This is a genomic window from Streptomyces sp. NPDC034099 (assembly GCF_055575415.1).
Window position 1 is genome coordinate 453109 of sequence record NZ_JBVISR010000001.1, and the last position, 227906, is coordinate 681014.

A 227906-nucleotide genomic window follows, 5' to 3' on the forward strand; every position below is an offset into this window, starting at 1 on the left:
GGCGGCCATCAGGTGGCCGTGGCGCAGGCGCTCGCGCACGGGCAGTCCGCGCAGGGTGGCGGAGAGGAACCCGGCGGCGAAGGCGTCGCCCGCGCCGACGGCGGCGACGACGTCGACGTGCAGGGCGGGCACGGAGGTGACGTCGGTGCCGTGGAAGGCGGTGGCGCCGCTCGCGCCCTGCTTGACGACGAGCAGCTCCGGTTCGGGCAGCGCGGCGCGTACGGCCTCGGGGCCGCCGAGTCCCCAGGCCTCGTCCTCGCCGACGAAGACCAGGTCGGCGCCGCGGGCGAGTTCGAGGAGCACCTCGGGACCGTGTCCGTGACCGGCGTCGCGCCACAGGCCGGGGCGGTGGTTGACGTCGAAGGAGACGAGGGGCCGGCCGGGGCGGCGGGCGGTCAGCTCGCGCATCAGGCCGAGGCAGTCGGCGGAGAGCGCGGGCGTGATGCCGGACAGGTGCAGGACGCGGCCGGAGCGGATCGCGTCGAGGTCCATGGTGTCCACGGACATCGCGGAGGCGGCCGAGCCCGCCCGGTAGTACGCCACCTCGTGGGCGTCGGTGGCGCGGTCCCCGGCGGTGCGGAAGTAGATGCCGGTGGGGCGGGCGGGGTCGCGGCGCACGGCGGAGACGTCGACGCCGTAGGCGCCGATCGCCTCGACGAGGTGGTCGCCGAAGCCGTCGGCGCCGACCCGGCCGACCCAGCGGGCGGAGTGTCCGACGGCGGCGAGTACGCAGACCAGGTTGGACTCGGCGCCGCCGATGGCCCGGTCGAAGGAGGGGACGTCGGCGAGGCGCCCGGGGCAGGAGGGCAGGAAGGTGACCATGGACTCGCCGAGCGCGACGACGTCCACGACGTCGGGGGCGGTGCTGGTTCGTCCGGTGGCGGTCACGATGGTGGGGGCTCCTCGTCCGTGGCGGCTGCGGCGTCCGCGCCGTCTGTGCTGTCTGTACTGTCTGCGGCTCGTTCTTCGCGTCTCGCGGGCGGCTGCTCCGTTGACCCCGCGTTCGCCGAGATGTTAGACAGCAGTAAGCGATATACGCAATGGTCGTTGCAGACATTGCAACGCAACAGATCAGGGAGGCTCCATGGCCCTCGACTCCGGCTCCACCGACGGCCGCGACGCGCTCGCCAAGCTGGCCGAGGAGCACGTCGACCACCGCTTCAAGGGCCTCCCGCCGGACGCGTACGGCCTGACCGTCGCCGAGCTGGCCGGACAGCGCCGCAACCTCTTCACCGGCGGTTTCACCACCCCCGTGCTCGCCCTGTCCGCCGAGCGCCTGGAGCACAACCTGAAGCTGATGGAGACGTACTCCGCCCGGCACGGCCTCGCCTTCGCGCCGCACGGCAAGACCTCCATGGCCCCGCAGCTCTTCCACCGCCAGATCGAGCACGGCGCCTGGGGCATCACCCTCGCCGTGCCGCACCAGGTACGGGTGGCGCGGGCCTTCGGCATCGGGCGGGTCTTCCTGGCCAACGAACTGGTCGACGCCGCCGCCCTGCGCTGGATCTCCACCGAGCTGGACGCCGACCCGGACTTCCGCTTCGTCTGCTACGTCGACTCCGTGCGCGGCATCGAGCTGATGGACGCGGCCCTCACGGACGCGGGCGCCGGCCGCCCGCTGGACGTCGTGGTCGAGCTGGGCGCCGGTGCGGGTGCCCGGACCGGTGTGCGCACCGAGGCCGAGTGCGCGGCGGTCGCCGACGCGGTGGCCGGGACGCGGACGCTGCGGCTGGCCGGAGTCGCCGGGTACGAGGGCGAGGTGCCGGACGCCGATCCGGAGCGTGTGCACGCGTGGTTGCGGCGGCTGGTCGCGCTCGCCGTCGACTTCGACAAGGCGGGGCGGTTCGAGGGTCTGGAGGAGATCGTGCTGAGCGCGGGCGGCAGCGCCTGGTTCGACGCGGTGGCCGACGTGTTCGCCGAGGTCCCCGGCCTCTCCCGGCCCGTCCTGAAGCTGCTGCGCTCGGGCGCGTACGTCTCCCACGACGACGGCCACTACCGCGAGCTGACCCCCTTCAACCGGGTCCCCCAGGAGGGCGCCCTGGAGCCCGCCTTCCGGCTGTGGAGCCAGGTCGTCTCCCGCCCCTCCTCCGAGCAGGCGTTCACCAACGCGGGCAAGCGGGACGCGGCGTACGACCTCCACCTGCCCTTCGCCCAGGTGGTGCGCCGCGACGGCGCGGAGCGCCCCGCCACCGGCATCGAGGTGACCGGCCTGTCCGACCAGCACGCCTGGGTGCGCACGACCGGGGAGGCGGACCTGGAGGTCGGCGACTGGCTCGGGACGGGCCTGTCCCACCCGTGCACCTCCTTCGACAAGTGGCAGCTCATCCCGGTCGCCGAGGCGGACGGGACGGTCGTCGACTACATCCGCACCTTCTTCTAGAGGCCGGAGCCTTTAGAGAAGCCCGACAAGCCAGAGAAGCCAGGAGGAGCCAGGCATGGAAGAGCTGGTCATCAGGGACGCCGACGTCGTGGACGGCTCCGGCGCCGACTCCTACCGCGCCGACGTCGTGGTCGAGGGCGGCCGGATCGTCTCGATCGTCAAGGAGGCGGCGGCCGCCGGCTGCCAGCGCCCCGAGGCACGCCGCGAGCTGGACGCCGAGGGCCTGGTCCTCTCCCCCGGCTTCATCGACATGCACGCCCACAGCGACCTGACGCTGCTGCGGGACCCCGACCACAGCGCGAAGGCCGCGCAGGGCGTCACCCTGGAGGTCATCGGCCAGGACGGGCTGTCGTACGCGCCGGTCGACGACCGCACGCTCGGCGAGGTGCGCCGCGCGATCGCCGGGTGGAACGGCGCGGGCGACGACATCGACTTCGACTGGCGGTCGGTCGGCGAGTACCTGGACCGGCTGGACCGGGGCATCGCGGTCAACGCCGCCTATCTGGTCCCGCAGGGCACCGTGCGCGCCCTCGCCGTCGGCTGGGACGACCGGGAGGCGACCGAGGCGGAGCTGGAGCACATGCGGCGCCTGGTCGCCGAGGGCCTGGAGCAGGGCGCGGTCGGCATGTCGTCCGGGCTGACGTACACGCCGGGCATGTACGCGAAGGACGCCGAGCTGACCGAGCTGTGCCGGGTGGTGGCGTCGTACGGCGGCTACTACTGCCCGCACCACCGCTCGTACGGGGCGGGGGCGCTCCAGGCGTACGAGGAGATGGTGGAGCTGACCCGGGAGGCCGGCTGCCCGCTGCACCTGGCGCACGCCACCATGAACTTCGGCGTGAACAAGGGCAAGGCGCCCGAGCTGCTGACCCTGCTCGACGAGGCGCTGGCTGGCGGGGCCGACATCACGCTCGACACCTACCCGTACACCCCCGGCTGCACCACCCTCGTGGCGCTGCTGCCGAGCTGGGCGAGCGAGGGCGGCCCGGAGCAGATCATGAAGCGTCTGGCGGACGACGACACCGCCGAGCGGATCCGGCACCACATGGAGGAGATCGGCTCCGACGGCTCGCACGGCGTGCCCATGGAGTGGGAGACGATCGAGATCTCCGGCACGGGCGACCCGGCCCTCGGGGAGTACGTCGGCCGTACGGTCCTTGAGTCGGCGCGGCTGCGCGGCGAGAGTCCGTGGCAGGTCGCCCGGCAGCTGCTGCTGGCCGACCGGCTGGCGCCGACCGTCCTCCAGCACGTCGGCCACGAGGAGAACGTCCGCGCGATCATGCGGCACCGCGTCCACACCGGCGGCTCGGACGGCATCCTCCAGGGCGCCAAGCCGCATCCGCGCGCCTACGGCACCTTCCCGCACTACCTGGGCCACTACGTGCGCGAGCTGGGCGTGCTCCCGCTGGAGGAGTGCGTCGCCCACCTCACCTCGCGCCCGGCGGCCCGGCTGCGGCTGCCGGACCGGGGTCTGGTGCGCGAGGGGTACCGGGCCGACCTGGTGCTCTTCGACCCGGCGACGGTCGCGGCGGGCAGCACCTACGAGGACCCGCGGGTGCTGCCGACGGGCATCCCGTACGTGCTGGTCGACGGCCGGTTCGTGATGGACGACGGGCGGCGCACGGACGTGCTGGCGGGGCGGTCGGTGCGGCGCACTCCGCGGTGATCCGGCCGGGAGTGGGCAACCGGTGCGTGACGAAACCCACCCAAACCGCGCGTCTCAAGTGGCGGATAACACGACCCGGGAAACGTAACCGGGTCGTAAGCTCACGGACATGCAGGTGATCCAGTCGACCAAGCTCGCCAACGTCTGTTACGAGATCCGGGGCCCGGTGCTCGAGGAGGCCATGCGGCTGGAGGCGGCCGGGCACCGCATCCTGAAGCTGAACACCGGCAACCCGGCCGCCTTCGGCTTCGAGTGCCCACCGGAGATCCTGGAGGACATCCTCCGCAACGTCTCCACGGCGCACGGCTACGGCGACGCGAAGGGCCTGCTGGCGGCGCGCCGGGCGGTCGTCATGCACAACCAGACCCTCGGCATCGAGACGGACGTCGAGCACGTCTTCATCGGCAACGGCGTATCCGAGCTGATCGTGATGGCGATGCAGGGCCTGCTGGACGACGGCGACGAGGTGCTCGTCCCGGCGCCCGACTATCCGCTGTGGACGGCCGCCGTCTCGCTGTCCGGCGGCACGGCGGTGCACTACCGCTGCGACGAGCAGTCCGACTGGATGCCCGACCTCGCCGACGTCGAGCGGAAGATCACCGACCGCACCAAGGCGCTCGTCATCATCAACCCGAACAACCCGACGGGCGCGGTCTACGACGACGCGATGCTGCGCGGGCTGACGGACATCGCGCGCCGGCACAACCTGCTGGTCTGCTCCGACGAGATCTACGACAAGATCCTGTACGACGACGCCACGCACACCCCGACCGCCGCGATCGCCCCCGACCTGCTCACCCTCACCTTCAACGGCATGTCGAAGGCGTACCGGGTGGCCGGCTACCGGGTCGGCTGGATGTCCATCTCCGGGCCGCGCGCGCACGCCGAGTCCTACATCGAGGGCCTGACGATCCTGGCGAACATGCGGCTGTGCGCCAACATGCCGGGCCAGCACGGCGTGGTCGCGGCGCTCAGCGGGCGGCAGACCATCAACGAGCTGGTGCTGCCGGGCGGCCGGCTGCGCGAGCAGCGGGACGCCGCCCACGAGGCGCTCACCAGCATTCCCGGCGTGACCTGCGTGAAGCCGAAGGGCGCGCTGTACCTCTTCCCGCGGCTCGACCCCAAGGTCTTCAAGATCAAGGACGACCGGCGGATGGTCCTGGACCTGCTGCGCCAGGAGAAGATCATGGTCGTCCAGGGCACCGGATTCAACTGGCCCGACCCCGATCACTTCCGGGTGGTGACCCTGCCGACCGCCGTCGACCTGCGCGAGGCCGTGGGCCGGATCGGGAACTTCCTGGACGGCTACGGCCAGCCCTGAGTCGCGGCCGTTGCCGGGCCGTGTCCCGAATCCCGTCAACTTTAGATTGAATCCAATGTAGGATGGTTTCCTGAACCACTCAGGAGGCCATCCCATGTACGAGCCGATCCGCAGCAAGTCGGTCCACAGCACGATGGCCGACAACCCCACGGACTTCCCCCACCGGTCCCGGGACGAGGAGCTGGACATCCAGCTCGCGGGCCATCTCGCGGCCCTGCTCGCCGTCACGGACGAGCTGCGCGCGCTGGCACCCGACGCGGACCTGGACGCCGCGGCCGACCGGCTCACCGAGCAGGTGACCCGGCTGCGGGGAGGTCAGGCGCCGGTCCGTCTGCAGGTGGCCGCCGCCCAGCCGGAGCCGCGTCCGGCGGCCCTGCACCGGCGGGCGCACACGCTGGCGGCCCGTGCCCTGGTGGTCGCGGCCTCCCGCGCCGACACGGCGGTCGCGATCCTGACCGCCGAGCGCATGGACGCGCACTCCGCGGCCCTGGAGCCGCGCGAACTCGCGGCCCGCTGAGCCCTCCCGGGCCCCCCCGTACGGCCCCGGTCCGCGTGCACCCGCAGCGACGCGCGGACCGGGCGCCACACACCCCACCGCCCGGCGGGTCAGCCGAAGATCACCGTCAGGACGACGAAGACCAGGATGACCGCGAGGACGATCGCCCACACGGGCCAGTTGCCGCGCCGGTGCGGGTCCTCCGGGCCGCCACCGCGGGGGCGGTCCTCCGCCAGCTGCGGGTCGGGATCCCGGGGCCGGTCGCGCGTGTAGAAATCACCGTCGTCTGCCATGGCGGGTCCCTCCTTCCTCGTCCTGTTCTCCGCGTCTCCGCGGTTCCGGCCTTCCGGGTACCGCGCGCGGAGCGGCGCATGCCACCGTCCGCCGGGGCGTCGCCGGTGGACCGGCCTCGGCGCCGGGCCCGGACACGCCGAAGGGCCGGGTCCGTCGCACGCCGTTGTGCGGGGACCCGGCCCGAGCGGGGCTTCTCCGCGCTCCGGGGTGGCGATGAGCTACTGGAGTGCGGGGAGACCCCCTCGTGACCGGCCTTCGTGACGACTTCGCGGGTCAGGGCTAGTCGGACCGGCCACGGAGCTTGGCGGTGTCGGTACTGCTCAGCCCAGGCGCTCCACCAGCGCCCGGTACTGGTCCCACAGCTCGGCGGGCGTGTGGTCGCCGAAGGTGTTCAGGTGCTCGGGGACGAGCGCCGCCTCCTCGCGCCACACCTCCTTGTCGACGCTGAGCAGGAACTCCAGGTCGGCGTCGGCGAGGTCCAGGCCGTCGGTGTCCAGGGACTCCTTGGTCGGCAGCACGCCGATCGGGGTCTCGACGCCGTCCGCCTTGCCCTCCAGGCGCTCCACGATCCACTTCAGGACACGGCCGTTCTCACCGAAGCCGGGCCAGACGAACCTGCCCTCGTCGTCCTTGCGGAACCAGTTGACGTAGTAGATCTTCGGCAGCTTGGACTGGTCCTTGCCCTTGGCCACGTCGACCCAGTGCCCCATGTAGTCGCCCATGTTGTAGCCGCAGAACGGCAGCATGGCGAAGGGGTCGCGGCGCAGCTCGCCGACCTTGCCCTCGGCGGCGGCGGTCTTCTCGGAGGCCACGTTGGCGCCGAGGAAGACGCCGTGGTTCCAGTCGAAGGACTCGGTGACCAGCGGTACGGCGGTGGCGCGGCGCCCGCCGAAGAGGATCGCCGAGATCGGCACGCCCTTGGGGTCCTCCCACTCCGGCGCGATGATCGGGCACTGCGCGGCGGGCGTGGTGAAGCGGGCGTTGGGGTGGGCGGCGGGGGTGCCCGACTCGGGCGTCCAGTCGTTGCCCTTCCAGTCGGTGAGGTGGGCCGGGGTCTCCTCGGTCATGCCCTCCCACCACACGTCGCCGTCGTCGGTGAGGGCGACGTTGGTGAAGACGGAGTTGCCCCACAGGGTCTTCATCGCGTTGGCGTTGGTGTGCTCACCGGTGCCGGGCGCGACGCCGAAGAAGCCGGCCTCGGGGTTGATGGCGTACAGGCGGCCGTCCTCGCCGAAGCGCATCCAGGCGATGTCGTCGCCGATGGTCTCCACGGTCCAGCCGGAGATCGTGGGCTCCAGCATGGCGAGGTTGGTCTTGCCGCAGGCCGACGGGAAGGCGGCGGCGACGTACTTGGGCTCCCCGGTGGGCGGGGTCAGCTTCAGCACCAGCATGTGCTCGGCGAGCCAGCCCTCGTCGCGGGCCATGACGGAGGCGATGCGCAGGGCGTAGCACTTCTTGCCGAGCAGGGCGTTGCCGCCGTAGCCGGAGCCGTAGGACCAGATCTCGCGGTCCTCGGGGAAGTGCGAGATGTACTTGGTGCTGTTGCAGGGCCACGGGACGTCCGCCTCCCCCTGGGCGAGGGGGGCGCCGAGGGTGTGCACGGCCTTCACGAAGAAGCCGTCGTCGCCCAGCTCGTCCAGGACCGGCTGTCCCATGCGGGTCATGGTGCGCATGGAGACGGCCACGTACGCGGAGTCGGTGATCTCGACGCCCAGCGCGGAGAGCGGAGAGCCGAGGGGGCCCATGCAGAAGGGCACGACGTACATGGTCCGGCCGCGCATGGAGCCGCGGAACAGACCGCCCTCCCCCTTGTCACCGGTGAAGATGGCCCGCATCTCGGCGGGGTCCTTCCAGTGGTTGGTCGGGCCGGCGTCCTCCTCCTTGGCGGAGCAGATGAAGGTCCGGTCCTCGACGCGGGCGACGTCGGAGGGGTCGGAGGCCGCGTAGTAGGAGTTGGGGCGCTTGATCGGGTCCAGTTTGCGGAAGGTGCCCTTCTCGACGAGCTCCCCGCACAGTCGCTCGTACTCGGCCTCGGATCCGTCGCACCAGACCACTGCGTCCGGCTGGGTCAGTTCGGCGATCTCGTTCACCCACGAGATCAGTTCCTGGTGGTTGGTGGGGACGGAGGGAGCCGCGATGTCGCGCGCCACGATTGCTCCTAAATGAGGGGTTTTTTGTTGGAGGCCCCGTGGGGGCTGCGACCCGGACGCGTGACGTTGACCTCGTGGGCGCTCATCCGGTGTCGACCGCACTCATTTGATCATCCGACGCGAGCGCCCATCTGTCCAGAGGGCGTCACACTTGAGCGGCGTGAGGATCGCCACGTGCCCCAACCGGGAATGCGCCGCCGAATCCTCCGTGAGACGATGACCACTCGCCAGGCGACGCCCGTCCGTACTGATGCGTAACTTACGGAACCGTAGGTACGATGCGCCCATGACTGCGTCCGTCCCCGACGCGCCCAGGGACCTGCCGGCCGACGGCCGCGGGCCCGTAGCGCTCTCCCTCCCGCATCCGGTCAAGCCGAAGCTGCGCGGGTGGCTGCACCTCGGCATGTTCCCCGCCGTCCTGGTCGCCGGTCTGGTGCTCACCGCCCTCGCCGATTCGCACGAGGGCCGCATAGCCTGCGGTGTCTACGTCCTCACGGCCTGCCTGCTGTTCGGCGTCAGCGCGCTCTACCACCGGGGCAACTGGAGCCCCCGCATGGACGGGGTCCTGCGCCGCCTCGACCACGCCAACATCTTCCTGATCATCGCGGGCACCTACACCCCGCTCACGATGCTGCTGCTGCCCGGCGCCCAGGGGCGGTGGCTGCTGTGGGGCATCTGGGCGGCCGCCGCGGCCGGGATCGTCTTCCGCGTCTTCTGGGTCGGCGCCCCGCGCTGGCTCTACACCCCCTGCTACCTCGCCATGGGCTGGGCGGCCGTCTTCTACCTCCCCGAGTTCATGCGGGCCGGCGGCGTCGCCGTCCTCGTGCTGGTGATCGTCGGCGGCCTGCTCTACAGCGCGGGCGGCGTGATCTACGGCCTCAAGCGCCCCAACCCCTCACCCCGCTGGTTCGGCTTCCACGAGGTCTTCCACTCCTTCACGCTGGCCGCCTTCATCGCGCACTACGTGGGGATCTCGCTGGTCGCGTACTAGCCGCCCCGCGGGGAAAGCCCTCGGGAAGGCCGCCGAAAAGGCTGGGGCCCGGTCCCGGTCTCCGTGGCATTCTGACCGGGTGAACGGTCCCGAGATCCACGTCGAGTTCGCCCCCGAACTGCACCTGTTCGTCCCGCGCGCCCGCCCCACCGGCGCCGCCCGCGCGGCCACCGACGGCGTCTCCACCCTCGGCCACCTCGTCGAGTCCCTCGGCGTGCCGCTGACCGAGGTCGGCAGCCTGCTCGTCGACGGCCGCGAGGTGCCGCCCGGACACATCCCGGCGGGCGGCGAGTCGGTGCGCGTGCGGCCCGTCCAGCACCCCCAGCGGGTCCCCGGCGCTCCCCTGCGGTTCCTGCTCGACGTGCACCTCGGCACCCTCGCCCGCCGGCTGCGGCTGCTCGGCGTGGACACGGCGTACGAGTCGACCGACCTCGGCGACCCGGCGCTCGCCGCGCTGTCCGCGGCCGAGAAGCGGGTCCTGCTCAGCCGCGACCGCGGACTGCTGCGCCGCCGCGAGCTGTGGGCCGGCGCCTACGTCTACAGCACCCGCCCCGACGAGCAGCTCCAGGAGGTCCTGGACCGGTTCCGGCCCGCGCTGCGCCCCTGGACGCGCTGCACCGCCTGCAACGGGCTGCTCCGGACGGCCACCAAGGAAGAGGTGGCGGAGCAGCTCAAGGGCGGCACCCAGCGGTCGTACGACGTCTTCGCCCAGTGCACCGACTGCGGCCGCGCCTACTGGCGGGGCGCGCACCACGAGCAGCTGGAGGCGATCGTGGAGCGCGCCGTGGGCCGGAGCGGCCGGGACGGCTGAGGGGTCAGCTGCTCGGGACGGCGTCCAGCGCGGCGCGCAGCCGGTCCGGGTCGGTGGTCGGCGCGTCGCAGGTGAAGTTCCGGCAGACGTACGCGGCCGGGGCCCCGCCCACCAGCGGCCGGTCGGCGAGCAGCGGGAACTCGTCGCTCCCCTCGGTGCCGAAGGCGACGACCGCCCCGGGCGCCGTACCGAGCAGCGCCGTACGGTGCAGCCCGCGCGCCGCGGGATCGGCCGGGCCCGGAGCGACGACGGCGACCTCGCGCGGGCCGTCCAGCAGCGCCTCGGCGGCCGCCAGCCCCCAGCCGATGAAGCGCGGGACGCGCGGGCCGAGCGCCTTCACCACGCCGAGGGCGCGCTCGGCGGCGGTGCGGTGGGGTGCGGAGCCGGTGTGGGCGGCGTACGACAGCAGGGCGCCCGCGGCGGCGCTCCAGCCGGACGGGGTGGCGTTGTCGGTGGGGTCCTGCGGGCGGCGGATCAGCCGCTCGGCGTCGGCCGCGGTGTCGTACAGCGAGCCGGACCCGTCCGTGAAGCGGGTGAGGACGTGGTCGAGCAGGAAACCGGCGAAGTCCAGCCACACGCCTTCCCCGGTGACCGACGCCAGCGCGAGGAAGCCCTCGGCCACGTCGGCGTAGTCCTCCAGCACCCCGGCGTTGGCACCGGCCCTGCCGTCCTTGCTGGTGCGGGTGAGGCGGACCTGCTCGTCCAGGTGCAGGCGCACCAGCAGGTCGGCGGCGGCGACGGCGGCCTCGACCAGGTCGGGGCGCTCGAAGTAGGCGCCGGTCTCGGCGAGCGCGGCGATCGCCAGCCCGTTCCAGGCGGCGACCACCTTGTCGTCCCGGCCCGGGGCGGGACGCCCGGCCCGGGCGGCGAGCAGCCGCTCCCGGACCGACGCGATCCGCGCGGCGTCGAAGACGCCCTCCTGCTGCGGCAGTTGGAGCACGGAGGCGCCGTGCTCGAAGGTGCCCTCCTGGGTCACGCCGAAGTACTGCGCGGCCAGTTCCGCGTCCTCGGCGCCGAGCACCTCGGTGAGCTGGGCGGGCGTCCACGCGTAGTAGGCGCCCTCGACGTGCTTCCCGGTGCCGTCGTCGCTGTCGGCGTCCAGCGCGGAGGCGAACCCGCCCTCGGCGGTGCGCAGTTCACGCACCATGAAGTCGGCGGTCTCCAGGGCGACCCGGCGGGCCCGGTCCGAGCCGGTGGCCCGCCACAGGTGGGCGTACACGCGGCACAGCAGGGCGTTGTCGTACAGCATCTTCTCGAAGTGCGGCACGACCCACTCGCGGTCCACGGAGTAACGGGCGAAGCCGCCGCCCAGCTGGTCGTAGATGCCGCCGCGGGCCATCCGCTCGCAGGTGTCCCGCGCCATCTGGAGCGCGCCCTCGGCGCCGGTGCGGGCGTGGTGGCGCAGCAGGAACTCGATCACCATGGACGGCGGGAACTTGGGCGCCCCGCCGAACCCGCCGCGCTGCGCGTCGTACTCCCGGGTGAGTCCGAGCAGCGCCTGCCCGAGCTGCTCCTCGCCGGGTGCCTGCGCGTCGCCGTAGGAGATCTCCCGCCCGGCGAGGTCCCGGACGATCTTCCCGGCGACCTCGTCGACCTCGTCGCGCCGCTCGGCCCACGCCTGCTGGACGCCCTGGAGCACCTGGCGGAAGGAGGGCATGCCGTGCCGGGGCTCGGGCGGGAAGTAGGTGCCGAAGTAGAAGGGCTCCGCGTCCGGCGTGAGGAACACGGTCATGGGCCAGCCGCCCTGCCCGGTCGCCGCCTGCACGGCCTCCATGTAGACGGCGTCGATGTCGGGGCGCTCCTCGCGGTCGACCTTGACGCTCACGAAGTGCGAGTTGAGGTACTCGGCGGTGGCCCCGTCCTCGAACGACTCGTGCGCCATGACGTGGCACCAGTGGCACGCGCTGTAGCCGACGCTCAACAGGACGGGGACGCCGCGCCGTCGGGCTTCTTCGAACGCCTCGGCCTCCCACGGCCACCAGTCGACCGGGTTCTCCGCGTGCTGGAGGAGGTAGGGGGACGTCGCCTGCGCAAGTCGGTTGGGCATGCCCCCATCCTGGCGCACGCGCCGCCGCCCCGCCCGAACGCCACGGTGGAAGGGGCGCACGGACGGGGCGGCGGGGCGCCGGGGAGGCTGCCGCTCCGCGGCCGGCTCAGTAGTCGACGCGGTCGGACTTGGCGATCCAGGCGTCGAACGGCTGGGTGCGGTGGGGCAGGTCGAGGTGCTCCACGGTCATGGGCCAGTTCGCCTGGGGCCGCTTCTCGAACAGGTCGTAGAACTTGCGGTCGTCGAAGCCGGCCACGGCGGCGTCGTGGCGGTCGGCGGAGTAGACGAGGCGGTCGACGCGGGCCCACAGGGCCGAGGAGAGGCACATCGGGCAGGGCTCGCAGGACGTGACGAGGGTGCAGCCCTCCAGGCTGAACGTATCGAGCGTCTTGCAGGCCGCGCGGATGGCGCTGACCTCGGCGTGCGCGGTGGGGTCGAGGCCGGCGGTGACCTGGTTGTTGCCGAGGGCGACGATCTCACCGCCCTTGGCGATCAGGGCACCGAAGGGGCCGCCGCCGTCGCGGACGCTGGTGGTGGCCAGCTCGATGGCCTGGTCCATCCAGGCACGCTCCAGCTCGCGGAGGCCGGTCTCGAGGGTGTCGGTGGTCGTCATGCGTGCTCCTTCTTGGGCGGGCGGCGTGCGGGAGTACGGCGTGCGGGCCGGTGCGCTTCACGGGGAGGATGCGTAGGAGCAGTACACAGCTCGCCGACGAGACCCGGCCAGGGGCCGAAAACATGAACTACGGACCGGCCGCGACCGCCGCTTCATAGCTTCCTACAAGGGCGGACAGGAGGGCGGACGACCGCCCCGGAGGGGTCAGTCGCCCTCGGCCTCGAAGGCGCGCAGCAGATCGGCCGCGACGCTCACGGCGATGGTCGCGGGTTCCTTGCCGGTGATGTCGGCCAGCCCGATCGGGGTCTTGATCCGGTCGATGGCGGCGTCGTCGTGGCCGCCCTCGGTGGCGAGGCGCTTTCGGAACCGCGCCCACTTGGCCGCCGATCCGATCAGGCCGATGGAACCGAGGTGGCCGGTGCGCAGGGCGGCGTCGCACAGGGCGGCGTCCTCGGCGTGGTCATGGGTCATGATCAGGACGTGGGTGCCGGGCGGCAGCTCGGCCAGCACCTCCTCCGGCAGCAGCGGCGTGTGGTGCGTGTGCACCTGCGCCACCGCGTCCGCCAGCACACCGAGGCGCTCCTCGGTCAGCAGGTCGGCGCGGCTGTCGATCAGGTGGAGGTCGAGGTCCTGACGGGCCAGGATGCGCGCCAGCTCCAGACCGACGTGCCCGACGCCGAAGACCGCCACCGCCCGGACCACCGGCAGCGGTTCCAGCAGCACCGCGACGGTGCCGCCGCAGCACTGCACGCCGTGCCGGTTGGTCACCTTGTCGTTCAGGGCGAAGTCGAGCATCTCCGGTGCCGGCTCGGCCGCGGCGATCATCTCCCGGGCCCGGTCGACGGCGACGGCCTCGACGTTGCCGCCGCCGATCGAGCCCCAGGTCCCGGTCCGCCCCACGACGAGCTTCGCACCGGCGTCCCGCGGGGCGTGACCGCGCACGGTCGCGACGGTCACCAGCACGCCGGGTTCCCGGCGTGCCCGCAACCGCGCGACCGCGGCGACCCAGGTCATGTCAGGCACCGCTCAGCGCTTCCACGCCGGTGCGGACCGCGCCGCCGTCGGCGGCGGACGCCGCCACGTCGGGGGTGCGGCCGTTCCCGGCGGTGCCACCCCGCCGGGCCGACTCGACCGCCCAGTACACCGCCTCCGGCGTGGCGGGCGAGGCCAGCTCGACGGCGGTCCCCCTCGGCCCGAACGCGGCGGCCGCCTGCCGCAGCGCCTCGCGCACCGAGAACGCCAGCATCAGCGGGGGCTCGCCGACCGCCTTGGACCCGAAGACCGCGCCCTCCTCGGTGGCGTTCTCCAACAGGGTGACGTTGAACTCCTCGGGCATCTCCGAGAAGCTCGGCAGCTTGTACGTGCTCGCCGCCTGGGTCAGCAGGCGCCCGCGGTTCGGTCCGTCACCGGTGTCCCAGCGCAGGTCCTCCAGCGTCAGCCAGCCCGCGCCCTGCACGAACCCGCCCTCGACCTGGCCGATGTCGATCAGCGGGGACAGGCTGTCGCCGACGTCGTGCACGATGTCCACCCGCCGGATGCGGTAGGCGCCGGTGAAGCCGTCCACCTCCACCTCGGTCGCGGCGGCGCCGATGGCGAAGTACTTGAACGGCGACCCCTGGAACTTCGTGGCGTCCCAGTGCAGCCCCTCGGTCCGGTAGTAGCCGGCCGCGGAGAGCTGGACCCGCTGGAAGTACGCGGTGCGTACCAGGTCGTCCCAGGCCAGCTCCTGGTCGCTGCCCAGGGTGCGCGCGACGCCCTCGACGATGCGCACGTCCGAGGCGTTGGAGCCCAACTGGCTCGCGGCCACCCGCAGCAGCCGCTCGCGCAGCTGCTCGCAGGCGTTCTTGACCGCCCCGCCGTTGAGGTCGGCGCCGGAGCTGGCCGCGGTGGCGGAGGTGTTGGGCACCTTGTCGGTCCGGGTCGGGGCGAGGCGCACCTTGTGCAGCGGGATGCCCAGCGTGGTCGCGGCCACCTGAAGCATCTTGGTGTGCAGGCCCTGGCCCATCTCGGTGCCGCCGTGGTTGATCAGGACGGAGCCGTCCTTGTAGATCAGCACCAGCGCGCCGCCCTGGTTGAAGGCGGTGAGGTTGAACGAGATGCCGAACTTCACTCCGGTGACCGCGAGGGCCCGCTTGGTGTGCGGGTGCGCGGCGTTGAAGGCGGCGATCTCGCGCTCGCGGTCGGCGATGCGGCCGTTGTCCTGGACCTGTTGCCAGACGGCGGCGATCCGCTCGGGCTGGGTGACCGGCTGCCCGTAGGGGGTCGTCTGACCCTGGCCCGGCCGGTAGAAGTTGCGTTCCCGCAGCTCCTTGGCGTCCAGGCCGAGCCGCGGCGCGCAGCGGCCCAGGATGTCCTCGATCACCAGCATGCCCTGCGGTCCGCCGAAGCCGCGGAAGGCGGTGTTGGAGACCGTGTTGGTCTTGGCGATGCGGCCGGCGACGCGTGCGTTGGGGATCCAGTACGTGTTGTCGATGTGGCACAGCGCCCGGGCCAAGACCGGCTCGGACAGGTCCAGGCTCCAGCCGCCGTCCGCGGTCAGCGTGGCGTCGAGGGCCTGGATACGTCCCTCGGCGTCGAAGCCGATCTTCCAGGTGGCGTGGAACCCGTGCCGCTTGCCGGACATGGTGAGGTCCTGGGTCCGGTTGAGCCGGAACCGCACCGGCCGGCCTGTCAGCTTGGCGCCGAGCGCGGCGACGGCCGCGAACCCGTGCGGCTGCATCTCCTTGCCGCCGAAGCCGCCGCCCATCCGCAGGCACTGCACGGTCACCTCGTGGGAGGGCACCCCGAGCACGTGCGAGACGATCTCCTGGGTCTCGGAGGGGTGCTGGGTGCTGCTCTGGATGAACACCTGCCCGTTCTCGTCGATCTGGGCCAGCGCCGCGTGCGTCTCCAGGTAGAAGTGCTCCTGGCCGGAGAACTGGAACTCGCCGGTGAACACGTGCGCCGAGTCGGCGAAGCCCGCGTCGACGTCGCCGTGCGTCATGACGGGCCGGGCCCCGTGGTAGCTGCCGGCCGCGATGGCCTCCGGCAGTGTGATCAGGGAGGGCAGCTCCTCCAGGTCCACCTCCACGGCGGCCGCGCCGAGCCGGGCGGCTTCCAGGGTCTCGCCGAGCACCCAGGCGACCGCGTGGCCGTGGAACATGACCTCGTCGGGGAAGAGCGGTTCGTCGTGCTTCATGCCGGCGTCGTTGACGCCGGGCACGTCGGCGCCGGTCAGCACCCGCACCACGCCGGGCACCGCGAGGGCGGGTCCGGTGCGCAGTGCGGTGACCTTCCCGCGGGCCTTCATGACCTGGACCGGGTAGGCGTGCAGCACGTCCTTGGTGCGCTGGACCAGGTCGTCGGTGTACAGCGCGGCGCCGGTGACGTGCTGGACGGCGCTCTCGTGCGGCATCGAGACGCCGACGGCGGGCTTCTCGGGACGCTCGGACAGGTGGCTCATGACGGCACCGCCTCGGTGGTCTGTGCGTGCAGCTTCAGCAGGCTCTGGCCGAGCATCGCGGAACGGTAGCCGGCGCTGGCGCGGTGGTCGCTCATCGGCGTGCCCTCGCCCCGCAGCACCTCGGCCGCGGCCTCGGCGGTCCCGGTGGTCCACGGCCTGCCCTCCAGGGCGGCCTCGGTGGCGAGCGCGCGGACCGGGGTGGCGGCCACGCCGCCCAGACCGATGCGGGCCTTGCGGACGGTCCCGCCCTCGATGTCGAGCGCGAAGGCGACCGCCACGCTGGAGATGTCGTCGAAACGCCGCTTGGCGATCTTGTGGAAGGCCGTGACCGGAGACAGCGGCAGCGGCAGGCGCACCGCGCGGATCAGCTCGCCGGGACGGCGCACGCTCTGCCGGTAGCCGGTGAAGTACTCGGCCAGCGGAACCTCGCGTTCTCCGTCGGCGTCGGCGAGCACCAGCGACGCCTCGAGCGCGAGCAGCACCGGCGGACTGTCGCCGATGGGCGAGCCGGTACCCAGGTTGCCGCCGAGGGTGGCGCCGTTGCGGATGAGCCGGGACGCGAACTGCGGGAACAGCTGCGCCAGCAGCGGAACGGTGCCGTCCAGGCGGCGTTCGATCTCGGTGAGCGTCAGCGCGGCCCCGATCTCGACGTGGTCGGACTCGACCCGCAGTTCCCGCAGTTCGGGCAGCCGGTCGACGGCGACCACGCAATCGGCCCGGCGGGAGCGGATGTTGACCTCGACGCCCCAGTCGGTGCTGCCGGCGACCACCACCGCGTCGGGCCGCTCGCGCAGCAGCCGCAGGGTCTCGGCCAGGGTGCTCCTGCGCAGGAAGGCGCTGTCGTCCTGGCGGTACTCGGTGGCGACGGGCGCGGGCGGGTCCTGCTCGCGGCGCCGGGCCAGCGGGTCCTCGTCGGTGGGCACGCCGACGGCGAACGCGGCGTCGCGGATGGGCCGGTAGCCGGTGCAGCGGCACAGGTTGCCGCTGAGCGCGTGCAGGTCGAAGCCGTTCGGACCGTGCTCGGGGTCGCTACCGGCGACGCCGTCGGCGCCCTCGGCCGGATCCGAGCCCTGGCCGGCGTGCGCGCAGCGGTCGGGCCGGTAGTACTCGGCCGCCATGCTGCAGACGAATCCCGGCGTGCAGTAACCGCACTGGGAGCCGCCGCGGACCGCCATCTCCTCCTGCACCGGGTGCAGTACGGGCGGCGTGCCGGGCGCCTCGACGGTGGCGAGGCCCTCGGAGGTGACGACCTCCTGGCCGTCGAGCGCCGCGACCGGGACGAGACAGGCGTTGACCGGCACCCAGTCGGTGGGCTTGTTCACGCCGGGGCGGGCCACCAGGACCGAGCAGGCGCCGCACTCACCCTCCGCGCAGCCCTCCTTGGTGCCGGTGAGGCCGCGCTCGCGCAGGAAGTCCAGCACCGTGGTGTGCGGCGCGGCCGGCGCGATCGGTGCTTCTTTTCCGTTGACCGTGATCCGTGCCGTCACCATGACAGACCTTCATTTCGACTCGGGGCAGGTCGATTCTGGACAGGTCGATTCATCATGTTCGCCAATTTCAGGCAGCTTTCTGAGTCCGGACGCGCCGCAGAAGACGAGCAGGCGCACATCGGCACGCGACAACGGCATGCCGTGAAGGGGGAAGTGAGGGAGAAGAAAGAGGAGAAACCCGGAATGTGCCCCGCTGGGGCACAGCGGAACGGCGTGTCAGCAGCCGTGCGCGACCCGACCCGAAACCCACACCGTGCGGCGGGCGAGGCGGCTCAGGTCAGAGTTGGTGTTCATCTGCCGGTCGCCTCCTGTCGGTAGTCATGGGCCTGCCTCCGTCGCAAATTAGTGGCTGCGGTCACCCGGGTCAAGAGGGGAATTCGTCGACTTTCCCGGCCGGTGCGAACCATCCCTCCCCAGGGTCTCCTCGCGGCAGGACACTTGACTCACGCATAACCGGGGAAGGACCCGGGGATGGGCGGGGAGGGCTCTGGGACTCCTGGGGCCACCGGGGCGCCTGGGGCGACCCGGTAGGACACCGATGCCGCCGGAGGGGGCGCGACATGCGGGACAGTCATCGGGCGGAGGCCGAAGGGCTGCTCAGGCGGGCCGTGGAGGAGGAGGTACGGCGCTCGGGCGGACGCACGGACGGAAACGTACTGCTCTCCCGGGCCCGCGCGGCACTGGACGCGATGGCGGGGACGGCCGGCGAGGAGTACGAGACCTACACCCGCGCCCTCGACGAGGCCGCGGCCGGGCACCTCACCTTCCGCCAGCGCTACGCCCGTGAGGGCGCCGGCACTCCCCTGCTGGTGGCCGCCGTGGCGGCGGTCGCCGCGGTGGTGGCCGACGTGGCGCTGGGCACCGGCACCGGCACCGCGGTGGGCGCGGGCGTGACGGTCGGCGTCGTCGGCGCGGCGGCGACCGTGGTCAAGGTGGTCGGGGCGCATGTGCCGGCCGCCCACCACCGCGCCGGGGCGGTCAGCCAGCCCGGCGGGCCCGAGCAGCTGCGGCTGCAGTGGCTCACCGCGCTGGAGGTGCGCGGCATCCGGCCCTTCCTCGACCAGCAGCGGATGCTCGCCGCGTCCACCGGACCGGCCAAGACCGGGCCGAAGCTGCGGGGCGCCGACAAGAGCGCGGCCGCCCGGGGCCGCAACGCCCTGGAGCAGTCGTTCGGGCAACTGCCCGAGCCGGAGGGCGTGTTCGCGGGCCGGCGCCAGGAGATGGCGCGGCTGCGGCAGTGGGTGCAGGCGGCCCGCGCGAGCACGGAGACCAAGCCGACGGTGGTGGTGCTGCACGGGGCCCCCGGCAGCGGCCGTACGACGCTGGCGGTCCGGGCCGTCCACGAGCTGCGGGACTACTTCCGCGGGGCCTGCCTGGTCGACCTGCGCGGGGCCGGGTCCGCAGCGGGCGGCTCCGGTCCGAGCGCCTCGGTCGAGGGCGGCGAGTCGCCGCTGAGCACCCGGGAAGCCCTGCTGCATCTGCTGAACCGGCTCGGGGCGCCGCGCGAGCAGCTGCTGTTCCGGGAGCGCTCCTCCGCCGACCAGCAGGTCAAGCGGCTCAGCGAGCTGTACCACCAGCATCTGACGGGCGTCCCGGTCACCGTCGTCCTCGACGACGCCTCGGACCCCGAGCAGGTGCGCGCGCTGGTGCCGGAACGCTCGGACAGCCTGGTGCTGGTCACCGCGCGCCGGCCGCTGCGGCTCCCGCCCGACCTGCCCGCGCGGGTGTACGACCTGCCCGTCGAGGAGCTGGACGCCGCGGGCGCGGAGGAGTTGCTGGGCGCCGCGGCCGAGGACGCCTCGGGGCCCTACGACGCCGAGTCGAGCGAGCTGATCCGGCAGCTGTGCGGCGGGCTGCCGCTGGCGCTGCGGGTCGCCGGGTCGTCGCTGGGTCCGCGCTCGCCGCGCGCGCTGGCGACCGACCTGGGCGCCTACGGGCCGGTGGAGCCGGTCGAGCGGGTGCTGTGGCTGCGCTACACCGACCAGCCGGAGCCCGCCCGGCGGCTGCTGCGCCGGCTGGCGCTCGCGGGGCGCACCTCGCTGGGTGCCGCTGCCGCCGCCGCGCTGCTGGCCACGGACGAGGCGGAGGCGACCCGGCAGCTGGCGGCGCTGTCGCGGGCGGGCCTGATCGACCACGTCCGGGGCAGCCGCTACCGCCTGCACGACGTGGTGCGCGCCTTCGCCCGCGCCCGGCTCGCCGACGAGGAGGAGCCCGGCGAGCGGACGGCCGCGCAGGAACGGCTCATCGCGAACTACGCCGAGCTGGCCGACTCCGTGCTGCGCCTGGTCGACGGCAACATGTCGACCCGCTCCAACCAGTTCGGGCAGTACGGCTTCACGTCCCTGGACGAGGCGCTGCGCTGGCTGGACGACGAGTCGAGCTTCATCACGGCGACGCTCCGGCACGCGGAGGGCGTCGACCAGGGCGCGGTGCTGAATCTGCTGGGCGCGCTGTGCGACTACTGCCTGCTGCGGGGCGACCTGTACCGGCTGGGTGAGATCAGCGAGCTGGCGCAGTCCGTGGACCAGGGGCTGCTGGTGCGCTCGGTGCAGTGGCGCACCGGTATCGCGGCCCGGCAGCTGGGCGAGCTGGACAAGGCGCGTACGACGCTGGCCTCCGTCGTCGACCTGTACCGGGACGCCCACCACGACGCCGGTGCGGCGCGGGCCCTGTGCTCGCTGGGAATCACGCTGCACCACCAGGGCAACCTGACCGACGCGGCGGCCAAGCTCCAGGAGGCGCTGGACCTCCAGGCCGCGCCGGAGCTGGCCACTGACCGGGCGTGGACGTTGCACGCGCTGGCGGCGGTGCAGCGCGACCGGGCCCGGCTGGCCGAGGCTCTGGAGCTGCTCACCGAGTCGCTGGTGCTGCACCGCGCGGGCGAGTCGGTGCACGGCCAGGCGTGGGCCCACTTCCAGCTCGGCCAGCTGCACCTGCGCAGGGGCGACGTGCCGGGGGCGGAGTCGGACCTGCGGGCGGCCCTCGACCTGTACGGCCGCACCCAGGACGCCCGCGGCGAGGCCTGGGCGCTGACCCAGCTGGCGCGGGCCCGCCTGGTGGGCGGCGACGCCTCCGAGGCGGTGGAGGAACTGCGGCGGGCGGCGGTCCGGCACCGCGAGAACGAGGACGCCCGGGGCGAGGCCTGGACGGTCTACTACCTGGGCCAGGCGCTGGAGGAGACCGGCGACCTGGACCAGTCCGTGCGCGAGCTGGAACGCTCCCGCACGATGTTCTCCCGGATGCGGGACGTGTACGGCCTGGCCTGCGCCCGGCACCACTCGGCACGGGTCACCCGGGACCAGCGGGCCGCCCAGACCGGTTCCCTGCGCAACTCGGGCTTCGCCCGGCAGCTCCTGGTCGACGCGCGCGCCGACTTCCAGCGCATCGGCGTCGGGCACGGGGAGGCGTGGACGTGCCTGGAGCTGGCGGTCGTGGACGCGGGCAACGCGCGCACGCCGCAGGCCCTGGCCCTGTGCGACGAGGCGGCCGCCCTCTTCGCCGGGTACGGCGACCGGCGGGGCGAGGACTGGGCCCGCTTCCTGCGCTGCACGCTGCTGCCGTACGCCGCCCCCGGCGGTGTGGAGGTCGGCGCGGCGGTGGCGCAGGAGGAGCTGGCGCAGCTGTCCCGCGCCCGCCATCCCGCCCGCGACACCAAACTGGACGACTACGTGGACGCCTACCAGCTCCTCCTGGAGCGCGGTGTCCAGCTGGAGGCGGGCTGGCAGGCCTGGCGCCTGGGCATGGTCCCGGGCCGCCAGGCGAGAGAGGTGATGGGCGTGGCGGTGCCGGCGTAGCACCCGCCGGGCCGCACCACCGCTGAGGGAACCGCCCCCGGCGGGGTCTAACCCCGCTGGGGCTTCGCCTCACCGCCGCCGGGGGCGTCCTGCTCGGCCGCCTCCTTGAAGTCCACCTTGCCCATGTGCCGGTTCATGGACTTCATCAGTCCCCACACCGCCAGGGCCATCACCGCGAACACGATGAACCCGAGGACACCAGGGGTGACCTTGTCCTCGTCCAGCTCGGCGAGAGTGACGAGGTGCGTCATTGCCAGGCTTGCGCTTGCACTCATGTCAGGCATTGTCGCGGATGCCCGCGAAGAGGTCGTCCTCGGGGAGGGAGGTTTCCACGAGGGACTTCGCCAGCTCGTACTCCTCGGTGGGCCAGACCTCCTTCTGGATCTCCATCGGCACCCGGAACCAGCCCCCGTCGGGGTCGATCTGCGTGGCGTGCGCGATCAGCGCCTTGTCGCGGATCTCGAAGAAGTCCGCACAGGGCACGTGGGTGGTGAGGGTGCGCTCCTTGCGCTCGAACTCCGACCAGCGCTTGAGCCAGTCCTCGTAGGGCGACTCCAGGCCGCGCTCCAGCAGCGCGTTGTGCAGCGCCTCGGTGCGGGGCCGGTTGAAGCCCTGGTTGTAGTAGACCTTCAGGGGCTGGTACGCCGGTCCGTACTCGCCCTCCGGGTACTTCTCGGTGTCGGCCGCACCCTCGAAGGCCACCATCGTGATCTTGTGGGTCATGATGTGGTCGGGGTGCGGGTAGCCGCCGTTCTCGTCGTAGGTGGTGATCACCTGGGGCCGGAAGGAGCGGATCTTCCGCACCAGCTCACCGGCCGCCTTGTCGACGTCCTCCAGGGCGAAGCAGCCCTCCGGCAGCGGCGGCAGCGGGTCGCCCTCGGGCAGGCCGGAGTCGACGAAGCCGAGCCACTCCTGTCCGACGCCCAGGATCTCCCGGGCCTCGTCCATCTCCTTCTTGCGCACCTCGTGGATGTTCTCCTCGATGTACGCGTCCCCCTGGAGCTTCGGGTTGAGGATGGAGCCGCGTTCCCCGCCCGTGCAGGTCACCACCAGCACGTCCACCCCCTCGGACACGTACTTCGCCATGGTGGCCGCGCCCTTGCTCGACTCGTCGTCGGGGTGGGCGTGAACGGCCATCAGTCGCAGCTGGTCAGTCAAGACTCAATCCTCGGTCAGTCGGCGCCCCGGCGTGCAGCGGCGCAATTGTGATGGTGCCGCCCCGTAGGGGCGTCGTCGAGGGGCGGCGGTCGGGTGGCGGGCGGCAGGCTTCTATAGTGACCGAATCGGGGGCGGAATAATTCCGGGGCCCGGAAGCCGGACCCGCTCCCGCGGAGAGGACGATCATGAGTACGGCGAGCACACGGACGCCCCAGGGTCGGTACGGCCGCTCCTCGGACGAACGGGCCGACCGCACCCTCAAGGTCGTCGGCGCCGTCCTCGGTGCCCTCCTGCTCGCCCTGATCGGCTGGTTCGGCTACCACTACGTCGGCCAGAACAAGATCAGCGGGGAGCTGATCGGCTTCGAGCTGGCCGAGAACTCGGTGCAGGTGCACCTGGAGGTCCGCAAGGACGCCGGCGTCACCGGGTACTGCACCGTGCGCTCCCAGGCCGAGGACGGCGACGAGGTGGGCCGGGCCGACTTCCGCTTCGACGGGGACGACACCCGCATCGACAAGGTCGTCACCCTGCGCACCAAGGCCGCGGGGACGTCGGCGGAGCTGCTCGGCTGCCACCCGGAGTGATCCGGCGGGGCCCGATGCCGCCGATACCTGCCGCCTGACCTGCGGAGACAGGAATCTGGCGGCTTATGTCCTCCCCCTTTGGCCACTGAATTGTTAGGCTCGTGGTTTCGCCCTTCCGTGAAGGAACATCCTTCTGGGTAGGGCGTTGATTTGTATTCCCAGTACCAACGAGGAGCACCCGTGACCCAGACCAGCGAGAACGTCACCTGGCTGACCCAGGAGGCGTACAACAAGCTCAAGGAGGAGCTTGAATACCTTACTGGTCCTGCGCGCACCGAGATCTCTGCCAAGATCGCCGCGGCTCGCGAGGAGGGGGACCTGCGTGAGAACGGCGGGTACCACGCGGCGAAGGAGGAGCAGGGCAAGCAGGAGCTCCGCGTGCGCCAGCTGACCCAGCTGCTCGAGAGCGCCAAGGTGGGTGAGGCCCCGGCCGCCGACGGCGTGGTGGCGCCCGGCATGGTCGTCACGATCGCCTTCGACGGTGACGAGGACGACACGCTGACCTTCCTGCTCGCCTCGCGCGAGTACGCGAGCTCGGACATCGAGACGTACTCCCCGCAGTCCCCGCTGGGCTCGGGCGTCATCGGCCACAAGGTCGGCGACGACGCGCAGTACGAGCTGCCCAACGGCAAGCCCGCCTCGGTGAAGATCCTCAAGGCCGAGCCGTACAACGGCTGACGCGCCGCTCACCCGTCGACGAGCCCCCGGTGTCCCCGTGACGCCGGGGGCTCGTCGCGTCGCCTCCCGGTCAGATGGCCGCCGAGCGGTACTTGCGCACCGCCAGCGTCCGGAAGACCGCGATGATCAGCACGGACCAGATCACCGAGGCCCAGACGGGATGCTGCATGGGCCAGGCGTCGGACTGCACGACGCCGGGGTTGCCGAACAGCTCGCGGCAGGCCTGCACCGTGGCGCTGAACGGGTTCCACTCGGCGATGTGCCGGAGCCAGGGCGTCATCTGGCTGGAGTCCACGAAGGCGTTCGAGACGAAGGTCACCGGGAACAGCCAGATGATCCCTCCCGAGGTCGCCGCCTCCGGGGTGCGCACGGACAGACCGATCAGCGCCCCGATCCAGGTGAAGGCGTATCCCAGGAGCAGCAGCAGCGCGAATCCGGCCAGGATCTCGCCGGCGCTGGTCGGGTCGGCGGAGCCGGTGCGCCAGCCCACGATCAGCGCGACGATCGCGAGGACGAGCAGGGTGATGGCCGTCTGCACGAGGTCGGCGACGGTGCGGCCGGTGAGGACCGCGCCCCGGGCCATCGGCAGGGAGCGGAACCGGTCGACGAGCCCCTTCTGCATGTCGTCGGCGATCCCGGCCGCCGATCCCGCGGTGGCGAAGGTGACGGTCTGGGCGAAGATGCCCGCCATCAGGAAGTCCTTGTAGACACCCGCGTCGGTGGTGTTGCCGATCTTCATCGAGCCGCCGAAGACGTACGTGAAGAGGACCACGAACATCACCGGCTGGATGACACCGAACAGCACCATCTCCGGGATCCGGGTCATCCGGATGAGGTTTCTGCGGGCGATGACCAGCGAGTCGCGGATGGACTGGCCGATGGGGTGGGCGGGCGCCGTGACCGGCGCGGCATCGGTGGCGGCGCTCACTTGGCGACCTCCTTCTCCTGCTCGTGGTCGGCGTCGTCCGCCGATCCGTTCGCCTCGTCCTTCGCCTCGGCCACGTGGCCGGTGAGGGAGAGGAAGACGTCGTCGAGGGTCGGGCGGCGCAGGCCGATGTCGTCGATCTCGATGCCGCGGACGTCGAGCTCGCGGATGACCTCGGCGAGCAGCTTCGCGCCGCCGGTGACGGGGACGGTCAGCTTGCGGGTGTGCTCCTCGACGGTGGTCGAGCCCTTGCCGAACCCGGCGAGCACCTCGGAGGCCGTCCCTATGTGGTCGCGCTCGTGGACGACGACCTCGACGCGCTCTCCCCCGGTGCGGGCCTTGAGCTGGTCGGAGGTGCCGCGGGCGATGACGCGGCCGTGGTCGACGACCGCGATGTCGTGCGCGAGGTGGTCGGCCTCCTCCAGGTACTGCGTGGTCAGCAGCAGGGTCGTACCGCCGGCGACCAGCTGTTTGATGACCTCCCACAGCTCCTGGCGGTTGCGGGGGTCGAGGCCGGTCGTGGGTTCGTCCATGAACATGACGGGCGGGGAGACCACCAGGGCCGCCGCCAGGTCGAGCCGGCGGCGCATGCCTCCGGAGTAGGTCTTGGTGGGACGGTCTGCGGCGTCCGAGAGGTGGAACTGCTCGAGCAGCTCGATGGCGCGGGCCTTCGCGGCCTTGCCCTTCATCTGATAGAGCTGCCCGACCATCTGCAGGTTCTCCCGGCCGGTCAGGTATTCGTCGACCGCGGCGAACTGGCCGGAGAGGCCGATGGAACGGCGTACCTCGTTGGGCTGCCTGAGGACGTCGATGCCCGCGACGACCGCCTTTCCGCTGTCGGGGCGGAGCAGGGTCGTGAGGCAGCGGACGGCGGTGGTCTTGCCCGCGCCGTTCGGCCCGAGCAGGCCCAGGACCGTGCCCTCGGGAACGTCGAGGTCGACGCCGTCCAGAGCCCGTACGTCACCGAAGGTCTTCACCAGGCCTTCGGCATAGATGGCGCCTGGCATATGAGTCTCCACGTCGTCGGGGATTCTTCGGAAAGCCTAGGTTTGTACGTTTCGCCGCGCTCAGCGAGCGATTTACGACACACCATAACGCGATGTATCGCGTCTCACAATGCAGTTGCTCGAACGAGTGACGAAGTGGCCGCCGTCTCCTGCACGGGAGCCCCAGGGGGCTCAGGCGATGACGGTGTATCCCGCTTCCCGCAGCGCGCGGCCGACCTCGGTGCAGTGCTCCGGGCCCTTCGTCTCCAGGTGCAGTTCGACCTCCGCCTCCGTGAGCCCGAGCCGCGGATGGGTTCGGACGTGGCTCACGTCGAGGACGTTGGCGTCGACCACTGACAACACCCCGAGAAGCGTGGCCAGGGCCCCGGGCCGGTCCGTCAGCCGCAGCCGGACCGCCAGGTAGCGGCCCTGCGCGGCCATGCCGTGCCGCAGCACGCCCTGCATCAGCACCGGGTCCACGTTGCCGCCGGACAGGACCGCCACGACCGGCCCCTCGAAGGCGTCCGGCGCGCTCAGCAGCGCCGCCACCGGGCTCGCCCCGGCCGGTTCCACGACCAGCTTGGCCCGCTCCAGACACAGCAGCAGCGCGGTCGACAACTCGTCCTCGGAGACCGTGCGGACCTCGTCCACCAGCTCGCCGACGATCCCGAACGGCACGTCGCCGGGCCGTCCCACCTTGATCCCGTCGGCCATCGTCGCCGGGTTCTCGACGGCGACCGGGCGCCCCGCGGCCAGCGAGGGCGGGTAGGCGGCCGCACCCTGAGCCTGCACGCCGACGATCCGCACGTCCGGCCGCAGCGCCTTCACCGCGACCGCGATCCCGGCCGCCAGCCCGCCCCCGCCGATGCCGACCACGACGGTCCGCACCTCGGGGCACTGCTCCAGGATCTCCAGCCCGACCGTGCCCTGGCCCGCGATGACGTCGGGATGGTCGAAGGGGTGGATGAAGACCGCACCGGTCCGCTCCGCGTACTCCTGCGCGGCGGCCAGCGTCTCGTCCACCACCTGGCCGTGCAGCCGCACCTCGGCGCCGTAGTCCCGGGTCGCACTGATCTTCGGCAGCGGCGCCCCCTGCGGCATGAACACCGTCGAGCGCACACCGAGCAGCGACGACGCCAGCGCGACGCCCTGCGCGTGGTTGCCCGCACTCGCCGCGACCACACCCGCGGCCCGCTGCTCGGGCAGCAGCCCGGCGATCCGCACATAGGCGCCGCGCAGCTTGAACGAGCCCGTCCGCTGGAGGTTCTCGCACTTGAAGTGCACCGGCGAGCCGACCAGCTGGGACAGGTGCCTGCTGCCCTCCATCGCCGTCACCCGCGCCACGCCCGAGAGCATCTTCTGCGCTCCGCGCACGTCGTCGAGGGTGACGGGAGCGACCAGGCGCGTCGTGCTGTAGCTCATACCCCCCAGCATCGCAGTTCCCGGACGCCCCGCGACGTTGTGACCAACCTCCGAGACCCGCTTTGCCCAGCGCCGGTACGCCTTGCCGCCCGGCCGCGTACCCTGTCCCCCAATTAGCAGCCCTCCACGAAGTGAGCCCCCGGCCATGCCCACAACGCCTGAAATGTCGATGGACATGACGACCGCCGGTGACACCGGTCTTCTCGAGACGCTCCAGCACGAGGTCGCGCTCTTCGCCCGACGCGCCGAACAGACCCGGCTCGGCGGGGTCGGCCAGGTGCGCAACTCCATGGACCGCGCCGCCTACCTGCTGCTCAACCGCCTCGACAAAGAGGGCCCGATGGGCGTGAAGGCGCTCGCCGCGAGCATGGGGATCGACTCCTCGACGGTCACCCGGCAGGTGGCCCCGCTCGTCGACACCGGACTCGTCAAGCGGACCTCCCACCCCGAGGACGGCCGCGCGGTGGTCCTGCAGCTGTCGCCGCGCGGCGTGGCGCGGCTGGAGGAGGTCCGCTCCTCCCGGCGTCAGCTCATGGCCGAACTGACCCACGACTGGGCGCCGCAGGAGCGTGAGACATTCTGCGCGCTCCTCGCGCGCTTCAACGGCGCCCTGTCCGCCCGGATGGCCCCCTCCGGCGTGGCGTCCACCGACACGCAGGCGGGCTCCTGAACGACGCCCCGCACGCCGTTCCGCGGCTTTCCGAAGCTTTCCGGAGCTTTCCGGGGCTTTCCGGAGCGGGGTTCGCACCGAACCCTTGACCGACGGGCCGCCCCTGGCCTGATATGAGACCTCAGGGGTCGTCGCCGTCTGGGCGGGAGGCGCGGTGCGAGAACGGCATGCGTCCCGGAACGCCCGCCGGGCCCGCGAGTTCGAGGCGTTCGTCGCGGGCGCGGCAGGGCGGCTCCTGCACGCCGCGACCCTGCTCACCGCCGAGGCCCCGGACGCCAACCCGCGCGCGCGGCGCCTGCTTGCCCTGAGTCTGGCCCACACGTACGCGTACTGGGACCGGCTGCACGGGGAGGACCCGTACGACCGCGCCCGCCAGTACCTGGCCACGCGTTTCGCCCGTGAGGCGTGGCACCGGTACGGCGTTCTCGGCCGGGCCCGCCGGCGGCCCGTGGGCCCCCTGGGCCCGCTCGCGCCGCAGGAACGCCTGGTCCTGGTGCTCAGGCTGTACGAAGGCGTCGCCGAGGAGCAGACGGCGGCGCTGCTGGGCCTGCCCGTGGAACGGGTACGGACGCTCTGCGACCGCGCGACGGCCGCCCTGCTGCACCCGCCGCCCGCCCCGGTCCGGCCGGTGACGTCGGAAGCGAAGGCGGCGACGCCGTGACCGGCCCGGCGAGCGCCCGGAGCAGCCGTACGGCGACGTGCGCGACGACCCGCGCGACGGCCGGCACGCGCGCGCGGCGGACCGGGAGGTGCCGGTGAACCGTCCCCGGCGCGAGGCCGCCGCGCGGCAGATCATGGAGCAGTCGCCGCCGCGGGTGCCGCCCGACCTCTGTGCGGAGGCCGTCCGCCGCGGCGGACGCATGCTGCGCCGCAGGACCGCCGCCCGCCGCCTGATGTGGCTGCTGCTGGGCGCAGCGGCCGTGGCGTTCACGGTGTGGGCGCTGACCGTCCAGCCGTGGGTGGAGCCGCCCTCGGAGACGACCCCACCCGTGACCGGCTGGGAGGGCTGGTGAGCCCTCGCCGCCGGCCGCCGCTAGCCCAGCGCCTGCTGGAGATCCGCCAGCAGGTCGTCGGCGTTCTCGATGCCGACCGACAGCCGCACCAGGTCGGCGGGCACTTCCAGGGCGGAACCCGCCGCGGAGGCGTGGGTCATCCGGCCCGGGTGCTCGATCAGCGACTCGACGCCGCCCAGGGACTCGCCGAGCGTGAAGACCTTCGCGCGGTTGCACACCTCGACCGCGGCCTGCTCGCCGCCCTCGACGCGGAAGGACACCATGCCGCCGAACGCCTTCATCTGCTTGGCGGCGACCTCGTGCCCCGGGTGCTCGGGCAGCCCCGGGTACAGCACGCTCGTCACGCGCGGGTGCCGGGACAGCATCTCGGCGACCTTGGTCGCGTTCTCGCTGTGCCGGTCCATGCGCACCGCGAGGGTCTTGGTGCCGCGCAGCACCAGCCAGGAGTCGAAGGGCCCGGCGACCGCGCCCATCGCGTTCTGGTGGAAGGCCAGCTCCTCGCCCAGCTCCTGGTCGCCCACGATCAGCGCGCCGCCGACCACGTCCGAGTGGCCGCCCATGTACTTGGTCAGCGAGTGCACGACGACGTCCGCGCCGAGCGCCAGCGGCTGCTGGAGGTACGGGGTGGCGAAGGTATTGTCGACCACGAGCCGGGCGCCGGCGTCCCGGGCGACCTGCGCGACCTGCGCGATGTCGGTGATGCCGAGCAGCGGGTTGGAGGGGGTCTCCACCCACACCGCCTTGGTCTTCGGGGTGAGTGCGGCCCGCACGGCCGCGGCGTCGCCGGTGTCGGCCACGGACCACTCGACGCCCCACCGGGTGGCGACCTTGGCGAAGAGGCGGAAGGTGCCGCCGTACGCGTCGTTCGGGATCACCACGTGGTCGCCGGGACTCAGCAGCGTACGCAACAGGCAGTCCTCGGCCGCCAGTCCGGACGCGAAGGCGAGACCTCGCCTGCCGCCCTCCAGGGCGGCGAGGTTCTCCTCCAGGGCCGTGCGGGTGGGGTTGGCGCTGCGGCTGTACTCGTAGCCGCCGCGCAACCCGCCGACGCCGTCCTGCTTGTAGGTCGACACCTGATAGATCGGCGGGACCACCGCGCCCGTCAGGGGATCGGCGGTGTTGCCCGCGTGGATCGCGAGCGTCTCGAAGTGCTGACTGATGTGCCTGTCGCTCATGGGCACCGAGGGTAGCCGTGCGGAACGCTTCGCGCGTTTTCCACAGCGCGGGGGACGGGTTGGCCAATTGTCGGCGGCGTCTGGTTCGCTTGAGACATGGAGATTCTCTGGGTCCTGATGGCACTGGTCATGCTCGGCTTCGTGCTGCTCCAACTCTCGCGGCGCCGGCGCGGCGCGGTCGGCCTGGTCGAGCCCGGCCACCCGGACGCCGCCGACCCCGCGAACTACGGTTTCGCCCGCGAGGAGGAGCTGGACGTCCGCATGCCGGGTCCGGACGAGGACCTGCTGGACGTCCTGGACCTGGTGCAGCGCACCCAGGACTACCGGGGGGCGCAGCAGCTCCTCGCCGGCACGGAGGCGAAGGGCGAGCGGCGCTGGCAGCGCGTGCAGGCCTTCGCGGGCGCCGCGTCGCTGGAGCTGCGGCAGCGGCCCGGCGGTGTCGGGGAGACACCGGGCGGGCAGTGGCTGCGGGTGTGGCGGGCGGAGATGCCCAAGGACGCGGGGGGCGCGGCGGTGCACGCCGAGTTCCTGGTGCAGCAGGCGTGGCGCACGGCGACTCCGGGCTCGGACGACTTCCGGATCATCATGGAGGAGGCGAAGGCGGCCTGCGGCGAGGCGGCCCTCCTCGCGCCCGGGGACCCGGTCCCGTACATCATCGAGCTGTCGGTGGCCCGCGGCCTCGGTTACCCGCGCGAGGAGTTCGAGCAGCTCTGGCTGAAGATCCTGGACCGCGCTCCGAACCACATGGGCGCTCACCTGGCCGCCCTGCAGTACTGGTGCGAGAAGTGGCACGGCTCGCGCGAGCTGGCGTACTCCTTCGCGGAGGCGGCGGCCGCGCGCGCCCCGCGGGGTTCCCTGCTGGCGGCGATGCCGCTCTTCGCGGTCTTCGAGCACCTGCCCGAGGTCAACCTGGTCAGCGGCTTCTACCAGAGCGAGGTCGTCACCAAGGCCGTCCACGGCGCGCTGCACGCGGTCCACTCCGCCCACCCGGACGACCCGATGCAGGCGCACGTCCGCCACCTGCTGGTCTTCTTCCTGGTCCGCGGCGAGCGCTGGGCCGAGGCGATGAACCAGCTGATGGTCATAGACGGCCACGTCGGCGCCCTGCCGTGGACCCTGTCGGCCGACCCGGCGGCGGAGTTCGCGGTCTACCGCGCGCTGGCGGTGGCGGGGTACGAGGCGAACGGGGGCAGCCCGGCGACGCTGCCGCACTGAGCGCCGGGCGCGCTCATGCGGACGGTCCGGCCGGTCGTCCGGCCGGACCGCGTCCCGCTTCCCCTGCCGCTCAGCCCTCGGTACGGGCGGGCAGCCGCCATCCCGGGCGCGGGAAGTGGCAGGTGTACCCGTCCGGGTAACGCTGCAGGTAGTCCTGGTGCTCGGGCTCGGCCTCCCAGAACGGGCCGACCGGCTCCACCTCGGTGACGACCTTGCCGGGCCACAGTCCGGAGGCGTCCACGTCCGCGATGGTGTCCTCGGCGATCCGCTTCTGCTCGTCGTCCACGTAGTAGATCGCCGAGCGGTAGCTGAGGCCGATGTCGTTGCCCTGGCGGTTCTTGGTGCTCGGGTCGTGGATCTGGAAGAAGAACTCCAGGATCGCGCGGTAGTCGGTCACCTCGGGATCGAAGAGGATCTCGATGGCCTCCGCGTGCGTGCCGTGGTTGCGGTACGTCGCGTTCGGCACGTCACCCCCGGTGTACCCGACCCGGGTCGCGGTCACGCCCGGGAGCCGACGGATCAGCTCCTCCATCCCCCAGAAGCATCCGCCCGCCAGCACGGCCCTCTGTGTCTGCGCAGCCATCGCGGCCCTCCAAAAATCTCTCGGCTCGGTCACTCGGGCACGCGGCCCATACCCGACCGGCCTCCCATACCCACCCTCCTGCAACGCACGGGGCCCCCTCAACCATTCCACGGCCAGTCACCGCGCCGGCAGGTGCATCCGGCGTTCCCGGCGAAAAGCAGTGGCCGGGGCGAGGTGCCCGGTCCCACGCTGTACACCATGCAACAGCCCCAGCACGAGGTCCGGGCGGTCCACACGGCGTCCACCGTCACCGTCTACCAGGCCTACGCCCCGGAGATCGGCCTCCCCGCCGCCCGCGAGGGACGCTTTCCCGCTGTCTGGAAGCGGGACAGGATGACGTGGATCAAGCCGTCGTTCCTGTGGATGATGTACCGCTGCGGATGGGCCGCCAAGGAGGGCCAGGAGACCGTCCTGGCGGTCGAGATCACTCGCGAGGGCTTCGAGTGGGCCCTGCGCAACGCGTGCCTGTCGAGCTACCGGCCCGGCGTGCACCCCGACCGGGCCGCCTGGCAGCGCGAGTTGAAGCGCTCACCCGCCCGCGTGCAGTGGGACCCCGAACGCGACCTGTGTCTGCGGCCCCTGCCGTACCGCTCCCTCCAACTCGGCCTCTCCGGCGAGGCCGCACGCCGGTACGCCGACGAGTGGACGGTCGGGATCCGTGACGTCACCCCTCTCGCCCACGAGATCCACGGCTTCGTACGCGAAGGCGACCTCGACTCGGCACGGGGCCTGCTGCCCCGGGAGCTGCCGTACCGGGCCGCGGAAGAACTGCTGAGTGGCCTACGACCGTGACGGACCACTCCCCCGACGCACTCGCCGCCCTGTGGCGGGCCCGGCGCCCCTCGGGGCCGCCCGTCGCGCACACGTTCCGCAGCACGTACGCCGACCGTTGGGTCCGTTTCCACAGCCTCCCGGGCTCGAAGCGGTATCCGGAGTCCGAGGACGAGTACGCGGTCGCGCTGCACCGGTACAACACGGTGCTCGACGAGTTGTTCGCGCACCGCGACGTGTACGTGGTGACCTCGGACTGGTCCTGGGCCCCCGACGGACCCGCCGTTTTCCCGACGCGACAGCGGGAGTCACACCCCGACGGCGCCCACTGGTGGACCGAGTCGGACGAAGAGGACCCCGACCCCGTACTTCACACCTACACCCGCTTCTACGCGTACCGACGGCCCTGGCGGAGCGGCTGCGTCGACGCCCTGCTCCGCGCGGTGGCCGACGAGGCGCTCGTCGAGGTGTTCGTCACGGACACGGAGCTCCGCCGTATCCACCACCCGTACGACGGTGGTGCGGACGTCGTTCTCGCCACGCCCGGCGAGCGCGACCGGCTTCGCGGCCGTCACGTGGACTGGCTGTCGCCCCATCCGTCCGGACTGTGAGGGAGACCGGCTGCTCGCGGCGCCCGTGGCAACCGCCTCCGAGCCCCGGCGGTCCGTCGTCCGGGTCCATTCGGCGGACTGCTCGGCATCCGAGCCGGGTCAGCCCGCGGTGCGCAACCCCGCGACCAGCACCCCCGCCAATTGGCGGGCGTCGTAGCGCGGGTCGGGGGTCTCGGCGCCGATGCAGAGGTTGCCGACGCCGCGCATGAGGGCGATGGCCGGTACGGCGGTGTGGATCTCGCCGGAGGCGGTCGCGGCGGCGAGGAGGTCGGTGCACACGGGGACGAGGCGGTCGAGGAAGTACGCGTGGAGGGCCTCGAAGCCCGCGTTGTCGGACTGGAGCACCCCGGCGAGGCCGTGCTTGGTGACCAGGAAGTCGACGAACCGGTCGATCCAGGTCGCGAGGGCGGCGTACGGGGTGGGGCTGCTGGCCAGCAGAGCGGGGCCGGCCTCGGCGCACGCCTCCACCTGGTGCCGGTAGACGCCGATGATGAGGTCCGCCCGGGTCGGGAAGTGGCGGTAGATCGTGGCCGTCCCGACGCCGGCCTCGGCCGCGATGTCGCGCACGGGAGCTTCCACGCCCGACCTGACGAACACCGCGGCCGCGGCGTCGAGCAGGGACTTCTCGTTGCGCCGGGCGTCCGCGCGCTTGGGCCGGGAGGCTGCCTGCCCCGTCACCGCTTCGCCGTCCTTCACCGTGCCGTTCCCTTCACCGGTTGCTAAACGGGACAGCGTTCCGTATCGTTGGGCGAGTAAACGGGACGGTGTTCCGCTTGGTCTCTCCATGATGCCAGAGCGTCGAGCCCGCCACCAAGTCATGCCTCGCCCCCTACCCAGGCCACCCCCAGTGGAGGAACCGTCATGCAGTACCGCACCTTGGGCCGCACCGGTGTGCAGGTCAGCTCGCTCGCGCTCGGCGCCATGAACTTCGGCAGCATCGGGCGCACCACCCAGGACGAGGCCACCGCCCTCGTCGACGCCGCCCTGGAGGGAGGGATCAACCTCATCGACACCGCCGACTGGTACAGCGGCGGCGAGTCGGAGGAGATGGTCGGCAAGGCGATCGCCGGGCGCCGGGACGACATCGTGCTGGCCACGAAGGCGTACATGCCGATGAGCGACGAGCCCAACCACCGGGGCGCCTCCCGTCGCTGGCTGGTCACCGAGCTGGACAACAGCCTGCGCCGGCTCGGTGTCGACCACGTCGACCTCTACCAGATCCACCGGTGGGACCCGGACACGAGTGACGAGGAGACCCTGTCCGCGCTCACCGATCTGCAGCGGGCCGGGAAGATCCGGTACTTCGGCTCCTCGACCTACCCCGCCTACCGCGTCGTCGAGGCCCAGTGGGCCGCCCGCGAGCACCGGCTGAGCCGGTACGTCACCGAGCAGCCCAGCTACTCCGTCCTCCAGCGCGGGATCGAGAGCGACGTCCTGCCCGTGACCGAGCGGTACGGGCTCGGCGTGCTGGTGTGGAGCCCGCTGGCCTCGGGATGGCTGTCGGGCGCGGTGCGCGCCGGGCGGGAGGTCGCCACGCACCGGTCGGCGATGCTGCCGGAGCGTTTCGACACCGCGCTGCCCGCCAACCGGGCCAGGCTGGACGCCGTCGAGAAGCTGGCCGCGGTCGCGGACGAGGCCGGGCTCACCCTGATCCAGCTGGCGCTCGGCTTCGTCACCGCGCACCCGGCCGTCACCGCCGCGCTCGTCGGGCCCCGCACCCTGGACCACCTGCGCTCCCAGCTCGCCGCCGCCGACACCGTGCTCTCCGACGACGTCCTCGACGCGATCGACGCCATCGTCCCGCCGGGCACGGATCTGGCCGCGCACGAGAAGTTCGACGCCACACCCGCGCTGCTCGACCCGGCCCTGCGCCGTCGGCGCCGCCCGGCAGCCCGCTGAGCGTCAGCGCACCGGCCGCCCCGCCCGCACCTCGCCGCGGCCCCGGGAGCGGTACACGACGTACGGCCGCACCAGGTAGCCCAGCGGCGCCGTGAAGGCGTGGACCAGGCGGGTGAACGGCCACAGGGCGAAGAGGGCCATGGCGAGGAGCGCGTGCAGCCGGTACACCAGCGGCGCCTCGGCCATGGCGGTCACGTCCGGGTCCAGGGCGAACAGGCTGCGGAACCAGACGGAGACGCCGAGCCGGTAGTCGTACGTGGACTCGGCCGTCGCGCCGGACGCGGTGGCCGTCAGTCCGGCGAGGACGACCGTGACCAGCACCGGGTAGACGACCCGGTCGCTGCGGCTGGTCGCGGCCCTGATCGCGGGGGTGCGCAGGCGGCGGTACAGCAGGAGGGCGAGGCCCGCGAGCGTGGCCAGGCCCGCCGTGCCGCCCGCGATCAGGGCGTTGGCGTGGTAGAGGTGCTCGCTGACGTGGAGGCGGTCGGTCAGCGACTCGGGGACCAGGAGGCCCGCGACGTGGCCGGCGATCACGAACAGCAGGCCGTAGTGGAAGAGCGGGCCCGCCACCCGCAGCAGCCGGCTCTCGTGCAGCTGGCTGGAGCGGGTGGTGAAGCCGAAGCGGTCGTAGTGGTAGCGCCAGGCCGTGCCCGCCACCAGCACCACCAGTGTCAGGTACGGCAGGACGCCCCACAGGGCGATGTGCAGGTGCCTCATCGGCGGGCTCCTTCGTCGTTCGGCCGGGGCTGGGCGGGGAAGGGCCCCAGGACGTCCAGGCCCACCGCCTCGGCCGGCGGGCCGGTACGGGTCAGGCGCAGGGCCTCCTCGCGGCTGGCCGGTGCCTGGCCCGGCAGGCACCGGCAGACGGCCTGGAGGAGGGCGGCGTAGGGACTGCGGTGGGCTTCGAGGGCGTAGCGCAGGACCTCGATCGCGGCGCGGTGGTCCGTCAGCAGGGCGGTGCCCGCCTCGGTGGTGCGGGCGGCGAACTCCAGCATCAGCGGCAGGAAGTCGGGCAGCTCGTCGTCCGGGGGCAGCCAGCCGTGGGTGCGGTACACGGACTTGATGCGGGCCAGTGCGGCGCCCCGGCGGCGGGTGTCGCCGTCGGTGTAGTAGGTGAGGTAGAGGCAGCGGCGGCGGCTGCGGTCGAAGGTGGCGACGTAGCGGGCGGCGACGGCAAGGGGGTCCTCCCGCTCCGCCCGGTCGCAGAACGAGAGCAGGAGCTGGATCTCGGGGCCGGGGAGTGCCCCGACCGTCTCGCGGACGGTGCGCGGGCGGCGGGGCCAGTCCCGGTCCGGGTAGCCGAGGAGGAGGGCGGCGGCCTGGAAGACGACCGGGGCGTTGGCGGTGTTTCCGGTACGGCTGCGGCTCACAGCTCGGGCTCCGTCCGCACGGTGCCGCGGGCGCGCGGGAAGAGGCCGTCCGGGCGTCCCCTCCCGTTCCAGTTCAGGAGGTTGACGCGGCCGCGCAGGGACGTGGAGGTGCCGGAGGTGTCCGCGGTGGGCGGCGCGTGGAAGGAGTCCGGGTCGAAGTCCGCGCTCTCGGGCATCATCCCGGGCCCGCCCACGCCGTCCAGGCTGCAGCCCGCTCCGGTGCCCCCGGGGTCGGGGACGGAGCCGGTGTAGGCGGTCGGGATGACGTACCGCTCGTCGTACTTGGCGAGGGCGAGCAGCCGGTACAGCTCCAGGATGCCCCGCTCGTCGAGACCGACCGCCTCGGCGATCCGCGGGTCCTGTTCCTCGCCGAGGTTGACGCGCCGCATGTGGGAGCGCATCGCGGCCAGCCGGCACAGGGCGGCCTCGACGGGGCCGGGGTCGCCCGCGGTGAAGAGTTCGGCGAGGTAGCCGAGGGGGATGCGCAGCGTGTCGATCGCGCCGAACAGCGCGGCCGGGTCCTCCCCGTCGTGGCCGCTGCCGGTGAGGGCGTCGACGACCGGGGAGAGCGGCGGGACGTACCAGACCATCGGCATGGTGCGGTACTCCGGGTGCAGCGGGAGCGCGACGCGGTAGCGGGTGATGAGGGCGCCCACCGGGGAGCGGCGCGCGGCCTCGACCCAGTCGTGCGGGATGCCGGACGCCTGGGCCGCGCGGGCCACCTCGGGGTCGTCGGGGTCGAGGAAGCAGCCGAGCTGGGCCTCGTACAGGTCCTTCTCGTCGGTGACGGAGGCGGCGGCGCCGACCTTGTCGGGGTCGTAGAGCATGACGCCGAGGTAGCGGAGGCGGCCGACGCAGGTCTCGGAGCAGACCGTCGGGTCGCCGGCCTCGATGCGCGGGTAGCAGAAGGTGCACTTCTCGGCCTTGCCAGTGGCGTGGTTGAAGTAGACCTTCTTGTACGGGCAGCCGCTGACGCACATCCGCCAGCCCCGGCAGCGGTCCTGGTCGACCAGGACGATGCCGTCCTCGACGCGCTTGTACAGGGCGCCGGAGGGGCAGACGGCGACGCAGGACGGGTTGAGGCAGTGCTCGCAGATGCGGGGCAGGTAGAACATGAACGCCCGCTCGTAGTCGAGGCGGACCTGCTCGCTCATCCGGGCGAGGAGGGGGTCGGCGGCGAGCTGGCCGGGGCCGCCGCCGAGGTCGTCGTCCCAGTTGGGGCCCCAGGTGATCTCGGTGGGGCGGCCGTCGATCTGGGAGCGGGGCGGCGCGGTGGGGATGTCGTCGCCGAGGGGGGCGGTGGTGAGGTTCTCGTAGTCGTAGGTCCAGGGCTGGTAGTAGTCGTCGAGGGTGGGCAGGTCGGGGTTGGCGAAGAGGCGGGCGAGACGGCGGGCCCGGCCGCCGCTGCGCGGGACGAGGCGTCCGCCCTTGAGGCGCCAGCCGCCCTTCCACTTCTCCTGGTCCTCGTGGCCGCGGGGGTAGCCCTGGCCGGGGCGGGTCTCGACGTTGTTGAACCAGGCGTACTCGGTGCCGGTGCGGTTGGTCCAGGTCTGTTTGCAGGTGACCGAGCAGGTGTGGCAGCCGATGCACTTGTCGAGGTTCATGACCATCGCCACCTGTGCCATGACGCGCATCAGTAGGTGACCTCCTGGGAGCGGCGCCTGATCGTGGTGACGGCGTCGCGCTGGTTGCCGGTGGGGCCGTAGTAGTTGGGGGCGAAGGAGAGCTGGCCGTAGCCGCCGATGAGGTGGGTGGGCTTGACGAGCAGCTTGGTGAGGGAGTTGTGGACGCCGCCCCGGCGGCCGTTCGCCTCCGACTTGGGCACGTTCACCAGGCGTTCCTGGACGTGGTACATCAGCACCGTGCCGTCCGGGACGCGGTGCGAGACGATCGCGCGGGCGACGACGACGCCGTGCGCGTTGACGGCCTCGACCCAGTCGTTGTCGGCGGCGCCGATCGCGTCGGCGTCGGCGGGGCTCATCCAGATGACGGGGCCGCCGCGGGCCAGGGTCTGCATCAGCAGGTTCTCCTGGTACTCGGAGTGGATGGACCACTTGGCGTGCGGGGTGAGGTAGCGGACGGTCACCGCGCGGCCGTCGCCGGCCGAGGTCGGGGCGTCGCCCAGCTCGGCCAGGTTCAGCGGGGGCCGGTAGACCGGGAGTTGCTCGCCCAGCTCGGCCATCCAGTCGTGGTCGACGTAGAAGTGCTGGCGGCCGGTGAGGGTGTGCCAGGGCTTCTTGTGCTCGGTGTTGACCGTGAAGGGCGAGTAGCGCCGGTCGGGCGCCTCCTTGCCGGACCACTCGAAGCTCGCGCCGACCTGCACGGGCCGTTCCTGGGTGTCGGAGAAGACCACCCGCCGCTCCCCCACCGACGCGGCCAGTTCCGCGAGTCCGGCGCCGGGGCCGACGCGGTCGGCGAGCCGGTCGAAGCCCTCGGCGGCGAGGCGGCCGTTGGTGGTGCCGGACAGGGCGAGGATCGCCTCGCAGAACTTGACGTCGGTGTCGAGCAGGGGGCGGCCGTGGGCCGGTCCGGCGGGGGCCGTGCCGCAGCGGGCGGCGAGCCAGCGGGCCTCCTCGTGCGGGTTGACGGTGACGCCCTTGACGGTCATGCCGTGCTCCTCGGCCAGCGGCCCGAAGGCGGCGAGCCGGTCGGCGAGGGCCGTGTAGTCCCGTTCGACGAGGGTCACGTCCGGGGCGTTGCGGCCCGGCTCGACGGGGGTGCGGCCGTCGCGCCAGTCGGTGACCCGGCCGCCGGGCTGAGCGGTCTCGCCGGGGGTGTCGTGCTGGAGGGCGGTGGCGACCAGGTCGTGGGCCGTGTCGAGGCGGCCGGCGGCGAGTTCGCCGAAGCGGCGGGCGAGGGAGTGGAAGATCTCGAAGTCGGTGCGGGCCTGCCACGGCGGGGTGATCGCGGGGCTGAAGGCGTGCACGAAGGGGTGCATGTCCGTGGAGGACAGGTCGTGCTTCTCGTACCAGGTGGCGGCGGGCAGCACGAGGTCGGAGAAGAGCGTGGTGGAGGTCATCCGGAAGTCCAGGCTCAGCAGCAGGTCGAGCTTGCCCTCGGGGGCGTCGTCCCGCCAGGCCACGGAGCGCGGCCGGTGCCCGGGCGGCGCCTCCTCGGCGGTGGCGCCGTCACGGGCGCCGAGCAGGTGGCGCAGGAAGTACTCGTTGCCCTTGGCGGAGGAGCCGATCAGGTTGGCCCGCCACACGGTCAGCACACGCGGCCAGTTGCGGGGCGCGTCCGGGTCCTCGCACGCGAAGTCGACGGCGCCCGAGCCGAGTTGCTCCGCGATCCAGTCGCCGGGTTCCTGGCCGCTCTCGCGGGCGCGGCGGCCGAGGTCGAGCGGGTTGGCGTCGAAGGTGGGGTACGACGGCATCCAGCCGAGGCGGGCCGACTGGGCCACCAGGTCGGCGGTGTGGAGCCCGGCGAGGGTACCGGGCGCGGTGGGTGCGGCGAGGGCGTCGGCGGCGTGGGACTCGTACCGCCACTGGCCGGTGTGCAGGTACCAGTACGGGGTGCCCGCCATCTGCCGCGAGGGCCGTACCCAGTCGGCGGCCGTGGACAGCTGCTGCCAGCCGGTGTACGGGCGGACCTTCTCCTGGCCGACGTAGTGCGCCCAGCCGCCGCCGTTGACGCCCTGGCAGCCGGTGAGGATGAGCAGGGAGAGGAAGGAGCGGTAGATGGTGTCGGAGTGGAACCAGTGGTTGGTGCCCGCCCCCATCACGATCATGCAGCGGCCCCGGGTCTGCTCGGCGGTGCGCGCGAACTCCCGGGCCGCGCGGACCGCCGCGTCGGCCGGAACGGAGGTGATGCGCTCCTGCCAGGCGGGGGTGCAGGGTTCGTCGGCGTCGCCGTAGCCGCCGGGCCAGCGACCGGCGAGTTTGGGGCGGGCCACGGCGTACTGGGCGAGCAGCAGGTCGTAGACGGTGGTCACGAGCCGGCCGCCGACCTCCCGGGCGGGTACGCCGCGCACCACGGTGGCGCCCGGCTCGTCGAAGCGGGGCAGCACCACCTCGACACCGTTGTCACAACGGCCGTCGGTGCGCCCGTGCAGGGTGAGCAGCGGGTCGACCCCGCCCAGGTCGAGGTTCCAGCGCCCCTGGCCGTCCTTGCCCCACCGGTCGCCGAGGGTGCCGTTGGGCACGACCACGTCGTCGGTGTCGGCGTCGATCAGCACCGGCATCCAGGCCCGCGCCCCGGCGTCGGCGTGCCGGCCGAGCCCGAGGTCGGCGGCGGTGACGAACTTGCCGGGCGTGTAGCGGCCCGCCGTAGGTCCGTCGGCGTGCCCCTGGGTGTGCTCGTCGAGGGCGACCAGGAAGGGCAGGTCGGTGAAGCGCTTCACGTAGTCGGTGAAGTACGGCACCTGGCGGCGCACGAAGAACTCGGTGAGGAGCACGTGCCCCATCGCCATGGCGAGCGCCCCGTCGGTGCCGGGGTGCGGGTGCAGCCACTCGTCGGCGAACTTGGTGGCGTCCGCGTAGTCCGGCGAGACGACGACGACCTTCTGGCCCCGGTAGCGGGCCTCCGCCATCCAGTGGGCGTCCGGGGTGCGGGTGACGGGGACGTTGGAGCCCCACAGCATCAGGTAGGCCGCGTCCCACCAGTCCCCCGACTCCGGTACGTCGGTCTGGTCGCCGAAGACCTGCGGGGAGGCGATCGGCAGGTCGGCGTACCAGTCGTAGAAGGAGATCATCGGGGCGCCGATGAGGGAGTGGTAGCGGGCGCCGACCGCGTGCGAGGCCATCGACATGGCGGGGATCGGGGAGAAACCGGCGACGCGGTCGGGGCCGTACTCGGCGATGGTGTGCACCTGGGCGGCGGCGGCGATCTCCAGCGCCTCGTCCCAGTCGACGCGGACGAAGCCGCCGTGGCCGCGGGCGCGCTGATAGCGGCGCCGCTTGTCGGGGTCACCGGTCAGCTCGGCCCAGGCGGCCACGGGGTCGCCGCCGTGCCGGCGTTTGGCGTCCCGGTACATTTCCACCAGGACACCGCGGGCCAACGGATGGCGAACGCGCGTGGGCGAATAGGTGTACCAGGAAAAGGAAGCGCCGCGCGGGCAGCCGCGGGGCTCGTACTCGGGCCGGTCGGGGCCAACGCTCGGATAATCCGTCTGCTGGGTCTCCCAGGTGATCAGACCGTCCTTGACATACACCTTCCACGAGCAGGAACCCGTGCAGTTGACGCCGTGCGTGGAGCGCACGACTTTGTCATGCGCCCACCGCTCCCGATAAGGACTGTCATTGACTTTCTGGTCCGTGCGGTACACGGCCCTCAGATCGAGGGTGGTCGGGGACTTCCGTAGCAGCTGACCGGCCTTCAGCAGCCGGTCCGCGGCGTCGGCCGCGGCCTTCGCCCTGCTTCGCACCACGTTGCCATCTCCTTGCGAACGCGACGGAGCGATGCCCGCCGGGTATCGGCGGGCATGCTGTGTGCCGCTTTCAGCATCGCGCCGGAATTCGCAGCAGAAACGATATTCCAGCACCCTTTGCGGAGGTGGGGGCGAAGGTTTTGATCCGCTTTGCAATAGTTGTCATGCGCATATTCTTCGGCGCCGCCGACTTTCGGCCACAAAGGCCCGGAGAACCTATGAGGCCAACCGTTCCGCCAGGAATTCCGCCCATGTCAGCTTGCCGACCAGCGCGCCTTCCAGCGTGAGGTTCTCGCCAGAACGGTACGCGCGACCTGCTTTTCCGGGAATGCGCACCGGCAGCTTCGGGCGCCGGCGTCCGCCGCGCAGGTCGAGATAGGAACGGGTCAGCGTGGCCAGATCCTGGACCTCGGGGCCGGTCATGTCGGGGACCCGGCCGGACGGCCCGGCCAGGGTCAGCTCGGCCAGGCGCGCGGCGACCTCGCGGGCGGCGACCGGTTGCAGGCGCAGCCCGCCCGGGGCCGGGAGGACCGGCAGCCGGGCCATCTTCTCGATCATGGTGAGGGTCAGCTCGTGGAACTGGGCCGCCCGCAGCACCGTCCAGCCGATGCCCGAGCCGGTGATCGCCCGCTCCGACTCCAGCTTGGTGCGCAGCCAGGCCAGCGGGACCCGGTCGGCGCCCACGACCGAGATGTACACGAGGTGCCGTACGTCCGCACGCACGGCGGCGTCCACCAGGGTGCGGGTCGCCTCGTCGTCGCCCTTGGGCCCGCCGGCCAGGTGCAGCACGGTGTGCACGCCGTCGACGGCGGCCTCGACGCCCGCGCCGGTGCGCAGGTCGCCGGTGACGTACGTGACGCCGTCCGCGGCGGGGCGGGGGCGCCGGGTGAGGACGCGCACCTCCTGTCCGGCCGCCCGCAGCAGCGGGACGACGTGGCCGCCGAGGGTGCCGGTGCCGCCGGTGACGAGGAGGGGCGTCGTGGAGGTCGAGGGGTGGGTCATGGCTACTGCTCCCGGTGTCCGTGGCGTCCGGGAGGCGGGGTGGAACCGATGTGGGACCGCCCCGCCCGGGCGCCCGCCGTATGTGGTGGCGGTATGACCCGGGGCGGGGCGGCGGTGTGACAGGACGGAGGGAAGAATCCGAAAAAATCTTCCCCGGGGATCAGATCGTCGCGGTGTCGATCACGAAGCGGTAGCGCACGTCGCTGGCCAGGACCCGCTCGTAGGCCGTGTTGACCTCGGAGGCGGCGATCAGCTCGATCTCGGCGCCGATGCCGTGCTCCGCGCAGAAGTCCAGCATCTCCTGGGTCTCGGCGATGCCGCCGATCATGGAACCGGCGAGGGACTTGCCGCCGCCGAGCAGCGCGAACAGGTTCAGGGAGACCGGCTCCTCGGGGGCGCCGACGTTGGCCAGCGTGCCCTCCGTCTTCAGCAGCCCCAGGTAGGCGCCGAGGTCGAGGGGGGCCGAGACCGTGGAGACGATCAAGTCGAAGGTGCCGGCCAGCTCCTCGAAGGTGGCCGGGTCGCTGGTGGCGTAGTAGTGGTCGGCGCCCAGCTTCAGGCCGTCGTCCTTCTTGCGCAGGGACTGCGACAGCACGGTCACCTCGGCGCCCAGGGCGTGCGCGAGCTTGACGGCCATGTGGCCGAGGCCGCCCAGGCCGACGACGGCGACCTTCTTGCCGGGACCCGCGTTCCAGCGCTTGAGCGGGGAGTACGTGGTGACACCGGCGCACAGCAGGGGCGCGGCCTCGTCCAGGGAGATGCCCTCGGGGATGCCGAGGACGAAGTTCTCGTCGACGACGACCTTCTCGGAGTAGCCGCCGTAGGTGGGCTCGCCGTCCTTGCCGATGCCGTTGTAGGTCATCACCTTGCCGCCCGTGCAGTACTGCTCACGGCCGGCCTTGCAGTTCTCGCACTCGCGGCAGGAGTCGACCATGCAGCCGACGCCCACCCGGTCGCCGACGGCGAACTTGGTGACGCCGGGGCCGACCTCGGAGACGATGCCCGCGATCTCGTGGCCGGGGACCATCGGGAAGATGGCGTCGCCCCAGCCCTCGCGGACCTGGTGGATGTCGGAGTGGCAGATGCCGGCGAACTTGATGTCGATGAGGACGTCATGCTCACGCACCTCGCGCCGCTCGATGGTGGTGCGCTCCAGCGGCGCCTTGGCGGCGGGTGCTGCGTACGCGGCGACAGTGGTCATGCCGGTGTTCTCCGGGATTCTCTCGACGTGACTGGGTGATGCTTCCACCCTGCCTGCGCCCGGCTGATCCACCCAGACCACGGCTTTGCGTACGACCGGCGTGCGTACCACCGACGGGGTCAGGCTCGTGTGCGTACGACCGGGAATACGTCCGGCGATACTGGAGGCATGGATGGACAGCTTGACCGGCGGGCCGAACTGAGCGAGTTCCTGCGCACCCGGCGGGCGCGGCTGAAGCCGGAGGACGTGGGTCTCGAGTCGTTCGGGCGGCAGCGCAGGGTGCCGGGGCTGCGGCGCGAGGAGCTGGCGCAGCTGGCCGGGGTGTCGGTGGCGTACTACACCCGTCTCGAGCAGGGCAACGGGCAGAACGTGTCGGCGGAGGTCCTGGACGCCATCGCCCGCGCGCTGCGGCTCACCGACGCGGAGCAGGCCCACCTGACGCACCTGGCGAGGCCGAAGCAGCAGCGCGGGCGGAGCGGGGCCCCGCGGGGCAAGCAGCCGGTGCGGGTGGCGCTGCTCCAGCTCCTGGAGTCGATCGACACGGTGCCGGCGTACGTGACGGGCCGCCGCTCGGAGATCCTCGCCTGGAACCGGATGGCCGCCGCCCTCTTCGGCGACTGGGGCAAGCTGCCGCCCGCCGAGCGGAACTGGGCGCGGCTGGTCTTCCTGAACCCGGACTACCGCGAGCTGTTCATCGACTGGGACCAGAAGGCGTACGACATGGTCAGCTTCCTGCGCATGGACGCGGGCCGGCACCCGGACGACCCGCGGCTGTCCGCGCTGGTGGGCGAGCTGTCGGTGAAGAGCGAGGAGTTCCGGCGGCTGTGGGCCACGCACGACGTCAAGGAGAAGAGCTACGGCGTCAAGCGGATGCGGCACCCGCTGGTCGGTGACCTGACCCTGTCCTTCGAGACGTTCCGCCTGGTCGACGACGACGAGCAGGCCTTCGTCACGTACCACGCGGAGCCCGGCTCCCCGTCGGCGGACGCGCTGCGGATGCTGGCGAGCTGGGGCACGGACGCGGCGGCTTCGCTGCCGACGTGACGACAGGCACGGGCGCCCGCCGCTCCCGTGCGGGGAGTGGCGGGCGCCCGTGCGAAGTGCTGTCGGCCCTCGGGGAGTCCGGCGTCAGACCGCCGAACCCGCCTTCCACTGGGCCCAGTCCATGTTCCAGCCGTTGAGGCCGTTGTCCGGGGCGATGGTCTTGTCGCCGGTGTTCTGGACGACGACCACGTCACCGATGATGGAGTTGTTGTAGAACCAGGCGCCCGGCGTGTTCGGGTCGTTGGCCCCCTTGGCGTCCTGCAGGCCGACGCAGCCGTGGCTGGTGTTGACGCTGCCGAAGATGCCCTTGCCCCAGTAGTTGCCGTGGATGAAGGTGCCGGAGGTGCTCAGGCGCATGGCGTGCGGCACGTCCTTGATGTCGTACTCGCCCTTGCCGTCGTCGTCGGTGAAGCCGACGGTCGAGCCGTCCATCCGGGTCTCCTTGAACTTCTCGGAGATCACCATCTGGCCTTCGTAGGTCTTGTTGTCCGGGGAGCCGGCGGAGATCGGGATGGTCTTGACGGTCTTGCCGTCCTGCGTGACCTTCATCTGCTTGGTCTTCGCGTCGACGTAGGAGACCTGGTTGCGGCCGATCTTGAAGGTGACCGACTTCTGCTGGACGCCGTAGACGCCGTCGGCACCCTCGACCCCGTCGAGCGCCAGCTTGAGGGTGACGGTCGAACCCTCCTGCCAGTACTTCTCGGGGCGGCAGTCCATGCGCTGGGTGGAGAACCAGTGGCAGGCGACCTCCTGGCCGCTGCTGCTGTTGACCGTGATGCCCTTCTGGACGGCGGCCTTGTCGGTGATCTGCTTGTCGAAGCTGATCGACACGGGCATTCCGACGCCGACGGTCTTGCCGTCGTCCGGGGTGAAGGTCCCGATGAAGCTGTTCTGGGGGGAGACCGTGGTGAACGACGCGTTCTCGTGGGCGGCGCGGCCCTCGGAGTCCTGCGCGGTCGCCGTGATCTGGTACTTGGTGGCGCGCTCCAGCTGACCGCTGGGCTTCCAGCTGGTCTTGTCGGCGGATATCTCGCCCTTGACCTCGGTGCCGTCCGAGGCGGTCATCTTCACCTCGGTGAGCGTTCCCTTGCTCACGGTGACACCGGCGGCGTTGTTGATGGAGGCGTTGTCCGAGCCGCCCTTGGGCGTGATCTTGATCTGGGCCTCGGACGTCTTCTTGGCCGCCGCTTCGTCGACCTCGGCCTGCGAGGTCTTGTCCCCACCCCCGGAGGTGCCGGCGTCGCTACTGGAACATGCCGAGAGCACCAGCACACCGCCGAGCAGTGCGGACGCGGCCATCAGACCCTTGCGCCGCTTACCGTCCGTCATCACACGCTTCTCCATCGTTGCCGATTCCCGAAACCCCGAGATACCCCGTCAGAACTTTCAACGCTACGACCGGTTCGTCCCGTTCCACCTCGCTCACGGGTGTGGGGCATGCCACGTTTGCCACCGGAGTCCGGGGCGGTGCGGGCAGGTGTCGGTCAGTGCGCACCGTGAGACGACGAAACCCCGGGCGGCGGTTGCCGCCCGGGGTCAGGAATTTCCCCACAGTGCGTCAGCCGACCGTCATTTCTTCGTCTTCCGGGTCGTTCTCGCCGCCATCATCCTCGTCGAGGTCCCACTCGGGCGAGTCGGGGTCGTAGTCGATCTGCTCACTGCTCCAGGACGCCTGCCGGAGCTCGACCCCGGGCACCATGCTGACCAGGTCGAACGGGTCCACCAGATGCGCCAGGGCCTCGGCGGTGTCCTCCGTCACAGCGCGCTCGGAGTCGGCCCGTTCCGCGTCCGACAGCTCGGTGTCGTCGGCGAGGGCCTGCAGCGCGGCCCCGGTGACGGCCTCCTCGTCGTCGACCTCGAGAACCAGCTCGACGCGAATCCGTACAAACCGTGATGTCTCAGGAGTGCTCATGCCCGGAGCGTAAGGCCGACCGCTCCCGTGACTTTCCTGTGACCCGCGCCTTTCACTAACATCTGCCCACACGGCCAATTCGCCAGCGCCACAAGGGGATCGATATTCCGTGTCATCCGCTCGCCGTTCCTTGCTGACCGCCGCCTCCGCGGGCGGTCTGCTGTGTGCCCTCTGGTTCGTCCCGTCGGCGAACGCGACACCCGAGACACCGGTGCTCGAGTCCGCTGCCTCGACCCCGTCCCCGCAGGTCACGGCCCAGGCGAGAGCCGCCTCCGCGGACACGTCCACGGAGGCGGCGGCGACCGGCGAGGGCACGACCCGGCTGGCCGACACCGGCAGCTTCGACAGCACGCCGTACGTCGTCGGCGGCGCCCTCTGCCTCGGCCTCGGCGCCGGCTTCGTGGGCTACTCGGTGCGCCGGGAACGCCTCGGCTTTTGAGAGAACTTGACGTTCTTTTGGCGCTCTTGACCGTCTGGGTCCATCCCTGACCGTCCGGAGCGCCGGGAACTCCTGCGGGCAGCACGAGGGGCCCCGGCGTAGCCCCGCCAGGGCCCCCCGGAGACGTCACGATCCGCCGGCCCACATCCTGCTAGCGCAGCGGCCCCGTGACCGTCTCCGCCGCCGCGACCAGGTGCCCGGCGCGCACGAACGCGTCCGCCGCGGCGAGGTCGGGCGCCAGGTAGCGGTCCGGTCCCGGACCCTCCACCCCGGCCGCCCGTACGGCGTCGATGACGGCCTGCGACGCGGGTGCCGGGGTCAGTCCCTCGCGGAGCTGGATCGCGCGCGTGGCGGCGTACAGCTCGACGGCGATCACGCGCGCCAGGTTGTCGACGGCCGTGCGCAGCTTGCGCGCCGCCGACCAGCCCATCGACACGTGGTCCTCCTGCATGGCGGAGGACGGGATGGAGTCCGCCGAGGCCGGTACGGCGAGCCGCTTCAACTCGCTGACCAGGGCGGCCTGCGTGTACTGGGCGATCATCAGACCGGAGTCGACGCCCGCGTCGTCGGCGAGGAACGGCGGCAGGCCGTGGCTGCGGTTCTTGTCCAGGAGCCGGTCGGTGCGCCGTTCGGTGATGGAGCCGAGGTCGGCGGCGGCGACGGCGAGGAAGTCCAGCACGTAGGCGACCGGAGCGCCGTGGAAGTTGCCGTTGGACTCCACGCGGCCGTCGGGCAGGACCACCGGGTTGTCCACGGCCGCGGCCAGCTCCCGCTCGGCGACGAGGCCGGCGTGGGCCATCGTGTCGCGTCCGGCGCCCGCGACCTGCGGGGCGCAGCGCACCGAGTAGGCGTCCTGGACGCGGGGGGCGTCGTCCTGGTGGTGCCCGGTCAGGCCGGAGCCCTCGAGCACGGCGGCCATGTTGGCGGCGCTGGCGGCCTGCCCCGGGTGCGGGCGGATGGCGTGCAGCTCGGGGGCGAGCACCTTGTCGGTGCCGAGCAGGGCCTCCATGGTCAGGGCGGCGGTGATGTCGGCCGACTTGTAGAGGGTGTCGAGGTCGGCGAGGGCCATGATCAGCATGCCGAGCATGCCGTCGGTGCCGTTGAGGAGGGCGAGGCCCTCCTTCTCGCGCAGCTCGACCGGGGTGATCCCGTGCGCGGCGAGCAGCTCACCGGCCGGCCGTACGGTGCCGTCGGGGCCCTCGGCGTCGCCCTCGCCCATGAGGGTCAGCGCGCAGTGCGACAGCGGGGCGAGGTCGCCGGAGCAGCCCAGCGAGCCGTACTCGTGCACGACCGGGGTGATCCCGGCGTTCAGCACGTCGGCCATGGTCTGCGCGACCTCCGGGCGGACGCCGGTGTGCCCGGAGCAGACGGTCTTCAGCCGCAGGAACATCAGCGCGCGGACCACCTCGCGCTCGACGCGCGGGCCCATCCCGGCGGCGTGCGAGCGGACGATGTTGCGCTGCAGCTGGGCCCGCAGCTCGGGGCTGATGTGCCGGGTCGCCAGGGCTCCGAAGCCGGTGCTCACGCCGTAGACGGGGTCCGGCTTGGCGGCCAGCGCGTCCACGATGCCGCGGGCCGCGGCCAGCGCGGCGACCGCGTCGTCGGAGAGTTCGATCCGGGCGCCGCCGCGCGCCACGGCGAGGACGTCGGACGCGGTGACCCCGGCCGTCCCCACCACCACAGTGTGCATATCCATATTCAGGAGCGTACGCAGTGAATTCGATGATGTCACGAGGGGGTGCGTCACGGATGCGCACCCGCGGCGCCCCTTACCGGACCGGCGTCACGGCGAGTGCCGCCCGCGGAACCGCCTGCGCTCCCCGTCCTCCTCCCGGGAGGGCTGGTCCGCGAGCCGCACGACGGGGTCGTCGGGCCCCTCGCGCCCCGCGACGACCGGCCCGGCCGCGCGCTCGGCCTTGGCCCGGTACTGGGCGGCGTCGGCGAGCCGGAACAGCCGGCGGGCGGAGCGGACGGGCCCGACCGGATCGTCCGTGGACGCGACCCCGCAGGCCACACCGTCCCCCAGCTCCAGCTCGGCCGCCCGGCGGCACAGCTCCTCGGCCGCCTTGACCACCGCGTCGGCGGACGGTCCGACCGCGAGCAGACAGAACTCGTCCCCGCCGAGCCGGGCCGCGAGCGCCCCCGGCAACATCGCCCCGCACAGCGACAGCACCGACCCGAACCGTTCCAGGAGACGGTCCCCGACCGCGTGTCCGTGGGTGTCGTTCACCCGCTTGAGGCCGTTCAGATCGCACACGACGAGGCTGACGACGACGCCTTCCTCGCGGTGCCGCTCGACGGCCTCGTCCAGCGCGGAGTCCACGGCGCGGCGGTTGGCCAGCCCGGTGAGCGCGTCGGTGTACGCGAGCCGCCTGACCTCCTCGAGCCGCTCGGTCTGCGCTATCCCGGCGGCGACGACGGAGGCCAGCACGGTGGCGAAGTCGGCGTCGGCCCGCTCGAAGACCCGCTCCCCCACCGGCCGGGCCACGTACAGCTCGCCCCAGGCCCGCCCGTGCAGCACGATCGGCGCGACCACGCAGCAGCCGCGGCCCCGGCGGCGCAGGGCGGCGACGCGCTGGTGGACGTACCCGGGACGCCCGGCGGCGGGCCCCGCGGCCGTCTCGACCCAGGCGTCGGGCTCACCGCCGCCCGCCCAGCGCTCGTGCAGGAACTCGGTGATCTCCGCGAACTGGTGCACCGGGTAGGACTCGTCCTCCGGGAACTCCTCCTCGCCCTCGGCCCGTCGGCCGACGTTCACGAGCACCCGGAGCCGTCCCAGCTCCCGCTCCCACACCGACAGCGCGGCGAAGCTGCCGCCCAGCGCCAGGCACCCGCCGACGGCCGCCGCCCGCCACGCCTCACGCGCGCTGTGCGCGGCGGCCATCCCCTGCGCAAGCGCCACCACGGCCGCGAGCCGCCTGTCGTCACCCATCACTCCAGGCTAGGGAAATTCACGAAGAAACGTTACGTAAACGGGGCGAACCGGGCGATTGTCCGCGACCCAGGCAGCACCCTCGCGAGGTCCGGCCGACGGGGGCGGGTGCGGGGCGGCCGCGAATCGCGGCGAACGACGGCCGGCGGCCCTGGGCGGACGAACCGAATGTCCGGCGACCCCAGGCGAGCAGCCCCCATGCCCGGCGGCCCTGGACGAACGACCCGGATGTCCGCACACCCGGGCGGGCGGCCCCCATGCCCAGCGGCCTGGACGAACGACCCGGATGCCCGCGCCCCCGGGCGGACGACCCCAACGCCCGGCGACCCCCAAGCGCACAGCCCCGATGACCGGCGACCCCGGGTGGGCAGCCCGGATGGTCGGCGGCCCCAGGCGGGCAGCCCGGAAGTCGAGCGATCCCGGGCGGACGACCCGGATGTCCGACGGCCCGGGCGGACGACCCGGATACCCGGCCACCCCGGTCGCGCAGCCCCGATGCCCGGCGTCCCCAAGCGGACGACCCCGGCGCCCGGCGCTCCCAGGCGCACAGCCCCGATGGCCGGGGGGGGTGTCATCGGCCGTCGGCGCGGCCGTGCGGGTGGCTCACTCACCCGGCCACTGTGGTGCCCGCTTCTCGTTGAACGCCGCCACGCCCTCCGCGCGGTCCCCCGAGAACGCCACCGAGCGCCACGCCGCGTCCTCGACCTCCAGCCCCGCGCGCAGGTCGAGGCCCTGCCCGAGGCGCAGCGCGCGCTTGGCCGCACGCAGTCCCACGGGCGAGTTCGCGGCCATCCGGGAGGCCAGCTCCAGCGCCTCCTCCCGGTCCCGTCCCTCCTCCACCAGCTGGTCCACGAGCCCCAGCTCGCGCGCCTCCCCGGCCGCCACCCGCCGCGCCGTGAACACCAGCTCGGCCGCGCGCGCGGCGCCCACCCGGCGCGGCAGCAGCTGGGTGCCGCCGCCGCCCGGGATCACCCCGACGGACACCTCCGGCAGCCCCACCACGGCCGTACGGTCGGCCACGATCACGTCGCACGACAGCGCCAGCTCGAACCCGCCGCCCAGCGCGAAGCCGTGCACGGCCGCGACCGTCGGCACCGGCAGTTCGAGGACCGCGGTGTACGCCCCCCGCGTCACCGGCCGCTGCCGCAGCAGGTCGGCGTCGGAGAACGAGTTGCGCTCCTTCAGGTCCGCCCCGACGCAGAATGCCCGCTCGTGCGTCGAGGTCAGCACCACCACCCGCACCTCCCGGTCCTCGCCCAGCGCCGCGCAGGCCGCGCTCACGGACCGGGCCATCGCGGTCGAGACGGCGTTCATGGCCTTCGGCCGGTCGAGCGCGAGCTCCGCGACATGCCCGTCCGCGTGCCGCCGCACCAGGACGAACTCTCCGAACCGCTCCTCGCTCATGACACCCTCCGGTTAACGCGTGTTAACAGTCGACCACCCGATCATCGCAGGCGGACCCGCGCGGGGAAAGGGCGGACCCACCCGTTCCGCACCCCGGCCCCGCCCACCCGTTCGAGTGACATGCGAGCGACCGCCGTACCCCGGCCCGCGGCAGACCGTAGCGTCGCTCCGCCACGGCGCAGCGGGGGCGCGTGCGCACCGGGGAGGGATCATGGCGACGACCGGCACCACACCGACAGAGCCGCGGTACGCGTGGGGCCGCCGCGGCCGGCACCGCCGTCCCCGCCCCCGCAAGGTGCTGCTGGCCGCCGGCGGCCTCGCCCTGGCGGCGGGCGCCCTGAGCGTCGTACGCCTGCTGCCCGAGCCCGGCGGCGGCCTGGGTGGCTTCGGCGCCGAGGCGGGGCCGCGCGTGGAGAGCGACGGCCGGGGCAGGGCCTCGGACCGGGCGACGGCGCCCGCCGCCGCGACCACCGGCGGCGGACCGCCCGGAGCGAGCCCTTCGGCGACGTCCGCCTTGGGCGATCTGAGCGGCTCCCCCGAGCCGGGCCTCATACCCGGTCTCCTGGCCACCCCGGCCGCGAGCGGCGGCCCTGCGGTCCCACCCCCCACCGCCACGACCGGGCCGGACACACCAAACGGCCGCACTCCAGGAGACGGGGAACCGGAGAGGCGGAGGGGAGGAGGGGAACAGACGGAGGACACCGGCGACCGGGCCCCGGCCCCGGGGACGCCGCGGCCGTCGCGGTCCGACCGCCCCGCACCGTCTCCCGCGCCGACCCCGCCACCGGGCAGCGGCACGCCACCGGCGTCGGACCCGGAGCCGGAACCCGACGATCCGGGCCTGTGCGTGCCGGTCATCGGCCTCTGCGTGGACCTGCTCGGCGGCTGACGGACGGACGACGACCGGCGGCCTCGGCCTACGACGACCGACGCCGGGGTTTACGACTCCCCGCCGCCGTCCCGACGGGTGAGCAGCCACGGCTCGACCACACCGAGGCCGCGCACCGGACGCTGCCACATCGGCTGGAGCGCGAAGCGGTACACCGGCGGTTCCTCGCCCTCCTTCTCCGCGGCTGCGGCCTCCTCGGCGGCCGCGGCCTCCGAGGCGGGGGCGTCCCGGGTGCGGATCAGCTCCTCCGCGAAGGCGGTGTCGACGAGGACCGCGTCCTTGGGCGCTATCGAGGTGAGCCGGGAGGCCAGGTTGACGGTCGTGCCGAAGACATCGCCCATCCGGGTGGTGACCGTGCCGAAGGCGATACCGACGCGCAGCTCCGGCATGGTCTCGTCGTTGGCCATCGTCTCGATGAGCCGCAGGGCGATCTCCGCGGCCGTACCGGCGTCGTCGGCGGCGTAGAGCACCTCGTCGCCGAGGGTCTTGACCAGCCGTCCGCCACGCGCGGCCACCAGGTCGGCGGAGGTGGTCTCGAAGGCCTCGACCAGCTCGCCGAGCTCCTCCTCCTCCATCCGCCGGGTCAGCCGCGTGAAGCCGACCAGGTCCGCGAAGCCCACCGCGAGCCGGCGGTCCACCATCTCCTCGTCGTCCCCGGCCTGGATGACCCGGCCGGCCGAGGCGGCCAGCTGGCGCCGCCAGACGTAGACGAGGAACTCCTGCAGTTCGGGAAGGAGCAGCTCGACGATCGGGTACGTCACCTCGGTGCGCGTCATCCCGGGTTCGGGGGGCTCGGTCAGGCCCTCCAGGAAGGAGTCGATCTGCCACTCGGCCAACCGGGCGGTGGTCTGCCCCGTGGACCGGGCGACCTGCACGGCCATCGCCTCGCTGAGCAGCCCCGCCTCCACCAGACCGGCCAGTCGCCGCAGGGCCAGGACGTCGGCCTCGGTGAGCGCCTTGGCCTGGCCGATGTCGGCGAAGCCCATGGCCCGCCAGAAGCGGGAGGCCAGTTCCATGGAGACGCCGGCGCTGCGGGCGGCCTGGAAAGGGGTGTAACGGCGCTCGGCACCCAGGATGAGCCCTTCGAGGCGCAGCGCGAGCGGGTCATCGCCGGGGTCGGCGGAGTCCGGGGCGGGCTCGGGGTCCACCCGGCCGTCCCCGTCCGCGCCGGATCCGGTGTCGTCGACGGTCACGCCTGTTGCCTTTCCGATCTGCCGCGGTCAGGTTCGACCGGCCCCAACTTTACGTCAGGTGTGCCCCAGCTCACTCCCGTGCGTCCCGTACTCCGAGAGTGCCCCGGGGCCGCGCTCACGCCAACCGCAGATGCACGATGTCGCCCGCTCCCACCGGCTCCTGCACCCCCGCCTCCGTCGCGAGGACCAGCCGCCCGTCGCCGTCCACGGCCACCGCCTCCCCCACGAGCGACCGGTCCCCCGGAAGCTCCGCCCGCACCATGCGCCCGAGCGTCGCGCAGCCCGCCGCGTAGGTCTCCTGCAGCCCGCTGGCCGCCGGGTCGCCGCCGGCCTCGCGCCAGCGCCCGTACCAGTCCTCCAGCGACCGCAGCACCCCGCGCAGCAGCGGGTCCCGGTCGGTGTTCACGGCTCCGGCGAGCGCCAGCGACCCGGCCTGCGCGACCGGCAGTTCGTCGGCGCGGAGCGAGACGTTGATGCCGACGCCGATGACGACGCCGTCGTCCCCGGCCCGCTCGAGGAGGATGCCGCCGGCCTTGCGTTCCTCGTCGCCGACGGTCACCAGCAGGTCGTTGGGCCACTTCAGGGCGGTGTCGACGCCCGCGACGCGGGACAGCCCGGTCGCCACGGCGACGCCGGTGAGCAGCGGCAGCCAGCCCCAGCGGGTCACGGGGATCCCGGCGGGCCGCAGCAGTACGGAGAAGAACAGCCCGGAGCGGGCGGGGGCCGTCCACTGCCGGTCCAGGCGCCCGCGCGCGGCGCTCTGCTCCTCGGCGACCAGGACGACACCCTCCGCCAGGTCCCCCTCGGCGGCCCGGGCGACGAGGTCGGAGTTGGTGGACCCGGTGCGCTGCACGACGTCGACCTGCCGCCACAGCCCGCCGTCCCGCACCAGTCCCCGGCGCAGGGCCGTGCTGCTGAGGGGCGGCCGGTCCAGGTCGGACCACCTGTCGCGCGGGGAGCCTGGGGAGTCGGAGGAATCTCGGGGCGTCATGCAACCCACCCTAGGTGTGGGAAACACCGCACTGCCGATCGGAAGGGCCCCTACTACTCTACGAACGAGTAACCGTCCCCCCCTTTTGAGCAGGCAGGGAGCCGCATCCCGATGTCCGAGCCGGAAGAGCAGCAGCCCGACATCCACACGACCGCGGGCAAGCTCGCGGATCTCAGGCGCCGTATCGAGGAAGCGACGCACGCCGGTTCCGCACGCGCCGTCGAGAAACAGCATGCCAAGGGCAAGCTGACGGCTCGTGAGCGCATCGACCTCCTCCTCGACGAGGGCTCCTTCGTCGAGCTGGACGAGTTCGCCCGGCACCGCTCCACCAACTTCGGCCTCGACGCCAACCGCCCCTACGGCGACGGCGTCGTCACCGGTTACGGCACCGTCGACGGCCGCCCCGTCGCCGTCTTCTCCCAGGACTTCACCGTCTTCGGCGGCGCGCTGGGCGAGGTCTACGGCCAGAAGATCGTCAAGGTCATGGACTTCGCGCTGAAGACCGGCTGCCCGGTCGTCGGCATCAACGACTCCGGCGGCGCCCGCATCCAGGAGGGCGTGGCCTCCCTCGGCGCCTACGGCGAGATCTTCCGCCGCAACACCCACGCCTCCGGCGTCATCCCCCAGATCAGCCTGGTCGTCGGCCCGTGCGCGGGCGGCGCGGTGTACTCCCCCGCGATCACCGACTTCACGGTGATGGTCGACCAGACCAGCCACATGTTCATCACAGGACCCGACGTCATCAAGACCGTCACCGGGGAAGACGTCGGCTTCGAGGAGCTGGGCGGCGCCCGCACCCACAACTCCACCTCCGGCGTGGCCCACCACATGGCGGGCGACGAGAAGGACGCCGTCGAGTACGTCAAGCAGCTCCTGTCGTACCTGCCGTCCAACAACCTCTCCGAGCCCCCCGCCTTCCCGGAGGAGGCCGACCTCGCGGTCACGGACGAGGACGCCGAGCTGGACACGATCGTCCCGGACTCGGCGAACCAGCCCTACGACATGCACACCGTCATCGAGCACGTCCTGGACGACGGCGAGTTCTTCGAGACCCAGCCGCTGTTCGCGCCGAACATCCTCACCGGCTTCGGCCGCGTCGAGGGCCGCCCGGTCGGCATCGTCGCCAACCAGCCGATGCAGTTCGCCGGATGCCTGGACATCACCGCCTCCGAGAAGGCGGCCCGCTTCGTGCGCACCTGCGACGCCTTCAACGTCCCCGTCCTCACCTTCGTGGACGTCCCCGGCTTCCTGCCGGGCGTGGACCAGGAACACGACGGCATCATCCGCCGCGGCGCCAAGCTGATCTTCGCCTACGCCGAGGCCACGGTCCCGCTGATCACGGTCATCACCCGCAAGGCCTTCGGCGGCGCCTACGACGTCATGGGCTCCAAGCACCTGGGCGCCGACCTCAACCTGGCCTGGCCCACCGCCCAGATCGCCGTCATGGGCGCCCAGGGCGCGGTCAACATCCTGCACCGCCGCACCATCGCCGACGCCGGTGACGACGCCGAGGCCACCCGCGCCCGCCTGATCCAGGAGTACGAGGACGCCCTCCTCAACCCCTACACCGCCGCCGAACGCGGCTACGTAGACGCGGTGATCATGCCGTCGGACACCCGCCGCCACATCGTCCGCGGCCTGCGCCAGCTGCGCACCAAGCGGGAGAGCCTCCCCCCGAAGAAGCACGGCAACATCCCCCTGTAAGGAGCCGCTGTGACGATCAAGGTCGTACGGGGCAACCCCACCCCGGAAGAACTGGCCGCCGCCCTGACGGTCGTCAGGGCCCGCGCCGCGACGGCAGCCTCGGAACCCACCCCCGAGGCCCCCCGCGACGCCTGGTCCGACCCGTCCCGCATCGCGACCACCCACCTCCCCCAGCCGGGCCCGGTGTCCTGGACCCGCACGTACTGGCCGAGCTGAGCGGAAGCCGACCCAGGGGCGCGGGGCTGTGTCGATTTGCGGCTCCGCCGCGTGGGCGCACGGAAGAGGAACGCCGCGCCCCAAATAAGTACCCGTACTCAAGCCCCGCCCCCCGGCCAAGCCCCACGCTAGTGACATGCTGTGGTCCGACCCCGACAACGAGCCGCCCGAAGAACTGCGCGACACGCAGGACATGCTGCGGCGGCTGAGCGTCTTCCTGGCACTGGCCATGGTCCTCGCGATGATCGTGCTCGGTCTGGGGTGAACCGCCCCGCCCCAGGTGGCTAATGTGACCCCATGACTGCTGCTCAGCCCCGCCGCCGACTCGTCCTCGCCTCCCAGTCCCCGGCCCGGCTCGGCCTGCTGCGCCAGGCCGGACTGGCCCCCGAGGTGTTCGTGAGCGGTGTCGACGAGGAGGCCGTCACCGCCCCCACCCCCGCCGAGCTGGCGCTCGCCCTGGCCGAGGCCAAGGCGTCCGTGGTGGCCGCGAAGCCGGAGGTGCACGGCGCCCTGGTGATCGGCTGCGACTCGGTGCTCGACCTGGACGGCCGGGCGCTCGGCAAGCCGGCGGACGCCGAGGAGGCCACCGCGCGCTGGAAGGCGATGCGCGGCCGGGCGGGCACGCTGCAGACCGGCCACTGCGTCTGGGACACCGCCTCCGGCCGCCACGTCTCGGCGACCGCCTCCACGGTCGTCCGCTTCGGCGAGCCGACCGACGACGAGATCGCCGCCTACGTGGCCTCCGGGGAGCCCCTGTACGTCGCCGGGGCGTTCACCCTGGACGGCCGCTCGGCCCCGTTCATCGACGGCATCGAGGGCGACCACGGGAACGTCATCGGCCTCAGCCTGCCGCTGCTGCGGCGGCTGCTCGCCGACCTCGGGACCGGTATCACGGAGTTGTGGGCGCCGGCGGAGGGCTGACCGGGGAGCCGTCGTCGCCCTTGCCGCCCTCGGTCCGCCGACCGGCCGCGGGCTGCTCGCGGGCGTCGTACGTCATCAGCAGCAGCACGATCAGACCCAGTACGACGATCATGAAGACGAAGGCGCCGGGTCCCACCAGTCCCCAGGAGAAGGCACCGAGCAGCCCGTGCACCACCGCGGCGCTGATCAGGAGGACCCGGCCGAGCCCCGCGGGCGCGCGGTCGCGCAGCGCCACGAGCAGGGCCACCAGGGCGCACAGCGCGAAGTACAGCCCGAAGACGACCCCGCCGATCTTCGAGGAGAGGGACATCATGTCCGGGTCGAGACCGGCCAGGGACATGTCCTGCCGGTCGACGACGGTCGCCAGGAACCAGTTCAGCGCCGCGACGCCGACCGCCTCCACGAAGAGCACGACCGCCACGGCCCACGCCACCGGCCTGCGCACTGGCACCGGTCCCCACCCACCTTCGACCGCTGTCGCACAGGACAACTGTTACTCCAAGTACGTTCGAGACTCCCCGAACGCTACTAACGGGTAAACCTCGCCACAAGGGTTCCGGCACGAGCAAAGAATCATTGGGCCATTAGTAGGGACTCCACAAAGAAACCGAGTGGCCCGCAGCACGCCCTTACAGAGACCTTGACCACATCGGGGGGCTAGGGTTTCCCCCAGGAGTCCTGCGTAGCGCGGTACTACAAGGGCTTTCGTGGGTCGAGCGGGCCTCGAATCACGCTCCGTGTGGGCAAGCTCACCATTGGGGACGGGTCGAAGTGCCGTGTCGGCAGTCCCTAAACTCGGCTTGTTTCAAGGAGGGAGCCTCAATCGTGCGCAAGGTGCTCATCGCCAATCGTGGCGAAATCGCTGTCCGCGTGGCCCGGGCCTGCCGGGACGCCGGGATCGCGAGCGTGGCCGTCTACGCGGACCCGGATCGGGACGCATTGCATGTCCGCGCCGCTGATGAGGCGTTCGCCCTGGGTGGTGACACCCCCGCGACCAGCTATCTGGACATCGAGAAGGTCCTCAAGGCCGCGCGCGAGTCGGGCGCGGACGCCATTCACCCCGGCTACGGATTCCTCTCCGAGAACGCGGAGTTCGCGCAGGCGGTCCTGGACGCCTCTCTGACCTGGATCGGCCCGCCCCCGCAGGCCATCCGGGACCTGGGCGACAAGGTCGCGGCCCGGCACATCGCCCAGCGGGCCGGCGCCCCGCTGGTCGCCGGCACCCCCGACCCGGTCTCCGGCGCGAACGAGGTCGTCGCCTTCGCCAAGGAGCACGGCCTGCCGATCGCGATCAAGGCCGCCTTCGGCGGCGGCGGCCGCGGTCTCAAGGTCGCCCGCACCCTGGAGGAGGTCCCCGAGCTGTACGACTCCGCCGTCCGCGAGGCCGTGGCCGCCTTCGGCCGCGGCGAGTGCTTCGTCGAGCGCTACCTCGACAAGCCCCGTCACGTGGAGACCCAGTGCCTGGCCGACCAGCACGGCAACGTGGTCGTCGTCTCCACCCGTGACTGCTCGCTGCAGCGCCGCCACCAGAAGCTGGTCGAGGAGGCCCCGGCGCCCTTCCTCTCCGACGCCCAGCTGGAGGAGCTGTACGCGTCCTCCAAGGCGATCCTGAAGGAAGCCGGCTACGTCGGCGCCGGCACCGTGGAGTTCCTCGTCGGCATGGACGGCACGATCTCCTTCCTGGAGGTCAACACCCGCCTCCAGGTCGAGCACCCGGTCACCGAGGAGGTCGCCGGCATCGACCTGGTCCGCGAGATGTTCCGCATCGCCGACGGCGAGGAACTCGGCTACGACGACCCCGCCCTGCGGGGCCACTCCTTCGAGTTCCGCATCAACGGCGAGGACCCCGGCCGCGGTTTCCTGCCCGCCCCCGGCACCGTCACCCGCTTCGAGGGCCCCGCCGGTCCGGGCGTGCGCCTGGACGCGGGCGTCGAGTCCGGATCGGTGATCGGCCCGGCCTGGGACTCCCTCCTGGCGAAGCTGATCGTCACCGGCCGCACCCGCAAGGAAGCACTGGAGCGCGCCGCCCGCGCCCTGGACGAGTTCCAGGTCGAGGGCATGGCCACCGCCATCCCCTTCCACCGCACCGTGGTCCGGGACCCGGCCTTCGCTCCCGAACTCACCGGCTCCACCGACCCCTTCACGGTCCACACCCGCTGGATCGAGACGGAGTTCGTCAACGAGATCAAGCCCTTCACCGCCCCCGCGGACGCCGAGGCGGACGAGGAGAGCGGCCGCGAGACGGTCGTCGTCGAGGTCGGCGGCAAGCGCCTGGAGGTCTCCCTCCCCTCCTCGCTCGGCATGTCGCTGGCCCGCACCGGCCTGGCGGCCGGCGCACGTCCCAAGCGCCGCGCGGCCAAGAAGTCCGGCCCCGCCGCCTCCGGCGACACCCTCGCCTCCCCGATGCAGGGCACGATCGTGAAGATCGCCGTCGAGGAGGGCCAGGAGGTCCAGGAGGGCGACCTCATCGTCGTCCTGGAGGCGATGAAGATGGAACAGCCCCTCAACGCCCACAAGTCCGGCACAGTCAAGGGCCTGGGCGCCGAGATCGGCGCGTCCATCACCTCCGGCGCCGCGATCTGCGAGATCAAGGACTGAGGACACCCGCAGCGCACGACAGGGGCGCCCGGCGGACCACATCACATGGTCCGCCGGGCGCCCCTGTCACTGCCCGACGGGACCGCGGGACGCCTACCGGCGGCGCAGGTCGGCGACGCGCGCCCGCTCCGCCCCGCCGCTCTGCTCACCCAGGGCGGCGGCCGAACGCAGCCCCGCACCCGGAACCTGACGGCGCGGCCCCGGAAGCGGCACGTCCCGACGCTGCTGACGCGCCACGGAATCACCCCCCGGGGCCCCCGATGTCCCGGTGCCGTCGGCCGTACCACCCCCTGACGCCCCGGCCACGGCGATCTGCACGCCTTGGTCGGCCAGGGCCTGGAGCTCGGTGGCGGCGCGGTCGTCGTGGCCCGGCGACTCGTCGGTGACCAGACGGGTGATGACGTCGGTGGGCACGGTCTGGAACATGGTGTCCGTACCCAGCTTGGAGTGGTCGGCGAGGACGACGACCTCGGCGGCGGCCTGGACCAGCGCCCGGTCGACGGACGCCGACAGCATGTTGGAGGTGGACAGCCCCCGCTCGGCGGTCAGCCCGCTCCCGGACAGGAAGGCCTTGGAGACCCGCAGCCCCTGGAGGGACTGCTCGGCACCCGACCCCACCAGGGCGTAGTTGGACCCCCTGAGCGTGCCACCGGTCATGACCACCTCGACCCGGTTGGCATGGGCGAGGGCCTGGGCCACCAGCAGCGAGTTGGTGACGACGGTCAGTCCGGGCACCCGCGCGAGCCGGCGGGCCAGCTCCTGCGTCGTCGTACCCGCCCCCACCACGATGGCTTCGCCCTCTTCGACGAGGCCCGCGGCGAGATCGGCGATGGCCGTCTTCTCGGCGGTCGCGAGATGAGACTTCTGCGGAAAGCCGGACTCTCGCGTGAACCCGCCCGGCAGTACCGCACCGCCGTGCCGGCGGTCGAGGAGTCCTTCTGCCTCCAGTGCGCGCACGTCCCGCCGTACGGTCACTTCGGAGGTCTGGACGACGCGGGCGAGCTCACGGAGCGACACGGCCCCGTTCGCTCGCACCATTTCGAGGATCAATTGGCGACGTTCTGCAGCGAACACGAAACTGACAGTAACCCCAACGACCGTCTGCTTTCAGCAGTATGCGCCGAATAACAGAAGTTGTTCGCATGCCACCACCGGAAGTGGTATACGGGCCTACCCCGGCCGCCTATGCCGCCCGCAAGCGCCGCAACTCCCCGTGACCAGCGGGGAGTCATTTCCGGCCGCGCCCGCCGGACTACTGCTCCCCGCCGGCCTTCCGGGTGTGCAACTGCCGTGCCACCTCCGCGATCGACCCCGACAGCGAGGGATACACGGTGAAGGCGTTGGCGATCTGCTCGACCGTCAGATTGTTGTCGACGGCGATCGAGATGGGATGAATGAGCTCCGAAGCACGCGGCGCCACCACGACACCACCCACCACGATCTCGGTCCCGGGCCGGCAGAAGATCTTGACGAAGCCGTCCCGGATGCCCTGCATCTTGGCGCGCGGGTTGCGCAGCAGCGGCAGCTTCACCACCCGGGCGTCGATCTTGCCCGCGTCCACGTCGGCCTGCGAGTACCCGACGGTGGCGATCTCGGGGTCGGTGAAGACGTTGGCGGAGACGGTCTTCAGGTTCAGCGGGGTCACGGCGTCGCCCAGGAAGTGGTACATGGCGATCCGCCCCTGCATCGCCGCCACCGAGGCCAGCGCGAAGACACCGGTGACGTCACCGGCGGCGTACACACCGGGAGCCGAGGTCCGCGAGACCCGGTCGGTCTTGATGTGCCCGGAGTCCTTGAGCCGCACCCCGGCGTCCTCCAGCCCCATCCCCTCCGTGTTGGGAATGGCGCCGACGGCCATCAGACAGTGCGACCCGCCGATGACCCGCCCGTCCGACAGCGTCACCTCGACCCGGTCCCCCACCCGCTTGACGGACTGGGCCCGCGACCGCGACATGACGTTCATGCCGCGCCGCCGGAACACGTCCTCCAGCACGGCCGCCGCGTCCGGGTCCTCACCGGGCAGCACCCGGTCCCGCGACGACACGAGCGTGACCCGCGACCCCAGCGCCTGATAGGCACCGGCGAACTCGGCGCCGGTGACACCCGACCCCACCACGATCAGCTCTTCGGGCAGCTCCTCCAGGTCGTACACCTGGGTCCAGTTCAGGATCCGCTCACCGTCGGGCCGCGCGTCCGGCAGCTCCCGCGGATGTCCACCGGTGGCGATGAGCACCGCGTCCGCGGTCAGCGTCTCCTCACTCCCGTCGGCGGCCCGCACCACGACCTTCCGCGAACCGTCGAGCCCCTGCATGCCCTCCAGCCGCCCGCGCCCGCGCATGACCCGCGCGCCCGCCCGCGTCACGGAGGCGGTGATGTCGTGCGACTGCGCCAGCGCGAGCCGCTTCACCCGCCGGTTGACCTTGCCCAGATCGACGCCCACCACCCGGGCGGCCTGCTCCATGGGCGGGGTGTCGTCGGCGACGATGATCCCCAGCTCCTCGTAGGAGGAGTCGAAGGTGGTCATCACCTCAGCCGTGGCGATGAGGGTCTTGGACGGCACGCAGTCGGTCAGCACCGACGCCCCGCCCAGACCGTCGCAGTCGACGACGGTCACCTCCGCGCCGAGCTGAGCGGCCACCAGCGCCGCTTCGTATCCGCCGGGTCCGCCACCAATGATCACGATCCGAGTCACGTACCCCATTGTCCCGCACCCCTCAACGAGAGGCCGCCCGGGGCCGCCACCGTTACGACAGCGATGCCCGACAGCCCTGCCGTACCCTTCCCCTCATGTCGCTCTACGCCGCTTACGCCGGCAACCTCGACGCGCGGCTGATGACCCGCCGCGCCCCCCACTCGCCGCTGCGCGCCACCGGCTGGCTGAACGGGTGGCGGCTGACCTTCGGGGGCGAGCACATGGGCTGGGAGGGCGCACTGGCGACCCTCGTGGAGGACCCGATCTCCCAGGTCTTCGTGTCCCTCTACGACATCGCCCCCATGGACGAGGACTCCCTCGACCGCTGGGAGGGCGTGGGCCTGGACATCTACCGCCGCACCCGGGTCCGCGCGCACACCCTGGAGGGCGAGGAGGGCGCCTGGACCTACGTCCTGAACGCCTACGAGGGCGGCCTGCCCTCCGCCCGCTACCTGGGCGAGGTGGCGGACGCCGCCGAATCGGCCGGCGCCCCCCACGACTACGTGATGGAACTCCGCAAGCGCCCCTGCTGAGGGCCACCCTCGTCAAAACCTCCAACCCAAAAACCACCATCCCGTGACCTCCGCCATCTACGCGCGTAGCCGCAAACCGGCTACCCTCTTCGGCGTGAACGCATCTCTTCTTCCGGACGACATCCAGGGCGACCCGTACGCCGCCGCCGACGCCGCCGCGGCCCGCCTGCGCGAACTCACCGGCGCCGAGACCCACGACGTCGCCCTAGTGATGGGCTCCGGCTGGGCACCGGCCGTGGACGCCCTGGGCGCGCCCGAGGCCGATCTCCAGGTCACCGACCTGCCGGGCTTCCCCCAGCCCGCAGTGGAGGGGCACGGCGGCAGGATCCGCTCGTACTCCATCGGCGACAAGCGCGCGCTGGTCTTCCTGGGCCGCACCCACTACTACGAGGGCCACGGCGTGGCGGCCGTCTCCCACGGCGTCCGCACCGCCGTGGCGGCCGGCGCCAAGACGATCATCCTGACCAACGGCTGCGGCGGCCTGCGCGAGGGCATGCGCCCCGGCCAGCCGGTCCTGATCAGCGACCACATCAACCTCACCGCCACCTCCCCCATCGTCGGCGCCAACTTCGTCGACCTCACCGACCTCTACTCCCCGCGCCTGCGCGCCCTGTGCAAGGAGGTCGACGCCACGCTGGAGGAGGGCGTCTACGCCCAGTTCCCCGGCCCGCACTACGAGACCCCGGCCGAGATCCGCATGGCCCGCGTCATCGGTGCCGATCTGGTGGGCATGTCGACGGTCCTGGAGGCGATCGCGGCCCGCGAGGCCGGGGCGGAGGTGCTGGGCATCTCCCTGGTCACCAACCTCGCCGCCGGCATGACGGGCGAGCCCCTCAACCACGAGGAGGTCCTCCAGGCGGGCCGCGACTCCGCCGCCCGCATGGGAAAGCTGCTCACGCAGGTGCTGGGTCGGCTGTAGCAACGCGGTTCACTGATCCGGCGTCGTACAGCTGCCCGGAGCGGGTATGGGCGCCGGGGGGGACGCAGCCCGGCGTTGCCGCCGCGCCCACCCGTGCCGCCTGGGGGTACCTCCCAGGCCGTTCAGGCACTGGGGGAGGCACGACTGCCCGCAGCTGGGGCGGGAGAGCCGCGCACGGCGGGACGGGCCCCACAGGGATGGCGGCCCGCAGCCGCGTACGGCGGGAAGGGGCCGTGTCGGGGGGTGTCCGCCCGCAGCGGTTGGCGCGTCAACGGAGTTCACTTCTGTGTCCGACCGATTCCGCGCCGTTCCGAGGACGGACACCCCCCGGCGCGGCCCCGCCCCACCCACCGAACCCAAGGCGCTACGCGCACCCCCACCGAACCCGCACAGGCGCCGCAGGCACCCCACACACCACCCGACACCCGACACCCGACACCCGACACCCGAGAGGCTGACCGACGTGCAAGACGTGCAAGACGACCTCCTCGCACGAGCCAAGGCATGGCTGGCCGAGGACCCCGACGCGGACACCCGCGCCGAACTCGCCCGCCTCATCGAGGCCGAGGACCACGCCGAGCTCACCGCACGCTTCACCGGCACCCTCCAGTTCGGCACCGCGGGCCTGCGCGGCGAACTCGGCGCCGGCCCGATGCGCATGAACCGCTCGGTCGTCATCCGCGCCGCCGCCGGCCTCGCCGCGTACCTCAAGAAGCAGGGGACCCCCCACGGGGACGACACGGCCGGCCTGGTCGTCATCGGCTACGACGCCCGCCACAAGTCCGCGGACTTCGCCCGCGACACCGCCGCCGTGATGACCGGCGCCGGCCTCCGGGCGGCCGTACTCCCCCGCCCCCTCCCCACCCCCGTCCTCGCCTTCGCGATCCGGCACCTCGGCGCCGTCGCCGGGGTGGAGGTCACCGCCAGCCACAACCCGCCCCGCGACAACGGCTACAAGGTCTACCTCGGCGACGGCTCCCAGATCGTGCCCCCCGCCGACGCCGAGATCGCCGCCGAGATCGACGCCGTGCGCACCCTCCACGACGTCCCCCGCCCCGAAGCCGGCTGGCAGACCCTCGACGACGACGTCCTCGACGCCTATCTCACCCGCACGGACGCCGTCCTCGCCCCCGGCTCCCCCCGCACCGCCCGCACCGTCTACACCGCGATGCACGGCGTCGGCAAGGACCCCCTCCTCGCCGCCTTCGCCCGGGCCGGCTTCCCGCGGCCCGCGCTCGTCACCGAGCAGGCCGACCCCGACCCGGACTTCCCCACCGTCGCCTTTCCCAACCCGGAGGAGCCCGGCGCGATGGACCTCGCCTTCGCGAAGGCGAGGGAGACCGACCCCGACCTGGTCATCGCCAACGACCCGGACGCGGACCGCCTCGCGGTGGCCGTACCCGACCCCACGGACGCCGCCGGCTGGCGCATGCTCCGGGGCGACGAGGTCGGCGCCCTCCTCGCCGCCCACCTGGTCACCCGCGGAGCGCACGGCACGTTCGCGGAGTCGATCGTCTCGTCGTCCCTCCTCGGCCGCATCGCCGCGAAGGCGAACCTCCCGCACGTGGAGACCCTCACCGGCTTCAAGTGGATCGCCCGGGCCGAGAACATCCGCTACGGCTACGAGGAGGCCCTCGGCTACTGCGTCGACCCGGAGGGCGTCCGCGACAAGGACGGCATCACCGCGGCGCTGCTGATCACGGAGCTGGCTTCCACCCTGAAGGAAGCCGACCGCACCCTCCTCGACCTCCTGGACGACCTCGCCGTGGAGCACGGCCTGCACGCCACCGACCAGCTCTCGGTGCGCGTGGAGGACCTCTCCCTCATCGCCGCCGCGATGCACCGCCTGCGCGAACAGCCCCCGACGGCCCTCGCGGACCTCCCCGTCACCAAGGCGGAGGACCTCAGCCGGGGCACGGACACCCTCCCGCCCACCGACGGCCTGCGCTACACGCTCGACGGCGCCCGGGTGATCGTCCGCCCGAGCGGCACGGAGCCCAAGCTGAAGTGCTACCTGGAGGTGGTCGTCCCGGTGGCCACGCACGCCGGCCTCCCGGCCGCCCGGGCGAAGGCGACGGACCTGCTGACGGCGCTCAAGCGCGACTTCTCGACGGCGGCGGGCATCTAGAAAAACCGGGGGTGCCTCAAAGGCATCCCCGGTTTACCCACCCGCTTCACCCACCCGCACCGAACACTCCACCCGCACCGGACCGGTGGACACCTCACCCCACCCCGAACAGCACCCCGAGCGCCACCGCCCCGGCGACCACCGGCACGAGGATCTCGTACGCCCACCGCACCGTCACTTCACCCTGCGAGCCCTCGGCATCCTTCCGCGCCTCCCACAGCTCGCGCAGTTCGTCCATGATCTTGTCGGCCTCGGCCCGCACCGGCCCCTCCGCCCCCACGGCGGCGGCCCCGGCCCCGCCGCCCCGGGAGCCGAACTGCCCCATGCCACCGAGCACACTCCCCCGCCGGCCCCCGCCACCGGCAGCACCGGCAACCCGCCGGTCCTCCCGCCGCGCGGCCCTCTTGCGCCCGCGCAGCGAGACCGGGATGGACCACAGCTGGTACTTGGCGCCACCCTCGGTGAAGACCTCGTTCGTGTACCCGGACCGGAACGACCCGACCCGCGCCCAGGGAAGCACGATCACGCGGAACGGATTGCGCACCCGCAGCCGGTCGTCGTTCGCGAACACGGCGGGCCGCACGGTGTACGCGGCGACGAGCGGCACGAGGAAGACCAGCGCCGCGAGCGCCTTCCAGCGGGTGTCCCCCTCGCCCGAGACCAGGGCGTCGATGCCGAGCCACAGCGCGAGGGCGAGTACCAGCACGCCGCCGGAGATACCCGCGGGCGAGCGGTAGGCCCGGTCCTTGGACACGGGTCCCGGCGGCTGCGGCGAGGATGACTGGGGCTCCGGCGTGCTCATGCTGCCGATTGTGCCCGACCGGCCGCCCGACGCTCACATGCGGTGCCGGTACATCGGACGAGCCCGGGGGCTGTACAGACCGCTACGCGCGTAGATATGCTCACCTGGTGACCATGCCCACCACTGCACCCGCCGCCGACGGACCCGCACAGGGCCCCGTAAACGGACCCGCTCAAGGATTCGCCGACGTCACCGCGTCCGACAGCACCCTGCGCCGCTTCCTCCACGGACTGCCCGGCGTCGACACGGTCGGTCTGGAGGCGCGCGCCGCTTCCCTCGGCACCCGTTCCATCAAGACCACCGCGAAGGCGTACGCCCTCGACCTCGCCATCTCGATGGTCGACCTGACGACGCTGGAAGGCGCGGACACCCCGGGCAAGGTCCGGGCGCTCGGCGCGAAGGCGGTCCGCCCCGACCCGACCGACCGCACGGCCCCCGCCACCGCCGCCGTCTGCGTGTACCCCGACATGGTGCCCACGGCCAAGGAAGCCGTCGCCGGCTCCGGTGTGAAGGTCGCCTCGGTCGCCACCGCCTTCCCGGCCGGCCGCGCCTCGCCGGCCGTCAAGCTGGCCGACGTGCGCGAGGCCGTGACGGCGGGCGCGGACGAGGTCGACATGGTCATCGACCGCGGCGCGTTCCTCGCCGGGCACTACATGAAGGTGTACGACGAGATCACCGCCGTACGCGAGGCCTGCGGTACGGCCGCCCGCCTGAAGGTCATCTTCGAGACCGGCGAGCTGTCGACGTACGACAACATCCGTCGCGCGAGCTGGCTCGGCATGCTGGCCGGGGCGGACTTCATCAAGACGTCCACCGGCAAGGTCGCGGTCAACGCCACACCCGCCAACACCCTCCTGATGCTGGAGGCGGTCCGCGACTTCCGCGCCCAGACCGGTGTCCAGGTGGGCGTGAAGCCGGCCGGCGGCATCCGCACCGCGAAGGACGCGATCAAGTTCCTGGTCCTGGTCAACGAGACGGCGGGCGAGGACTGGCTGGACAACCACTGGTTCCGCTTCGGCGCCTCCTCGCTGCTGAACGACCTGCTGATGCAGCGCCAGAAGCTGGCCACAGGCCGTTACTCCGGCCCCGACTACGTGACGGTGGACTGATCACCATGGCACCTGTTTTCGAGTACGCCCCGGCGCCCGAGTCCCGCGCGGTCGTCGACATCGCCCCCTCCTACGGCCTGTTCATCGACGGCGAGTTCACCGAGGCGGCCGACGGCAAGGTCTTCAAGACCGTCTCCCCCGCCACCGAGGAGGTCCTCTCCGAGGTCGCCGAGGCCGGTGAGGCGGATGTCGACCGCGCCGTGAAGGCCGCCCGCAAGGCCTTCGAGAAGTGGTCGGCGCTGCCCGGCGCGGAGCGCGCGAAGTACCTCTTCCGCATCGCCCGCATCATCCAGGAACGCAGCCGCGAGCTGGCCGTCCTGGAGACCCTGGACAACGGCAAGCCGATCCGGGAGACCCGGGACGCGGACCTCCCCCTGGTGGCGGCGCACTTCTTCTACTACGCGGGCTGGGCCGACAAGCTCGACCACGCCGGCTACGGCGCGGACCCCCGCCCCCTGGGCGTGGCGGGCCAGGTCATCCCCTGGAACTTCCCGCTCCTGATGCTGGCGTGGAAGATCGCCCCGGCGCTCGCCACCGGCAACACGGTGGTGCTGAAGCCCGCCGAGACGACCCCCCTGTCCGCCCTGTTCTTCGCGGACATCTGCCGCCAGGCCGGGCTCCCCCGGGGCGTCGTCAACATCATCACCGGCGACGGCCGCGCCGGAGCGGCGCTGACCGCCCACCCCGACGTGAACAAGGTCGCCTTCACCGGCTCCACGGCCGTCGGCAAGCAGATCGCGCGCACGGTGGCGGGCACCCGCAAGAAGCTCACCCTGGAGCTGGGCGGCAAGGGCGCCAACATCGTCTTCGACGACGCCCCGATCGACCAGGCCGTCGAGGGTATCGTCAACGGCATCTTCTTCAACCAGGGCCAGGTCTGCTGCGCGGGCTCCCGCCTCCTGGTGCAGGAGTCGATCCACGACGAGCTGCTCGACTCCCTCAAGCGGCGGCTCACCACGCTGCGCCTGGGCGACCCCCTGGACAAGAACACGGACATCGGCGCGATCAACTCCGCCGAGCAGCTGGCCCGTATCACCGCCCTCGCGGACCAGGGCGAGGCGGAGGGCGCCGAACGCTGGTCGCCGGCCTGCGAACTCCCCTCCTCCGGCTACTGGTTCGCCCCGACGCTCTTCACCAACGTCACCCAGGCGCACACGGTCGCCCGCGACGAGATCTTCGGCCCGGTCCTGTCCGTGCTCACCTTCCGCACGCCGGACGAGGCGGTCGCCAAGGCCAACAACACCCCGTACGGCCTGTCGGCGGGCATCTGGACGGAGAAGGGCTCGCGCATCCTGGCGGTCGCGAACAAGCTCCGCGCGGGCGTGATCTGGTCCAACACGTTCAACAAGTTCGACCCGACGTCGCCGTTCGGCGGCTACAAGGAGTCGGGCTTCGGCCGCGAGGGCGGCCGCCACGGCCTGGAGGCATACCTCGATGTCTGAGAAGACCGAAAAGACCGAACCGCGACTCTCGGTCTTCAAGACCTACAAGCTGTACGTCGGCGGGAAGTTCCCGCGTTCCGAGAGCGGCCGGGTGTACGAGGTGACCGACGCAAAGGGCAAGTGGCTGGCGAACGCCCCCCTCTCCTCCCGCAAGGACGCCCGTGACGCGGTGGTCGCCGCGCGCAAGGCGTTCGGCGGCTGGTCCGGCGCGACGGCGTACAACCGTGGCCAGATCCTCTACCGCGTCGCCGAGATGCTGGAGGGCCGCCGCGACCAGTACGTCGCGGAGGTCGCCGACGCCGAGGGCCTGTCGAAGTCGAAGGCGGCGGCGCAGGTGGACGCCGCGATCGACCGCTGGGTCTGGTACGCGGGCTGGACCGACAAGATCGCCCAGGTGGTCGGCGGCGGCAACCCGGTCGCGGGCCCCTTCTTCAACCTCTCCTCCCCGGAGCCGACGGGCGTCGTCGCCGTCCTGGCCCCGCAGGAGTCGTCCTTCCTGGGCCTGGTCTCCGTGATCGCCCCGGTCATCGCCACGGGCAACACCGCGGTCGTGGTGGCGTCGGAGAAGTCTCCCCTGCCCGCCCTGTCCCTGGGCGAGGTCCTGGCCACCTCCGACCTCCCCGGCGGCGTGGTCAACATCCTCTCCGGCCGTACGGCCGAGATCGCCGCCCCGCTCGCCGCCCACCAGGACGTCAACGCGATCGACCTCGCGGGCGCCGACGAGACGCTGGCGAAGGAGCTGGAGATCGCCGCGGCGGACAACCTGAAGCGCGTCCTGCGTCCACAGCCTGTGGACAACGCCGACTGGTCGGCGACCCCGGGCACCGACCGCATGACGGCGTTCCTGGAGACCAAGACCGTCTGGCACCCGACGGGTGCGCTGGGCGCGTCCGGTTCCTCGTACTGAGGCACCACCGCGCCCGACCACCGGCGAGCCGCGCCCTCCCACCGTCCGGGGAGGGCGCGGCTCTTCGTCTGCCGCGGGGCGGGCGGGGATCAGCGCAGCAGTTCGGTCGCCTGCCCCACCACCGGCACGGACCCGAGGGACTGGGCCTGGGCGACCGGGCCGGTCAGGGCCGTCGAGGTCAGCGGCTGGAAGTCGGCGACCTTGGTGCCGACGCCGTTGTCCAGCGGGTCGACTCCGGTGCCGGCCAGCGGGTTCGGCTTGAGGTCGGCGACCGGGCCGGTGACGTAGCCGACGATGCCGGTCACCGCCTGGACGCCCGCCTGCGGGTCGATGTTGCCCAGCGAGGTGGGGCGGGTGTGGGCCAGGCCGGCGATCGTCTCGCCGCTGTCGGCGGAAGCCGTCGCCGCTCCGGCCGCCAGGGCGGCCCCGGCGGTCGCGAGGGCGACCAGGGCGCGCTGGGCGTGCGGGGTGCGGGGGGACGCGTGTCGGGCCATCGGTGCTGCCACCTCTTGGTGTGGATTGCCAGGGACTGCCCTGATAACAGTGCGGACCGTGATCAGGTCACCGCGCAGCGCCACCGAGATGTGACGAGCGCTGCAAAGTCCACCCGCGGGGTCGTACGACGGCCGTTCGATGCCTCAGACTGGTGTCCCGTGAGCTCCCATCCGCCCATACCGACGCGAGTCGTGCTGCTCTGCGGCCCTTCCGGCTCCGGCAAGTCCCTCCTCGCCGCGCACTCCGGCCTCCCGGTGCTGCGCCTCGACGACTTCTACAAGGAGGGCACCGACCCGACACTGCCGACGGTCCCGCTCAGTTCCGACATCGACTGGGACCATCCGGCGTCGTGGGACGCGGACGCGGCGGTCGCCGCCATCGGGGAACTGTGCCGCACGGGGCGTACCGGCGTGCCCGTCTACGACATCTCGCTGAGTGCCCGCACCGGCGAGACGACGGTCGACATCGGGCGGACGCCGCTGTTCCTCGCGGAGGGCATCTTCGCCGCCGAACTGGTGGACCGCTGCCGGGAGCTGGGCGTGCTGGCCGACGCGCTGTGCCTGAGCCGGGGCCCGCTGACGACGTTCCGCCGCCGGTTCCTGCGGGACCTGCGCGAGGGCCGCAAGTCCGTGCCGTTCCTGCTGCGCAGGGGCTGGCGGCTGATGCGGCTGGAGCGGTCGGTCATCGCCCGGCAGACGGCCCTGGGCGCCCACGCCTGCGACCGGGACGAGGCGATGGGCCGGTTGGCCGCCGCGGCGGCGGGCCGGTGCGCCACCAGCCGTACGGTGGTGTAACGCCTGCTCACGCACGCGGAAGCGGGACTGGATGGACCCCCCGGCCCTCCAGTCCCGCTCCCTTTCCACTCCCCCGTGATCCCCGTCCCCCGTGGTCCCCCGTTGTTCCCCCGTGGTGCTTCCCCGTGAGTAAGAGCCCGGTCGTCTCCCCCTGATACACCCGGCTCGGAACTTTTTTCACGGGGCCCCGTCCCCTCGGACCGGTCGACCCGGCCCGTACCTTCAGGCGACCAGTTCGCCGAAGGCGTCCTCCTGGTCACGGCCGAAGCTGAGGACCTCGTCCTCGCGCAGCCGGCGCAGCGAGCGCCAGATGCTGGACTTCACCGTGCCGACACTGATGTCGAGGATGTCCGCGATCTCCGGGTCCGTACGGCCCTCGTAGTAGCGCAGGACCAGCATGGTGCGCTGGAGCTCGGGCAGCCGGGCCAGCGCCTGCCACAGGACCGTGCGCAGCTCGGTGCCGCGCATCGCGTCCATGTCGCCGGGCGTCTCCGGCAGTTCCTCGGTCGGGTACTCGTTGAGCTTGCGGCGCCGCCAGGCGCTGATGTGCAGGTTGGTCATGGTCCGGCGGAGGTATCCGCCGACCGCCGCCTTGTCACTGATCCGGTCCCACGCCCGGTAGGTCGAGAACAGCGCGCTCTGCAGCAGGTCCTCGGCCTCGAAGCGGTCGCCGGTGAGGTGGTAGGCCGTCGCGTACAGGGAGGAGCGGCGTTCCCGGACGTAGGCGGTGAACTCCGCCTCCGACAGGGAACGGTGCTCCCCCTGGTCCCCCGTGTTCCCCGTTTCCCCCGTGTTCGCGTCAACCACCGTCATGTACACGGTGTGCTGACGCCCGGTGCCGCGAGCGCACCCCCGCCCGCTCACGGCACCGGACTTCTCGGAACCCCGGTGTGCGTGCACGTCGTGCAGACGCGTGACCACTGCGCTGGTGTTGGTGCCCTTCAGCGTGTTCATCTCGCGCCCCCCCGTCGTGGACTGCCGGTTGCTTGTGACGAAAAGCCTGCCGCGGCGACTTCATGGCCGTGTCCGCCGACTGTCACAGAGCTGTCACAGGGGTCCGTCACGTCTGCGGCACCCTTCCTTCACAGGGTCCGGCGGCGTCCTGGGGCCCCAACCGCACCCACGGGTCGAACACCCACCCCCTCATGGGCCAGAATGAGCGCGTGCCTTCCCTGTTGCTGATCGAGGACGACGACGCCATCCGCACGGCCCTGGAGCTCTCCCTGACCCGCCAGGGCCACCGGGTGGCCACCGCTGCCAGTGGTGAGGACGGTCTGAAGCTGTTGCGCGAGCAGCGGCCGGACCTGATCGTGCTGGACGTGATGCTGCCCGGCATCGACGGTTTCGAGGTGTGCCGCCGCATCCGGCGCACCGACCAGCTGCCGATCATCCTGCTGACCGCGCGCAACGACGACATCGACGTGGTCGTCGGTCTCGAGTCGGGCGCCGACGACTACGTCGTCAAACCCGTCCAGGGCCGGGTGCTCGACGCCCGGATCCGGGCCGTGCTGCGGCGCGGGGAGCGGGAGTCCACCGACTCGGCGAGCTTCGGCAGCCTGGTCATCGACCGTTCCGCGATGACCGTGACGAAGAACGGCGAGGACCTCCAGCTGACGCCGACCGAGCTGCGCCTGCTCCTCGAACTGAGCCGGCGGCCGGGACAGGCGCTGTCCCGGCAGCAGTTGCTGCGCCTGGTGTGGGAGCACGACTACCTCGGTGACTCCCGGCTGGTGGACGCGTGCGTGCAGCGGCTGCGCGCCAAGGTCGAGGACGTGCCCTCGTCCCCGACCCTGATCCGTACCGTGCGCGGTGTCGGCTACCGGCTGGATCCGCCTCAGTGACACGGGAACACCAGGGGGGTACCCGCGGCCTGGCCGCGGCTCGCAAGGGATTCTGGTCCGGGCTGCGCTTCACCAGCCTGCGCCTGAGGCTGGTCCTCGTCTTCGGCCTGGTGGCGCTCACCGCCGCCGTGTCCGCGTCCGGCATCGCGTACTGGCTGAACCGGGAGGCGGTGCTGACCCGCACCCAGGACGCCGTGCTGCGGGACTTCGAGCAGGAGATGCAGAACCGGGCGGGCGCGCTGCCCGAGCACCCCACGCAGGACGAGTTGCAGCACACCGCCGGTCAGATGGCCAACAGCAGCCAGCGGTTCGGCGTGCTGCTGGTCGCCGAGGACGCCGACGGCGGAGCCGTGTACGCCAGTTCGGGCGGTCTGGGCGGCTTCGCGCTGTCCGACGTGCCGGAGTCGCTGCGCACGGCGGTGAACAGGGAGCAGAAGGTCACCTCGGCCAACAAGCACCCCTACCACTTGTACTGGCAGCGGATCACCGACGACGACACCCCGTACCTGGTGGCCGGCACGAGGGTGATCGGCGGCGGGCCGACCGGCTACATGCTCAAGTCGCTGGAGCCCGAGGCCAAGGACCTGAACTCGCTCGCCTGGTCGCTGGGGATCGCCACCGCGCTCGCCCTGCTCGGTTCCGCGCTGCTCGCGCAGGCCCTGGCGACGACCGTGCTGAAGCCCGTGCACCGGCTCGGGGTCGCGGCGCGGCGGCTGGGCGAGGGGAAGCTGGACACCCGGCTGCGGGTGTCCGGCACCGACGAACTGGCCGATCTGTCCCGGACGTTCAACAGCGCCGCCGAGAACCTGGAGAAGCGGGTCGCGGACATGGCCGGCCGCGAGCAGGCCTCCCGGCGCTTCGTCGCGGACATGAGCCACGAGCTGCGTACGCCGCTGACGGCGCTCACCGCGGTGACGGAGGTGCTGGAGGAGGAGCTGGAGTTCGCCGGCGAGGGCGAGGGCGGGAGTTTCGACCCGATGGTCGAGCCCGCCGTACGGCTGGTGGTGAGCGAGACGCGGCGGCTGAACGACCTGGTGGAGAACCTGATGGAGGTCACCCGCTTCGACGCGGGCACCGCCCGCCTGGTCCTGGACGACGTGGACGTCGCCGACCAGATCACCGCCTGCATCGACGCCCGAGCCTGGCTGGACGCCGTCGAGCTGGAGGCCGAGCGGGGCATCCACGCCCGGCTGGACCCGCGCCGCCTGGACGTCATCCTGGCCAACCTGATCGGCAACGCGCTCAAGCACGGCGGGTCGCCGGTGCGGGTGTCCGTGTCGCGGGCGGACGACGAGGTCGTCATCCGGGTGCGGGACAACGGTCCTGGCATCCCCGAGGACGTCCTGCCGCACGTCTTCGACCGTTTCTACAAGGCGAGCGCCTCCCGGCCGCGCTCCGAGGGCAGCGGCCTCGGCCTGTCCATCGCCCTGGAGAACGCGCACATCCACGGCGGCGGGATCACCGCCGAGAACGCCCCGGAGGGTGGTGCGGTGTTCACGCTGCGGCTGCCGCAGGACCCGTCACCGCCCGCCGACGAGGAGGCCGAGGACACGGCGGGGGCCGCGGGCGACGGGAGCAAGGGCAAGGACGCGAAGGGACAGGTCTGATGACCGTACGCCGGCTGCCGGCCCTCTCCGGGCTCCTGGTACTGGCCCTGCTGCTGACCGGGTGCGGCATCCGCGCCACCGAGGTGCCCACGGACTACGGTCCCGCGCCCTCGCGGGTGCGCTGCTCGCTCGCCGAGCCGGACGCGTCGACGTCGGCCACGCCCGGTCTGTCCGCGCAGGTGTTCCTGCTGTGCGGTTCGTCGCTGGTGGCCGTGGACCGCACGGTGCGGGTGCCGGACGGCGCCGCGGACTCGGGGCGGCGCGTGCTGGTGGCCCAGGGGCTGCTGGACGAGCTGGCGGCGCAGCCGTCGGCCGCGGAGAAGGAGGCCGGGTACACCTCGGACGTGCGCCACGGGATCACGGTGACGGGACCGCGCTCGGGCGACCCCGAGGACACGCTGCGGCTGAGCACCGCTCCGGACGACCTCACCTCGTACGCCCTCGCGCAGGTGGTGTGCACGTTCTCCGACTCGGCCGCGGCCGAGGGCGACGGCTCGGTGATCCTGGCCGGGCCCGCCGACCGGTCCGCCCGCCGCTATTCCTGCACGGACGAGGTCCGGGCCCGGCCCGGCAGCAACGAACCGCCGGCCGACGAGGTCTCGGGCGGCTGACGGACGGCCCCGCGGGCCCATGTGGCGCAAGCCTCACCCTTGCGGGTGGGGGCCCGGAACCGCGCACGGCGGGGGACGCGTCTAGGGGGACGTGCAGCGTCATGGGTTCCTCGGCGGCAGCGCCGCGCTCCGCATCCGTGCGACAGGAAGTGTTCTCCTGGTCGCACATCTCGCGTTCGTCGCCTGGTTTGCGCTGCGGCCGCTGGACGTCCCCTGGGTGCTGCCGCCGAACGTGCGGCCCTTCGCGGGGATCCGCGCCGACCTGGCGCTGGGCGGGCCCGCGGCGGCTCGTTCGCTGGGCGGGGGGCTGGTCCTGCTGGCACCGCTCGGCGTCCTGCTGCCGATGGCCGGCGGGCGGCTGCACGTCTCGCCGCTGGCGTCCCTGCTGCGCACCACGGCCGCTGCCGCCCTGCTGTCGGTGGGCATCGAGCTGCTGCAGACCGGGGTGCCCGGTCAGGTCGTCGACATCGACTCGGTGCTGCTGAACACCGTGGGGGTGGCCCTGGCGCACCTCGCCGTGGTCCCGGCGGGCCGGGCCCGGATCCGTCGCTGGTACCGGCAGGCCGGGCGGGAGGGTGTCCCCCAGGAGGAGCCCGCTCAGGGTCGGACCCCGACGATTCCCAGGGTCGGTATCGCCCCGTAGAGCGACGCTTTGTGCCGTTCGTCTCCGTAGCGTGGAGGGCAGATGAAGGGGAAGCCGGAAGGCGGCCCCACCCACACGCTCACGAAGGAGCCGCGATGTCCCGCCTCGCCCGCCCCACCAACGGCCGCATGATCGGCGGAGTGTGCGCCGCGCTGGCCCGGCGCTTCGGCACCTCCAACGGCACGATGCGGGTGATCTTCCTGGTCTCCTGCCTGCTGCCCGGCCCGCAGTTCCTGCTCTACCTGGCCCTGTGGATCCTGCTCCCGTCCGAGGAGAAGGCCGCCCGCACGGCCTGGTGAGCCACGTACCTCCCTCTGGTACGCCGATGGGGCGCACCCGGCGAAACCGGGTGCGCCCCGTCGGCGCGTGGGCGGGAGGCGGGTCAGCCGCCCAGCGGCAGGCCGTTGACCGGCAGGCCCTGGGTGGGCAGCCCCTTCAGCGGCACTCCGCCGAGCAGCTTGGCGACCGGCTCGGTCGGTCCCTCGGCGAGCTGCTCGGCGACCACCTGCTCGACGACCGGCTGCGCGGCGGTCAGACCGGTGTGGGAGACCTTGCGGCCCTGCTCCAGCACGTTGCCCGCGCCGGGCGCCACCTGGGAGACGGTCTCCGCGGGGAGGGTGCGGGCGACGGAGTCCACCGTCTGCGCGGTGTCGGGGAGCTCGGGGGCCGCGGTGGCCGCGCCCGCGCCGGCGGCGGCGAAGGCGGCGCCGAGGGCGGCGACACCGAGGGTCTTGGCAGCAGACTGCTTCATGGAAATGCGTCCTCGTGGTGGGGTGACGGGGATGTGAGCGGTGCTCGACCGTAAACACGCTTCACCCCCGGCGGCAAACATCGAAATGCGGACGGATTGTGAAAGCCCACCCGCGTTTCCGTATTACCGTCACCCCGCACTCAGCCCTCGGATGCCGAAGAACCGCTGGTCGAAGCCGTCTGCTGGAACAGCCATTCGGACTTCAGCTCCGCATATCCGGGCTTGATGACGTCATTGATCATGGCCAGTCGTTCATCGAAAGGAATGAACGCTGATTTCATCGCATTGACGGAGAACCACTGCATGTCGTCGAGCGTGTAACCGAACGCCTCGACCAGGTGCTCGAATTCCCGGCTCATGCTGGTGTGGGACATCAGCCGGTTGTCGGTGTTGACGGTGGCCCGGAAGTGCAGTCGGCGCAGCAGCCCGATGGGGTGCTCGGCGTAGGAGTCGGCGGCGCCGGTCTGCAGGTTGGAGCTGGGGCACAGCTCCAACGGGATCCGCTTGTCCCGGACGTAGGAGGCGAGCCGGCCGAGCTTGACAGAGCCGTCCTCGTCGACCTGGATGTCGTCGATGATGCGCACCCCGTGCCCGAGCCGGTCGGCGCCGCACCACTGCAGGGCCTGCCAGATGGACGGCAGCCCGAAGGCCTCACCGGCGTGGATCGTGAAGTGGTTGTTCTCCCGCTTCAGGTACTCGAAGGCGTCCAGGTGCCGGGTGGGCGGGTAGCCCGCCTCGGCGCCCGCGATGTCGAAGCCGACCACGCCGAGGTCGCGGTAGCGGTTGGCCAGTTCGGCGATCTCCAGGGAGCGGGCGGCATGCCGCATGGCGGTGAGCAGGGCGCCGACCCGGATGCGGTGGCCGTTCTCCCGGGCACGCCTCTCGCCCTCCCGGAAGCCCTCGTTGACGGCCTCCACGACCTCTTCGAGACTGAGCCCGCCCTCCAGGTGCTGCTCGGGCGCGTACCGCACCTCGGCGTAGACGACGCCGTCCTCGGCGAGGTCCTCCGCGCACTCGGCGGCGACCCGGACCAGGGCGTCGCGGGTCTGCATGACGCCGACGGTGTGGGAGAAGGTCTCCAGGTACCGCTCCAGGGACCCGGAGTCGGCGGCCTGCCGGAACCAGGTGCCGAGCAGGTCGGCGTCGGTTTCGGGGAGGTCCGGGTAGCCGGTCTCGCGGGCGAGTTCGACGACCGTGCCGGGACGCAGCCCGCCGTCGAGGTGGTCGTGCAGCAGAACCTTCGGTGCCCGGCGGATCCGGTCGGGCGACGGTGTCTTGGAGACCGTCGCGGTGTTCGCCGCGGCGCTCTTCCCGGTGCTTTGGCTCGTCATTTCCGCACTCTAACTCCTACGCGCGTAGAACGCCGGGCGAACGCCGGGACTGTCCGGCATCAGGGCGGCGATGCTGGTGACCGACCTGGCCTTCCTGCTGTACTGGTCGGTGGCCCTGCTGGCGCTCATCCCGGGGGAACACGCCTACTGGGACTACGACGACCCGGTGACGAGCGACTGGAACTACTCCTTCCTGCCCCTCGACCTCGCCGCCGGCGTCACCGGTCCGCTCTCCCTGACGCTCTCCCGGGGCGCACTCGGGGACCGTGCCCGCCGCACCGCCCGCTCTGGCTCCCCCTGATGCTCGTCTCGCTCACTCTCGGCACGGCCGGACTGCAGGCCGTCGCCTTCTGGGCGCTGCGCCACGACGGCACCACGGCGCACCGGCCGGCCCGGCGGCCCCCGGGCCGCTGACGCGCTACCGCCGCAACGACTTCCCGAACCCCGCCGCCAGCGGCATCCGCAGGCCCAGCGGCGGGGGAGCCGCGAGGGCGTCCTCCACCGGACGCGAGAAGGACTGCCCGAACAGCGCGCCCATCACGAAGTCCTCGGCCAGCGCCGCGACCTCGTCCCGGTACTGGCGCAGCCCGTGGCCGTCGGAGTGCACCTCGAACCGGCACACGGCGCGGTTCGCCTTCTTCGCCCGGGAGGCGAGCCGGAAGGACAACTCCGGGTCGCTGCGCCCGTCGTTGGTGCCGTGCACGATCAGCACCTGGCGTCCGGCGAGCTGCTTCACCGGTTCGGGTGGCGCGGCCAGGTCGTCCTCCGGCAGCCAAGGGGCGATCGCGAGCGCCGAGTTGACGGCCTCGTGCCCGGCCGCCCGCAGGGCCGCCCGTCCGCCCATGCCGACGCCCGCCAAGCAGACCGACACGTCGCCGTAGCGCCGTACGGCCTCGTCGGCGGCCCATTCGGCGTCCCGCGCGAGGTGCGCCTCGGCCCCGTTCCAGCCGCGGTAGCGGTAGTGCACGACATGCGCGGCCAGCCCCTCCTCCCGGCCCGCGCGTGCCAGCCTGCGCCCCAACGCGCGTACGGACGCGGCCGCGAGCAGCGCGGAGGGCCTGCGGTCGGACACCTCGTCGCCCCCGGGGAGCAGCAGCACCACACCGCTCACCGCCGTCCCCTCCGGACCGAGCGTCCGCCCCAGCCGGGCCCGACGGACCGGCGTCGCTTGCTGTGCCATGGCAGAAGATTCTCAGAAGACCGGGTGTACGGAACCCGTCCGCGCAGTCACCGTTACATATCGGGGAGTCCGTACACCGCGTCGGGATACTCCCGGTTCGCCGCTTTCACAGCGGGCGCTCGACCCGGCGAGTCTGCCGTCGTTCGCCGGGTGGGGCGCGCACCTACGCCGGCAGCAGACTCCCCCGCCGCGACAGCAGGAACTTCTTGAACGCCGCCACCGGCGGGGTGTCCGTGCGGCCCGCCAGCCAGGCCACGCCGATCTCGCGGGCGGCGCGCGGGGCGGTGACCGTCAGTTCGACCACCCCGGGGCGGGGCACGGCGGGCGGTGGCAGCAGGGCGACGCCGAGTCCGGCCGCGACCAGGCCGCGCAGTGTCTCCGCCTCCTCCCCCTCGAAGGCCACCTTGGGCCGGAAACCGGCCTCCTTGCACAGGGCGTCGGTGATGCGGCGCAGCCCGTAGCCGGGTTCCAGGGTCACGAAGTTCTCGTCGGCCGCCTCGGCGAGGCGGATCCGCCTGCGGCCGGCCAGGGCGTGGTCGGCCGGGACGACCAGGCGCAGCTTCTGCTCGTCGAGGCGGCGGGCGACCAGGTCGGGCGCGTCGGGCACCGGGGAGGTCAGGCACAGGTCCAGCTCCCCCGCGCGCAGCCGCTCCAGCATGGCCTCCCCGTAGTTCTGCACGAGGCTGAAGCGGACCCGGGGGTGGTCGGCGCGGAAGGCGTGCAGCAGGCCGGGGACGGTTTCGGCGCCCATGGTGTGCAGGAAGCCGAAGGCGACCTTGCCGGTGGCCGGGTCGGCGTCGGCGCGGACCTCGTCGGCGGCGCGCTCGACCTCGGCGAGGGCGCGTTCGACGGAGCCGAGGAAGGTGCGCCCGGCGACGGTCAGCGCGAGGGTGCGGCCGCGGCGCACGAACAGGTCGACGCCGAGGTCCTCCTCCAGGCGGACGAGGGCGCGGGAGAGGGTCGACTGGGGGACGTTCATCTCCTGGGCGGCCCGGGTGACGTGCTCGGTGCGGGCCACGCCGGCGAAGTGCGCGAGGCGGGGCGCGAGCAGCGCGACGATGTCTTCTGTGTCACCGGACGGTGACAGGCGGGGCCGTGAGCTTTGCTGATGCACCATGGGAACGATTATGGCCATTCCATGCATTGGACGGATGAGTAAGGGGCTTCGTACCTTCGTGGCATGACTCCCGCCGATACCGGGGCGTCCACGGTCGTGGACGCCGCATCCGCCGCCTCCACGGCCCCCGACGCCTCCGGCTCCTCCGACTCGCGCATGACACCGGGCGGTCCCGGCTACCGCCGGATGAGTTTCGCGCTGTTCCTGGCGGGCGTCGCGACCTTCGCGCTCCTGTACTCCACCCAGGCCCTGCTGCCGCTGATCTCGGGCGACCTGGGCGTCACCGCGAGCGACGCGAGCTGGACGGTGGCCGCCGCGACCGGTGGCCTCGCGGTGTTCGTCCTTCCGATGAGCGCCCTGTCGGAGCGGTTCGGACGGCGTACGGTCATGACGGCGTCCCTGGCGGTCGCGGTGACCGTCGGGCTGCTGGTGCCCTTCGCCCCGTCGCTGCCGGCGCTGGTCGCGCTGCGGGCGGTGCAGGGCGCGGCGCTGGCCGGCCTGCCGGCCTCGGCGACGGCGTACCTCGCGGAGGAGGTGCGACCGCGGGCGCTGGTCACCGCGATCGGCCTGTTCGTGGCGGGCAACAGCGTCGGCGGCATGAGCGGCCGGGTCATCACCGGCTGGGTCGCCCAGGAATGGGGCTGGCGGGTCGCCGTCGGGGTCATCGGCCTCGTCGCGGTGGCGTGCGCGGTGGCCTTCCGGATGCTGCTCCCGGCGCCGAAGCACTTCACGCCGGGCTCGCTGCGCCCCCGGGTCCTGGTCCGCACGGTCCGCGACCACCTCGCCGACCCGCTGCTGCGCCGCCTGTACGCGATCGGCGCCCTCTTCATGACGGTGTTCGGCGGCGTCTACACGGTGATCGGCTACCGCCTGACGGAAGCACCGTTCTCCCTTCCGCAGGGCCTGATCGGCTCGATCTTCCTGGTCTACCTGGTCGGTACGGTCTCGGCCTCGACGGCGGGCCGCCTGGTGGGCCGCCTCGGCCGCCGCGGGGCGCTCTACCTGGGCGCGGGTACGACCGCGGCGGGCCTGCTGCTGTCCCTGGCTCCGTCGCTGCCGCTGGTCCTGCTGGGCCTCGTACTGATCACGGCGGGCTTCTTCGCCGGGCACGCGGTGGCCTCCTCGGCGGTCGGCAAGACCGCCCAGCACGGCCGCGCCCAGGCCTCGGCGCTCTACCAGTCCGCCTACTACGTGGGCTCCAGCGCGGGCAGCACGGTCGGCGCGGTGGCCTTCCACTCCGGCGGCTGGTCCGGGACGGTCGGCGTCGGGGTCCTCGCGGTGCTGGGCGTCGTGGTGATCACGGTCTCCGGATCACTGGCCGCCCGCCGACAGGCCGGCGACGCCCCGGTGAAGACGCTGAGCCTGTCCCGCTGAGGATTCCGCCCCCACCCCGACCTGCGCTTTCATTGACTGCACAGGCCATTGTCAGTCCCCTGCGGTAGCTTCCGAAGTGCGAGGCGCGAAGACGCGCACGACGGGACGCCACAGGGGTGGGTGGACGATGACCAACGGCACCGTGACGACGGAGCTGGACTCCGCGCTGGAGAAGCACCGGCCCGAGCTGACGGGGTACTGCTACCGGATGCTCGGTTCGTCCTTCGAGGCCGAGGACGCGGTGCAGGACACGCTGGTCCGCGCCTGGCGGAGCTACGACAAGTTCGAGGGCCGCTCCAGCCTGCGCTCGTGGCTGTACCGGATCGCGACCAACGTCTGCCTGGACATGCTGACCGCGGGCAACAAGCGGGCGCGTCCGATGGACCTGACGGAGGCGACGCCGCTCGCCCAGGCCGCCCTGTCCCCCCGCCCGGACCACACCTGGCTGGAGCCGATGCCGGACGCCCGCGTGCTGCCGCAGACCGCCGATCCGGCCGAGGCCGCGGTCGCCAAGGAGTCCGTGCGGCTCGCCTTCATGGCCGCCCTCCAGCAGCTGCCGCCCAAGCAGCGGGCGGTGCTGATCCTGCGCGAGGTCCTGGCGTGGAAGGCGAGCGAGGTCGCCGAGCTGCTCGGCACGTCGGTCGCCTCCGTCAACAGCGCCCTGCAGCGCGCCCGCGCGACGCTCGCCGAGCGGGCGGACCGGGGGGCCGACGCGGCGGTGTCGGACCCGCTGGACGAGGAGCAGCAGAAGCTCCTGGAGCGCTATGTCGCGGCCTTCGAGGGCTACGACATGACGGCGCTGACGGCGCTGCTGCACGAGGACGCGGTGATGACGATGCCGCCGTTCGACCTGTGGCTGGCCGGTCCGTCGGACATCACCGGTTTCATGACCACGCTCGGCGCCGCGTGCGCCGGTTCCCGGCTGCTGCGGGTGGAGGCCAACGGGCTGCCGGCCTTCGCGCACTACAAGCCGGACCCGGAGGCGGGCGGCTTCGCGCCCTGGGCGGTCCAGGTGCTGGAGATCTCAGACGGCCGCATCACCGGGTTCCACTGCTTCCTCGACACCAAGCGGTGGTTCCCGCTGTTCGACCTGCCGCTCCGTCTCGAAGCGGAGGCCGACGAGGTCGAGTAGGGCGTGCAGGGCCGGATCGGGGTCGCGCAGCCGTATCCGGCCCCCGGCCCGCCGGGCGGTGAGTTCCAGCCGGGCCAGCAGGTCGACGACGGCGAGCCCCGGCGGTCCCAGACCGCCGACGTCGCAGACGACGACCCCGGCCCGGGTGGTTTCCAGCAGCGCGCGCACCTCGTCGCAGAACCGGGGCGTCTCCCCTCGGGAGACGGGCCCCGGCAGCACGAGTACGGCGGGTGTCACGGCGTCCACGTGCGGTAGACCCGGCGGGCCGGCGGAACTCATCGGTGCGGGGCCCGTCGTGGATCACATTGACCTGCGCGTGCCCTCCAACAGAGGCTTCGCTGTATGCCCCACATACCCCGTCCCGCCTCCGCTCCGCCCGGCATCCACATCTCCGTCCGGAAGGGGGCGCCGTGCAGGGGGTGCTGACCGGGTTCGCGGTCATCGCGGTGGTGATCGGGGTCGGCTATGTGCTCGGCCTGCGCGGCCACCTGGGTCCCCAGGGCCGCGAGGTGCTGACCAAGCTCGCCTTCCACGTGGCCTCCCCCGCCCTGCTGTTCACCACGCTGGCGACGGCCGACCTGTCGGTGGTCTTCTCCGCCCGGCTCCTGGTGACGGCGCTGTCCACGGTGGCGGTGGCCGGTGCGTTCGTCGCGGTGGGCGTCGCCCGCGGCTGGGGCGTGGGCCGTACGACGATCGGCGCGCTCTGCTCCGGCTACGTCAACTCCGGCAACCTCGGCATCCCGATCGCCGTGTACGTCCTGGGCGACGCCTCGCTGGTGGCGCCGGTACTGCTGTTCCAGCTGGTGCTGGTGACGCCGGTGGCGGTGACGATCCTGGACCTGTCGCGCGGGGGCGCCGGGGGCTCGCTGTGGCGGCGGCTGCTGACGCCGCTGCGCAATCCGATCGCCCTGGGTTCGCTCGCCGGGGTCGCGGTGGCCGCGAGCGGCCTTCGGGTCCCGGACGCGGTGATGGACCCGGTGACGCTGATCGGCAACATGTCCGTCCCGGCGGTGCTGCTGGCCTTCGGCATCGGCCTGTGCGGCTCCACGATGCCGCTGCGGGGCGTGGAACGGCGGCCGGTCCTGCTCGCCGTCGCCCTGAAGGCGGTGGGACAGCCCGCGGTGGCCTGGGCGCTGGCGTCGGGGGTCTTCGGTCTGCGGGGCCCCCAACTCCTCGACGTGGTGGTGACGTCGGCACTGCCCGCCGCGCAGAACCTCTACACGTACGCGTCGACCTACGGGGTGGGCGAGCGCCTGGCGCGGGACGCGATCCTGGTGTCGACGGTGGTGTCCGTGCCGGTGCTGGTGGGGGTGGCGGCGGTTTTGGGGTGAGGAGTCTCAGCTCGTGGGAAAGACGCCGGTGTCGATCTCCAGGTCAAAGGGGTTCGGCAGGGTCAGCTTCTCGCCGTACTCCACAGACGCCAGGACGCGATAGGTGCCGTCCTCAGGCACCCCGTAAAGCGTGGCTGTCGGGCATCCGCTGTGCCAGGGGTCCAGAAGAAGATAGAGAGGGACACCGGCCCGGGCATATCCCCTGACCTTCTTGATCCGGTCGTGATTGGCATTGCTGCGCGAGGTGACTTCGACGACCAACTCCGCCTCACTCGCATGCACCCTCCTGCCCTGCCGCAACGCCACTCTGGGCACGACGCACAGATCGGGCTGGAAAACGCCCGCAGTCTCCGGGACCCCCAGCCCCAGAGTCTGGTAGATGCCACACCCCTCGGGGACAGCGGTGTAAAGGCTGATCTGAAGCAGTTCGGCGGTGTCGTTGTGCGCTTCGGACGGCGGAGGCGCCACGGTGACGATCCCTTCAATGATCTCCACCTTGCTGCCCTCCGGAGCGTCCGTTTCCTCCAGGACACGGACGATCTCGTCCCAGCCCGCCCCTCCGGGGGTCGGCTCGGCACTGAGTGCGCTCATGGCGGTGTCTCCAATCGGTACGTCACCGATCCCAGCATGCCGAACGGGACCGGCGGAGGTCCACCGGTCCCGTTCACCCGCATGGGGAAACCGCAGGTCAGGCGATACGTTCCCGCACCACCGGCGAGGCGGTGAAGGCCGTGCCCGCCGGGGCCACGTCGTACGCGCCCTCCACCGCCGCGAGGGCGTAGTCGAAGCGGTCCGGGGTGTCCGTGTGGAGGGTGAGGAGGGGCTGGCCCGCGGTGACCGTGTCGCCGGGCTTGGCGTGGAGTTCGACGCCGGCGGCGGCCTGCACCGGGTCCTCCTTGCGGGCGCGGCCCGCGCCCAGGCGCCAGGCGGCGACGCCGATGTCGTAGGCGTCGAGGCGGGTCAGGACGCCGGAGGAGGCGGCCTTCACCACGTGCTGCTCCTTCGACGTGGGCAGCGTGGCGTCCGGGTCGCCGCCCTGGGCCGCGATCATGCGGCGCCAGACGTCCATCGCGGAGCCGTCGGCCAGCGCCTTCGCCGGGTCGGCGTCCTTCAGGCCCGCCGCGTCGAGCATCTCGCGGGCCAGGGCGAGGGTCAGCTCGACCACGTCGGAGGGGCCGCCGCCGGCCAGCACCTCGACCGACTCGCGGACCTCCAGGGCGTTGCCCGCGGTGAGACCGAGAGGGGTGGCCATGTCGGTGAGGAGCGCGACCGTCTTCACGCCGTGGTCGGTGCCGAGGCCGACCATCGTGGACGCCAGTTCGCGGGCGTCTTCGATGGTCTTCATGAAGGCCCCGGAGCCCACCTTCACGTCGAGGACCAGCGAGCCGGTGCCCTCCGCGATCTTCTTCGACATGATGGAGGAGGCGATCAGCGGGATCGCCTCGACCGTGCCGGTGACGTCGCGCAGCGCGTACAGCTTCTTGTCGGCGGGCGCCAGGCCGTCGCCCGCCGCGCAGATCACCGCGCCGGTGGTGTCCAGGACGTCCAGCATCTCCTCGTTGGACAGCAGGGCGCGCCAGCCCGGGATGGACTCCAGCTTGTCCAGCGTGCCGCCGGTGTGGCCGAGGCCGCGGCCGGAGAGCTGCGGGACGGCCGCGCCGCACGCCGCCACCAGGGGCGCGAGCGGCAGCGTGATCTTGTCGCCGACGCCGCCCGTGGAGTGCTTGTCGGCGGTCGGGCGGGACAGGGACGAGAAGTCCATGCGCTCGCCCGAGGCGATCATCGCGGCCGTCCAGCGGGCGATCTCGCCGCGGTTCATTCCGTTGAGCAGGATCGCCATCGCGAGCGAGGACATCTGCTCGTCGGCCACCTCGCCGCGCGTGTAGGCGTCGATGACCCAGTCGATCTGCTCGTCGCTGAGTTCGCCGCGGTCCCGCTTGGTGCGGATGACGGAGATGACGTCCATGGCCATGTCTGGCTGTCCTTACTTCGTGAGGTGGTCGGGGCCGAAGGCCTGCGGGAGCATCCGGGACAGCGGGAGGATCCCCTCCGGGGTCTCCAGGAGCAGCTCCGGGCCGCCGAACTCGTACAGCAGCTGCCGGCAGCGGCCGCAGGGGACGAGTACCTCGCCCGCGCCGTCGACGCAGACGAAGTGCGTCAGCCGGCCCCCACCGGTCACCTGCAACTGCGAGACGAGGCCGCACTCGGCGCACAGGCCGATGCCGTAGCTGGCGTTCTCCACGTTGCAGCCGGTGACGGTGCGGCCGTCGTCGACCAGGGCGGCGGCGCCCACGGCGTACCCGGAGTAGGGGGCGTACGCCCGGGACATGGCGTCCCGGGCCGCTGTGCGCAGCTCCTCCCACGCGGCCCCGGTCACTTGCCCTGGCCCTTGCGGTACTGCATGCCGTCCGCCTTGGGCATCCGCAGCCGTTGCGCGGACAGGGCGAGGACGACGAGGGTGACGACGTACGGCGTGGCGGAGACGACCTGGTTGGGGACCTCGTTGGTGCCGGCGTACCAGGCGAAGACCAGGGCGCCGACGACGAAGGTGATCGCGGCCTTGACGTACTTCTTGCGGATGACCAGCCAGATGGCACCGGCGACCAGCAGCAGCGCGCCGAGCAGCAGCAGGGCGTGCACGTTGGCGGAGCCGCCGCGCAGGTTGAGGCTGTCGGTGTAGCCGAAGAGGCCGGCGCCGATGGCGAGGCCGCCCGGCATCCAGTTGCCGAAGATCATCGCCGCGAGGCCGATGTAGCCGCGGCCGCTGGTCTGGCCCTCCAGGTAGAAGGGGTTGGCCACGATGGAGAGGAAGACACCGCCGAGACCGGCCAGTCCGCCGGAGATGATCACGGCGAGGTACTTGTACTTGTAGACGTTGACGCCGAGGGACTCGGCGGCGATCGGGTTCTCGCCGCAGGAGCGCAGCCGCAGGCCGAACGGCGTGCGCCACAGGATCCACCAGGTGGCGGGCACCAGGGCGACCGCGAGCAGGGTGAGCCAGGAGACGTCGGTGACCAGGCCGCCGAGCAGGCCCGCGATGTCCGAGACGAAGAACCAGTGCCGGTCGTTGAGGCTGTCCAGCCAGCCGGACAGGCCCGGGATCGAGAAGTGGCCGAGGGAGTCGACCGGCGGGGACTGCTTGGCCGAGCCGCCCTGGTGGCCCTCGAAGGCGAGCGGGGCCAGGTAGCGGGTGGCGCCGAGGGCCAGGATGTTGAGGGCCACACCGGAGACGATGTGGTTGACGTTGAAGGTGATCGTCACGATGGCGTGCAGCAGGCCGCCGAGGCAGCCGCCGATGATGCCGACGAGGACGCCGGTCCAGGGGCCCCACTGGAAGCCGGCCCAGGCACCGAACCAGGTGCCGAGGATCATCATGCCTTCGAGGCCGATGTTGACGACGCCCGCGCGCTCGGCCCACAGACCGCCGAGACCGGCGAGGCCGATCGGCACGGCGAGCTGGAGCGCGGTGGACATCTGGCTGACGTTGGTGATGCCGTTGGCGCCGGTGATCAGGCGGACGATCGAGGTCAGCGCCAGGGCACCGGCGATGACCAGGAGCAGCACGGGCCACGACATGCGGCGGCCGGTCGGTGGTGCGTGCTCCAGCGACGGCTGGTTGACGTCGGTCGCTGTGGTCGGAGCGGTCATCGGCCGGCCACCTCCTTCTTCGAGTTGTCGGTGGCGCCGAGGACGTGACCGGCGGCCAGCTCCGCGCCGACCCGGCGCTGCTGGCGGCGCAGGCCCCACTCACGGACGGCCTCGTAGGAGACGACGACCGAGAGGACGATCAGGCCCTGCATGATGACCGCGATCTCCTTGTCGTACCCGTGGAAGTCCAGCTCGGGCGAGGCCTTGTCGAGCCAGGCCCACAGCAGGGCGGCGAAGGCGATCCCGACCGGGCTGTTGCGGCCGAGCAGGGCGATGCCGATGCCGAGGAAGCCGATGCCGGTGGGGAAGTTGAGGCTGTAGGTGTGGGTGTCGCCGAGCAGGATCGGCAGGCCCGCGAGACCGGCGAGGCCGCCGGAGATGAGCATCGCGGTGAGCACCATGCGCTTGGGATCGACACCGCTGGCCGCGGCGGCGGACTCGGAGGCGCCGGAGGCGCGCAGGTCGAAGCCGAAACGGGTGCGGTTGAGGACCAGCCAGTAGCCGATGCCGAGCAGTACGGCGAGGATGACCAGGCCGTAGATCTCGCCGGCCGCGCCCATGTCGATGCCGGGGATCCAGCCGGACTCGTGCATCTCGCCGGTGGTGTTGTTGTTGCCGATCTTGACGCCGAAGACGTCGGGCAGCCACAGGTAGCCGATGACGGCGGTGGCGATGGAGTTGAGCATGATCGTCGCGACGACCTCGCTGACACCCCGGGTGATCTTCAGGACACCGGCGATGCCGGACCAGAAGGCACCGGTGAGGACGGCGGTCAGGAGCAGCAGCGGGACCTGGAGGCCGGCCGGCAGGCTGGCGTGGGCGCCGACGATCGCGGCCATCATGGCGGCGAGCTGGTACTGGCCGTCGACGCCGATGTTGAACAGGTTCATCCGGAAGCCGATGGCCACCGCGAGGGCCGCGATGTAGTACATCGACGCCTGGTTGATGATCAGGACCTGGATGTCGGAGAATCCGGCCTGCTCGAACATGAGGGCGAACGGTTCGACCGGGTTCTTGCCCGAGGCGATCAGGACGATCGCGCTGAGCACGAAGGCCACGGCGAGCGCGATGACCGGTCCGGCCACCGCGAGGAGCACGCGCTCCTTGTCGAACTTCTTCATCAGCGGGCCTCGTCTTCCGGAGACTCGGGGGACTCAGGGGCCTCGGGGGACTTGAGCGACTGGGTCGGCTCGGGAGTGTCCGGGGACTGCGCGGATTCAGGGGACTCCGGGGACTTGGACACGCCCGCCGGGGCCGCCGGGGACTTGGGGGTCTCCTCGTCCTCCAGGTGTCCGGAGGCGGCGCCGGTCATCGCCGAGCCGAGCGCCTCGGGGGTGATGGTGGCCGGGTCGGCGTCCGCGACCAGCTTGCCGTCGTAGATCACCCGGAGGGTGTCGGACAGGCCGATCAGCTCGTCCAGGTCGGCGGAGATCAGCAGCACGGCCAGGCCCTCGCGCCGGGCCTCGCGGATGTGGTCCCAGATTGCGGCCTGCGCTCCCACGTCCACACCGCGGGTGGGGTGGGCGGCGATGAGGAAGCGCGGCTTGTGGCTCATCTCGCGGCCGACGATGAGCTTCTGCTGGTTGCCGCCGGACAGCGAGGCGGCGGTGACGTCGATGCCGGGGGTGCGGACGTCGTACGTCTCGACGATGCGACGGGTGTCCTGCTGGGCGCTCTTGAGGTCCAGCCAGACGCCCTTGCTGTTGGGCTTCTCGGTGACGTGGCCGAGGATGCGGTTCTCCCAGAGGGGCGCCTCCAGGAGCAGTCCGTGGCGGTGGCGGTCCTCGGGGATGTAGCCGACGCCCTGCTCGCGGCGCTTGCGGGTGGGCAGCGCGGTGATGTCCTGGTCGAGGAAGCGGATGCTGCCGGAGTCGGCCTGGCGCAGCCCGATGAGCGCGTCGACCAGCTCGGTCTGGCCGTTGCCCTCGACACCGGCGATGCCCAGCACCTCACCGGCGTGGATGGTGAAGGAGATGTCGTCCAGCAGGGCCTTGCCGCCGGGCGCCACGAGGCGCAGCGTGTCGACGGTGAGGACCGCGCGGTCGGTGACCGTGGACTCCGCCGTCTCCGGCGTGGGCAGTTCGCTGCCGACCATCAGCTCGGCGAGCTGCCGGGGGGTGGTCTCGGCGGGGACGGCCGTGCCGACCGTCGTACCGCGCCGGATGACGGTGATGTCGTCGGCGACGGAGAGGACCTCGCCCAGCTTGTGGGAGATGAAGATGACGGACAGGCCCTCGGCCTTCAGCTCGCGCAGGTTGTCGAAGAGGGCGTCCACCTCCTGCGGCACCAGGACGGCCGTGGGCTCGTCGAGGATCAGCGTGCGGGCGCCGCGGTAGAGGACCTTGAGGATCTCCACGCGCTGGCGGGCGGCGACGCCCAGCTCCTCGACGAGGACGTCGGGACGCACCCCGAGGCCGTACCGCTCGGAGATCTCCTTGATCTTCCGGCGGGCCCTGGCGCCGATGCCGTACAGCTTCTCGCTGCCGAGGACCACGTTCTCCAGGACCGTGAGGTTGTCGGCGAGCATGAAGTGCTGGTGGACCATGCCGATGCCGCGGGCGATGGCGTCGGCGGGCGAGGAGAAGGTCACCTGCTCGCCGTCGACCGCGATGGTGCCCTCGTCCGGCTTCTGCATGCCGTAGAGGATCTTCATCAGGGTCGACTTGCCGGCGCCGTTCTCGCCGACGAGGGCGTGGACGGTGCCCTTGCGGACGGTGAGGTGGATGTCGTGGTTGGCCACGACTCCGGGGAAACGCTTGGTGATCCCGGCGAGTTCGACGGCGGTCACCGGTTCGTTGACCGCCGCTCCGGCCGGAGGGCTGCTGGACGCGTCGATGGCGCACTCTCCTGGGGACGGGGGCCGTCTACGCGCGTAGCGCCCCTACGGCATCTAAAGCGGCGGCGGCACATCGACGCGACGGGGTACGGGGAGGGCGACTTCGAGGACGCTCTCCCCGTACCCCGCCGTGCGGCCGGGCCGGCGCGGTTACACGCTGTTCGAGGTACTGCTGGTGCTACTCAGCCGTTCAGCTGCTCTTGACCTTGATCTCGCCGCTGATGATCTTCTCCTTGGCCGTCTTGATGGCTGCCTGGAGCTCGGCGTCGTCCGCGAACTTCGGGTTGGAGTCCGAGAGACCGACCTCGCCGGACTTCAGATCGCCCCGAACGATACCGGTCTCCGGCTTGCCGTCCTCGACCGACTTCGCGAGGTTGTAGACCGCCTTGGCGACGTCCTTGGTGGCCGAAGTCAGGATGGAGTCCTTGTACTTCGCGAGGGCTTCCTGCTTGTACTGGTCGGAGTCGACGCCGATCGCCCAGACCTTGTTGGCGGCGGCGGCCTCGATCACGCCCTGACCGGAGAGACCGGCCGCCGCGTACACGACGTCGGCCTTCTTCTCGATCTGGCCCTCGGCGGCGGTCTTGCCCTTGTCGGGGCTGGAGAAGCCGCCCTCCTCCGCGGTCTGCGTGAGGTACTGCGAGATGACCTTGACCTTGGGGTCGGTGTCCTTGACGCCCTGCTCGTAGCCGGCCTGGAACTTGTGGATCAGCGGGACGTCCACACCGCCCACGAAGCCGACCGTGTTGGTCTTGGTGCTCTTGGCGGCGGCGACACCGGCGAGGTAGGACGCCTCCTGCTCGTTGAAGACGAGGTCCGCGACGTTCTTCGCCTCGATCGTGGCGTCGTCGACGATGCCGAAGGTGGTGTCCGGGTACTTCTCGGCGACGTTCTTCATGGCGGACGCGTAGGCGTAGCCGATGCCGACGACCGGGTTGTACCCCTGCTTCGCCAGCGAGGACAGCCGCTGCTCCTTGTCGGCGTCCGTCTCGCCGTCGGTGGGCTCGACGTCGGCCGTCTCGTAGCCGAACTCCTTCTTGGCCTGCTCCAGACCGGCGTACGCGGCGTCGTTGAAGGACTGGTCGCCCTTGCCGCCGACGTCGTACGCGATGGCGAGGCCCTTGTCCCCCTTGGACTCCGAACCGGAGTCGGTCGAGGTACCACCGCAGGCGGCGAGGGCGAGGGCCAGGGAGGCGGTCGCTGCGCCTGCGACCGTGATCCGGGAAATCCGGCGCATGTCTGGTGCTCCTGTCGTACAAGCGCCGGGGACGGTTCGGCTGCGGCGCTGCTTTCGCCGCAGATTAACGCGCGTAGACCTGCCTGAAAACCCCTTCTGTCCACCTTGTTATCCGCCCGTGAGCAAGGCGACGCGTACGGGGGTACGGTGCTCGCCGGGCGCAGACCGGGGGTGGCTGAGGGTGACGCCCGGCCCGGGGTCGCGGCACGCGGAAACGGACGGGCGCCGGGGCGCCCGTCCGCTTCGCCGGGTTGCGTCACGTGCCGTCGCGGCTACTCCGTGGCGACCTTGATGGTGCCGTCGACGATGCCCGCCTTGGCCTTCTCCACGGCCTCCTTCGCGCCGGGGACCTCGGCGAACTTCGGGTTGCTGTCGGACAGGCCCACGCCGTCGGACTTCAGGTCGAAGGTGTGGGTGCCGGTCAGCGGCTTGTCGTCCTCGACGGACTTGGCCAGCGCGAAGACCGCGCCGTTGATGTCCTTGAGGGCGGAGGTCAGGATGGAGTCCTTGTAGGCCGCGAGGGCCTCCTGCTTGTACTGGTCCGAGTCGACGCCGATCGCCCAGATCTTCGCCTTCGCGGCGGCCTCGATCACGCCCTGCCCGGAGAGACCGGCCGCCGCGTACACCACGTCGGCCTTCTTCTCGATCTGGCCCTCGGCGGCGGCCTTGCCCTTGTCGGGGCTGGAGAAGCCGCCCTCCTCCGCGGTCTGCGTCAGATACTGCGAGAGCACCTTGACCTTGGGGTCGGTGTCCTTGACGCCCTGCGCGAACCCGGCCTCGAACTTGTGGATCAGCGGGACGTCCACACCGCCCACGAAGCCGACGGTCTTGGACTTCGTGGCCTTGGCCGCGGCGACGCCGGCGAGGTAGGAGGCCTCGTTCTCGGCGAAGACGAGGGAGGCGACGTTCTTGCCCTCGACCACGGAGTCGACGATGCCGAAGGTGGTGTCGGGGTACTTGGCGGCGACGGCCTTCATCGCCGGGCCGTAGGCGAAGCCCACGCCGATCACCGGGTTGTAGCCCTGCTTGGCCAGGGAGGTCAGGCGCTGTTCCTTGTCGGCGTCCGTCTCGCCGTCGGTGGGCTCGATGTCGGCGGTCTTGTAGCCGAACTCCTTCTGGGCCCGCTGCAGACCGGCGTAGGCGGCGTCGTTGAAGGACTGGTCGCCCTTGCCGCCGACGTCGTAGGCGATGGCGAGGCCCTTGTCGTCACCGCCGTCGTCGCCGCTTTCGCCGCTGGTGCCGCCGCAGGCCGTGGCGGCGAGTGCGAGCGACGCGACCCCCACCGCGACGCGGGTCAGTCTCGATATCCGACGCATCTGAGGTTCCCCATTCTCCAAAGCCCCGCAGCGGGTGCTCGGTTCGGCGCACATTAACGCGCGTAGAACCTCCTGGGAACGGGATTGCGCGGCGCCGTTATCCATTCGTGCCGCTGGCCGGTTACCGCCCTGTTAACGACCGGATCGAAGGGGGACGTTCTTCTCCGCCGCCTACTGCACGGCGTCGATCAGCGCCGCCGCGGTGAACATCTCCACGCCGACCGTGATGGCGTGCTCGTCCACGTCGAAGTCGCCCTGGTGGAGGTCGCGGACGGTGCGCTCGCCGGGCGGGCGGACGCCGAGGCGGGCCATGGCGCCGGGCACGTGCTCGAGGTACCAGGAGAAGTCCTCGCCGCCCAGGCTCTGCTCGGTGCCCTCGACGGCGTCGGTGCCGCGCCGGGCGACCATGGCGGCCTGGAGCAGTTCGGTGCTGGTGACCTCGTTGACGACCGGGGGCACGCCGCGGACGTAGGTGATCTCGGACTTGGCCCGGTACAGGTCGGCGATCTCGTCGATGGCGCCCATCACCAGGTCGGGCGCCTGCCGCCAGGCGTCGAGGTCGAGGCAGCGCACGGTCCCGGCGAGTTCGGCGTGCTGCGGGATGACGTTCGGGGCGTGGCCGGATTCGATCCGCCCCCAGGTCAGCGCGAGCCCGCTGCGGCTGTCCACGCGCCGGGCGACGAGCGGGGGCACGTCGGTGACCACGCGGGCGGCGGCGGTGACCAGGTCGGTGGTGAGGTGCGGGCGGGCGGTATGGCCGCCGGGGCCGTTCAGGGCGATCTCCAGCCGGTCGCAGGCGGAGGTGATGGGACCGACCCTGAGGCCGATCTTCCCGGCGTCCACCCGGGGGTCGCAGTGCACGGCCAGGATGCGGCGCACCCCGTCGAGCGCACCGCCCTCGATGGCGTCGGCGGCGCCGCCGGGCAGCACCTCCTCGGCCGGCTGGAAGACCAGCCGCACGGGCCGGGGCAGCAGGCCCTGCTCGTGCAGGGCGGCGAGCAGAAGCCCGGTGCCGAGGACGACGGTGGTGTGCACGTCGTGCCCGCAGGCGTGGGCGCGGTCCGGCACCTGGGAGCGGTACGCGCACTCGGTCTTGGTGTCGGGGATGGGCAGGGCGTCGATGTCGGCCCGCAGGGCGAGCATGCGGGGCCCGCCGGACCACTGTCCCGAGTCGGTGCCGGTGCCGATGTCGCAGACGAGCCCGGTGCCGATGGGCAGCACGCGGGGCTTGAGACCGGCCCGCTCCAGCCGTTCCTTGATCGCGGCGGTGGTGCGGAACTCCTGATTGCCCAGCTCGGGGTGCATGTGCAGATCACGGCGGAAGGCCACGAGCTCCGCGCGCAGCGTGTCCGGCAAGGTGCCGGGCAGCGCGGCTTCACCAGGAGTGTCGGCCTCGGACTCTGGGGACATCAACACGTTCACCCTTTGCAGCGTAGGGCTCCCGGGCGATCGATGGACCCACGATCAACAAAATTCAGCCCGTTAGGGGAAGAAAACTCGGCCGCCCTACGCATAGCCATCATCTCGCTTGGGTAAACTTGGCCGCCTTTCCGGCCGAGCCGATCATGAGATCACCGGGAGCGGCCCGACCGCTCCACGGCACCCGTCCTCTTCCCCACGGTTACCACGCGCGGCCCGCTCCACGCGCCCTACCCCGCGCTCACCACCGCCGACAGCCGGTGCACGTCCCGCGCCGAGCCGGTGACGCCGCTCAGGAATCCGCGGGCCCGCGGTGAAGCCGTCTCGGTGAGCCAGGCGGGATCGATGTCGCAGACGGCGACCCGGACCTCGGTGCCGGTGAGGGCCAGCGGGAGGGTGTGGACGACGGTGGAGGGGAAGCTGAGGACGGTGCGGCCGATCGGGCCGCGGCGGGCGATCAGCTCCAGGGGGAGGTCGGGGCGGACGATCTGCAGGCCCGTCTCCACGGCCAGCCGGTGCAGCTTCTCGGCGCTCTCCCGGCGGTGGGCGAAGTAGCGGGCGGCCCCGTGGGTCTTCGCCAGGGCGCGTACGGCGGCCACGTAGCGGTCGGCGTCGACGACGCCGGTCTCCACCAGGGAGGTGCCGACCATGTCGGCGCCCTTGGTGATGCGCGGCGGGCCGAAGCGGGCCCTGGTCCAGGAGAAGTCGTTCGCGGCGACGGTGACGCCTTCGGGGACGTCGTCGATGGGCATGGAGGAGAAGACCGATACCTGCCGGTCGGGGGTCGGGGTGAGGCGGTGGCGGGCCGACCGGGAGACCGGGGCGAAGAGCAGGTCGCGCGGGCCGGGGCGGCTGCCCTTGCGGTGCCAGCGGACCAGGCGCTCGCCGTGGGCCAGCTGGGTGACGAACTCCATCGTGGCGGTGCCGTCGTCGACGACGACCAGGTCGTGGGCGCGGGTGATGGTGAGGAGGAGCTGCACGTAGCGGGAGAACGGGTCGCCCATGACGACCCGGTCCGCCTGGCGCAGTGCGGTGGTCAGGCCGCCGACCGTGCGGAAGGGGGCGGTGGCACCGCCGCGCGCCTCCTCCCAGCGGATCTCGTGGCCCTCCTTGCGGGCCAGTTCCGCCATGCGGCGCAGCTGGCCGCGGGTCATCGGGTCGACGGGCGAGAGGACCACGAGGGTGAGCTCCGCGCCGGGGGCGCGGGTGTGCGCCCACTCCAGCACGTTCAGCAGTTGTACCGGGCTCTCGACGAAGGCGAGAGTGCGGGGGCCGGCGTTCCCGGCGCGGGGGCTCATCGGTGGGGGTCCGTCCCGTGGTGAGTGACTCGGTGGGCGGTGGTCAGACGGTGACGGGCTCGCCCGCGGCGGCGGCGATCTCCGCCTCGGCGACGACGCCGGTGACGCGGCGCAGCTTCTTCATCGGGCCCAGCTCGGAGTCGTAGACCTTCTTGACGCCGTCGCCGAGGGAGGCCTCGATGGTGCGGATGTCGCGCACCAGGCGGGTCAGGCCCTGCGGCTCGACGGAGGCGGCCTGGTCGGAGCCCCACATGGCGCGGTCGAGGGTGATGTGGCGCTCGACGAAGGTGGCGCCGAGGGCCACGGCGGCCAGCGTGGTCTGCAGGCCGGTCTCGTGTCCCGAGTAGCCGATCGGGACGTTCGGGAACTCCTGCTGGAGGGTGTTGATGACGCGGAGGTTCAGCTCCTCGGCCTGCGCCGGGTAGGTGGAGGTGGCGTGGCACATGAGGATGTTGTCGCTGCCCAGGACCTCGACCGCGTGACGGATCTGCTTCGGGGTGGACATGCCGGTGGAGAGGATGACCGTCTTGCCGGTGGCGCGCAGGGCGCGCAGCAGCTCGTCGTCGGTGAGGGAGGCGGAGGCGACCTTGTGGGCGGGGACGTCGAACTTCTCCAGGAACGCGACGGCCTCGGTGTCCCACGGGGAGGCGAACCAGTCGATGTTCTTGGTCCTGCAGTACTCGTCGATCTGGCGGTACTCGTCCTCGCCGAACTCCACGCGGTGGCGGTAGTCGATGTACGTCATGCGGCCCCAGGGGGTGTCCCGCTCGATGTCCCACTGGTCGCGCGGGGTGCAGATCTCCGGGGTGCGCTTCTGGAACTTGACGGCGTCGCAGCCGGCCTCGGCGGCGGCGTCGATCAGCTTGAAGGCGTTCTCCAGCTCACCGTTGTGGTTGATGCCGATCTCGCCGGTGATGTAGACGGGACGGCCGGGGCCGGCCTCGCGGGTGCCGAAGGTGCGGATGCGGGAGTTGGTGCTCATGGCAGGGGGTTCCTTACTTGGACTGGGTGAGCGTGGGGGCTTCGAGAGGGTCGGGGGTGTTCAGTGAGGGGCCCAGGAGCCAGGCCGCGATCTCCCGTACGGCGCCTTCGCCGCCGGGGACGGTGGTGACCGCGCGGGCCGCGCCGCGTACGGCGTCGTGGGCGCTCGCGACCGCCACGGGCCAGCCGACGAGGGAGAAGCACGGGAGGTCGTTGACGTCGTTGCCGACGTAGAGCACGCGTTCGGGCTCGATGCCCTGTTCCTCGCACCACTGCTTGAGGGCGAGGTCCTTGCGGTCGATGCCGTGCAGCACGGGCAGCTCGAGCTTGCGCGCGCGGGCGGCGACGACCGGGTTCACCTCCGTGGACAGGATCAGCATCGTCAGGCCGCTGCGGCGCAGGGCGGCGATGCCGAGTCCGTCGCCGCGGTGCACGGAGACGAACTCCCGTCCGTCGGAGTCGATCAGCACCCGGTCGTCGGTCTGGGTGCCGTCGAAGTCGAGGACCACGGCGTCGACGTCGGCCGCGGTCGGCAGGGCGCCGGGCCGGGCCGCGTCGAAGTGCGGGGCCAGGGCCCGGGCGCGGGCCAGGTCGTGCGGGTCGTCGATCTCCAGGACGCGGGCCGGGTCGGTGCGGACCAGTTCGGTGCGGCCGAAGAAGCGGTGCTGGTGCTTGCGGAAGCCGGGGGCGGCCATGGCGTAGGCGGCGCCGGTCTCCAGCAGGTCCTGTGGGCGGTCCTGGCGGCGGGGGCGGTACGCCTTGTCGTGGTTGACGCCGTGGCCGCCGTCGGCCCCGCCCGTCTCGTCGGTGCCGTCCCGCCAGACGAAGCCGTGGAACGGGGCGACGGTGACGGCGGTGTCCGCGCCGTCCTCGGCGACCGCGCCGGCCACCCCGTCGACGTCCTCGCGGACCAGGAAGGGGCTGGTGCACTGCACGAGCAGGACCACGTCGACGGCGGCGCCGTGCAGGGCCTCGTGGGTGTCCATCGCGTGCAGCACGGCGGCCTCGGAGGTGGCCGTGTCCCCGGCGATGGCGGCGGGCCGCAGCACGACCTCGGCCCCGGCCTCGCGGGCCGCAGCGGCGATGGCCTGGTCGTCGGTGGAGACCACGACGTCCGTCACGAGGCGGGCCGCCAGGCACTCGCGCACCGCGCGGACCACCAGCGGGACGCCGCCGACGGGGGCGAGGTTCTTCGCGGGCACTCCCTTGGAGCCGCCGCGGGCGGGGATCACGGCGAGCACCCGGCGCACCGAAGCGCCCTGGCCCGCTTCCGGGTTGGACATGGGATCTGCTCCTTGCGCAGGTGTCGCGGGGACCGCGGACGTGGGCGGAACCGGGGAGGTCTCGGGTATCGGGGCGGGCCCGGGCACCGGGGCGGTCACAGCTCCCCCATCCGGCGGATCACCGGGGCGACCCGCTGGACGCCGTGCCGGTAGGCGCCGCGGGCCGCACGCCGCACGACCTGCCGCACGGGGCCGGGCGCCCGGTCGGCGGCCGGTGCGCCGGGCAGCGGGGTGCCGTCGGGGGCCAGGTGGTGGCGGGCGAGGATGCCGGGGAGGTAACCGGGCGCGGTGACGAGGGTGTAGTAGGGGGCGAGCGGCGGCAGTCCGCCGGGCCGGCCCAGCAGGGCGGCGATGCGTCCGCGGGCCTCGTCGAAGGCGGTCTCGTAGCCGCCGTCCGCCGCCACGCCCTGCCGGGCGACCCACTCGGGGTCGGGGGCCGGGCGGTGGCCCGCGTCGAGCTGGTCCCAGGAGGCGAGGCAGCCGGAGCCCACGAAGTGGTGGTTGCCGAGCGCCTCGCGCACGCCGAGGTCGGTCAGGACGACCGTGGGGATGCGGCGGTGCAGGGATTCCAGGGCGGCCGTGGAGCTGACCGTGACCAGCAGGTCGGTGCGGTCCAGGACCTCGCCCATGTGCCCGTAGACCAGGCGGAAGTTGGGCGGTGGGTCGGCCCGCTGCACCAGCTTCTGGTAGGGCAGTTCCTCGATGTGCGTGGTGTGTTCGCCGGGCTTGGAGCGCAGCTTGAGCAGCACCTCGCGCTCGGGATGGAGGCGGGCGTGCCGGATCAGCCGTTCGAGGAGGTACGTACGGTCCCCGCGGCTGTCCGGCACCGAGGGCTGCGCGGCGAAGACCACCGTGCAGGGGCGCTCGTCCCCGCCCGGCTCACCGGCGTAGGCGGCCCCGCCCAGGAAGGGCAGGGCGACCTCGGTCACCGCGCCGGCGTCGGCGCCGACCCCCTCGTACACGGCGCGGAAACGGTCCGCGTCCTGACGGGAGTTGGCGAGGACGAGGTCGGCGCCGTGGCGCAGCAGCAGGCCGTCGGCGAGCTTCTCGTAGACGACGCCGACGTAGCCGGTGACGACCACGGGCCGTTCCGCGTCGTGCTGCCAGACGCGGCCGAGCCCGTGCAGCATCGCCTGGACCCCGCCGCCGACCAGGGCGAGGACGAGGACGTCGTAGGAGTCCTCGTCCCGCGCCCCGGCCATGGCGCGCAGGAACTCGACGGCGGTCACCTCGCGGAGCGAGTCCGCGCTGACGCCGACCTCCTGGAGCTGGCGGGCGGTGGGGGTGGCTCGGCCGCGCAGGAGGTAGCCGTCGAGGTGGATCTCCGTGTCCCCGGGGCAGACGCGGGTCGCGGTGAGCGCGCCCCATTTCCACCGGGTGTCGGAGTCCGCCAGGACGGCGACTCTCAGGGCCTTCGTTGCACTTGCTGGCACGCCCCAGACGCTAGGAAGCCATTCCTAGGAACCGCCCAACCGGAATCCAACAAAGGGTGAACAGCACGTCGCCGAATGGGGATTCGGCCCGTCCGGACCCGGGAAAAGCGTCCGCTTCACCGCTTCGCCACGCCGCGTTCACCGGGAATCAAGAAACCGGTAAAGACGCATGCCGGACCGTCGCATAACGTCGCTCACGTGCCCAAGCTCTCCGTCATCGTGCCGTTCTACAACGTGCGGCAATACGCCCCAGACACTCTGCGGAGTCTGCGCGCCAACGCGCGGGACGACTTCGAGTTCATTCTCGTCGACGACTGCTCCACCGACGGGACCGTGGACCTCCTCGCGCGCGCGGAGCGCGAGCTGCCGGGGGCGGTGCTGGTCATACACGAGCACAACGGCGGCCTGGCGACGGCCCGCAACACCGGCATCGACCGGGCGCGCGGCGAGTACCTCGCCTTCCTGGACGGCGACGACTGGCTGGCGCCGGGCCACTGCGCCGACCTGGTGGCCGCGATCGAGCGGCTGGACGTGGACTTCGTGCGCACCGACCACGTGCAGTGCACGGGACGCAACCGCACCCTGCACCGGGTCCCGCACGGCCGCCGCAACACGGCCCTGCGCCCGCGCGACGCGATCCTGCCCGCGCACCGCACCACCTCCGTGGACTACGCCTACGCGTGGGCGGGCGTCTACCACCGCCGGCTGGCCGAGCGCGGCCTGCTGCACTTCACCGACGGGCTGCGCACGGCCGAGGACCGGCCGTGGATCTGGAAGCTGCACCGGGAGGCGGAGTCCTTCGCGGTGACCGGACTGCTCGGTGTGTTCTACCGGCGCGGGGTGGCGTCCTCGCTCACCCAGATCGGTGATGTGCGCCGGCTCGACTTCATCCGCGCGTTCGACGAGGTGCTCGCGGGGGCGGCCGGGGACGCGGACGCCGCGCGGCTGGTGCCGAAGGCGATCCGCACGTACTGCGCGATCATCTCCCACCACCTCGGCTCCATCGAGCGGTTCGAGCCCGCCGTGGCCCGGATACTGAAGGAGCGGAGCGCGGCGGCGCTGCGGCGGATGCCGCAGGAGGCGCTCGACGAGGTGCTCGACACGATGGACGCCGAGCGCGCCACGCGGTTGCGGCGGCTGCGCCGTCGCGCGGCCTCGGGCGGCCCGGCCGAGGGGGCGGCGGCATGACCACACAGATCTTCCTGGCGTCGACGCTGTACGGCACGGCCACGCTCGCCGCGGCCCTGGACTCCGGCTGCTTCGACGCGGCCGACCGGCGGATCCTGCTGGTCACCAACAACGCGGCGACGCCCGAGACGACACCGCCCCTGGACGCCTCGCCGGGGTTCGAGCGGTTGCGGGGCCGGTTCGACGACGTGGTGTCGTGGAACGAGGCGATCCGCCCCTTCCACCCCGGGGACTGGTCGCCGCGGGCCGGGGACGTGCCGTTGTGGGAGCGGCACCTGCGGCTGGCCTGGGGGCTGGGCGACGACGACGTGGCGCTGGCCGTGGAGTCGGTCCACGTGCCGCCGGCGCTCGGCGTGGCGCAGATCTTCACCGACGCGCCCCTGACCGTCTACGCGGACGGCCTGATGAGTTACGGGCCCACCCGCACCAAGCTCGCCCCGCTGGTCGGCACGCGCGTGGAGCGGCTGCTCCACCTGGACCTGGTGCCCGGGCTCGCGCCGCTGCTGCTGACGGAGTTCGGCGTGGTGCCCGAGGTGGTGCCGTCCCCGGCGGTCACCAAGGTGCTGGCCGAGACCGCGGACGGCGCCGTCGGGCTGCCGGACGCGGAGCGGCCCGCGGTGCTGCTTGGCCAGTACCTGTCGGCGCTGGGCATCCTCTCCGCCGAGGAGGAGGAAGACCTGCACGTGCGGATGCTGACCGGCGTCGTCGCGCTCGGGCACCCGCGCGTGGTGTTCAAGACGCACCCGACGGCCCCGGCCCGCTTCACCCGGGTCCTGGAGGAGGAGGCCGGGCGGCTGGGGGTCGACCTCACCGTGGTGGAGACGCCGGTGCTGGCCGAGGCACTGTTCCAGCGGATGCGTCCGGCGCTGGTCGTCGGCTGCTTCTCCACGGCGCTGCTCACCGCGTCCGCGCTGTACGGCCTGCCGGTCGCCCGGGTCAGCACCGAGACGCTGCTCGACCGGCTGACGCCGTACGAGAACAGCAACCGCGTGCCCGCCACCCTCGTGGACGCGCTGCTGCCGGACCTGTCGGATCCGGCCGCCGTCGCCGGGGGGCGGCGGGAGGTGGACGCCGAGGAGCTGGCCGGGCTGGTGCGGGCCGTCGGGTTCGCGATGCAGCCGAAGGTCCTGCCGGAGCTGCGCCCGGCGGCGGAGGCGTATCTGCGCGCGCACCTGGACGCCCGCACCTGGCGGTACTTCAAGAAGCGCAGGCTCACCTCCCTGGGCCTGCCGGGCGGCATCCCGGCCCGGCTGGGGTTCCTGCCGCACAACTCCACGGCACGCAGGGTGGTGCGCCGGGCCCGGGCCATCCGGCGCTCGATCGGGGGATGAGAAGAATTCATCTCCCCCACGAACGGAGTTCGCCTTTCCGGGCCTTCCCGGACACCGCAGATCTCTGATCTGTTCTGAACCGATCTGTTTCTCGTCTTCTTCGAACGTGAGAGGCCCGCGTGCCGAAACTGTCCGTCGTCGTTCCCATGCACAATGTGGAATCCTTCGCCGAGAGCACTCTGAGAAGCCTCGCCAACAACGCGGACCCGGACTTCGAATTCCTGCTCGTCGACGACTGCTCCACGGATTCCACGTCGTGGCAGATCGAACGCTGGGCGGACCGGCGCACCGACACCCGGGTGATCCGGCACGAGACGAACCGGGGCATCGCGCAGGCACGCAACAGCGGTATCGACGCGGCCCGCGGCGACTACGTCACGTTCCTCGACGGCGACGACTGGTACGGGCCGGGCTACCTCACCGAACTGGTGCGCTGGGTGGAGGAGTTGGGCTGCGACTTCGCCCGCACCGACCATGTGCAGGCCACCGGCACCGAGCGGGTGGTCCGGCGCCCCCCGGCCCCGGCACGCAACGTCGTGATGGACCCGCGCGACGGCATCGCGCCGCCCCACATGGAGACGATGGTCGACTACCCCTTCGTCTGGGCGGGGATCTACCGGCGGCACCTCTTCGACGACGGCGGGATGCGCTTCGCGACCGAACTGCGCACCGCCGAGGACCGGTTGTGGATCTGGCGGCTGCACCTGAAGGCCGCGACGTACGCGTCGGTGGGACTGCACGGGGTCTTCTACCGGCGGGGCGTGGCCACCTCGCTCACCCAGATAAAGGACTCCCGGCAGCTGGACTTCATCCCGGCCTACGACATGCTCCTGAAGGACCTGCTCGCGGACCCGGAGGCGGAGCGTTTCCTCCCCAAGGCCGTACGGACCTACTGCGCCATGATCGCCTTCCACCTCGGCAAGGTGGGCGAGTACGAGACCTCGGCGGCGCAGCGGCTGCGCCGGGAGGCGCGGGACGCGCTGCACCGCATGCCCCAGCACGTACTGGAGGAGACCCTCCGGACCATCGACAGGACTCGCAGCAGGTTGCTCGGCCGCCTGCGTGACGGGCGGAAGGCTGCCTGATCCATGCCCCCCAAGACCCAGATATTCCAGGTCTCCACCCTCTACGGAGCCGCCACCCTCGCCGCCGCGCTCGACGCGGGCCTGTTCGGACCGCGCGGCGAGACCCGGCGCGTCCTGCTGGTGTCCAACAACGCGGCGATACCGGAGACCGCCCTGCGCCTGGACGAGATGCACGGGTACGGGCGAATATCCGGCCGGTTCGACTCCGTGGTCAGCTGGAACGAGGCGATCCGTCCGCACCACCCCAGCGCGTGGGGCCCCCGGGGCAACGACGTGTCCCTGTGGCAGAAGGCGTTCCGGCTCGCCTGGGGCATCGGCGAGCGGGACCTGATCGAGCTGGCCGTCGAGTCGATCCAGGTCAACCCGGCCCGCGCGCTGGCCGCGATCTTCTCCGAGGCGAGCCTCCACGTGTACGCCGACGGCCTGATGAGCTACGGCCCCACCCGCGACAAGCTGCCGCTGACCCTCGCGCGCCGCATCCGCCGCCTGCTCCACCTCGACCTGATCCCGGGCCTCAGGCCGATGCTGCTGTCCGAGTACGGCGTCGAGCCCGAGGTCGTCCCCGACGCGGCGTTCCGCGCGGTGCTCGACGAGATCTCGCGGGAAGCGGCCGACGGCCCCGAACTGGCTCCCGTGGTACGGGAGAAGCCGACGGCCGTGCTGCTCGGCCAGTACCTGGCGGCGATCAACATCCTGACCGCGCGGGAGGAGGAGGACCTCCACGTCCGCATGCTGACCGGGGCCGCGCGGGCCGGGCACCGCTCGGTGGTCTTCAAGCCCCACCCGACGGCGCCCGCCGGCTACACGGCGGCCCTGAGCAAGGCGGCGGCGGACGCGGGCGTGCGGCTCACCGTGCTGGACGCGCCCCTGCTGGCCGAGACCCTGTACGACCACTGCTCCCCCGAACTCGTCGTCGGCTGCTTCTCGACGGCGATGGTGACCGCCTCCGCCTACTACGAGGTGCCCGTGGCCCGGGTCGGGACGGCGCTGGTGATGGAGCGGCTCACGCCCTACCCGAACAGCAACCGGGTGCCCCTGGCCGTCGTGGACCACCTGGTGCCCGACCTGGAGGGCCCCGGCGACCCGGCGCTCGTCGGCGCCGCGCCCGCGTCCCTGTCGCCGCTGGTCCGGGCGATCGGCTTCTGCATGCAGCCCAAGACCTACCCGGAGCTGCGCAGGCCGACGGAGGAGTGGCTGCGCGGCCATCTCTCCGGCACCCCCGGCTACTACTTCCCGGAGCTGCGGCTGACCGAGCTGGGGCTGCCCGGCAGCCGCCCGCAGCTGCGCGCGAAGCTCCAGGTGCGGCGGGCCAGGCGCGTGGTGCGCAGGGCGGTACGGCGCGGACCCGGGGGGAAGTGAGAGAGCCGGAACGCGACGGCGCCAAAGACGCCGGAGGCCCCGCCGCACGGGCGGGGCTCCGGCGTCCCGGCGCCGTCCGGCTCAGCCCAGCCAGCGGCCCAGCCGCAGCCGGGTCCACAGCAGGGCGGCGGCGAACGAGAGCGCGACCGTGACGGCCGTCAGACCGGCGAGAGCGCCCGCGGCGCCCGCCCAGCCCGCGTCCGCCGACACCAGCCGCGGGGCCAGCGCCTCCAGGAACAGCAGGTGGACCAGGTAGGCGCCGAAGGAGGCCCCTGCGAGCCTGCCGAGGAGCGGCCGGAACCGCTCGGGCACCCTGATCCGGTCGAGCGCCATCAGCAGGGTTCCGGCGAGCAGCGCCACCACCACGGAGGCGTACGGGCTCGGGAAGTGCACCCGGTGCTCGTAGACGGCGACCGCGGCCCACGCGCACAGCCCGCCGGTCAGCCACAGCAGGCGTCGGCGCCGGCCCGCGACCGCGGACCCGGGCAGCGAGAGCAGGACGGCCCCGGCGACGGCGTACGCGATCTGGTAGACGCCGAACTGCCAGGCGAAGGGGGGCACGCGCACGTCGAGGAGGCGCCCGAGGTCGCCCAGGAGGGTCGGGGCGAGCGCCAGGCCGAGCAGCGCGGCGCCCGCGCCCCAGGGCCGCTTGCCGTTCCTGACCAGCACGGCCACCGACAGCAGCAGGATCACCGGGACGTAGGCGTACAGGTACCAGAGGTGGAAGGCGGGCCGCACGGAGGCGAACACCGCGTCCCGGGCGAGCCGCGCCGTGGGTTCGGTGTTGGCGTCCCGGGCCCAGTCCCACAGCAGGTAGACCGCGGTCCACACGGCCAGCGGCACGACGATGCGGTTCAGCCGTTTGCGGACCTGCCGGCCGTCGCGGGGCGGGGCTCCGGAGAGGACGACCCAGCCGGCGATCGCGAAGAACAGCGGTACGGCGCAGCGGCTCAGCGCGTCCCCGGTGAGCGCGGTCCAGTAGACGGGCCCGCCCTGCGCGGGGTCGCGGTCGACGGCCTTCATCAGTTCGCCTGCGGCATGGCAGACGATGACCCCGACCGAGGCCAGGACCCGGACGAGGTCGACGTCGTACCGGTGTTCCCCGCGGGGACGCGGCACCTGCGTCCGGTCGGCGACGGCGGCGGGGCGGACGGACTCGGTGGTGGTCAGGGGCTCGGCGGCGATGGGGGGTCACTCCCGGGTTGGACGCGCGGGCCCGGCGGTGTGGGCCGGGCCGGGGATCGGCATGCCGCGTCGCGCGCGCTCGCAGCCGCGGCGCCGCGCGGCGCACGTCGGTGCAGGCTATGAGAGGGGCTTGAGCGCCGGAAAGCGCCGCCGGATGAACATCGGCGACATGTGCGTGACCCCCCGGTGAACGCCGGGAGCCGCCATCGTCCGGTCATCCGGCGTTCCGCAGAAGTTCGCCCCATGGCCCGTTCCGGGAGCTGCGTTTCGGGTGCCGGGCGTCCCTAGTCTGGCCTCACCCACCCCACTGGCGTTCCACGCACCCACGTTCACTTCCGTGACGGATAGAGGTCGTTGACCCATGAACAGCCGTACCCTGCTCCGCAGTTCCGCCGGCCGGCGCCTGCTGCGTCCCGTCGCCGATCTCATCGATCAGCGCATCGAGCGGCGGATCCGCGCCGCGGAGTCCCGCAGACCTCCGGTGCCCGACCCCGAGGTGACCAAGAAGCAGCAGCTCACCTTCGAGCTGCTGGTCGGCTCCTCCGGCCGTGGCATCTCCCGGACGGTGGCCGAGGGGTCCCTGGAACGGCTGCACCGCGAGGTCGCGGCCCTCGCCGGGGACCGGGTGGCGGCCGAGCGCAACGTGGCCACCGCGTACCGGCTCCTGATCGCGCTGGAGTCGTTGGGCGTGGGCCGGGTCGCGGGCGGCACCATGAACATCTGCGGCAAGCTCGCCTCGATCCCGCTGCTCGGCCCGCCGAACGACGAGGTCCTGGAGATAGGCACGCTGTACGGCATGTTCTCCGCCGGTCTGGTGCGGATGCTGGAGCGCGACGGGCGCAGCCCGGCCCTGACCATCGTGGACCCGTTCGCCGGTGTGCAGCTCCAGCCCGGCACCACCGTGCGCCCCGACCCGACGGGCACGCCGGTGGACGAGCGCGCGGTGCGCACCAACCTCGCCCTGGCCGGTCCGGCCGGTGCGGCGGCCCGCGTCCGGCAGGGGTTCTCCGAGGACCCCGAGACCCGTGCGGCCGTCTCCGACCGCTCCTACGCCGTGATCGTCGTCGACGGCGACCACTCGGCGAAGGGGGTGCGCCAGGACCTCCGGTGGGCCGAGGAGATCGCCGCGCCCGGCGCGATCGTCGTGCTGGACGACTTCGGCGACCCGAGCTGGCCGGGCATCGAGGAGGCGCTCGACGAGCACCTGAAGGACGACACCCGGTTCACCTACCTCGGGAAGGCCGCCCACTCCGCCTTCCTGCGGGCCTCCTGACGGCTTCCCGAGGGCTCCCCGAGCGGGCTGCGCAGGGTGGCGACCGGGACACATTGAGCGATACGTGCGATTTTCTGACCGTCGGATCGCGCGTGCCGACTCCATTTCCGGGGTCGAGGATGCATCCTCGCCTCATGGCCACTGCGCAAGTCACGCACGAGTACCCCGGTGAGCTGAACGACGTCCCCGGCTGGTTCTGGCCGCTCGACCAGGTGCTGTTCTCCTGGTTCCTTGAGCGGCAGGAGCGGCTGGACACCCGCGGCGACCTGCTGGAACTGGGCGCCTACCTGGGCAAGAGCGCGATCCTGCTCGGGCACCGGCTGCGGGACGGCGAGACGCTCACCGTCTGCGACCTGTTCGGGGCCGAGCCCCCGGACGCGGCCAACCGGGCGGAGGCGGCGAAGTCGTACTCCTCGCTGACCCGCCAGGCCTTCGAACGCAACTACCTCTCCTTCCACGACACCCTGCCGACGATCATCCAGGCGCCCAGTTCCGCGGTCGTGGACGAGGTCGCGCCGGGCAGCTGCCGCTTCGTCCACATCGACGCCTCGCACCTGTACGAGCACGTCGAGGGCGACATCGGCGCGGCCAGGGAGCTGCTGGGGCCCGACGGCATCGTCGTCCTGGACGACTTCCGCAGCGAGCACACCCCGGGCGTCGCCGTCGCGGCCTGGGAGGCGGTGCTCAACCGCGGACTGCGCCCGGTCTGCCTGAGCAGCCAGAAGCTGTACGGCACCTGGGGCGACCCGGAGCCCGTGCAGGAGGAGCTGCTGGCGGCGCTGCGCGGGCGCGACGACATCGCCGTGACCGTGGAGCGGGCCGCGGGGCACCGGCTGGTGCGGACCCGCGCCAGGGGCAAGCGGCTGCGGCCGCCCTCGCTGCCGTCCTCGCGGCACCCGGCGCCCGCACCACCGGCGGCCGCCCCGGCACCGGGCGCGGGCCGGCCGGGGACCGCACCGGTGCCGGGGCAGACCGCGCAGCCCCGTCCGGCGGCCCGTGCGGCTCGTGCTTCGGCCCCGCGGGAGCGCACCCGGCGGCTCGCTCTGGACCTGCTGCCGCCTCTCGTCACGCGTGCGGTGCGCCGGTACCGGGCGGCACAGCGGGCGAAGGCGGGCCGGGCGGCGGGGGCGGCTCAGTCGCGGCCGTAGGTCGCGGCGACGCCCTCGATGACCAGCGCCAGCGACTCCTCGAAGTGCCGGTCGTAGTCCGTGAAGATCTCCGCGCCCGCCGCGGCCGTCAGAGGGTAGTCGGCCAGCAGGCGGGCGCGTTCCGCCACGTCGAAGCCCTCCCGGCGCTCGCCGGGCAGCGGCTCGACGCCCTGCTCCTCGGTGACGAAGCCGAGCGTGAACATGTACGTCGTCGTGGTCGCCCGCACCGCCTGCGCGAGGGTGAACCCGGTGGCGGTGAACAGCCGCAGGGTGCCCTCCATGTACTCGGCGTGCACCGCGCCGGTGAAGCGTGAACCGCTGAACACCTTGGCGCCGTCGCGATAGGCGAGCAGGGAGGCGCGCAGGCCGCGGTTGGCCTTGAGCAGCCGTTCCCGCCAGGTGTCGGCCGGGTCGAGGGGGGTCCCGGCGAGCATCCGCCGGTACATCTCGGTGGCCATCTCGTCGAGCAGGGCCTGCTTGTCCTTGAAATGCCAGTAGAGGGCGGGCGCCTTGACGTCCAGCTCCCTGGCGATGGTCCGCAGGCTCAGGCCGTCGAGGCCGACCTCGTTCAGCAGTTTCAGCGCCGTGTCCGCGACCCGTCGGCGGTCGAGGGGGGCGCGTCGTTCCGTACTCACGCTTGACAGCTTAACGGCGTTAAGTCCATCCTCGAACCCACACCGGACTTAACGTTGTTAAGGAGAGTTGCCGTGAATGTCATGGATACGCACGCCCTGGACGCGGATGTGCTGGACACGGACGTACTGATCGTCGGCGCCGGCCCCACCGGACTCACCCTCGGTGTCGACCTGGCCCGGCGCGGCGTGGACGCGCTGGTCCTGGAGGGCGCCGGGGAACTGTTCCCGGGCTCACGGGGCAAGGGTTTCCAGCCCCGCACCATGGAGGTCTTCGACGACCTCGGCGTCGTCGACGCGCTCCACGCGGTGGGCGGCCCCTACCCGATCGGCATGATCTGGCGGAACGGCGAGCGGGTCGGCGAGCACCACATGTTCGACCCGGCCGAGCCGAGCGAGGACTCGCCGTACAACAGGGCGTGGATGGTGCCGCAGTGGCGCACGCAGGAGATCCTGGCCGCGCGGCTCGCGGAACTGGGCGGCAAGGTCGCCTTCCGCCACGAGGTCGTCGGTGTCACGCAGGACGGGGACGGCGTCACCGCGCACCTCTCCTCGGGCGGGACGGTGCGCGCCCGCTACCTGGTCGCGGCGGACGGCGGCCGGTCGGCGGTGCGCCGCGCGCTGGGCATCGGCATGACCGGCGAGACCGTGGACCCGAGCCCGACGCTGGTGGCGGACGTCCGGATCAGCGGCCTGGACCGCGACAACTGGCACGTCTTCCCGCCGCACCAGGACGTCGGCCTCCTCGCCGTCTGCCCGCTGGCCGGCACCGAGGACTTCCAGGTGATGGCGCGGTTCCCGGAGGGCGCGGACCTGGACACCTCGGCGGACGGCGTCCGCAAGGTCGTCGCGGAGCGCTCGCACATCGCCGCCGAGGACGTGACCGAGGTCCGCTGGGTCTCCGACTTCCGGCCGCGGGCGGCGCTGGCCGACCGTTTCCGCGCGGGCCGGGTCTTCATCGCCGGCGACGCGGCGCACGTGCACTCCCCCGCGGGCGGCCAGGGGCTCAACACCAGCGTCCAGGACGCCTACAACCTGGGCTGGAAGCTGGGCGCGGTGCTGAAGGGCGACGCCCCCGCCGCGCTCCTGGACAGCTACGAGGAGGAACGGCGTCCGATCGCCGCGCAGATGCTCGACCTGTCGACCGCCGTCCACCGCGGCGAGGTGCGGCGCGGCGGGGCGACCCGGCAGCTGGGCATCGGGTACCGGGACTCGTCGCTGACGGTGGAGACGCGGGGCACCGTCGGCGAGGAGGCGATACGGGCCGGCGACCGCGCGCCCGACGGGAGGGTGGACGACGTCCGCCTCTTCGACGCCTTCCGGGGACCGCACTGGACACTGCTGGCGCTGGGCGTCGACGCCCCCGGCGACGGCGTGGGAGAGGCGGTACGGGTGGTGCGCGGGGGCGCGCACGGGGCGTACGGGACGGGGCTGTTCCTCGTACGGCCGGACGGGTACGTCGGATGGTCCGGCGACACCCCGGAGGGCCTCGACGCCTATCTGGGCCGGTTCGGACTGGACGCCTGACTCCCGAACCGGGCCCCGTCCGGCTCAGCCGTCGCCGTCGCGACGCTCAGAAGGCGTCCGAGGGTACATACGTGCCCCAGACCTCCCGCAGCGCGTTGCACACCTCGCCGACGGTGGCGCGGGCGCGCAGGGCGTCCTTCATGGGATAGAGGACGTTGTCCTCGCCCTCGGCGGCCTTCTTCAGGGCGGCCAGGGCCGAGTCCACCGCCGCCTGGTCGCGCTCCGCGCGGAGCCTGGCCAGGCGGTCGGCCTGCTGGGCCTCGATGGCCGGGTCGACGCGCAGCGGCTCGTAGGGCTCCTCCTCGTCGAGCTGGAAGCGGTTGACGCCGACCACGACCCGCTCGCCGGAGTCGGTCTCCTGGGCGATGCGGTAGGCGGAGCGCTCGATCTCGCTCTTCTGGAAGCCGTGCTCGATGGCGTTGACCGCGCCGCCGAGCTCCTCGACCTTGTCCATCAGTTCCAGGGCGGCCGCCTCGACGTCGTCGGTCATCTTCTCGACGACGTAGGAACCGGCGAAGGGGTCGACGGTCGCGGTCACGTCCGTCTCGTAGGCGAGGACCTGCTGGGTGCGCAGGGCCAGGCGCGCGGACTTGTCGGTGGGCAGCGCGATGGCCTCGTCGAAGGAGTTGGTGTGCAGGGACTGCGTGCCGCCGAGGACCGCGCCCAGGCCCTGCACGGCGACGCGGACCAGGTTCACCTCGGGCTGCTGGGCGGTCAGCTGCACACCCGCGGTCTGGGTGTGGAAGCGCAGCATCAGCGACTTGGGGTTCTTCGCGCCGAACTCCTCCTTCATCACCCGCGCCCAGATCCGGCGGGCCGCGCGGAACTTGGCGACCTCCTCCAGGATCGTCGTACGGGCCACGAAGAAGAAGGAGAGGCGGGGCGCGAAGTCGTCCACGTCCATCCCGGCCGCGACCGCGGTGCGCACGTACTCGATGCCGTCGGCGAGGGTGAAGGCGATCTCCTGCGCGGGAGACGCGCCCGCCTCGGCCATGTGGTAGCCCGAGATCGAGATGGTGTTCCACTTCGGGATCTCGGCCTTGCAGTACTTGAAGATGTCCGCGATCAGCCGCAGCGACGGCTTGGGCGGGAAGATGTACGTCCCGCGCGCGATGTACTCCTTCAGCACGTCGTTCTGGATCGTGCCGGTGAGCTGGTCGGCGCTCACGCCCTGCTCCTCGGCGACGAGTTGGTAGAGCAGGAGCAGCAGGGAGGCCGGGGCGTTGATCGTCATCGACGTGGAGACCTTGTCCAGCGGGATCCCGCCGAACAGCACACGCATGTCGTCGATGGAGTCGATGGCGACGCCGACCTTGCCGACCTCGCCGCTGGCGATCGGGGCGTCGGAGTCGTGGCCCATCTGGGTGGGCAGGTCGAAGGCGACCGACAGGCCCATGGTGCCGTTGGCGATCAGCTGCTTGTAGCGGGCGTTGGACTCGGTCGCCGTGCCGAAACCGGCGTACTGGCGCATCGTCCACGGACGGCCGGTGTACATCGACGGGTAGACGCCCCGGGTGAAGGGGTACTTCCCGGGCTCGCCCAGCTTCTCGGCCGCGTCCCAGTCCGCCAGGGCGTCGGGCCCGTAGACCGGTTCGATGGGCAGCCCGGACTCGGACTCGCGCGTCATGGTGTGTCGCCTCCCGCTGAGCACATGGTCGAACTGGTCGGACCACCCGTCATTTACTCGCCAGTACAGGCCCGTCCTTCGACGGACTGTATCCGCGCGCGTGCAGCCGGTGGAGAGGCGCACGCTGGGACCTTCCTCACAGCCTCGATGCGGTCCCGGTCACAACGATGCCGTGCCGTTCGCGGCGCGTCATCCGCGGGAACAACCTAGGGGACGTCGGTGCGGGACCGTGAGACGACGGGGGGCCGTGGTGCGTATGGCGGGCATGGGGAGCACGGGGCGGACGGTCGCCGTCGCGCTGGTGGCCGTACTGGCGGCGGGCGGCTGCACCGTGCAGGGCACGGGGCCGGACGGCAAGGGGCACGCGCCGGTGCGCATAGACGTCACCACCGGGGCCCCGTCGAAGAGCGCGCCGCCCGGGGGCCGCCGGTCACCCGGCGCGCCGTCGGCCGGGACAAATGCCGCCAGGGTGCTGTGGAAGCGGGGCGACACCGGCCGGGACGTCCGTGAGCTGCAGGCCAGGCTGCGCCAGGTCGAGTGGCTCGTGGACGGGCCGACCGGGACGTACGACGACCTGACCGAGCGTGCCGTCAGCGGCTTCCAGGGCAAGCGCGGGCTGCCGCGGACCGGCCGGACGGACACCGTCACCTGGCAGCGGCTGCTCGGGATGTCGCACGAACCGGGCACGTGGGAGCTGTACCTGATGGGCGGCCAGCCCGCCGCCGCGCCCGACCCGCGCTGCACGTCCGGCCGGGTGCTGTGCATCAGCAAGTCGAGCCGGACACTGCGCTGGATGATCGACGGGCGGACGGTGTCGACGATGTCCGTGCGCTTCGGTTCGCAGTACACGCCGACCCGGGAGGGCGTCTTCCGGGTCTACTGGAAGTCCCGCCACCACGTCTCGACGCTCTACGACTCGGCCATGCCGTACGCCATGTTCTTCAGCGGCGGCCAGGCCGTGCACTACTCCTACGACTTCGCGGCCCGCGGTTACGCGGGTGCCTCGCACGGCTGCGTCAACGTGCGGGACGAGGCGGCGATCGCGGATCTGTACGCGCAGGTGAGGAACGGCGACAAGGTCGTCGTGTACCGGTGAGGCGGCAGGACGGCGACACCGCCGTACGGCGAAGGGGCGCGGGCGGGACCGGGGGAACGTGTCCCGCCCGCGCCGATGTGCACGAGCCGCAGGTACGGGGGGAACCCCGGCTCGGTGCGAAAGCCGATGACCAGTCGGCTCACTCATTACTGCGCCACGGCGGCCGAAAGTGTCACACCCACCGGCGAGGAAATTCCCGACCTGCGCGAAAGCGCAGGTCAGGCGGTACTCGCGGGGGACGAGGCGTGGGGCACGTAGACGGGCTGCCGTTGCGGCCGGGGCTCGTAGGCCGAGGGGGTGTGGGTGCGGTGAGGGCGGGCGGGGCGGTGGGGATCGCGGGTGGGCGGGGCTATGTCGGGCTCGGCGTCGTCCCCGTCGCCGTTGCCGCCGTCGTCACCGTCGTCGCCCTGGTCTCCGTGGTCGCCCTTCTTCCCGCCGTTGCCCTGGCCGCCGTTGCCCTTGTCGCCTTTGTCACCCTTGTTGCCCTTGTCGTTCTTGCCGTTCTCGTTGCCCTTGTCGCTCTTGTCGCCGTTGCCGGTGTCCCCGCGCAGCTCGCCCTCGTGGGTCGGCTCCGCCGAGGCGCCGCCGTGGTCGCCGCCGTCCCGGCCGCCGCCGTCGGTTCCGGCGAGGAGGCCGCCGCAGTACTTCACGACCCGCGAGGCTCCCCCGGCCGCCTCCTTCAGCGCGCGCCGGTGGGCGGCGTCGAGTTCCTTGCCGGCGCGCACCTTGCGGCAGGACGCGGTGAGGCCCGACCGCCGTCCGTCCGAGCCGTCCGCGTCCCGGTCGTCGGCGTCGCGGCTCCCGGGCTCGCCGTCCTTCCGTGCGGTGCCGCCGGCGGGCGCGCCCGGGGTGGTGCCGGGCGCCGCGCCGCCCCGCACGCCCTCCAGCGGTGAGGGCCGTGCGGTCGGACGGCTGGGCGAGACCGCGGCCGAGACGGTGGCGGCGGGTTCCGGTCGGGTGCCGTCGAACGGCGTCGGCAGCACTCCGGTTCCGGCCGCCGCCACGCCGCCGATCATGCCGACGGTCAGCGCGGCGGCCAGCCCGAGGCGCAGGGTGCGGCTCCGGCGCGGACGCCGGGCCCCCTCGCCGTGCGCGCCGATGCGGACGAGACCGGCGTCGGAGGTCCGGGGAGCGGCAGCGTGCCCGAGGGCGGCCGACGCCTGGGCCGACGCGTCGGCCCGTTCGGCGCGCACCTTGCGGAAGGCGGCCAACGCGGCGGCCTCGCCGGGGAGTTCCTCACCGGCCGGCGGCGGTGGGGCGGCGAGCGCGCCCAGGGCCACGACGAGCCGTTCGGCCCGGTCGCGGGACACGGGGTCGACACCCTCCAGTGGCTCTCCGCGCAGCAGGCGCTCCGCCGTTTCGCGGTCCAGCCACTTGTCCTGCTCGTCGGCCATCACATGTCCTTCTGCGTCCGCGCACGCGTATGCGTCACACTCGCGGACGTCACCGCACGGCCGTGCGGTTCTCGCTGCGGCGGCAGGGCGTCGAGCCCGCCGCCCGATTCCGGATCGCCGCCGAGCAGTTCGGCCAGGCGCTTCAGGCCGCGGTGCGCCGCCGTGCGGACGGCGCCGGGCCGCTTGCCCAGGGTCTCGGCGGCGCTCTTGGCGTCGAGGCCCATCACCACGCGCAGGACCACCGCCTCGGCCTGGTCCTGCGGCAGCCGGGCGATGAGGGAGAGGGTGCTGCCGGTGGCCAGTGCCTCCATGGCCTCGTCCGCGGTGTCGGACTCCGCGGGCTTGCCCGTCAGCTCCGTCTCGTCGCCGCCAATCGCCGGCCGGCGGCCGCGCATGCGGATGTGGTCCAGTGCGCGGTTGCGGGCGATGCGGGCGGCCCAGCCGCGGAAGCGGTCGGCGTCGCCGTCGAACCGTTCCAGGTCGCGGGCTATCTGGAGCCAGGACTCGGAGGCCACGTCCTCGGCGTCGTGATCGCCGACGAGCGTGCGTACGTATCCCAGCAGCCGTGGGTGCACGGCGCGGTACACGGTCCGGAACGCGGTCTCGTCCCCGTTCTGTGCCGCGCGCACCGCGGCGGTCAGCTCCGCGTCGTCCCCCAGCACCGAGAAGCCTTTCTGCGCAGCCCTTCCGCGCCTCAACCGGCGCCGCTCTCGCGGACGTGGTCCTCGCCGTCGTGGTCTCTCAACTGTGGTCGCGGTGGGTCTCCCGCGACCACGTCGCGGGAGCGAGCCCCCCGCTGCATCGGCGCGAATGGCACGTTACGTCTTGAAACCGCCACTCGTCCATGTCCCTCTCGCCTTGCCGTACAAGATGCAACTAACCCGTGACGCGGTGAGGTGTGACAGAAAACGCAGTCGCGGCGCTGAAGTGAGTACGGGCCGCCGCGCGGCCCGTGCCGCGCGACGGCCGGGGCCTCTCCTGTGGGGGGTGGCGGCCCCGGCCGTTGCCTTGGCCACCGCGGTCGTCCCGGACGGGCGCTACCGGTCCCGGCCGGGGACCTGCCCCTCGGCGTTGCCGCCGCCACCGCCGCTGCCCTTGCCGCCGTTCTCCTGGTTGCCGTTTCCTTCGGCGCCGTTCCCCGCGCCGTTGTCGGGGGCGGCAGCGTTTCCTTCGGCGCCGTTTCCTGCGGCGGCGTTCCCGTCGGCGCCGTTCCCGCCGTCGGCGTTCCCGTCGGCGTTCGACGGTCCCCGTCCGGTCTCCGTGGCGGCGGGCAGGTGGGCGCAGTAGGCCTCGACGTGCTCCGCGCCGCCCGCCGCCGTGACCAGTCGCCGCCAGGCCGTGGCGTCCAGGGCACCGCCGCGTCCCTCAAGTCGTTCGTAGGCGCGGCAGTGGGCCTCGGTGTCGCCGGCGGCGGCCGGGCGGTCCGGCGACGCGGAGGCGCCGGGGCGCGTGGTGGCGGGGCCGGGAGTGGCGGCGCGCGGGGTGGCGACCGGCTGGACCGAGGCGCTGTCGGCAGTGGCGGGCGGACGGTCGCGGCGCGGGCCGCCGTCGTCCCCGGCGTCGCCGCCCCCGCCCATGGCCGCCGCGTAGGCGACCCCGCCCAGGGCGAGGCTCGCCAGCAGGACGGAGAGGGCGGTCTTCAGCGTGCGCCCCGGGTGCCGCCCGTCGCGTGGCCGCCAGTCGTCCCGCCTCCTGGTGCGCGCGGCCCGGGCCGGTTCCGCCTCCCGGGCGGCCCGGAACGCGGCCACGGCCCGCCGTTCGCCCTCGGCGTCGGCCCGCTCCCCGCGCAGCGCCGCGGCGAGCAGCGCCTCCGTGCCCGGGGCGGGCCGGGGACCGGCGTCGCGGCCGTCGCCCTCCCCGTGCCGTGCCCGCATGCCCGCCTCCGCTCCCGCTCGGTCCGCGGGGCCGCCGTCCTCGGCGCCCCTCATGTCGACTCCCCCAGCGTCCTGGGACCGTCATCCGTCACACCGTCGGTCCCCAGCTGCCGTGCCAGCCGCTTCAGTCCCCGGTACGTCGCCGTCCGCACCGCGCCCGGCCGCTTGCCGAGCACGCGCGCGGCGGAGGGACCGTCGAGACCGACGACGACCCGCAGCAGGACTGCCTCGGCCTGGTCGCGCGGCAGCGCCGAGACCAGGGCGAGCGCGGCCCGCGTGGAGAGGTCCTCCAGCACCTGGTCGTGCGTGGTGTGCGGCCCGGGCAGGTCCAGGACGTCCTGCTCCAGTGCCGTGGGCCGGGGCCGTACCTTCTGGCGGCGCAGGTGGTCCAGGGCGCGGTGCCGGGCGATCGTCGCCGTCCAGCCCCGGAAGCCGGCCCCGTCGCCCTTGAAGCGCCGCAGGTCACGGGCTATCTCCAGCCAGGCGTCCGCCGCGACGTCCTCGGCGTCCTCGCCGACCAGCCCGCGCACGTAGCCCAGCAGCCCCGGCTGCACGAGCCGGTAGGCGACCGCGAAGGCGGCCTCGTCACCTTCCTGGGCCCGCGCGACGGCCGCGCCCAGTTCCCCGTCGTACGCCTGTACGCGGCGGGGTTCCCCTCGCTGGCCCAAGAACCGTCCTCGTCCGTACCGAGTCCTGCGCGCGCTCGGGTGAGCCCGCCCCCAAGGTCATCAGCGTCGGGGCGCACAGAAGTGTCACAGGGAGTGTCAGGGGGCCGCCGTAGCGTCCCGGCACAGCAGGCGGAGCGACCCGTCCCCGGCGAAGCAGCGGCGGGCCTCGTCGATCGGGTCCCACAGGCGGCCGTCCGGGGTGCGGACCCAGTGGTCGCCACCGGTCGCCCACCACTCGCCGCCGGACTCACGCACGATCACCTCCCCGGCGTACGCGCCGAGTCCGCGCAGCGCCGTCTCCACCGCGGCGTACGGCGCCTCCTCGCGCCGGATGCCGTCGATCACCCGGTCCACGCGCCACAGACTCTGCGCCGAGTAGTCCAGACGCAGCCTCGCGCCCTCGCGCATCATGGCCACCGCGTCCGCCGCCCACCGCACCGGCCTGGCGGCGGCCGAGGGCCGGGTCTGCTGCGGGCTCGTCGTCCCGCTCGTCCATCCGCTCGTCAATCCGCTGGTCACAGTCGTCACATGGGCTATAGCGCCGTGGGGCGGGGTCGCGTCACACGTGGGAGCCGGTCGTTCCGCAACCGGCGCAGGACCGCCGCACCTCCGCCACGTCCGCCGCAACGCCGCCGCGCGTTCCCCGCACGACGGTCACAGGGGCCCGCGGTGGGTCCGGGTCTCAGCCGCGTCCCCTGGCCCGGCGGGAGACCACCGCGCGCAGCACCCGGCGCCCCTCCGTGGAGACCTCCAGCGCCGGACGGAGCCCGGCCGCGCCGCGACCGGCGAGCAGTTCCAGGACGCCGGTCTGGCGGCGCAGTTCGGCGGCGACGAGCGGGGGCAGTCCCGCCGTGCCGCTGTCGCGCGGGACGTCGGCCTCCGGGGCCGCGTCCGCCGCCGGGTCGAGCAGCCGGTGGATGCGGAGCGAGGCGACGGAGCAGGCGTCGGCCCACGTCCGCAGTGCCGGTCCCGAGCACTCGGCCGGCGCGGCCGCGAGCATGCGGCGGGCCAGGAGCACGGCCTCGTCCTCGCCGGTGGCGTCGGGGCCGGTGAGCTTGTCCCGCACCTGGGTCAGCCCCTGCGCCCAGTCGCGTCCGGGCTCGTCGGCGAGGGTCGCCCACAGAGGTCTGAGGGCCTCGTCGTCGCCGTCCAGCAGCGGAAGGCAGCGATCCAAACAAGCCAGCCCGCTCGCGGCGAGTCCGCATGCGTCGGCCCGCGCGATCAGTTCCACCAGGCTCATCGGGTCCCTCCCCGTTCCCGCCGCTTCGCCCCGCTCACCACCGCGGAGCCCGCACTGACCCTTACTGCGTGCGACGGTCCGGGAGTGTCACAGCGGCACGACGCCCAGCCGGTCGAGGAACCGGAAGAAGAGAGTTTCGGCCACCGGTCCGTCGGCGGGGTCCGCATCGCGGTCCGCGTCGGGGCCGCCCCCGTCCGCATCCGCCGCGGGGTCGTCCGACAGCACTTCGGCCAGGTCGCCCGCGCTCGCCGTGCGCCCCGCCTCGGCGGCCCAGGCGACGGCGCGCTCGGCGGCGTCCCGGGGCTCCAGGAAGTAGTCCTCCAGGGTGAGCCCGTCCCGCTCGGCGCCCAGATATCCGGCCATGGCGGTCCGCGCCAGGCAGGTCGTCCACGCCCCGCTCCCGGGCGCCGCCGCCTCCACGACCACGCAGTCGCTGTCCATCACGTACCCGAACAGCGCGGGTGCGCCGGTCTGCCCGGCCAGGTCGTTCATGTTGCCGACGTCCCCGTCGCCGCCCGCGAACTCCCACACCTGCCAGCCGTCCGGCGCGGAGCGGCGCAGGGTCATGTCCGCGGCGCCGGGCAGCGCCTCCAGCTCCGCGAGCGGCCGCTCGGCGCGGCCGACGACGAAGTACCCCCAGTAGCCCATGTCCCGGCTCCCCCCGGTGTGTCGGTTCGGCTGGGTCAAAAGACCACCACAGCCGTACGGGAGTTCGCAGCAGGATGGGGCAATCGGCGCGCCGCGACCGGGGCGGATCCGGGGCGGGACCGGGGGCCGGTGTCAGTCGAGCCGGTCCGCCAGCGACTTGAAGTCCGCCCAGGACAGTTCGGGCTTGCCGGGGTCCCACAGCTTCTGGACCGTCGCGGCCAGCGGCAGCCGGATGCCCTCGGCGACCTGGGCCTGGGTCTGGGCGTTCGGGAAGTCGCCCCAGACGGCGAAGCTGCCGCCGAGTATCTGCCGGTCGTACTTGGCGTCGACGGCCGCGGTGCCGCGCAGGACGCGCGGGGTCCACTGCTCGTAGATGCGCTCGCCGGTCGGGTAGACGAAGGTCTGCGGCTGCCCGAGCACGTAGTAGAGGAACTCGTCGTTGTAGTTGAGGACCTGGCGGCCCTCGCGCAGATACTCCGCCGGCGGGCGGGCGCCGATCTCCTTGCCCGTCCAGTAGGCGACCTTGATGTCCTTGAGCGGCTCCACGGAGGTGTCCTTGAAGAAGCCGTCGTTCCAGGCGCGCGGGGTGCGGTGGTGGGCCATGACCGTCTTGGCGCGGCCGTTGAGCCAGCCGGTGGTGAGGTCGGCGACGGTGCCGCCGGAGCCGTACGCCTTGCGGGCGGCGGCGGCCAGCGTCGGGTAGGACGCCTCGGGGTCGGGCACCACGAGCGCCTGGTACTCGTCGGCGCCGAGGTGGAACTGGGAGCCGGGGAAGAGGTCGGCGTACTCGTCGAGCAGATCGTCGACGATCTTCGCGGCCTCCGGCTTGGAGATGTCGATGGCGCCGCGGGTGGCCGTGCCCTGCGCGTTGCGCAGCTGGAGGTCGGGATGGGCGGCGATCACCGCACCGAGGTGGCCCGGCGAGTCGATCTCGGGGACGACGGTGATGTGGCGCGAGGAGGCGAGATCGATGATCTCCTTCATTTCGGCCTTGGTCAGGTGGTCGTCCGAGACGATCTCGGGGTGCGAGTCGGACTCGATGCGGAAGGCCTGGTCGTCGGAGAAGTGCAGGCCCAGCTCGTTGAACTTCAGGTCGCCCAGCTCCCGGATCCGGTCCTTGATCCAGTCGGCGCTGTAGTGCTTGCGGGCGATGTCGAGGGAGAAGCCCCGCTTCGGTTTGGCGGGCTCGTCCTTCACCACGCCCTCCGGCGCGGTGCCGCCCCCGTCCACCGCCTGCTTCAGGGTGCGGGTGCCGTAGTAGACGCCGGCCTCGGCCGGCCCGGTGACGGTGACCCGGCCGTCGCGCACGGTCATGGTGTACGACTCCGGGTTCGCGCCCTTGTCGGCCTTGACGTCCAGCACCAGGTCCCCGGCGCGCTCGTCGCCCTTCTGCCCGGCGTACGTCATGCCCAGCTCGCCGGCGATCTGCTTCCCCTCGTCGGCGAGTCCGGCGTCGGCGACGACGACCCGGTGCCCCTTCGCCGGCTGCCAGCCGGGGCCGCGGGCCGCGGTGTGCTCGCGTACGGCGGGAATGGTGCGCGGCGCCTTGGACAGGGGGTAGGAGCGGCTGGGACTCGGCGCGGCCGCCTCGCCCGACCGGGTCGCCGAACCCTGCGGGCCGTCGCCGTCGCCGTCGCCGTCGGTGGCCCAGAGGCCGACTCCCACACCGAGCGCGGCGACCACCGCGCCGGCGATCACGGCCCGCTGTCTCACCTTGTGCGCCGGTATCCGGCCTCCGTGCTGGCTCACAGCGCCAACCTACGGCCGCCGTTGCCGTCATGCGTCCACCACATGTTCTGAAACTCTCCCGTTCGGGTGAAATTCGGGCATCGGACGGACACGCGTTGCCGTCACTCGATAACGTGACGCCACATCTTTCGCACAATCCCCTGCCGACACACACGTGAAGCCCACGAGGACCCACGCTGCCTGCGCACCGTCTCCCAGACCTCCCCCGCCGAGTGGCCATACCGGTACCGGTGCAAACACGCGCCACACCGGCAACGGCCGCCCCGTTGGAGTGCTTCAACGCGGCCCCCGCCGACGACGCCGTCCGGACCCTCCTGGCCTGCCTGCACAGCCACGCCTGGGCCCACCGCCTCACCGCCCACCGGCCCTACCCGGACCTCCCCGCCCTCCTGGCGGCGGCGGACGAGGCGGCCTACGACCTCTCCCCGGACGACCTGTCGGAGGCCCTGGCCGCGGAGACGCTGCCCACCCTCCCCGAGGACACGTACGCGGCAGCCCACACGGCCCTGAACGCGGCCCACGCGGCCTACGAGTCCCGCTTCGGACACGTGTTCGTCATCTGCCTGGCCGACCTGCCCCCGGCCGAGGCCCTGGACCACGTCCTGACCGCCATCCGGTCACGCTTGGCCAACGATCCGGACGAGGAGCGCCTGATTGCGGCGGAAGAACTCCGCCGCCTCGCAAGGGGCAGGTTGACCAGCGTCCTCAGGGGCGCGGGGAACTGCGCGACCAGCCACGGACGGCCCGCGCCCGGCAAACCACCTCAAACCCCACCCCATTAGCCGCCCCCGCTCAAACCCACTGCTCCTTTGAGTGCAAGTTTGATCACAACGGCAGGCCCCCCGTAAGCGCCGCAGACAACCGTCGCTACCATGCTGGGGGCCGGTGGACCGTACCCGGCCGGGCCCGACCGACAAGGAAAGCCGGCGCGGCCCCAATCCCCGCTCCCGGAGGAAATTTCCGTGCCGGCTGGAACGCTGTACCGCGGCCGGGAAGGAATGTGGTCCTGGGTGGCTCATCGAGTCACCGGCGTCCTCATCTTCTTCTTCCTGTTCGTTCACGTGCTGGACACCGCTCTCGTGCGGGTGTCCCCCGAGGCCTACGACACCGTCGTGGCCACGTACAAGACGCCGATCGTCGCGCTGCTGGAGTACGGCCTCGTCGCCGCCATCCTCTTCCACGCGCTCAACGGCCTGCGTGTCATCGCCGTCGACTTCTGGGTCAAGGGCGCCCGCTACCAGAAGCAGATGCTCTGGACCGTCGTCGCCCTGTGGGTCGTGCTGATGCTCGGGGCGATCTACCCCGTCCTCGGCCACGCCGCTCGTGAACTGTTCGGGAGCTGACGCCAATGTCCACGACTGAATCCCCCGCTTCCGGGATCGGCCCCGTCGAGGGCGCCTCCCTCTACTCGGCCGACAACCCGGCGCCGCTCATCGAGGCGCCCCGCGCGCGCACGAAGAAGACCCCGAAGTCGACCCGGGGCAACTTCGAGATGGCCGCCTGGCTCTTCATGCGCCTGTCCGGCGTGGTGCTGGTCGTCCTGGTCCTCGGCCACCTGCTGATCCAGCTGGTGCTCGACGGCGGTGTCTCGAAGATCGGCTTCGCCTTCGTGGCGGGCCGCTGGGCCTCGCCGTTCTGGCAGGTCTGGGACCTCCTGATGCTCTGGCTCGCGATGCTGCACGGCGCGAACGGCCTGCGCACGGTCATCAACGACTACGCGGAGCGCCCCAACACCCGGCTGTGGCTCAAGGGCCTGCTCTACACCGCCACGGTGTTCACCATCCTGCTGGGCACGCTGGTGATCTTCACCTTCGACCCGAACATCCGCTAGGCACGGGGCTGCGAAAATCATGAAGGTACACAAGTACGACACCGTCATCGTCGGCGCCGGTGGCGCCGGCATGCGCGCGGCCATCGAGTCGACCAAGCGCAGCCGCACCGCCGTGCTGACGAAGCTCTACCCGACCCGCTCCCACACGGGCGCCGCGCAGGGCGGCATGGCCGCCGCGCTGGCCAACGTGGAGGAGGACAACTGGGAGTGGCACACCTTCGACACGGTCAAGGGCGGTGACTACCTGGTCGACCAGGACGCCGCCGAGATCCTGGCGAAGGAGGCCATCGACTCGGTCCTCGACCTGGAGAAGATGGGCCTGCCGTTCAACCGGACGCCCGACGGGACGATCGACCAGCGCCGCTTCGGCGGTCACAGCCGCAACCACGGCGAGGCCCCGGTCCGCCGCTCCTGCTACGCGGCCGACCGCACCGGTCACATGATCCTCCAGACGCTGTACCAGAACTGCGTGAAGGAGGGCGTGGAGTTCTTCAACGAGTTCTACGTCCTGGACCAGCTGATCAGCGAGGTCGACGGCGTCAAGAAGTCGGCCGGTGTGGTGGCCTACGAGCTGGCGACCGGCGAGATCCACGTCTTCCAGGCGAAGTCCGTGATCTACGCCTCCGGCGGCACCGGCAAGTTCTTCAAGGTGACGTCCAACGCGCACACGCTCACCGGTGACGGCCAGGCGGCCGTGTACCGGCGCGGGCTGCCGCTGGAGGACATGGAGTTCTTCCAGTTCCACCCGACCGGCATCTGGCGCATGGGCATCCTGCTGACGGAGGGCGCCCGCGGTGAGGGCGGCATCCTGCGCAACAAGGACGGCGAGCGCTTCATGGAGAAGTACGCGCCGGTCATGAAGGACCTCGCGTCCCGTGACGTCGTCTCGCGCTCCATCTACACGGAGATCCGCGAGGGCCGCGGCTGCGGTCCCGAGGGCGACCACGTCTACCTGGACCTCACCCACCTCCCGCCGGAGCAGCTGGACGCCAAGCTGCCCGACATCACGGAGTTCGCGCGGACCTACCTCGGCATCGAGCCCTACACGGACCCGATCCCGATCCAGCCGACCGCGCACTACGCCATGGGCGGCATCCCGACCAACGTCGAGGGCGAGGTGCTGGCGGACAACACGACCGTCGTGCCGGGCCTCTACGCGGCCGGCGAGGTGGCCTGCGTGTCGGTGCACGGCGCCAACCGCCTGGGCACCAACTCGCTGCTCGACATCAACGTCTTCGGCCGCCGCGCGGGCATCGCCGCCGCGGAGTACGCGCAGAAGGCGGACTTCGTCGAGCTGCCCGAGGACCCCGAGTCCCAGGTCGTCGAGCAGATCGAGCGGCTGCGCTCGTCCACCGGCACCGAGCGGGTGGCGACGATCCGCCGCGAGCTGCAGGAGTGCATGGACGCCAACGTCATGGTGTTCCGCACCGAGCAGACGATCAAGACGGCCGTCGAGAAGATCGCCGAGCTGCGCGCCCGCTACAAGAACGTGTCGATCCAGGACAAGGGCCGTCGCTTCAACACCGACCTGCTGGAGGCCGTCGAGCTGGGCAACCTGCTCGACCTGGCCGAGGTGATGGCGGTGTCCGCGCTCGCCCGCAAGGAGTCCCGCGGCGGTCACTACCGCGAGGACTTCCCCAACCGCGACGACGTCAACTTCATGCGCCACACCATGGCGTACCGCGAGGTGGGCGACGACGGCGCCGAGTCCATCCGGCTCGACTACAAGCCGGTCGTCCAGACCCGCTACCAGCCGATGGAGCGTAAGTACTGATGGCTACCCCTGTCATGGAGAAGAGCGTCCAGGCCCCCGAGCCGGGCTTCGCCGACTCCCCTTACATCACGGTCACCTTCCGCGTCCGGCGGTTCAACCCGGAGGTCGCCGCCGAGGCGGCCTGGGAGGACTTCCAGCTGGAGATCGACCCGAAGGAGCGTGTCCTCGACGCGCTGCACAAGATCAAGTGGGACCTGGACGGAAGCCTGACCTTCCGACGCTCCTGCGCGCACGGCATCTGCGGCTCGGACGCCATGCGGATCAACGGCAAGAACCGCCTCGCCTGCAAGACGCTGATCAAGGACCTCAGCCCCGAGAAGCCGATCACGGTCGAGCCCATCAAGGGCCTGACGGTCCTCAAGGACCTGGTCGTCGACATGGAGCCGTTCTTCCAGGCGTACCGGGACGTGATGCCCTTCCTGATCACGAAGGACACCAACGAGCCGACGCGTGAGCGCCTGCAGTCCGCCGAGGACCGCGAGCGCTTCGACGACACGACCAAGTGCATCCTGTGCGCCGCCTGCACGTCGTCGTGCCCGGTGTTCTGGAACGACGGCCAGTACTTCGGCCCGGCCGCGATCGTCAACGCCCACCGCTTCATCTTCGACTCGCGCGACGAGGCCGGCGAGCAGCGGCTGGAGATCCTGAACGACCGCGACGGCGTGTGGCGCTGCCGTACGACCTTCAACTGCACGGACGCCTGCCCGCGCGGCATCGAGGTCACCAAGGCCATCGCGGAGGTGAAGCGAGCGCTGATCACGCGCCGCTTCTGACGCCGTCGGTTACGCCGGTTCACGGCTGTGAGGGCCCCGTTTCCCCTGGAAGCGGGGCCCTCTGGCATATGCCACACCACCGGGTGAACCCGTTGGCAACGGGCCGTACGGCTACCCTCCGTCCTACGATGATGGCCTCGACACCAGCCCCTAGGAGGCACGCTATGCCCGCAGCATCCGTCGAGCTGCCCCACGGCGACCTTCCGCTGATCGCGGAGGCGAACCGCCTCATGGAACGCAATCCGGGCTACCGCTTCGAGATCATCGGAGGCCAGCTCGTCGTGACCCCGCCACCGGACGTTCCGCACTCGCGCGCCCTGACCAAACTCATGCGCCCGTTCATCGCCGCGGGCCTTGACGACGGCGAAACCGAGGTGCACCAGGGCATCGGACTCTGGCTTCCCATGAACGCCGAGGACTACGCGATCCCCGACCTGGCGGTCGTGGACGCCGACGTCGACGACCACCTCGTCGAGAACAACTGCTACGACCCGGTCTGCTTCCGCCTCGTCCTGGAGGTCACCTCCAGCAACTGGAGGAACGACCTGAAAACCAAGGTCACCGCCTACGCCGCCGCCATGGTCCCCGTCTACGTGATCGTCGACCGCAAGCACCAGCGCCTGCACGTCCTCACCGACCCCGACTGCGCCGACTACTCCACCCACCGCGTCCACTCCCCCGGTGAGACCGTCACCCTCCCCGACTCGCTCGGTGCCGAGGTCACGCTGGACGTCGCCGGGATCCTTGCCGCCGGACGGACGAAGAGCGCGCCCGACGAGGGCTGACAATCAGCCGATCCGGGCGATGACCGTCCTAGCCTGACGGCATGTCAGATGACGAGTCGTACGAACTGCTCGGGTTCGACAACGTACTGCTGCCCGTCGGGGACCTCGCCGAGGCCGTCGGGTTCTACGAGCGGGCCGGTTTTCCGGTCGCCTACCGGCTCGACGAAGCCGGGATCGCGCTGCTCAAGGTGGGCGTGGAGACGCCGGGGCTCCTGCTGCGGGCGGAGGAGGAGTTCGGGCGGCAGCCGCCGATGTGGCCCTCCGCGCGGGTGTGGCTCGAGGTGACCGACGCCCGGGTCGCCGCCCGCGCGCTGAGGGAGGCCGGGGTGCCGCCGCTGGACGAGCCGTTCCCCGTGGCCACCGGCTGGACCGTCGAGTTCGCCGATCCCTGGGGCAACGTCATCGGCCTCACCGACTACTCCAAGCGCCCGGAGCTGGGCCGCCGCCCCTGAGCGCGACCCTCGCTTGAACGTGTTCAAAAACAGGTCTACAGTCAGCCCTGTCAGCGTTTTGAACGCGTTCAAGAAGGGGTGGGGCATGGACCGCACCGTCATCGCCTACGTCATCTACCTGGCCGTCAGCATCGGTCTGACCGTCTGGGTGGCCCGCACGCTCAGCCGCAACGGACGGGTCTTCCTCTCCGACGTCCTGCACGGCAACGAGAAGCTCGCGGACGCCGTCAACCACCTCCTGGTGGTCGGCTTCTACCTCGTCAACCTCGGCTTCGTCGCCCTCTACCTGAGCGACGACGAGACCATCACCGACACCCGCGGCATCTTCGAGGCGCTGTCGACCAAGCTCGGGGTGGTGCTGCTGGTGCTCGGCGTGATGCACCTGGGCAACGTGTACGTGCTCAACAAGATCCGGCGGCGCGGGCTGATGGAGCGCGAGCAGGTACCGCCGGTCCCGCCGCAGGGCTGGGTGGCCCCGACGGCCGGAGCCTGATCCGATGGCTCCCGCTCCCGGGACGACGGCCGGCGCCCCCGTGCGCCGGCTCACCGTCCTCTACGACGCCGAATGCGCCCTGTGGCACCCACGTACGGGACTGGCTGCTGCGCCAGCCCCGCCTGGTGCCGCTGGAGCTGGTCCCGGCCGCCTCGGACGAGGCGCGCAGGCGCTTCCCCGGGCTCGACCACGCGGCCACCCTCGACGAGGTCACCGCCGTGGGCGACGCCGGGCAGGTCTACCGCGGCGCCGCCGCCTGGGTGGTCGTCCTGTGGGCGCTGCGCGGGTACCGCGGGCTCGCCCACCGGCTCAGCACGCCCAAGGGCGCCCTGCTGGCCCGGGGGGCCGTCCTGGCCGCCGCCAAGTGGCGCGCCGGGCAGCGGCAGTGGGGCGGCACGGGGTACCGCCGCGCGGAAATCGAAAGGGGCGGCGCGCAGCGCCTCGGTGAGGGGCGGTGGTCGGGCGACGGGTGGGCCTATGAGCCCCGCCTCGGGTGGATCTACACCGGGCCGGGCTGTGCCGACGGCACCTGTGCGACTGGATAGGCTCTGGACCCGTGCCTGCGACCAACGACGGCCCCGACGACGGCGCCCACCTCAGCAAGTCCGAGCAGACCCGCGCGCTGATCCTGGAGACGGCCATGCGGCTGTTCCAGGAACGCGGTTACGACCGGACCACGATGCGGGCCATCGCCCAGGAGGCCGGGGTCTCCGTCGGCAACGCGTACTACTACTTCGCCGGCAAGGAACACCTGATCCAGGGCTTCTACGACCGGATCGCCGCCGAGCACCAGGCGGCGGTCCGCGAGGTCCTGGCCAGGGAGACCGACCTGGAGGCCAGGCTCGCGGGCGTGCTCAAGGTCTGGCTGGACATCGCCACGCCGTACCACGAGTTCGCCGTGCAGTTCTTCAAGAACGCCGCCGACCCGGACAGCCCGCTCAGCCCCTTCTCCCCGGAGTCGGAACACGCGCGCGTGGAAGCCATCAGCATCCACCGCGCGGTGCTCGCCGGGGCGAAGACCAAGGTGCCCGAGGAGCTGCGGGACATCCTGCCGGAGCTGATGTGGCTGTCCCAGATGGGCCTGGTCCTGTACTGGATCTTCGACCGCACCGAGGGCCGCGAGCGCAGCTACCGCCTCGCCGAACGCGGGGCCCGGCTCACCGCGCGGGGCGTCGTGCTGGCCCGCTTCCGGGTGCTGCGCCCGCTGGTGCGCGAGGTGCACGAGCTGTTCACGGACTTCCTGCCGGGGATGACCAGGGTGATCCCCGACCCGGCCGCCCGCAGGGCCGCCCGCGAGCCCGACGGTCAGGCCTGACGGGACGCCAGCTCGATCACCGTGATGTCCGAGGGCGCCCCCACGCGCGTGGGCGGGCCCCAGGCGCCCGCGCCGCGGCTGACGTAGAGCTGGGTGTCGCCGTAGCGGTCCAGGCCCGCCAGCGTCGGGTTGGCGGCGCCCGCGATGAGGTTGCCGGGCCAGAGCTGGCCGCCGTGGGTGTGGCCGGACAGCTGGAGGTCGACGCCGTGGTCGACGGCGTCGTGGATCTGCACCGGCTGGTGGGCGAGCAGCACGCAGGCGCGGGAGCGGTCCCGGTCGCCGAGGGCCTTGGCGTAGTCGGGGCCCTGGCCCTCGTCCTCGCCCGCCACGTCGTTGACGCCGGCGAGGTCGAAGTGGGGCAGCTCTGTGCGGGCGTTCTCCAGCGGGAGCAGCCCGAGCCGCCGTACCTCGGCGACCCACTGCTCGGCGCCGGAGAAGTACTCGTGGTTGCCGGTGACGAAGTACGCGCCGTGCCGGGCCCGGAGCTGCGCGAGCGGGGCGGCGGCCGGGCCGAGGTCCTTCACGCTGCCGTCCACCAGGTCGCCGACGACGGCGATCAGGTCGGGCTGCGTGGCGTTGATGGTGTCGACGACCTGCTGGGCGAAGCCCCGGCCGAGGACCGGGCCGAGGTGGATGTCGCTGACCACCGCGATGCGGAAACCGTGCGCCGCGCGCGGGAGCTTGGCCAGCGGCACGGTGACCCGCTTCACCTTCGGGCCGCTCAGCACGCCGTAGGTGCCGTACCCGACCGTCCCGACGGCCGCCGCGGCGGCGGCACCGGCGACGACGCGGGAGACGAACAGGCGCCGGGAGGGGAGGGCGAGGGGGCTCGTGGACCCGCTCCCGGGGGCGGGGGCCGGCGTCTCGGGTGCCTCAGGCGTGCCGGGCGTCTTCGGCGGGGCCGTCCCGGCCGGTATGCGTTCGGTCTCCTCGGCCGGGGTGACCGACGGCTCGGCACCCTCCGTATTCCGCGCGGCCGCCCGGCGTTCCAGGAACCTCCGCAGCAGCGGCCGGACGACGTCGCCCGCGAGCACCGCGAGCAGCAGGTAGATCGACAGGGCCAGCCACAGGAAGCCCGGCCAGGCGAGGACCCGCTGGAGCCAGAACGGGGCGCCCGCGCGCTCGGCGACCAGCGCGCCGACCGCCAGCAGCCAGCCCCCGGCGATCACCGCCGCGCCGATCCGGCGCACGGGGCCCGGAGCGCGGGTCGTGTCGCGGAACAGGCGCCGCCACACGTACCAGTTGGCCGTCACCAGGACGCCCACCATCACCAACGCGACCAGCACGAAGACGACCGCCATGCCGTCGTATCCCCTCGGTTGTGACGCCCAGGGCGTCCGTGACGTCCTCGTCGCCTATGACGTTCGGCGCAGTGCGCGCACCCCGCGCAACCCGATGACCCCGACGACCGTCCCCAATACGAAGGAGACGATCGCGAGCAGCAGGTGCACCCAGAAGTACGCCGTGGGCTCGCCGTCCTCGAAGGCGAGCCCGCTGCCGTCCTTGACCAGGTTTTTGACGAAAGTGATCCAGATGATCCAGCTCCACACCCCGAAAGCGAGCAGGAACCAGGAGACGGGGCGGCTGAGCTTCATGGTTTCAGTATCGCCGCACGGTGTCCGGAACCGTGCGCGGGGTGGGATTCGCCCGGTCGCGAGGGGTACGTTTCCGCTCGTGCCCGCTCCCAAGAAGGCCCTCAGGCGATCCCTGACGGTCACCTCCGCCGCCCTGACCGCTCTCGCCCTCCTCTCCCCCGCCGCGCTCGCCGCGCCTGGCCCGTCGGGGAGCCCGTCGGGAAGTCCGTCGGCCACTCCCCCCGCGTCGATGTCGGCGGTGGGCGGCGCGCGGCTCGGGAAGCCCGGGACGCAGGTGGACCTGGCGGGCGGGGCGCCCGTGCTGCCGAAGGACCTCACCGCCCGTTCGTGGATCGTGGCGGACGCCGAGTCGGGCGACGTGCTGGCCGCGCACAACGCGCACTGGCGGCTGGCCCCGGCGAGCACCCTGAAGATGCTGTTCGCGGACACGCTGCTGCCGAAGTGGCCGAAGACGACGAAGCACAAGGTCGAGGTCTCCGACCTGGCGGGCATCGGCGCCGGGTCCAGCATGGTCGGCATCAAGGAGAAGGAGACCTACACCGTCCACGACCTGTGGCTCGGGGTCTTCCTGCGGTCCGGCAACGACGCGGTGCACGTGCTGTCGGCGATGAACGACGGCGTCGACAAGACCGTCGCGGACATGAACGCGCACGCCGACGAACTGCAGGCCCTCGACACCACCGTGGTCAGCCCCGACGGCTACGACATGCCGGGGCAGGTCTCCTCCGCGTACGACCTGACCCTGTTCGCCCGTTCGGGGCTCCAGAAGAAGGACTTCCGCGAGTACGCCTCGACGGTCAGCGCGAAGTTCCCGGGCGAGACCACGAAGAACAAGAAGGGCAAGACCTCCCGCGGGACCTTCGAGATCCAGAACACCAACCGGCTGCTGGCGGGCGACTCGGACGTGGAGGTCTATCCGGGCATCGCGGGTGTGAAGAACGGCAACACCACCAACGCGGGCGCCACCTTCACGGGCGTCGCCGAGCGCGGCGGCCGGGTGCTGCTCGTCACCGTGATGAACCCGGCGAAGGACGAGCACAACGAGGTCTACAAGGAGACCGCCCGCCTGTTCGACTGGGGCTTCAAGGCGGCCGGCAAGGTGCGGCCGGTGGGCGAGCTGGTGGGCCCGCGGAGCGCCACCGCGGCGAGCCCCTCGGCCGAGGCCTCCGGTGAGGCCGGCGGCACCGGGAAGGGCGCCGCGGGCACCGGGCCGGTGGCGGGCGTCCAGGCCGGGCACGGCGCCGGCGGGGTCGGGATCGCGGCCGGCATCACCGCGGGGGTGCTGGTGCTGCTCGCGGGCGGCGCGTTCCTGGTCAACCGGAAGTGGCCGCTGCCGGACCTGGTCCGTCGCCGGACCCGTCCGTGACGCCCTCGTCGCCCGGCTCCCCCGGCTCCCCCAGCTCCTGCGCCTTGCTGCCCGTCGCCGTCCAGGCGGCGCAGAACAGCACCAGTTTCGCGGTGAAGTTGATCCACAGCAGCAGGGCGACGGGGACGCCGAAGGCGCCGTACATGCTCTTCGCGGCGACGCCCTGGATGTAGCCGCTGAGCAGCAGCTTCAGCAGTTCGAAGCCGACCGCGCCGATCAGCGCGGCCACCACCAGGCGGCGGCGCTCGGGCTGGACGCCGGGCAGCAGGGTCAGCACGTACAGCAGCAGGAGGAAGTCGGCGAGCACGGCGACGGCGAAGGCGGCGACGTAGAGCAGGACGCCGCCGACCCCGCCCTCGGCGAGGCCGACCGTGCGGATGATCCAGCCGACCAGCGCCGAGGCGACGGTGGAGATGCCGACGGTGATCAGCAGCGCGCCGCCGAGGCCGACCAGGACACCCGCGTCCTTGGCCCGGTGCAGGACCGGGTTCTCCTCCTCGTCGGGCAGCTCCCACACGGCGCGCAGACAGCCCCGGGTGGCCTCGATCCAGCCCATGCCGGTGAACAGCAGCAGGAGCGCGGAGATCACCCCGACGGTGCCGGCGTTGTCGACGAGGCCCTGGATGTTCAGCTGGTCGGAGATGCCGGGGATCTGCTCGGCGAGCTTGTCCTGGAGCTTGTCCTGCTGCTGCCTGCTGAGCGTGGCGGCGGCCACGGCGGCGGCCAGGCTCAGCAGCGGGAAGAGCGCGACGAAGCTGGTGAAGGTCATGGCGGCGGCCAGCCGGGACCACTTCACCCGGTCGAGGCGCTCGTAGGAGCGCCACGCGTGCGTGGTCATCAGGCGCGCGATCCACGGTCCCACGACGGGGAGCTTCTTCAGCCAGTCCATGATCCGACCCTGCCCCCGCTCGTCCTGTTCCATGATCCCGTCCGGCCACCGGATGCGGCGCCGGACCGGAAGACCAGTGTTCTTGTGCCCCAGAAGCGCAGGATCGTGCCCAGGACCATGCCGACCCCGGCGCCGGAGACCGTGTCGGCGTGCCGCGAGGTGAGGCCGAGCCCGTAGTGGCTGACGGCCAGACAGAGCAGCTGGACGGCGGCGCCGGCGGCGTTCACGGCGAAGAACACGGCGCAGGACCGCAGGCCGCGGGTGCGGGTTCGGGTGTGCCGGTAGGTGCCCAGGGCGTTGCCCGCGTAGGCGACCGAGCATCCGGCGACGAAGGAGAGCGTCTTGGCGGTGAGCGGCCCGAGGCCCGCCGGACCGCGCAGGCAGGTGAAGAGGCCGAGGTCGACGGCGTAGGCGAGCAGACCGACACAGGCGAAGCCCAGCAGTTCGCGCCGGTCGGCTACCAATTGGCCACCGCCAGGCCGTACATCGCGAGCCAGACCAGGCCGATCAGCGCGAGGGGGCGGTCGCGCAGGACGACGTCCTCGGGTTCGCCCGCGGTGCCGCGGTCGGCGAAGACGGCGTAGCGCAGCACGGCGAGGACGAAGGCGACCATGGAGAGCTGGCGCCAGGGCAGCACGCTGGTGTGCGGGACTCCGCCCTCCTCCATGGCCCACAGGCAGTAGCCGAGGACGGCGACACCGGCGGCGAGCTGCCAGACGAAGCGGAGGTAGCCGGTGGTGTACTCGGTGAGCAGCGCGCGCGTGGCGCCCTCCTTGCCCGCCATCTGCACGGCCTCGGAGTAGCGCTTGGCGGCGACCATGAACAGGGCGCCGAAGCCGGTCGTGATGAGGAACCAGCGCGACAGGGGGATGCCGAGCGCGAGTCCGCCGATCATCGCGCGCATCAGGAAGCCGGTGGTGACGACGGCGAGGTCGACGACCAGGACGTGCTTGAGGCTGACGCAGTACGCCAGTTGCATGGCGAGGTAGGCGGTCAGCAGGGCCGCGACGGCCGGGGGGCAGAGCCAGGCGGCGAGGACGGGCGCGAGGACGCCCAGGACGCCGCCGACGGCGTAGGCGAGCGGCACCGGGACCTGTCCGGCGGCGACCGGGCGGTGCCGTTTGACGGGGTGGGCGCGGTCGGCCTCGGCGTCCCGGGCGTCGTTGACCAGGTAGACGGCGGCGGCGCAGGCGGTGAACAGGACGAAGACCAGGGCGAGACGGCCCAGCGCGTGCGGGGAGAACAGCTCGCCGGCGGCGGCCGGGGCGGCGACGACCAGGACGTTCTTGACCCACTGGCGGGGGCGTGCGGTGCGCAGCAGCCCGGCCGGGACGTGTCTCGCCCGGCGCGGCGGGGCGGGCTCCGGCGGCTGTTCGGGGGCGCGTTGGCGCAGGACGGCCGTGTCAGTCACGGGTGCCTCCGTGCATCCAGCCGGTGCCGAGCCGGGCCGTGAGCGCGCCCAGGGCTGCGCCCGCCGCGACGTCCGAGGGGTAGTGGACGCCGACGACCAGGCGGGAGGCGCACACGGCGGCGGCGAGCGGCCAGGCGGCCCGCACCCCGAGCGCCCCGAAGACGACGGCGGCCGCGGCGGCCGAGGTGGCGTGGGAGCTGGGAAAGGAGTGCCGGCCCGCGGTGCGCACCAGGGGGACGACGTGCGCGGGGCGGGGGCGGCGCACGACCCGCTTCACCCCCATGCTGACGACGTGGGCGCCCGCGGTGAGCGCGGTGCCGCGCAGCCAGGCCGTACGCCGGGGCGCGTCCACGGCGGCCGCGGTGAGACCCGCCGCGAGCCACAGCGCCCCGTGCTCCCCCGCCCAGGACAGGGCGCGCGCGGCGCCGGCCACGCGCGGGTCGGTTCCGCAGGCCCTGAGCGCGCTGACGATCCGGTGGTCCATGTCGTCGAGGTCGTCCATGTGCACTCACTGTCCACGCCCGCGGCACGCGAAGGCGGGCACGCCGGAGCGACATACCATTAATCACCCGTTTCAGGGACGGCTTGAATGTTTTGGAACTAATCATTCACATAGGGGCGATACGGTCACCGCCATGTCTGCCGACACCGTTCCCGACACCGACCGGGACCCCGGCGCCCACCGCCCCGACGCCGACTGGGGCACCGTCACCGGCTGGGGCCGCACGGCGCCCACCGGAGCGCTCGTCGTCCGCCCCCGGACGTACGAGGAGGCGGCCGTCGCCGTCCGGGACTGCGGGGCGCGCGGCGCCGTCGCGCGGGGGCTCGGACGGGCGTACGGGGACGCGGCGCAGAACGCGGGGGGTGCCGTGCTCGACATGACGGCCCTGGACCGGGTGCACGCCGTCGACGCGGCCGGCGGCACCGTGCTGTGCGACGCGGGGGTCTCCCTGCACCGGCTGATGGAGGTCCTGCTGCCGCTGGGCTGGTTCGTGCCGGTGACGCCCGGCACCCGCTACGTGACGGTCGGCGGGGCGATCGGCGCGGACATCCACGGCAAGAACCACCACGTGTCGGGGTCCTTCACGCGGCACGTGCTCTCCCTTGAGCTGCTCACCGCCGACGGCCGGGTGCGCACCGTCACCCCGGGCACGCCCCTGTTCGACGCGACCGCGGGCGGCATGGGGCTGACCGGGGTGATCCTCACCGCGACGTTGCGGCTCCAGCCGGTCGAGACGGCGCTGATGTCCGTCGACACCGAGCGGGCCGGCGACCTGGACGACCTGATGGCCCGGCTGACCGCGACCGACCACCGCTACCGCTACTCGGTCGCCTGGATCGACCTCCTCGCGCGCGGCCGGGCGACCGGCCGCGCGGTGCTCACCCGCGGCGACCACGCCCCGCTGGACGCGCTGCCCGCCCGCTCCCGCGCGCGGCGCGCGCCGCTGGCCTTCCGCACGTCCCGCCTGCCGGCCGCCCCCGACCTGGTGCCGGACGGGCTGCTGGGCCGGACGACGGTGGGCCTGTTCAACGAGGTCTGGTACCGCAAGGCCCCCCGGTGCAGCCGGGGCCGACTCCAGCGGATCTCCACCTTCTTCCACCCCCTGGACGGCGTCCCGCACTGGAACCGGGTCTACGGCCGCGGGGGCTTCGTGCAGTACCAGTTCGTCGTCGGGCACGGCCGGGAGGAGGCCCTGCGGCGGATCGTGCGGCGGATCTCCGCCCGCCGCTGCCCGTCCTTCCTGGCCGTCCTCAAGCGCTTCGGCGAGGCCGACCCGGGCTGGCTCTCCTTCCCCGTCCCGGGCTGGACCCTCGCCCTCGACATCCCGGCGGGCCTGCCCGGCCTCGGCGCCTTCCTGGACGAGCTGGACGAGGAGGTCGCGGACGCGGGCGGCCGGGTCTACCTCGCCAAGGACTCCCGGCTGCGCCCGGAACTGCTCGCCGCGATGTACCCCCGCCTGGACGACTTCCGCGCCCTGCGCGCGGAGCTGGACCCGCGCGGGGTGTTCGTGTCCGACCTCGCCCGCCGCCTCGCCCTGTGACGCCCCCGCCACCACCGACATGTCTGGAGCCAGTCGTGAAGGACGCCTTCGGCCTCCCCCAGTCCCTCCTCGTCCTCGGCGGTACGTCCGAGATCGCGCTCGCCACCGTGCGCCGTCTGGTGGCCCGCCGCACCCGCACGGTGTGGCTGGCCGGACGCCCCTCGCCCGCCCTGGACGCGGCCGCCGAGCAGGTGCGCGGCCTCGGCGCGGAGGTGCGCACGGTCGCCTTCGACGCGCTGGACCCCGAGTCCCACGAGGCGGCGCTCGGCAAGGTGTTCGCCGAGGGCGACATCGACCTGGTGCTGCTGGCCTTCGGCATCCTGGGCGACCAGGCGCACGACGAGCGCGAGCCGCTGAACGCCGTACGGGTCGCGCAGACCAACTACACCGGCGCGGTCTCGGCCGGGCTGGTCGCCGCCCGTTCGCTCCAGGCGCAGGGGCACGGCTCGCTGGTGGTGCTCTCCTCCGTGGCCGGCGAGCGGGCCCGCCGCGCCAACTTCATCTACGGCTCCAGCAAGGCGGGTCTGGACGCCTTCGCGCAGGGCCTGGGCGACGCGCTGCACGGCACGGGCGTGCACGTCATGGTCGTACGCCCCGGGTTCGTGCGGTCGCGGATGACGGAGGGGCTGGAGGAGGCGCCGCTCGCCACGACGCCCGAGGCGGTCGCCACGGCGATCGAGCTGGGGCTGCGGCGGCGCTCGGAGACGGTGTGGGTGCCGGGCGCGCTGCGGGTGGTGATGTCGGCACTGCGGCACCTGCCGCGGACCGTGTTCCGGCGGCTGCCGGTGTGAGGCGCGGCTACCGGGTGGGCAGGGAGCCGGTCTCCACGCGTCCGGCCTGCGGGGGCACCGTGGCGCTGCCGAAGGGGAACTCGCGCAGCTTGCGCCAGACCGCGTCGGCGCCCTGCTCGTACAGCGCGAAGCCGGTGCAGGGCCACTGGGCCTCGTAGTCGGACAGCTCCTCGTAGGCGCGGTCCATCGCCGCCTCCTCGATGCCGTGCGCCACGGTGACGTGCGGGTGGTACGGGAACTGCAGTTCGCGGGGGACCGGGCCGGACGCGTCGCGCACCCGCTTCTGCAGCCAGGAGCAGGCCGCCGCGCCCTCGACCACCTGGACGTAGACAACCGGCGAGAGCGGGCGGAAGGTCCCGGTGCCGGACAGCCGCATCGGGAAGGGCCGGCCGCGCGCCGCCACCTCCGCCAGGTGCGCCTCGATCGCGGGCAGCGCGGCGCCGTCGACCTCGGTCGGCGGCAGCAGGGTGACGTGCGTGGGGATGCCGTGAGCGGCGGCGTCGCCGAAGCCCGCGCGCAGCTGCTGGAGCTTGCTGCCGTGAGGCTCCGGGACCGCGATCGACACGCCGATCGTTACGGTCCCCACTTCGTCTCCTGTCGTTGTGTCGCTCGTTGTGTGCCGGTGTACGGACACCCGGATATCGACTGTACGGCCACCGCCGTGCCGTGGGCAGGCGCAACCGGAGTGATGTGCAGCGCTACGGCGGCGTGCCGGGGCGCACGGACGGTGCCGGGGGTACCGCGGGCGGCGGTGCCCCCGGCGGCGTCACGGGTCAGTGCTTGGCGGGGAGGAAGCCCACCTTGTCGTACGCCCGGGCGAGGGTCTCGGCGGCGACGCTCCTGGCCTTCTCCGCGCCCTTGGCGAGGATCGCGTCGAGCGTCTCCGGGTCGTCCAGGTACTGCCGGGTCCGCTCCCGGAAGGGGGTGACGAACTCCACGACGACGTCGGCGAGGTCCGTCTTCAGCGCGCCGTAGCCCTTGCCCTCGTACTTCCGCTCCAGCTCGGCGATCTCGGCGCCGGTGAGGGTGGAGTAGATCGTCAGCAGGTTGCTGATGCCGGGCTTGTGCTCGCGGTCGAAGCGGATCACGGTGTCGGTGTCCGTGACCGCGCTCTTCACCTTCTTCGCGGTGGCCTTCGGCTCGTCCAGGAGGTTGATCAGGCCCTTCGGGGTGGCCGCCGACTTGCTCATCTTGGCGGTCGGGTCCTGGAGGTCGTAGATCTTCGCCGTCTCCTTGAGGATGTAGGCGCTCGGGACGGTGAAGGCGTCGCCGTAGGTCTGGTTGAAGCGGTCCGCGAGGTCGCGGGTCAGCTCCAGGTGCTGGCGCTGGTCCTCGCCGACGGGGACCTGGTCGGCCTGGTAGAGCAGGATGTCGGCGACCATCAGCATCGGATACGTGAACAGGCCGACGGTGGTGCGGTCGTTGCCCTGCTTGGCGGACTTGTCCTTGAACTGCGTCATCCGGGAGGCCTCGCCGAAGCCGGTGATGCAGTTCATCAGCCAGCCGAGCTGGGCGTGCTCGGGGACGTGGCTCTGCACGAACAGGGTGCAGCGGTCCGGGTCGAGGCCGGCCGCGAGGAGCTGGGCGACGGCGACGCGGGTGTTCTCGCGCAGCTCCTTGGGGTCCTGCGGGACCGTGACCGCGTGCAGGTCGACGACCATGTAGAACGCGTCGTGGGTGGTCTGCATGTCGACCCACTGGCGGACGGCGCCGAGGTAGTTGCCGAGGTGGAACGAGCCGGAGGTCGGCTGGATACCGGAGAGCACGCGGGGACGATCGTTGGCCATGCTCCCCATTCTCTCAGGCTCCGCGGGGCGGTCGGGCCCGGGTTCGGCACCAGGGGGCTCCATTCCGGGCCCGGGGGTGTAACAAGAGGGGGACGGGAGGGGGCGCGGCGTGCGGTGGTGGGCGGGAGCGGGGGTAGGGGTCGCCGCGGTGCTGTGGGCGGGGGCGCCGGGGACCGCGGTGGCGGACGGTACGGCGCCCCTGGAGGAGCCGGACGTGGCCGTGGTCGTGTGGGCCGGGACGGGGCGCACCACGTCCTGGCACGCGGGTGAGCGGGACTTCGACCGGCTGCGGAGCCTGCTCGACCCGTCGCGCTCGGAGACCGAGCCGGTCCCGGAGGAATGGACGCGGGACCGCCGTCCCCCGGTGCGGTTCACGGTGCTGTGGGGGCTGACCGGCGTCGGGGGCTGGCCGCAGACGGAGCGGGCGCCGGGCGGGGACGTGGCGATGCTGCGGCAGGACCAGCTGTTCCTGGCCGGGGACGGCACGCCGTGGGTGCGCACCGATCCGGCGCCGGACGTGGTGGACGACGACATCCGCTGGCACCGGGTGCCCCCGGACACCTACGCCCGGCTGGTCGACGAGGGCTTCTTCGCGAAGGACGGGACCGGCGCCGCGGGCGGAGGGGGCGGCGGCGGGCCGGACGGGGTGTGGTGGGCCGCCGCCGGGCTCGGGGCGGGCGTCGCGGGGACGCTGCTGATACGCCGCGCGGCGGACCGGTACCGTGCCGGACCGCCGCGCGGGGAGCCGCGTCAGGAGCTGATCGACCTCTAGAGCCCGGCGGGGCCTCAGCCGAGGTCGATCTCCGGGTACAGCGGGAAGCCGACCACCAGGTCGGTCGCGCGGTGGGAGATCTCGTCGGCGACCTTCGCGTCGAGGACGTGGGAGGCCTTGGAGGGGGCGCCGGACTTGGTGGTGCCGGGCTCCGTCGTGGTCAGCACGCGGTCGATCAGGCCCGCGACCTCGTCCATCTCCGCGGTGCCGAGACCGCGCGTGGTCAGCGCCGGGGTGCCGATGCGGATGCCGGAGGTGTACCAGGCGCCGTTCGGGTCGGCGGGGATGGCGTTGCGGTTGGTGACGATGCCGGAGTCGAGGAGCGCGGCCTCGGCCTGGCGGCCGGTGAGGCCGTAGGAGGACGCGACGTCGATCAGGTTGAGGTGGTTGTCGGTGCCGCCGGTGACCAGGGTGGCGCCCCGCTTGGTCAGGCCCTCGGCGAGCGCGCGGGCGTTGGTGACGATGCGCTGCGCGTAGTCCTGGAACGCGGGCTGCCGGGCCTCGGCGAGGGCGACGGCCTTGGCGGCCATGACGTGCGGGAGCGGGCCGCCGAGGACCATCGGGCAGCCGCGGTCGACCTGGTCCTTGAGGGAGTCGTCGCACAGGACCATGCCGCCGCGCGGGCCGCGCAGCGACTTGTGCGTGGTCGTCGTCACGATCTGGGCGTGCGGGACCGGGTCGAAGTCGCCGGTGAGCACCTTGCCCGCGACGAGGCCCGCGAAGTGCGCCATGTCGACCATGAGGGTCGCGCCGACCTCGTCGGCGATCTCGCGCATGATCCGGAAGTTCACCAGCCGGGGGTACGCGGAGTAGCCCGCGACGATGATCAGCGGCTTGAACTCGCGGGCGGAGGCGCGCAGGGCCTCGTAGTCGATCAGGCCGGTGGCCGGGTCGGTGCCGTAGGAGCGCTGGTCGAACATCTTGCCGGAGATGTTGGGGCGGAAGCCGTGGGTGAGGTGGCCGCCGGCGTCCAGGGACATGCCGAGCATCCGCTGGTTGCCGAAGGCCTGCCGCAGCTCGGCCCAGTCGGCGTCGGTCAGGTCGTTGACCTGGCGGGCACCGGTCTTCTCCAGGAAGGGCACCTCGACGCGGGCGCCGAGGACGGCCCAGAAGGCGACCAGGTTGGCGTCGATGCCGGAGTGCGGCTGGACGTAGGCGTGGCGGGCGCCGAACAGCTCGCGGGCGTGCTCGGCGGCCAGGGCCTCGACGGTGTCGACGTTGCGGCAGCCGGCGTAGAAGCGGCGGCCGATGGTGCCCTCGGCGTACTTGTCGCTGAACCAGTTGCCCATCGCCAGGAGCGTGGCCGGGGAGGCGTAGTTCTCGGAGGCGATCAGCTTGAGCATCTCGCGCTGGTCGGCGACCTCCTGGCCGATGGCGTCCGCCACGCGGGGTTCGACGGCTCGGATGACGTCGAGCGCGGCTCGGTAGGCGGTGGACTCGGTGGAGAGGGGCTGCTGGTCGGACATGACGGCCTCCGGATGGCGTGGCTCGCGGGCGTACACGGTTCACGGTTCGGCCCAGGCGCACGGCACTGTCTGCTCCGGGACCGCTCCCCGATGGTCCATCCCATCCCAGCGCGCCAGTCACGGCCCGCGACCAGCCTACCGGGCGCGTCGGGCGCGAGGCGTCGACGTCCACCGACCGAGAAGGCAGGAGGGGGGAAAAGCGTCTCGTTCCGGCAACCGCACTCTGTAGCATGCGTTTTCGATCAACCGCTGGGCGCGAACGACGACTACGGAGCATGCGTCGTCCTGTGCGCCGGGGGGAGCAGCTCGACGATGGGGGGATCGGGCACATGCGGGTAGGGAACGCCCAGAAGGCAGTCGGCGGGGGACGGCTCGGCGCACGGCGCGCCCTGCCGGTCCGGCACACGGTGACCGCGCTGGCGGGTCTGGTGCTGACGGCGGGGCTGCTGGCCGGATGCAGCTCGTCCGACGGCGACGACGGAGGTGGCGGGGGCGGCAAGAGGGCCGAGGCCCCGGCGGACGGTGGAGCGGCCGAGCAGGGTCCCGCCTACAAGGGGCCCGCACTGCCGGGGCTCGCCCGGCAGGCGGCCTGGAGCCTCCCGGTCGAGGGCCCGATGAGCATTCCCGTGGTGCTGGACCTCGGCGACACGCTCCTCTTCGCCAAGGACGCTCAGGGCGACTACGTGTCCGACGAGACGCCGGACGTCGAGGACGGACCGGCGCACTGGCTGTACAGCTCGGACACGCCCGAGGACCTCGTCCTGGAGTTCAGGGACGTCAAGACCGGTGCCGTCCGCAAGGAGCTGCGGGTGAAGACCGACTCGGTCACCCTCACCACCTGGCACGGGGGCCGGCCGGCCGTCGCGGTCACGACCTCGACGACGACTGAGTCGGACGGGCTGACCAAGGCGAAGACCAGCACGACCGCCGCCCTGTACGACAGCGCGGGCGGCCCACTCGGAAAGGCGGAGCTCCCCGAGCGGGTGAGGGAGGAGGGGGAGGACTCCTCGGACTCGGGGCCGAGCGCCGGCCGGAGCTTCATCGCCGAGGGCCATCTGGTCGAGACGAGCGGTGACACCCTCCGGCTCACCCCCGTCGACGGCGGCACGGCCCGTACCGTCCCCTGCGAGGGCTTCGAGAGCGGCTGCGGGTTCGTGCCGAGCACCGCGACGGTCCTCGCCGACGGCGGCGACAACCTGTTCGCTCCGTTGATCACCGACGGCTATTACCCCGGCTTCGACAGCTCCGGTGCCTCCTCGCGGATCAGCCTCTACGAGCTGGCCAGCGGGAAGGAGGTCTGGAACAGCGCGGAGGTGACACCGCCCAAGGGCGTATCGGTCGGTGCCGACGGGAGGACCGGTGAGCTGTCCGTGCTGCGGGTCTCCGACGGCGAAGTACTCACCGCGTGGCGCCTGAACCCCTGGGCCGATACCCGGGTTTTTGCCACGTACGAACTGGCGGGCGGTCCCGAGGCCGTCTCCTCCTTCCAGGGCGGCGAGGACCCGGAGTTCAGCCCCCAGGGTGACCTGGCCGCAGTCTTCACCGACGACATGACGTCGGTCGTACAGGTCGCCGACGGCAAGGCCCTGTGGTCCCAGGGCGCGGGCGAGCACGCCCTGGTGCCTCTGTGGTTCTCCGGTACCGGCGGTGTCCTGTACGGCAGGACGGTGGAGACCGAAACCCTGCTGGCCGTGGATGCCCGCACCAAGAAGGTCCTGGCCAAGGACCTCCCGGACCGTCTCGTGCCCCGCTTCGACCCGTCGACCGGATACGGCTGGGTCGGCGCGTTCAACGCCGGGCCGGGCGGCGAGGTGAACGGCTTCTTCGTCTTCCCGCCCGCGTCCTGAGCCGCGTCAGAGGATCACGTGGGGCAGGAAGCGGGCGTACTCGTCCGTGATCAGGCCGGTCGACTCCCTGATGCCCAGGCCCGCCGACTCGTTCTCCACCACCCAGGCGCCCAGGACGACGCGGTTGCCGTCGAAGTCGGGGAGGGGGGCCAGCTCCTGGTAGCAGCACGGTTCGGGGCGGGGGGCGGGGTCGGTGCCCGGGGGGTGGACCGTGACGCCGGCGCCCTCGCGGCCCAGGAGGGGCTTGGCGACCCAGCCGGTCGTGGTGGCCAGGTCGCGCGGGCCGTCCAGGTGGGCGGGGAGGAGGTTCGGGTGGCCGGGGTACAGCTCCCACAGGATCGCCAGCAGCGCCTTGTTGCTGAGCAGCATCTTCCAGGCGGGCTCGATCCACAGGGTGGTGCCGGTACCGCCGCCGTTGTCGAGGGTGTCCAGGACGTGGCCGGCGAAGCGGTCCGTGGTGAGCCACTCCCACGGGTAGAGCTTGAAGAGGCTGCGGATGAAGCGCAGCCTGTTGTCGACGAAGCGGCCGGAGAGGCGGTCCCAGCCGATCTCCTCCATGGAGATCCAGTCGGTCTCCAGGCCCGCCTGCTCGGCGGTCTCCTTGAGGTAGGCGACCGTCATGAGGTCCTCGCCGAGTTCGTCGTCCGAGGAGTGCGCGAAGTACAGCGGGTTGCCGGGCGGCAGGAGCGCGGCCTGCTTCCTCCAGGCGTCGACGAGGCGCTCGTGGAGGCTGTTCCACTGGTCGGCGCCGGGGAAGCGCTCCTCCATCCAGAACCACTGCGGGGACGCGGCCTCGACGAGGGAGGTCGGGGTGTCCGCGTTGTACTCCAGGAGCTTGGCGGGGCCGGTGCCGTCGTAGCGCAGGTCGAAGCGGGCGTAGACGGAGGGGAGTTCGGCGCGGCGGTGCCAGGCCTCGGTGACCGCGCGGACGACGCGCGGGTCGGTGATGCCGAGGTCGGCGAAGCGGTCCTCGGCGACGATGTGCCCGGCGGCCGCGAGGCACATGCGGTGCAGCTCCTCGACGACCTCCTCCAGGGCCTCGACCTCGGGCAGGGAGAAGACGTAGTAGGCGCTTTCGTCCCAGTAGGGGCGCAGGGAGCCGTCGGGGTAGCGGGTCAGGGGGTAGATCAGCCCCTGTTCCTCGACGGTCTGCTGCCAGCCGGGGCGGGGGTCGGCGCTGCGGCGTTCCACGGTCCCGTCCTCAGCCGCCGCCGCTGCCGGAGCCCGAGCAGCCGAAGCCGCCCCGGTCGACGGCCTCGGACCGGCTGAAGGTGCCGGAGTCGGCCCAGCCGTTGCTGACGTCGGCGTCGTAGTACCAGTCGGCGTCGCCCACGGACTTCGACGAGCCGGTCTTCTTCTTGCCGCCCTTGCCGCCCTTGCCGGACGAGCCGGACTTGCAGTTCTTGTCGGCGACGACCTTGTAGCCGTTGAGGTAGTCGTAGCTGTCGCGGTCCACGCAGCGGCGGTCGGGATCCGAACCGCATGCGCTCAGGGCCGCCGCGAGCATTCCCATGCCGCCGAGCACCACGGTGCTCGACCGCAGCCGTCGCCGGGTCTTGGCCATGTCCCTGTCCCCCGTTGTCCGCGCCTTGTCCGTGTGGTTGTACGACAGTTGGGCCGGTCGAGTGTACGACCCCCGTCGCGGTGGACTTTACGGCAGCGCCCGGCACAGCGCGTCCAGTGCCCCCGCCCAGGCGTGGTCGGGCGGGGTGCCGTAGCCGACGACGAGGGCGTCCAGCGGGGGGAGGGACGCGTCCGGGTGCCGGAACATGGACAGGCCGTGGACCGCGAGCCCGTGCCAGGCGGCGGCCCGTGCGACCTGCCGCTCGGTGCCGGACGGCAGCGGAAGGACGGCGTGCAGTCCGGCGGCGATGCCGCTGACCCGGACCGCGGGGGCGCGCTCGGCGAGGGCGGCGACCAGGGCGTCGCGGCGGCGCCGGTAGCGCAGGCGGGCGGACCGCACGTGCCGGTCGTAGTCGCCGGAGTCGAGGAACTGCGCGAGGGTCAGCTGGTCGAGCACGCCCGGGGTGCGGCTCGCCGGGTCGTCCAGGACGTCCCCGACGAGGGACGGCGGCAGCGCCATCCAGCCCAGGCGCAGTCCGGGGGCGAGGGACTTGCTGGCGGTGCCCAGGTACACGACGCGGTCGGGGTCCAGTCCCTGGAGGGCGCCGACGGACTGGCGGTCGTAGCGGAACTCGCCGTCGTAGTCGTCCTCCAGGATCAGCCCGCCGGTGCGGTGCGCCCAGGCCACCACCGCCGCTCTGCGGTCGGGGTGCAGCGGGACGCCGGTCGGGAACTGGTGGGCGGGGGTGAGCAGCACGGCGCCCGCGTCCGTGAGCGCCCCGGTGTCCGCTCCGCGGTCGTCGACGGGCAGCGGAACGGTCCGCAGGCCGGCTCGGGTGAGCAGATCGCGGTGGACGTGGAGGCCGTACGACTCGACGGCCACGGTGTGCACGCCGCGCGCCCGCAGCACGCCGGCCAGCAGCACGAGACCGTGCGCGAAGCCGCCGCAGACCAGCAGCGTCTCGGGGTCGGCGCGCACGCCCCGGGCGCGGGCGAGGTAACCGGCCAGCGCGGCGCGCAGCTCGGGACGGCCGCGGCCGTCGCCGTACCCGAGGGCGTCGTGGGGAGCGGAGGTGACGGCGCGGCGGGCGGCCCTGAGCCACGCGGTGCGCGGGAAGGAGGCGAGGTCGGGGGTGCCGGGGCGCAGGTCGTAGGTGGGCCGGGCGTGCCCCGCGGGGTGCCGGGCCGAGGTGCGGGACGGCGGGGCGGCGACGCGTTCGGCGACGCGGGTGCCCGAGCCCTGACGGGCGGTGAGCCAGCCCTCGGCGACGAGGTCGGCGTAGGCGTCGGCGACGGTGTTGCGGGCGATGCCGAGGTCGGCGGCGAGGACGCGGGACGAGGGCAGCCGGGTGCCGGGGCCCAGCCGGCCGGTGCGGACGGCCTCGCGCAGAGCGTCGGTGAGGCCGCGGCGCAGGCCGGGACCGGTGGGTTCCAGGTGCAGGTCGACGCCGAGAGTGGCCCATGATCTCGCCATGGAAGTGGACCATACCGCTGGGCTGCTTCCTTTCTAGGGTCGAGGCATGACGACACACAGCGATGACACGAAGCCCCGGGATCGCGCCGCCGAGGTGCCCGTCCGGCTGAACTGGTCCCAGCACGCGCCCGAGGTCTACAAGGCGATGATCCGGCTGGAGACGGCCGCCAAGCGGGGGCTGGACCCGGCGCTGTACGAGCTGGTGAAGATCCGCGCCTCGCAGATCAACCACTGCGCCTTCTGCCTCGACATGCACACCAAGGACGCCCTCGCCGCCGGGGAGAGCGTGGAGCGGATCGTGCAGCTGGCGGCCTGGGAGGAGTCGCGGCACTTCTACACCGAGAAGGAGCTGGCGGCGATCGAGCTGACCGAGGCGGTCACCGTGCTGACCGACGGTTTCGTGCCGGACGAGGTGTACGAGAAGGCCGCCGAGCACTTCGACGAGCCGGAGCTGGCGCAGCTGATCGCCGCGATCACGACGATCAACGCCTGGAACCGGTTCGGGGTGACCTGCCGGCTGACGCCGGGTCACTACACGCCCGGCCGGCCCGCGTGAGCGCGGCGCGCACCCAGCTCCTGGACCGGGAGGTCGGGCAGGCGCTGTCCGCGCTGAGCGCGGCCGCCAAGAAAGGCCTCGGCGACCCCGTCCTCGCCGAGCTGGTGATGATCCGGGCCTCGCAGCTCAACCACTGCGCGTTCTGCCTGGACATGCACCTCACCCTGGCCCGCAGGAACGGGGTGGACGAGGGACGCCTCGGTCTGCTCGCCGCCTGGGAAGAGGCGGAGGACCTGTACGACAGGCGGGAGCGGGCCGCGCTGGCGCTGACCGAGGCGATGACCGTCCTGACCGAGGGCTTCGTGCCCGACGCGGTGTACGAGGAGGCCGCCGTACACTTCGGCGACGGTGAACTGGCCCATCTGATCGGGCTGATCACCGCCATCAACAGCTGGAACCGGCTGATGGTCGGCCGCAGGGTCCCACCGGGGGGTTACACACCGTGAGTGACGTCGCCGTATTCCGCGCTCTGCACCACGGCCGGGTCCCGGACGATCCCCTCGTCCTGCCGGGCCCCTGGGACGCGGCGAGCGCCCGGGTGTTCGCGGAGGCCGGGTTCCCGGCGCTCGCGACACCGAGCGCCGGGGTGGCGGCCTCGCTCGGGTACGAGGACGGGCGGACCCCGGCCGACGAGATGTTCGCGGCCGTCGCGCGGATCGTGCGCGCCGTGGACGTACCCGTGTCGGCCGACGTCGAGGGCGGGTACGGGCTGGCGCCGAAGGAGCTGGTGGAGCGGCTCCTGGAGGCGGGCGTCGTCGGCTGCAACCTGGAGGACTCCACCCGCGAGGGGCTCAAGGACCCGGCGGAGCACGCCGAGTGGCTGGCCGAGGTGCGGGAGGAGGCCGGTGACCGGCTGTTCCTGAACGCCCGGATCGACACGTTCGTCCGGGGTGTCGACGACCCGGGGGCGGCGATTGGACGGGCGGCGGCGTACGTCGCCGCGGGCGCCGACTGCGTGTACCCCATCGCCGCCCCCGTCGCCGTACTGCCGCTGCTGCGGGCCGGCATCCAGGGGCCGGTGAACGTGGTCGCGCGTCCCGGCCAGGGCCCCTCGCCCGCCGAACTCGGCGGACTCGGGGCCACCCGGATCACCTTCGGGCCGGGGCTCCAGCGGCAGGCCGAGCAGGCGGTGCGGGAGCACGCGGAACGGCTCGCGGCCCGGCCGGGGCGATGAGGGTCAGGGCAGCCACTTCTTCCAGACGGACTCGTGGCCGTCCACCCACTTCTTCGCCGCCTCCTCGGGCCGCATCTTCTGCTCGGCGATCATCAGGGAGACCTGGTTCTGGTCCTCGGTCGTCCACGTGAAGTTCTTCAGGAACGCGGCCGCCTTGCCGCCGTCCTTCGCGAAACCGGCGTTGAGGTACTTCTGCAGCGGGGTGACGGGGTAGGCGCAGTCGACCTTGGCCGGGTCGGCGTCGCAGCCCTCCTTGTACGGCGGCAGCTTCACCTCGGTCATCGGGATCTTCTCCATCAGCCACTGGGGGGTGTACCAGTAGCTGAGGAAGGGCTTCTTCTCCTTGGCGAACTGCTGCATCTGGGTGATCTGGGCGGCCTCGGAGCCGGCGAAGACGACCTGGTAGTCCAAATTCAGATTCTTCACCAGGGCCTTGTCGTTGGTGACGTAGGACGGGGAGCCGTCCAGGAGCTGGCCCTTGCCGCCGCTCTCCGCGGTGCGCAGCAGGTCGGCGTACTTGTTGAGGTTCTTCCAGTTGGTCACGTCCGGGTGCTTCTTGGCGAAGTACGTCGGGACGAACCAGCCGATGTGGCCGGTGACGCCGAGGTCGCCGCCGGCGGCGATGGTCTTCTTGTCCTGGACGTAGCGCTGTTCCTGCTCGGGGTGGCCCCAGTCCTCCAGGATGGCGTCGACGCGGCCCTGGCTGAGCGCGTCCCAGGCGGGGACCTCGTCGACCTGGACGGTGTCGACGCGGTAGCCCAGCTCGTGCTCCAGCAGGTACTGGGCGACGGCCACGTTGGCCTGGGCGCCGACCCAGGACTGCACGGACAGGGTGACGGTCCTGGCGCCCTGGGCGTTGGCGAACGGGGACGCCTGCTTGGTCATGTCGGCGGCGCCGCAGCCGGTCAGCAGGGTCAGCGCGGCCACGCCCGCGAGCGCGGAGGTCGTACGCAGTCGCATGTCAGGCCCCCTTCTTGGTCGTACGGCGTTCGGTGGGCTGGGTGACCCGGTCGAGCATCAGGCCGAGGCAGACGATCGCGGCGCCCGCGACCAGGCCGGTCGCCAGGTCGCCCTGGGCCAGGCCGAAGACGACCTGGTAGCCGAGCGCGCCACCGCCGACCAGGCCGCCGATGATGACGACGGCGAGGACCAGGACGACGCCCTGGTTGACGGCGAGCAGCAGGGCCGGGCGGGCCAGCGGGAGCTGGACCTGGCGCAGTTGCTGGCCGCTGGTGGCGCCGAGCGAGCGGGCCGACTCCAGGGCGGCCGGGTCGACCTGGCGCAGCCCCTGGGTGGTGATGCGTACGACGGCCGGGAGGGCGTAGACGACCGCGGCGGCCACGGCGGGCGCGCGGCCCACGCCGAACAGGGCGACGACCGGGATCAGGTACACGAACTGCGGCATGGTCTGGAAGACGTCGAGGACGGGCCGCAGCAGGCGTTCGAAGCGGTCGCTGCGGGCGGCGGCGATGCCGGTGGCGAAGCCGACGACCAGGGTCACGGCGACGGCGGCGAGCACCTGCGAGAGCGTGTCCAGGGACGGGTCCCACACGCCGAGCACGCCGATCGCGGCCATCGCGAGGACGGCGGTGAGCGCGGTGCGCCAGGTGCCGATCAGCCAGGCCAGGGCGGCGACGATCAGGAGGACGGACCACCAGGGCAGCCACTGGAGGCCGTCGCGCAGCGGGTTGAGGACCCAGCTGGTGAAGTGCGCGGCCCAGTCGGCGGTACCGCCGACGACCGGGACGCCGGAGTACAGGTGGGCGGTCATCCAGTCGACGGCCCGGTTGACGGGCTCGGCGATGTCCACCTCCCACCCGTCGGGCCAGTCGAGGAGGCCGGCCAGGCGTCCGGCGAGCGCGACGGCCGCGGCGACGACCAGCGCGTACAGCCAGGTCACCGGGGACTTCCCGGCCTCGCCCAGCCGCTCCCCCGCCGCGCCGGTCACGCGGTCCAGGACGACGGCGAGCAGCACGATCGGGATGCCGGCCGCGAGGGCCGCGCCGACGTCGACCGAGGCGAGCGCCTGGTACACGCGGTCGCCGAGGCCGCCGGCGCCGATGACGGAGGCGATGACGGCCATGGACAGCGCCATCATGATCGTCTGGTTGAGGCCGAGGAGGAGTTCCTTGCGGGCCAGCGGGACGCGGGCGGTCAGCAGCCGCTGGCGGGCGGTGGTGCCGAGGGACTCGACGGCCTCCAGGACCTCCTTGTCCGCGCCGCGCAGGCCCAGCGAGGTGAGCCGGGCCATGGGCGGGGCGGCGTAGACGACGGTGGCCAGGACGGCGGCGGGGACGCCGATGCCGAAGACCAGGACGACGGGGAGGAGGTAGGCGAAGGCGGGCAGCACCTGCATGGTGTCGAGCACCGGGCGCAGGACGCGGTCCATCCGGTCGGAGAGGCCCGCGGCGAGGCCCAGCAGGGCGCCGACGACGACCGACGCCAGGACGGCGACGACCATCAGGGCGAGGGTCTGCATCGTCGGCACCCACATGCCGAGCAGGCCGCAGGCCAGGAACGCGGCGGCGGTGCCTGCCGCCAGCTTCACGCCGGCCACCCGCCAGGCGACCAGGGCGCCGATCGCGGTGACCCCGGCCCAGCCGACGGCGAGGAGGGCGAGGTACACGGCGCGTACGGCGATGACGACGACGTTGCTGACGTGGCCGAAGAAGTAGAGGAACAGCGGGTGGCTGTCCCGGTTGTCGATGATCCAGTCGCTGGCCTTGCCGAGGGGTTCGGAGACGTCGACGGTGAGGGCGGAGGGCCAGGGGGTGCCGGGCCACTGCGTGATGGCTATGGGGGTGAGGACCGCTGCCGCGAGGGCGAGGATCAGGAGCTTGCGGACGGCTCTGCTGGTGAGGATGCCCGGCGGGGCGGGCTTTCGGGCTGTTGCCGTGAGGGTTGCCATCAGACCGGCTCCTCGGTGGTGGCGGGCGGGGTGGTCGGCTCACGGCGCTCGCCGGTTGCCTCCCCCACGCTCGGCTTCGCTCGCGCGGGGGGACCCCCATCGCCCACCCGTGCCGCCCCAGCGGCACGACTGCCCGCAGCTGGGTCGGTTGTGCCTGCTACCACCGACAGCAGGTCGGTCGCGTCCACCACGCCCAGGCAGCGGCCCTCGTCCATGACGCGGGCCGGGGAAGCCGCTCGTGCCACCGCCTCGATGGCCTCCGAGACCGTGGCGTCCGGACGGATCGCCGGGCCCGTGCCCGCCTCGTCGGAGGAGCCGGCGGGGCGCATCGCCGTGCGGACGGTGAGGACCTGTTCGCGCGGGACGTCGCGGACGAACTCGCGGACGTAGTCGTCGGCGGGCGAGCCGACGATCTCCTCCGGGGTGCCGAGCTGCACCACCCGGCCGTCGCGCATCAGGGCGATGCGGTCGCCGAGCTTGAGGGCTTCCTGGAGGTCGTGGGTGATGAAGACCATCGTGCGGCCCTCCTCGCGGTGCAGCCGGACGACCTCCTCCTGCATGTCCCGCCGGATCAGCGGGTCCAGCGCGCTGAACGGCTCGTCGAAGAGCAGCACCTCGGGGTCGACGGCGAGGGCGCGGGCGAGGCCGACGCGCTGGCGCTGGCCGCCGGAGAGCTGGCCGGGGCGGCGGTGCTCCAGGCCCTCCAGGCCGACCTTGGCGACGATCGCGGCGGCGCGTTCGCGGCGCTCGGCGCGGCCCATGCCCTGGACCTCCAGGCCGTAGGCCACGTTGTCCAGGACCGTGCGGTGCGGGAGCAGGCCGAAGTGCTGGAAGACCATGGCGGCACGGTGGCGCCGCAGTGCGCGCAGCCGGGACTTGTCCATCGCGCGGACGTCCTCGCCGTCGATGGCGATGGACCCGGCCGTCGGCTCGATGAGGCGGGTCAGGCAGCGTACGAGGGTGGACTTGCCGGAGCCGGACAGGCCCATGACGACGAAGACCTCGCCCTTGCGCACGTCGAAGGAGACGTCCGCGACGGCGGCGGTGCAGCCGGTGCGGGAGCGCAGCTCGGCCGGGCTCAGGGCGGCGAGGTCGGGGTCGGCGGGGACCCGGGCGGCCTTGGGTCCGAAGACCTTCCACAGGCCGTCCACGGAGAAGACCGGCGGCCGCTCGGCCACGGTGTCGGTGGCGGCGGCGGTGGTGTGGGATGCCTTGCTCATCGGGCGTCACCGCCGATCAGCTCGACGGCGCGCTCGCCGACCATGAGGACGCCGATCATCGGGTTGACGGCGGGCATGGTCGGGAAGACGGAGGCGTCGGCGATGCGCAGGCCCGTCAGGCCGCGGACGCGCAGCTCGGGGTCGACGACGGCCTGCTCGTCGGTGGCGGCGCCCATGCGGCAGGTGCCGGCCGGGTGGTAGACGGTGTGGGCGACCTTGCGGGCGTACTCGCTCAGCTCCTCGTCGCCGGTGACGTCCGGGCCGGGGCAGACCTCGCGCTTGAGCCACCCGGCCAGCGGCTGGGACTCGGCGATCTCGCGGGCGATGCGGATGCCGTCGACGAGGGTGCGGCCGTCGTAGTCGTCCTCGTCGGTGAAGTAGCGGAAGTCCAGGGCGGGCTTCACGGACGGGTCGGCGCTGGTGAGGTAGAGGCGGCCGCGGGACTTCGGCTTGGGGATGTTCGGGGTCATGGAGACGCCGAACTCGGGGCGCTCGTAGCCGAGGCGCTCCGGGTTGTCCGTGAACGGGATCTGGTAGAAGTGGAACATCAGGTCGGGGCCCGCGTGTTCGGGGTCGCGGCGCACGAACAGACCGGCGTCGGAGTCCATCGCGGAGTTGTCCGGGATGGGTCCGTCGGTCTCCCACACGATCACCGACTCGGGGTGGTCGAGCAGGTTCTCGCCGACGCCGGGCAGGTCGAGCGCCACGGGTATGCCGAGGGCCTCCAACTGGTCCTTCGGGCCGATGCCGGAGTGCAGCAGCAGACGCGGGGAGTCGACGGCGCCGGCGCTGAGGACCACCTCGTTGCGTGCCTTGACGAGGATCTCCTCGCCGTCCTTGGTGCGGACGTGGACGCCCTCGGCGCGGGTGCCGTCGAGTTCGAGCCGGTACGCCCAGGTCTCCAGCATCAGCGTGAGGTTGGCGCGCTCGTCCATCACGGGGTGCAGGTACGCCACCGACGCCGACGAGCGCTTGTTGTTCTCCGGGTGGTAGGCGAGGTCGAAGAAGCCGACACCGTCGTTGAACGGCTTCTTGTTGAAGCCCTCGACCCGGGGGACGTCCAGCGTCTTCTGCGCGGATTCGACGAAGTCGCGGGCGATGGCGTTCCGGTCCTTCTCGTCGACCGGGACGATGTTGTTCTTCAGCCGGGCGAAGTACGCCTCCATCTGCACCGCGCCCCAGCCCTTGGCGCCGGCCGCCTCCCACTCGTCCCAGTCGGACGGCAGCGGCTTGAAGGCGATGAGGGTGTTGTGCGAGGAGCAGCCGCCGAGGACGCGGGCGCGGCTGTGCCGGATGTGCGAGTTGCCGCGCGGCTGCTCGGTGGTGGGGTAGTCGTAGTCCAGTTCGCCGCCGAGCAGGCCCATCCAGCGGCGCAGGGTGAGCACGTCGTCGCGGCCGACGTCACTGGGGCCGCCCTCGATGACGGCGACGGTGACGTCCGGGTTCTCGGTGAGGCGGGAGGCGATCACCGATCCCGCGGTGCCGCCGCCGATGACGACGTAGTCGTAGACATGAGTGGTTTCTGGCACGGGGGTACTCCAGTGGGGCGAGCGGATGGTGCGGGGACGTACGGAGACGGGAGTGGTCAGCCGGCGAACCAGCGGACGGGCTTCGGCGCGAGGTTCTGGTAGACGTGCTTGCTCTCGCGGTACTCGGCCAGGCCCGCGGGGCCGAGTTCGCGGCCGACGCCGCTCTTGCCGAAGCCGCCCCACTCCGCCTGCGGCAGGTAGGGGTGGAAGTCGTTGATCCACACGGTGCCGTGCCGCAGCCGGCCCGCGACCCGGCGGGCCCGTCCCGCGTCGGCGGTCCAGACGGCACCGGCCAGACCGTACTCGGTGTCGTTGGCGAGGGCTACGGCCTCGTCCTCGGTACGGAAGGTCTCGACGGTGAGGACCGGTCCGAAGACCTCCTCCCGTACCACCCGCATCTCGCGGTGGCAGTGGTCGAGGACGGTCGGCTCGTAGAAGTAGCCGCTCTCGGGCCGCTGGGGCGACGGCTCGGGGCGCTTGCCGCCGCAGCGCAGTACGGCGCCCTCGGCGAGCGCGGAGGCGACGTAGTCCTCGGTCTTGGCGCGCTGCTGCGCGGAGACGAGCGGGCCGCACTCGACGCCGTCCTCGGTGCCGCGGCCGAGGCGGATCTTCTCGGCACGGCGGGCGAGTTCGGCGACGAAGCGTTCGCGGACGGACTCCTCGACGATGAGGCGGCCGCCCGCGGAGCAGACCTGGCCGCTGTGGATGAAGGCGGCGTTGAGGGCCTGGTCGACGGCGGTGTCGAAGCCCTCCTCGGTCTCGCAGGCGTCGGCGAAGACGACGTTGGGGTTCTTGCCGCCGAGTTCGAGGGCGACCTTCTTGACGGTGACGGCGGCGGCCTGGGCGACCTTGGTGCCGCTGATCAGGCCGCCGGTGAAGGAGACCAGGTCGACGTCGGGGTGCTCGGCGAGCCGGGCGCCGACGGTGTGACCGGGGCCGGTGACGATGTTCGCGACGCCGGTGGGGAGGCCGGCCTCGACGAGCAGGTCGATCAGGGCGACCGTGGTGAGCGGCGTGATCTCGCTCGGCTTGATCACGAAGGTGTTGCCGGCGGCGAGGGCCGGGGCGATCTTCCAACTGGCCTGGAGCAGCGGGTAGTTCCAGGGCGTGATCATCGCGCAGACGCCGACCGGTTCGTGTACGACGACGCTGTGGACGTCGGGCGTGCCCGCGTCGACGACCCGGCCGGGGGCCTCCCCGGCCACCAGGTCGGCGAAGTAGCGGAAGGCGTCGGCGACGCAGTCGATGTCGACGCGCCCCTCCTCGACGGTCTTGCCCGCGTCGCGGCTCTCCAGGAGGCCGAGTTCCTCGCGGTCGCGCACGAGGAGGTCGGCGACGCGGCGCAGCAGGGCGGCGCGTCCGGCGACCGGGGTGTGCGGCCATTCTCCGGTGTCGAAGGCGCGCCGGGCGGCGGCCACCGCGAGGTCGGTGTCCTTCTCGTCGCCCTCCGCGACCACGGCGAACGGCAGGGCGTCCGCGGGATCGAGGATCTCGCGGGTGGCGCCGGAGGACGCCGCGAGCCACTCGCCGCCCGCGTGGATGGTCCGGTGGGCCCGCTCGGTCCGGGTTTCCGTTCTGTTCGCCATGGTCGGTGTTGCCTTCCGTTCCTGATCGATCCCCCTGTGTCACCCATGTGTCACTCTCGGGGACCGTGAGCCCCTGCCCCACTGCCCCGTATGCATGCCGAATCGGTGGCCGAACGTGTGGCGCATCACGGAGCAAAGGGGCGGACGGGACATAGCGGGGCGCGGAAACGGGCACGGGCCCCGTCCCGGTGTGCGACCGGAACGGGGCCCGTGCGGGGCTGGGGGGCGGGCTCAGATGAGGCCGAGACCGCGGACCGCCTCGCGCTCCTCCGACAGCTCCTTGACGGAGGCGTCGATGCGGGCGCGGGAGAACTCGTTGATGTCCAGGCCCTGGACGATCTCGTACGAGCCGTTCTTCGTGGTGACCGGGAAGGAGGAGATGAGGCCCTCCGGGACGCCGTAGGAGCCGTCCGACGGGATGCCCATGGAGGTCCAGTCGCCGTCGGCGGTGCCGTTGACCCACGTGTGCACGTGGTCGATGGCGGCGTTGGCGGCGGAGGCGGCCGAGGAGGCACCGCGGGCCTCGATGATGGCGGCGCCGCGCTTGGCGACGGTGGGGATGAACTCGTCGGCCAGCCACTTCTCGTCGTTGACGGTCTCGGCGGCGTTCTTGCCGGCGATCGTGGCGTGGAAGATGTCCGGGTACTGGGTGGCGGAGTGGTTGCCCCAGATGGTCAGGCGCTTGATGTCGGCGACCGTCGAGCCCGTCTTCTTCGCGAGCTGGGTCAGCGCGCGGTTGTGGTCGAGGCGGGTCATCGCGGTGAAGCGCTCGGCCGGTACGTCCGGGGCGGCGGCCTGGGCGATCAGGGCGTTGGTGTTGGCCGGGTTGCCGACGACGAGGACCTTGATGTCGTCCGCGGCGTGGTCGTTGATGGCCTTGCCCTGCGGCTTGAAGATGCCGCCGTTGGCCTCCAGGAGGTCGCCGCGCTCCATGCCCTTGGTGCGGGGGCGGGCGCCGACGAGGAGGGCGACGTTGGCGCCGTCGAAGGCGACGTTCGGGTCGTCGGTGATCTCGATGCCCTGGAGGAGCGGGAACGCGCAGTCGTCCAGCTCCATCGCGGTGCCCTCGGCGGCCTTGAGCGCCGGGGTGATCTCCAGGAGGCGCAGCTTGACCGGCACGTCCGCGCCGAGCAGCTGGCCGGAGGCGATGCGGAAGAGCAGGGCGTAACCGATCTGGCCGGCCGCGCCGGTGACGGTGACGTTCACGGGAGTGCGAGTCATGGCGTTCTCCGTATGACAGCTGGCGGTGGGGCGTCCCGGCCCCGGGCGTTTGATCGATCTCTTGGTATCAAGAGATCGATCCAGCCGTCAGGCTATCGCGCCCGTGGTGTCCGGCACGTCCGGGTCGGTGTGGCCCGGCCCACAGGGCCGCCGCCCGGTCACCCGTGCGCGCGGACCGGGGCACGGAGCCGGACACGACCGGCCACGAGTAAAAGGCGGCCGCCTGTCCGGGAGAGGGGGGACGAAGGCGACCGCCGTTCGGGGATACCGTTGCCGGACTCCCGTGGGGGTACTTTTCGCGTGCCCGGCACGCCGCTGAGCATTCCTGTGCGGGCCGACTTTTCTTCGTCGGCCCGCTGCCGCCCCCTCGCGCGCTAGTTCGTGCAGCCCTGCTGCCCCGAGGCCAGCGTCGCGCAGGCGGTGGCGTCGGCCGCGGATTTCACGGCGACCATCATGGTGTACGCGACGGTGTTGCCGACCGTCGCCCGCTGCTCGTTCGCCCCGCCGGCGCTCACCTGGACCTCGTCGCCCTGCCCGGCCTGGGTGACCCGGGCCCACGCGGCGCCGCAGACCTTGCTGTACCGGACCTCGACGGCGGCGGTGCCGACGACGGTGGTCGCGCCGGTGGCCACCAGGTCGCCGCCGCAGCCCATGACCTCGGGGTCCTTGCCGGTGCAGGCGTCGCCGGCGCACTTCACGCCCGGCGGCAGCTCGGGTTCGCTGCTCACGGTGGGCGACGGGGAGGGTTTGGTGCCCTCGTCCTTCTTGTCGCCGCCGTCTCTCAGGAGGAAGAAGGCGCCCGCGATCACGACGAGGACGCCGACGACGCCCGCGACCAGGGTGGTCATCCGCTTCTTCCCGCCGCCCGGGGGCCGGCCGGACGGGCGGGGGTCGCCGTGCGGGGGCTCGCCGTACGCGCCCGAAGGGCCGGTGCCGTTGCCGGACCCGACGCCGGTGCCGGTGCCGTACGGCGCGGCGGGCGCGGTGCCGTAGGACGCGGCGGGCCCGGTGCCGTACGGCGCGGCGGGTGCGGTCGGCGGCGCCGTGTCCCCGGTACCGGTGCCGGTCCGGGGCCCGGGGCGGGACGCGCGGTCGCCGGTCGGCGCGGGGCCCCGGTATCCGGCGAGGCCCCAGGAGTTGCCGTCGGTCGCTCCGCCGGAGGACGGGACCGGAGCGGTACCGGGTCCACCGCCGTCCCGGACCGCGCCGAGCGCCGAGTCGGGGCTGTCCGCGGCCGTCGGCTGGGCCGGGACCGTGGGCGGCAGTGTGGGCGACACACCCGCCGGTCCGGCGACCCCGGTGGCGGCGCCGCCACCGTGACGGCCGGACCGGCTCCCCTTGCCGTTCCGGCCGTCGTTGCCCCGCTTGGACCCGGCGTTGCCCGACTTGGCCGCCGGCGTGCCCAGTTCGCCGAGCGCGGCGCGGGCCTGGGAGATCCGGATGGCCTCCATGGTCATGTCGTGGCGCATCTCCGAGCGGCTCCAGGCGCGCTCGGCCAGCTCCCACATGGTGGTGAGGTGGACGGGGTTGGTCCCGGTCACCTCGGCCAGGGCCACGACGGCACCCTTCGGGGCCAGCAGCCGGCCGTTCAGATAGCGCTCCCAGGACGTCTTGCTGTAGCCCGTGGCGTCGGCCACCGACGCGACACTCAGGTCGCTGCGGTCCACGAGCCGGCGCAGCTGACTGGTGAACTCCCTGATCTGCGGATCGAGTTCATCCGGCAAGGCCTTCCAACGAGGCACTGCTTCCCCCTCTTCCCCCGGTGGCGTGCTGGTCGTTCCCCCGCTGGTCCCCGCGCGCGGCGTCCCCCGCGCGGTACCTGGTTCTGGCTACCCACAGGGATGCGCCCGGTCAGGATCCCAGTTCCCGGGGTGGGGGCGCACAGGAGCACAGAGGCCGCGAGCGTGCACCGTCGCACGCCCACCGACCCGTGGTCCAGTGTCCCATCGGCGTTCCCGTGACCGGAACGGAACCCCCGAGAACACGTCGCGTAGCCGAGTAGCGGAACGGTCACTTCCGTGCCACAGCGCCCTGCCAGGCGTTGAACAGGGCGTTCACCGTGCAGGAGGGTTGGTGCCGACGGCGGCCCGTCCTTCCACGGGGGTGAGGACGGGCCGTCGTTCGCACCGCTAGCTGACCGTGAAGTGGAGCGTGTCCTTGAGGAACGGGATCTCCAGCACCGGGTTCGGCTGGGCCATCAGCGCCAGCAGGGCGATGGAGAGCCCGAAGACTCCGTAGGTCGCGATGTCCGTGAAGCGCGAGCGCACGGCGAGCATGCCGACGTCGGGCAGCACCCAGCGCAGCGCGCCGCCCGCGAGCAGCGCGGCGCCGATCAGCAGCGTCCCCCAGCGGAAGACGCCGAGGGCGGTCAGCAGCAGGCCGAGCCCGACCAGCAGCACCACCGTGAGCACCGGCCACTGCCGGGCGGGCGCCGGGGCGTCGCCGCCCGCGGCCCGGCCGCCGCCCTCGGGGCGGGCGGTGTCGCGGGTGAAGAGCGGGAACCGCCGGGTCGTCCGGCGGGGCCTGCCCTCCGCGTCCGGCGCGCTGACCGGGTCGCGGACGGTGATGCCGTCGGCGGTGCCGGACGGGTCGGGGCGCTCGTCGGGAGCGGGGTTCGTGCGGGCGTCCGGAGCCTCTCGGCCACCCGGGCGCTGCCCGGGCTCCGCGTTCTGCGGACGCTCGGCGTTCTCCGGACGCTCGGCGTCGGTGTCCTCAGCCGGCACTGCGCTCCGCCGCCTCCACCATGTTGACGAGCAGCTGGGCCCGGGTCATGGGGCCGACACCGCCGGGGTTCGGGGAGATCCAGGCGGCCACCTCGGCCACGCCGGGGTGCACGTCGCCCATGATCTTGCCCTCGGCGTTGCGGGAGACGCCGACGTCGAGGACGGCCGCGCCCGGCTTGACGTCCTCGGGGCGGACCAGGTGCGGGGAGCCGGCCGCGGCGATGACGATGTCCGCCCGCTTGAGGTGGGCGGCCAGGTCACGGGTGCCGGTGTGGCACTGGGTGACGGTGGCGTTCTCGCTGCGCCGGGTGAGCAGCAGCGGCATGGGGCGGCCGATGGTGACGCCGCGGCCGACGACCACGACCTCGGCGCCCTTGATCTCGACGCCGTAGCGGCGCAGGAGGGTGAGGATGCCGTTGGGGGTGCAGGGCAGCGGCGCCGGCTCGTTCAGGACGAGGCGGCCCAGGTTCATCGGGTGCAGGCCGTCCGCGTCCTTGTCCGGATCCATCAGTTCGAGGATGCGGTTCTCGTCGATGCCCCTGGGCAGCGGCAGCTGGACGATGTAGCCGGTGCAGGCCGGGTCCTCGTTCAACTCGCGGACGACCGCCTCGATCTCCTCCTGCGTGGCCGTGGCCGGCAGTTCGCGCTGGATGGAGGCGATGCCGACCTGGGCGCAGTCGCGGTGCTTGCCGGCGACGTACTTCTGGCTGCCTGGATCGTCACCGACCAGGACGGTGCCGAGACCGGGTGTGACACCCCTCTCCTTCAGCGCCGCCACGCGGGCGGTCAGTTCGGACTTGATCGCGGCTGCGGTGGCCTTGCCATCGAGAATCTGGGCGGTCATACCCCCCATCCTCGCGGATGACCGGCCCCCGGTTCCAATCAGGTCGGCATGCGGGCACCGCGCGGGAACCTTCGGGACGCCACGGGACACGTCCCGCCGTATCCGCTCATGATCGATGTTGTTGCACTTGCACAACGCCTTGTGAACGGGCTGGACAAGTAAGAGTTCGGTCAAGAACGATTGGGCTGCACAGTGCCGCGGGGCCGTACCGGGGGGACGAACCGCTCGAGCAGAATCTCCTCCGAGTCGAGCCGCGCGTCGTCCCCGCACTTGACAGCGACGGAGGAAGACCCGCCATGAGTTTCGGCGATCCCAACAACCCCTACGGCCCGCCCCAGGGCGGCCAGCAGCCGAACTACGGCTACCCGCAGCAGCAGCCCCAGGGCCAGCCCGGTTACGGCTACCCCCAGGCGCCCCCGGTGTCGGCCGGCTACGGCTATCCGGCCGCCCCGACCTCGATGCCCGGCACTGTCAGCGCGGCGCGCGTCATGCTGTGGGTCATCTTCGGCCTCCAGCTCGTCGGCGTGGTCCTGTTCGCCATCAGCGCCGCGAGCGTGGACGCCGCGAAGAACGACGACCAGCTCAAGGACGACGCCGCCTTCCAGCAGCTGGCCGACTACTCGTCCGGCATGCTGTGGGGTCTCGTGGCGTTCGCGCTGGTGTGGGGCGCGATCGCGCTCGTACTGGCGATCAAGGTCGGCAGCGGCGGCAACGGCGTCCGCATAGCGACCATGATCTTCGCCATCATCACCGCGATCCTCGGTCTGTACCCGTTCATCGTCGTGGGCCTGGTCCACACGGTGCTCGCCATCCTGGTCGCCGTGTTCGTCGGGAACTCCAACGGCTCGGCCTGGTACAAGCGTCCCCGCTACTGACAGCCGGACCGAGCAGCGGCGACTGAACAGTTCTCGCCAATCACCACCCGGGGCCGTGTCTCACCCGTACGAGGGGGGCACGGCCCTGGTGCGTCGCCCTAGTCTGGCGTGGGTAGCCGTCAGGCACGGGGAGACGCACCTTGTACAGCATCATCGTGGTACCTCCGCCGACCACGGAGGACGAACCCACCCGCACCCAGTACCGGCTCGCGCCCGGCGAACGGCTCGTCTTCGGGCGGTCCGTGCCCGAGGGCGGGCTGCGGATCGGGCACGACGGGGTGTCCCGCAGAGCCGGTGAGATCGCGGCGCACGGCACCTTCTGGACCCTGAGCAACCTCTCCGCCCACCAGACCTACGTGGTGGAGAACCCGGAGGGCGCGGGCGAGCACATCAAGGTGGCGCCGGGCCGCCTCGACGCACCGGTGCCGTTCGAGTTCTCGCGGATCGTGCTGCCCGCCGCCGGTGACCTGCTCCCGGTCGAGGTGTGGGCGCCGCGCCACGACTATCTGCGCGGCGAGGACGGCGCCGACGGCGAGCCGACCGCCCCGGCCTTCTCCGTCGACCGCACCAAGCGGTACTTCGCGGTGCTGGCCGCGCTGTGCGAGCCGAGGCTGCGCGGGGCGCCGCACGCGCCGCTGCCGACCATGGACCAGGTCGTCGAGCGGCTCCGCCCGGCCTGGCCGGCCGCCTCGCGTACGTCGGTTCAGTGGAACATCGACTACCTCGCCGTGAAGCTGCGGTTGAAGCCGGGCCCGGAGACCGCCGAGCCGGGTCCGCGGCTGAACGGCAAGAAGGAGTCGCTGGTCTCGCTGGCGCTCCGCTTCGACCTGGTCCGCGAGGACGACCTGGTGGTCCTCGCGGCACCGTCCGGACGGGCGCTGCGATGACCGAGCCGTACGCCGTCCCGGTGCCCAGGGGGTACCGGGTGGGCGCCTGGGAGGTGCGCGAGCCCCTGGCGACCGGCGCCTTCGGCAGCGTGTACGCGGGGCGGCGCACGGACAGCACCGTGGGCCTGGGTGGCGGTGGCGGTGGCGGTGGCGGTGGCGGTGGTGAGGATCTGCCCGGCACCGTCGCGTTGAAGTTCCTGCCCACCGGCACCGGCACCCCGCGGCAGCTGTCCCACCTGCGGGACCTGGTCGAGCGCGAGGTCGAGTTGCTGCGCCGGCTGCGGCGGCCCCGGCTGATCCGGATGTACGAGACCCTCACCGTCGACGACCCCGCCCATCCCCGGCTCGACGGTGCCACCGTCCTCGTCCTGGAGCGGGCCGAGGGCTCGCTGTCCGCCCTGCTCGCCGCCGCGCCCCGGCCGCAGGCCGGGCCCGCGCTGCTCGCGCAGGTCTGCGAGGGCCTGCAGCAACTGCACCGGGCGGGCTGGGTGCACGGCGACCTGAAACCGGCCAACGTGCTGCTGATGGCGGACGGTTCGGTACGGCTCGCCGACTTCAACATGGCCGCCGAGCTGGAGGGCACCCACGCGTACACGCCCGCCTTCTCCACCCCTGACTACACCCCGCCCGAGCTGCTGTGGTCCGAGATCGGCGAACGGGGGCGCCGGATCCGCCCCTCCGCCGACGTGTGGGCCTTCGGCGTCCTGGCCCACCTGGTGCTCACGGGTTCCTTCCCGCTGCCCGGCGGCACCCCGACGGCCCGCCGCGACGCCGCCGTCGCCTACGCCCGCGGCGCCCACGAGCTTCGCCTGTCCCCCGAACTGCCGTCGGCGTGGCGGGAGATCGTGCGGGCGTGCCTGACCCGTACGCACGCCGACCGGATCGGCTCCGACGCCCTGCTGCGTCGGGTGACGGGCGCGGCGGGCGGCGCGATCGGCACGGCGGGGTTCTCGCTCCGGCCCCGCACCCGCCCCCGGCGCAGGGTCCTGGCCGCCGCGACCGCGGTGCTCCTCGCCCTCGCCGCGCTCGGCTACGGCGTCGCCCGCTGGACCGACGACGGCCGGGATCCCGTGGCGAGTCCGCGCCCCGGCGGCACCGCGAGCGTCGCCGCCGCCTCCTACGGCGCGGCCGAACTGCGCACCGACCGGGACGTACCGCCCGCCTACCGCCTGCTGATCGTGGAGACGGCGCACGACTGCGGGCACAAGGAGGTCAGCCCGGCCCTGATCGCCGCCATGCTGAAGGTCGAGAGCGATTTCGACCCGGACCTCGCCGACCCGGCCAAGGACGAGTACGGCATCGCCCGCTGGACCCCGAGCGTGCTGCGCTGGTGGATGAACGAGGACGGCACCCCGGGCGAGACCGTGCCCCAGCCGCCGTTCCCGCCCGCCGAGTCGATTCCGGCGATGGGGCGTTACCTGTGCTGGATCGCGCCCCGCCTCGACGCCGGCCTGCCGGGCGACCGCAGCGTGCTGGTCGCCGTCGCGTACCGGACGTCGTACCGGAAGGTGAACGACGCGGGCGGGGTTCCCCCGAAGTACCGCGACTACGCCGACCGCGTCGCTCACCACCTCAAGGAGTACACGCCCCGGGGCGGGGAGTGACCCTGGGAGTTCCGAGGTTCCCCGCGGCGGGTGTCCCGGGGCACGGTGTGAGCACACCGCCTCGGCGGCATGACCGGTCCGACCACCACGGCCGGTACGACATCGACGTTCACGGGGGAACGAGAATGAAGATCGTCAAGCCCGCAGTACTGCTCCTCGCGGCCACGGCCCTGGCCGCCGGGTCCACGGTCGCGGCCACGGCCGCCGACAGTCCGGGCGGCACCCGGGTGACCGGCCTCCAGCAGAAGGCCGGCCAGGTGCTGGCCGACGTCCCGCAGCCCTTGCGCGTGAGTGCCGACGCGGTCGAGTACGAGGGCCTGACCGTGACGGACGCGCCCGTGACCAAGGGCGCCCAGGATTTGGCCTGCGCCTACGGCCACCTGTGCATGGTCGTCAACGGCACGAAGTTCGACTTCTACAAGTGCCAGACGTGGAACCTGACCAACTGGACCGGCGACGGCCCGTTCACCAACAACCAGACGCGGGGCACGGTCGCCAAGTTCTTCAACAGGGACGGCAGCGTCCGCTGGACGTCGACGGCCTACCAGGCGGGCACCGCGACCTGGGACCCGATCTGGTCGCTGCGTCCCTGCTGATCCGCCCACCGACTCCGCCACCGCGGCGGCCCCCGGTCCCCTCCTCGGAGGGGACCGGGGGCCGCCGTTTCGCCGTTTCGCCGTCGGGGCGCCAGGACGCCAGGACGTCAGTGGAAGAAGTGCCGCGTCCCCGTGAAGTACATCGTCACGCCGGCCTTCTTCGCCGCCTCGACGACCAGTTCGTCGCGGACCGAGCCGCCGGGCTGGACCACGGCCTTCACGCCGGCCTCGGTGAGGATCTCCAGGCCGTCGGGGAAGGGGAAGAAGGCGTCGGAGGCGGCGTACGCCCCCTGTGCGCGCTCGGCGCCCGCCCGCTCCACCGCGAGCTTCGCGGAGTCGACGCGGTTGACCTGGCCCATGCCGACGCCGACCGAGGCGCCGTCCTTGGCGAGGAGGATGGCGTTGGACTTGACGGCCCGGCACGCCTTCCAGGCGAAGGCCAGCTCGGCCAGCTCCGCCTCGGACAGGGCCTCACCGGTGGCGAGGGTCCAGGTGGCGGGGTCGTCGCCCTCGGCCTGGAGGCGGTCGGTGACCTGGAGGAGGGCGCCGCCGTCGACGGGCTTGACCTCGACCGGGGCGGCGGGGGCCTCGGGGGCGCGCAGCACGCGGATGTTCTTCTTCTTGGTGAGGGCTTCGAGGGCGCCGTCCTCGTAGTCCGGCGCGACGATGACCTCGGTGAAGATCTCGGCGACCCGCTCGGCCATCTCCTTGGAGACCGGGCGGTTGACCGCGATCACCCCGCCGTACGCGGAGACCGGGTCGCAGTCGTGCGCCTTGCGGTGCGCCTCGGCGACGTCCGTGCCGACCGCGATGCCGCAGGGGTTGGCGTGCTTGATGATCGCGACGCAGGGCTCGGCGTGGTCGTACGCGGCACGGCGGGCGGCGTCCGTGTCCGTGTAGTTGTTGTACGACATCTCCTTGCCGTGCAGCTGCTCGGCCTGCGCGAGGCCACCGCCCTCGGGGGAGGTGTAGAGGGCGGCGGGCTGGTGCGGGTTCTCGCCGTAGCGCAGGGTGTGGGCGCGCTCGTAGGTGGCGCCGAGGAAGTCGGGGAACCCGGACTCGTCGACGGGGGCGTACTCGGAGGCGAACCAGGAGGCGACGGCCACGTCGTACGCGGCGGTGTGCTGGAAGGCCTCGGCGGCCAGGCGCTTGCGGGCGGCCAGGTCGAAGCCGCCGTCCTTGACCGCGGAGAGCACGTCGGCGTATCGGGCCGGGCTGGTGACGACCGCGACGGAGGGGTGGTTCTTGGCGGCGGCGCGCACCATGGAGGGGCCGCCGATGTCGATCTGCTCGACGCACTCGTCGGCCGTGGCGCCCGAGGCGACGGTCTCGCGGAACGGGTAGAGGTTGACCACGACCAGGTCGAACGGGGCCACGCCCAGCTCGTCGAGCTGCTGCCGGTGGCTCTCCAGGCGCAGGTCGGCGAGGATGCCGGCGTGCACCTTGGGGTGCAGGGTCTTGACCCGGCCGTCCAGGCACTCGGGGAAGCCGGTCAGCTCCTCGACCTTGGTGACGGGGACGCCCGCGGCGGCGATCCGCCCGGCGGTCGACCCGGTGGAGACCAGCTCGACGCCGGCCTCGTGCAGCCCGCGCGCGAGCTCTTCGAGCCCGGTCTTGTCATAGACGCTGACGAGCGCGCGACGGATGGCCCGCTTGTTGCTCCCGGCGGTGGCGGTGGCGGTCACTGGATAACTACCTTTCGTCCCTCAATGCGATAGCCGTTGCGGGCGAGCCGCCCCACGACATCGACGAGCAGCCTTCGCTCGACTTCCTTGATGCGCTCGTGCAGAGCGGCACCTTCGTCTTCGTAGTCCTCGTCCCGGACCTCCACCACGCCCTGCGCGATGATCGGGCCGGTGTCGACGCCGTCGTCGACGAAGTGGACGGTGCAGCCGGTGACCCTGGCGCCGTACGCGAGCGCGTCCCGCACACCGTGGGCCCCCGGGAAACTGGGGAGGAGGGCGGGGTGGGTGTTGACGAACCGCCCGCCGAACCGCGCGAGGAACTCCTTCCCCACGATCTTCATGAACCCGGCCGAGACGACGAGGTCCGGCTCGTGGGCCGCGACGGCCTCGGCGAGCGCCGCGTCCCACTCCTCGCGGGTGCCGTGGTCCTTGACCCTGCACACGAAGGTCGCCACTCCGGCACGCTCGGCGCGGGCGAGCCCCTCGATGCCGTCGCGGTCGGCGCCGACGGCCACGACCTCGGCCCCGTAGGCCTCGGCGCCGGTGGCGGCGATCTCGTCGAGGAGTGCCTGGAGGTTGGTGCCGGATCCGGAGACCAGCACGACGAGGCGCTTGGCTCGCCGGTCCACGGGCGTGGCGGCCACGGTGGGGGCCTTTCTCGGGGAGGCGGATCTGTTTGTACGGTCGTACGAATGCTTCGCGCCCCCGGATACGGGGAAGTCTACGAAGCGGCCGACCGTCAGCAACGATACCGGCACACCGGACGGCCCCCTCGGGACGGGGGCGTGGCCGGAAGGTAGCGTCTGCGTGGAGCCGGGGCGGGAACGCGGCCTGCGCGTCAGGCGTTCACCAGACGTAGCGACCAGTTCGCCCGCTCCACCAGCTCACCGTTCCACCAGCTCACCGTTCCACCAGCCGCCCGTTCACCGTCGCCAAGGGGAAGACGCTCAGTTGATGCCGGACCGCAGCCTGCGACTGCTCACCCTCCCCCAGCAGTCGGCGCAACCAGGGGAGCGCAGCAGCGTGCTGCTGCGCGAGCGCCCCTCGTCACCGCCCGACACGCCCTCGGACCGGAGGAACGGCGGCGGACAGGACGGCTCCACCGACCAGGACAATCCGTTCGCACCGCCCCCGGAGGGCACGCCGGACCGCCCCTGGCAGCCGCGGCACCCGTCGGGCGACGGCGATTCCCAGGGCTCGTCCGGCGACCAGGGCGAGGGCGGGCGTTCCCCGTGGGGCGGCCAGTGGAGCGACCGGCAGCCCGGCCGGTCCCCCGGCGGCTTCGGCGAGCGGCCCGGCGGTTCGGGCGGCCCCGAGAGCCCGAGCGGCGGTCCGGGCCCGCGCTGGGACCCGACGGACCCCGCCCAGCGGCGTGCCCGCTACGCCCTGCTGAGCGGCATGTGGGCCCTCTTCTTCGCCCTCTTCACCTGGCCGTACGTGGCCCTGCTGCTCGGCGCCCTGGCGCTGTACTGGGGCATCAGCGCGCTGCGCGCCAAGCCCCGCGCCGCCTCCGACCCGGACACCCCGGCCCCGCCCGCGGAACAGACCGGCCGCCCGCAACGCACCGCCGCGATCAGCGGCCTGGTCACGTCGTCCCTGGCCATCCTCCTGGTCGCCGCGTCCTTCGGCGCCCAGCTGATCTACAGCGACTACTACACCTGCCGCGAGGACGCCCTGACCAACGCGGCGCAGCAGTCCTGCGAGCGCCACCTGCCGGAGCAACTACGCCCGCTGCTCGGCTCGGAGGACTGACCTACCAGCCCGTCCGGCGTTTGAGGACGAGGCCCGTTCAGGGCCGAAAGCGGGGGTCCGGGGGCGGCAGCCCCCGGGGACGGGAACGGGAAGGGGCGGCGGGGGCGAAGAAAACCACCATCACCCCCCACCGCGAGGCGACTCCCCGGAACGGTCGGAACCGTCGACCGGCAGAAGGTCATACGCGCCCCCACCATCGTCGTCGTACAACCCGAACGGCACCGCGCTCTCATCGTCCCCCCGCTCCCCTCCCCCGACCTCGGGAGCCTTCGCCCCCCGCTTCCACCACCGCCCCACGGAGGGCACCGCAACCCCCGCCCACACCGCCCGGCGCCCGCCACCGCCGACCCCGTCCTCCTCGCCCCCGGACGCCTCCCCCACCGCCTCCCGCGCGGCAGCGCCCCGGCACCGCCACGCCCGCGCCACCACGGCCACCGGCACCGCCACCACCCCGATCCACGCCAGCGTCGCTCCCCCGGCCTGCCACCACACCGGCCCGAACCGGGCGAGCGCGGCGCTCCCGAGCGGCCCTCCGGCGAACGCGGCCAGCAGGGCGACGAGCACCGCGCACAGAACGGCGGCCACGGCGGCGGCGCCGGCGGTCCGCCGCCACGACCACGCCCCGGCGCCCGAGCCCGCTCGCGGCCCGCCCGTCTCACCCGATGTGGCCGCCCGCGCCGTGAACCACCCCACCACCGCCCCCGCCGCCAACGGCACCGCCCCGGCCGCCCAGTGCAGCGGCGTACCCGGCCCCGCGTCAGGCACCGCCGCCAGCAGCGGGAACGGTGGCAGCAGCGCCGCGGGAGCGGAGGCGGTGGGTGCCACCACGTGCCCGGTCCCGAGCACGAAGCCGGGTCCGAGGGCGTACACCGCCGCCCACACCGCCGCGTTCGGCACCAGCGTCAGACAGAGCAGCAGGACGGCGAACCTCCCCGACCACCCCTCCGTCAGCCGCAGGAACGCCTCCCCCGCTGCGGCCGAGTGCCAGACGAGTGACACCGCGAGCAGCAGCGCGCCGCCTCCGACGAGCACCACCGCACCGGCGCCCGCGGCGCGTGTCGCGGCGCCCAGGCGCGCGTCCGGCTCCACCATCAGCTCCCGCAGCTTCCGTGGCAGCACGCGCAGCGCCCGCCCCACGGGCCCGCCGGGCCGGCCGAACGCCGTCCACACCCCGGCGCCCGCCGCTCCCATGGCGACCAGCGGCAGACACACCGCCGCCCACCAGTACGAGGGCCGCAGCGCGCCGCCCTGCGCGTACAGGACGACGGGCGCGGCGACGGACAGGTAGCCGAGCACGACGCCCGTCCAGGCCACGCGCGCGGAGACGGGCGGCGGCCCGGCGTCCGGTGCGCCCGCCAGCCACGCCGGGCGCACCCCGGCTCCCGCCTTGGGAGCCGCGCCCACGGCCACCCCCACACCGTCCCCGGGGTCCGTGGCGTCCCGGGCGGCGCGGTGCAGCAGCCACACCGGCAGGAGGAGGAACAGCAACGGGGTGACGCCGACGGGCGCGGGGGTGCCGGAGAGCGTGTCGGCACGCACCAGTTCGGCCCCGTGCGCCAGCACCCACAGCGCGGCGGCGACGTGGAGGGCGCCCCCGGGCCCGCTGTCGGGGTACGGCGAACTGATCCACAGCAGCGTCACGAGTGCGGCGCACGCCGCCAGCCCCAGCACCGCCGCGACCACGCCGCCGAGGAGCCCGGCGGCCAGCCCGGGCGACCGGTCCCGCCACCGGGCGTGCAGCAGGGAGAGCGGGGCTGGACGAGCGGTCGTCTGGATCACGCCCGCCATGCTCCCAACGACACGCGCTTTCCCGGCGTAACGGGCGAAGCTCCGTTGTGTCGCTCAATATATGTTTATGTACTTTTTCGTACGAAGAGGTGCCTTGTGACGCGCAGCCCCGCCACCCCACTCCCACCCCCCAAGACACGCCGACGCCTGCGGGAGACCGCCGCACTGACACAGACTCAGCTGGCCACACGGGTGGGCGTCACCCCCGGCACGGTCCGTGCGTGGGAGAGCGGCCGCACGACTCCGCGAGGCCGGAAGCGGGAGGCGTACGCGAAGTTGCTGAAGACGCTGGCCGAGGAAGAGGCGGCACGGCTGGCGAAGCAGGAACGGGAGCGGGAACGGGAACGGCGAGAGGGACAAGAACAGGAGGACAAAGAGACATCCGCACCGGAACCAGTACCCGAAACCGAACCCGAATCGGCATCGGCATCGGCATCGGCATCGAGGCCGAAGCCCGAGCCCGTCGCGCTGACACCCGCTCAGGCGTTCGACGCGCTCTACGCGTTCAGCGCCCCCGCGCTCGTACGGCAGACCTTCCTGCTGACCGGTCGGCGCGAGCAGGCGCGCGAGTCGGTGGAGCGGGCCTTCCAGGCCGCCTGGGAGCGCTGGCCGGAGGTGGCCCGCGACCGGGACCCGGTGGGCTGGGTACGGGCGACGGCGTACGAGTACGCGCTCTCGCCCTGGCAGCGGCTCCGCCCGCGCCACCGGCACCCGGAGCCGTCGCCCGCCGACCCCGGCGACCGCACCCTGCTGAACACGCTGCTCAGGCTCCCCCCGCGGCACCGCCGCACGCTCGTGCTGTACGACGCTGTGGGCCTGGACCTGCCCGAGACGGCGGCGGAGACGGAGGCGAGCACCCCGGCGGCGGCGAACCGGCTGCTGCACGCCCGCGAGGCCGTCGCCGGCCGGCTGCCCGCGCTGGCCGATCCGCAGGTGCTGCACCGGAGGCTGGCCGAGCTGGCGTCCAACGAACGGCTGCGGGCGGCCGAGCCGCCGACCGTGCGCAGGGGCGGCGAACGCCGGGCGCGGTTCTGGACCCGGGCCGCGATCGCTTTCACGGTCGCCCTCATCGGGACCACGGCCCTGACCGTGCGCACGGCGCCCACGCACTACGAACCGCCCGTGTCCCCCGGGCAGGCGGTGCGCGGCGTACCGCAGCGGGTGGCGCCGGGGTCGCTGTCGGACGAGGAGCTGGAGCTGCGGCAGAAGCTGCGGGACCAGTTGCAGGACGGGCCGGAACGGCTGAGCCCGAGGCTCGAATGACGTGGCCCGGCCCACGGAGACGCCGAGTGGCCCGCCCCCTGTGGACAGAGGGCGGGCCACTCGGTGTGGAACAGGCGCTCGGCCTGCGCGCGAGGCGGTGTCAGCCGGCCAGGATGGCGCGGGCGAGCTTCGCCGTCTCGGTCGGCGTCTTGCCGACCTTGACGCCTGCGGCCTCCAGGGCCTCCTTCTTCGCCTGGGCGGTGCCGGACGAACCGGAGACGATGGCGCCGGCGTGGCCCATGGTCTTGCCCTCGGGCGCGGTGAAGCCCGCGACGTAGCCGACGACCGGCTTGGTCACGTTCTTCGAGATGTACTCCGCCGCACGCTCCTCGGCGTCGCCGCCGATCTCGCCGATCATGACGATCAGGTCGGTCTCGGGGTCGGCCTCGAACGCGGCGAGCGCGTCGATGTGCGTGGTGCCGATGATCGGGTCGCCACCGATGCCGACGGCGGTCGAGAAGCCGATGTCACGCAGCTCGTACATCATCTGGTAGGTCAGCGTGCCGGACTTCGAGACCAGGCCGATGCGGCCCGGCTTGGTGATGTCGCCCGGGATGATGCCGACGTTGGACTGGCCCGGCGTGATGATGCCGGGGCAGTTCGGGCCGATGATGCGGGTCTTGTTGCCCTTCTTGCCGGCGTACGACCAGAAGGCGGCCGAGTCGTGCACGGCGATGCCCTCGGTGATCACGACGGCCAGCGGGATCTCGGCGTCGATGGCCTCGACGACGGCGTCCTTGGTGAACTTCTCCGGCACGAAGATGACGGAGACGTTGGCGCCGGTCTTCTCGATGGCCTCCTTGACGGTACCGAAGACCGGTACCTCGGTGCCGTCGAAGTCCACGGTGGTGCCCGCCTTGCGCGGGTTCACGCCGCCCACGACCTCGGTGCCGTCACCCAGCATGAGCTTGGTGTGCTTCATGCCGGTGGCGCCGGTCATGCCCTGGACGATGACCTTGCTGTCCTTGTTGAGCCAGATAGCCATGGTGTGTTGGTGTCCTCGTCCTGAGTGCTTACTTGGCGGCGGCGTGAGCCAGCTCGGCGGCCTTGTCGGCCGCGCCGTCCATGGTGTCGACGCGCTGGACCAGCGGGTGGTTGGCGTCGGTGAGGATCTTGCGGCCCAGCTCGGCGTTGTTGCCGTCGAGACGGACGACGAGGGGCTTCTCGACCTTCTCGCCGCGGTCCTCCAGGAGCTTCAGCGCCTGGACGATGCCGTTGGCGACCTCGTCGCAGGCGGTGATGCCGCCGAAGACGTTGACGAACACGGAGCGGACGTCCGGGTCGCCGAGGATGATCTCCAGGCCGTTCGCCATGACCTGGGCGGAGGCACCGCCACCGATGTCCAGGAAGTTGGCGGGCTTCACGTTGCCGTGCTTCTCACCGGCGTACGCGACGACGTCCAGGGTGCTCATGACGAGACCCGCGCCGTTGCCGATGATGCCGACCTCGCCGTCGAGCTTGACGTAGTTGAGGTTCTTCTCCTTGGCGGCGGCCTCGAGCGGGTTGGCCGCGGCCTTGTCGTGGAGGGCCTCGAAGTCGGGGTGACGGAACTCGGCGTTGTCGTCCAGCGACACCTTGCCGTCGAGGGCGATGACGTCGCCGGAGACGACCTTGGCCAGCGGGTTGACCTCGACCAGGAGGGCGTCCTCCTTGATGAAGGTGTCCCACAGCTTGACCAGGATGTCGGCGACCTTGTCGGCGACCTCGGCCGGGAACTTCGCGGCCTCGACGATCTCGCGCGCCTTCTCGGGCGTCACGCCGTCGATCGCGTCGATCGGGGTCTTGGCGACGGCCTCCGGACGGGTGGCCGCCACCTCCTCGATCTCCATGCCGCCCTCGACGGAGGCGATGGAGAGGAAGGTGCGGTTGGCACGGTCGAGGAGGAAGGAGACGTAGTACTCCTCGACGATCTCGGGGGCGGTCTCGGCGATCATCACCTTGTGGACCGTGTGGCCCTTGATGTCCATGCCGAGGATGTCCGTCGCGCGGGCGACGGCCTCGTCCGCGGAGGCGGCCAGCTTCACGCCACCGGCCTTGCCACGACCACCGACCTTCACCTGCGCCTTGACGACGGACTTGCCGCCCAGACGCTCGGTGATCTCGCGCGCCGCCTCAGGCGTGTCGATGACTTCACCGGCCAGCACCGGTACATCGTGCTTGGCGAAGAGGTCCCTCGCCTGGTACTCGAACAGGTCCACGCGCTTCCGTCCCTATCAGTGATCTCGCGGTTCGTTGGATGCGTGGGCGTGCCGCGAGGGCAACGTGACGTCCGCTGTGAGTCACAAGGGGGGCGCACACGGTGTCCGAGCGCGCGGCATGTCCGTCTCGCAGGTTATCGCCGCATGCGGAGGGTCTCTAAATCGTGGGTCACACCTGAGCGGTGATGCCTGTCACATGATGCCGCGCTCACTGGCACCCGGTGCCGGGTGTGAGCCGGACACGGAGCGCTCCGCGCGGGGGTGAAGGGCCTCACCGGGCTGGGGTTGACCCGGTGAGGCCCGTGGGCGCCCCGGCGGCCGCACGGGTGCGGCTCGCCGGGGTGCGGGCGGACCGGTCCCCACCCCAATGGGGACCGACCAGCCCGGACCGCGGGGTTTCGGCCGGACGGAGGCCGACGGCTTTCGGCCGTCCGGGGCCTGCCGCCCCGCGGAGTCCGTGCCTGCCGCGCGTACCAGGGCCATGGGAGGCCGCGCCGCCCGGTGCCGTGCGCCGGACACCGGCTGGGAGCCGGATGGGAGCCGGCGGGGGGTGTCCGGTGGGCCGGGACGGTGCGCCCGGCCGTGGCAGCCGGAGGCGGGGGCGTCCGAGCGGTGAGCAGACCTCTCGGCCCGGCCCGGCGCATGCGGCGGCTGTGCCGGCCCCCGTGGGGCTGCGGCGACTGTGACCGCCTGCGGCGGCTCGGTGGACGGCTGTGTGGGCGGCTGTGGCGGCTGATGGCGGTGCGCGACAGGGGCGCCGGCCGTTCTAGGCAGGGGAGACGGGGATGTCCCGGTGCGCCTCGCGGACCCCGGCCGCGTCGGCCCGCTCGGGAGCGCCGGGGAGGAGCCGGAACGTGAACCGGTGCTGCGGGGCGACCGCGTGGGTGTCCGCGTGGCGCGGCGCGCCCTGGTCGGCTCCGGACGCGCTGCCGAGCGCTCCGTCGGGGTCGCCGGTGGGGTCGCCGGTGGGCGCGGGGCGGGCGGGGGCGAACGCGGTGTGCGCGGTGGACGCGGTCCCGGCCCGGTGAGTGCGGGGGTGGGTGTCGGGCGCCGGTCCGGCGCCGGGCCGCGGCCCGTGTCCGACGACGCGCGCCGGGCTTCCGGCGCCCTCGACGACTCGGGCGTCGGCGGCATCGCCCGGGTCCGCGGTACCGGCGGCGTCCGCCGTCACCGGTGGGGCCTCGGCCTGCGGATCGGGGGCGGCCGACCGTGAACGACCGGCAAGGTCACTCAGGTCGGTCGGGCCCGGCACATCGGTCAGTCCCGTTGGATCGGTGAGGTCCGGCACGTCGGCCGGGCCCAAGGGGTCCGACGGGTCTGTCGCGCCGGACGGACCGGACGGAGCGGAGGGACTGGGGAGCGCTACTGCCTCGGTCGCCGTCTCCACCACATCCCCGACCGGTCGCACGACCCGGTCCCGCACGACCTGGACGACGCCCTCGGTGACGGGACGGAGGCCCGGGAGCAACGCGCCGGGGCCCGGCGCCGGTACCGCTTCGGTGTCCTGGACGGATCCGGCGCCCAGCGGGCTCCGGGGCTGCGCGGAGACGTCGAGGACCCGGCCGACCGTGTCCTCCAGGACTCCCGGCCCTTCGTCGGCCGCCTGTGCCCGCCCTCCGCAGAGCAGCCCGAGGACGAACAACCCGCCCACCAGCAGAGCCAGGTGCAGCGCACGCCGCCCGGCCGCCGTGCGCAGGAGGCGCAGAGCGGCACCGGGCAGGGCTGCTGACCAGATCAAGAGGGGGAGGTTCCTCCCGTGCGGCGGGCCGGGCCGCGCGTCGAACAACGCATCGACACGCCGCGCGATACTCGCACGTAGGTCCGGAGGTTACGCAAGCCCGGTCGTGCCGATGGGCCGTCATATCCGTTTTGCCCGCAGGAAACGGGTCACCTCGGATCGCCACATCGTCACCCGGCATCCGGTATCGGCAGGGGCCGCCTCTCGATCGCGGCCGCCATCACCTCCGGGAAGAGGTCGGGCGTGCAGGCGAAGGCCGGTGCGCCGAGCGCCGCGAGGGCCGCCGCGTGTTCCCGGTCGTACGAGGGCGTCCCCTCGTCGGACAGGGCCAGCAGCGTCACGAACCGCGCCCCGGCCGCCTGCATCGCCGCGACCCGCTTGAGCATCTCGTCGCGGATGCCGCCCTCGTACAGGTCGCTGATCAGCACGACCACCGTCTCCGCGGGCCGGGTGATCCGCGACTGGCAGTACGCCAGCGCGCGGTTGATGTCCGTGCCGCCGCCGAGTCGCGTGCCGAAGAGCACGTCGACCGGGTCGTCGAGCTGGTCGGTGAGGTCGACGACCGCCGTGTCGAAGACGACGAGACGGGTGTCGATCGAGCGCATGGACGCCAGCACCGCGCCGAACACGGACGCGTACACGACGGACGCCGCCATCGACCCGGACTGGTCGACGCAGAGGACGACCTCCTTCTTCACCGAACGGGAGGCCCGCCCGTAGCCGACGAGCCGCTCCGGGACGATCGTGCGGTGCTCCGGCAGATAGTGCTTGAGGTTGGCCGCGATGGTGCGGTTCCAGTCGATGTCGTGGTGGCGGGGCCGGCCGGTGCGGGCGCCGCGGTCCAGCGCGCCGGTCAGGGTGGCACGGGTGCGGGTGGCGAGTCGCTTCTCCAGGTCGTCGACGACCTTGCGCACGACGGCCCGCGCCGACTCCTTCGTCGTGTCCGGCATCGCCTTGGTCAGGGACAGCAGGGTGCCGACGAGGTGCATGTCGGCCTCCACGGCCTCGAGCATCTCCGGCTCCAGCAGGAGGGTGGCCAGCCCGAGCCGGTCGATCGCGTCCCGCTGCATGACCTGGACGACGGAGGAGGGGAAGTAGGTCCGGATGTCGCCCAGCCAGCGGGCCACGGCCGGTGCGGACGCCCCGAGTCCGGCCGCACGGTCCCGCCCCGTCCGCGGGGCGTCCCCCTTTCCGTAGAGCGAGGTGAGCGCTCCGTCCATCGCGGCGTCCCGTCCGGACAGCGCCTGGCCGGTGCCGTCGGCCGGGTCGCCGCCGAGCACGAGGCGCCATCGCCGCAGCCGCTCCTGTGCCACGTCGGCCCCCTCCGGCTCGGTCGCCGAAACGCGTCCCGCCGGGTGCCCGGCCGCGGGTTCGGTCCGGTGACCGGCCGTGCGGCCGGTCCGGTGCTCGGTCATACGTCCAGTCATGTGTCCGCCCTCACCAGGTCGTTGTCGTCCGGTGCCGGGTCCCGGCCCAGGAGCAGCCGGACCACCGGCAGCACCGCGTCGGCCCGCTCGGTGTCGAGGCCGGGCGCGAAGCCCGGGATGCCGGATCCGGCCGTCGTCACCCTCCCCCGTGCCTCCGGTCCGCGCCTGGCCAGCTCGCCGAGCCCGCGGCGCACTCCCGGCTCGAAGGCGGAGAAGGTGCGGCGCAGCAGGGGCAGTACGTCCGTGAACGCGTCCGCCGGTACGCCGGTCAGCCAGGCGTCGACCAGGGCCAGCAGCCGGTCGTCGTGCAGCAGGAGCATGCCGCCGCCCGAGCCGCCGCCGACGAAGCCCTCGATCCAGGCCGCCGCGTCCGCCGGCGGCGTCCCCGGGGACAGCACCAGGCCCATGAGCCGCGCCGCCTCGTCCGCCGCCAGCTCTCCGTCGTCCAGCAGGAGCCGTACGGCACGGCCGCGGACGATGCCGGGCACGGCGTCCCGCGCGGAAAGGGTCCGCAGGACGGCCCGCCAGCGGGGCCCCAGGTCGCCGCGGCCCGGCGCGGGGGCGTCGCCGAGCAGGCCCACGGCGGTGTGCACGGCGTCCACGTGCCCGCGCATCTCCTCGGCCGCGTCGGCGTCCAGTGCTGCGCAGGCCGCGGGCAGGCCGACGAAGACGCGCTCGGCGAGCCCCGCGGCGACCCCGGCCAGGGCCCCGGTGTCCGTGCCGCGCACATCGCCGTAGCGCAACGAGCGGACGAGGGCGGGCAGCGCCTGGGCGAGGTGGCCCACGTCCGTGTCGAGCGCGGCCCGGTCGGCGAGTATCCGCATCACCGGCGAGAGCGCGTCCGGCAGTTCGGCCAGCAGGCAGCGTTCGGCGAGCGCGGTGACCTCGGCGAGACCCTGCGCGGTGACGGCGTCCGCCTCGGCCCTCGCGGTCGCGGCGGACAGCACGGTCGTCCCCCACACCCCGGCCTCGGCGACCCGCACCGACAGCTCCGGCTCCCACCGCAGCCGCCACGTCTCCCTGAACGTGCCCGTGCTGCGCGAGGCGGCCGGCTCGCCCCAGCCGACGCCGAGCAGACGCAGGCGGTGCAGCAGTCTGCTGCGGCCGGCGTCGGTCTCCTTGCGCAGGTCCAGTTCCAGCTCCCGCTCAGCCGGCTCGGGCCTGAGCCGCAGCCGCCGCTGGATCCGTGTCAGGTCCCGCTGCAACGGCACCGCGGGCGCCCCGGCCGGTACCTCCCCCAGCACGTCCCCGACCACCAGACGGTCGTGCACCAGCGCCAGCGGCACGTCCGAGCCGTCGCACATCACCGCCCGCACGGCCTCCGTCGTCTCGCTCAGCCCGGGCAGCGGGCGCCCACGGATCACCGCGAGCGTTTCGGCCAGCCGCGCCGCCTCGATGACGTGGGCCGGGGAGACGATCCTGTCCTCCTCCCGCAGCAGTCCGGCCACCTTGGTCAGCCATCGCTCGACGGGCCGGTCGACCGCGGCGAACAGGTGCCCGTACCAGCCCGGCGACTCGATACCCGCCCCGTACCCACCCGCCCGGGACAGTCTGCGATGGGTCCAGGGCACCCAGGTCATCTCCACCTTTGTCCTGGGCAGCCCCTTGACCAGGGCCCGGTCGGCGGCGACGGTCGTCCTGCGCCGCAGCGCGGGCACGTGCCACGCCCCGCAGACCACGGCCACCCCCTGGGCGAACTCCCGCTGCGCCGCCCGGACCTGGAGCCGCATGTGGGCCTCCCGCACGAGATCCCGCGCGTCGGCGACGCCCCCCTCGCCGCCCTGCCCACCGCCCTCCTCACCGTCGTCCTCGCCGCCGTCGGTCTCGCGCAGCGCCGTCATGGCCTCCTCCACCGCCGTGAACGGTGCGAGCACGTCCCCCTCCCCCGGGCCCCGGTGCTCGATCACGTCCTCCCACCAGCGCTCGGGGTCGTCGTGTCCGGCGGCCGCGGCGAGGGCGGCGAGCGGGTCCCCCCGGACGTCGGGGGACGCGCTGCCGGGCCGGTCGCCCGCCTGGCCTTCCGCGGGGTCGTCCGTGTGGTCGTCCGCCGCCCGCCACGCCAGCGTGTGCGTGGCCGGGAGGTCGATGAAGCGGGCCGGGACGTCGTGTTCCAGGGCCCAGCGGACGGCCACCCACTCCGGGGAGAACTCGGCCAGCGGCCAGAACGCCGAGCGGCCGGGCTCGTCCACCGCGTGGGCGAGGAGCGCGACCGGCGGCCGCATGTCCTCGTCGGCGGCCAGCGGGATCAGGGCGTCGGCCTCCGGCGGCCCCTCGACCAGCACCACTCCCGGGCGCACCGCGTCCAGCGCGGCCCGCACCGCCCGCGCCGACCCCGGCCCGTGGTGGCGTACGCCGAGCAGCAACGGTCGGCCACCGGACTCCCCGGCGCCGCCCGGCCCGCCGGTTCCGCCGCTCCCGGCCCAGTCAGTGCCCGTCACACCGTCCCCCTTGCCTGCGGGTCCAGCTCGAGTCGCCGTCGTCCCCCGTCGCCCCGGTCACCGCCGCACCCGCCCCTCCTCGACTCGTCCGCATCCCGTGCCGTTCACGCGGTCACCTCCCGGCAGGCCCGGTAGAAGTCCTGCCAGCCGTCCCGCTCGCGCACGACCGTCTCCAGGTACTCCTGCCAGACGACACGGTCGGTGGCCGGGTCGCGGACGACCGCGCCGAGGACGCCCGCGGCGATGTCGCCGGACCGCAGCACCCCGTCACCGAAGTGGGCGGACAGCGCGAGGCCGCCGGTGACGACGGAGATCGCCTCGGCCGTGGACAGCGTGCCACTGGGCGACTTGACCTTTGTACGGCCGTCGCTCGTCAGCCCGTCCCGCAGCTCGCGGAAGACGGTGACGACACGTCGGATCTCGTCGGTGCCGTCGGGCGCCGACGGCAGGTCGAGGGAGCGGCCGATCTGGTCCACGCGGCGCGTGACGATGTCGACTTCGGCCTCGGCGCTCGCCGGCAGCGGCAGCACGACCGTGTTGAAGCGGCGGCGCAGGGCGCTGGACAGGTCGTTGACCCCGCGGTCGCGGTCGTTGGCGGTGGCGATCAGGTTGAAGCCGCGCACCGCCTGCACCTCCCGGCCGAGCTCCGGTATCGGCAGGGTCTTCTCCGACAGGATCGTGATCAAGGTGTCCTGCACGTCGGCCGGGATGCGGGTCAGCTCCTCGACCCGGACGGTCATGCCCTCCGTCATCGCCCGCATGACCGGGCTGGGCACCAGGGCGTCCCGGCTGGGGCCGTGGGCGAGGAGCTGCGCGTAGTTCCAGCCGTAGCGGATCGCTTCCTCGGGGGTGCCGGCCGTCCCCTGCACGAGCAGGGTCGAGTCGCCGCTGACGGCCGCGGCGAGGTGCTCGGAGACCCAGGTCTTGGCGGTGCCGGGCACGCCGAGCAGGAGCAGGGCGCGGTCGGTGGCGAGCGTGGAGACGGCGACCTCGACGATGCGGCGCGGGCCCACGTACTTCGGGGTGATCACCGTGCCGTCGGGCAGGGTGCCGCCGAGCAGGTAGGTGGCGACGGCCCACGGCGACAGCTTCCAGCGGGCCGGACGCGGACGGTCGTCCAGCGCGGCCAGCGCGGCCAGTTCGGCCGCGAACGCGTGCTCGGCGTGCGGCCGCAGCACCTGACGCGGCGCCTCTGCCTCGGACGTCCGTTCTACGAATGCAGGCATGGCCGATTCCCCCTCCAGCTAGGCCGGTGCGATCTGTCATCCACGGTGCACCACGCCACTGACAATCGCTCTGACCTGCGAAAATGCGCTCGCTCGGGCCATTGTCAGTGGGGGGACCTACCTTCGATGGCATGGCTCGGCAGCGGGTCCGGGGTGGGGAGCGGCGACGAGACGAGGGGACGGTGCGGGGCTGTGCAAGAGCCGGGCGGGGAGGGCGCGGTGACGGAGGGGAAGGCGCCGGAGGGGGCGCAGCGGCCGGGCGCCGGACGGCGCGAGCCCTCGGACGCGGGGGACGCGGGTCCGTCCCTGCCCGCGGCCACGTCCGCTGATCCCGAGGCGGCACGGCGCCGGGCGGAGCGGCGGGCCGAGCGGGTCACCGCGGGCGCGACGGAGCTGGAGCAGCGGCTCGCGGATCTCCTGCGCGCCGGGCTGGCCGGTGCCGAGCAGACGGGACCCGGTCTGTGGGAGGAGACGGCGGCCCGCATGGTCGACGCCCAGGCGCCCGGACTGGCCTCGCGCGTACGGGAGCTGGGCGCCATACCCGCGTCGGGCCCCGGCTGGCCGGTGCGGCTGCTCGAGGAGTGCGCGCTGCTCCATCTGCTCGACCGGGGCTGGCTGCACCGCGAGCGGCTGCCGGACGGCCTGGCGGCGACGGTCCGTTCACGCGTGGGTCTGCCCGCCTCCCCGGACGGCCCGCCGGTGCGGGACCACTGGCTGGTCCTCGCCCAGTACGACACCGTGGACGCCCGGCTGACGACCCGTCGCGTCTGGTTGTACGGCGCGGAGACGGACCGCACGGTGCTCCTCCTCTCTTACGGCGCCGCGGGCCGGTCACCGGAGCTGACGCTGCCGGTGGGGCTGGCCCTGGAGGCGGAGGTCTCCGCGTATCCGGACGCGGGCCGGCGGCGAGTCGCCCTCGGCCGGAGGTTCGCACCGCCCGGGCCCACGCGCACCCGCCCGAGGGGGGTGACGACGTCCGGGGCGGCCGTCCGGTACGGCGAGGCGCTCCGCGACGACCCATGGCTGGAGTCGGTGCCGGTGGCCCTTGGGCGGGTCGTCCCCGTACCGGACGGCGACGGCTGGCAACTGGCGGACGCCGACGGGGACTCGGCGCTGCCGCTCGCTCGAACCACCGGGAACCAATCGGGTCTGTGGCGGTTGGTCGCGCTGTCGGGCGGTGCGCCCGTCACGGTCTTCGGCGAGTGCGGCCACCGCGGCTTCACACCGCTGACGGCCTGGCCGGCCGGACCGGGTACGGCGGTGCCGCTGTGCTGACCCACCCCATGGGACAGGAACCGGAGGGGAACGACATCATCAGGACACCCACTCCCACGACCACGACCACACCGACGGCGACCACCCCGCCGTGGCCGCCCGTTGCCCCCACCGGCTCCCCGCGGCCCGACGCGGCCGCCCAGACGGACACCGGCCCCCGGGCCGAACCCGAGACCACCACCGACGCCGGTCCCGCACCCGGCGCTGGGCAAGGCTCCGGGCCCGGCCCCGATTCAGCTCCGCCGGGGCCTTCCGCCGTGCCCTCCTCGGCGTCCGGGGCCGGTGTCTGGGAGGGGCTGGTCACCTCGGCGCTGCTGGGTACGGACCGGCGTACGCCACCGGGCGGCGAGCGCGGTCCGGGGGCCGCGGCCGCGTTGCTGGACGCGGCGGCGGCGGAGACCGTGCGCCGTCGTGCGGGTCTGCGACCGGCCCGCGCGGCCCGGCGCCCCGACCCCGCGCCCGAGGACCCCCGCCCGCCGCTGCCGGACGCGGCCGCCCGTCGGCTCACGATGCTGCTCACCGACCGCCCCGGCACGGCGGGCGGTGGCCGCAGAGGCAGCGCGCCCGATCTGATGGAGCTGCTGCCCCAATGGCTGGCGACGGCGAACGCCCGCGGTTTCGCGCCGCCGCCCCAGACGCTTCCGGCGCTGCTGGACGCGGCGCGGGGGCGTACGGACCTGCGCCCGGCGGCGCTGGCCTTCGCGGGGCCCCGGGCCCTGTGGCTGGCCCGGCTGAATCCGGACTGGCGATTCGCCCTGCGCGCGACGCCCGGCGGAGGGACCGCGCCGCCGGGTGCCGATGCCGTGGAGCGGGCGCGCAGGCTCTGGGGCGAGGGCCTGTTCGCCGAACGCGTCGCTCTCCTGGCGTCCCTGCGCGCCCGCGACCCGGCCGGCGCACGCGAGCTGCTGGCGTCGACCTGGGAGACGGAACGGGCCGAGGACCGGCTGATGTTCCTCGACTCGCTGCGGACGGGGCTGGAGGCGGCGGATGAGCCGTTCCTGGAGCAGGCGCTGGCCGACCGCAGCCGCAACGTACGGGCCACGGCGGCCGAGTTGCTCTCGGCGCTGCCGCACTCGGCGCTGGCCGCGCGGATGGCGGCGCGGGCCGCGACGTGCGTTTCCCTCGACCGCACCCGCACCCCGCCGGCGATCACCGTCGAGGCACCCCACGAGTGCGACTCTGGCATGGAGCGGGACGGCGTGGTGGCCAAGCCGCCCGCCGGGCGGGGGGAACGGTCCTGGTGGTTCGGCCAGTTGGTGGAGGCGGCCCCGCTGGCCACCTGGCCGGCCCGGCTCGCGGGTCGTACGCCCGAGGAGATCGTCGCCCTGCCGGTGTCGGACGGCTGGCAGAGCGAACTGCACGCCGCGTGGTGCCGCGCGGCGGTACGACAGCGCGACGGCGGGTGGGCGAGGGCACTGCTGGGCGCTCCCACGGCGCCCGAGGCCGGGGGTCCGGGCGCGGTGTCCCTGGCCGAGCGGGCCAAGCTGCTCGGCACGCTGAGCGCCGGTGAACGCGCCGAGTGGGTCGCCGGGTTCATCGCGACGCACGGACTGTCCGAGGCGTTCCAGCTGCTCGGCATGTGCGGGGTGCCGTGGGCCACGCCACTCGGCCGTGCGGTGGTCGACGCGCTCGAAATCGCCCGGGACGCCGGGAGCTACCCGTGGAGCTTCAGCGGCGTCATGGGCCTGGCAGAGCGCTGCCTCGACCCCGCGGAGGCGGGCCGCCTCGACGGCCTGCTGGCGATACCGGACGAGCGGGAGGACGCGTCGCCGGGGGCCGGGTGGTACTGGGCGGAGGCGTTCCAGCGGCTCGTCACGACCTTGCGTCTGCGGGCGGCGATGGCCGAGGAACTCCGGGCGGGGCCATGAGCCACCACCCCGGGGCCCGCTGCCCGCGCACCCGGCGGTTCAAGGCGTGCCCGGGTGGACACCGGGGGGAACCCGCGCCGGTGGAACGGCCGCCTGCCAACGCCGGACGCCCAGGGCCGGACGCCCAGGGCCGGACAGCCCGTGCTTACGCGCCCGCGGGCTCCCGTACGTTCGCCCGGACCCAGTCCACGATGGACGCCGTGGTCGCGCCGGGCGTGAAGATCTCCGCGACGCCCTTCTCCTTCAGCGGGGCGATGTCCGCCTCGGGGATGATCCCGCCGCCGAAGACCAGGATGTCCGCGGCGTCCCGCTCCCGGAGCAGCTCGATCACCGCGGCGAAGAGCGTGTTGTGCGCACCGGAGAGGATGGAAAGCCCGATCGCGTCGGCGTCCTCCTGGATCGCGGTGTCGACGATCTGCTCGGGCGTCTGGTGGAGCCCGGTGTAGATGACCTCCATACCGGCGTCACGCAGCGCCCGCGCGATCACCTTGGCCCCGCGATCGTGACCGTCGAGCCCCGGCTTGGCCACCACCACGCGGATCGGACCGGCTGCCACACCCATCACTGCCTCCATGAAGCCGACTACATCCATCCGTACCGACAAGTACCGCACACTTCACGTCCTCGCGGCGCGGAGCCCCGCACCACAGTGTCCGGGGGAAGTGAACGAACGTTATCGCCAGCATCCCGCAACCGGCAGTTTCGCGGTGGATACAGAGGGGGAAATCACACGGTGGGACACGTTCGCCGCACACCGCTCCGGGGCGCGGCGGCAACACGCGCACGGAGAGCCGCAGCGAGGGCAGTACAGATCGACAGCGGGCCTCATCGCCGTTTCACCGACACCACAGGCCTCATAAGGCCCACCGGGCTCTGATGGGCTCTGATGGGCTCTGATACGGCATGCCGGAACACGGGTAGGCATAAACCTCGCAAACAGCACCAGTCACTGGTGTCACGGCGCTCCACGAGGGCACACGGGGGACAGAGGCGTCCCTGCGCGTGCCGACAGGAGGTCGGCCCATGAAGGTCACCACGGCAGCACTGCCCCTTCTCCCCCTCGTCCAGCGTCTCCTGCCCGGGCTTCCGGGACTCCCCGGTCTTCCGGGGCTCCCCGCGGTCCCGGGACTCCCAGACCTGGCAGGCCTTCCGGGCCGACTGACCGGACTCTCGCTGACCCTCCTGAAGGCAAGCGCCCTGGAGGCCGCGATCCTCGCCGGGCACCTCCTCCTCTACCCCTCGGGGATCATCCAGGAGCGGCGCCCGGTCCAGGCCCTCCGGCCGGCGGACGCCCAGGACCCGCAGCCGTCCCCGCCGCCCCCCAGGCTCCCGGCCCCGGCCAGCCCCCCGGTCGTGCTGCTGCACGGTTTCATCGACAACCGCTCGGTCTTCCTGCTGCTGCGCCGCAGCCTGGCCCAGCATGGCAGGCACGAGATCGAGTCGCTGAACTACTCCCCTCTGACCTGCGACATCCGCATCGCGGCCGAGCTGCTCGGCCGGCACATCGAGGAGATCTGCGAGCGGACGGGCAGCGAGCGGGTCGACGTCGTCGGGCACAGCCTCGGTGGACTGATCGCGCGCTACTACGTACAGCGCCTCGGCGGAGACCTCCGCGTCCGCACCCTGGTGACGCTCGGCACCCCGCACGCCGGTACCAAGGTGGTGCCGCTGGCGAACGCGCACCCGATCGTGCGCCAGATGCGTCCCGGGTCGGCGGTGATCGAGGAGCTGACCTGGCCGGCCCCCGGCTGCCGTACGCGGTTCGTCAGCTTCTGGAGCGACCTGGACCGCGTGATGGACCCACTGGAGACGGCCTGTCTCGACCACCCCGACCTGAGCGTGGAGAACGTACGGGTGAGCGGCATCGGCCACCTCGCGCTGCCCGTGCACCCCACCGTGGCCACGGGAATACGGCAGGCGCTCGACACCGCCGGACCGGAAACAGGCGTGGAAACGGGTACGGAAACGGGCAAACGCTCCGGCGGGCTGACCGTGGCCTGAGACCGGAGCAACCCGTTCGGACTCGAACAATTCTCGAACACAAAGCCAAACTCGTGCCCGCCGTCCCCCAAAACACGGCCGATTGCCCGTTTCCTTCGCTCGTGAAACCTGACGAAGATTGTCGTGCCCGTATACCGCCGGGTACAGTCGCCGCACTGCTCTGGCAGCCCCTGTTGTCGAGGCGAAAGAGAAGTTGGTGAACGACCGTCACCCGTCGGGGACAACAACCACCCCGGCTCCGCCTTCCGACGCCACGTCGGCGCAGTACGCGTCGTACGGCACGGGGGAGGCCCAGTACGGCGACCTCACCACGTCCGGCGGCTACACCTCCACCGGTTTTTCCACCGGCACCGCCGACACCTCGGCCTTCGACGCGGACCCCCTCTTCGGCAGCATGCCGGGCCACTACACCACCGGCACCCACGAGGCGACGGGTTCCTACGACACCACCCAGTGGTCCACCGGCGGCGAGCAGACCCCGCACTACGACGCGTACGCGGCCCAGCACCACGCCGCCTACGACACCGGCGCCTACGACACGACGACGTGGACGGCCGGGTACCAGCAGTACGGCTCCGTACCGCCGCAGGCCACCGGCCCCGAGGCCACCGGGCAGTGGGACACCGGCGACTGGAGCCTTCCGGACCAGTCCGGCGCTCCGGCCGACGCGACCCAGCAGTGGGACTGGGGCACGCAGACCTTCGAGACCGGCACCTTCGAAACCGCCACCGCCGACACCGGCACCTTCGACACCGGGGCGTTCGACACGGGCGCCTACGAGACGAGCACCTTCGCGACCGGCACCTTCTACACCGGCGCGTTCCCGGGCGGCCCCGCGGACACCGGCTCCTACGACGCCACGCAGTGGAACGCGGACCCCACGGCCACCGGCGCGACCGAGCACCCCGCCCCGGACGACGCCGCACCGGACATCACGCCCGTCGTCGAGAGTGCCGAACCCTCCCCGTACGACGGCGAGTTGGCAGCCACCGGCGAACTCCCCACCGTGACCGCCCTGCTGGACGACCAGGAAGAGGTCACGCCCGCCGCCCGGGTCCCGGCCGCCCGCACCGGCTCGCGTGCCGGCTCCCGCGCCGGGGCGCGTTCCCGGCGCCGCCAGCCCGCCAAGCGCTCCGCGCTGCTGACCATCGCCGTGCCGTCGGCCTGCGTGATGAGCGTCGCCGGTATCGCGGCCGCCTCCGTCGGCAGCCTGACCGGTGACGAGAGTGCGGACGCCGCGGCGTCGGCACCGGACCCGGGCAACGCGAAGGCCGCGCCGGTGAAACCGTCCGCCGCCAACAACAAGCTGGACACCCAGCTCACGAGCCTGGCCGCCGGGGCCGACGACTTCGCCGACCGGGCCAGCCGGACCCAGGAGCGCATCGACCTCAAGGCCGAGCAGGCCCTGGAGAAGAGGCGGGCGGCGGAGGAGGCGGCCCGCAAGGAGCGGCTGCGCCCCAAGTTCGCGCTCCCGGTGGAACAGCACGGCCTCAGCGCCTATTACGGGCAGGCCGGCATCAACTGGATGTCCGTCCACACCGGCATCGACTTCCCCGTGTTGTACGGGACGAAGGTGATGGCGGCGACCGACGGCACCGTGCGGACGCAGTACAACAGCGCGTACGGCAACATGATGATCGTGACCGCGAAGGACGGCACGGAGACCTGGTACTGCCACCTCTCCAGCTACCAGGTTCCCTCCGGTACGACCGTGAAGGCGGGCGACGCGATCGCGTTCTCCGGCAACTCGGGCAACTCGACCGGTCCGCACCTGCACTTCGAGGTGCGTCCCGCGGGCGGTTCGTCGATCGACCCGCTTCCGTGGCTGCGCAGCCACGGCATCAACCCGACGTGACGCCGTAACGTCTCAGCAGACCGGCCGGGCGGCCACGGTCGGCCCGCACCGCACCGCCCCGCGTCACGCCCTCAGAGCTTCTCCACCGGCGCGTACCGCAGCAGCAGCCGCTTCGGCTTGGTGTCTCCGAAGTCGATCGTCGCCTCGGCGTTCGACCCGGTGCCCTTGACCCCGACCACCGTGCCGAGCCCGAACTGGTCGTGCGTGACGCGGTCGCCGACTGCCAGTGAGACCGTCGGCTGCTCGGCGCCGGCCGACCTGCGGGTGGCGAAGCCGGACGCGCCCGACGCCGACGAGCGGGAACGGGACGAGGACAGCGAGGCCGCCACGCCCGAGACCGGCGCGGAGGGCGCCGGGCCGTTCGCCCCGGTGCGCTTCCACTCCAGGTGCGGGGCCGGGATCTCCTCCAGGAACCGCGAGGGCGGGTTGTACGACGGCTGGCCCCAGGCGCTGCGCAGCGTCGACCGGGTCAGGTAGAGGCGCTCACGGGCGCGCGTGATGCCGACATAGGCGAGGCGCCGCTCCTCCTCCAGCTCCTTGGCCTGGCCGAGGGCGCGCATGTGCGGGAACACGCCGTCCTCCATGCCGGTGAGGAAGACGACCGGGAACTCCAGACCCTTGGCGGTGTGCAGGGTCATCAGGGTGACGACGCCGTCGCCGTCCTCCTCGTCCGGGATCTGGTCGGAGTCGGCGACGAGCGCGACCTTCTCCAGGAAGTCGGCCAGCGTCCCGGCCTCCTCACCCTCGGCCCGCTCCTGCTCGAACTCCAGGGCGACGGCCGCGAGTTCCTGGAGGTTCTCGATGCGGGTCTCGTCCTGCGGGTCGGTGGAGGCCTGCAACTCGGCCAGGTACCCGGTGCGTTCGAGGATCGCCTCCAGGACGGTGGCCGGTCCGGCGCCGGACTCGACGATGGTGCGCAGGTCCTCCATCAGCGTGTTGAACCGCTTGACGGCGTTCGCGGAGCGCGCGGCCATGCCGTACGCCTCGTCGACGCGCCTCAGCGCCTGCGGGAAGCTGATCTTCTCGCGCTGGGCGAGGGCGTCGATCATCGCCTCCGCGCGGTCGCCGATGCCGCGCTTGGGGACGTTGAGGATGCGGCGCAGCGGCACCGAGTCCTCCGGGTTGGCCAGCACCCGCAGGTAGGCCAGGACGTCCCGGACCTCCTTGCGCTCGTAGAAGCGGACGCCGCCGACGACCTTGTAGGGCAGGCCGGTGCGGATGAAGACCTCTTCGAAGACACGGGACTGGGCGTTGGTCCGGTAGAAGACGGCGACGTCGCCGGCCTTGGCCTCGCCCGCGTCGGTGAGGCGGTCTATCTCGTCGGCGACGAACTGCGCCTCGTCGTGCTCGGTGTCGGCGACGTACCCGGTGATCTGGGCGCCGCTGCCCTGGTTGGTCCACAGGTTCTTGGGGCGGCGGGACTCGTTGCGCTCGATGACCGCGTTGGCGGCGCTGAGGATGGTCTGGGTGGAGCGGTAGTTCTGCTCCAGGAGGATCGTCGTCGCGTCCGGGTAGTCCTCCTCGAACTGGAGGATGTTGCGGATGGTGGCGCCGCGGAAGGCGTAGATCGACTGGTCGGCGTCGCCCACCACGCACAGCTCGGCGGGCGGCACCTCGGCCTCCGGCGGCACGTCGACGGGGTGCTCCGAGGGCACGCCGACCAGCTCGCGCACCAGGGCGTACTGGGCGTGGTTGGTGTCCTGGTACTCGTCGACCAGGACGTGCCGGAAGCGGCGGCGGTAGTGCTCGGCGACGTCCGGGAAGGCGCGCAGCAGATTGACCGTGGTCATGATCAGGTCGTCGAAGTCGAGGGCGTTGGCCTCGCGCAGCCGTGACTGGTACATGGCGTAGGCCTGGGCGAGGGTCTTCTCGAAGCCGTCGGCGGCCTGGGCGGCGAAGTCCTCCTCGTCGATCAGCTCGTTCTTCAGGTTGCTGATCTTCGCGCTGAACGACTTCGGCGGGAAGCGCTTCGGGTCCAGGTCGAGGTCGCGGCAGACCAGCGCCATGAGCCGCTTGGAGTCGGCGGCGTCGTAGATCGAGAACGACGAGGTGAAGCCGAGCTTCTTCGACTCGCGGCGCAGGATGCGGACGCACGCGCTGTGGAAGGTCATCACCCACATCGCGTGGGCGCGCGGGCCGACGAGCTGCTCCACGCGCTCCTTCATCTCGCCCGCGGCCTTGTTGGTGAAGGTGATCGCGAGGATCTGCCCGGGGTGGACGTTCCGCTCGGCCAGCAGGTGGGCGATGCGGTGGGTGAGCACGCGGGTCTTGCCGGAACCGGCACCGGCCACGATGAGCAGCGGGGAGCCGGAGTGGACGACGGCGGCGCGCTGGTTCTCGTTCAGCCCCTCCAGGAGCGCGGCGGCGTCCAGGGCCGGGCGCGGGGCGCCGTCCCGGTAGTGGGTGTCCCGGTCCGGAGGCGCGTCGAACTTCCCGCCGAACAGATCGTGCGGAACCGGCTCCGGTCCGTGCTCGTCCTCGGGCGGCGGCGGGGGTTCCTCCTCGTGACCCCGGGGGGTCTGGAGGCTCGCCAGGAAGCTGTCGTCAAAGAGGCTGCTCATCGCTCTCCGAGTCTAGGGCGCCCCACCGACAACCCGGCGCCACCCCGGAAAATACCCGGCGTTCCAGGACCGGGCACGCCCCGCGACCGGCCGGAACACGAAGAGTGACGCGCACTGCCCGGCCAGAGGCGCCCGCACGGAAGGTCACGAAAATGTATCGGGCATATCACCCACCAACCTTCACAGCGGCCACACGAGTTGGCTACCGTGCGGGCAGGCCGCTCGACCCCCTCCGGCGAACCCCGCCGGGCCGCGCGGCCTCCGCCGAGTCCGACGTGCCCGCACGGCACCCGGAGCCGGGGACCCAACCGTGAACTCTGGGGTGAATCGGCCGCACCGCCCTCGACGAGAGGACGGTCCGCCGTAGGGCAACCCTTCCATGCCACACCGCCCGAACCCGACAGCTAACCCGGTAGGCGGAGCACTGGAAGGAGTCGCCTCCTTGGCGTCGCACCGCAAGTCGCGTCCCACCGGTACCCGCGTCGCAGGCATACGGACCCCGGCCCTCGCCACCGCGGCCCTCACCTCCGTCGCCCTGCTGTCCCAGACGGCGAACGCCACGCCGTCGGACGACCGGCCGACCCTGGAGGAGGTCGAGAAGAAGGTCGACGACCTCTACCGCCAGGCCGGGTCGGCGACCGAGAAGTACAACGCGGCCAAGGAGAAGACCACCAAGCAGCGCAAGAAGGTCGACGGCCTCCTCGACGACGTCGCCCAGCGCACCCAGAAGCTCAACGACGCGCGCGAGGAGCTGGGTTCCTTCGCCTCCGCCCAGTACCGCACGGGCGCCTCGGTTCCGGAGACCGCGACGCTGCTGCTCGCGGACTCGCCGCAGGACTACTTCGACCAGAACCAGCTGATGAACCGGCTCACCGGCCGGCAGAAGACCGCCGTCGACGACTACGTCACGCAGCAGTCCGAGACGATGAAGAAGCGCCGGGAGGCCACCGAGAGCCTCGAGACGCTCACCGACTCGCAGACCGACCTCAAGACGGCCAAGTCGACCGTCCAGAAGAAGCTGGCCACCGCGCGGAAGCTGCTGTCGGAGCTGACCGCCGAGGAGAAGGCCCGGCTGGCGGCGATCGAGAAGAAGAAGCAGCAGGAGGCCGCCCGCAAGGCCGCCGAGCTGGCGAAGCAGCAGGCGGAGGAGGCGGCCGAGCGCAAGCGGCAGGAGGAGGCCGCCCAGCAGGAGAGCGGCTCCGGGTCCTCGGGGACCTCCGGCGGCACCGGTTCGTCGGACTCCTCGGGCTCGTCGACTCCGGGCACCTCGGCCGGCACCAAGGCCGAGAAGGCGATCGCCTTCGCCCGCGCCCAGATCGGCAAGCCGTACGTCTGGGGCGCCACGGGCCCCGGCTCCTACGACTGCTCGGGCCTCACCCAGGCCGCCTGGAAGGCCGCCGGCGTGAGCCTGCCGCGCGTCACCTACGACCAGGTCAACGCCGGCACGACCGTCTCCGTCTCCCAGGCACAACCCGGTGACCTGGTCTTCTTCTACGACGACATCAGCCACGTCGGTCTGTACATCGGCGACGGCATGATGATCCACGCCCCGAAGCCGGGCGCGTACGTCCGCGAGGAGTCGATCTTCTACGACGGAGAGTCGTCGATCCACAGCGTGGTGCGCCCGGCCTGACCGGCGAGGCTCTCCGGGGCCCGCCCGGCGGATCCGGCCGCGGACGCGGGGTCCGGCACGCATCTGGTGGACAAGGCGCCGCGCCCTTCCTGCGGCCCGATCCGCCGGACAGGCCCTAGCATCGGGCGCATGTCATCGGCCACCCATCCCTCCGCGCTGCGCACCTGGTGGGCGCAGCGTCCACCGGCGGCCGGGGCCGCGGTGATGGCGACCGGCATCGTGTCGGTCGCCCTGCATCTGACGGGCCGCGAGATCCTGTCCCGGACCGCCCTGGTCCTGGCCTGCGCCGCCTGGCTGATACTGGCCGCGAACTTCGTCTACCTGCTCCTTGCCGACCGGGCGCAGTGGGTGCGGCGGGCCGGGACGCCGGGGGCGCTCACCGCCGTCGCCGCGACGACCGTGCTCGGCGCCCGGTTCTCGCTGCTCGGCTGGTCGCTCCTGGCGGCGGTGCTGCTGGTGCTGGCGGCCCTGCTGTGGCCGTGGCTGCTGTACCTGGTGGTGCAGCGCTGGGGGCGGCGGATGCCCGGGGCGGTGTTCCTGAGCTGCGTGGCCACGGAGGGGCTCGCCGTGCTCGCCGCCACGCTGGCCGCGGCCACCTCGACGCCCTGGCTGGCGCACGCGGCGCTGGTGCCGTTCTGGCTGGGGATCGTGCTCTACCTGATCGCGCTGTTCCGCTTCGACCTGCGGCAGGTGGCCCGTGGCTCCGGGGACCACTGGGTGGCGGGCGGCGCGCTCGCCATCTCGGCCCTCGCCGGCGCCAAGCTGCTCGCGGCGGCCGGGACCGGCATGTACCTGTGGAACGCCGACGACCAGGCCGTCCTGCACGACGTGACCGTCTTCCTGCTCACGCTCGACCTGGCCTGGTACGCCGTACTGCTGGCCGCCGAGATCGCCTGGCCCCGCCTCCGCTACGACGTGCGCCGCTGGTCGACCGTCTTCCCGCTCGGCATGACGGCGGCGGCGACGCTGTCCGTGGCCGTGGTCGTCGACGTCCCGTGGCTGGACGCGCCCGGCCGGGCGCTGCTGTGGATCGCGGTGGCCGGGTGGCTGGCGGTCGCGGCGGGGGCGGTCGTCCAGGCCCGGGCCGGACTGCGGTCCGCGGCGGAGGGCTCGGGGGCGGCGGTCAGGTCCACAGCACCGCGATGAAGATGTTCACCAGGGTCAGCGCGCCGACCAGGCCGAACAGCGGCTTGTCCACCTTCTCGTCGTCGCGCTTCACGTAGACCAGGCCAAGGATCACGATCAGCACGGCGAGCTTCACGCCGATCTTGACGTTGTCGACGGAGTAGTCCTGGGCCTGGTTGAGGCCGACCAGGACGGCGCCGGTGACCAGCATCGTCAGCGCGCCGTGCAGCATCGCGGGGGTGAACCGGGCCGTGCCCTGGCCCATCGCCTTCATCTGGGTCAGGAAGCCGCCCAGGAGCGCGGCGATACCGATGATGTGCAGGCCGACGAAGAGGTGGATGAGTACGTCCATGAGGCCGGAGCCTAATGAGGACCCGGGCGCGCCCGGACACCGGCCCGGGCCGGCGCTCCCATAACAGCTCACGTTCCCCGTCCGCCTCCGATCCGGCATATCGGTCATCACCCTGCGTGAAGACGACGGGTCCTGGAGCGGGCGGCGGCCACATACGGTCGCCGCACGATCCGCTGCCGCCACTTCCGTGCATCCCGTCACCGGACCGTTACCGACCCGCCTAGCGTCCTGGCCCAGGCAGCCGGAGCGGACCGGCGCCGACCCGGCGCGGGCCGGGGTCGAGTCGTACGGAAGGACGTGGATCGCAAGGTGGGAACGCACCGCAGGCCGCGACAGCGCGCGACGGGCGGCGGCAGGGCTCGTACGGCGGCCACGATCACCCTCGCGGGCGCGGCCACCGCGACGGGCCTGGGCGGGACCGGACACGCCGATCCGCAGCCGACGGCGGCGCAGGTCAGGGCCAAGGTGGACAAGCTCTACCAGGAGGCCGAGGTGGCCACGGAGAAGTACAACGGCGCGAAGGAGAAGGCGGACGCCGCCGAACGGCGCCTGGAGGAACTGCGGGACGAAACCGCCCGCAAGGAGGACCGGCTGAACTCGGCGCGGGAGGCACTGGGTTCGGTCGCGGCGGCGCAGTACCGCAGCGGCGGCCTGGACCCGGCGCTGCAACTCGCGCTCTCGTCCGACCCGGACCGGTATCTCGACGGCGCCGCGTTCGTCGAGCGCGCGGGCAGCCGGCAGACGGCCGCGGTAGGCCGCGTACGCAAGGAACTGCGGGAGATCGAGCGCCTGCGCGGGGCCGCCCGCGTCGAGGTCTCCTCGCTGAAGTCGCGCCGGGCCGAGCTGAAACGTCACCGCGAGACCGTCACCGGCAAGCTGGAGTCGGCCCGCCGCCTGCTGTCCCGGCTGACCGCCGAGGAACGCGCCCGCGTCGGCGACGGAACGGGCCATCGCGCCTCCCGCGCCTCCTCGGCCGGCCCCCGGGAGGGCCTGTCCGCCGCCGCCCAGGCCCCCGACTCCCGCGCCGCGGCGGCCGTCGCCTACGCCTACCAGAAGCTCGGCAGCCCCTACGTGTGGGGCGCGACCGGCCCGAACGCCTTCGACTGCTCGGGCCTCACCCAGGCCGCCTACCGCGCGGCCGGCGTCTCCCTGCCCCGCACGACCTACGCCCAGATCGGCGCGGGCCGCCGCGTCGGACGGTCCGAACTCCTCCCCGGGGACCTGGTCTTCTTCTACTCGGGCATCAGTCACGTCGGCATCTACGTCGGCAACGGGCAGATGATCCACGCCCCGAACCCCTCGGCGCCGGTGCGCGTCGCCCCGGTCGACGAGATGCCGTTCGCGGGGGCCGCGCGGGTGGTGTGAGACGCGGACGCCACCCCGTGCGGAACCGTCAGACCAGCCGCCGCGCGGTTGCCCAGCGGGTCAGCTCGTGCCGGTTGGACAGCTGGAGCTTGCGCAGGACCGCCGAGACGTGGGACTCGACCGTCTTGACCGAGATGTACAGCTGTTTGGCGATCTCCTTGTACGCGTAGCCGCGGGCGATCAGGCGCAGCACCTCGCGCTCGCGCTGGGTGAGCCGGTCCAGGTCCTCGTCGACGGGCGGCGCGTCCGTGGAGGCGAACGCGTCGAGGACGAAGCCGGCCAGCCGCGGGGAGAACACGGCGTCCCCCTCCTGGACGCGGAAGACGGAGTCGACCAGGTCGGTGCCGGTGATGGTCTTGGTGACATAGCCCCGGGCGCCGCCGCGGATCACTCCGATCACGTCCTCCGCCGCGTCCGAGACGGACAGGGCGAGGAAGCGGACGGGCCGCTCGGCGTCGCTCATCAGGGGCGCGCAGCGGCGCAGCACCTCGACCCCGCCGCCGCCGGGGAGGTGGACGTCGAGGAGCACGACCTCGGGGCGGGTCGCGGTGATGACCGTGACGGCCTGGTCGACGTCGGCGGCCTCGCCGACGACCTCGACCCCGGTCTCGGCGGTCTGGCCGATCTCGGCCTGGACGCCGGTGCGGAACATCCGGTGGTCGTCGACGAGCACCACGCGCACGCGGCGCTCCCCCGCGCCACCACTCGCCGGCTGTGCGGGCTCGGCCGCCTCGCCCGCTCCCGCCGTTCCGTTCGCCTCGGTCGGGTCGCTCATGACGTCTTCTCCGCCCTCTCCATTTCCAGTTCGACCTCCGTGCCGCCGTCCGGCACCGCGCGCAGCCGCGCCGTGCCCCCGTTGCGCTCCATGCGGCCGATGATCGATTCTCTGACGCCCATGCGGTCGGCGGGTATCGAGTCGAGGTCGAAGCCGGGGCCGCGGTCCCGGACGGACACGAAGACCGTCCTGCCCTCGACTTCGGCGTAGACCTGTACGGCGCCGCCCTCGCCACCGTACTTGGCCGCGTTCACCATCGCTTCGCGCGCGGCCTGCATCTGTGCGCTGACGCGCTCGTCGAGGGGGCAGTCGCCGACGACGACCACCTCGAGGGGGACGCCGTGCTTGTCCTCGACCTCCGCCGCGTTGCGCTTCACGGCCTCGGCGAGGGTGGTGGGCTCGTCGTCCTCGTCCTTGCCGTTGCCCTCCGGTTTGTAGAGCCAGGAGCGCAGGTCCCGCTCCTGGGCCCGGGCCAGGCGGCGCACCTCGCCCGCGTTCTCCGCGTTGCGCTGGATCAGGGTCAGGGTGTGCAGCACCGAGTCGTGGACGTGGGCGGCGACCTCGGCGCGCTCCTGCGCGCGGATGCGCATCAGCCGCTCCTCGGACAGGTCCTGCGTCATCCGCACCAGATAGGGGCCGGCGAGCAGCGTGATGCCGACGAGGACGGCGAGGGCGGCCTGGAGGACGGAGCCGAGGTGGGCCGCGGAACCCTGGAGGACGAAGATGCCGGTGACCCCGGCCGTCACCAGCAGGACGCCGGCCACCGAGCGCAGCAGGGTGACCGTGCGGCGGTGGCGTCCCACCTCGGCCCAGCGGGCCCGGCGCGCGTTGTCCGCCTGGCGCCAGACGAGGGCGACGCCGGCGCCGACGAGCACGGTCGGCCACAGGTAGGCCTTGGCGCCGCCGCCGAGGTCGACGTTGCCCACGAAGACCAGGGCGACGACGACCATGAGGAGCAGGGCGACCATCTGCCCCTTGTCCGGCTTGCGGGCCACGAGTCTGCGGCGGCCGTCCGGCCCGGCCTCGGAGGTGACGAGCGACGGCGGCTTCTGCGCCTCCACTCCCCCGACGCCCAGCGGTACGAAGAACCAGAAGGCCGCGTACAGCAGCGCGCCCAGGCCGTCGGCCATGAACAGGCCGACGAACGCGAACCGCACCCAGATGACGGGCAGCCCGAGATGCCCGGCGAGCCCCCGCGCCACCCCACCGAGCCAGCGTCCGTCGCTGCTCCGGTAGAGCTTGCGCGGCGGCCGCGGTTCGACGACGGGTGCTGCTGCGGCTTCCGGCATGACACCGATGGTCACACGGGTGCGTGAGCCGCAGCATCAGGGTCGTTCCCCCAATCACCCCTGATCTTCGGGCCGCGCGTGCCTCGAACACTGCCCGGGCGCGGAGTCAGGGCCGATATCAGGGTCCGACCAGGGTCGAACCGGCTGCCGCCACGGCGCCGCGCCCGTCACCATGGACCCATGACAGATCACGAGCGCGCCGCGACGGGTTCCGGACCCGGCTCCGGCCCGCGCCCCCCGCGGGGCGCCGGGCCGCAGGACGCCGCGTCCGCCGCGGACGCCGGTGCGGCCGCCCCCGGGCCGCCGCACCGGTTCCGGCGCGACCGGCGGCACAAGGCGCTCGCCGGAGTGTGCGCCGGCCTCGGCCGGCAGTGCGACCTGGACCCGGTGATCTTCCGGATCACCCTCGCGGTGCTCTCCGCGACCGGCGGCATCGGTCTCCTCTTCTACGGCTTCGCCTGGCTCTTCGTCCCCTACGACGACGAGGAGGAGAACGAGGTGCGCAAGCTGCTGACCGGCCGGGTCGACGGCCATGCGCTGACGGCCGTGCTCTTCGCCCTGGTCGGCTGCGGGGTCTTCCTCACCATGCTGCGCAACGGCGGCGTGCTGACCTTCGCCGTCGTCCTCTCGCTGCTCCTCGCGGGCGCCGGGTACTGGTCGGGGCACCGCAGGGCCCCAGAACCGGACCCGCTCTCGGCCCAGGCCGTCGCCGACGCCCCGCCGGAGGCCCAGGCGCCGCCGATCATGTACACCTGGCCCTCCTGGTGGCGCGAGCCCATCGTCAAGGACGGCACCCACGACGGCGGGACGGGCTACATGTGGGGGCCGCCGGGCTCCGCGGAACGTGACATCGCGGCGGCCGTCAACATCGGCCGCGGGATCCCGGGGCGTCGCGATCGCGGTCCGGCGGGCGACCGCGACCCCTGGTCCCCGCGGACGCGCGGTCCCCGCGGCATCGGCGGCTGGGTGTTCCTGCTCGCCCTGCTGGCCGGCTTCCTCGGGACCCGGCTGACCTGGGACGACCGCCCGCTGGGCACCAGTCTGCAGACGGGCCTGGCGTGCGCGCTGGCGGTCTTCGGCCTCGGTATCGCGGTCAGCGCCTTCCTCGGGCGCACGGGAGCCGGTTCGATCTTCCTGGCCGTCATCACCGCGGGCCTGCTGGCCGGATCGGCCGCCGTTCCGGAGAACGTCGGGACCGAATGGGTCCGGACCACCTGGAAGCCGGTGGTGGCGGCCGACGTGCGCGACCAGTACGACGTCGGCGCGGGCAGCGGCACCCTCGACCTGTCCCGCCTCGACCTGGCCGAGGGACAGACCGTGACCACCCGGGCCGACGTGGGCATGGGCCGAATACGGGTCGTCGTGCCGCGGGACATGACCGTGTGGCTGAACGTCGAGGTGGGCGTGGGCGACATCCAACTGCCCGGCGACGACGAGAAGGACGTGGACGTGGCACCCGGCAAGCACGAGGAGATCACCCTGTCCCCCACCGGGGGCGGCAAGGACGCCGGCACGCTCGACCTCGACCTCCAGGTCGGCGTCGGTCAGGCGGAGGTGTCCCGTGCTGCGTCATAGGTTCCAGCCCGGTCGGCTGGTGGCCGGCCTCTTCCTGATGCTGGCCGGCGTCCTCTACGCCGGTGACGCGGGCGGCCTCTGGGAGACGCCGTGGTTCGTGGTGATCCCCGTCGTCTCGGGCGGGCTCGGCATCGCGGGCGCGGTCGGGGTCGTGGCCCGGGCCGTGCACCGGCGCCGCGGGGAGCCCGCGCCGCCGGACGGGCCCCGGGCGGACCTTCCCCGCTGACGCCGCCGGGCCGTCCCTACCGGTACCCGCCCGTCCGACGCCTGCGCCGGGAGCGCAGTACGGCGTCCAGCGACAGCAGCGGCGCGCCCGCGAGGACGAGGGGGAGCCAGGCCATGAGGTAGGCGAGGTCGTTGCCGTAGTAGTAGGGATCGGAGGCCCAGCTGACGGTCAGCCACAGGCTGAGCGAGATCAGCGCACCGCCCAGCGCCGCCAGGCGGGCGAGCAGCCCGAGCAGGGTGCCGATGCCGACGGCCAGCTCGCCCAGGGCGATGGCGTAGCCGAATCCGGGCGGGTTCTTCAGCGCGAGGTCGACCAGCGCGGGGACGGCCGAGGAGTCGCGGACGGCACGCATCATGTCGCCGACGGAACCGGCGCCCGCGTCCTTCATGAAGGCGCTGTCGGTGAGCTTGTCCAGACCGGCGTAGATGAAGGTGACACCGAGGAAGATGCGTAGCGGAAGGAGGGCGTAGCGGCCGGCGTCGTCCCGCCAGTCCCTGCGGCCCTCGGGTGAGATGTGGACGTCCGTCCGCATACCGTGCGTCATCACTGCCAGCCGCCTCTCGCCGTGCATGCCCGGACCCCCCACAGACCATACGTACGACGGACGGGCCCTGCTCAACCCCTCGGCAACCGGTTTCTCGCCGTCGGTCGCGGCGGACCGCCCGCCGGGGCGGGCGGGAGGTGTCAGTCCGTCACGTCGATCGCGTACCGGTTGGTCTCCACACCCGCGCCCGTCACCACCTGGACGTCCACCCGGCCCGGTTCCACGTCCGCCGGGACGGGGACCGTCAGCAGGTCGTCCGTGGGATTGCTGAAGCCGCCCGTCACCGGGACCAGGGGCACGTGGACGTTGACCGCGCCGATGCGGACGACCATCCGGGACAGCCGGTCCGCCCGCTGGGCACCCGGCGGCACGAAACCCGCGCCACGGATCTCGATGTCGTCGCCGGTGCGGATGGGCGCGTCCAGGTCACCGGCCTCCCGCGCCCGGACCACGGAGAGGATCACCGGCCGGCCGCCCTCGGCGTACTTACCGGCCACGTAGGTCGCCGCCGAGACCAGCGCCACCACCGCCAGTCCCCAGGGCAGGTCGGGCAGTTGCTCCGGGCGCCGGGCCAGCCGTACCGCCGCGAACACCAGGGCCACGGTGGTGATCACGACGTACTGGATGTCGGCGAAGGTCCCGCGGCCCGCGTCGTCCGTCAGCAGGTCGGAGGCGCGCGGCCGGTCGGCCCGTACCTTCTGCAGCCGCTGCCCCAGGACGCGCAGTCCGACCACTCGCCGTACCAGGACCGCGATCCCGCAGACCACCGCGAGCACGGTCACCGCGCCGGTGCCGCGCCCGAGTTCGAGACCGGAGATCAGCGCGTCCCGCCGGTCGTGCCCCGAGGCGACGGCCAGTTGCCCGGCGAGCACCAGCACGGCGTAGGCGACGAAGAGGACCCAGGCCGCCGCCACCGCGCGCGAGGTGGACAGGCGGTTGTCCTCGCCGATGACCGGCGCCAGCGCCCCGCCCCTGGCCCGGTGGAACCACGACGCGGCCGTCAGCGCGCCGGCCACCACCAGCGCCGCCGCGAGTCCGGCGGTGCGCGCCGCCGACCAGCCCGCACCGATCGCGGTGAGCGCCTGTCCGAGCAGCAGCAGGACGACCGCGGCCCACACGACGACCGTCGTGCGCCGGCCCAGCGCCGCGAGCCAGGCGTCGCCCTCGGCCCGGCCCCGTTCGGCGACGGCTTCCGCCGACTGGGTCAGCTCCTCCGAGACCCATTGCCGGGAGGCGGAGGCCGAGTGGGCCACCGCGGCCGGCAGCCCCTGCCCGGCCGCGAACTCGTCCCGCCGCAGCAGGAACGCGGCGACCGCCCTGCGGTGCCCCTCCCGGGCACCGTGCGGGCAGTCCCCGCAGGTGCAGCCGCCGCCGTGGGCCGCCTCGTACGCGTCCCTGTCCGAGCCGCTCCCGCGTCTCGCCTCCTGCACCGCCACGCCCGACGCCCGCCTTCCCGCACCCGGTAAGTCCCTTGGAACGACAGCGAATTGTGCCGTACCGCGGCCCGCGTCCGCGCGCCACCCCGTCTAACGTCTGCTCAGCGCGGGTGATGCCCGGACCGCCGTGTTGACACGGCCGCGAGCCACCCCGAGCCACCCCGGGCACGGTCAGTCGAACAGGTCCGGTTCGCGGCGGGTGACCTCCTGCCACAGCGGCTGGTAGTTGATCCACGCCACCAGGTCGCCGCCGAGCTGTTCCCGGGTCGCCACGGCCTGCCGGTGGTCGATCAGCGTCGGCCGCCCCGCCGCCTTCGCCAGCAGCTGCACCTGGCAGGACCGTTCCAGGGACAGGAACCACCAGGCCGCCGCGTCCACCGAGTCGCCGACCGTCAGCAGCCCGTGGTTTCGCAGCACGAGCGCCTTGCCGGAGCCCAGCACCCGCGCGATGCGCCGCCCCTCCTCGGCGTCGACGGCGACGCCCGAGTAGGAGTCGTACAGGGCGTGGTCCTCGTAGAAGGCGCAGCTCTCCTGGGTGATCGGTTCGAGCAGCTCGCCGAGGGCCGACAGCGCGCGCCCGTGCACCGAGTGGCAGTGGGCGACCGCGACGACGTCCGGGCGGGCCGCGTGGACCTGGGAGTGCACGGTGAAGGCGGCCTGGTTCACATGGTGGCCGCCCTGCACCACCTGGCCCTCGGAGTTGGCCAGCACCAGATCGCTCACCGTGATGTGGGCGAAGGGCACGCCGAACGGGTTGACCCAGAAGCAGTCGGTGTACTCGGGGTCGCGGGCGGTGATGTGCCCCGAGACCCCGTCCTCGAACCCGGACCGCCCGAAGAGGCGCAGCGCGCAGGCGAGCCGTTCCTTGCGGTGCCGGCGCTCGTCCTCGACCGAGTCGTGCCTGGGCGGCATGGCGAACCGCAGCCGGCCGGTGGGCAGCGGCGGGGGCTCGGCGGCCCCGGGCGTCCCGTGCATGTGTTCTCTGTCCTTCGGCGCCGGATGTGCCTTACGGGCCGGAAGTTACCGGCGGTGCGGCCGGGAGGACAGTTCCGGGGGCCAATACGCGACAGAGGGTGTCGGTTTTCACGTTCACACTCGGCGTATGACGTCACGCACCCCTGTGAACTGGGCCGGGTTCGCCGCCGCCGAACCCGCCCTGGCCGACACCGTCGAGGCGCGCTTCGGCGCGTACACCCACCACGTCCTCGCCACCCTCCGCAAGGACGGCTCGCCCCGCACCACCGGCCTGGAGGTGCGCTTCCTGGGCGGCGAGCTGTGGCTCGGGATGATGCCGCACTCGCTGAAGGCGCTCGACCTGCGCCGCGATCCGCGCTTCGCGCTCCAGGCGAACCCGGGGGACGGCACCGGCATGGGCGGCGGGGACGTGCGGATCGCCGGGCGGGCCGTCGAGGTCGAGGACCCCGGGACGAAGGCCGGATACGTGGAAGAGGTGGAACCGCCGGAGCCGTTCCACCTCTTCCGTACCGAGCTGACGGAGGTCGTGCGGACCTACGTCGAGGACGACAAGTACCTCGTCGTCGAGATCTGGCAGCCCGGCGAGCCCGTGCGCACGATCAGGCGCACGTAGGGAGCGCCCGCGGGCTCACTCCCACTCGATCGTGCCCGGCGGCTTCGACGTCACGTCGAGGACGACGCGGTTGACGTCCTTGACCTCGTTGGTGATCCGGGTCGAGATCTTGGCGAGCACGTCGTACGGCAGCCGGGACCAGTCGGCGGTCATGGCGTCCTCGGAGGAGACCGGCCGCAGGACGATCGGGTGGCCGTAGGTGCGGCCGTCGCCCTGGACGCCGACGGAGCGGACGTCCGCGAGCAGCACCACGGGGCACTGCCAGATGTCGCGGTCGAGGCCGGCCGCGGTCAGCTCCTCGCGGGCGATGGCGTCGGCCTCGCGCAGCAGGTCGAGCCGCTCCTTGGTCACGTCGCCGACGATCCGGATGCCGAGGCCGGGGCCCGGGAACGGCTGGCGCTGGACGATCTCGTCCGGCAGGCCCAGTTCCTGGCCGACCATCCGGACCTCGTCCTTGAACAGCTGGCGCAGCGGCTCGACCAGCTCGAACTCGATGTCGTCGGGGAGGCCGCCCACGTTGTGGTGGGACTTGATGTTGGCGGTGCCGGTGCCGCCGCCGGACTCGACGACGTCCGGGTAGAGCGTGCCCTGCACGAGGAAGGCGACCTCGGGGCCGTCCTCCTGCATGATCTCCAGCTGCGCCTGCTCGAAGACCCGGATGAACTCGCGGCCGATGATCTTCCGCTTCTCCTCGGGGTCGGAGACCCCGGCCAGCGCCTTGAGGAACCGCTCCTCGGCGTCCACGACCTTCAGCTGGACGCCGGTCGCGGCGACGAAGTCCTTCTCGACCTGCTCGGTCTCGCCCTTGCGCATCAGGCCGTGGTCGACGTAGACGCAGGTCAGCTGGGAGCCGATGGCCTTCTGGACGAGGGCGGCGGCGACCGCGGAGTCCACGCCGCCGGACAGGCCGCAGATGGCGCGCTTGTCGCCGACCTGCTCGCGGATGGCGGCGACCTGCTCCTCGATCACGTTGCCCGTGGTCCAGTCGGGGCTCAGGCCCGCGCCCCGGTACAGGAAGTGCTCCAGCACCTGCTGCCCGTGCGTGGAGTGCATCACCTCGGGGTGGTACTGGACGCCGTAGAGCTTCTTCTCGTCGTTCTCGAAGGCGGCGACCGGGACGACGTCCGTGGAGCCGGTGACGGTGAAGCCCTCGGGGGCGGCGGAGCAGGCGTCGCCGTGCGACATCCACACGGCCTGCTGGGCCGGGGTGCCCTCGAAGAGGGTGGAGGACGGCTTGGAGACCTCGAGGTCGGTGCGGCCGTACTCACGGGCGCCGGAGTTGTCGACGGTGCCGCCGAGGGTCTGCGCCATCAGCTGGAAGCCGTAGCACATGCCGAAGACGGGGACGCCGGCCTCGAACAGGGCGCGGTCGAGGGTCGGGGCGCCCGGCTCGTACACCGACGAGGGGCCGCCCGAGAGGATGATGGCCGCCGGGTTCTTGGCGAGGATCTCCTCGACCGGCATGGAGCTCGGCACGATCTCGCTGTAGACCCGCGCCTCGCGGACACGACGGGCGATGAGCTGGGCGTACTGCGCGCCGAAGTCGACGACCAGGACGGTGTCGGGGGCGGCGGCAGCGGGAGTCGCTGATGACACGGGGTGCCTTCCGGCGGTCGGGCGGGGGGCTTGTGCTCCCGATTCTACCGAGCTGGGCGGGTGACCCGGCCCCGCCGTCGGCCGCCGCCGTCGCCCCTCCCCCGGTCACGGCCCGGGTCTCACCATCCGAACCGGCTTGGACACCGACCGTCGCCGGGGCATACTGGGCCCATGCACAAGCACCAGGCGTTCCTGTTTATCTATGGCAACCGGCCCACCGGCTGCCATGGTCGTGCTGCTTGAGCAACTGACAAGCGACTTCCCAGGCGCCCCGGGCCGACAAGGTCCGGGGCGCCTGCCGTGTACGGACCGTGCCGGTCCCGGGTGCCGCCCCCCTTCGGCGAGGAGCCACCGACATGACCGTCACCGCAGCAGACAAGACCGGCGCCCACACCCCCGAGGCCGCCGACGTGATCACCGGCGCCCGGGAGCGCATCGACTCCCTGGACGACCGGATCATCGGGCTGATCCAGGAACGGATGGCCGTCTCCGCAGTGATCCAGGAGGCGCGGATCACCTCCGGCGGCCGGCGGGTCAACCTGTCCCGCGAGATGGAGGTGCTCGACCACTACCGGCAGGCGCTGGGCAAGCCGGGTACGGCGCTGGCGATGACGATGCTGGAGCTGTGCCGCGGGCGCGTCTGAGGTCCGCGGCACGACCGGGCATCGTCGTATCTGAGTTCGGGCCCCTTCTCACCCGTACGGCGCGTGACCGGTACGCGAGCGGCTTCGTTGGTCCCGGTGTCCGTGTCAGCCAGGGGCGGGCCCGAGAGAACCACGCGTGGCTCACTGGAGCGATGAGACGTACGGATCATCCCGTGCGTCGTGGGACCTCGCTCCAGGAAGTGACCGGACGGCAGGGGACAGCAGCCCGGTCACCCAGAACGGCCGGCTCCGGGGACGCCCGGGGCCGGCCGACGGAACGGGGTAGTGACCCAGCACACATAAGGATTCTGTGAATACGGGGACAACCATTCACAGGTTCCACTGATCAAACGGGCATGAAGCTTCGTCGCGCCCTGGCCGCAGCCGCCGTCACGGCAGTGATCTCCCCCGTCGCGCTGCTCGCGGCCCCGGCCGCCTCCGCGACCGTCAGTACGTCGCCGTCCCCGTCCGCCTCTTCGGACACCTCACCGCCCCAGAGCGGGTCGACGGGCGAGACCTCGCCCGCACCGAGCGACTCGACGAGCCCGGCCACGAGTTCGCCCGGCTCCCCGACCTCCCCGCCCCCGAGCACGACGGGCGAGGGCACTCCCGCCCCCGACGGCTCGCAGACGACCACGTCCGCCCCCGCGGCCCCGTCGCCGAGCACCTCCGCGCCCGAGGAGACCGAGACCCCGGTCCCCGAGCCGTCGGTGTGCGAGGACACCAAGGTCGACGTCGACATCGAGGGCCTGCCCGGCGAGATAGCGGCGGGCAGCGGCTGGCACGAGTTCTCGCTGAACGTGGCGAACAACTCCGGCTCGACGCTCCAGAACCTCGAATACCTGGCCGGCGCCTCCGCCGACCGCGACGGCGAGGAGCTGTTCGAGAGCGAGAAGGTCCGCCTCCAGGCCTGGAACGCCGAGGACAAGACCTGGGAGAACCTCGACGAACTCGGCTACGCGGTCGGCTACATCGGTTACACCGACGAACTGGCCCCCGACTACGAGGTCGACATCCCGCTGCGGATCGACGTGCGGGCCGGTGCGCCGGTCGGCACGGGCTTCACCCTCGGCGCGACGATCTACGGCGACGCGGACGGCCGGTGCACCGGCTTCGGCGACGTCGCCTACAGGTTCCGGATCGTGGCCCCCGGCACGGACACGGAGGGCACCCGGCCGCAGGAGGGCGGCAAGGCGCCCGTCGCCGCCGAGAAGCCGGCCGCCGACACCCCGGAGGTCACCGGGAGCCTCGCCGCGACCGGCTCCAGCTCCGCGCTGCCGGTGATCGGCGTCGTCGGCGGGCTCGCCGTGGTCGTCGGCGGCGGCGCGGTGTTCGCGGTGCGGCGGCGCAGGACCGGTTCGGACACCTGACGCCCGCGGGAGCGGCGTGACACAGGCTGGGTGAGCGGGACCCGCGCTCGGAGGGGGGTGCGGGTCCCGCTCACCTTTTCTTTTTCTCTTCTCTTCTCGCTTCTTGCTTCTCGCTTCTTGCTTCTTCTGAGGCCGCTACTTCTTCGGCGGCACCGTCGGCACGTTCAGGAACGGCAGCCGCAGCGCGCCGAAGGCCTTCTCCGGTACGGCCGGCGATCGGGGCTCGACGGCGGCCACGCGTGCGTACCCGGTGCCCTGCGCGGGGCGCGGGTCGCTCTCGCCCTTGTTCGGCCAGTACGACATCGCGCGCTCGGCCTGCGCCGTGATGGTCAGGGACGGGTTGACACCGAGGTTGGCCGAGACGGCGGCGCCGTCGACGACCGAGATGCCGGGATGGCCGTAGAGGCGGTGGTACGGGTCGATGACGCCGGTCTCGCGGGAGGCGCCGATCGGGCAGCCGCCGAGGAAGTGGGCGGTGAGCGGGGTGCCCATCAGCTCGCCGACGTTGGAGCCGGCGAAGCCGTTGATCTCGGCGGCGAGTGCGGAGGCGCCCTCGGTCGCGGCCTTGATCTGCTTGGGGTTGGGCGAGCCGTGGCCCTGGCGCGCGGTGAGCAGGCCCTTGCCGACGCCGTTCGGTTTCAGGTGCGTGGACAGGGAGTTGTCCAGGGACTGCATGACCAGGCCGATGATGGTCCGCTCGGACCACTTGCGGTTGGACAGCGAACGCAGGACCAGCAGCGGGTGCTTGGCCGCGTGGCCCAGGAAGCCCAGGACGCGGGACGTGCCCGAGGCGGTCTGCCCGGCGTAGGGGACCTGGAGGATGGACAGGCCGCCCATCGAGTTGGAGCCCTTGCCGTAACGCACCGGCTCGATGTGGGTGTTGGGGTCCGGGTGGATCGAGGACGTGATGGCGACGCCGCGCGTGAAGTCGGCCCGGGCCTCGCCGGTGGCGCTGCGGTAGCGCCGGTCGTCGGTCTGGGCGCCGACCAGTGCCTCGGAGTTGGTGCGGGTCAGCTCGCCGAGCTTGTCGGATATGTAGGGGAGCTGGCCGCCCGCCTTCATGCGGTGCAGCAGCGTCTGGGTGCCGTAGGTGCCGGCGGCTATGACGACGCGGCGGGCGGTGAAGGTGCGGCCCGGGTCCGTGCTTCCGCGCTTCCCGCGCTTCTTGCGGTCGGTGGGGAGCGTGGCGACCGCGAAGCCGCCGCGCGAGTCGTCCGTGACGGACACGACCGTCGTCATCGGGTGCACGACGGCGCCGGCCTTCTCGGCGAGGTACAGGTAGTTCTCGTTGAGGGTGTTCTTCGCGCCGTGCCGGCAGCCGGTCATGCACTCGCCGCACTCGTTGCAGGCCTTGCGGTCGGGGCCCGCGCCGCCGAAGTACGGGTCGGGCACCTGCTGACCCGGCCCGGCCTTCGCCGTGCCGTCGGCGTCCTCGCCGTCGCCGAAGAAGACGCCGACCGGCGCCATGTGGAAGGTGTCGCCGCAGCCCATCCGCTCGGCGGCCGCCTTCAGGTGCACGTCGGAGGGGGTCATCGTCGGATTGAGACGGACGCCCAGCATGCGCTTGGCCTGGTCGTAGTACGGGGCCAGTTCCTCGTGCCAGTCGGTGATGTCGCGCCACTGGGGGTCGTCGAAGAAGGGCTTCGGCGGCACGTAGAGGGTGTTGGCGTAGTTGAGGGAGCCGCCGCCGACCCCGGCTCCTGCCAGGACCATGACATTCCCGAGCAGGTGGATGCGCTGGATGCCGAACATGCCGAGCTTCGGCGCCCACAGGTAGTTCTTCAGGTCCCAGGAGTTCCTGGGCAGCGACTCGCGGGTGAAGCGGCGGCCCGCCTCCAGGACTCCGACGCGGTAGCCCTTCTCGGTGAGGCGGAGGGCGGAGACGGAGCCGCCGAAGCCGGACCCCACGACGAGGACGTCGTAGTCGTACCCGTTCTCGTCCCGGGTCTGGACAGAGTTCTCCTGCGACACGTGCTCTCCTCGTTGAGAACGGGCGGTGGTGGGGTGGATCAGCGGAAGCGGAATGCCTTCATCAGCCGCAGGCTCCGGCTCATGAACGCCGCGTACTTCTCGTCGTCCATTCCCAGCGAGGGCGCCATCGGCAGCAGCCGCTGGTGGGCGACGGTCTGGGCCTCGGTGTACTTGAGGATGCCCTCGGAGCCGTGCCGGCGGCCGAGGCCGGAGTCCTTCATGCCGCCCATCGGGGACTGGACGCTGCCGTAGGCGGGGGCGTACCCCTCGTTGATGTTGACGGTCCCGGTGCGCATCCGCGCGGCGACCTCGTGGCCGCGCCGGGAGTTCTTCGTCCACACCGAGGAGTTCAGGCCGTACGGCGTGGAGTTGGCCTGGTCGACGGCCTCGTCCTCGGTCGTGAAGCGGTAGACGGAGACGACCGGGCCGAAGGTCTCCTCGGTGCACACGGTCATGGGGGCCACGACGCCGTCGAGGATCGTCGGCTCGTAGAAGTACGGGCCGATGTCCGGGCGGGCGACCCCGCCGGCGACGAGCTTGGCGCCCCGCTCCACGGCGTCCGCCACGTGTGCCTTCACGGTCTCCAGCTGCCGCTCCCCCACCAGCGAGCCCATGTCGGCGCCGTAGGAGAGGGAGGTGCCGAGCCGCATGGCCCTGGTGCGGGCGGCGAAGCGCTCCAGGAAGGCGTCGGCGACGGACTCGTGGACGTAGAGCCGCTCGATGGAGATGCAGAGCTGGCCGGCCGAGGAGAAGCAGGCGCGTACGGCGCCCGCCGCGGCCTTCTCGATGTCGGCGTCATCGAGGACCAGCATGGCGTTCTTGCCGCCGAGTTCGAGGGAGACGCCGACCAGGCGGGCGGCGGCACCCTGGGCGACCTCGCGGCCGGTCCGGGTGGAGCCGGTGAAGGAGACGTAGTCGGCATGCCTGACGACCTCGGGGCCGACGACCGGGCCCTCGCCGAGGACGACCTGGAAGACCTCGGCGGGCAGACCGGCCTCGATCAGCAGGTCACGGGCCCACAGGGCGGTCAGGCAGGTCTCGGTGTCGGGCTTCATCACGACGGCGTTGCCCGCGACGAAGGCGGGGAGCGCGTCGCCGACGGACAGCTCCAGCGGGTAGTTCCACGGGGCTATCTGGCCGACGACGCCGCGCGGGTGGCGCAGCTCGGTGACCTTCGTCAGGGTCGGTACGGCGCCGGTGTGCCGCTTGGGGCGCAGGTACGCGGGGGCCCTGCGGCCGTAGTGCCGGGCGGCGACGGCGACGGCCTGGACCTCCTCGTGGGCGTGCAGGCGGGCCTTGCCGGTCTCCAGCTGGATGAGGTCGAGGACCTCGGCCTGGCGCTCCAGGACCAGGTCGTGGAAGCGCAGCAGGACCGCGGCGCGCTGCCGTACCGGCGTGCGCGCCCACACGGCCTGGGCGGCGCGGGCCCGCTCGAAGGCCGCGGCCACGTCCTCGGGCGTCGACTCGGGCAGGTCGGCCAGCTTCTCGCCGGTGAACGGGGTGTGGTTGGCGGTGCGGCCGGACCCGGCCACGCCCTTGGTGAGCTGGGCGACCAGCTCGGGCGTGACCACGTCGGCAGCGGTGCGGGTGCCCTCCGGGGTGGGGGCGAGGGGGTTCGTGCCGGTGAGTTCCGGGGCCTGCGCGTCCGTCATGAGCCGCAGGGTATGACGCCGCGCGGGCTTTGTGTACCCGTCGGTAATGCGGATTCACGGTGATTCACCGAGTGCTCACATGCCGCCAGTGATCGCTGGCAACAAACCCGCTGATCAGGGCGTTGTGCGGAAGGTCGGGACGCGATCCCTTCTTTTACCGGCTCAGAGGCCGGCCACCTCCCAGTTGGCGATCACCGTCCGGGCGATCTCCCGGCCCTCGTCGGCGAAATAGCCCTCGCGCGGGTAGTCGATCGAGACCTTGTACATGTCGCCGTTGTCGGCCCGGTAGTACAGGATGTGGAACTCGCGCGCGCGGGGGTTCTGCGTGTCCGCGGTCGTGTACGCGATGGTGTTCTCGGCGGCCTTCTCGCCCTTGTACTCGGTCTCGCTCGGCTCGCCCTCGGGCGCGGGATCGGCGGCGAAGTTCCAGGAGTACTCGCCGTCCTTGAGCGTCTCCCAGTCCGCCCAGGCGTTGGCGCCGGCGGTGTCCGGGATCTCGTTGGTCTTGTCGTCGTCCTTGATGTCCCGGTCCACCGAGACGGTGACGGCGCCGCTCGGGTCGGCGAAGGTCTCGTTGGTGCCGTCCCAGTCCTCCGCGTGCTTCGCCTTCACGAACTCGGCGGGCACCCCGACGCTCATGCGGACCTTGCCGTCGAGCTTGTGCTGCTTCCAGCCCTCCGGGAGGGGTCCCGCGAAGGGGTCCGCGACGACCAGGTACGACGCCACCGCCGCCGCGACGACCACCGCGCCGAGGGTGATCCACGCGTTGCGGCCCAGCCGGACGCTCCAGCGGGACGCGGGCGCCGCGCCCGGCTGCTCGGGCCCGTCCAGCCGCACCACCTGGGTGGGCGGCGGCGCCGGCGGGTTCGCGGCGGCGTCCAGGAGGGCGCGGACCCGGGTGGCGTCCGGGCGGCGCGCCGGGTCCTTGTCCAGCAGGCCGGTGATCACCTCGGCCAGCGGGCCCTGCGCGGAGGCGGGCGGCGCGGGCGTGGCGTTGAGCACCGACTGCAGGGTGGCGGGGGTGTTGCTGCGGCGGAACGGCGAGACGCCCTCCGTCGCCGCGTACAGCACCACGCCCAGGGACCACAGGTCGCTCGCCGGGCCGGGGCGCTGGCCCAGCACCCGCTCCGGGGCGATGTACTCGGGCGAGCCGACGAAGCCGCCGGTGTCGGTCAGGCTGGTCTCGCCCTCGATCTGGGCGATGCCGAAGTCGGTGAGGACGACCCGGTCGTGCCGGCCGAGCAGGACGTTGTCCGGCTTCACGTCCCGGTGCAGGACGCCTGCGGCGTGCGCGGCCTCCAGCGCGCCGAGTACTTCCAGGCCGACGCGGGCCGCCTCGCGCGCGCTCAGCGTGCCCTCCTGGAGTGCGTCGCCGAGCGAGCGCCCGCGCACGAGTTCCATCACGATCCACGGCTGCTCGTCCACGACCGCCACGTCGTGCACGTCGACCACGGCGGGGTGGTCGAGCCGGGCGGCGGCGCGCGCCTCGCGGCGCATCCGCTCGAAGGCGTTGGCCCGTTCGCGTTCGGGAAGGTGGTCGGGGACGCGGGGTTCCTTGACGGCGACCTCGCGGTCGACGGTCTCGTCCTTGGCCCGCCACACCGTGCCCATGCCGCCGTGCCCGAGCCTGGCGATCAGGCGGTACCGGCCGGCGATGAGCCGCCCGGCACCCGGGTCCGGCGCGGCGGGCGAGGGGCCGGGCGCCGGAGGTGTGGACGACGCGGACTGCGACCGCGGCGGTACGACCTGCGTGGGTGTCGCGTACGGATTGCCGGGATGCGGCACGCCGGCCGGCGGGTTCGGTGGTCGCAGGTCGAAACTGGTCGGCTCGTCCGCCCCGCTGCGGGGCCCCCCGTTGCTGCTCATGGTCCATCCATACCGCGCCGGGCGCGCGCCTTTCCACCGCCGGTGCGCGTCGGTCACAGACCCGTGACGCGGGTTGCCGCTTATCTCCCGTTTAGGTACCGGTGCCGGAACCGGAGGCGGTCGGCGACGCCGACTCCGTCGTCGGCGGCGTCGGGGTGGGCGTCGGCGTGGCGGGCACCGAACTCGTCGGCGTACCACCCCCGTCGTCGCCTCCGTCCGCGAGCAGCGCGGCCGCCGAGACGCCCGCACCCGCCGCCGCGACGACCAGCAGCACCGCCATGAGCACGCTCCGCTTCACGCTCGGTCGCGCGCGCGGGGGCTCGCCGGTCGCGGCCTGCGCCGGTGTCGCGGGCGTACGGCCCGTGCTGAGGAAGGCGCGCAGCATCCGCTGTGCCGACGCCGCGTCCAGCCGCCGTCGCGGGTCGCGTTCCAGCAGGCCCCGTACGACCGGGAGGAGCGGTGCGGCCTGCGCGGGCGGACGGATCTCCTCGGTGACCACGGCATGCAGGACGCCGCCCAGCGAGTCGCGGTGGAAGGGGGACGCGCCGCTGAGGACCGCGCACAGCAGCACGCCCAGCGACCACAGGTCGGACTCGGGCCCGGTCCCGGCACCGGACATCCGCTCCGGCGCGGTGTATTCGGGGGAACCGACGAAGGAACCGCTCTCGGTGAGCGTGGTGGCGCCCGCGACCTGGGCCACCCCGAAGTCGGTGAGGACGACCCGGCCGTCCTCGGCGATCAGCACGTTCGACGGCTTCACGTCCCGGTGCAGGATGCCCGCCGCGTGCGCCGTGCCCAGGGCGTCGAGCAGGGCGATGCCGATGCGGGCGGCCTCGGTGGCGTCGACGGGGCCGCGGCTGAGGACGCGGTCGGCGAGTGAGCCGCCGTCGACCAGTTCCATGACCATGTACGCGCGTTCGTCGTCCTCGACCACGTCGTGCACGACGATGACGTGCGGGTGCCGCAGCTGGGCGACCGCGCGGGCCTCGCGCAGGGTGCGCTCACGGCGCCGTCGGGCCTCGGCCGCGGAGAGCGTCTCGTCGAGGGGCAGCGCCTTCACGGCCACCTCGCGGGCGAGCAGTTGGTCGGTGGCCCGCCACACGATCCCCATGCCGCCGTGGCCGAGCCGCTCGTGGAGCCGGTAACGGCCCGCGACGAGACGCCCGCCCGCCCCCTCGGTCACCATGCGTCCCATCATGCCCCACCGGACGCACCCGCTCCGGGCCGCTGTCACACGGGTGGCCGACAACCGACGGGCGCGTGAGCGGCGTTGCGCCGACGGCGCGGATCAGCCGGTCTTCTCCTGCCAGCTCTGCAGCACCGCCTTGAACCGCCGCTCCGTGGTCGGCCAGTCGCTCGCCGGTCCCGACATGTTGAGGGCGTACTCGACACCGTCGCGGGACATGTACGTCTGCGACACGGCGCGGCGCGGTCCGGGGAACTCGGTGTCCTTCGCCAGCGCGGTGAAGGTGTACTCCCACCGGGCGCTGTCGCGGTCGCGGTAGCCGGCGCGTTCCAGGCTGACGCGCCGGTAGTCGACCAACCGCTGGCGGAGTTGCGCGTCCAGGTCCTGCAGGTGGACGTACGGGTCGTTGTAGTCCGGCGCGGTGTCGACGGATATGCGGAGGAAGTGTTCGCCGCCGTCGGGGGTGTAGTCGATCTGCCGCAGTTCGCCGCTGTCGCCGTCGAAGTCCTTCCGCTGCCAGTTCTCGGGCAGGTAGAGGCTGAAACCCAGCGGGTCGTCGCGGCGTGTCCAGTCGGCCGGGACGGAACCGCCGGGGCCCTTGCCGGTCGTGCCGGAGGCGGAGGGAGAAGGGGAGGCGGACGACCCCTGGGTGGGGTCGGCGCCGGCCGACGAGCCGCCGTCGTCGCGCTGTTGCAGGACCACGGCGGTGCCCGCGCCGATGAGCGCGGCGACGGCGACGACCAGGGCGAGCGTGCGCATGCGGACCCGCCGGGCGCGTCCGGGAGCCGGGCCGCCTGCCGCCGGTGCCATCGGGTAACCCGGCGCGGTGTGCCCGGTCGGGGCCGGGCCGACCGTCGTGGGGCCGGTCGTCGGCGGGTACGGCGTGGCGGTGCTCCCGCCGGTGTGCCCCGGTGCGCCCGGCATCCCGGGTGCCGTCGACGACCCGGGCGTCCCCGGAGCCCCCGGCATCCCCTGCTGGGCCGTGTCGCCCGCCTGCGGCGGGGGCCCCGTGTACTGGGTGGTCGGCACGTACGCCTGGGCCGCGTCCGGGCGCCGGCCCTCGGCCGCCTGGGCGAGCAGGTGCTCGGCCTCGGTCGCGTCGGGCCGCTCGGCCGGGTCCTTGCGCAGCAGGGCGCTGATGACGGGCGCGAGCGCACCGGCGTACCGGGGCTCGGTGGCCTCCTCCTCGACGACCGCCTGCATGGTGGTGAGCGGGGAGGTGCGGCGGAACGGCGATCTGCCCTCCACCGCCGTGTACAGCGTCGCGCCGAGCGCCCACAGGTCGGAGGACGGTCCGGGGTCGTGGCCGCGGACCCGCTCGGGCGCGAGGTAGTCGACGGAGCCGACGACCTCTCCGGTCCTGGTGATGGTGGAGTCGCCCTCGATCTGCGCGATGCCGAAGTCGGTGAGCAGCACCCGGCCGTCGTCGGCGAGCAGCACGTTGCCCGGTTTGACGTCGCGGTGCAGGACGCCGGCGGTGTGCGCGGCGCGCAGGGCACGCAGCACCCACAGGCCGATCCGGGCCGCCTCCCGCGGGTCGACCCGCTCCTCGTCCTTGACGGCGTCGGCCAGCGAGCGGCCTTCCACCAACTCCATGACGATCCACGGCCGGCCGTCGTGTTCGAGTACGTCGTGCACGGTGACGACGGCCGAGTGGTTGATCCGCGCCGCCGCGCGCGCCTCGCCCCGGGTGCGCGCCAGGAGTATGGCCTGGTCGCTCTCGGAGACGTAGAGCGCGGCGGTCAATTCCTTGATGGCGACGGTCCGGTGCAGCACCTCGTCGTGTGCGCGCCACACCCGGCCCATGCCGCCGCTGCCGATGGCTTCCCCGAGCCGGTAGCGTCCCGCGACGAGCCGGCCCTGCATCTGATTCACGTTGCCCCGCAATGGTCTTGTCAGGGCCACATTAGGGACCGGCTCCCGTCCGGGGAACGGGTGGGGTGGGATGGAAACCGCCTTGTGACGGTTGTCGCTTTCCGTGACGGGAGGCAACCATCGGGCCGAACTGTACTCAGCGCGTGTACTGGTAGGTGGCCGAGGCCTGTTCGAACAGCCTGCTCACCTCGTCACGCTCCGCCTCCGGACCACGGACCTGCACCACGTGGTAGCGCCCGTCGATCAGGACGGCGACGTTGCGCACGTACAGCTCGCCGCCGGCGGCGGTCCAGGTGAACTGCCCCTCCGCCATGGTCCGTCCGCCGACCTCGATGGTCTTCAGGCCGCTGGAGGTGGCCCAGCTGGAGGCGCGGTACGACGCCAACTCCGGTTCGCTGTCGCGCTGGTAGGCCATCGGGTCGTCGCCGAACTCGGAGGTGCGGTCGCGGCCCGGTACGACGATCAGCTCGAAGTCGCCCTTGCCGTAGACGACCTGGCCGCTGCCGTTGCGGGGCGTGCGGTTCCAGCCGTCGGCGACGGCGACGCGGAAGCCTTCCGGGTCCTTGCGCAGGGTGAAGCCGTCGGCGACGTTGGACTGGGTCTCGGTGCCGCCGGCCGTCCGCGAGGCGTCGGGGTCGGGCTTCGGGGAGGTCTGGTCCGGCCGGGGCTCGCTGCTGACGTCCGGCGACTTGGCGGGCGGCGCCTGGCTCGCCTCGTCGGCGGCGCCGGTCCGGTCGGCGGTGCCGGTGCCGTTGGTGTCGTCCTTCGGCATGAAGAACATGGCGTACGCGACCGCGACCGCCATCGCCATCAGTATCAGCAGGAGCAGGGTCCGGCCGAGGCTGCGTGGGGAGCGGCCGGTCTCCGGCCTGTCCCGTTTGTGCCGTCCATGGTGCGCGGGCAGCCCGGCACGCCGCCTGCGCACCAGCTCGCCGCGGCGGCGCACGATCGGCAGTCGGCCGGTCTCGACGGGCGGCGCCGAGATGACGTGCAGGCCCGCCTCCGGCTCGGGGGCGGACCGTACGAGTGAACGCAGCCAGCCGCTCAGCTCCTCGAACTCGATGCGCTCGATGGGGTCCTGACGCAGCAGCGACTCCACGACCGGCCGCAGCGGCCCGCACTCCTCGGCGAACGCCGGCGGCTCCGCGCACACGATCTGCACCAGCTCGGCGGTCGACTCCTCCGGATAGGGCGCGTGTCCCTGTACGGCGCGGAAGAGCAGCGCGCCCAGGGCCCACAGGTCGGTGGCGGGGCCGATGGGCGCGGCCAGCTGCCAGTTCTCGTGCACCGGACCGGCCTGCTCCGGCGCCCAGCGCTCGGTCACGGGCCCGACCACGGCCATCCGCGTCTGCCGGGCCCGCTCGGCGGCGAGCGCGGTGGCCGGACCACGCGGCACGGGGGCACGGGCGGCCAGGTCGTCCCAACGCGCACCGGCCACGCCCCCACCCCCCGGCACCGCGGCATCCCCCTCCGCCCGCCCTGCGACCCCGGGGGCGGATTCCCGCGCCGGGGCGTCGGTCTCGGGGGACGGCGCCGTGGCGGCACCGGGGTTGGCCTCCCGCCATGCGGCGGCGGGACCCTCGGTGCCCTCCTGCCGCGCGGTGGGCAGGGCCCGTCCGGGCGCCCCCGGTTCACCGGCCTGGCGGGGGGCGGGAAACGCCGGGTCGCCGGTGTGGGGAGCCGTGGAGGACGCCGGACCGCCCGAGGTACGGGGCGCGGCGCCGTGCCAGGAGGTGGTGCGTACGCCGTAGGGGTCGGCGATCTGCCCCGGCGGGACGGCGGCACCACCGGACGAGGCGGGGTCACCGACGCCCTCGTCGCCCCAGGGGCCACCGGACGCGGCATCGGGGTCGGGGTTGCCCGGGTGTGTCTCCCGGCCGGGAACGGTGGCGAAGCCGGACCGCCTGCTCCCCGGCCCGGGCCAGGGCCCGGCGTCCTGTGTCGTCGCGCCGGTCTCGACGCCCCGGGCTGGCCCCGCCCCGCCGGGTCCGGTGCCCGGGCCGTCTGCGTCGTCGTACGGGGTGCCGGGACCGGTGGCGTAGCCCGGGTGTCCGCCCGGCGTGCCGGGGTCGCCGGACCGCGAGGCGTCGTCGGGGGCGGGGCGGGCGCCCGGCAGCGCCGCGCGGCCGTTCTGGACCTCCTGGACGCGGGCGGCGGCCCTGGCTCCCGCGCGGTAGGCGGCGATCGCACCGGCGCGCGCGGCACGGGCGTCCCCGGCGGCGTCGAGCGACGCGGGCGCGAGCCCGGCGGGGCCTGCGCCCGGCCCCGGAGCCCCGGGCGCCGGGAGCCCGCCGACGCCGCGCGCCTCGATGGCGGCCCGCCGGGCGGCCTCGGGGTCGGCGTCACCGGGGCCGTAGACGCCGGTCCGGGGGGCGCCGTCACCGGGGCCGAAGGTCCCGTCCGGGTCGACGGCGGTGCCCGGCTCCTCGTCGGGCGGCGGGGGCACCGGGTCGTACCCGCACAGCGCCTCCTCCGCCGCCCCGACCGCCAGGCCGGTCAGCATGACCCGCCCGTCGTCGCAGACGAGCACGGTGCGCGCGGTGATGTTGCGGTGCACCCAGCCGTACGAGTGCAGCACCCGCAGCGCCAGGAGGACGTCGGAGGCCACCTCGGCCGCCCGGTACGGCGTCAGGGTCTGTTCGGCGAGCAGCGCGGCCAGCGGCCTCGCGGCCACCAGCTCGCTGACGATCCACAGCGAACCGCCCTCGGCGAAGACGTCGAAGACCTGGTCCAGGCGCGGATGGTCGGGCACCGCGGCCGCGGCCTGCGCGGCCTCGACGGCACGCCGTACCACCGGATCGGCCGGCCGCCTGGGGCCGCCGCCCGCGGCCGGGGTCCGCCTGCCGGGGTGCCGGGCGCCGGCGTCCCGGGCCGTGAAGCCGTCGGGCAGACCGTCCGCGTCGAGCACCTCGGCCTCGACGACCTCCGGCAACGGGATCTGGCGGACCAGGACTTCCTGACCGCTGTAGGTGTCGAAGGCCCGGGTCTCGGTGAGTTCGTACTCGTCGGACGGCGGCAGGGGCAGGCGGTAGCGGTCGGCGAGCACCCGTCCCGCGTAGTCGTCCACGTCGCCACCCCCGGCAGCCGTCGGTCAATTCCGTTCGTCCGGCGGGCCGTTCCGGCTGCGTACGGTCCGCAACCACTCACGATACGTGCCGGAGGCAACCCGCAATGAGCTGATGCCAGATATCGCGCGGCTCAAACCCGGGCCCGTGGGGCCCGGGCCGGAGAGCCCGCCCCCGGACCCGCCCGCTCAGGACTTGGGTTCGAAGGTCTTCGACAGCGTCCGCCAGGTGTCCCGGCGCAGATCGTCGCCCCAGTCGGCGGCCTTCGCGGTGTACATGAGCGCGTAGCCCTGGTGGTCGTTGACGACGAAGCCCCGGTCCACGGTGCGGTACTTGGTGCCGCCGTCGGTGTAGGTGAACTCCCAGTCGGCCGCGTTCCAGCCCCGGTAGCCCACCTTCTCTATGCGGATCTTCTGGTAGTTCGAGCGGACCATGTACCGCTCCTGCTTCTTCCAGTCCGCGACGGGGTCGTCCTTGGGAGTGGAGGTCCAGGCCACCAGCAGCTTCTGCCCGCGGGGGCCGGTGAACCGGTCGCCCGAGGAGCCCGTGGTGCTGAACTTCCAGCCCTCGGGCAGACCGATGCGGTAGCCCTGGTCGCCCTTGTGGGTGGCGGCCACGTCCTCGTCGTCGGACTTCCCGGCGTCGTCCGGCTCGCCGTCGCCCTCGCCGGACGCGCTCGCCCCGGCGTCCGGGGCGCCGGACGCGTCCTCGCTCGTCGCCGGGCCGGAGGCGGAGGAACCGTCGGTGCCGGTGCCGCTCTCCCCGTCCCGCTTGGTGTCGCCGCTCGCACCGGCGGAGGCCACGGGCTTGCCGCCGCTGCCGCCCTCGGCGCCCTGGTCGTCGTCGCCGCCGAGCGTGAGCGCCAGCACGGTGCCGAGCACGGCCAGCGCCACGACGACCGCGATGATGATCAGCGTCCGGCGCGGCACCACGTCGGTGAGCGGGGCCCGGGGAACGGGCCGGGCGGGCAGGTCCGGCGGCGGCACGACGGGCCAGCCGGAACTCCGCGTTCCACCGGCCGCGTTCGCCGCACCGGTCCCCGAACCGGCCGTTCCGGCGGCGCCACCGCCACCGTGACGCGTGCCCGCGCCCGGTCCCGAGGCCGATCCCGCCCTCGGCGCGGGCGGGGCGGGGGCCGTACCGGCGGACCCGTGGGCGCCGGTCGCGCCCGCGGCTCCCCCGGCTGTCCGGCCGCCGTCGTCCGGCTTGGTCCGCGAGGCGGCGGCGGCACCGGCCGCACCGGCCCCGACGGCCGCCTTGCGCACGGAACGCAGCGCTCCCCGAAGCTTCTCCCCGGCCTCCTCGCCGAGCCTGCCGCCGGACCCCTGGGCACCGCCGCGGCGCCTGCGCCCGTCCGGCTGCGGGGGCAGTGGCACCACCTTGGTGGCATCGACCGGTTCGGCCCCGGCCGCCTGCTCCGGGGCGTGGATGACCTTGTTGAGCATGGCGCGGGCGCCCGCGTCGTCGAGCCGCTGGTCGGGGTCCTTGGTGAGCAGCCCGTAGATGACGTCCCGGAGCGGGCCCGCGTTCTTCGGCTCCTCCAGGTTCTCCGTCATCACCGCGGTGAGCGTCGCGATCGCCGAGCCCCGGTCGTAGGGCGGGGTGCCCTCGACGGCGGCGTACAGCAGTCCGCCCAGCGACCACAGGTCGGCGGCCGGGCCGGGCTTGTGGCCGCGGGCGCGCTCGGGCGAGATGTAGGAGGGGGCACCGACGAGCATGCCGGTGGAGGTGATGGAGGGGTCGCCCTCGACCTGGGCGATGCCGAAGTCGGTGAGCACGACCCGGCCGTCCTCGGCGATCAGTACGTTCGACGGCTTCACGTCGCGGTGCAGGATGCCCTCGCGGTGCGCGGAGCGCAGCACGTCCAGGACGGCGAGGCCGACCTCGGCGGCGCGCCTGGGCTCCAGCAGACCGTCCTCACGGATGGCCTCGGCGAGCGACTTGCCCTCGACGAGTTCCATCACGATCCACGGCCGGTCGTCCTCCTCGACCACGTCGTACACCGTGACGGCGCTGTTGTTGCGGATCCGCGCGATCGCCTTCGCCTCGCGCAGCGTGCGCGTGATCAGGCGCCGCTTCTCCTCCTCGTCGATGTTCCCCGGGAACCGCAGCTCCTTGACGGCGACCGTGCGTCCGAGGGTCTCGTCCTCGGCGCGCCACACCGTCCCCATGCCGCCGCGGCCGAGCACGTCTCCCAGCCGGTACCGCCCGGCGAGGAGACGTGCGCTCTTGTCCGTACGGGATGTCCCCGCCCGCTCCGCCTCCGACATGCGTCCCCTCATGCAACCCGCCCTGACAGAGCCTTCATTGTCCCTCACCCGACAAGTGCTCTACGCCCAGGGTGCCCGGAGGGTTCCCTTCCCCCCTCCTCACCGCGCCACGATGTCCGGCGCCCCCAGCCGGGCCGCGTCGGCCGTCAGGTCGTCCGGCTGGCGCTGGGACTCCCGCTCGGCCTCGACCCGCTTCTCGTAGTGCTCGATCTCCCGCTCGACCTGGCCCTTGTCCCAGCCCAGCACCGGCGCCATCAGCTCGGCGGCCTCGCGGGCGCAGCGCGTCCCCCGGTCGAAGGTCTCGATGGAGATGCGGGTGCGCCGGGTGAGGACGTCGTCCAGGTGCCGCGCGCCCTCGTGCGAGGCGGCGTAGACGACTTCGGCGCGCAGGTAGTCGTCGGCGCCGGTGAGCGGCTCGCCCAGGGTGGGGTCGGCGGCGACGAGTTCGAGCAGTTCCTCCGTCAACGCGCCGTACCGGTTGAGCAGGTGCTCGACGCGCACGACGTGCAGGCCGGTGCGCGCGGCGATCCGGGCCCGCGCGTTCCACAGCGCGTGGTAGCCCTCGGCGCCCAGCAGCGGGGTCTCCTCGGTGACGCAGTCGGCGACCCGCAGGTCGAGCCCGTGCACGGCCTCGTCCACGGCGTCCTTGGCCATCACCCGGTACGTCGTGTACTTGCCGCCCGCCACGACCACCAGGCCGGGCACCGGGTGGGCGACGGTGTGCTCGCGCGACAGCTTGCTGGTGGCGTCCGACTCGCCGGCCAGCAGTGGACGCAGACCGGCGTACACGCCCTCGACGTCGTCGCGCGTGAGGGGCACCGACAGCACCGAGTTGACGTGTTGCAGCAGGTAGTCGATGTCGGCGCTGGACGCGGCCGGGTGGGCCTTGTCCAGGTCCCAGTCGGTGTCCGTGGTGCCGATGATCCAGTGCCGGCCCCAGGGGATGACGAACAGCACGGACTTCTCGGTGCGCAGGATCAGGCCGGTGCTGGAGTGGATACGGTCCTTGGGCACGACCAGGTGGATGCCCTTGGAGGCCCGCACGTGGAACTGGCCGCGCTCGCCCACCATCGCCTGGGTGTCGTCGGTCCACACCCCGGTCGCGTTCACCACCTGTTTGGCGCGGACCTCGTACTCGCCACCCGCCTCGACGTCCTGCACCCGCGCGCCGACCACCCGTTCGCCCTCGCGCAGGAAGGAGGTGACCCGGGCGCGGTTGGCGACCTTGGCGCCGTACGCGGCCGCGGTGCGCACCAGCGTGGCCACGAAGCGGGCGTCGTCCATCTGGGCGTCGTAGTACTGCAGCGCGCCGACCAGTGCGTCCTTCTTCAGGGCGGGTGCCACGCGCAGGGCGTGACGGCGGCTCAGGTGCCGGTGCAGCGGCAGGCCCCGGCCGTGGCCGCGGGCCATGGACATGGCGTCGTAGAGCGCCACGCCGGAGCCCGCGTACAGCCGCTCCCACCCCTTGTGCTGCAGCGGGTACAGGAACGGCACCGGCTTCACCAGATGCGGCGCGAGCCGTTCGAGCAGCAGGCCGCGCTCCTTCAGCGCCTCCCGCACGAGCACGAAGTCGAGCATCTCCAGATAGCGCAGGCCGCCGTGGATCAGCTTGCTGGACCTGCTGGAGGTGCCCGAGGCCCAGTCCCTGGCCTCGACCAGGCCGACGGACAGGCCGCGCGTCACGGCGTCGAGCGCGGTACCCGCACCGACCACACCGGCGCCCACCACCAGTACGTCAAGCTCGCGCTCGGCCATGGCCGCGAGCGACTCGGCGCGCTGCGCCGGCCCAAGGGTCGCTGTCCTCACTGCTGCCTCCCGCTGTCGGTCGAGCCGGCCGCACCCGTCGGGCCGCCCGGTTCCTGGTACCCACCATGCCCGGATTCTGACCGGCCCGCCCGACATCGGCAGCCGGAGGCCCCGGCCTGTGGACAACTTCCCCATGGGCCCGCACCGGCCCGCCCCGCCCCGTCGACACTCGCCGAATCTCCGCAGATCAATACCGCAAATCGGTCATATTTACTCCTAGTCTGACGTTGTGCTCGCCCGTCCTGTCCACCGGGCTTGCGCACCTGTCCCGCTTCGGCTACTGGGAAGGACGGCCCACGCCATGCCCGCAGATCTCGCCGTCATCGGACTCGGCCCGTACGGCCTGCCCCTGGCCCAGGCCGCCGTCGCCGCCGGCATCCCCACCCTCGGCTACCGCACCGGACCCGAGGCCGACCCGCTCACCCCCGCCGAGGTGCGCCGGATGCTCGCCACGGGCTTCCGCACCCCGACCGGACCGGCCGAGCTGGGCCGCGTCCGCACCGCCGTCATCTGCGCGCCCACCCCGCCGGGCGCGGACGGCGGCCTGGACCTCACCCAGGTGGAGGCAGCGGCCCGTACCCTGGCCGCGCACATGCGCCCGCACACCACGGTGATCCTGGAGTCCCCGGTGCGGCCCGGGACGACGGAGGAGTTCCTGCGCCCGCTCCTGGAGCAGGGCTCCGGGCTGCGCGCCGGCCGCGACTTCCACCTCGCCTACTCCCCCAGCCGCGTGGACCCCGGCAACCGCGACTTCACCCCGGCCAACACCCCGAAGGTCATCGGCGGCCTCACCCCCGCCTGCACCGAGTCGGCCGCCGCCTTCTACAGCCGCCTCACCGACAAGGTGGTCCGCGCGCGCGGGCCGCGGGAGGCGGAGACGGTCCAGCTCCTGGAGACCAACTTCCGGCACGTGAACATCGCCCTGGTCAATGAGATGGCGGTGCTCTGCGACGACCTCGGCGTCGACCTCTGGGACGTCCTGCGCTGCGCGGAGACCAAGCCGTTCGGCTTCCAGGCCTTCCGCCCGGGCCCCGGCGTCGGCGGCCACTCCGTCGCCCAGGACCTGACCGGCCGGGCCCCGCACAGCCTGCGCATGGTGGAGCTGGCCCAGCAGGTCAACTCCCAGATGCCCCGCTACGTCGTCCAGCGCGCCGCCGCCCTGCTCAACGAGCACGGCAAGTCCGCGCGCGGCGCCCGGATCCTCCTGCTCGGCGTCACCTACAAGGCCGACCTCGCCGACCAGCAGGCCACCCCGGCCGAGGAGATCGCGACCCGCCTGATGTCGATGGGCGCCGCCGTGAGCTACCACGACCCCCACATCCCGTCCTGGAAGGTCGCCGGCCGCCCCGTCCCCCGCGCCGACTCCCTCTACGAGGCCGCCGCCGACGCCGACCTCACGATCCTCCTCCAGCAGCACCGCACGTACGACCTCCAGGGCCTGTCGGTCAAGGCCCAGCTCCTCCTGGACACACGGGGCGCCACACCCACGGGGGCGGCGCACCGGTTGTGAGCCGGGGGCGCACGGGGGTGACTGTGCCACGGAGCTGGTGGTGAGAGGGCGGCTGCGCCGGTACGGTGAGGAGCGGATGATGCCCGTCGCAGGGGCTTGCGGCCGGGTACGGGTGTCCACCCCTACTTCTCTTAGGGGTGGCCGCTCACTTCCCGTAGATCCGCAGGATCCACCTCCTCCGGAACTTCACCATCCGCAGACGGATCCGGTCCCAGCGGGTGGGCTTGCGGTGACGGCCCATGGCGCGCCCCCTTCCACGAGGCCGCCATCAGCCCGGTAGGCGGTCCGTCTGGAATTCGGGCAGGGCCCCGAGGAGCGGGGTCCGGAACGGTTCCTTGGAAGGGGGCGCCCCAGAGAACGGGGTCGCCGAGCAGGGACATTACCGATCCGGCACAGCCCTCCACCGCGTATTCGCCCCGAACACCACCGCACGCCCCCGCGCCGCGTCACGCGCCCCCTCAAGAACCCCCGAGCACGCGAAAGGGGCCGGTCACCCACCAGGTGACCGGCCCCTTCACATGCCGTAAGGACTACCGCCGGTGCTGCGAGTCCGCGACCGTGACCTCGACGCGCTGGAACTCCTTCAGCTCGCTGTAGCCGGTGGTGGCCATGGCGCGGCGCAGGGCGCCGAAGAAGTTCATCGAGCCGTCGGGGTTGCGGGACGGGCCGGTGAGGATCTCCTCGATGGTGCCGACCGTGCCGAGGTCGACCTTCTTGCCGCGCGGCAGCTCCTCGTTGACGGCCTCCATGCCCCAGTGGTTGCCCCTGCCCGGCGCGTCGGTGGCGCGGGCCAGCGGGGAGCCCATCATCACGGAGTCGGCGCCGCAGGCGATGGCCTTGGGCAGGTCGCCGGACCAGCCGACGCCGCCGTCGGCGATGACGTGCACGTACCGGCCGCCGGACTCGTCCATGTAGTCCCGGCGGGCCGCCGCCACGTCGGCGACCGCGGTGGCCATGGGCACCTGGATGCCGAGCACGTTGCGCGTGGTGTGGGCGGCGCCGCCGCCGAAGCCGACGAGGACGCCCGCCGCGCCGGTGCGCATCAGGTGCAGGGCGGCGGTGTAGGTGGCGCAGCCGCCGACGATCACCGGGACGTCGAGCTCGTAGATGAACTGCTTCAGGTTCAGCGGCTCGTGCGAGCCGGAGACGTGCTCCGCGGAGACGGTGGTGCCGCGGATGACGAAGATGTCGACGCCCGCGTCGACGACGGCCTTGGAGAACTGGGCGGTGCGCTGCGGGGAGAGCGCGGCGGCGGTGACCACGCCCGAGTCGCGCACCTCCTTGATGCGCTGCCCGATCAGCTCCTCCTTGATGGGAGCCGCGTAGATCTCCTGGAGGCGGCGGGTCGCGTTGTCGGTGTCCAGCTCGGCGATCTCGTCGAGCAGCGGCTGCGGGTCCTCGTGCCGGGTCCAGAGCCCTTCCAGGTTGAGGACGCCGAGGCCGCCCAGCTCGCCGATGCGGATGGCGGTGGCCGGGGAGACGACCGAGTCCATGGGAGCGGCCAGGAACGGCAGCTCGAAGCGGTAGGCGTCGATCTGCCAGGCGATCGAGACCTCCTTCGGGTCCCGCGTACGGCGGCTGGGGACGACGGCGATGTCGTCGAAGGCGTACGCCCGGCGGCCGCGCTTGCCGCGCCCGATCTCGATCTCAGTCACGTCTGTGGCCTTTCCCTGATGCGTTGCAGCGCCTTCCAGTATCCCCGACGGGCTCGCCGGGGCACCGCAGAGGGCGGCCCCGGATGGTCCGGAGCCGCCCTCGGGAGGCTGCTGCCTGGGTGCTTACTTGCTGCGGCTGTAGTTCGGCGCCTCGACCGTCATCTGGATGTCGTGCGGGTGGCTCTCCTTGAGGCCCGCGGAGGTGATCCGGACGAAGCGGCCCTTGGACTCCATCTCCTCGATGGTGGCGGCGCCCACGTAGCCCATGGTCTGGCGCAGGCCGCCGACGAGCTGGTGCAGGACGTTGGCCAGCGGACCCCGGTAGGGGACCTGGCCCTCGATGCCCTCGGGCACGAGCTTGTCGTCGGAGGCGACCTCGGCCTGGAAGTACCGGTCCTTCGAGTACGACCGGCCCTGGCCGCGGGACTGCATGGCGCCCAGCGATCCCATGCCGCGGTACGACTTGAACTGCTTGCCGTTGATGAACTGCAGCTCGCCCGGCGACTCCTCGCAGCCCGCCAGGAGGCTGCCCAGCATCACGGTGTCGGCGCCGGCGGCCAGCGCCTTGCCGATGTCGCCGGAGTACTGGAGGCCGCCGTCGCCGATCAGGGGCACCCCGGCGGCGCGGGCGGCGAGGGAGGCCTCGTAGATCGCGGTGACCTGCGGGACGCCGATGCCGGCGACCACGCGGGTGGTGCAGATGGAGCCGGGGCCGACGCCGACCTTGATGCCGTCCACGCCCGCGTCGATCAGCGCCTGGGCGCCGTCACGGGTGGCGACGTTGCCGCCGACGACGTCGATGCCGACGCTCGACTTGATCTTCGACATCCAGCTCAGCGCGTTGCTGTTGTGGCCGTGCGAGGTGTCGACGACGAGGAAGTCCACCCCGGCCTCGGCGAGGGCCTGGGCGCGGTCGAGCGCCTCGGGGCTGGCACCCACGGCGGCGCCGACGAGCAGGCGGCCCTTCCCGTCCTTCGCGGCGTGCGGGTACTGCTCGGCCTTCACGAAGTCCTTGACCGTGATCAGGCCCTTGAGGACGCCGTCGCCGTCGACCAGCGGCAGCTTCTCGATCTTGTGCCGGCGCAGCAGCTCCATGGCGTCCACGCCGGAGATGCCGACCTGGCCGGTGACCAGCGGCATCGGCGTCATGACCTCGCGCACCTGCCGGGTGCGGTCGGTCTCGAAGGCCATGTCGCGGTTGGTGACGATGCCGAGCAGCTTGCCCGCGCCGTCGGTGACCGGGACGCCGCTGATGCGGAACTTGGCGCACAGGGCGTCGGCCTCGCCGAGGGTGGCGTCCGGGTGGATGGTGATGGGGTTGGCCACCATGCCCGACTCGGAGCGCTTCACCAGGTCGACCTGGTTGGCCTGGTCCTCGATGGACAGGTTGCGGTGCAGGACGCCGACGCCGCCCTGGCGGGCCATGGAAATGGCCATCCGGGACTCGGTCACCTTGTCCATGGCCGCGGAGAGCAGCGGGATGTTGACCCGCACGTTGCGGGAGATGCGAGACGAGGTGTCGACCGCGTTCGGAAGCACCGCGGAGGCGCCCGGCAGCAGCAGCACGTCGTCGTAGGTCAGCCCGAGTGTCGCGAATTTCTCGGGCACTCCGTCGACGTTGGCAGTCATGACACCTTCCCCAAATGGCCTTGCTCGGTGCGGATGTCCATGCTAACGGGAAGTGGACGTGGGTCATTCCACGATCAAGGAAGCATGCGACCTTCGTGCTTTTGTACGAGGCGGACCGCAGCGTGGACGACGGCGCGAACCGCCCGAACTACTGCTCCGCCAGCGCCCGCAGCCGGCTCAGCGCCCGGTGCTGGGCGACCCGGACCGCCCCTGGTGACATTCCCAACATCTGTCCGGTCTCCTCGGCCGTGAGCCCGACCGCGATGCGCAGCAGGAGCAGCTCGCGCTGGTTCTCCGGCAGGTTGGCCAGCAGTTTCTTGGCCCAGGCGGCGTCGCTGTTGAGCAGTGCCCGCTCCTCGGGACCCAGCGAGTCGTCCGGCCGCTCGGGCATCTCGTCGGACGGGACGGCCGTGGAGCCGGGGTGGCGCATCGCGGCGCGCTGGAGGTCGGCGACCTTGTGGGCGGCGATGGCGAAGACGAACGCCTCGAAGGGACGTCCGGTGTCCTTGTAGCGGGGCAGCGCGAGCAGTACCGCGACGCAGACCTCCTGGGCGAGGTCCTCGACGAAGTGCCGGGCGTCGCCGGGCAGCCGGGACAGCCGCGTGCGGCAGTAGCGCAACGCCAGGGGGTGGACATGGGCGAGCAGGTCGTGCGTGGCCTGCTCGTCCCCGTCTACGGCGCGGTGGACGAGCCCACCGACCGTCCCCTGGTCCGGGGGCGCCTCGTCGTCACGCATCGGTCCATGGTGCCTTGCGGCCGTCCGATCCGTGGCTCCGTGCCCGTTGTTGTGCACCGAAGCGTTATGAGCAGGTGCGCCGGAACTCATCCCCTGCGCCCTCCCCTTCCGCTCGACCGACTCGTCCCCGAGGAACTCCACACCTCAAGGATGCGTCATCCGCGGCGAAACGAGCAGCGGGCATCCGGCGGGTCGCCTTGTCACCCCCGCTCACCTCGCGATAAGCGGGGAGCGTCACACCCCCGACGGGCCTCGTCGGCCTCCACCGCACGGGGTGCCCCCTAGGAGGTGTCGTTTGGATCCTGCCTGCGGTCGCGGGGTCTGGGGTCAGCAACAAGGCACCGTTGCCCGGAGCCGGCCTGATCCAAACGACACCCCCTAGCGAACCAAACCCCACCGGAAGCCGAGCGCCACCGCGTGCGCCCGGTCCGAGGCGCCGAGCTTTTTGAAGAGCCGACGGGCATGGGTCTTGACGGTGTCCTCGGAGAGGAACAGCTCACGGCCGATCTCCGCGTTGGAACGGCCGTGGCTCATGCCCTCGAGCACCTGGATCTCACGCGCGGTGAGCGTGGGCGCGGCACCCATCTCGGCCGAGCGCAGCCGGCGCGGGGCGAGCCGCCAGGTCGGGTCGGCGAGGGCCTGGGTGACGGTGGCGCGCAGTTCGGCGCGCGAGGCGTCCTTGTGCAGGTAGCCACGGGCACCGGCGGCGACCGCGAGGGCCACGCCGTCCAGGTCCTCGGCGACGGTGAGCATGATGATGCGCGCGCCGGGGTCGGCGGACAGCAGCCGCCGGACGGTCTCGACGCCGCCCAGACCGGGCATGCGCACGTCCATCAGAATGAGGTCCGAGCGGTCGGCTCCCCAGCGGCGGAGGACTTCCTCGCCGTTGGCGGCCGTCGTCACGCGCTCGACGCCGGGCACGGTCGCGACCGCGCGGCGGAGCGCCTCTCGGGCAAGCGGGGAGTCGTCGCAGACGAGGACGGAAGTCATGGCCGTCCTCCGCAGCTGATGCGCGTCACGTTGAGCCTCCAGGCTGGTACGAAATCGTCACCTGTGCGGTCGACCGTCCCGGACGCCCGCCCGAGCACTTGTTCCTTCAACCGCCTCCGCACTCTCAACGATGGTCACTCGAAAGAGTTACGGGGCTGTGTGTCGTCTTCGGCACTCTACGTGAGGGGGCGGCCACGCAGCAGACATGCGCGTGGGACCCGCGCCGTTTCATCACAAGCGGTGCCCCATTCAGCCGCTTTTCTTCCACTTCGCTGGTGTCTGCGGCTAGATTCGCAATGAGTCATATTTTCATCTCCTTAGATCGTAGTTGTACGGTCGTGGACACCGTATCCACCCAGAACGGCTACAAGGGGTCACGCAATGGCAGATTTCTCCCGCCTTCCCGGACCGAACGCGGACCTGTGGGACTGGCAGCTCCTGGCTGCGTGCCGCGGGGTGGACAGCTCGCTCTTCTTCCATCCGGAAGGCGAACGCGGTGCGGCACGGAGTGCTCGCGAGAACTCGGCCAAGGAGGTCTGCATGAGGTGCCCGGTCCGCGCCGAGTGCGCGGCGCACGCGCTGGCGGTGCGCGAGCCGTACGGCGTGTGGGGCGGGCTGACCGAGGACGAGCGCGAAGAACTCATGGGACGGGCCCGCAACCGCCTGGTGGCGGCGACGGCATCGGCGTCGGCCGGCGGGGAGGCGGCCGCACCTCACTGAAGGAACGTTTCTCTGGAAGAACGCGACGAAGGCCCCACAAGGACCCCCGCAGGAACCCCCGACGCGGTCAGCGCGCCGCCGGCTGGCGCGCGCCCGCCCGGGCCAGCTCGTCCAGCGTGGCGGTCACGGCCGGCACCTGCGCCAGGTCGGGCAGCGTGAGCGCCACGATCTCCCGCCGCACGGCCGGCTCCAGCTCGACCGTGCGCGCTCCCCTGGGCCGTACGGACTCGACGGCGAGCTGGGGCAGGACGGCCACGCCGAGGCCCGCGCCGACCAGGCCGACCACCGCCGGGTAGTCGTCGGTCGCGAAGTCGATGCGGGGGGTGAATCCGGCGCCCTCGCACACCTCGACCAGCTGGCCGCCGCAGCGCGGGCAGCCCGCGATCCAGGACTCCCGGGCCAGCTCGCCGATCGCCACCGACCCCTCGGTACGGGCCAGCCGGTGCCCCTCGGGAACCAGCGCCACCAGCCGGTCGGTCAGCAGCGGCCGTACGACCAGGTCGTCCCACTCCTCGGCGCCGGCCGCGCCCTCGTAGCGGAAGGCGAGCGCCACGTCGCAGTCACCCTCGCGCAGCAGCTCGACGGACTTCGGCGGCTCGGCCTCCTCCAGGGAGACCCGGGTGCCGGGGTGCGCGGCACGCAGCGCGGCGAGG

201 protein-coding genes, 1 pseudogene and 2 riboswitches (2 of these 204 only partly in view) are annotated in these 227906 nt (G+C 72.6%); of the genes and pseudogenes, 86 read left to right on the forward strand and 116 right to left on the reverse strand.

Annotation, left to right across the window (positions count from 1 at the left end):
• On the reverse strand, window positions 1–888 hold the 5' portion of the coding sequence (locus ACZ56V_RS02085; protein ID WP_468938529.1) for a sugar kinase. It extends 159 nt beyond the left edge of the window; the window shows 888 of its 1047 coding nt (coding positions 1–888); the start codon lies at window positions 886–888; its stop codon lies beyond the left edge, outside the window.
• A gap of 196 nt (window positions 889–1084) precedes the next feature.
• Between ACZ56V_RS02085 and ACZ56V_RS02090 the strand changes: the two genes are divergently transcribed.
• The 4 genes from ACZ56V_RS02090 to ACZ56V_RS02105 all read left to right on the forward strand — a co-directional run bounded on the left by ACZ56V_RS02090 (window position 1085) and on the right by ACZ56V_RS02105 (window position 5884).
• Entirely contained in the window at window positions 1085–2380 is a 1296-nt protein-coding gene (locus tag ACZ56V_RS02090; RefSeq protein ID WP_468938532.1) for an amino acid deaminase, read from the forward strand.
• 55 nt (window positions 2381–2435) lie between these two features.
• The gene (locus ACZ56V_RS02095; protein ID WP_468938535.1) at window positions 2436–4046 is read left to right on the forward strand and encodes an N-acyl-D-amino-acid deacylase family protein; all 1611 of its coding nucleotides are present in this window, start codon (window positions 2436–2438) and stop codon (window positions 4044–4046) included.
• Between the two features lie 109 nt (window positions 4047–4155).
• Complete coding sequence (locus tag ACZ56V_RS02100) at window positions 4156–5367, forward strand: pyridoxal phosphate-dependent aminotransferase (RefSeq protein WP_356360862.1); 1212 nt, start codon at window positions 4156–4158, stop codon at window positions 5365–5367.
• Window positions 5368–5461: 94 nt separating this feature from the next.
• The gene (locus ACZ56V_RS02105; RefSeq protein WP_468938538.1) at window positions 5462–5884 is read left to right on the forward strand and encodes an SCO4983 family protein; all 423 of its coding nucleotides are present in this window, start codon (window positions 5462–5464) and stop codon (window positions 5882–5884) included.
• Between the two features lie 89 nt (window positions 5885–5973).
• Here ACZ56V_RS02105 and ACZ56V_RS02110 read toward each other — a convergent pair whose 3' ends face one another.
• Together ACZ56V_RS02110 and ACZ56V_RS02115 are read right to left on the reverse strand one after the other, a co-directional pair.
• Window positions 5974–6156: a hypothetical protein gene (locus tag ACZ56V_RS02110; protein WP_398917910.1), complete on the reverse strand. Its 183-nt coding sequence runs from the start codon at window positions 6154–6156 to the stop codon at window positions 5974–5976.
• A 321-nt stretch (window positions 6157–6477) separates the two neighbouring features.
• Window positions 6478–8307, reverse strand: coding sequence for a phosphoenolpyruvate carboxykinase (GTP) (locus ACZ56V_RS02115; RefSeq protein ID WP_467380651.1), 1830 nt, complete (start codon window positions 8305–8307; stop codon window positions 6478–6480).
• 286 nt (window positions 8308–8593) lie between these two features.
• Here ACZ56V_RS02115 and trhA point away from each other — a divergent pair, with 286 nt between their 5' ends.
• Window positions 8594–9298, forward strand: a complete 705-nt coding sequence (trhA, locus tag ACZ56V_RS02120) for a PAQR family membrane homeostasis protein TrhA (protein ID WP_467380649.1) — start codon at window positions 8594–8596, stop codon at window positions 9296–9298.
• A gap of 79 nt (window positions 9299–9377) precedes the next feature.
• Window positions 9378–10109, forward strand: coding sequence for a Mut7-C RNAse domain-containing protein (locus tag ACZ56V_RS02125; protein WP_468938542.1), 732 nt, complete (start codon window positions 9378–9380; stop codon window positions 10107–10109).
• Window positions 10110–10113: 4 nt separating this feature from the next.
• On the opposite strand, the gene ACZ56V_RS02130 is transcribed toward ACZ56V_RS02125, so the two are convergent.
• From ACZ56V_RS02130 to ACZ56V_RS02150, 5 genes are all read right to left on the reverse strand, one after another.
• Complete coding sequence (locus ACZ56V_RS02130) at window positions 10114–12156, reverse strand: thioredoxin domain-containing protein (RefSeq protein WP_468938545.1); 2043 nt, start codon at window positions 12154–12156, stop codon at window positions 10114–10116.
• A gap of 106 nt (window positions 12157–12262) precedes the next feature.
• Window positions 12263–12769: a nucleoside deaminase gene (locus ACZ56V_RS02135; RefSeq protein ID WP_398917902.1), complete on the reverse strand. Its 507-nt coding sequence runs from the start codon at window positions 12767–12769 to the stop codon at window positions 12263–12265.
• A 204-nt stretch (window positions 12770–12973) separates the two neighbouring features.
• Complete coding sequence (xdhC, locus tag ACZ56V_RS02140; protein ID WP_356360875.1) at window positions 12974–13783, reverse strand: xanthine dehydrogenase accessory protein XdhC; 810 nt, start codon at window positions 13781–13783, stop codon at window positions 12974–12976.
• Window position 13784: 1 nt separating this feature from the next.
• Window positions 13785–16211, reverse strand: coding sequence for a xanthine dehydrogenase molybdopterin binding subunit (gene xdhB / locus ACZ56V_RS02145; RefSeq protein ID WP_467380642.1), 2427 nt, complete (start codon window positions 16209–16211; stop codon window positions 13785–13787).
• Entirely contained in the window at window positions 16208–17701 is a 1494-nt protein-coding gene (locus tag ACZ56V_RS02150) for a xanthine dehydrogenase small subunit (protein WP_468938549.1), read from the reverse strand. Before ACZ56V_RS02150 ends, xdhB begins: the two co-directional genes overlap by 4 nt.
• Window positions 17702–18261: 560 nt before the next feature.
• On the opposite strand from ACZ56V_RS02150, the gene ACZ56V_RS02155 reads away from it, so the two are divergent.
• Entirely contained in the window at window positions 18262–21495 is a 3234-nt protein-coding gene (locus ACZ56V_RS02155; protein ID WP_468938551.1) for a tetratricopeptide repeat protein, read from the forward strand.
• Between the two features lie 47 nt (window positions 21496–21542).
• On the opposite strand, the gene ACZ56V_RS02160 is transcribed toward ACZ56V_RS02155, so the two are convergent.
• Window positions 21543–21779 carry a hypothetical protein gene (locus ACZ56V_RS02160; protein ID WP_356360883.1) on the reverse strand — a complete coding sequence of 79 codons (237 nt, stop codon included), beginning with the start codon at window positions 21777–21779 and terminating at the stop codon, window positions 21543–21545.
• Window positions 21772–22653, reverse strand: a complete 882-nt coding sequence (gene mca / locus ACZ56V_RS02165; RefSeq protein WP_356360885.1) for a mycothiol conjugate amidase Mca — start codon at window positions 22651–22653, stop codon at window positions 21772–21774. The genes ACZ56V_RS02160 and mca overlap by 8 nt, the downstream gene beginning before the upstream one ends.
• A 185-nt stretch (window positions 22654–22838) precedes the next feature.
• Between mca and ACZ56V_RS02170 the strand changes: the two genes are divergently transcribed.
• Window positions 22839–23237: a DUF4307 domain-containing protein gene (locus ACZ56V_RS02170; protein WP_398917893.1), complete on the forward strand. Its 399-nt coding sequence runs from the start codon at window positions 22839–22841 to the stop codon at window positions 23235–23237.
• Window positions 23238–23417: 180 nt separating this feature from the next.
• Entirely contained in the window at window positions 23418–23915 is a 498-nt protein-coding gene (gene greA / locus ACZ56V_RS02175; RefSeq protein ID WP_052839654.1) for a transcription elongation factor GreA, read from the forward strand.
• A gap of 70 nt (window positions 23916–23985) precedes the next feature.
• On the opposite strand, the gene ACZ56V_RS02180 is transcribed toward greA, so the two are convergent.
• The 3 genes from ACZ56V_RS02180 to ilvA form a co-directional block, all read right to left on the reverse strand.
• On the reverse strand, window positions 23986–24843 hold the full coding sequence (locus ACZ56V_RS02180; RefSeq protein WP_398917891.1) for an ABC transporter permease: 858 nt from the start codon (window positions 24841–24843) through the stop codon (window positions 23986–23988).
• Window positions 24840–25847: an ATP-binding cassette domain-containing protein gene (locus ACZ56V_RS02185; RefSeq protein ID WP_398917889.1), complete on the reverse strand. Its 1008-nt coding sequence runs from the start codon at window positions 25845–25847 to the stop codon at window positions 24840–24842. The genes ACZ56V_RS02180 and ACZ56V_RS02185 overlap by 4 nt, the downstream gene beginning before the upstream one ends.
• A gap of 171 nt (window positions 25848–26018) precedes the next feature.
• Complete coding sequence (ilvA, locus tag ACZ56V_RS02190) at window positions 26019–27248, reverse strand: threonine ammonia-lyase (RefSeq protein ID WP_467380634.1); 1230 nt, start codon at window positions 27246–27248, stop codon at window positions 26019–26021.
• A gap of 163 nt (window positions 27249–27411) precedes the next feature.
• Between ilvA and ACZ56V_RS02195 the strand changes: the two genes are divergently transcribed.
• From ACZ56V_RS02195 to ACZ56V_RS02205, 3 genes are all read left to right on the forward strand, one after another.
• Complete coding sequence (locus ACZ56V_RS02195; RefSeq protein ID WP_398917964.1) at window positions 27412–27918, forward strand: MarR family winged helix-turn-helix transcriptional regulator; 507 nt, start codon at window positions 27412–27414, stop codon at window positions 27916–27918.
• A 154-nt stretch (window positions 27919–28072) separates the two neighbouring features.
• Window positions 28073–28579: a sigma factor-like helix-turn-helix DNA-binding protein gene (locus ACZ56V_RS02200; RefSeq protein WP_468938558.1), complete on the forward strand. Its 507-nt coding sequence runs from the start codon at window positions 28073–28075 to the stop codon at window positions 28577–28579.
• Window positions 28580–28673: 94 nt separating this feature from the next.
• Window positions 28674–28931, forward strand: a complete 258-nt coding sequence (locus ACZ56V_RS02205) for a hypothetical protein (protein WP_123628568.1) — start codon at window positions 28674–28676, stop codon at window positions 28929–28931.
• A gap of 20 nt (window positions 28932–28951) precedes the next feature.
• Here the strand turns inward: ACZ56V_RS02205 and ACZ56V_RS02210 are convergent, their stop codons facing one another.
• Window positions 28952–30106, reverse strand: a complete 1155-nt coding sequence (locus ACZ56V_RS02210; RefSeq protein WP_356360899.1) for a cystathionine gamma-synthase — start codon at window positions 30104–30106, stop codon at window positions 28952–28954.
• Between the two features lie 96 nt (window positions 30107–30202).
• On the opposite strand from ACZ56V_RS02210, the gene ACZ56V_RS02215 reads away from it, so the two are divergent.
• Window positions 30203–31321 carry a hypothetical protein gene (locus ACZ56V_RS02215; RefSeq protein ID WP_398917883.1) on the forward strand — a complete coding sequence of 373 codons (1119 nt, stop codon included), beginning with the start codon at window positions 30203–30205 and terminating at the stop codon, window positions 31319–31321.
• Between the two features lie 70 nt (window positions 31322–31391).
• Here ACZ56V_RS02215 and msrA read toward each other — a convergent pair whose 3' ends face one another.
• Window positions 31392–31904, reverse strand: coding sequence for a peptide-methionine (S)-S-oxide reductase MsrA (msrA, locus tag ACZ56V_RS02220; RefSeq protein ID WP_030400875.1), 513 nt, complete (start codon window positions 31902–31904; stop codon window positions 31392–31394).
• Between the two features lie 198 nt (window positions 31905–32102).
• On the opposite strand from msrA, the gene ACZ56V_RS02225 reads away from it, so the two are divergent.
• Window positions 32103–32696, forward strand: a complete 594-nt coding sequence (locus ACZ56V_RS02225) for a DUF4291 domain-containing protein (protein ID WP_398917881.1) — start codon at window positions 32103–32105, stop codon at window positions 32694–32696.
• The gene (locus ACZ56V_RS02230) at window positions 32693–33286 is read left to right on the forward strand and encodes a DUF3885 domain-containing protein (protein WP_468938564.1); all 594 of its coding nucleotides are present in this window, start codon (window positions 32693–32695) and stop codon (window positions 33284–33286) included. The genes ACZ56V_RS02225 and ACZ56V_RS02230 overlap by 4 nt, the downstream gene beginning before the upstream one ends.
• Before the next feature lie 99 nt (window positions 33287–33385).
• On the opposite strand, the gene ACZ56V_RS02235 is transcribed toward ACZ56V_RS02230, so the two are convergent.
• Window positions 33386–33982, reverse strand: a complete 597-nt coding sequence (locus ACZ56V_RS02235) for a TetR/AcrR family transcriptional regulator (protein ID WP_468938566.1) — start codon at window positions 33980–33982, stop codon at window positions 33386–33388.
• 165 nt (window positions 33983–34147) lie between these two features.
• Between ACZ56V_RS02235 and ACZ56V_RS02240 the strand changes: the two genes are divergently transcribed.
• Complete coding sequence (locus ACZ56V_RS02240; RefSeq protein WP_398917875.1) at window positions 34148–35185, forward strand: aldo/keto reductase; 1038 nt, start codon at window positions 34148–34150, stop codon at window positions 35183–35185.
• 3 nt (window positions 35186–35188) lie between these two features.
• Here the strand turns inward: ACZ56V_RS02240 and narI are convergent, their stop codons facing one another.
• The 6 genes from narI to ACZ56V_RS02270 all read right to left on the reverse strand — a co-directional run bounded on the left by narI (window position 35189) and on the right by ACZ56V_RS02270 (window position 44123).
• A complete protein-coding gene (narI, locus tag ACZ56V_RS02245) occupies window positions 35189–35902 on the reverse strand; it encodes a respiratory nitrate reductase subunit gamma (protein WP_356360911.1) in 714 nt (237 codons plus the stop codon).
• Window positions 35899–36555: a nitrate reductase molybdenum cofactor assembly chaperone gene (gene narJ / locus ACZ56V_RS02250; protein WP_468938570.1), complete on the reverse strand. Its 657-nt coding sequence runs from the start codon at window positions 36553–36555 to the stop codon at window positions 35899–35901. Before narJ ends, narI begins: the two co-directional genes overlap by 4 nt.
• Window positions 36552–38189: a nitrate reductase subunit beta gene (narH, locus tag ACZ56V_RS02255; protein ID WP_468938573.1), complete on the reverse strand. Its 1638-nt coding sequence runs from the start codon at window positions 38187–38189 to the stop codon at window positions 36552–36554. The genes narJ and narH overlap by 4 nt, the downstream gene beginning before the upstream one ends.
• Window positions 38189–41920 (reverse strand): nitrate reductase subunit alpha, encoded by a 3732-nt coding sequence (locus tag ACZ56V_RS02260; protein ID WP_398917869.1) that lies wholly within the window; start codon window positions 41918–41920, stop codon window positions 38189–38191. The genes narH and ACZ56V_RS02260 overlap by 1 nt, the downstream gene beginning before the upstream one ends.
• Before the next feature lie 216 nt (window positions 41921–42136).
• Window positions 42137–42922 (reverse strand): SDR family oxidoreductase, encoded by a 786-nt coding sequence (locus tag ACZ56V_RS02265; protein ID WP_468938576.1) that lies wholly within the window; start codon window positions 42920–42922, stop codon window positions 42137–42139.
• A 160-nt stretch (window positions 42923–43082) separates the two neighbouring features.
• Window positions 43083–44123, reverse strand: coding sequence for an NAD(P)-dependent alcohol dehydrogenase (locus ACZ56V_RS02270; RefSeq protein ID WP_468938579.1), 1041 nt, complete (start codon window positions 44121–44123; stop codon window positions 43083–43085).
• 168 nt (window positions 44124–44291) lie between these two features.
• Here ACZ56V_RS02270 and ACZ56V_RS02275 point away from each other — a divergent pair, with 168 nt between their 5' ends.
• Complete coding sequence (locus ACZ56V_RS02275; protein WP_468938582.1) at window positions 44292–45167, forward strand: helix-turn-helix domain-containing protein; 876 nt, start codon at window positions 44292–44294, stop codon at window positions 45165–45167.
• A gap of 84 nt (window positions 45168–45251) precedes the next feature.
• Here ACZ56V_RS02275 and ACZ56V_RS02280 read toward each other — a convergent pair whose 3' ends face one another.
• Both ACZ56V_RS02280 and ACZ56V_RS02285 read right to left on the reverse strand, forming a co-directional pair.
• Window positions 45252–46496: a L,D-transpeptidase gene (locus ACZ56V_RS02280; RefSeq protein WP_356360924.1), complete on the reverse strand. Its 1245-nt coding sequence runs from the start codon at window positions 46494–46496 to the stop codon at window positions 45252–45254.
• Between the two features lie 229 nt (window positions 46497–46725).
• On the reverse strand, window positions 46726–47079 hold the full coding sequence (locus ACZ56V_RS02285; protein WP_398917863.1) for a hypothetical protein: 354 nt from the start codon (window positions 47077–47079) through the stop codon (window positions 46726–46728).
• Window positions 47080–47188: 109 nt separating this feature from the next.
• Between ACZ56V_RS02285 and ACZ56V_RS02290 the strand changes: the two genes are divergently transcribed.
• Window positions 47189–47518: a hypothetical protein gene (locus ACZ56V_RS02290; protein ID WP_398917861.1), complete on the forward strand. Its 330-nt coding sequence runs from the start codon at window positions 47189–47191 to the stop codon at window positions 47516–47518.
• 151 nt (window positions 47519–47669) lie between these two features.
• On the opposite strand, the gene hutH is transcribed toward ACZ56V_RS02290, so the two are convergent.
• The 3 genes from hutH to ACZ56V_RS02305 all read right to left on the reverse strand — a co-directional run bounded on the left by hutH (window position 47670) and on the right by ACZ56V_RS02305 (window position 51854).
• Window positions 47670–49208 (reverse strand): histidine ammonia-lyase, encoded by a 1539-nt coding sequence (gene hutH / locus ACZ56V_RS02295; protein ID WP_398917962.1) that lies wholly within the window; start codon window positions 49206–49208, stop codon window positions 47670–47672.
• A gap of 93 nt (window positions 49209–49301) precedes the next feature.
• The gene (locus ACZ56V_RS02300; protein WP_356360930.1) at window positions 49302–50450 is read right to left on the reverse strand and encodes a GGDEF domain-containing protein; all 1149 of its coding nucleotides are present in this window, start codon (window positions 50448–50450) and stop codon (window positions 49302–49304) included.
• Between the two features lie 603 nt (window positions 50451–51053).
• Window positions 51054–51854 carry an enoyl-CoA hydratase/isomerase family protein gene (locus tag ACZ56V_RS02305; protein WP_467380617.1) on the reverse strand — a complete coding sequence of 267 codons (801 nt, stop codon included), beginning with the start codon at window positions 51852–51854 and terminating at the stop codon, window positions 51054–51056.
• A 211-nt stretch (window positions 51855–52065) separates the two neighbouring features.
• On the opposite strand from ACZ56V_RS02305, the gene ACZ56V_RS02310 reads away from it, so the two are divergent.
• Window positions 52066–52743 carry a hypothetical protein gene (locus ACZ56V_RS02310; RefSeq protein WP_468938588.1) on the forward strand — a complete coding sequence of 226 codons (678 nt, stop codon included), beginning with the start codon at window positions 52066–52068 and terminating at the stop codon, window positions 52741–52743.
• Window positions 52744–52793: 50 nt separating this feature from the next.
• Here the strand turns inward: ACZ56V_RS02310 and ACZ56V_RS02315 are convergent, their stop codons facing one another.
• A complete protein-coding gene (locus ACZ56V_RS02315) occupies window positions 52794–53936 on the reverse strand; it encodes an adenylate/guanylate cyclase domain-containing protein (RefSeq protein ID WP_361003394.1) in 1143 nt (380 codons plus the stop codon).
• 115 nt (window positions 53937–54051) lie between these two features.
• Window positions 54052–54927, reverse strand: a complete 876-nt coding sequence (locus tag ACZ56V_RS02320) for a biotin--[acetyl-CoA-carboxylase] ligase (protein WP_468938591.1) — start codon at window positions 54925–54927, stop codon at window positions 54052–54054.
• A 111-nt stretch (window positions 54928–55038) separates the two neighbouring features.
• Between ACZ56V_RS02320 and ACZ56V_RS02325 the strand changes: the two genes are divergently transcribed.
• The 4 genes from ACZ56V_RS02325 to ACZ56V_RS02340 all read left to right on the forward strand — a co-directional run bounded on the left by ACZ56V_RS02325 (window position 55039) and on the right by ACZ56V_RS02340 (window position 57768).
• The gene (locus tag ACZ56V_RS02325; RefSeq protein ID WP_467380613.1) at window positions 55039–56631 is read left to right on the forward strand and encodes an acyl-CoA carboxylase subunit beta; all 1593 of its coding nucleotides are present in this window, start codon (window positions 55039–55041) and stop codon (window positions 56629–56631) included.
• A 9-nt stretch (window positions 56632–56640) separates the two neighbouring features.
• Complete coding sequence (locus tag ACZ56V_RS02330; RefSeq protein ID WP_467380611.1) at window positions 56641–56847, forward strand: acyl-CoA carboxylase subunit epsilon; 207 nt, start codon at window positions 56641–56643, stop codon at window positions 56845–56847.
• Window positions 56848–56983: 136 nt separating this feature from the next.
• Window positions 56984–57112, forward strand: a complete 129-nt coding sequence (gene mmpB, locus ACZ56V_RS02335) for a morphogenic membrane protein MmpB (protein ID WP_076975983.1) — start codon at window positions 56984–56986, stop codon at window positions 57110–57112.
• A gap of 32 nt (window positions 57113–57144) precedes the next feature.
• Entirely contained in the window at window positions 57145–57768 is a 624-nt protein-coding gene (locus tag ACZ56V_RS02340; protein ID WP_104634041.1) for a nucleoside triphosphate pyrophosphatase, read from the forward strand.
• Here the strand turns inward: ACZ56V_RS02340 and ACZ56V_RS02345 are convergent.
• Window positions 57737–58219 carry a hypothetical protein gene (locus ACZ56V_RS02345; protein ID WP_398917848.1) on the reverse strand — a complete coding sequence of 161 codons (483 nt, stop codon included), beginning with the start codon at window positions 58217–58219 and terminating at the stop codon, window positions 57737–57739. The two genes, ACZ56V_RS02340 and ACZ56V_RS02345, sit on opposite strands and share 32 nt — an antisense overlap.
• Before the next feature lie 374 nt (window positions 58220–58593).
• Here ACZ56V_RS02345 and ACZ56V_RS02350 point away from each other — a divergent pair, with 374 nt between their 5' ends.
• Entirely contained in the window at window positions 58594–60366 is a 1773-nt protein-coding gene (locus tag ACZ56V_RS02350; protein ID WP_468938598.1) for an acetyl/propionyl/methylcrotonyl-CoA carboxylase subunit alpha, read from the forward strand.
• 93 nt (window positions 60367–60459) lie between these two features.
• Here ACZ56V_RS02350 and ACZ56V_RS02355 read toward each other — a convergent pair whose 3' ends face one another.
• Window positions 60460–61440 carry a DeoR/GlpR family DNA-binding transcription regulator gene (locus tag ACZ56V_RS02355; RefSeq protein WP_398917844.1) on the reverse strand — a complete coding sequence of 327 codons (981 nt, stop codon included), beginning with the start codon at window positions 61438–61440 and terminating at the stop codon, window positions 60460–60462.
• A gap of 178 nt (window positions 61441–61618) precedes the next feature.
• The gene (locus tag ACZ56V_RS02360; RefSeq protein WP_398917842.1) at window positions 61619–63067 is read right to left on the reverse strand and encodes an NAD(P)H-quinone dehydrogenase; all 1449 of its coding nucleotides are present in this window, start codon (window positions 63065–63067) and stop codon (window positions 61619–61621) included.
• A gap of 86 nt (window positions 63068–63153) precedes the next feature.
• Between ACZ56V_RS02360 and ACZ56V_RS02365 the strand changes: the two genes are divergently transcribed.
• The 3 genes from ACZ56V_RS02365 (at window position 63154) to ACZ56V_RS02375 (ending at window position 66638) form a co-directional block, all read left to right on the forward strand.
• Window positions 63154–63591, forward strand: a complete 438-nt coding sequence (locus ACZ56V_RS02365; protein ID WP_104634037.1) for a gamma-glutamylcyclotransferase family protein — start codon at window positions 63154–63156, stop codon at window positions 63589–63591.
• Between the two features lie 94 nt (window positions 63592–63685).
• Complete coding sequence (locus ACZ56V_RS02370; protein ID WP_356360952.1) at window positions 63686–64510, forward strand: purine-nucleoside phosphorylase; 825 nt, start codon at window positions 63686–63688, stop codon at window positions 64508–64510.
• A 472-nt stretch (window positions 64511–64982) separates the two neighbouring features.
• The gene (locus ACZ56V_RS02375; protein WP_467380756.1) at window positions 64983–66638 is read left to right on the forward strand and encodes a phospho-sugar mutase; all 1656 of its coding nucleotides are present in this window, start codon (window positions 64983–64985) and stop codon (window positions 66636–66638) included.
• A gap of 94 nt (window positions 66639–66732) precedes the next feature.
• On the opposite strand, the gene ACZ56V_RS02380 is transcribed toward ACZ56V_RS02375, so the two are convergent.
• The gene (locus ACZ56V_RS02380) at window positions 66733–67440 is read right to left on the reverse strand and encodes a PH domain-containing protein (protein WP_398912438.1); all 708 of its coding nucleotides are present in this window, start codon (window positions 67438–67440) and stop codon (window positions 66733–66735) included.
• A gap of 113 nt (window positions 67441–67553) precedes the next feature.
• On the opposite strand from ACZ56V_RS02380, the gene deoC reads away from it, so the two are divergent.
• From deoC to ACZ56V_RS02395, 3 genes are read left to right on the forward strand one after another with little or no spacing between them, the layout of a single operon-like run.
• The gene (deoC, locus tag ACZ56V_RS02385) at window positions 67554–68549 is read left to right on the forward strand and encodes a deoxyribose-phosphate aldolase (RefSeq protein WP_398912437.1); all 996 of its coding nucleotides are present in this window, start codon (window positions 67554–67556) and stop codon (window positions 68547–68549) included.
• Window positions 68550–68554: 5 nt separating this feature from the next.
• A complete protein-coding gene (locus ACZ56V_RS02390; RefSeq protein ID WP_398912436.1) occupies window positions 68555–69991 on the forward strand; it encodes an aldehyde dehydrogenase family protein in 1437 nt (478 codons plus the stop codon).
• Window positions 69984–70898 carry an aldehyde dehydrogenase family protein gene (locus tag ACZ56V_RS02395; RefSeq protein WP_356360962.1) on the forward strand — a complete coding sequence of 305 codons (915 nt, stop codon included), beginning with the start codon at window positions 69984–69986 and terminating at the stop codon, window positions 70896–70898. The genes ACZ56V_RS02390 and ACZ56V_RS02395 overlap by 8 nt, the downstream gene beginning before the upstream one ends.
• An 89-nt stretch (window positions 70899–70987) precedes the next feature.
• Here ACZ56V_RS02395 and ACZ56V_RS02400 read toward each other — a convergent pair whose 3' ends face one another.
• Window positions 70988–71392 carry a hypothetical protein gene (locus ACZ56V_RS02400; protein WP_059302194.1) on the reverse strand — a complete coding sequence of 135 codons (405 nt, stop codon included), beginning with the start codon at window positions 71390–71392 and terminating at the stop codon, window positions 70988–70990.
• Window positions 71393–71584: 192 nt separating this feature from the next.
• Here ACZ56V_RS02400 and ACZ56V_RS02405 point away from each other — a divergent pair, with 192 nt between their 5' ends.
• Complete coding sequence (locus ACZ56V_RS02405) at window positions 71585–72187, forward strand: uridine kinase (protein WP_356361060.1); 603 nt, start codon at window positions 71585–71587, stop codon at window positions 72185–72187.
• A gap of 222 nt (window positions 72188–72409) precedes the next feature.
• Here the strand turns inward: ACZ56V_RS02405 and ACZ56V_RS02410 are convergent, their stop codons facing one another.
• On the reverse strand, window positions 72410–73141 hold the full coding sequence (locus ACZ56V_RS02410; RefSeq protein WP_398912435.1) for a SigE family RNA polymerase sigma factor: 732 nt from the start codon (window positions 73139–73141) through the stop codon (window positions 72410–72412).
• Window positions 73142–73350: 209 nt separating this feature from the next.
• Between ACZ56V_RS02410 and afsQ1 the strand changes: the two genes are divergently transcribed.
• The 5 genes from afsQ1 (at window position 73351) to ACZ56V_RS02435 (ending at window position 77188) form a co-directional block, all read left to right on the forward strand.
• Entirely contained in the window at window positions 73351–74028 is a 678-nt protein-coding gene (gene afsQ1, locus ACZ56V_RS02415; protein WP_003974066.1) for a two-component system response regulator AfsQ1, read from the forward strand.
• Window positions 74025–75635, forward strand: coding sequence for an ATP-binding protein (locus tag ACZ56V_RS02420; protein ID WP_398912434.1), 1611 nt, complete (start codon window positions 74025–74027; stop codon window positions 75633–75635). The genes afsQ1 and ACZ56V_RS02420 overlap by 4 nt, the downstream gene beginning before the upstream one ends.
• Window positions 75635–76246 (forward strand): hypothetical protein, encoded by a 612-nt coding sequence (locus ACZ56V_RS02425; RefSeq protein WP_468938607.1) that lies wholly within the window; start codon window positions 75635–75637, stop codon window positions 76244–76246. The genes ACZ56V_RS02420 and ACZ56V_RS02425 overlap by 1 nt, the downstream gene beginning before the upstream one ends.
• 91 nt (window positions 76247–76337) lie before the next feature.
• A complete protein-coding gene (locus ACZ56V_RS02430; protein ID WP_468938610.1) occupies window positions 76338–76889 on the forward strand; it encodes a VanZ family protein in 552 nt (183 codons plus the stop codon).
• Window positions 76890–76984: 95 nt separating this feature from the next.
• Window positions 76985–77188, forward strand: a complete 204-nt coding sequence (locus ACZ56V_RS02435; protein WP_356360980.1) for a PspC domain-containing protein — start codon at window positions 76985–76987, stop codon at window positions 77186–77188.
• 83 nt (window positions 77189–77271) lie between these two features.
• Here ACZ56V_RS02435 and ACZ56V_RS02440 read toward each other — a convergent pair whose 3' ends face one another.
• Both ACZ56V_RS02440 and ACZ56V_RS02445 read right to left on the reverse strand, forming a co-directional pair.
• Entirely contained in the window at window positions 77272–77640 is a 369-nt protein-coding gene (locus tag ACZ56V_RS02440) for an ATP-binding protein (RefSeq protein WP_356360982.1), read from the reverse strand.
• A gap of 140 nt (window positions 77641–77780) precedes the next feature.
• Window positions 77781–78971 carry an adenosine deaminase gene (locus ACZ56V_RS02445; protein ID WP_398912431.1) on the reverse strand — a complete coding sequence of 397 codons (1191 nt, stop codon included), beginning with the start codon at window positions 78969–78971 and terminating at the stop codon, window positions 77781–77783.
• A 70-nt stretch (window positions 78972–79041) separates the two neighbouring features.
• Between ACZ56V_RS02445 and ACZ56V_RS02450 the strand changes: the two genes are divergently transcribed.
• Entirely contained in the window at window positions 79042–79272 is a 231-nt protein-coding gene (locus ACZ56V_RS02450; protein WP_468938614.1) for a DUF5360 family protein, read from the forward strand.
• A gap of 117 nt (window positions 79273–79389) precedes the next feature.
• Here the strand turns inward: ACZ56V_RS02450 and ACZ56V_RS02455 are convergent, their stop codons facing one another.
• Together ACZ56V_RS02455 and ACZ56V_RS02460 are read right to left on the reverse strand one after the other, a co-directional pair.
• On the reverse strand, window positions 79390–80151 hold the full coding sequence (locus tag ACZ56V_RS02455) for an alpha/beta hydrolase family protein (RefSeq protein ID WP_467380599.1): 762 nt from the start codon (window positions 80149–80151) through the stop codon (window positions 79390–79392).
• 163 nt (window positions 80152–80314) lie between these two features.
• Window positions 80315–81268: a LysR family transcriptional regulator gene (locus tag ACZ56V_RS02460; protein ID WP_356361008.1), complete on the reverse strand. Its 954-nt coding sequence runs from the start codon at window positions 81266–81268 to the stop codon at window positions 80315–80317.
• A gap of 63 nt (window positions 81269–81331) precedes the next feature.
• Between ACZ56V_RS02460 and ACZ56V_RS02465 the strand changes: the two genes are divergently transcribed.
• Both ACZ56V_RS02465 and ACZ56V_RS02470 read left to right on the forward strand, forming a co-directional pair.
• Window positions 81332–82642, forward strand: coding sequence for an MFS transporter (locus ACZ56V_RS02465; RefSeq protein WP_398912428.1), 1311 nt, complete (start codon window positions 81332–81334; stop codon window positions 82640–82642).
• A 127-nt stretch (window positions 82643–82769) separates the two neighbouring features.
• Window positions 82770–83774: a sigma-70 family RNA polymerase sigma factor gene (locus ACZ56V_RS02470; protein WP_398912427.1), complete on the forward strand. Its 1005-nt coding sequence runs from the start codon at window positions 82770–82772 to the stop codon at window positions 83772–83774.
• On the opposite strand, the gene ACZ56V_RS02475 is transcribed toward ACZ56V_RS02470, so the two are convergent.
• The gene (locus ACZ56V_RS02475) at window positions 83667–84053 is read right to left on the reverse strand and encodes an STAS domain-containing protein (RefSeq protein ID WP_398912426.1); all 387 of its coding nucleotides are present in this window, start codon (window positions 84051–84053) and stop codon (window positions 83667–83669) included. The genes ACZ56V_RS02470 and ACZ56V_RS02475 overlap by 108 nt on opposite strands.
• A gap of 131 nt (window positions 84054–84184) precedes the next feature.
• Between ACZ56V_RS02475 and ACZ56V_RS02480 the strand changes: the two genes are divergently transcribed.
• On the forward strand, window positions 84185–85105 hold the full coding sequence (locus tag ACZ56V_RS02480; RefSeq protein ID WP_398912425.1) for an AEC family transporter: 921 nt from the start codon (window positions 84185–84187) through the stop codon (window positions 85103–85105).
• A 6-nt stretch (window positions 85106–85111) separates the two neighbouring features.
• On the opposite strand, the gene ACZ56V_RS02485 is transcribed toward ACZ56V_RS02480, so the two are convergent.
• The 13 genes from ACZ56V_RS02485 to ACZ56V_RS02545 all read right to left on the reverse strand — a co-directional run bounded on the left by ACZ56V_RS02485 (window position 85112) and on the right by ACZ56V_RS02545 (window position 100556).
• Window positions 85112–85696, reverse strand: a complete 585-nt coding sequence (locus tag ACZ56V_RS02485) for a Uma2 family endonuclease (protein WP_467380594.1) — start codon at window positions 85694–85696, stop codon at window positions 85112–85114.
• A gap of 97 nt (window positions 85697–85793) precedes the next feature.
• A complete protein-coding gene (locus ACZ56V_RS02490) occupies window positions 85794–87071 on the reverse strand; it encodes a thymidine phosphorylase (protein WP_356361062.1) in 1278 nt (425 codons plus the stop codon).
• An 18-nt stretch (window positions 87072–87089) separates the two neighbouring features.
• Window positions 87090–87482 carry a cytidine deaminase gene (locus tag ACZ56V_RS02495; RefSeq protein WP_356361019.1) on the reverse strand — a complete coding sequence of 131 codons (393 nt, stop codon included), beginning with the start codon at window positions 87480–87482 and terminating at the stop codon, window positions 87090–87092.
• Entirely contained in the window at window positions 87479–88753 is a 1275-nt protein-coding gene (locus ACZ56V_RS02500) for an ABC transporter permease (protein WP_468938623.1), read from the reverse strand. Before ACZ56V_RS02500 ends, ACZ56V_RS02495 begins: the two co-directional genes overlap by 4 nt.
• Window positions 88750–89874 carry an ABC transporter permease gene (locus ACZ56V_RS02505; RefSeq protein WP_104634004.1) on the reverse strand — a complete coding sequence of 375 codons (1125 nt, stop codon included), beginning with the start codon at window positions 89872–89874 and terminating at the stop codon, window positions 88750–88752. The genes ACZ56V_RS02500 and ACZ56V_RS02505 overlap by 4 nt, the downstream gene beginning before the upstream one ends.
• Window positions 89874–91541 (reverse strand): ABC transporter ATP-binding protein, encoded by a 1668-nt coding sequence (locus ACZ56V_RS02510; RefSeq protein ID WP_398912423.1) that lies wholly within the window; start codon window positions 91539–91541, stop codon window positions 89874–89876. The genes ACZ56V_RS02505 and ACZ56V_RS02510 overlap by 1 nt, the downstream gene beginning before the upstream one ends.
• 238 nt (window positions 91542–91779) lie before the next feature.
• Entirely contained in the window at window positions 91780–92826 is a 1047-nt protein-coding gene (locus ACZ56V_RS02515) for a BMP family protein (RefSeq protein WP_398912422.1), read from the reverse strand.
• A 272-nt stretch (window positions 92827–93098) separates the two neighbouring features.
• Complete coding sequence (locus tag ACZ56V_RS02520; RefSeq protein ID WP_398912421.1) at window positions 93099–94142, reverse strand: BMP family protein; 1044 nt, start codon at window positions 94140–94142, stop codon at window positions 93099–93101.
• Window positions 94143–94313: 171 nt separating this feature from the next.
• Window positions 94314–95552 (reverse strand): M20 family metallopeptidase, encoded by a 1239-nt coding sequence (locus ACZ56V_RS02525; RefSeq protein ID WP_104634001.1) that lies wholly within the window; start codon window positions 95550–95552, stop codon window positions 94314–94316.
• 239 nt (window positions 95553–95791) lie between these two features.
• Window positions 95792–96859 (reverse strand): hypothetical protein, encoded by a 1068-nt coding sequence (locus tag ACZ56V_RS02530; RefSeq protein WP_398912420.1) that lies wholly within the window; start codon window positions 96857–96859, stop codon window positions 95792–95794.
• 43 nt (window positions 96860–96902) lie between these two features.
• A complete protein-coding gene (locus ACZ56V_RS02535; RefSeq protein WP_052839720.1) occupies window positions 96903–97841 on the reverse strand; it encodes an N-acetylneuraminate synthase family protein in 939 nt (312 codons plus the stop codon).
• Window positions 97842–97854: 13 nt separating this feature from the next.
• Window positions 97855–99123: a cytidylyltransferase domain-containing protein gene (locus ACZ56V_RS02540; protein WP_467380590.1), complete on the reverse strand. Its 1269-nt coding sequence runs from the start codon at window positions 99121–99123 to the stop codon at window positions 97855–97857.
• 95 nt (window positions 99124–99218) lie between these two features.
• Window positions 99219–100556, reverse strand: coding sequence for a DUF6716 putative glycosyltransferase (locus ACZ56V_RS02545; RefSeq protein ID WP_398912418.1), 1338 nt, complete (start codon window positions 100554–100556; stop codon window positions 99219–99221).
• 198 nt (window positions 100557–100754) lie between these two features.
• Here ACZ56V_RS02545 and ACZ56V_RS02550 point away from each other — a divergent pair, with 198 nt between their 5' ends.
• The 4 genes from ACZ56V_RS02550 (at window position 100755) to ACZ56V_RS02565 (ending at window position 105519) form a co-directional block, all read left to right on the forward strand.
• Window positions 100755–101744, forward strand: a complete 990-nt coding sequence (locus tag ACZ56V_RS02550; RefSeq protein ID WP_467380588.1) for a glycosyltransferase family 2 protein — start codon at window positions 100755–100757, stop codon at window positions 101742–101744.
• The gene (locus tag ACZ56V_RS02555) at window positions 101741–103075 is read left to right on the forward strand and encodes a polysialyltransferase family glycosyltransferase (RefSeq protein WP_467380586.1); all 1335 of its coding nucleotides are present in this window, start codon (window positions 101741–101743) and stop codon (window positions 103073–103075) included. The genes ACZ56V_RS02550 and ACZ56V_RS02555 overlap by 4 nt, the downstream gene beginning before the upstream one ends.
• Before the next feature lie 119 nt (window positions 103076–103194).
• A complete protein-coding gene (locus tag ACZ56V_RS02560) occupies window positions 103195–104160 on the forward strand; it encodes a glycosyltransferase family 2 protein (RefSeq protein ID WP_467380584.1) in 966 nt (321 codons plus the stop codon).
• 3 nt (window positions 104161–104163) lie between these two features.
• A complete protein-coding gene (locus tag ACZ56V_RS02565) occupies window positions 104164–105519 on the forward strand; it encodes a polysialyltransferase family glycosyltransferase (RefSeq protein WP_468938635.1) in 1356 nt (451 codons plus the stop codon).
• Window positions 105520–105600: 81 nt separating this feature from the next.
• On the opposite strand, the gene ACZ56V_RS02570 is transcribed toward ACZ56V_RS02565, so the two are convergent.
• Entirely contained in the window at window positions 105601–106638 is a 1038-nt protein-coding gene (locus ACZ56V_RS02570) for an acyltransferase (protein WP_468938638.1), read from the reverse strand.
• 427 nt (window positions 106639–107065) lie between these two features.
• Between ACZ56V_RS02570 and ACZ56V_RS02575 the strand changes: the two genes are divergently transcribed.
• Together ACZ56V_RS02575 and ACZ56V_RS02580 are read left to right on the forward strand one after the other, a co-directional pair.
• Complete coding sequence (locus tag ACZ56V_RS02575) at window positions 107066–107977, forward strand: class I SAM-dependent methyltransferase (protein ID WP_468938640.1); 912 nt, start codon at window positions 107066–107068, stop codon at window positions 107975–107977.
• A gap of 134 nt (window positions 107978–108111) precedes the next feature.
• Entirely contained in the window at window positions 108112–109125 is a 1014-nt protein-coding gene (locus tag ACZ56V_RS02580) for a class I SAM-dependent methyltransferase (RefSeq protein WP_467380579.1), read from the forward strand.
• On the opposite strand, the gene ACZ56V_RS02585 is transcribed toward ACZ56V_RS02580, so the two are convergent.
• Window positions 109110–109760 carry a TetR/AcrR family transcriptional regulator gene (locus ACZ56V_RS02585; RefSeq protein ID WP_467380578.1) on the reverse strand — a complete coding sequence of 217 codons (651 nt, stop codon included), beginning with the start codon at window positions 109758–109760 and terminating at the stop codon, window positions 109110–109112. The genes ACZ56V_RS02580 and ACZ56V_RS02585 overlap by 16 nt on opposite strands.
• Window positions 109761–109841: 81 nt before the next feature.
• On the opposite strand from ACZ56V_RS02585, the gene ACZ56V_RS02590 reads away from it, so the two are divergent.
• Window positions 109842–111284 carry an FAD-dependent oxidoreductase gene (locus ACZ56V_RS02590; protein ID WP_468939348.1) on the forward strand — a complete coding sequence of 481 codons (1443 nt, stop codon included), beginning with the start codon at window positions 109842–109844 and terminating at the stop codon, window positions 111282–111284.
• Between the two features lie 46 nt (window positions 111285–111330).
• On the opposite strand, the gene ACZ56V_RS02595 is transcribed toward ACZ56V_RS02590, so the two are convergent.
• Entirely contained in the window at window positions 111331–112911 is a 1581-nt protein-coding gene (locus ACZ56V_RS02595; RefSeq protein ID WP_467380576.1) for an acyl-CoA mutase large subunit family protein, read from the reverse strand.
• Window positions 112912–113176: 265 nt separating this feature from the next.
• Between ACZ56V_RS02595 and ACZ56V_RS02600 the strand changes: the two genes are divergently transcribed.
• A complete protein-coding gene (locus ACZ56V_RS02600; protein WP_467380574.1) occupies window positions 113177–114007 on the forward strand; it encodes a L,D-transpeptidase family protein in 831 nt (276 codons plus the stop codon).
• 218 nt (window positions 114008–114225) lie between these two features.
• Here the strand turns inward: ACZ56V_RS02600 and ACZ56V_RS02605 are convergent, their stop codons facing one another.
• The 8 genes from ACZ56V_RS02605 to ACZ56V_RS02640 form a co-directional block, all read right to left on the reverse strand.
• Window positions 114226–115401, reverse strand: a complete 1176-nt coding sequence (locus ACZ56V_RS02605) for a hypothetical protein (RefSeq protein WP_468938646.1) — start codon at window positions 115399–115401, stop codon at window positions 114226–114228.
• A complete protein-coding gene (locus ACZ56V_RS02610; RefSeq protein WP_356370821.1) occupies window positions 115401–116063 on the reverse strand; it encodes an RNA polymerase sigma factor in 663 nt (220 codons plus the stop codon). The genes ACZ56V_RS02605 and ACZ56V_RS02610 overlap by 1 nt, the downstream gene beginning before the upstream one ends.
• A 375-nt stretch (window positions 116064–116438) precedes the next feature.
• Window positions 116439–117329, reverse strand: coding sequence for a hypothetical protein (locus ACZ56V_RS02615; protein WP_468938650.1), 891 nt, complete (start codon window positions 117327–117329; stop codon window positions 116439–116441).
• Entirely contained in the window at window positions 117326–117943 is a 618-nt protein-coding gene (locus ACZ56V_RS02620; RefSeq protein WP_467380568.1) for an RNA polymerase sigma factor, read from the reverse strand. The genes ACZ56V_RS02615 and ACZ56V_RS02620 overlap by 4 nt, the downstream gene beginning before the upstream one ends.
• A 96-nt stretch (window positions 117944–118039) precedes the next feature.
• Window positions 118040–118462, reverse strand: a complete 423-nt coding sequence (locus tag ACZ56V_RS02625) for a hypothetical protein (protein WP_467380567.1) — start codon at window positions 118460–118462, stop codon at window positions 118040–118042.
• Between the two features lie 163 nt (window positions 118463–118625).
• Complete coding sequence (locus ACZ56V_RS02630; protein ID WP_468938653.1) at window positions 118626–119183, reverse strand: hypothetical protein; 558 nt, start codon at window positions 119181–119183, stop codon at window positions 118626–118628.
• Window positions 119184–119270: 87 nt separating this feature from the next.
• Complete coding sequence (locus ACZ56V_RS02635) at window positions 119271–119831, reverse strand: hypothetical protein (RefSeq protein WP_398912401.1); 561 nt, start codon at window positions 119829–119831, stop codon at window positions 119271–119273.
• Window positions 119832–119963: 132 nt separating this feature from the next.
• Complete coding sequence (locus ACZ56V_RS02640) at window positions 119964–121529, reverse strand: beta-N-acetylhexosaminidase (RefSeq protein WP_468939351.1); 1566 nt, start codon at window positions 121527–121529, stop codon at window positions 119964–119966.
• A gap of 227 nt (window positions 121530–121756) precedes the next feature.
• On the opposite strand from ACZ56V_RS02640, the gene ACZ56V_RS02645 reads away from it, so the two are divergent.
• The 10 genes and pseudogenes from ACZ56V_RS02645 (at window position 121757) to ACZ56V_RS02690 (ending at window position 129003) form a co-directional block, all read left to right on the forward strand.
• Window positions 121757–122362: a 2-oxo-4-hydroxy-4-carboxy-5-ureidoimidazoline decarboxylase gene (locus ACZ56V_RS02645; RefSeq protein ID WP_467380754.1), complete on the forward strand. Its 606-nt coding sequence runs from the start codon at window positions 121757–121759 to the stop codon at window positions 122360–122362.
• A gap of 180 nt (window positions 122363–122542) precedes the next feature.
• Complete coding sequence (gene sdhC / locus ACZ56V_RS02650; protein ID WP_003974113.1) at window positions 122543–122923, forward strand: succinate dehydrogenase, cytochrome b556 subunit; 381 nt, start codon at window positions 122543–122545, stop codon at window positions 122921–122923.
• 5 nt (window positions 122924–122928) lie between these two features.
• Complete coding sequence (locus ACZ56V_RS02655) at window positions 122929–123411, forward strand: succinate dehydrogenase hydrophobic membrane anchor subunit (RefSeq protein ID WP_104634942.1); 483 nt, start codon at window positions 122929–122931, stop codon at window positions 123409–123411.
• Between the two features lie 19 nt (window positions 123412–123430).
• Window positions 123431–125185 (forward strand): succinate dehydrogenase flavoprotein subunit, encoded by a 1755-nt coding sequence (sdhA, locus tag ACZ56V_RS02660; protein ID WP_398912397.1) that lies wholly within the window; start codon window positions 123431–123433, stop codon window positions 125183–125185.
• Window positions 125185–125958 (forward strand): succinate dehydrogenase iron-sulfur subunit, encoded by a 774-nt coding sequence (locus ACZ56V_RS02665; RefSeq protein ID WP_468938659.1) that lies wholly within the window; start codon window positions 125185–125187, stop codon window positions 125956–125958. Before sdhA ends, ACZ56V_RS02665 begins: the two co-directional genes overlap by 1 nt.
• Window positions 125959–126122: 164 nt before the next feature.
• Complete coding sequence (locus tag ACZ56V_RS02670; protein ID WP_468938662.1) at window positions 126123–126743, forward strand: Uma2 family endonuclease; 621 nt, start codon at window positions 126123–126125, stop codon at window positions 126741–126743.
• A 41-nt stretch (window positions 126744–126784) separates the two neighbouring features.
• The gene (locus tag ACZ56V_RS02675) at window positions 126785–127195 is read left to right on the forward strand and encodes a VOC family protein (protein ID WP_356370791.1); all 411 of its coding nucleotides are present in this window, start codon (window positions 126785–126787) and stop codon (window positions 127193–127195) included.
• An 85-nt stretch (window positions 127196–127280) separates the two neighbouring features.
• Window positions 127281–127688, forward strand: coding sequence for a hypothetical protein (locus ACZ56V_RS02680; protein WP_109034401.1), 408 nt, complete (start codon window positions 127281–127283; stop codon window positions 127686–127688).
• Window positions 127689–127692: 4 nt separating this feature from the next.
• A pseudogene (locus ACZ56V_RS02685) lies at window positions 127693–128233 on the forward strand (thiol-disulfide oxidoreductase DCC family protein).
• An 11-nt stretch (window positions 128234–128244) separates the two neighbouring features.
• Entirely contained in the window at window positions 128245–129003 is a 759-nt protein-coding gene (locus tag ACZ56V_RS02690; RefSeq protein ID WP_398912392.1) for a TetR/AcrR family transcriptional regulator, read from the forward strand.
• On the opposite strand, the gene ACZ56V_RS02695 is transcribed toward ACZ56V_RS02690, so the two are convergent.
• Window positions 128994–130304, reverse strand: a complete 1311-nt coding sequence (locus ACZ56V_RS02695) for a metallophosphoesterase (RefSeq protein ID WP_468938666.1) — start codon at window positions 130302–130304, stop codon at window positions 128994–128996. The two genes, ACZ56V_RS02690 and ACZ56V_RS02695, sit on opposite strands and share 10 nt — an antisense overlap.
• Window positions 130305–130358: 54 nt before the next feature.
• The gene (locus tag ACZ56V_RS02700; RefSeq protein WP_356370776.1) at window positions 130359–130598 is read right to left on the reverse strand and encodes an SCO4848 family membrane protein; all 240 of its coding nucleotides are present in this window, start codon (window positions 130596–130598) and stop codon (window positions 130359–130361) included.
• A gap of 79 nt (window positions 130599–130677) precedes the next feature.
• Here ACZ56V_RS02700 and ACZ56V_RS02705 point away from each other — a divergent pair, with 79 nt between their 5' ends.
• Complete coding sequence (locus ACZ56V_RS02705) at window positions 130678–131964, forward strand: D-alanyl-D-alanine carboxypeptidase family protein (RefSeq protein WP_398912390.1); 1287 nt, start codon at window positions 130678–130680, stop codon at window positions 131962–131964.
• Here ACZ56V_RS02705 and ACZ56V_RS02710 read toward each other — a convergent pair.
• The 4 genes from ACZ56V_RS02710 to ACZ56V_RS02725 are packed head-to-tail and all read right to left on the reverse strand — an operon-like array spanning window position 131912 to window position 134766.
• A complete protein-coding gene (locus ACZ56V_RS02710; RefSeq protein ID WP_356370770.1) occupies window positions 131912–132853 on the reverse strand; it encodes a YihY/virulence factor BrkB family protein in 942 nt (313 codons plus the stop codon). The genes ACZ56V_RS02705 and ACZ56V_RS02710 overlap by 53 nt on opposite strands.
• Entirely contained in the window at window positions 132841–133317 is a 477-nt protein-coding gene (locus ACZ56V_RS02715; RefSeq protein ID WP_467380551.1) for a GtrA family protein, read from the reverse strand. The genes ACZ56V_RS02710 and ACZ56V_RS02715 overlap by 13 nt, the downstream gene beginning before the upstream one ends.
• A complete protein-coding gene (locus ACZ56V_RS02720; RefSeq protein WP_398912388.1) occupies window positions 133311–134264 on the reverse strand; it encodes a decaprenyl-phosphate phosphoribosyltransferase in 954 nt (317 codons plus the stop codon). Before ACZ56V_RS02720 ends, ACZ56V_RS02715 begins: the two co-directional genes overlap by 7 nt.
• On the reverse strand, window positions 134257–134766 hold the full coding sequence (locus ACZ56V_RS02725; RefSeq protein WP_398912387.1) for a phosphatase PAP2 family protein: 510 nt from the start codon (window positions 134764–134766) through the stop codon (window positions 134257–134259). The genes ACZ56V_RS02720 and ACZ56V_RS02725 overlap by 8 nt, the downstream gene beginning before the upstream one ends.
• 133 nt (window positions 134767–134899) lie before the next feature.
• Between ACZ56V_RS02725 and ACZ56V_RS02730 the strand changes: the two genes are divergently transcribed.
• Together ACZ56V_RS02730 and ACZ56V_RS02735 are read left to right on the forward strand one after the other, a co-directional pair.
• Complete coding sequence (locus ACZ56V_RS02730) at window positions 134900–136306, forward strand: FAD-binding protein (protein ID WP_468938674.1); 1407 nt, start codon at window positions 134900–134902, stop codon at window positions 136304–136306.
• Window positions 136307–136341: 35 nt separating this feature from the next.
• On the forward strand, window positions 136342–137097 hold the full coding sequence (locus tag ACZ56V_RS02735) for a decaprenylphospho-beta-D-erythro-pentofuranosid-2-ulose 2-reductase (RefSeq protein WP_398912385.1): 756 nt from the start codon (window positions 136342–136344) through the stop codon (window positions 137095–137097).
• Window positions 137098–137104: 7 nt separating this feature from the next.
• Here ACZ56V_RS02735 and ACZ56V_RS02740 read toward each other — a convergent pair whose 3' ends face one another.
• Window positions 137105–137683, reverse strand: coding sequence for a 2'-5' RNA ligase family protein (locus ACZ56V_RS02740; protein ID WP_104634958.1), 579 nt, complete (start codon window positions 137681–137683; stop codon window positions 137105–137107).
• Between the two features lie 187 nt (window positions 137684–137870).
• Window positions 137871–138884, reverse strand: a complete 1014-nt coding sequence (gene trpS / locus ACZ56V_RS02745) for a tryptophan--tRNA ligase (RefSeq protein ID WP_356370752.1) — start codon at window positions 138882–138884, stop codon at window positions 137871–137873.
• A 109-nt stretch (window positions 138885–138993) separates the two neighbouring features.
• Between trpS and ACZ56V_RS02750 the strand changes: the two genes are divergently transcribed.
• Complete coding sequence (locus tag ACZ56V_RS02750) at window positions 138994–139656, forward strand: hypothetical protein (RefSeq protein WP_468938678.1); 663 nt, start codon at window positions 138994–138996, stop codon at window positions 139654–139656.
• A 14-nt stretch (window positions 139657–139670) separates the two neighbouring features.
• On the opposite strand, the gene ACZ56V_RS02755 is transcribed toward ACZ56V_RS02750, so the two are convergent.
• On the reverse strand, window positions 139671–141122 hold the full coding sequence (locus ACZ56V_RS02755; RefSeq protein ID WP_468938681.1) for a glycine hydroxymethyltransferase: 1452 nt from the start codon (window positions 141120–141122) through the stop codon (window positions 139671–139673).
• Between the two features lie 42 nt (window positions 141123–141164).
• Window positions 141165–141253: riboswitch (ZMP/ZTP riboswitch) on the reverse strand.
• A gap of 198 nt (window positions 141254–141451) precedes the next feature.
• On the opposite strand from ACZ56V_RS02755, the gene ACZ56V_RS02760 reads away from it, so the two are divergent.
• Complete coding sequence (locus tag ACZ56V_RS02760; protein WP_468938684.1) at window positions 141452–142969, forward strand: hypothetical protein; 1518 nt, start codon at window positions 141452–141454, stop codon at window positions 142967–142969.
• A gap of 6 nt (window positions 142970–142975) precedes the next feature.
• Here the strand turns inward: ACZ56V_RS02760 and ACZ56V_RS02765 are convergent, their stop codons facing one another.
• The 3 genes from ACZ56V_RS02765 to pdxR form a co-directional block, all read right to left on the reverse strand.
• On the reverse strand, window positions 142976–144160 hold the full coding sequence (locus ACZ56V_RS02765; protein WP_468938686.1) for a glutathionylspermidine synthase family protein: 1185 nt from the start codon (window positions 144158–144160) through the stop codon (window positions 142976–142978).
• A gap of 10 nt (window positions 144161–144170) precedes the next feature.
• Entirely contained in the window at window positions 144171–144533 is a 363-nt protein-coding gene (locus tag ACZ56V_RS02770) for a hypothetical protein (protein WP_468938689.1), read from the reverse strand.
• An 87-nt stretch (window positions 144534–144620) separates the two neighbouring features.
• Window positions 144621–146006, reverse strand: coding sequence for a MocR-like pyridoxine biosynthesis transcription factor PdxR (gene pdxR / locus ACZ56V_RS02775; RefSeq protein ID WP_398912378.1), 1386 nt, complete (start codon window positions 146004–146006; stop codon window positions 144621–144623).
• Between the two features lie 46 nt (window positions 146007–146052).
• Here pdxR and ACZ56V_RS02780 point away from each other — a divergent pair, with 46 nt between their 5' ends.
• From ACZ56V_RS02780 to ACZ56V_RS02790, 3 genes are read left to right on the forward strand one after another with little or no spacing between them, the layout of a single operon-like run.
• A complete protein-coding gene (locus ACZ56V_RS02780) occupies window positions 146053–146562 on the forward strand; it encodes a carboxymuconolactone decarboxylase family protein (RefSeq protein ID WP_468938692.1) in 510 nt (169 codons plus the stop codon).
• A complete protein-coding gene (locus tag ACZ56V_RS02785; RefSeq protein WP_398912376.1) occupies window positions 146559–147008 on the forward strand; it encodes a carboxymuconolactone decarboxylase family protein in 450 nt (149 codons plus the stop codon). The genes ACZ56V_RS02780 and ACZ56V_RS02785 overlap by 4 nt, the downstream gene beginning before the upstream one ends.
• Window positions 147005–147736 (forward strand): isocitrate lyase/PEP mutase family protein, encoded by a 732-nt coding sequence (locus ACZ56V_RS02790; RefSeq protein WP_468938696.1) that lies wholly within the window; start codon window positions 147005–147007, stop codon window positions 147734–147736. Before ACZ56V_RS02785 ends, ACZ56V_RS02790 begins: the two co-directional genes overlap by 4 nt.
• A gap of 3 nt (window positions 147737–147739) precedes the next feature.
• Here ACZ56V_RS02790 and ACZ56V_RS02795 read toward each other — a convergent pair whose 3' ends face one another.
• The 9 genes from ACZ56V_RS02795 to ACZ56V_RS02835 all read right to left on the reverse strand — a co-directional run bounded on the left by ACZ56V_RS02795 (window position 147740) and on the right by ACZ56V_RS02835 (window position 159767).
• Entirely contained in the window at window positions 147740–148696 is a 957-nt protein-coding gene (locus ACZ56V_RS02795) for an ABC transporter substrate-binding protein (protein WP_398912374.1), read from the reverse strand.
• Window position 148697: 1 nt separating this feature from the next.
• On the reverse strand, window positions 148698–150644 hold the full coding sequence (locus ACZ56V_RS02800) for an ABC transporter permease (RefSeq protein ID WP_468938700.1): 1947 nt from the start codon (window positions 150642–150644) through the stop codon (window positions 148698–148700).
• Window positions 150644–151864, reverse strand: a complete 1221-nt coding sequence (locus ACZ56V_RS02805; protein WP_468938703.1) for a quaternary amine ABC transporter ATP-binding protein — start codon at window positions 151862–151864, stop codon at window positions 150644–150646. The genes ACZ56V_RS02800 and ACZ56V_RS02805 overlap by 1 nt, the downstream gene beginning before the upstream one ends.
• Window positions 151861–153393: a GMC family oxidoreductase gene (locus ACZ56V_RS02810; protein WP_467380522.1), complete on the reverse strand. Its 1533-nt coding sequence runs from the start codon at window positions 153391–153393 to the stop codon at window positions 151861–151863. Before ACZ56V_RS02810 ends, ACZ56V_RS02805 begins: the two co-directional genes overlap by 4 nt.
• A gap of 56 nt (window positions 153394–153449) precedes the next feature.
• Window positions 153450–154979 carry an aldehyde dehydrogenase family protein gene (locus ACZ56V_RS02815; protein ID WP_467380520.1) on the reverse strand — a complete coding sequence of 510 codons (1530 nt, stop codon included), beginning with the start codon at window positions 154977–154979 and terminating at the stop codon, window positions 153450–153452.
• A 231-nt stretch (window positions 154980–155210) separates the two neighbouring features.
• Complete coding sequence (locus tag ACZ56V_RS02820; RefSeq protein WP_398912369.1) at window positions 155211–156200, reverse strand: malate dehydrogenase; 990 nt, start codon at window positions 156198–156200, stop codon at window positions 155211–155213.
• 374 nt (window positions 156201–156574) lie between these two features.
• Window positions 156575–157924, reverse strand: a complete 1350-nt coding sequence (locus ACZ56V_RS02825; RefSeq protein ID WP_468938709.1) for a helix-turn-helix domain-containing protein — start codon at window positions 157922–157924, stop codon at window positions 156575–156577.
• Between the two features lie 405 nt (window positions 157925–158329).
• Complete coding sequence (locus ACZ56V_RS02830) at window positions 158330–158923, reverse strand: DUF3017 domain-containing protein (RefSeq protein WP_467380516.1); 594 nt, start codon at window positions 158921–158923, stop codon at window positions 158330–158332.
• Window positions 158913–159767: a bifunctional methylenetetrahydrofolate dehydrogenase/methenyltetrahydrofolate cyclohydrolase gene (locus ACZ56V_RS02835; protein ID WP_468938713.1), complete on the reverse strand. Its 855-nt coding sequence runs from the start codon at window positions 159765–159767 to the stop codon at window positions 158913–158915. Before ACZ56V_RS02835 ends, ACZ56V_RS02830 begins: the two co-directional genes overlap by 11 nt.
• Before the next feature lie 296 nt (window positions 159768–160063).
• Between ACZ56V_RS02835 and ACZ56V_RS02840 the strand changes: the two genes are divergently transcribed.
• The 4 genes from ACZ56V_RS02840 (at window position 160064) to ACZ56V_RS02855 (ending at window position 163729) form a co-directional block, all read left to right on the forward strand.
• Window positions 160064–160642, forward strand: coding sequence for a hypothetical protein (locus ACZ56V_RS02840; RefSeq protein ID WP_398912366.1), 579 nt, complete (start codon window positions 160064–160066; stop codon window positions 160640–160642).
• 140 nt (window positions 160643–160782) lie between these two features.
• Window positions 160783–161529, forward strand: coding sequence for an FHA domain-containing protein (locus tag ACZ56V_RS02845; RefSeq protein WP_198601723.1), 747 nt, complete (start codon window positions 160783–160785; stop codon window positions 161527–161529).
• The gene (locus ACZ56V_RS02850; RefSeq protein ID WP_468938717.1) at window positions 161526–163133 is read left to right on the forward strand and encodes a serine/threonine protein kinase; all 1608 of its coding nucleotides are present in this window, start codon (window positions 161526–161528) and stop codon (window positions 163131–163133) included. The genes ACZ56V_RS02845 and ACZ56V_RS02850 overlap by 4 nt, the downstream gene beginning before the upstream one ends.
• A gap of 125 nt (window positions 163134–163258) precedes the next feature.
• A complete protein-coding gene (locus ACZ56V_RS02855; RefSeq protein ID WP_398912363.1) occupies window positions 163259–163729 on the forward strand; it encodes a hypothetical protein in 471 nt (156 codons plus the stop codon).
• Window positions 163730–163836: 107 nt separating this feature from the next.
• On the opposite strand, the gene purH is transcribed toward ACZ56V_RS02855, so the two are convergent.
• Window positions 163837–165414, reverse strand: a complete 1578-nt coding sequence (purH, locus tag ACZ56V_RS02860; RefSeq protein WP_398912362.1) for a bifunctional phosphoribosylaminoimidazolecarboxamide formyltransferase/IMP cyclohydrolase — start codon at window positions 165412–165414, stop codon at window positions 163837–163839.
• Window positions 165411–166058, reverse strand: a complete 648-nt coding sequence (purN, locus tag ACZ56V_RS02865; protein ID WP_467380511.1) for a phosphoribosylglycinamide formyltransferase — start codon at window positions 166056–166058, stop codon at window positions 165411–165413. The genes purH and purN overlap by 4 nt, the downstream gene beginning before the upstream one ends.
• Before the next feature lie 310 nt (window positions 166059–166368).
• On the opposite strand from purN, the gene ACZ56V_RS02870 reads away from it, so the two are divergent.
• Complete coding sequence (locus tag ACZ56V_RS02870; protein ID WP_467380510.1) at window positions 166369–167166, forward strand: hypothetical protein; 798 nt, start codon at window positions 166369–166371, stop codon at window positions 167164–167166.
• Between the two features lie 120 nt (window positions 167167–167286).
• Here ACZ56V_RS02870 and ACZ56V_RS02875 read toward each other — a convergent pair whose 3' ends face one another.
• Window positions 167287–168954 carry a cell division protein PerM gene (locus ACZ56V_RS02875; protein WP_468938722.1) on the reverse strand — a complete coding sequence of 556 codons (1668 nt, stop codon included), beginning with the start codon at window positions 168952–168954 and terminating at the stop codon, window positions 167287–167289.
• Window positions 168955–169050: 96 nt separating this feature from the next.
• On the opposite strand from ACZ56V_RS02875, the gene ACZ56V_RS02880 reads away from it, so the two are divergent.
• Window positions 169051–170217: a helix-turn-helix domain-containing protein gene (locus ACZ56V_RS02880; protein WP_468938725.1), complete on the forward strand. Its 1167-nt coding sequence runs from the start codon at window positions 169051–169053 to the stop codon at window positions 170215–170217.
• 100 nt (window positions 170218–170317) lie between these two features.
• Here ACZ56V_RS02880 and sucD read toward each other — a convergent pair whose 3' ends face one another.
• The 6 genes from sucD to ACZ56V_RS02910 form a co-directional block, all read right to left on the reverse strand.
• Entirely contained in the window at window positions 170318–171202 is an 885-nt protein-coding gene (sucD, locus tag ACZ56V_RS02885; protein WP_030145560.1) for a succinate--CoA ligase subunit alpha, read from the reverse strand.
• Window positions 171203–171230: 28 nt separating this feature from the next.
• Window positions 171231–172415 carry an ADP-forming succinate--CoA ligase subunit beta gene (gene sucC / locus ACZ56V_RS02890; RefSeq protein ID WP_398912355.1) on the reverse strand — a complete coding sequence of 395 codons (1185 nt, stop codon included), beginning with the start codon at window positions 172413–172415 and terminating at the stop codon, window positions 171231–171233.
• A gap of 766 nt (window positions 172416–173181) precedes the next feature.
• Window positions 173182–174153 (reverse strand): hypothetical protein, encoded by a 972-nt coding sequence (locus ACZ56V_RS02895; RefSeq protein ID WP_468938728.1) that lies wholly within the window; start codon window positions 174151–174153, stop codon window positions 173182–173184.
• 170 nt (window positions 174154–174323) lie between these two features.
• Window positions 174324–175580, reverse strand: coding sequence for a VWA domain-containing protein (locus ACZ56V_RS02900; RefSeq protein WP_468938731.1), 1257 nt, complete (start codon window positions 175578–175580; stop codon window positions 174324–174326).
• Entirely contained in the window at window positions 175577–178018 is a 2442-nt protein-coding gene (locus tag ACZ56V_RS02905) for a DUF5682 family protein (RefSeq protein WP_468938733.1), read from the reverse strand. The genes ACZ56V_RS02900 and ACZ56V_RS02905 overlap by 4 nt, the downstream gene beginning before the upstream one ends.
• A 104-nt stretch (window positions 178019–178122) precedes the next feature.
• On the reverse strand, window positions 178123–179244 hold the full coding sequence (locus ACZ56V_RS02910; RefSeq protein ID WP_468938736.1) for an ATP-binding protein: 1122 nt from the start codon (window positions 179242–179244) through the stop codon (window positions 178123–178125).
• A 126-nt stretch (window positions 179245–179370) separates the two neighbouring features.
• Here ACZ56V_RS02910 and ACZ56V_RS02915 point away from each other — a divergent pair, with 126 nt between their 5' ends.
• Window positions 179371–180519, forward strand: coding sequence for a hypothetical protein (locus tag ACZ56V_RS02915; protein WP_468938738.1), 1149 nt, complete (start codon window positions 179371–179373; stop codon window positions 180517–180519).
• Window positions 180520–180527: 8 nt separating this feature from the next.
• Window positions 180528–182387, forward strand: coding sequence for a DUF5691 domain-containing protein (locus tag ACZ56V_RS02920; protein WP_468938741.1), 1860 nt, complete (start codon window positions 180528–180530; stop codon window positions 182385–182387).
• A gap of 145 nt (window positions 182388–182532) precedes the next feature.
• Here ACZ56V_RS02920 and ACZ56V_RS02925 read toward each other — a convergent pair whose 3' ends face one another.
• On the reverse strand, window positions 182533–182949 hold the full coding sequence (locus ACZ56V_RS02925; RefSeq protein WP_003974171.1) for a cobalamin B12-binding domain-containing protein: 417 nt from the start codon (window positions 182947–182949) through the stop codon (window positions 182533–182535).
• A gap of 461 nt (window positions 182950–183410) precedes the next feature.
• On the opposite strand from ACZ56V_RS02925, the gene ACZ56V_RS02930 reads away from it, so the two are divergent.
• Window positions 183411–184388: an esterase/lipase family protein gene (locus tag ACZ56V_RS02930; protein ID WP_398912347.1), complete on the forward strand. Its 978-nt coding sequence runs from the start codon at window positions 183411–183413 to the stop codon at window positions 184386–184388.
• A 196-nt stretch (window positions 184389–184584) separates the two neighbouring features.
• Window positions 184585–186243 (forward strand): peptidoglycan DD-metalloendopeptidase family protein, encoded by a 1659-nt coding sequence (locus ACZ56V_RS02935; protein ID WP_468938745.1) that lies wholly within the window; start codon window positions 184585–184587, stop codon window positions 186241–186243.
• A gap of 71 nt (window positions 186244–186314) precedes the next feature.
• On the opposite strand, the gene pcrA is transcribed toward ACZ56V_RS02935, so the two are convergent.
• A complete protein-coding gene (gene pcrA / locus ACZ56V_RS02940; protein WP_467380490.1) occupies window positions 186315–188804 on the reverse strand; it encodes a DNA helicase PcrA in 2490 nt (829 codons plus the stop codon).
• Between the two features lie 252 nt (window positions 188805–189056).
• A riboswitch (cyclic di-AMP (ydaO/yuaA leader) is annotated at window positions 189057–189240 on the forward strand.
• 6 nt (window positions 189241–189246) lie between these two features.
• Here pcrA and ACZ56V_RS02945 point away from each other — a divergent pair.
• Both ACZ56V_RS02945 and ACZ56V_RS02950 read left to right on the forward strand, forming a co-directional pair.
• Window positions 189247–190437 carry a C40 family peptidase gene (locus ACZ56V_RS02945; protein WP_468938748.1) on the forward strand — a complete coding sequence of 397 codons (1191 nt, stop codon included), beginning with the start codon at window positions 189247–189249 and terminating at the stop codon, window positions 190435–190437.
• Between the two features lie 129 nt (window positions 190438–190566).
• Window positions 190567–191583: a tellurite resistance/C4-dicarboxylate transporter family protein gene (locus tag ACZ56V_RS02950; RefSeq protein ID WP_468938751.1), complete on the forward strand. Its 1017-nt coding sequence runs from the start codon at window positions 190567–190569 to the stop codon at window positions 191581–191583.
• Here ACZ56V_RS02950 and ACZ56V_RS02955 read toward each other — a convergent pair.
• Complete coding sequence (locus ACZ56V_RS02955; protein WP_398912342.1) at window positions 191561–191914, reverse strand: hypothetical protein; 354 nt, start codon at window positions 191912–191914, stop codon at window positions 191561–191563. The two genes, ACZ56V_RS02950 and ACZ56V_RS02955, sit on opposite strands and share 23 nt — an antisense overlap.
• A gap of 309 nt (window positions 191915–192223) precedes the next feature.
• On the opposite strand from ACZ56V_RS02955, the gene ACZ56V_RS02960 reads away from it, so the two are divergent.
• The gene (locus ACZ56V_RS02960) at window positions 192224–193279 is read left to right on the forward strand and encodes a C40 family peptidase (protein WP_398912452.1); all 1056 of its coding nucleotides are present in this window, start codon (window positions 192224–192226) and stop codon (window positions 193277–193279) included.
• 28 nt (window positions 193280–193307) lie between these two features.
• Here ACZ56V_RS02960 and ACZ56V_RS02965 read toward each other — a convergent pair whose 3' ends face one another.
• On the reverse strand, window positions 193308–194054 hold the full coding sequence (locus ACZ56V_RS02965) for a response regulator transcription factor (protein ID WP_356364238.1): 747 nt from the start codon (window positions 194052–194054) through the stop codon (window positions 193308–193310).
• A complete protein-coding gene (locus tag ACZ56V_RS02970) occupies window positions 194051–195343 on the reverse strand; it encodes an ATP-binding protein (RefSeq protein WP_076976262.1) in 1293 nt (430 codons plus the stop codon). The genes ACZ56V_RS02965 and ACZ56V_RS02970 overlap by 4 nt, the downstream gene beginning before the upstream one ends.
• Before the next feature lie 180 nt (window positions 195344–195523).
• Between ACZ56V_RS02970 and ACZ56V_RS02975 the strand changes: the two genes are divergently transcribed.
• Complete coding sequence (locus ACZ56V_RS02975; RefSeq protein ID WP_468938754.1) at window positions 195524–196918, forward strand: PspC domain-containing protein; 1395 nt, start codon at window positions 195524–195526, stop codon at window positions 196916–196918.
• The gene (locus ACZ56V_RS02980) at window positions 196905–197144 is read left to right on the forward strand and encodes a hypothetical protein (protein WP_467380483.1); all 240 of its coding nucleotides are present in this window, start codon (window positions 196905–196907) and stop codon (window positions 197142–197144) included. The genes ACZ56V_RS02975 and ACZ56V_RS02980 overlap by 14 nt, the downstream gene beginning before the upstream one ends.
• A 16-nt stretch (window positions 197145–197160) precedes the next feature.
• On the opposite strand, the gene ACZ56V_RS02985 is transcribed toward ACZ56V_RS02980, so the two are convergent.
• From ACZ56V_RS02985 to ACZ56V_RS02995, 3 genes are all read right to left on the reverse strand, one after another.
• Window positions 197161–197688, reverse strand: a complete 528-nt coding sequence (locus ACZ56V_RS02985; RefSeq protein ID WP_467380481.1) for a DoxX family membrane protein — start codon at window positions 197686–197688, stop codon at window positions 197161–197163.
• Between the two features lie 140 nt (window positions 197689–197828).
• Window positions 197829–199124 carry a hypothetical protein gene (locus ACZ56V_RS02990; protein WP_467380479.1) on the reverse strand — a complete coding sequence of 432 codons (1296 nt, stop codon included), beginning with the start codon at window positions 199122–199124 and terminating at the stop codon, window positions 197829–197831.
• A 171-nt stretch (window positions 199125–199295) separates the two neighbouring features.
• The gene (locus ACZ56V_RS02995) at window positions 199296–200099 is read right to left on the reverse strand and encodes a class II aldolase/adducin family protein (RefSeq protein WP_356364220.1); all 804 of its coding nucleotides are present in this window, start codon (window positions 200097–200099) and stop codon (window positions 199296–199298) included.
• Between the two features lie 127 nt (window positions 200100–200226).
• Between ACZ56V_RS02995 and ACZ56V_RS03000 the strand changes: the two genes are divergently transcribed.
• Entirely contained in the window at window positions 200227–200712 is a 486-nt protein-coding gene (locus ACZ56V_RS03000; protein ID WP_468938759.1) for a pyridoxamine 5'-phosphate oxidase family protein, read from the forward strand.
• Between the two features lie 15 nt (window positions 200713–200727).
• Here ACZ56V_RS03000 and guaA read toward each other — a convergent pair whose 3' ends face one another.
• Window positions 200728–202308, reverse strand: a complete 1581-nt coding sequence (guaA, locus tag ACZ56V_RS03005) for a glutamine-hydrolyzing GMP synthase (RefSeq protein ID WP_356364214.1) — start codon at window positions 202306–202308, stop codon at window positions 200728–200730.
• Window positions 202309–202664: 356 nt separating this feature from the next.
• Here guaA and ACZ56V_RS03010 point away from each other — a divergent pair, with 356 nt between their 5' ends.
• Window positions 202665–202952, forward strand: coding sequence for a chorismate mutase (locus tag ACZ56V_RS03010; RefSeq protein ID WP_198601811.1), 288 nt, complete (start codon window positions 202665–202667; stop codon window positions 202950–202952).
• A gap of 356 nt (window positions 202953–203308) precedes the next feature.
• The gene (locus ACZ56V_RS03015) at window positions 203309–204322 is read left to right on the forward strand and encodes an LPXTG cell wall anchor domain-containing protein (protein WP_468938763.1); all 1014 of its coding nucleotides are present in this window, start codon (window positions 203309–203311) and stop codon (window positions 204320–204322) included.
• A gap of 135 nt (window positions 204323–204457) precedes the next feature.
• Here ACZ56V_RS03015 and ACZ56V_RS03020 read toward each other — a convergent pair whose 3' ends face one another.
• The 8 genes from ACZ56V_RS03020 to ACZ56V_RS03055 all read right to left on the reverse strand — a co-directional run bounded on the left by ACZ56V_RS03020 (window position 204458) and on the right by ACZ56V_RS03055 (window position 220013).
• A complete protein-coding gene (locus ACZ56V_RS03020) occupies window positions 204458–206293 on the reverse strand; it encodes a GMC oxidoreductase (protein ID WP_398912334.1) in 1836 nt (611 codons plus the stop codon).
• 38 nt (window positions 206294–206331) lie between these two features.
• Window positions 206332–207945: a succinic semialdehyde dehydrogenase gene (locus tag ACZ56V_RS03025; RefSeq protein ID WP_398912333.1), complete on the reverse strand. Its 1614-nt coding sequence runs from the start codon at window positions 207943–207945 to the stop codon at window positions 206332–206334.
• 162 nt (window positions 207946–208107) lie between these two features.
• Entirely contained in the window at window positions 208108–209811 is a 1704-nt protein-coding gene (locus ACZ56V_RS03030; RefSeq protein WP_398912332.1) for a serine/threonine-protein kinase, read from the reverse strand.
• Between the two features lie 91 nt (window positions 209812–209902).
• The gene (locus ACZ56V_RS03035) at window positions 209903–211006 is read right to left on the reverse strand and encodes a serine/threonine-protein kinase (RefSeq protein ID WP_398912451.1); all 1104 of its coding nucleotides are present in this window, start codon (window positions 211004–211006) and stop codon (window positions 209903–209905) included.
• 93 nt (window positions 211007–211099) lie between these two features.
• On the reverse strand, window positions 211100–212863 hold the full coding sequence (locus ACZ56V_RS03040; RefSeq protein WP_467380469.1) for a protein kinase domain-containing protein: 1764 nt from the start codon (window positions 212861–212863) through the stop codon (window positions 211100–211102).
• 145 nt (window positions 212864–213008) lie between these two features.
• Window positions 213009–215939: a protein kinase gene (locus ACZ56V_RS03045; protein ID WP_468938767.1), complete on the reverse strand. Its 2931-nt coding sequence runs from the start codon at window positions 215937–215939 to the stop codon at window positions 213009–213011.
• Window positions 215940–216125: 186 nt separating this feature from the next.
• Window positions 216126–218207, reverse strand: coding sequence for a serine/threonine-protein kinase (locus tag ACZ56V_RS03050; protein ID WP_468939356.1), 2082 nt, complete (start codon window positions 218205–218207; stop codon window positions 216126–216128).
• A gap of 99 nt (window positions 218208–218306) precedes the next feature.
• A complete protein-coding gene (locus ACZ56V_RS03055) occupies window positions 218307–220013 on the reverse strand; it encodes a glycerol-3-phosphate dehydrogenase/oxidase (RefSeq protein WP_468938770.1) in 1707 nt (568 codons plus the stop codon).
• Between the two features lie 301 nt (window positions 220014–220314).
• Between ACZ56V_RS03055 and ACZ56V_RS03060 the strand changes: the two genes are divergently transcribed.
• A complete protein-coding gene (locus tag ACZ56V_RS03060) occupies window positions 220315–221523 on the forward strand; it encodes a nucleotide sugar dehydrogenase (protein ID WP_398912329.1) in 1209 nt (402 codons plus the stop codon).
• A gap of 530 nt (window positions 221524–222053) precedes the next feature.
• On the opposite strand, the gene ACZ56V_RS03065 is transcribed toward ACZ56V_RS03060, so the two are convergent.
• From ACZ56V_RS03065 to ACZ56V_RS03080, 4 genes are all read right to left on the reverse strand, one after another.
• Window positions 222054–223178 carry a GuaB3 family IMP dehydrogenase-related protein gene (locus tag ACZ56V_RS03065; RefSeq protein WP_003974202.1) on the reverse strand — a complete coding sequence of 375 codons (1125 nt, stop codon included), beginning with the start codon at window positions 223176–223178 and terminating at the stop codon, window positions 222054–222056.
• Between the two features lie 123 nt (window positions 223179–223301).
• Window positions 223302–224807: an IMP dehydrogenase gene (guaB, locus tag ACZ56V_RS03070; protein WP_104635748.1), complete on the reverse strand. Its 1506-nt coding sequence runs from the start codon at window positions 224805–224807 to the stop codon at window positions 223302–223304.
• Between the two features lie 148 nt (window positions 224808–224955).
• On the reverse strand, window positions 224956–225543 hold the full coding sequence (locus ACZ56V_RS03075) for a sigma-70 family RNA polymerase sigma factor (protein WP_031034860.1): 588 nt from the start codon (window positions 225541–225543) through the stop codon (window positions 224956–224958).
• Window positions 225544–225921: 378 nt separating this feature from the next.
• The gene (locus ACZ56V_RS03080; RefSeq protein ID WP_003948568.1) at window positions 225922–226533 is read right to left on the reverse strand and encodes a response regulator transcription factor; all 612 of its coding nucleotides are present in this window, start codon (window positions 226531–226533) and stop codon (window positions 225922–225924) included.
• A 381-nt stretch (window positions 226534–226914) separates the two neighbouring features.
• Here ACZ56V_RS03080 and ACZ56V_RS03085 point away from each other — a divergent pair, with 381 nt between their 5' ends.
• Window positions 226915–227253: a WhiB family transcriptional regulator gene (locus ACZ56V_RS03085; protein WP_029394253.1), complete on the forward strand. Its 339-nt coding sequence runs from the start codon at window positions 226915–226917 to the stop codon at window positions 227251–227253.
• A gap of 67 nt (window positions 227254–227320) precedes the next feature.
• On the opposite strand, the gene ACZ56V_RS03090 is transcribed toward ACZ56V_RS03085, so the two are convergent.
• Window positions 227321–227906, reverse strand: partial view of a LysR family transcriptional regulator gene (locus ACZ56V_RS03090; RefSeq protein WP_468938776.1) — the 3' portion only. The gene runs 329 nt beyond the window's last position; 586 of the gene's 915 nt are visible here — the last part of the coding sequence; the start codon falls outside the window, past its right edge; the stop codon is at window positions 227321–227323.

Coding starts and splice junctions, on each gene's coding strand:
- ACZ56V_RS02090 (WP_468938532.1), top strand. CDS start 1,085: ATGGCCCTCGACTCCGGCTCCACCGACGGCCGCGACGCGCTCGCCAAG.
- ACZ56V_RS02095 (WP_468938535.1), top strand. CDS start 2,436: ATGGAAGAGCTGGTCATCAGGGACGCCGACGTCGTGGACGGCTCCGGC.
- ACZ56V_RS02100 (WP_356360862.1), top strand. CDS start 4,156: ATGCAGGTGATCCAGTCGACCAAGCTCGCCAACGTCTGTTACGAGATC.
- ACZ56V_RS02105 (WP_468938538.1), top strand. CDS start 5,462: ATGTACGAGCCGATCCGCAGCAAGTCGGTCCACAGCACGATGGCCGAC.
- ACZ56V_RS02110 (WP_398917910.1), bottom strand. CDS start 6,156: ATGGCAGACGACGGTGATTTCTACACGCGCGACCGGCCCCGGGATCCC.
- trhA (WP_467380649.1), top strand. CDS start 8,594: ATGACTGCGTCCGTCCCCGACGCGCCCAGGGACCTGCCGGCCGACGGC.
- ACZ56V_RS02130 (WP_468938545.1), bottom strand. CDS start 12,156: ATGCCCAACCGACTTGCGCAGGCGACGTCCCCCTACCTCCTCCAGCAC.
- ACZ56V_RS02135 (WP_398917902.1), bottom strand. CDS start 12,769: ATGACGACCACCGACACCCTCGAGACCGGCCTCCGCGAGCTGGAGCGT.
- xdhC (WP_356360875.1), bottom strand. CDS start 13,783: ATGACCTGGGTCGCCGCGGTCGCGCGGTTGCGGGCACGCCGGGAACCC.
- xdhB (WP_467380642.1), bottom strand. CDS start 16,211: ATGAGCCACCTGTCCGAGCGTCCCGAGAAGCCCGCCGTCGGCGTCTCG.
- ACZ56V_RS02150 (WP_468938549.1), bottom strand. CDS start 17,701: ATGGTGACGGCACGGATCACGGTCAACGGAAAAGAAGCACCGATCGCG.
- ACZ56V_RS02155 (WP_468938551.1), top strand. CDS start 18,262: ATGCGGGACAGTCATCGGGCGGAGGCCGAAGGGCTGCTCAGGCGGGCC.
- ACZ56V_RS02160 (WP_356360883.1), bottom strand. CDS start 21,779: ATGCCTGACATGAGTGCAAGCGCAAGCCTGGCAATGACGCACCTCGTC.
- ACZ56V_RS02170 (WP_398917893.1), top strand. CDS start 22,839: ATGAGTACGGCGAGCACACGGACGCCCCAGGGTCGGTACGGCCGCTCC.
- ACZ56V_RS02185 (WP_398917889.1), bottom strand. CDS start 25,847: ATGCCAGGCGCCATCTATGCCGAAGGCCTGGTGAAGACCTTCGGTGAC.
- ilvA (WP_467380634.1), bottom strand. CDS start 27,248: ATGAGCTACAGCACGACGCGCCTGGTCGCTCCCGTCACCCTCGACGAC.
- ACZ56V_RS02195 (WP_398917964.1), top strand. CDS start 27,412: ATGTCGATGGACATGACGACCGCCGGTGACACCGGTCTTCTCGAGACG.
- ACZ56V_RS02210 (WP_356360899.1), bottom strand. CDS start 30,106: ATGAGCGACAGGCACATCAGTCAGCACTTCGAGACGCTCGCGATCCAC.
- ACZ56V_RS02215 (WP_398917883.1), top strand. CDS start 30,203: ATGGAGATTCTCTGGGTCCTGATGGCACTGGTCATGCTCGGCTTCGTG.
- msrA (WP_030400875.1), bottom strand. CDS start 31,904: ATGGCTGCGCAGACACAGAGGGCCGTGCTGGCGGGCGGATGCTTCTGG.
- ACZ56V_RS02225 (WP_398917881.1), top strand. CDS start 32,103: ATGCAACAGCCCCAGCACGAGGTCCGGGCGGTCCACACGGCGTCCACC.
- ACZ56V_RS02240 (WP_398917875.1), top strand. CDS start 34,148: ATGCAGTACCGCACCTTGGGCCGCACCGGTGTGCAGGTCAGCTCGCTC.
- narI (WP_356360911.1), bottom strand. CDS start 35,902: ATGAGGCACCTGCACATCGCCCTGTGGGGCGTCCTGCCGTACCTGACA.
- narH (WP_468938573.1), bottom strand. CDS start 38,189: ATGCGCGTCATGGCACAGGTGGCGATGGTCATGAACCTCGACAAGTGC.
- ACZ56V_RS02265 (WP_468938576.1), bottom strand. CDS start 42,922: ATGACCCACCCCTCGACCTCCACGACGCCCCTCCTCGTCACCGGCGGC.
- ACZ56V_RS02270 (WP_468938579.1), bottom strand. CDS start 44,123: ATGACCACTGTCGCCGCGTACGCAGCACCCGCCGCCAAGGCGCCGCTG.
- ACZ56V_RS02275 (WP_468938582.1), top strand. CDS start 44,292: ATGGATGGACAGCTTGACCGGCGGGCCGAACTGAGCGAGTTCCTGCGC.
- ACZ56V_RS02280 (WP_356360924.1), bottom strand. CDS start 46,496: ATGACGGACGGTAAGCGGCGCAAGGGTCTGATGGCCGCGTCCGCACTG.
- ACZ56V_RS02285 (WP_398917863.1), bottom strand. CDS start 47,079: ATGAGCACTCCTGAGACATCACGGTTTGTACGGATTCGCGTCGAGCTG.
- hutH (WP_398917962.1), bottom strand. CDS start 49,208: ATGCACACTGTGGTGGTGGGGACGGCCGGGGTCACCGCGTCCGACGTC.
- ACZ56V_RS02300 (WP_356360930.1), bottom strand. CDS start 50,450: ATGGGTGACGACAGGCGGCTCGCGGCCGTGGTGGCGCTTGCGCAGGGG.
- ACZ56V_RS02305 (WP_467380617.1), bottom strand. CDS start 51,854: ATGAGCGAGGAGCGGTTCGGAGAGTTCGTCCTGGTGCGGCGGCACGCG.
- ACZ56V_RS02310 (WP_468938588.1), top strand. CDS start 52,066: ATGGCGACGACCGGCACCACACCGACAGAGCCGCGGTACGCGTGGGGC.
- ACZ56V_RS02320 (WP_468938591.1), bottom strand. CDS start 54,927: ATGACGCCCCGAGATTCCTCCGACTCCCCAGGCTCCCCGCGCGACAGG.
- ACZ56V_RS02325 (WP_467380613.1), top strand. CDS start 55,039: ATGTCCGAGCCGGAAGAGCAGCAGCCCGACATCCACACGACCGCGGGC.
- mmpB (WP_076975983.1), top strand. CDS start 56,984: ATGCTGTGGTCCGACCCCGACAACGAGCCGCCCGAAGAACTGCGCGAC.
- ACZ56V_RS02340 (WP_104634041.1), top strand. CDS start 57,145: ATGACTGCTGCTCAGCCCCGCCGCCGACTCGTCCTCGCCTCCCAGTCC.
- ACZ56V_RS02360 (WP_398917842.1), bottom strand. CDS start 63,067: ATGGGGTACGTGACTCGGATCGTGATCATTGGTGGCGGACCCGGCGGA.
- ACZ56V_RS02365 (WP_104634037.1), top strand. CDS start 63,154: ATGTCGCTCTACGCCGCTTACGCCGGCAACCTCGACGCGCGGCTGATG.
- ACZ56V_RS02380 (WP_398912438.1), bottom strand. CDS start 67,440: ATGAGCACGCCGGAGCCCCAGTCATCCTCGCCGCAGCCGCCGGGACCC.
- deoC (WP_398912437.1), top strand. CDS start 67,554: ATGCCCACCACTGCACCCGCCGCCGACGGACCCGCACAGGGCCCCGTA.
- ACZ56V_RS02390 (WP_398912436.1), top strand. CDS start 68,555: ATGGCACCTGTTTTCGAGTACGCCCCGGCGCCCGAGTCCCGCGCGGTC.
- ACZ56V_RS02395 (WP_356360962.1), top strand. CDS start 69,984: ATGTCTGAGAAGACCGAAAAGACCGAACCGCGACTCTCGGTCTTCAAG.
- ACZ56V_RS02400 (WP_059302194.1), bottom strand. CDS start 71,392: ATGGCCCGACACGCGTCCCCCCGCACCCCGCACGCCCAGCGCGCCCTG.
- ACZ56V_RS02410 (WP_398912435.1), bottom strand. CDS start 73,141: ATGAACACGCTGAAGGGCACCAACACCAGCGCAGTGGTCACGCGTCTG.
- ACZ56V_RS02425 (WP_468938607.1), top strand. CDS start 75,635: ATGACCGTACGCCGGCTGCCGGCCCTCTCCGGGCTCCTGGTACTGGCC.
- ACZ56V_RS02435 (WP_356360980.1), top strand. CDS start 76,985: ATGTCCCGCCTCGCCCGCCCCACCAACGGCCGCATGATCGGCGGAGTG.
- ACZ56V_RS02440 (WP_356360982.1), bottom strand. CDS start 77,640: ATGAAGCAGTCTGCTGCCAAGACCCTCGGTGTCGCCGCCCTCGGCGCC.
- ACZ56V_RS02445 (WP_398912431.1), bottom strand. CDS start 78,971: ATGACGAGCCAAAGCACCGGGAAGAGCGCCGCGGCGAACACCGCGACG.
- ACZ56V_RS02450 (WP_468938614.1), top strand. CDS start 79,042: ATGCTGGTGACCGACCTGGCCTTCCTGCTGTACTGGTCGGTGGCCCTG.
- ACZ56V_RS02455 (WP_467380599.1), bottom strand. CDS start 80,151: ATGGCACAGCAAGCGACGCCGGTCCGTCGGGCCCGGCTGGGGCGGACG.
- ACZ56V_RS02460 (WP_356361008.1), bottom strand. CDS start 81,268: ATGGTGCATCAGCAAAGCTCACGGCCCCGCCTGTCACCGTCCGGTGAC.
- ACZ56V_RS02465 (WP_398912428.1), top strand. CDS start 81,332: ATGACTCCCGCCGATACCGGGGCGTCCACGGTCGTGGACGCCGCATCC.
- ACZ56V_RS02470 (WP_398912427.1), top strand. CDS start 82,770: ATGACCAACGGCACCGTGACGACGGAGCTGGACTCCGCGCTGGAGAAG.
- ACZ56V_RS02475 (WP_398912426.1), bottom strand. CDS start 84,053: ATGAGTTCCGCCGGCCCGCCGGGTCTACCGCACGTGGACGCCGTGACA.
- ACZ56V_RS02485 (WP_467380594.1), bottom strand. CDS start 85,696: ATGAGCGCACTCAGTGCCGAGCCGACCCCCGGAGGGGCGGGCTGGGAC.
- ACZ56V_RS02490 (WP_356361062.1), bottom strand. CDS start 87,071: ATGGACGTCATCTCCGTCATCCGCACCAAGCGGGACCGCGGCGAACTC.
- ACZ56V_RS02500 (WP_468938623.1), bottom strand. CDS start 88,753: ATGACCGCTCCGACCACAGCGACCGACGTCAACCAGCCGTCGCTGGAG.
- ACZ56V_RS02505 (WP_104634004.1), bottom strand. CDS start 89,874: ATGAAGAAGTTCGACAAGGAGCGCGTGCTCCTCGCGGTGGCCGGACCG.
- ACZ56V_RS02515 (WP_398912422.1), bottom strand. CDS start 92,826: ATGCGCCGGATTTCCCGGATCACGGTCGCAGGCGCAGCGACCGCCTCC.
- ACZ56V_RS02520 (WP_398912421.1), bottom strand. CDS start 94,142: ATGCGTCGGATATCGAGACTGACCCGCGTCGCGGTGGGGGTCGCGTCG.
- ACZ56V_RS02525 (WP_104634001.1), bottom strand. CDS start 95,552: ATGTCCCCAGAGTCCGAGGCCGACACTCCTGGTGAAGCCGCGCTGCCC.
- ACZ56V_RS02530 (WP_398912420.1), bottom strand. CDS start 96,859: ATGAGCCCCCGCGCCGGGAACGCCGGCCCCCGCACTCTCGCCTTCGTC.
- ACZ56V_RS02535 (WP_052839720.1), bottom strand. CDS start 97,841: ATGAGCACCAACTCCCGCATCCGCACCTTCGGCACCCGCGAGGCCGGC.
- ACZ56V_RS02540 (WP_467380590.1), bottom strand. CDS start 99,123: ATGTCCAACCCGGAAGCGGGCCAGGGCGCTTCGGTGCGCCGGGTGCTC.
- ACZ56V_RS02555 (WP_467380586.1), top strand. CDS start 101,741: ATGACCACACAGATCTTCCTGGCGTCGACGCTGTACGGCACGGCCACG.
- ACZ56V_RS02565 (WP_468938635.1), top strand. CDS start 104,164: ATGCCCCCCAAGACCCAGATATTCCAGGTCTCCACCCTCTACGGAGCC.
- ACZ56V_RS02575 (WP_468938640.1), top strand. CDS start 107,066: ATGAACAGCCGTACCCTGCTCCGCAGTTCCGCCGGCCGGCGCCTGCTG.
- ACZ56V_RS02580 (WP_467380579.1), top strand. CDS start 108,112: ATGGCCACTGCGCAAGTCACGCACGAGTACCCCGGTGAGCTGAACGAC.
- ACZ56V_RS02590 (WP_468939348.1), top strand. CDS start 109,842: ATGGATACGCACGCCCTGGACGCGGATGTGCTGGACACGGACGTACTG.
- ACZ56V_RS02595 (WP_467380576.1), bottom strand. CDS start 112,911: ATGACGCGCGAGTCCGAGTCCGGGCTGCCCATCGAACCGGTCTACGGG.
- ACZ56V_RS02600 (WP_467380574.1), top strand. CDS start 113,177: ATGGGGAGCACGGGGCGGACGGTCGCCGTCGCGCTGGTGGCCGTACTG.
- ACZ56V_RS02605 (WP_468938646.1), bottom strand. CDS start 115,401: ATGGCCGACGAGCAGGACAAGTGGCTGGACCGCGAAACGGCGGAGCGC.
- ACZ56V_RS02615 (WP_468938650.1), bottom strand. CDS start 117,329: ATGAGGGGCGCCGAGGACGGCGGCCCCGCGGACCGAGCGGGAGCGGAG.
- ACZ56V_RS02630 (WP_468938653.1), bottom strand. CDS start 119,183: ATGAGCCTGGTGGAACTGATCGCGCGGGCCGACGCATGCGGACTCGCC.
- ACZ56V_RS02635 (WP_398912401.1), bottom strand. CDS start 119,831: ATGGGCTACTGGGGGTACTTCGTCGTCGGCCGCGCCGAGCGGCCGCTC.
- ACZ56V_RS02655 (WP_104634942.1), top strand. CDS start 122,929: ATGTCCACGACTGAATCCCCCGCTTCCGGGATCGGCCCCGTCGAGGGC.
- sdhA (WP_398912397.1), top strand. CDS start 123,431: ATGAAGGTACACAAGTACGACACCGTCATCGTCGGCGCCGGTGGCGCC.
- ACZ56V_RS02665 (WP_468938659.1), top strand. CDS start 125,185: ATGGCTACCCCTGTCATGGAGAAGAGCGTCCAGGCCCCCGAGCCGGGC.
- ACZ56V_RS02670 (WP_468938662.1), top strand. CDS start 126,123: ATGCCCGCAGCATCCGTCGAGCTGCCCCACGGCGACCTTCCGCTGATC.
- ACZ56V_RS02675 (WP_356370791.1), top strand. CDS start 126,785: ATGTCAGATGACGAGTCGTACGAACTGCTCGGGTTCGACAACGTACTG.
- ACZ56V_RS02680 (WP_109034401.1), top strand. CDS start 127,281: ATGGACCGCACCGTCATCGCCTACGTCATCTACCTGGCCGTCAGCATC.
- ACZ56V_RS02695 (WP_468938666.1), bottom strand. CDS start 130,304: ATGGCGGTCGTCTTCGTGCTGGTCGCGTTGGTGATGGTGGGCGTCCTG.
- ACZ56V_RS02700 (WP_356370776.1), bottom strand. CDS start 130,598: ATGAAGCTCAGCCGCCCCGTCTCCTGGTTCCTGCTCGCTTTCGGGGTG.
- ACZ56V_RS02710 (WP_356370770.1), bottom strand. CDS start 132,853: ATGGACTGGCTGAAGAAGCTCCCCGTCGTGGGACCGTGGATCGCGCGC.
- ACZ56V_RS02725 (WP_398912387.1), bottom strand. CDS start 134,766: ATGGACGACCTCGACGACATGGACCACCGGATCGTCAGCGCGCTCAGG.
- ACZ56V_RS02730 (WP_468938674.1), top strand. CDS start 134,900: ATGTCTGCCGACACCGTTCCCGACACCGACCGGGACCCCGGCGCCCAC.
- trpS (WP_356370752.1), bottom strand. CDS start 138,884: ATGGCCAACGATCGTCCCCGCGTGCTCTCCGGTATCCAGCCGACCTCC.
- ACZ56V_RS02755 (WP_468938681.1), bottom strand. CDS start 141,122: ATGTCCGACCAGCAGCCCCTCTCCACCGAGTCCACCGCCTACCGAGCC.
- ACZ56V_RS02760 (WP_468938684.1), top strand. CDS start 141,452: ATGCGGGTAGGGAACGCCCAGAAGGCAGTCGGCGGGGGACGGCTCGGC.
- ACZ56V_RS02770 (WP_468938689.1), bottom strand. CDS start 144,533: ATGGCCAAGACCCGGCGACGGCTGCGGTCGAGCACCGTGGTGCTCGGC.
- pdxR (WP_398912378.1), bottom strand. CDS start 146,006: ATGGCGAGATCATGGGCCACTCTCGGCGTCGACCTGCACCTGGAACCC.
- ACZ56V_RS02780 (WP_468938692.1), top strand. CDS start 146,053: ATGACGACACACAGCGATGACACGAAGCCCCGGGATCGCGCCGCCGAG.
- ACZ56V_RS02795 (WP_398912374.1), bottom strand. CDS start 148,696: ATGCGACTGCGTACGACCTCCGCGCTCGCGGGCGTGGCCGCGCTGACC.
- ACZ56V_RS02800 (WP_468938700.1), bottom strand. CDS start 150,644: ATGGCAACCCTCACGGCAACAGCCCGAAAGCCCGCCCCGCCGGGCATC.
- ACZ56V_RS02805 (WP_468938703.1), bottom strand. CDS start 151,864: ATGAGCAAGGCATCCCACACCACCGCCGCCGCCACCGACACCGTGGCC.
- ACZ56V_RS02815 (WP_467380520.1), bottom strand. CDS start 154,979: ATGGCGAACAGAACGGAAACCCGGACCGAGCGGGCCCACCGGACCATC.
- ACZ56V_RS02820 (WP_398912369.1), bottom strand. CDS start 156,200: ATGACTCGCACTCCCGTGAACGTCACCGTCACCGGCGCGGCCGGCCAG.
- ACZ56V_RS02835 (WP_468938713.1), bottom strand. CDS start 159,767: ATGACCGCCCAGATTCTCGATGGCAAGGCCACCGCAGCCGCGATCAAG.
- ACZ56V_RS02840 (WP_398912366.1), top strand. CDS start 160,064: ATGAGTTTCGGCGATCCCAACAACCCCTACGGCCCGCCCCAGGGCGGC.
- ACZ56V_RS02850 (WP_468938717.1), top strand. CDS start 161,526: ATGACCGAGCCGTACGCCGTCCCGGTGCCCAGGGGGTACCGGGTGGGC.
- ACZ56V_RS02855 (WP_398912363.1), top strand. CDS start 163,259: ATGAAGATCGTCAAGCCCGCAGTACTGCTCCTCGCGGCCACGGCCCTG.
- ACZ56V_RS02870 (WP_467380510.1), top strand. CDS start 166,369: ATGCCGGACCGCAGCCTGCGACTGCTCACCCTCCCCCAGCAGTCGGCG.
- ACZ56V_RS02875 (WP_468938722.1), bottom strand. CDS start 168,954: ATGGCGGGCGTGATCCAGACGACCGCTCGTCCAGCCCCGCTCTCCCTG.
- sucD (WP_030145560.1), bottom strand. CDS start 171,202: ATGGCTATCTGGCTCAACAAGGACAGCAAGGTCATCGTCCAGGGCATG.
- ACZ56V_RS02900 (WP_468938731.1), bottom strand. CDS start 175,580: ATGACTGGACGTATGACCGAGCACCGGACCGGCCGCACGGCCGGTCAC.
- ACZ56V_RS02910 (WP_468938736.1), bottom strand. CDS start 179,244: ATGCCTGCATTCGTAGAACGGACGTCCGAGGCAGAGGCGCCGCGTCAG.
- ACZ56V_RS02915 (WP_468938738.1), top strand. CDS start 179,371: ATGGCATGGCTCGGCAGCGGGTCCGGGGTGGGGAGCGGCGACGAGACG.
- ACZ56V_RS02920 (WP_468938741.1), top strand. CDS start 180,528: ATGGGACAGGAACCGGAGGGGAACGACATCATCAGGACACCCACTCCC.
- ACZ56V_RS02925 (WP_003974171.1), bottom strand. CDS start 182,949: ATGGGTGTGGCAGCCGGTCCGATCCGCGTGGTGGTGGCCAAGCCGGGG.
- ACZ56V_RS02930 (WP_398912347.1), top strand. CDS start 183,411: ATGAAGGTCACCACGGCAGCACTGCCCCTTCTCCCCCTCGTCCAGCGT.
- pcrA (WP_467380490.1), bottom strand. CDS start 188,804: ATGAGCAGCCTCTTTGACGACAGCTTCCTGGCGAGCCTCCAGACCCCC.
- ACZ56V_RS02950 (WP_468938751.1), top strand. CDS start 190,567: ATGTCATCGGCCACCCATCCCTCCGCGCTGCGCACCTGGTGGGCGCAG.
- ACZ56V_RS02955 (WP_398912342.1), bottom strand. CDS start 191,914: ATGGACGTACTCATCCACCTCTTCGTCGGCCTGCACATCATCGGTATC.
- ACZ56V_RS02965 (WP_356364238.1), bottom strand. CDS start 194,054: ATGAGCGACCCGACCGAGGCGAACGGAACGGCGGGAGCGGGCGAGGCG.
- ACZ56V_RS02970 (WP_076976262.1), bottom strand. CDS start 195,343: ATGCCGGAAGCCGCAGCAGCACCCGTCGTCGAACCGCGGCCGCCGCGC.
- ACZ56V_RS02975 (WP_468938754.1), top strand. CDS start 195,524: ATGACAGATCACGAGCGCGCCGCGACGGGTTCCGGACCCGGCTCCGGC.
- ACZ56V_RS02985 (WP_467380481.1), bottom strand. CDS start 197,688: ATGACGCACGGTATGCGGACGGACGTCCACATCTCACCCGAGGGCCGC.
- ACZ56V_RS02995 (WP_356364220.1), bottom strand. CDS start 200,099: ATGCACGGGACGCCCGGGGCCGCCGAGCCCCCGCCGCTGCCCACCGGC.
- ACZ56V_RS03000 (WP_468938759.1), top strand. CDS start 200,227: ATGACGTCACGCACCCCTGTGAACTGGGCCGGGTTCGCCGCCGCCGAA.
- ACZ56V_RS03010 (WP_198601811.1), top strand. CDS start 202,665: ATGACCGTCACCGCAGCAGACAAGACCGGCGCCCACACCCCCGAGGCC.
- ACZ56V_RS03015 (WP_468938763.1), top strand. CDS start 203,309: ATGAAGCTTCGTCGCGCCCTGGCCGCAGCCGCCGTCACGGCAGTGATC.
- ACZ56V_RS03025 (WP_398912333.1), bottom strand. CDS start 207,945: ATGACGGACGCGCAGGCCCCGGAACTCACCGGCACGAACCCCCTCGCC.
- ACZ56V_RS03030 (WP_398912332.1), bottom strand. CDS start 209,811: ATGAGCAGCAACGGGGGGCCCCGCAGCGGGGCGGACGAGCCGACCAGT.
- ACZ56V_RS03035 (WP_398912451.1), bottom strand. CDS start 211,006: ATGGGACGCATGGTGACCGAGGGGGCGGGCGGGCGTCTCGTCGCGGGC.
- ACZ56V_RS03040 (WP_467380469.1), bottom strand. CDS start 212,863: ATGCAGGGCCGGCTCGTCGCGGGACGCTACCGGCTCGGGGAAGCCATC.
- ACZ56V_RS03050 (WP_468939356.1), bottom strand. CDS start 218,207: ATGTCGGAGGCGGAGCGGGCGGGGACATCCCGTACGGACAAGAGCGCA.
- ACZ56V_RS03060 (WP_398912329.1), top strand. CDS start 220,315: ATGCCCGCAGATCTCGCCGTCATCGGACTCGGCCCGTACGGCCTGCCC.
- guaB (WP_104635748.1), bottom strand. CDS start 224,807: ATGACTGCCAACGTCGACGGAGTGCCCGAGAAATTCGCGACACTCGGG.
- ACZ56V_RS03075 (WP_031034860.1), bottom strand. CDS start 225,543: ATGCGTGACGACGAGGCGCCCCCGGACCAGGGGACGGTCGGTGGGCTC.
- ACZ56V_RS03080 (WP_003948568.1), bottom strand. CDS start 226,533: ATGACTTCCGTCCTCGTCTGCGACGACTCCCCGCTTGCCCGAGAGGCG.
- ACZ56V_RS03085 (WP_029394253.1), top strand. CDS start 226,915: ATGGCAGATTTCTCCCGCCTTCCCGGACCGAACGCGGACCTGTGGGAC.